Origin of the sequence: Rhodococcus sp. JS3073, assembly GCF_026810085.1 — a bacterium.
Classification (GTDB): domain Bacteria; phylum Actinomycetota; class Actinomycetes; order Mycobacteriales; family Mycobacteriaceae; genus Rhodococcus_F; species Rhodococcus_F wratislaviensis.
This window is the reverse complement of the sequence record NZ_CP113951.1, coordinates 572982-799550: the sequence shown is the minus strand read 5'-3', so window position 1 is coordinate 799550 and position 226569 is coordinate 572982. Positions and strand designations below refer to the sequence as shown.

Genomic DNA, 226569 nt, shown 5'->3' with positions numbered 1-226569 from the left:
CTCAACGCGGCCGACGACCTCACCGTCGGACCGGACGGCATCGTCTACGTCGCCTACAACGGTGGCGGCAAGGTGGTGCGGGTGGATCCCGCGACGGGGGAGAGCTGCGCTCTGGCGTCCGGACTGCCACTCGTGTCCTCGGTGCGGTTCGGCGCCGGACCGGGCTGGGATGCGGACGCGCTCTACGCCACGAGTTTCACCGGGAAGATCTACAAACTCGAACGGTCGTGACGGACATGGAGAGAATGACCGCGTGGGTGCACGGATTCGTGCAGGGAGTGGGATTCCGGTGGTGGACCCGCGCCCGGGCGCTGGAACTCGGTCTCGTCGGCTACGCGGCCAATCAGAAGGACGGCCGCGTGCTCGTCATCGCCGAGGGGCCTCGCGACAAGCTGGAGACCCTGCTGACGCTGCTGCGGTCGGGGGACACGCCGGGCGCGGTGGATCTCGTCGTCGAGCAATGGGATTCCGCCCGCGGCGACCTCACCGGGTTCGTGGAACGGTGAACCGCAGGTAAAGTTCTCCGTCATGCATCTGAAGAGTCTGACGCTGAAGGGATTCAAATCCTTTGCGTCCGCAACGACTCTGCGATTCGAGCCGGGAATCACCTGTGTCGTGGGGCCCAACGGGTCGGGTAAGTCCAACGTCGTCGACGCGCTCACCTGGGTGATGGGGGAGCAGGGAGCGAAGGCTCTGCGCGGCGGCAAGATGGAAGACGTCATCTTCGCGGGCACCGCCGGGCGGGCACCCCTCGGACGCGCCGAGGTCACGCTGACCATCGACAACTCCGACGGCGCCCTGCCGATCGACTACTCCGAGGTGTCGATCACCCGGCGCATGTTCCGCGACGGCGCCGGCGAATACGAGATCAACGGCAGCTCGTGCCGGCTGATGGACGTGCAGGAACTGCTCAGCGACTCCGGCATCGGCCGGGAGATGCACGTGATCGTCGGGCAGGGCCGCCTCGCCGCCATCCTCGAATCCCGTCCGGAGGACCGGCGCGCGTTCATCGAGGAAGCAGCCGGCGTACTCAAACACCGCAAACGCAAGGAAAAGGCGGTCCGCAAACTCGACGCGATGCAGGCCAACCTGGCGCGTCTGAACGACCTCACCGCGGAATTGCGGCGCCAGCTCAAACCACTCGGACGGCAGGCCGAGGTGGCGCGCCGCGCACAGACGGTGCAGGCCGATCTCCGCGACGCGAAGCTGCGGCTCGCCGCGGACGACCTGGTCACGCGACGCGAGGACCTGGCCAACCAGGCTCAGGACGAGAAGGTCGCGCGCGAGCAGCACGACCAGGTCACCGAGGCGCTCGACGAGGCCAATCTCGAGCTGGGACGGCACGAGCAGGAACTGTCGAGGCTCACACCGGGTGCCGAAGCGGCCGCGCAGACCTGGTTTCAGCTGTCGGCACTCGCGGAGCGCGTCAACGCGACCATCCGCATCGCCCGGGAGCGGGCGCGCCACCTCGACTCCGAGCCCTCCGCGAACCGCGGTCAGGATCCGGACGAGATGGAGGCCCGCGCCGATCGGATCGCCGCGGAGGAGATGGAGCTCGTCGAAGCCGTCGAGATGGCGCGTGCGGCGCTGGACGCGGCCAAGGAGCAGCTGGCACTGGGGGAGGAGACCGCCGCCGAGGCGGAACGCGCTCACATGGCGGCGGTCCGGGCGATCGCCGACCGCCGTGAAGGCCTGGCCCGGCTGTCCGGGCAGGTCGACACTCTGCGCACCCGCGCCGACTCCGTCGACGCCGAAGTGTCCCGGCTGACCGTCGCGATCGAAGAGGCCCGCCAGCGCGGCGACGCGGCACAGTCCGAGTTCGAGGTCGTCCAGGACGAGATCGGTGACCTCGACGCCGGTGAGCTCGGGCTGGATTCGCACCACGAGCGTGCCGTCGAGGCGCTGCGCCTGATCACCGAACGCGTCACGGAACTCCAGGCCGAGGAGCGCGCCGCCGGGCAGGAAGTGGCGTCCCTGCGTGCCCGGATCGACGCGCTGTCGATGGGCCTCGAACGCAAGGACGGCGCCGGCTGGCTCGTCGAGAATCGGGGCGAGCACGGTATCCGCGGACCGATCGGTGGCCTCATCACCGTCGAGACAGGGTACGAGGGCGCCGTCGCGGCAGCGATGGGTCCTGCCGCGGACGCCGTTGTCGCCGAATCCCTCGACGCCGCCCGTAGCGCTGTCGGTGCGTTGAAGGAGACGGACAGCGGTCGGGCGTCCCTGTTCATCGGGACCGATCAGGCCGCGCCGAACGGCGGACTCCTGGACTCCGGCGCCCGGTGGGCCGTCGACGTCATCGACTGCCCCGCCGAACTGCGGACCGGGATCGCGGCGCTCCTGGGTGGAGTGGTCGTGGTCGATTCCCTCGACGACGCCGTCGAGACCGTCCGGCGCAGGCCCGACGTGCGCGCCGTCACCCGCGACGGAGATCTCCTCGGAGCGGGCTGGATGAGCGGCGGGTCGGACCGACAGCCGAGCACCCTCGAAGTCCAGGCCGCCATCGACAACTCCGTGCAGGATCTCGCCCGCGCCGAACGGCGCGCCGAGGAACTGTCCGCGGCACTGTCCGGCGCGGTCGCGGAACAGGCCGACCGCCAGGAGAACGCCGAGCAGGCACTGGCCGCGCTGAACGAGTCGGACGCCGCGATGTCCGCCATCTACGAGCGCCTCGGCCGCCTCGGCCAGGCCGCGCGGGCCGCGCACGCCGAATCCGATCGGCTCATGGCCCAGCGGGACAAGGCCGAGAGCGGTCGGGAGGACACGCTGACCGCGCTCGCCGAACTCGAGGAACGGCTGCGCCTGGCGGAACAGGACGGGTCGTCCGCCGGCGCCGACACGGGTGGATCCGACACGACGAGCATCGATCGTGAGATGGCGGCCGCGGCGCTGGCCGAGGTGCGGGCCGTGGAAGTGGAAGCCCGGCTGTCCGTGCGCACGGCCGAGGAGCGGGCCGAGTCGGTACGAGGCAAGGCGGACTCCCTGCGCCGCGCCGCACAGGTGGAACGCGACGCGCGCGCCCGGGCCGAACGTGCGATGAAGGCCCGCCAGAACGCGGCCGCCGTCGCAGCGGCGGTCGCCGAGTCGGGACAACGGGTCGCCGAGCATCTCGGTGACGTCGTCCACGCCGCGATGGCACACCGTGACGAACTCGCCCGGGCCCGCACCGAGCGGACGACTCAACTCGAACAGGTGAAGGAAAGGGTGCGTCAGCTGACCGGACAGCTGGCGTCGCTCACCGACGCCGTGCACCGCGACGAGGTCGCTCGCGCCCAGGCCGCGCTGCGCATCGAACAGCTCGAGGAGGCCATCCTCGAACAGCACGGGATCGGCCTGGACGATCTGATCGCCGAATACGGCCCCGATGTCGCGCTGCCGCCGTCCGCACTGGAGATGGAGGAGTACGAGCAGGCGAAGGAGCGCGGCGAGCAGGTCACGATGCCCGCGCCGATTCCGTACGACCGCGCCACGCAGGAACGCCGCGCGAAACGTGCCGAGAAGGACCTGGCGACGCTCGGCAAGGTCAACCCGCTGGCACTCGAGGAGTTCGCCGCGCTCGAGGAGCGCTACAACTTCCTCTCTACGCAGCTCGAGGACGTGAAGACCGCCCGCAAGGATCTCCTCGGTGTGGTGGCCGACGTGGATGCCCGCATCCTGCAGGTGTTCACCGAGGCCTATTCGGACGTCGAACGCGAATTCGTGCAGGTCTTCGCGAAGCTGTTCCCCGGTGGCGAGGGCAGGCTGGTGCTCACCGACCCGTCGAACATGCTGACCACCGGCATCGAGGTGGAGGCCCGGCCGCCGGGCAAGAAGGTCAAGCGCCTGTCACTACTGTCCGGTGGCGAGAAGTCGCTGACGGCGGTGGCGATGCTCGTGGCGATCTTCCGGGCCAGGCCGTCCCCCTTCTATGTGATGGACGAGGTGGAGGCCGCGCTGGACGACACGAACCTGCGCCGTCTCATCGGGTTGTTCGAGCAGCTGCGGGAGAAGTCGCAGCTGATCGTCATCACCCACCAGAAGCCGACGATGGAGGTGGCCGACGCGCTCTACGGGGTCAGCATGCGCGGCGACGGCATCACCACCGTCATCTCCCAGCGGCTCCGTGGCCAGGACATGGCGGCCGCGGACGCCTGATTGTGGTCCGGTCCGGGACTGTGCGGGCGGGAAGGCAGTGCGCGACGAAATCCGGAGCCTGAAACAATGGGCGGCGTGACTACCGGAGCTTGGATTGCCATCGCGGCCGCACTGGCCGTACTTCTCGTCGTTCTCGTCGTCGGGTCCCTGCTGTATCGGCGTCGCCGAATCTCACTGAAGGCGCCGGACACCCCGCAGGTCACTACGGCGGAGAAGGACCGTTCGGGCAGTTACCGGGCGGACGGCGGGTTCAACTTCAGTCAGGGGTCGACGGCGACGGCGCCGCCACGTCCGCCTGCGCCCGAGCCGGTTCTGCCGAAACCGGTGCCCGAACCCGAGGTGGCGCCCGAACCCGAGGTCGTCGCGCCCCCCGAGCCGGAGAAGGCCCCCGAGAAGGCCCCGGAGAAGCCGTCGGCCCCGCCGGAGCCGGTCACCTACGAACCGGTCGTCGCGCCCGAGGTCGAACCGGAACCCGAGGTCGCGCCCGAACCCGAACCCGAACCGGCTCCCGCCGCGCCGGTGCTCGACGTCATCGCCCCCACGGAAGGACGGCTCGACCGTCTGCGTGGGCGACTGTCGCGTTCACAGTCCGCGGTGGGCAAGAGCCTGCTCGGACTGCTCGGCGGTGGCGATCTCGACGAGGACTCCTGGGAAGAGGTGGAGGACACGCTCCTCATCGCCGACCTCGGCTCGGCGACCACCACGAAGATCGTCACGTCGCTGCGTGAGCAGATGGCGTCGCGCAGCGTCCGCACCGAGGCCGATGCCCGCGCACTGCTCCGTGAAGTCCTGGTCGCCGAACTCCGCCCGGAACTCGATCGCTCGATCCGTGCCCTGCCGCACGACGACCACCCGGCGGTCCTGCTGGTCGTCGGTGTGAACGGCACCGGCAAGACCACCACCACCGGCAAGCTCGCGCGTGTTCTCGTGGCCGACGGCAGGCGCGTCCTGCTCGGTGCCGCCGACACGTTCCGGGCCGCCGCAGCGGACCAGTTGCAGACCTGGGCCGAGCGGGTGGGCGCCGAGGTGGTGCGCGGGAAGGAAGCCGCAGATCCGGCGGCCGTCGCGTTCGATGCCGTGTCCAGGGGAATCGACAACGGCGTCGACGTTGTGCTGATCGATACCGCCGGCCGGCTCCACACGAAGACGGGACTGATGGACGAGCTCGGCAAGGTCAAGCGCGTCATCGAGAAGAAGGCCTCGGTTGACGACGTGCTCCTCGTCCTCGACGCGACCATCGGCCAGAACGGCCTCGCGCAGGCGCGGGTGTTCGCCGAGGTCGTCGACATCACCGGTGTGGTGCTCACCAAGCTCGACGGCACCGCCAAGGGTGGCATCGTGTTCCAGGTTCAGCACGAACTCGGGGTTCCCGTGAAGCTCGTCGGACTCGGTGAGGGCGCCGACGATCTGGCGCCGTTCGAGCCGGGCGCGTTCGTCGACGCATTGCTCGGCTGACGCAGCGAATCGGGGTCGTCTCGGGCTCCCGGACGGCTCAGGGGCGATGAAACCGACCGCAAATCGCCTGGCGAAACCTGCACGCAACAAAATAGGCCGATGCGTTCACGAGCGCGAAACAGTGCAGTGGCATAGCCGAAACACCAACTGAGCACCCTTCTTCTCAGGTCGTCAGCCGCTACCGGCTGGGCAGAGAAGGAGGAGGCTCAAGGTGGATTTCCCCACTATCGGTGCACCGGACACCGGGGACACAGCGTGGATGCTGACCAGCGCCGCGCTCGTGTTGCTCATGACTCCGGGTCTTGCGTTCTTCTACGGCGGCATGGTGCGGGCCAAGAGCGTGCTGAACATGCTCATGATGAGCATCAGCGCGATGGGTGTCGTCGGCATCCTGTGGGTTCTCTACGGCTACTCCATGGCCTTCGGTGAGGACAAGGGGAACCTTGTCGGTGATCCGTTCCAGTACTTCGGGCTCAAAGGACTGATCGGCGGGTCGTACCTCGCCGAGACCGACGATGCCGGTTCGGTCATCGCCGATTCCGCGATCCCGCTCGTCGGCACCATCCCCGCGACGGTCTTCGTCGCGTTCCAGGCCATGTTCGCGATCATCACCGTCGCCCTCATCTCGGGTGCCGTGGCGGACCGCCTGCGCTTCGGGCCCTGGCTGCTGTTCGCCGGCCTCTGGGCGACGGTCGTGTACTTCCCCGTGGCGCACTGGGTCTTCGCCTTCGACGGCGTCACCGCCGAGACCGGTGGCTGGATCGCCAACAAGCTCGCCGCGGTCGACTTCGCGGGTGGAACCGCCGTCCACATCAACGCCGGCGCCGCCGGCCTCGTCCTCGCGATCATCCTCGGCAAGCGCAAGGGATGGCCGGGAACCCCGTTCCGTCCGCACAACCTGCCCTTCGTGATGCTCGGCGCCGGCCTTCTCTGGTTCGGCTGGTTCGGCTTCAACGCCGGTTCGGCCGTCGGCTCCAACGGCATCGCCGGAGCAACCTTCATCACGACCGTCATCGGAACGTGCGCGGCGATGCTCGCCTGGCTCCTGGTCGAGCGGATTCGTGACGGCCACGCCACCACACTCGGCGCGGCGTCCGGAATCGTCGCCGGCCTGGTTGCCATCACGCCTTCCTGCTCCTCGGTGAACGTCCTCGGCGCACTCGCCATCGGCGTCGTGGCAGGCGCACTCTGCGCGCTCGCGGTCGGACTCAAGTTCCGCTTCGGATTCGACGACTCGCTCGACGTCGTCGGTGTCCACCTCGTCGGCGGCATCGTCGGAACGCTGATGGTCGGCCTGGTCGCAACGGCTGAGGCGCCCGCGGGTGTGGTCGGACTGTTCTATGGTGGAGGCCTCGACCAACTCTGGCGTCAGGCAGTGGGCGCCGGAGCAGTACTGCTTTACTCGCTCGTCGGGACGGCCGTCGTCGCATTGATCGTGAAGTTCACGATCGGTCTGCGGCTCAGCGACGAGGGTGAATCACTTGGAGTGGACGAGTCGGAACACGCAGAAACTGGCTACGATTTCGCCGCTCTCGGCGGAAACTCGGCAACTGCTCGTGTATCCGGCAAGGAGGGATGAGGAAATGAAGCTGATCACAGCAATTGTCAAGCCGTTCACTCTGGAGGACGTGAAGACGGGACTCGAGCAGGCGGGCGTCCTCGGGATGACCGTCAGCGAGGTCCAGGGGTACGGCCGGCAGAAGGGCCACACCGAGGTCTACCGAGGTGCCGAGTACTCGGTCGATTTCGTTCCGAAGGTCCGGGTCGAGGTCGTCGTGGACGACGCTGCTGTGGACAAGGTCGTCGAGGTGATCGTCGAGGCGGCACGCACCGGCAAGATCGGTGACGGCAAGGTCTGGGTTTCGCCGGTCGAGTCGGTCATCCGGGTGCGTACCGGGGAACGCGGCGCGGATGCACTCTGACCCCAACGGGTCCGGTAAGACCGGCCCTGGTCCCGTCGCCAAGGCGACGGAACCAGGGCCGGTTGCGTCAGGCGGATCGGACGAAGCAGCGGACCTGGCCCGCGCACGCAGGCAACTGCTCACCGGCGGCTCCGAGACCGGCCCCGGCGCAAGGAATCCCGCAGGTCACGGGCGTCGGCTCGACGCCCCTTCACTACGTCACGCGCTCGTCGACCTGCACGAGTTCTGGTTGACCACAAAGGGTGCCGAGCTGGGCATCAAGCCCGACAGCGGCTTCGCGCTCGTCGCGGTCGGTGGGCTCGGACGACGGGAACTCCTGCCGTACTCGGATCTCGACCTCCTCCTGCTTCACGACGACATGGATCCGGCGGTCGTCGCGCAGGTGGCCGACCAACTCTGGTATCCGTTGTGGGACGCGCACATCAAGCTCGACCACAGCGTCCGCACCATCCCTCAGGCACTGCAGGTGGCGGACACCGACATCACCGCGGCGCTGGGAATGCTCGAGGCGCGTCACATCGTCGGCGACGTCGAGCTGACCAATCTGCTCATCAGCGGGGTGCGCCGGCAGTGGCGCACCGACATCCGCAACCGTTTCGACGGCCTCATCGAGCAGACGCGGTCGCGCTGGGAGCGCAGCGGCGAGATCGCCCACCGCGCAGAGCCCGACCTCAAGAGCGGTCGCGGTGGACTGCGGGACGTACAGTTGCTCAACGCGCTGTCCATCGCGCAGCTCACCGACGGCATGCCCGGGCTCGGTCCCGAGTCGCCCGGCGGGGGACTGGCACTCGCGCATCGCCGGCTCCTCGACGTCCGCACCGAATTGCACCGGGTCGCGGGCCGCTCCCGCGATCAGTTGCGGGCACAGGACGCCGACGAGATCGGCGCCGCACTGCGGATCGGCGATCGATTCGACCTCGCGCGCATGCTCAGCGATGCCGCGCGCACCATCAGCTATTCGGTCGACGTCGGGGTGCGGACGGCGGAACACGCCCTGCCGCGTCGCGGCCTGGCGCGGTTGCGCCGACCACCGGTGCGACGGCCCCTCGACGAGGGAGTCGTCGAGCACGCCGGTGAGGTGGTGCTGGCGCGCGACGCCCGGCCGGCGAAGGACCCCGGCCTCGTGCTGCGGGTCGCGTCGGCGTCGGCGACGACGGGCATGCCGATGTCGGCGTCGACGCTGAATCGCTTGGCCGACAACGCCCCCGAGTTGCGCGAGCCGTGGCCGAAGGAGGCGCTGAACGATCTGCTGGTGATGCTCGGCTCGGGTAGCCGTGCCGTCGCGGCGATCGAGGCTCTCGATCGGACCGGATTGTGGGGCAGGCTTCTTCCCGAGTGGGGTGCCGTCCGGGACCTGCCGCCGCGGGACGCGGTGCACACGTGGACGGTGGATCGTCATCTCGTCGAGACCGCTGCCTACGCCAGTGGGTTCACCACCCGCGTCGCCCGACCGGACCTGCTGATGCTCGGCGCGCTGCTGCACGACATCGGCAAGGGCCGTGGCGGCGACCACAGCGTCGTCGGCGCGGAACTGGCCACCCAGATCGGCAGGCGCCTCGGATTGTGGCCTTCGGACGTCGCGCTGCTGACGGCGATCGTGCGCCATCACCTGCTGTTGCCACACACCGCGACGCGGCGGGACCTCGACGATCCCGAGACCGTCGAGCGGGTCGTGGAGGCGCTCGGCGGCGACGGCGTCCTGCTGGAGTTGCTGCACGCGCTGGCGGAGGCGGATTCACTGGCGACAGGTCCCGGCGTGTGGGGCGACTGGAAGTCGTCGCTGATCGGGGAACTCGTGCGCCGTTGCCGCCTGGTCATGGCGGGAGAGGTGCTTCCCGCACCCGACCCGCTCGATCCGGAACATGTTGCGCTGGCGGCGTCGGGTGGCGTGCACGTCGCGCTGGTCCCCGCCGACAGTCCCCACACCTATGTGGTGACGGTCATCGCCCCCGACCAGCGGGGTCTGCTGTCGAAAGCGGCGGGCGTGCTCGCGCTGCACTCCTTGCGGGTCTACTCCGCGTCCCTGGGCAGCGCCGAGGGGTCGGCGGTCAACTCGTTCGTCGTGTCCCCGAGGTTCGGGGCGCCGCCGCAGGCGGGCCTGCTTCGGCAGGAGCTGATCCGGGCGCTGGCGGGGGAGCTGAACCTGCTGGAGATGCTCACGGCCAAGGAAGAGGAGGCCCGCGAGAGCCAGCGTGTCGCCGCCGTGGAGGAACGGGGCGAAGCCGCGGTTCCGGTGCAGTACGCGCAGGCGCCGCCGCGGGTCATCTGGTTCGACACCGCGTCGCCCGGCGAGATCATCCTGGAACTGAGGGCCGAGGACCGGCTGGGGCTGCTGTCCCGGCTCGCCGACGCGTTCGACACGTGCGGCGCGGATGTCCGCTGGGCACGTGTGACCACCCTGGGTTCGTCGGTGATCGACTCGTTCTGCCTCGATCTGGGCGGCGGGGACACCCGGGCGAGCCGGGAACAGGTCGAGAGCGCGATCCTCGGCGTCGTTCCGCTCACGAAGCCGAAGAAGCAGGAGGGCAGCGGGGGAGAATGAACGACGGGACGTGAGCGGCTAGGCTGGGGCCCGAGAATATCCACCGCACACTCGCATGACTTCAGGAGCGCACTCGGTGTTCGAATCCCTTTCCGACAGGTTGACCGGAGCCCTCAAGGATCTGCGTGGCAAGGGTCGCCTTTCCGGAGCCGACATCGATGCCACCTGCCGTGAGATCCGGTTGGCCCTGCTCGAGGCAGACGTCGCGCTGCCCGTCGTCCGCTCGTTCATCGCCAAGATCAAGGAACGCGCCAAGGGCGTCGAGGTGTCGGCGGCGCTGAACCCGGCCCAGCAGGTCGTCAAGATCGTCAACGAGGAACTCGTCGGGATCCTCGGTGGCGAGACCCGCCGGCTGGCGTTCGCCAAGACGCCGCCGACGGTCATCATGCTCGCCGGTCTCCAGGGTTCCGGTAAGACGACCCTCGCCGGCAAGCTCGCGAAGTGGCTGCGCGACCAGGGGCACACCCCGCTGCTCGTGGCCTGCGACCTGCAGCGTCCCGGCGCCGTCACCCAGCTTCAGATCGTCGGCGAGCGCGCGGGAGCCACGGTGTTCGCGCCGCACCCGGGCACGTCCATCGGCGGCGGCGACAACGAGCTGGGCATCACCGCGGCCGACCCGGTCGAGGTGGCCCGGGCAGGTGTCGAGGAAGCCCGCAACAAGCAGTTCGACGTGGTGATCGTCGACACCGCGGGCCGGCTGGGTATCGACGCCGACCTGATGGCGCAGGCGGCGGGAATCCGCGACGCCGTGAACCCGGACGAGACGATCTTCGTTCTCGACGCGATGATCGGTCAGGACGCGGTCAGCACCGCCGAGGCGTTCCGTGAGGGTGTCGGATTCACCGGCGTCGTGCTCACGAAGCTCGACGGTGATGCCCGCGGTGGTGCGGCGCTCAGCGTCCGCGAGGTCACCGGACAGCCCATCCTGTTCGCGTCCACAGGTGAGAAGCTCGAGGACTTCGACGTCTTCCACCCCGACCGCATGGCCAGCCGCATTCTCGGCATGGGTGACGTCCTCAGTCTGATCGAGGCGGCCGAGCAGCACTTCGACGCCGAGCAGGCCGAGGCCACAGCCCAGAAGATCGGCTCGGGACAGCTCACGCTGGAGGACTTCCTCGAGCAGATGATGGCCGTTCGCAAGATGGGCCCCATCGGCAACCTCCTGGGCATGCTCCCGGGTGCGGGGCAGATGAAGGACGCGCTCGCGAACGTCGACGAGAAGCAGCTCGACCGGGTGCAGGCCATCATCCGCGGCATGACCCCCGCCGAACGCGATGATCCCAAGATCATCAACGCGTCCCGCAGGCTGCGGATCGCCAACGGTTCGGGTGTCAAGGTCTCCGACGTCAACCAGCTCGTCGACCGTTTCTTCGAGGCCCGCAAGATGATGGCCGCGATGGCCGGGCGTATGGGCATGCCCGGTTCGCGGAAGCCGCAGCGCAGCAAGAAGGGCAAGAAGGGCAAGAAGGGTGGCAAGGGGCCGACGCCGCCGAAGGTGCGCGGCGGATTCCCCGGCGGCCTGCCCGGCGGGTTCCCGGGTATGCCGCCCGGAGGTCTCCCCGCGGGGATGCCCGATCTGTCGAAGATGCCGAAGGGCCTCGACGAATTGCCGCCCGGACTCGAGGGCATCGACCTGTCCCAGCTGAAGCTGCCGAAGAAGTAGCCGATGGGCGCGTTGCACTTTCGCGGCACCGGTCTGCCCGACGAACAGCCGGTCGAATTCTGGGTCGACAACGGTGTGATCTCGGCGGAACCGGTCCCCGGCGCCGAGACCGTCTGTGAATCCGGGTGGATCGTTCCCGGTCTCGTCGACGCCCACTGCCACGTCGGCATCAGATTCGGCGGCGGCGGTGGCGAGAGCATCGAGGGGTTGATCGCGCAGGCGGAGACGGAGCGCGACTGCGGGGTCCTGCTGATTCGTGACGCGGGTTCGCCGGTCGACACCCGGTTCGTCGACGACCGCCCCGACCTGCCGAGGATCATCCGCGCCGGGCAGCACATCGCCGCCCCCAAGCGATACATCCGCGGACTGCCGGTCGATCTGGAGGACGAGTCGCAGCTGCCGGACGAGGTGGTGCGCCAGGCCCGGGCCGGTGACGGGTGGGTCAAGCTCGTCGGCGACTGGATCGACCGTTCCGCGGGCGACCTCGCGCCGTTGTGGAGCGACGACATCCTCGTCGAGGCGATCGCGGCCGCCCACCGAGAAGGGGCTCGCGTCACCGCGCACGTCTTCGCCGAGGATGCGCTTCCGGGCCTGATCAACGCCGGAATCGACTGCATCGAGCACGGCACCGGGCTCACCGACGAGACGATCGAGCTGATGGTCGCGCACGGAACCGCGCTCGTCCCGACGCTGATCAACATCGCGACGTTCCCGGACATCGCGGAGTCCGCCTCGCGGTTCCCGATCTATGCCGCACACATGCGTGACCTCCACTCGCGGGTGAAGGACACGATCGGAGCCGCTCACGACGCGGGGATCCCGATCTACGCGGGCACCGACGCGGGCGGATCGATCGTCCACGGACGCATCGCCGACGAGGTCGAGGAACTGAAGGCGGTCGGACTGACCCCGTCCGAGGCGCTCGGCGCCGCGTGCTGGGACGCGCGGACGTGGCTCGGACATCCGGGTGTGGAAGCAGGTGCGTCCGCGGATCTGCTTCTCTTCCGGAACGACCCGCGCGGGAGCAGCGACGCCCTCGCCGCGCCCGATGTCGTGGTGCTGCGGGGCAACGTCGTCAAGACCCGATGACCTGGTTTCCCCCGGACGGTGTTCGTCTGGCAGAATGAACCGCTGTTCGTCGCATCCGGTCACGTACCGCGCGGCGGTCACAGGTTAGAGGCAAAACCGGGCGCGCTATTCCTGCGCGTCGCCGAATTGCACGTGACACGTGGGCACACTCGTGTGCGCACTGAAGGAGAAGTACAGCAGTGGCTGTCAAGATCAAGCTCACCCGGCTCGGCAAGATCCGGAACCCGCAGTACCGCATCGTCGTCGCCGACTCCCGCACCCGCCGCAACGGCCGTGCGATCGAGACCATCGGCAAGTACCACCCCAAGGAAGAGCCCTCGCTGATCGAGGTCGATTCCGAGCGCGCTCAGTACTGGCTCGGCGTCGGCGCCCAGCCCACCGAGCCCGTCGAGGCCATCCTCAAGATCACCGGCGACTGGCAGAAGTTCAAGGGCCTGCCGGGCGCCGAGGGCACCCTCCGTGTCAAGGAAGCCAAGCCCTCCAAGCTGGAGCTGTTCCAGGCTGCGCTCGCGCAGGCCGAGAACGAGCCCGTCGGCGAGGCCATCACGCCCAAGAAGAAGAAGGCGAAGGCCGAGGACGCCGAGGCTGCTGCCGAAGCTCCCGCCGAGGCTGCTGCAGAGTCCGAGGCTGCTGACAAGTGAGTGCCGTCGTCGCCGATGCCGTGGAGCACCTCGTTCGTGGCATCGTCGCCAACCCCGACGACGTTCGTGTCGAGCTGATCACCGGGCGTCGGGGGCGCACTGTCGAGGTGCACGTCAACCCTGACGATCTCGGCAAGGTCATCGGTCGCGGTGGTCGCACCGCGACCGCTCTGCGCACGCTGGTCTCCGGTATCGGTGGCCGCGGGATCCGTGTCGACGTCGTCGACACCGATCAGTAGAGGCCTGACAGCAGTGGAGCTCGTCGTCGGCCGTGTCGCCAAGTCGCACGGCATCAAGGGTGAGATCGTGGTCGAGGTTCGCACCGACGAACCCGAGGATCGATTCGCCGTGGGTGCCGTGCTGCGGGGACACAAGCCGCGCGAGCAGACTGTGAGCACGTACACGGTGGAAGCCGCCCGGGACCATTCCGGGCGGCTTCTGCTGCGCCTCGAGGGTGTGTCGGATCGCACCGCGGCGGATGCCTTGCGGGGCACGCTGTTCGTCATCGACAGCGCCGAACTCGAGCCCTCCGACGACCCCGACGAGTTCTACGATCACGAGCTCGAGGGACTGTCGGTGCGCCTCGCGGACGGCACCGAGGTGGGAACCGTCATCGAGGTATTGCATTCCGCGGCAGGCGAATTGCTCTCGATCCGCCGGGCCGGCGACCAGTCCGGCGAACTTCTCGTCCCGTTCGTGGCGGCGATCGTCACGTCGGTGTCCGTCGCGGACGGTGTCGTCGAGATCGATCCGCCGGAAGGGTTGCTCGATCCCGACTTCGGTGAATCCGCCGACGGGAAGTGAGTCGGTAGCCATGCGTCTCGACGTGGTCACCATCTTCCCCGAGTACCTCGAGCCGCTGCGAGCGGCGTTGCTCGGCAAGGCCATCGACAAGGGCCTCATCTCCGTCGAGGTGCACGATCTGCGGGACTGGACGCACGACGTCCACAAGGCCGTCGACGATTCGCCGTACGGCGGCGGGCCGGGGATGGTCATGAAACCCACCGTGTGGGGGCCTGCCCTCGACGACGTCCTCGCCGCGGGCGACGGCGACTCGGACACTCTGCTGGTAGTCCCCACCCCGGCCGGTGTTCCTTTCACGCAGGCCACCGCCGAGCGCTGGGCGGGGGAGAAGCGCATCGTCTTCGCCTGCGGACGCTACGAAGGCATCGATCAGCGCGTGTTCGACGACGCCGCCCGCCGTGTTCGCGTCGAAGAAGTGAGCATCGGCGACTACGTCCTCATCGGGGGCGAGGCCGCCGTCCTGGTGATGACCGAGGCGTTCGTGCGCCTGATCCCCGGAGTTCTCGGGAATCAGCAGTCGCACCAAGAGGATTCGTTCTCCGATGGCCTCCTCGAAGGTCCCAGCTACACGCGGCCGGCGACGTGGCGCGGACTCGACGTCCCGCCGGTCCTGCTGTCGGGTGATCACGCGAAGGTGGCTGCGTGGCGACACGAGCAGTCGCTGCAACGCACCGCCGAACGCCGTCCGGACCTGTTGCCCTGAAACGACTTCCGGGCCTGCCCGGACGCTAACCCTGAGGCTGCGCCCAGTCGTCGACGACACCGGTGGGGAACAGGGACTTCACGAACCCGGTCATCGTGTCCCGTGCATGCCGGGCGCTGGAATCCTCGGTGACATCCGTGATCGCGGTGTCCGGGTACGACTCCTCGTCGTCCTCGTACCGGATGTCCTCCCGCGACGCGACAGCCACGATATAGCGGTTGTCCGCACCGATCAGCCCCGTCGACACGTGAATCCACCGATCACCGACACAGCACATCCAACCCTGCTTCACCCCGACGACGCTCTCGCCGGGCAACCCGTCGGGGATGCCGAACCGCTGGTCGTAACCGTCGATCCCCTCGGGTGTCGACGAGCGCAGGTACCCGACGAACTCGGCGATGCGACCCGGGCCCAGGCCGTCGCGGTCGTCGAGAAGCCCGGCATAGAATGTCACGAGGTCGGCGGCGGTCGTCTCGGTGTTCCACCACAACCCGTCCCACGGCGGTGTGGTCGCGGCGAGTCCGTACCGCCCGGCGACGTCGACGACGATGTCCGAGCCGCCGAGATCGTCCCAGAGAGTGTTGGCCGCGTCGTCGTCGGACGATTCGAGCATCCGCTGCAGGAGGAGACGGTCGAAGTCGGACAGCGGCCGCTCACCGAGCGCGTCGAGGTGATACATCTGGGCGGCGATGAAGAGCTTGGCCAACGACGCCGTTTCGACCGGTTCGGCGGCGGCGCCCTCCAGATAGCCACCGGTGGCGCGGTCGAGGACGGCGATCGACATGTCGGCGCCGCGCTCGGCGGCTGCCGTCGCGACGGCAGCCGAGATGCGTTCGGTGAGGGGGGCGGACACGGGGACCCGCGCGGAGGGGAACGGCTCGGGGCTCACGGTCGCACCGTCACCCGCCGGAGGGTCGTCGGCCGGGAGGAGGTCGGGGGTTGCGACGGCAGGTGACGTCGCCGGGATGTCGACCACCGAGTTCGTCTCGGTCGGAATGGTGCAGGCCAGCGGCGCGCCGAGCAGGAAGATCATGACCGTCAGGCACCGGATCAGCCTGGACATGAAATTCTCCCGAGATTTCCGTGACGGCCTCACCGCCGACGATATTGTCCCAGAGTAGCGGTAGGGTCCATTTCCGTGACTCTCAAGACCGTGAACCAGCGCATTGCCGAGGAGCTCGACGTCCGGGAGGGACAGGTCGCGGCCGCGGTGGACCTCCTCGACGGCGGAGCCACCGTGCCCTTCATCGCCCGGTACCGCAAGGAAGTCACCGGAACGCTCGACGACGCTCAGCTCCGCCAGCTCGAGGAACGCCTGCGGTACCTGCGGGAACTGGACGAGCGCCGGGTTGCCGTGCTCGAGTCGATCGACTCGCAGGGCAAGCTCGACGACCAGTTGCGTGGGCAGATCATGACCGCCGACACGAAGGCACGCCTCGAGGACATCTACCTGCCGTTCAAGCCGAAGCGTCGCACCAAGGCGCAGATCGCCCGCGAAGCCGGTCACGAACCCGTCGCCGACGCACTGATCACCGATCCGTCCACCGATCCGGCGTCCTACACGGCCGAACAGCTCGAGGGTGCGCGCGCAATCCTCGTCGAGCGTTTCGCCGAGGACGCCGACCTGGTGGGTGAGCTCCGTGAGCTGATGTGGACCCGTGGGCAGCTGGTGTCCGCGGTCCGCAAGGGGAAGGAGACCGAGGGCGCGAAGTTCGCCGACTACTTCGAGTTCTCGGAGCCGTTCGGCAAGCTCCCGTCCCACCGGATCCTCGCGGTCCTGCGCGGCGAGAAGGAAGAGGTGCTCACGCTCACCCTGGCACCCGACACGGAGGAGCCCGTCCCCGGCGAGCCCACCGTCTACGAGGGCCGGATCGCCGGCCGGTTCGGCATCGCCGACCGCGGCAGGCCCGCAGACCGGTGGCTGCTCGACACCGTCCGGTGGGCGTGGCGCACCAAGATGATCGTCACGCTGGGCATCGACACCCGGATGCGGCTGCGACAGTCGGCGGAGAAGGACGCCGTCGACGTGTTCGCCAACAACCTGCGCGACCTGCTCCTGGCAGCACCTGCCGGTACCCGCGCCACGATGGGCCTCGACCCCGGTTTCCGGACCGGCACGAAAGTCGCGGTCGTGGACGCCACCGGCAAGGTGGTGGCCTACGACACGATCTACCCGCATCAGCCGCAGAACAAGTGGGACGCCTCCCTGGCCACCCTCGCCGGTCTCGTCGCCAAGCACGGCGTGGAGCTCATCGCCATCGGAAACGGGACCGCCTCCCGCGAGACGGATGCGCTGGCGACCGAGCTGATCGCCAAGTCGGGCGCCACCAACCTGACGAAGATCGTGGTGTCCGAGGCCGGCGCGTCCGTGTACTCGGCGTCCGCGTACGCCTCGGCGGAGCTACCCGACCTCGATGTGTCGATCCGTGGAGCAGTTTCGATCGCGCGCCGCCTGCAGGATCCGCTCGCCGAACTGGTGAAGATCGACCCGAAGTCGATCGGCGTCGGGCAGTACCAGCACGATGTGTCGGAGACGCTGCTCGCCCGTTCGCTCGGTGCCGTCGTGGAGGACGCGGTGAATGCGGTCGGCGTCGACGTGAACACGGCGTCGGTGCCGCTGCTGTCCCGCGTGTCCGGTATCGCCGGTTCGCTGGCCGAGAGCATCGTCGCGCACCGGGACCAGAATGGCCCGTTCCGCAGCCGCAAGGGACTCAAGGACGTCGCGAGACTCGGTCCGAAGGCGTTCGAGCAGTGCGCCGGCTTCCTGCGCATCCCCAACGGGGACGATCCGCTCGACGCGTCCAGCGTCCACCCCGAGGCCTACCCGGTGGTGCGCAAGATCGTCGGCGCCAGCGGCACCGGCGTGCGCGAGATCATCGGCAACACGTCGGCCCTCCGCAGCCTGAACCCGGCAGACTTCGTCGACGACCGGTTCGGCCTCCCCACGGTCACCGACATCATCGGTGAGCTCGAGAAGCCCGGCCGCGACCCCCGCCCTGAGTTCAAGACGGCCACGTTCGCGGCCGGCATCGAGAAGGTGTCGCACCTGAAGCCGGGGATGACGCTCGAGGGTGTCGTCACCAACGTGGCGGCGTTCGGCGCGTTCGTCGATATCGGCGTCCACCAGGACGGTCTCGTTCACGTGTCCGCGATGTCCCACAATTTCGTCAAGGACCCGCGCGACGTCGTGAAGTCGGGCGACGTCGTGAAGGTGAAGGTCCTCGAGGTCGACGAGGCCCGTCAGCGCATCGGGCTGACGCTGCGACTCGACGACGAGGTCGGGGCCGGCCGCAAGAACGACGGTCCCCGCAGCGGCGGGCAGCGGCAGGATCGGCGGGGCGGCGGGCAGCCGCAGGATCGGCGCGGCGGCGGGCAGCCGCAGGATCGGCGCGGCGGCAAGCCGCAGCAGCAGGGTGGACGCGATCGCGGGCGTGACACCCGCCCGGCGCCCGGCGGTTCGATGGCCGACGCGTTGCGAAAGGCCGGGTTCGGCAAGTAGAGAGGTCACCATCCCGACACGAGCCTCCACTTTTCGATGGAGTGACCAGTTCTTTACTGGGATAGTGGATGCCGATGTACGAATGGCTGGATCGGGAAATCGTCGGGCACGGGCGCCTGCCTCTGCTCTTTTTCCTGCTCGGGTTTCTCGCGGCTTTCCTGTTCATCCGGTTGAGCGTGCGGATGATCCGCGCCGAGGTGTCGTGGTGGCCGGGCAACGTGAAACCCGGCGGGCACCACGTCCACCACGTGGTGTTCGGTGTCGTGACGATGCTCGTGTCGGGAGTCTCCCTCATCGCCGTGTACGAGGACGGCACCCAGACCACCGGCGCCGTCCTCGCCACGTTCTTCGGGATCGGCGCCGCGCTGGTGCTGGACGAGTTCGCGCTGATCTTCTACCTGCAGGACGTGTACTGGGCGGATGAGGGCCGGACGTCGGTCGATGCGGTGTTCGTGGCGATCGCGGTGACGGGTCTGCTGCTGCTCGGACTCCGGCCGCTCGAACTGATCAACGTCACCGACTTCCGGGATTCGCCGGATCCGTGGGTGCGGGTCGCGATCGCGTTGTCGTCCGTGATCAACCTGCTCATCGCGGCGGTGGTGCTGCTGAAGGGGAAGATCTGGACCGGCCTGCTCGGCCTGTTCATCTTCCCGATCCTGCTGATCGGGGCGCTCCGATTGAGCCGGCCGAGCGCACCGTGGGCGCGGTGGCGCTACACCGCCAAGCCGAAGCGGATGCTCCGGGCACTCGAACGGGAGCGGAAGTGGCGTCGGCCCGTCATCCGCGCCAAGATCTTCGTGCAGGACTTCATCGCGGGAACTCCCAGCGCAGTACACGTGAAGGAAGCCGCGGAACACGCGAGGGCGGCGGCGGAGGTCGAACTCGACCACGTGGTGCACGCGGCGCCGCCGCCGATTTCTCTTCACCCGGTGGCGTCTGGCACAATGGACGGGTTGCCTGGACCAGGCAGCAGTACTTGATCTGGGCACGAACCAGACGAGCACCGGTGTTCTCCGAACGTCCGGGTGCCGCTCGGTTCCTCTGCTCCTGCGAAAACGCAAGGATGGAACACCGATGAACACTCTCGATTTCCTGGACAAGAAGTCCCTCCGCGACGACATTCCCGAGTTCCGTCCCGGCGACACCCTCAACGTGCACGTCAAGGTCATCGAAGGCTCGAAGGAGCGCGTGCAGGTCTTCAAGGGCGTCGTGATCCGCCGCCAGGGCGGCGGCGTCCGCGAGACCTTCACCGTCCGCAAGGTCTCCTTCGGTGTCGGCGTCGAGCGCACCTTCCCGGTCCACAGCCCGAACCTGGCGCAGATCGAGGTCGTCACCCGCGGTGACGTCCGTCGCGCCAAGCTGTACTACCTCCGCGATCTGCGTGGCAAGGCCGCCAAGATCAAGGAAAAGCGCTGACCTTTCCGATGAGCCCGGCACTGCGTACTCGCAGTGCCGGGCTAATCTGATTTCGTGACAGATTCTTCGAAGGAGCGGGCATTGTCGTCGGAATCCGAGACCACCGGCGATTCGGCCGCCACCTCCGCCGTGAACGGCGGTACGGCAGAGCCCGAGAAGAAACCCCGCTCCTTCCTCCGCGAGTTGCCGATCCTGATTCTGGTCGCACTCGTCCTGAGTTTTCTGTTGCAGACGTTCGTCGCCCGGGTGTATCTCATTCCGTCGGAATCGATGGAACCGACGCTGCACGGGTGCGCGGGCTGCACCGGCGACCGCATCGTGGTCGAGAAGATCGGTTACCGCTTCGGTGAACCGCAACCGGGTGACGTCATCGTATTCCGCGGCCCCGATTCGTGGTCGCAGGATTTCGTCTCCACCCGGTCCTCCAACGTGGTGATCCGCGGTGCGCAGGAACTCGGTTCCCTCGTCGGACTCGTCCCCCCGGACGAGAACGACCTCGTCAAGCGGGTGATCGCCACCGGTGGTCAGACCGTCGAATGCTGCGACGACCAGGGCCGCATCCTGGTCGACGGCAAACCGCTCGACGAGCCCTACGTCGTCATGGATTTCCCGTTCGTCCCCGGCTCGCAGGCCTGCGACACCGCGTTGAAGTCGGCACGCTGCTTCGGTCCGGTCACCGTCCCCGACGGCCACCTGTGGGTGATGGGCGACAACCGCAGCAACTCCGCGGACTCGCGGTACCACGTGGGCGACGACATGCAAGGCACCATCCCGCTCGACAACGTGATCGGTAAGGCGGTCTTCATCGCGTTGCCGCCGGCGCGGATGGGCACGATCAGCTCACCCGATATCCAGGGCAAGTGACTTCCTGGCCTCCACGCATCGTCATTCGCAGGTCGTCCGGTCTGCGGACGATGGAGTCGGCCCTGGTCCGCAGCGGTCTCGGGCCGGTGGCCGGTGTCGACGAGGCAGGCCGGGGTGCGTGCGCCGGGCCGCTCGTGGTGGCGGCCTGCGTGCTCGCACCGAAGCCGTATCCGGCGCTGGCGCGCCTCGACGATTCGAAGAAGCTCACCGAACGCACACGCGAAGAGCTGTTCCCGGCCATCACCAGGCTCGCGGTGGCGTGGAGCGTCGTATCGTTCCCGGCGGAGGAAGTCGACCGCATGGGTGTCCACGTTGCCAACATCGAGGGCATGCGGCGTGCGGTCGCCGGGCTCTCGACCACCCCGGGTTACGTTCTCACCGACGGCTTCCGCGTCCCGGGGCTGCCGGCACCGTCGCTGCCGGTGATCGGGGGCGACGGCGCGGCGGCCTGCATTGCGGCGGCGAGTGTGCTGGCCAAGGTGTCGCGTGATCGGGTGATGGTCGCGATGGACGAGACACATCCCGGTTACGGATTCGCGATCCACAAGGGGTACAACACGCCCGCGCACCTGGCGGCGCTCGAGGAGCTGGGCCCGTGCCCGGAGCACCGCCGCTCGTGGTCGAACGTCGCGGCGCTGCTACACCGAGTGGATAACAGTTCCGGAAGTGCGAGATGATGACAATTCACACCAGAGCAGGAGGACTCCGAGACCGATGAGTGCCGAGGATCTCGAGAAGTACGAAACCGAGATGGAGCTGTCGCTCTACCGCGAGTATCGGGACATCGTCGGTCAGTTCTCCTATGTCGTGGAGACCGAGCGCCGGTTCTATCTGGCCAACTCGGTGGAGTTGCTGCCGCACAACGCGGACGGAGAGATCTACTTCGAGCTGCGTATGTCCGATGCGTGGGTGTGGGACATGTATCGTCCCGCGCGTTTTGTGAAGTATGTCCGGGTCATCACGTTCAAGGACGTGAACATCGAGGAACTCGACAAGCCGGACCTGCGGCTCCCGGACAACGGTCTGTCCTGACAGTCCGGAGTTCTCGTCCGCGTACGATCATCCGATGACCGGACCGAGGCGCGTTGCGCTGGCTCTGGGGAGCGGCGGTGCGCGGGGGTACGCCCACATCGGAGCGATCCAGGTACTCGAAGAGCGCGGATTCGAGATCGTCGGTGTCGCAGGATCGTCGATGGGTGCCCTCGTCGGTGGACTCCACGCCGCGGGCAAGCTCGACGACTTCACCCGGTGGGCGATCAGCCTCACCCAGCTCGACGTCGTGCGGCTTCTCGACCTGTCGGTGTCCGCACCCGGAGCCATCCACGCCGAGAAGATCCTGCAACGGGTCAGAGAAATGCTCGGTGAGATCCGCATCGAAGACCTTCCGATTCCGTATACGGCCGTGGCCACCGATCTCGCCGCGGGCCGGTCGGTGTGGTTCCAGCGAGGACCCGTCGACGCGGCCATCCGTGCGTCGATCGCCATCCCCGGCGTCATCACGCCGTATGTGCTCAACGGCCGGGTACTCGCCGACGGTGGGGTGCTCGACCCTCTGCCGATGGCGCCGCTCGTCTCCGTGAGCGCCGACCTGACCGTCGGGATCAGCCTGAGCGCCGAGGACAGGGACGGCCGCTCCCTCGCACCGGAGAACGTCAGCGCGGACTCGCGGCCGGTGGACGAGTGGGTGGCACGGTTCCGCCGGAGCGCCGCGCAGCTGCGTGACCTGGACATCGTGCGGTCGGTCGTCGGACGGTTCGGCGCCGCCCACACCGATCCGGATCCGTCGGACGAGCAGGACGGCCAGGTGATCGGCGATCAGACCGTGGTCGAGGGCGACGCCGTGGCCGTCCCGAAGTTCAGCCGGTTCGCGGTGATGAACCGTTCGCTCGACGTGATGCAGGCGACGTTGGCTCGCTATCAGCTCGCTGCGTACCCACCGGACGTGCACGTTCGGGTGCCCCGGAACGCGTGCCGCAGTCTCGACTTCCATCGTGCCGCCGAGATGATCGAACTGGGTCGGGTTCTCACCGGGAGTGCGCTCGACGACGCCGGTCTCGTCTCGCCGGCAGCCGCCGCTGTGTCTCCGGCAGATTCGGACGGCCGCCCCACCTGACAGGGGGAAGGGCCGGTGCTGCGCACGCAGCACCGGCCCTTCCCGTCACGGGGTTGTCAGCTCGAGGCCGGAGCCCGGGCGGCGCCCAGGTCGCCCACCGATTGTTCGGACTCGCCGTCGACGTGATCGACGTGCTGCGGCGCTACGAGCAGGCAGAGAATGCTGACCGCGCACATTCCGATCAGCAGGCCGATCACCGGCCACACGCTGCCGGTGGCCTGGTACATGAGCGTGGACACCAACGGCGACAGTCCACCGAAGATCGCGCCCGCGCCCTGGTAGGCGAGAGAGATGCTGGTGTACCGGGCCTGCGGCCGGAACATCTGCGACAGAACCGCCGCGATCGGACCGTACGTCGCGGCCAGGACGAGCCGCATGACAGCGAACGTCAGGAAGATCAGGACCACCGACCCGGACTTCAAGACCAGGAACTGTGGTGCCGCGAGCACCGCGACGGCCAGCAACCCGTAGATCACCACGCGGATCCGGCCGACCTTGTCGCCGAGCCACGCCACCCCGAGCGTGGCGATCAGCTCCACCACCGCGGCGACGCTGAGCGCGTTGAGGACGAGCGTTTCGGACAGCCCCACGTCCGGGTCGGTGGCGTACGCCGTGATGAATGTCGTCACGAGGTAGTAGCCACCCACCGCGACGGGCAGGATGCCCATGCCGAGCAGGATCGGGCGCCAGTTGGTGACGATGGCGTACTTCAGCGGCAGCGCTTCGGGTTCGGTCCCCGCCTGCACCTCGGACTCGAAGACGGGAGATTCCTCCACCTTCAGTCGCACCAGCAGCCCCACGCCGATCAACAGCGCCGAGCACAGGAACGGCAGCCGCCACGCCCAGTCCCGCAAGGCGTCGTCGCCGAAGGTCGAGAGGACACTGAAGAACCCGGTGGCGAGAAGCGCGCCGGCGGGGTTACCCAGCTGTGCGAATCCGCCGTAGAACGTCTTCTTGTCCTCCGGCGCGTGTTCGACGGCCATCAGCACGGCGCCACCCCATTCGCCGCCCACCGCGAAGCCCTGCACGAAGCGCAGCATCACGAGTAGCAGCGGCGCCCAGAACCCGATCTGCGCGTATGTCGGGAGTGCGCCGATCAGGAACGTGCCCGCGCCCATCAGGGTGAGCGTCACGACGAGCGCCGTCCGTCGGCCGACCCGGTCGCCGACGTGTCCGAAGACGATGCCGCCGAGTGGGCGGGCGAAGAAGCCCACCGCGTAGGTGGCGAACGCGGCGGCGATGCCGGTCAGGCGGTCGGTGTCGGAGGGGAAGAAGATCTCACCGAACACCAGGGCCGCCGCCGTGGCGTACACGTAGAAGTCGTACCACTCGATGGTGGTGCCGACGAAGGCCGCGAAACCCGCCTTGCGGGCCTTCGCGATCTGAATGTCGTGACTCATGACTGATCCTCGGTGGTTGCAGTGGTCGAGAATAGGTCGCTGCGGGTGGAATGCGCCAATTCGCCGTCGATCCAGGTTTCCCGGACCTCGATGTCGGCGATGGCGTGCGGGTCGACGGTGAGAGGGTCGGCGCCGAGAACCACGAAATCGGCGCGCTTGCCGGGGGAGATGCTGCCGAGCTCGGATTCCCGTCCGAGTGCGCGGGCCCCGTTCAGTGTGTGCGCGGTGAGGGCCTGCGCGGCGGTCAGTCGCAACGCGTTCGAGCCGAGTTGATGTCCCTGCCGGGTGATGCGGGTGACGGCGGCCTGGATCGCCTCGAGTGGTTTGGGCTCGGCGACGGGCGCGTCGGAACTGATCGTGACCGGCACGTCGGCCTCGACGAATTCGCCCAGGGGATTGAAACGCTCACCCGGGGTGCCGATGGCCGCGGTCACGCCCTCGCCCCAGTTGTAGTAGTGCTGCGGCTGGTTGACGGGGTACACACCGAGTGTGTGCATCCGCGTGATCTGCTCGGGGGTCGGCAACCCGCAGTGCTCGATGCGGTGGCGGGCATCGGCGTCGGGATGCGCCTTCTGCGCGGCCTCGATCGCGTCGAGGACCATGTCGATCGCGGTCGGCGACTGCGCGTGGGTCGCCGTCTGCAGGCCGACGGCGTGTGCCTTCGCGATCAGCGCCGCGTAGTCGGCGGGCTCGTGATAGAGCTGTCCGGTCCGGCACGGGTCGCCCACGTACCCGTCCGGGAAATACGCGGTCCATCCGCCGAGAGTGCCGTCAGCGTAGAACTTGATCCCCCCGAACGCGAGTCGTGAGTTGCCGAACGCACCGTGCAATCCGGTGTCGAGCGCGTGATCGAGCAGGTGGCTGAGCAGGTACATGCTCACGCGGGTCTCGAGCCGGCCCTGCTCCGCCAGGCGCAGGTACATGTCGAATTCGCGCCGCGTCACCTGGCAGTCGCCGATCGTGGTGACGCCGCCCTCCAGGAACTTCTCCTGCGCCACGGAGAGCTGCCGCAGATGCTCCTCGGGTTCGTCCTCGAGGTGGAAGTTCGGGCCGTGATGACCGACCTTGACGCCGTTGACGCCGGTGAGGATGTTGCAGGCGGCGTCGGACAGTTCTCCGGTCAGTTCGCCGTCCGCGTCGCGGAAGAACTCGCCGCCGGGCGGATTCGGGGTGTCGCGGGTGACGCCGTGGAGTTCGAGGGTGAAGGTGTTGACGACGCCGCCGTGGCCGCTGGCGTTCATCAGGTAGACCTCGCGGTCGGTACCGACCCGGTCGAGCTCCTCCTTCGTGGGGTGACGGCTCTCGACGAGGTTGCGGTGCTCGTAGCCGTACCCGCGGACGGGAATCCCCGCAGGCTGGTTCCGGGCCGCCTCCTGCAGAAGCGCGACGATCTCGGGAATGGTGCGCGCCTTCTCGGGTCCGCAGTCCACCCAGCTGAGCATCTGGCCGTACATCAGGGGGTGGGCGTGCGGATCGACGAACCCGGGCACGACGGTCGCGCCGGCGAGATCGATGACGTCCGTGGTCCGGGTGCCGATCCGCCGCGCCTCCTCACGACATTCCGCGACGGTGCCGACGGCGGCGAACCGATTGCCGTAGACGAGGAAAGCCTCGGCGCCCTCGGTGTCTGCGTCCACGGTGCGGAGCGTGCCACCGGTGAAGACGGTGGCGGTGGCGTCGAGCGGAGACGCCTCGTGGTGAAACAGCTTGCGCATGGGGATCCTTCGAAATGGTGGTGTGGGTCACGTTCCGGTTGGGAGGGAAATTACGCCGTGACCAGGGGCTGCGCAATACATCAAAGTTTCCGATCGAGTGGTGTGCGGCGAATATGTTCAGCTTCTGAAGCAGATCCGCACTGATTCGCAGAATCTGGTGATGTGTGCGATTCTTCTTCTCTGTCGGGAGTGCAGAAAGAAATCGAGAAACTTCGGGGCATCATGAGTGTCGAACTGGATTCCAAGCTCATCGCGGCGTTGCAGTCGAATGGTCGCGCGACCTATCGGGAGCTCGCCGCGACCGTAGGCGCACCCCGCGCCGCGGTGTCCACGCGCGTGCAGACGCTGCTCGACACCGGCACGGTGAGTGTCGTTGCCGTCGCCCACCCCGAGTTGCTGGGCCTCAAGGCGATGGCACACGTGTCCGTCGCCGTGTCGGGGCCGGTGGGTCCGGTGGCCGAGGCGCTCTGCGCGTCGGAGGCGGCCGTCTACATTTCCGCCGTGAGCGGGCACTACAACATCATCGCCGAACTGCGCGTCCCCAGTCAGCGGGACCTCTACGACGCCATCGCCACGATCCGTGCGGAACCCGGTGTCCGCACCGTCAACACGCTGTTCTACGCCGAGGTCATCAAGGGAATCTTCATGCCCAAGAGCGCGTTACGGGCCGACGTTCGACTGGACGCGAAAGACGTCGCGCTCATCGAGTTGCTGGAACGGAACGGGCGGATGCCGTTTCTGGAACTGGCCGAGCGCACCGGGCTCTCGCCCAGTGCGGCGCGGAATCGAGTGAACCATCTGATCGACAGCACCGCGTTGCGCGTCGGAGCGGTCGTGAAGCGCCGCGGCGGCGGCAGAACCCTCGCGATGGGCATCGGGGTCAACCTCGGATCGCGGGACCGGGAGGTGTGCGCGCAGATCGAGGCCCTGCCGGGCATCGAGTTCCTGGCGCGGACACTCGGCAGATTCGACCTGATCGGCACGGTCGCCGCCGATTCGTCGGGTGACCTCTACTCCCTCGCCGAGCACATCCGGACGATCGACGGTGTGATGGCCTTGGAGACCTGGACGCACCTCGAGGTGTTCAAGGAGCACTACGCCCGCAGCCTCGACGTCCGCGGCTAGGAGCGTGCGTCCCGGAAGTCAGCCACTTCGGCCGGGCAACTGTGAGACGATCGGCCGATGCGCCTCGGGTTGCACGCACTCGGGATCGGTACCGGCGCTCGTCGCGCGGTGATCGACTCGGTTGCAGTTGCCGCCGAAACCAGCGGATTCGCCACGCTGTGGGCCGGCGAGCACGTCGTGATGGTGGACCGGTCGGAGTCGCGGTATCCGTACGCGGACGACGGCCGGATCGCGGTCCCCGCCGTCGCGGATTGGCTCGACCCGATGATCGGGCTGAGCTTCGCGGCCGCTGCCACCCACACGATCGGCGTGGCCACCGGTGTGTTGCTGCTGCCCGAACACAATCCCGTCCTCATGGCCAAGCAGGCGGCGACGTTGGATCTGATGAGTGGTGGCCGGCTGACGCTCGGTGTCGGCATCGGCTGGTCCAGGGAAGAATTCGCGGCGCTCGGCATTCCGTTCGAGGGCCGTGGCGAGCGGGCCGCCGAATACGTCGCGGCGATGCGCACGCTGTGGCGTGACGACGTCGCGACGTTCGAGGGTGAGTTCGTCCGCGTCGATTCGGTGCGGGTCAATCCGAAACCCGTGCGCGATCGCCGGATTCCGGTCGTGCTCGGCGGCAACAGCGACGCAGCGCTCCGCCGGGTCGCGGCGTGGGGCGACGGCTGGTACGGGTTCAACCTCGACGGCGTCGCGGCCGTCTCCGAACGGATCCAGAAGATGAAGGCACTGTGCCGGGACGCGGGGCGTGACCCTGAGGAGCTGCGCCTGGCGGTCGCCCTGCGCGAGGTGGACCCCGCCGACGTCGAGGCGCTGGTCGACGCGGGAGTCGACGAACTCGTCCTCGTCGAGTCGCCGCCCGACGATCCCGGTGAGGCCGCCGAGTGGGTAGCGTCTCTCGCGCGCCGCTGGATGCCCGCGGTCGGCTGACCGTTCGATTACCGGCTTGACAGCCCTGGCCTGGTCCTTTGGGGTGAACACTTCCCCCAGAGCGGCGAGTTGTCCACAACGTGCGCTTCATGCACAGCCCAATTCGTTCGCCCAGTTCGAGGGCATCTTCCCGGAATTCGCGTCGGGCACGGTGGTGCGAGAGGCGCGGTTCGCATCGGTGGGCCGCCGGGGGACGGGGTGGAGGCTGCTGTGGCGCACAATCTCGCGCTTGGAGCGCATGGGGAGGATCTGGCCGCCCGGTATCTCACCGAGGCGGGCATGGAGATCGTCGACCGGAACTGGCGATCTCGGTACGGCGAAGTCGATCTCATTGCGGCAGAGGGAGACTGGCTCGTCTTCGTCGAGGTGAAGACCCGCCGCGGCCTGGGGTACGGCAGTCCGGCCGAGGCGGTGACGTTCTCGAAACAGCGCAGGATCCGCCTGCTGGCGGTCGAGTAGTTGCGGGACTCCGGCCGGCACTGGTCGCGGGTGCGGTTCGACGTGGTCGCGATCATGATCGGACACGGTCCGCAGCCCCAGATCGAACACGTCCGGGATGCGTTCTGATGGCACTGGGGCGAGCACACTCGGTGGCGGTGACCGGGGTCGACGGTCAACTGGTCGAGATCGAGGCCGACATCGGCCGCGGACTCCCCGCGGTGCATCTGGTCGGGCTGCCGGACACCGCGCTGCAGGAGGCCCGGGACCGGATCAGGGCCGCGGTGGCGAACTCGGGCGAGGAGTGGCCGGATTCGAAGGTGATCTTTGCGCTATCGCCGGCGACGCTGCCGAAGGTCGGGTCGGTCTACGATCTCGCGCTGGTCGCTGCCGTGCTGGACGCGGCCAAGCAGGTGAAGCGGCAGCGGATGCGCGAGACCGTTCTGCTCGGAGAACTCGCGCTGGACGGGCGGCTCCGGTCGGTGCGCGGGATCCTGCCCGCGGTGCTCGCGGCGAAGAATGCGGGGGTGGGCAACGGTGGTGGTTCCGGTGCAGTCGCTGCCGCAGCGGTGCGCGGAACACGGCGAGTTGGGCGCGCAAACTGGGGCGTCCGGTGATGGCCGTGCCGGGTCCGGTGACGTCGGCGTCGTCGACGGGGTGCAATCGGATGATTCGGGAGGGGGAGGCGCGGTTGGTCGCGAATGCCGGTGACGTGGTGGAGGAGGCCGGACCGATCGGGCTGCGGGAAGGCCTCGACGTGGTCCGCGATCTGGATGCGCTGTCGGGGGATGCCCTGCTGGTGTACGAGGCGTTGCCTGCGGTCGGGCCGCGTGGGGTCCGGGAGTTGTCCGAACTGTCCGGGGTCGCGGTGGAGCAGGTTCGGGCCGTGCTACCGCTCTTGGAGATGGAGGGCTTCGTCGGCTCCGACGACACGGGGTGGTCGCGGCAGAAGTGAGGCGAGGCGAGCCAGTCGAGACCCCGCTCGGCGCGTGCTTCATCGTGCTCGGTTGCCCAAAGTGCGAGTCGAAGCGACTGATCGACGTCACGTTGGGGTAGAAACTTTCGTATCGCACCTCGCAACCGCACTAAGGAGTGAGATATGGGGTCAGCCGAGGACTTGTGGCGGAACTTCGTCGCGCAGGTGTTGAGCCTGTTGATCGCCTCCGGTTCGTAGCGGAGCTAGTTGCCGGTTACCTGAGGGCACGCCCCGGACCGACATCGCGCCCCGGGGCGATCGAGTCTGTGAAGTCCTCGCAGCGCTCCGGTCGACGGTTTCCGCTCCACCCAGCGTGGTGCCGGAGGGGTAGTTGCGCCCGTCGTGGGTACTTGGAGTCCAGTCGGCTCACCCACAGCGCCCGGTCGGTGCACATACGGTGTCCGATTAGGCAACTACCGGCGGTCGGGGAGTGTAGTCCGCTCGCGGGTGCGTCTCGAGGAGGAATCTCACATGACCAGGACCACGGCGGAATTGCTCGCCGATCTCGAGGTTCGGCTCGAGCAGTCGCTGAATCCGGGGAGCCCGAGGGCGATCGCGCGGCGCAAGGAGAAAGGTCTGCCCGGACCCCGCGAACGGATCCGGATGCTGCTCGATTCCGGCAGCTTCATCGAGGTCGGACAGATGGCAAAGAACCCGGGAGCCCCCGACAACCCCTACGGTGACGGCGTCGTCACCGGCGACGGAACCGTCGACGGACGTCCGGTGGCGGTGTTCTCGCACGACCACACCGTGTTCGGTGGCAGCGTGGGGGAGATGTTCGGTCGCAAGGTCGCATCGATCATGGAATTCGCCGGACGGATCGGCTGCCCCTGCGTCGGCATCAACGACTCCGGCGGCGCACGCGTAACAGGACGCCGTCACGTCGCTCGCCTGGTACGCCGAAATGGGCCGCCGCCAGATCCCGCTGTCGGGAGTGCCCGCAGGTCTCCATTCTCCTCGGCAAATGCGCGGGCGGTGCGGCGTACGCGCCGATCAACACAGACCTCGTTGTCGCCGTGGACGAGCAGGCGTACATGTTCGTGACCGGTCCCGGAGTCATCAAATCCGTCACCGGCGAGGACGTCACCCTCGACGAACTCGGCGGCGCCCGCGCCCAGGCCGAGAACGGGAACGTCCCACCACGTCGCGCCGAGCAAGGAAGCAGCGTTCGCCTGGGTGCGTGATTATCTCGGCTTCCTCCCGTCCAGCAGGCACGAAGAGGCGCCCATCGTGAACCCGGGACTCGAACCCGAGATCACCGAGAACGATCAGGCGTTGAACGAGTTCATGCCGGACGCCGACAACGCCGCCTACGACATGCACGACCTGCTGCTGAACATCTTCGACGACGGCGACTTCCACGAACTCGCCGCGCAAACGGCACCGAACGTGATCATCGGATTCTCCCGGGTGGACGGACGATCCGTCGGAGTGGTGGCCAACCAGCCGCAATTCCTCAGTGGAGCACTGGATCAGGTCGGCGCCGACAAGGCAGCCCGCTTCGTGCGGATCTGCGACGCCTACGAGATTCCGCTCGTGTTCGTCGTCGACACGCCGGGCTTCCTACCCGGGCTGGAACAGGAGCGGAACGGCGTGCTCCGCAGCGGCGGCCGCTTCCTGCAGGCGTTCGCGGCGGCCACGGTGGCGAAAGTGACTGTTGTGGTCCGCAAGTCCTACGGCGGCGGATACGCGGTGATGGGGTGCAAGCAACTCGGTGCCGACGTGAACTTCGCCTGGCCGACCGCACGCATCGCGGTCATGGGCGCCGAGGCCGCGATCAGTCTCCTCTATCACCGCGAACTCGAAGCTGCCGGCGACGAACAGGACGCGATGCGGCAGCAACTCGTCGACGCCTACAACGAGAACGCCGCGACACCGTATTCGGCCGCCGAGCCCGGCTACATCGACGCGGTGATCGAACCGTCCGCCACCCGGCTCGAGATCCGGCGGGCGCTGACCTTGCTACGCGACAAGCGCTCCGCCCGCGGCGAGCAGAAGCACCACCTGATTCCGCTCTGACCGCCGCCGCCAGTCACTCCTGTACCGTAGTTAGGTAACGCTAACCAACTTGAGTTCATTGGAGAGATGCCTGTGGCAAAGCCGACTGCGACACTGACCGTGCTCCGGACCGAATGGCTGACCCCGCACATGGTGCGGGTATTCCTCGGCGACCCGGGATTCGACAGCTTCGTTCCCAATGCCTTCACCGATGCCTACGCGAAACTCGAATTCGGAAGCCCCGACGAGCCCGTCCTGCGCACGTACACGATCCGGTCGGTGGATCCGGTGAAGCGAGAGATCGCCATCGACTTCGTGGTGCACGGCGACGCCGGCGTCGCCGGACCGTGGGCGGCGTCCGCGGCGGCCGGAGACGTCCTCCGGCTGCGCGGACCCGGAGGCGCGTTCGCGCCGGACCCGGCCGCCGACTGGTACCTGCTCGCCGGCGACGAGACCGCAATTCCCGCCATCTCGGCGTCCGTCGAGAAGCTGGACGCGTCGGCTGTCGGACGGGTGATCATCGAGGTCGCCGGCCCGGAGGACGAAATCGTCTTCGACTCGCCCGCCGGCGTCGACGTCACCTGGATCCACCGCGGCGACACGTCGGACCGGATCGGCGAAGAGGCGTCCGGGGACAACGCACCCCTCGTCGCGGCAGTGCGCGACACCGCATGGCTGCCCGGGACGGCGCAGGTCTTCATTCACGGTGAGGCGCAGGCCGTCATGCACAACCTGCGCTCCTACGTGCGCAAGGAACGAGGCGTCCCCGCGTCGGCCGCGTCGATCTCCGGCTACTGGCGTCGCGGTCGCACCGAGGAGGGCTTCCGCGTGTGGAAGTCCGAGCTCGCCGCGAGCGAGGGTGCCTCCCGCTGACCCGGTGCGGCGGACGCGCTACGAGATGTGCGTCCGCCGCGTCAGCACCAGCAGCGACAGCATCGCCACGGCGCCCGCGGTCGGGATCGCCACGGCCATCGGCACTGCGGTGTCGGGGCCGGCGATGCCGACGAGCGGCGAGACCAACGCGGCGAGGCCGAATTGGCCGGCGCCGAGAAGCGCGGACCCGGTGCCGGACGCCCTGGTCACCTCGCCCTGAGCCAGCGCCGTCGCATTGCCCATCACGAAACCGATGCTCGACACCGAGACGAACAATGGAATCAGGATCGCCCACCACGGCGGCGAATCGATCAGCACCGCGGCGAGAAGCAGCACGACGCCCGCTGCCAGGAGCAGCGTGACCCCGAACCCGAGCAGTTGCCGGGCATGGAATGTGCCCACGAGCCGCGTGTTCACGATCGCAGCGCTCACCATGCCCGCCGCGTTCACCGCGAACACCATGGAGAACTGCCCCGGGCTGAGCCCGAGGACGTTCTGTACGACGAACGGGGATGCGGAGATGTACGAGAAGAGCGCGACGAACCCGAACATGAACGTGAACGCGTAACCCAGGTAGACACGGTTGCCGACGACGTACCGGAGGTTCCGGATCAGTGCCGTGAGTCCGCCGCCGTGCCGGTTCTCCTCGGGAAGCGTCTCCGGGACGAGGATCAGCACTCCCGCGAACATCACCACACCGGCGGCGGTGAGCACCCAGAAGATACCTCGCCAGCCGACCGGTCCGAGCAGGGCGCCGCCCATCAGCGGTGCGACGACCGGCGCCACCCCGCCGATGATCATCATGATGCTGAAGAGCCGGGCGGCGTTGTCTCCGCGGGCCCGGTCGGCGATGCAGGCGCGTGCGAGCACGATCGCCGCGCCACCACTCAGCCCCTGGAAAAGTCGTGCAGCGATGAGAGTTTCGACGGTCGGCGCGAGAGCGCAGGCCATCGCGGCGAGGGTGGTGACGACGGTGGCGCCGATCAGCAGACGCCGGCGTCCGAGGCCGTCCGACAGCGGTCCGACGACGAGCTGCCCGATTCCGAGCCCGGCCATGAACGTGGTCAAGGTCAGCTGCACGCTCGGTGCCGACGTGTTCAAGCTCTCCGTCATCAGGGGGAGACCGGGGAGATACATGTCGGTGGCCAGCGGGGCGATCGCGGACAGTAACGCCAGGACACACAACATGGGGATGGAGATCGTTCGCTGCACAAAAGAACTTTAGCGGCGCGGCTGCTTGATTTATCTTCCGCCCGAGTCGACTGTTGCCTCTATGAGCAGCGACCTGCCGGCACCGTTGGAGCTGGTACTCGAGGAGTACGCGCGGGATCTCGGGCTCGAACGCGGCCGAGCGCAGCACACCGTGAAGGCATACGTCGGACGCGAAGTCGCTGCTGCAGCACTGGTTGTCGACGTCACCGGAGGCGCACCTCGGCGAGCTCGACATCCAGGTGCTGCGGTCGTGGCTCGCCGGCCGTCCGGGCGGTGCGCAACTTCACAGCGTCTACGTAAATCTCATACTATCTGCCACTGGGGTGGCGGGCGTGGGAGATGTACGTGTGTCACGGCTACCCGCATCACCGTGCGGTGGTGTGAGTTTGACCGTGTCCCACACCGACGCTTGTGGTGCAGGAACATGCTGTTTCGGAGTCACCCCCAACCGCGGTGTCACGGTGGGCCGGCTGCGGCGTACCCGACGGTGCCGTGGCCTGCTCGGGGTGGGAGCGTGTTTGTCGCGTGATGGCCGTACCGGCGCATGCTCGGCCACCCGGATCGCGGGCATCTGCCCACGCCGACGGGTGACCTTGTTCTTGCCGAGCAACGCCCGTTTGGCCAGGTTCACCCCCGCGAGGTGGTCGCGGTTGCCGCCGACCCGGCAACTGGGGCACCACGCGGTGTGGTAGCCGCCGGGTCGGGCAAGTGGTTCGTCGCAGCCCGGGCACAGTGCGGACGATCCCCGGGCGGGCACCGAGACCACCGCGATGCCGACACCCGCGGCGGTATGGGCCAAGGCGGTCACCGCCTTGCGGCGGGCGGACTGCGCGGCCCGGTTGTTGTTGACCCGGCCGTGTCCGCGGGTCTCGAGGGTGGTGAGATCCTCAACTGCGATCACGTGCGCGCCCGCGGCGTCGGCGTAGGCGGTGACCTGGTGGGCGAAGTGGAAGGCGAGTTCCCGGTTGATCTTCCCTCTCTTGATGCCCACCGCGGTGCGGTGTTCGTCGAGGACGGCGATCTTCTCCTCCAGCTGGGCGCGGACCTCGGGTGGGGCGGTGGCGGCCAGTTGGGTCAGCCGGGCGGCCTTGCGGTGCAGCAGCTGCCCTTCGGCCTGCAGGCGGGCCAGTTTGATTCCGAGGCCGCGGTCGTCGTAGGTGAAGCCCCGGTAATCCGACACCAGCCCCTCGGGGTTGTCGGCGGCGATGGCGGCGGCACCGAGCGTGGACGGGGACCAATCGACCCCCACCGCGACCGTGCCGGCCATTTCTGCTGCAGGGGCGAGTTCGGTCGCCGCGCACCGCCACAACAGACCCCGGCGATCGAGGACCAGCGTCGGCAGATGCCAGTCGGTGATCGCGCGGCGGTGCAGGTGCTCGGGGATGGCCGCGGTCAGCCGGATACTGCGCCACTGCGCCCGCCCCGCCGGGGCGGGACAGGTCGGCAGCTTCACCGTCAACATCAGTTCACGCTCTGCGACGGTGACGGCAAGCTGCGCGAGCTGTCGGTCGGCGGCCGACAGCCGGGCCATCGCGCTCGTCTGCGGTGGTCCTTGGACGTCGGTGATCCGCAACCGGCCGGCCGGTGCCCCACCGTCGCGGCGGGCGCGGGCGGCGAGCTGGCGCCGCACGCCCCGAGCGAAACCCGAGGGCACGTGATCGCCCGACCCGATCGGCGGTGCCACAACCCCGGTGTCCGGATCGAATCGGGTCGACAGTGCCGCGATCGCGGTATCCCGGAAGGTCAGGGTCCGCAGGGTCGCCATCACCTGTGCCGTCACCACCCGCGTGACCCGCGACGGCACGTAGACCCCCTCCGGATAGTGCGGATCCCAGCCGAGCCGCGCCGCGGCGACATGACCCTGCGTGGGCAGCCTGCGCTCCTGCCGGTCACGCCCGGCGGCGAGTACGTCGAACGTCGCCGGATGCCACAACCGCGACACCAACTCGGCGCCGGCCGCGGCAATCAGATCGAGGAGCCACCCCACCCGGGTATCGACGTCATCGAGGCCGATCCGCTCACCGGTCGCGTCATCGACCGCCACGTGGGCGCGGGTGGTGAACGCGAACTGCCGCGGCGTCGTGGAGACCCCGTCGTTAATTCCGTGTCGACCACAGCGCCCAGAAACCCGGCCGGACAACGACGCCGGCACCGCCGCGACGTCATCCATCAACCCTCCCACCAGCACATGTGGCACCGCGATGTCGTAAGGTCTCGACTGTAACGCCGACCTCCGACATTTAGCCTCGGAGGGAGCCCGCAGGCGGGCCGAACGTCCGACCGGGACACCTGGTGATCCCTGACTTTTGAGTGGTCGTCCGCGGGCTCGGTGTCTGGTCAAGCGGTGTCCTTGTTCGGGAACTTGGAGCCAGCCGGTAGGCGTGGACTCCTGCTCAGAGAATGTCTGGGCCGTGGCCGCGAGCGACACCGCGGCCGATCAGTGGGGCAGCAATCCTGGCACGGTCCCGCCCTGGAGCCCAAGCGGCATCAGGTGACCAGTCAGGATCTGGTGGCGGATGCTCTCCTCGAACGGGCACGCAAGGCGCCGAGCCGAGGGTGGCGTCGCGGACTGCACGGGCTCACCGGGGGATCGGTGAATCCGGGAGAGTCGGCAGGTGAGACGCGCGAAGCGGCACTGCTCGACCGCATCCGGCAGCCGATCCCGGCGGCCTATCGAATTGCCTTCCTGTCCTTGAAGGACGGCGTCGGCAAGACGACGACCACGATCGGGCTGGGATCGACGTTCGCGTCATTGCGCGGAGACTGCGTGATCGCCGTCGACGCCAACCCCGACTTCGGGACGCTCGCGCAACGTGTGCCCCTGCAGACGCATTCGACCGTCCGTGATCTGATCGCGGCGGAGTCGACCATCCGGCGTTACTCGGATGTGCGGGCCCACACGTCTCAGGCGCCGAGCCGTCTCGAGGTGCTCGCGAGCGAACAGGACCCGGCGATCGCCGAGGCGTTCAGCGAGGACGATTACCGGCGGGTGATCGACATCCTGCAGGTGTACTACAACGTCATCCTCACCGACTGCGGCACCGGCATCATGCATTCGGCGATGAACGGTGTTCTGCAACTCGCCAATTCCCTGGTGCTGGTGAGCTCGCCGGCCATCGACGGAGCCCGCAGTGCCGCCGCCACGCTGGACTGGTTGCAGCACCACGGTTACGGGCACTTGGTCTCGCGGACGGTTGTCGTGATCAGCGCTGCCCGGCCCGGCTCGGGCACGATCGACATGACGGAATTGACCAATCACTTCCTGCTCCGGTGCCGGGCCGTGAAGGTGGTGCCGTTCGACGAGCACCTCGCCGAGGGTTCGGTGGTGGATCTGGACCTGCTGCGTCCGGCGACGCGGAAGGCGTTCGTCGAACTCGCGGCGATGGTCGCGGACGACTTCCCGGAGTCGGCAGGCAGGCACGCCGTCGCGGAGTGGCGCTAGCCGCCGCGGTCACGGGGCCCGACGGGTAGAAGCCGCACCGGCGCCACGCGGACGAGCCCGAGCGGGTCGAGGTACTCACGGTGGCGGCAGACCCCAGTGCAGGCATGCGGCGACCGGGGTGATGCAGCCCGGGTGCCCGGGTTCGAGCGTGCCGAGGACGGTGCCACGGCCCACGCGCTGCCCTGTGGTGACCCGGGCGGTCACCGGCTCGTACGTCGTGCGGAGCCCACCCGGTGGTCGACGGAGACGACGGGTTTGCCCGCCACCGTGCCGGCGAGACCACCACACCCGCACCTGCGACAGGACGGCCTCGTCGGGCACGCCGACCAGATCCACGCCGCGATGGCCGGGAAGCCAGTCGTGCTCGGGGTTGTCGAACGCCCGGATCACCCGCGGTCGTGGGTGCAGCGGCCAGTCGACTTCACCGGTCGGCGCGGCGTCGGCGGGCGGGGCGACGAGCGCCGCGGCGGTCAGCAGCGTGGACGCCGTGGCAGCCGCCGTGAGCGCCCGCACGATTGCCCCGAATGTCGTCATGGATGGACGATCCCGCACGTCCGGGCCGGTGAACGGGCAGCGGACGAGAATGTGGATCGACTACGTTTTGTCCACAGATCCTGCGAAACCCTTGCATGTGCGGCCGCGGTGTGGCAGGGGCGGTTAGGGCGTTCGGCGTGGAGGCCGTACACTGATCGAGCGGTCTGTGCTCCCACAGTCCGACTTCGCGCGCCCGCGCAGGTTATCGGCCCTCGGCTGGTCTCGCATCTCGGTGTGAGTCCGATGGTCTGCGGGTGCCAGGGTGGAGCGTCCCCGAGATGCTCTGCATCAACCGGCAATGAAAGAGAGATACACAGCCATGGCTGTCGTAACAATGAAGCAGCTGCTCGACAGCGGCACGCACTTCGGTCACCAGACCCGTCGTTGGAACCCGAAGATGAAGCGTTTCATCTTCACCGACCGCAACGGCATCTACATCATCGACTTGCAGCAGACGCTGACGTACATCGACAAGGCGTACGAGTTCGTCAAGGAGACCGTTGCCCACGGCGGCACCGTCCTCTTCGTCGGCACGAAGAAGCAGGCCCAGGAATCCATCGCGGCCGAGGCCACTCGCGTCGGGATGCCCTACGTCAACCAGCGTTGGCTCGGCGGCATGCTCACCAACTTCACCACCGTCCACAAGCGTCTTCTCCGCCTCAAGGAGCTCGAGGCCATGGAGCAGACCGGTGGTTTCGAGGGTCGCACCAAGAAGGAAATCCTCATGCTCACGCGTGAGATGACCAAGCTGGACCGCACTCTCGGTGGTATCCGCGACATGGCCAAGGTCCCCTCCGCGGTGTGGGTCGTCGACACCAACAAGGAGCACCTGGCCGTTGCCGAGGCTCGCAAGCTGAACATCCCGGTCATCGCGATCCTGGACACCAACTGCGACCCCGACCTCGTCGACTACCCGATCCCGGGCAACGACGACGCCATCCGCAGCGCCGCCCTGCTCACCAAGGTCGTCGCTTCCGCGGTGGCCGAGGGCGTGCAGGCCCGTGCCGGACTGAGCGCCGACAAGGACGCGAAGCCCGAGGCCGGCGCCGGCGAACCCCTCGCCGAGTGGGAGCAGGAACTGCTCTCGCAGGCAGCGCCCGCCGCTGAGGCAGCGCCCGCCGCAGAGGCCGCTCCCGCAGCTGAGGCACAGGCGGCTCCGGCTGCCGAGGCCCCCGCAGCAGAGGCACCCTCCACCGAGGCCTGATCCGATGCACACGGCCCTGACCAGAGATCTTTTGGTCAGGGCCGTTTCACGGTCTGGTCCGAGTACTACCCTGACTTACGTCCCGACAGACATATGAGGAGGCTCGCTCACCATGGCGAACTACACCGCCGCTGACGTCAAGCGGCTCCGCGAGCTCACCGGCTCCGGAATGATGGCCTGCAAGAACGCTCTCGCTGAGGCCGAGGGTGACTTCGACAAGGCTGTGGAGCAGCTGCGCATCAAGGGCGCCAAGGACGTGGGCAAGCGTGCCGAGCGCACCACGGCCGAGGGGCTGGTCGTTTCCAAGGACGGCGTCCTGCTCGAGCTCGACTGCGAGACGGACTTCGTCGCGAAGAACGAGGACTTCCTGAAGCTCGCCGAGTCGATCGTCACGGTCGCCGCGGCAGCGAAGCCCGCCGACGTCGACGCGCTCAAGGCGCTCGAACTCGACGGCAAGACGGTCGACACCGTCATCCAGGAGCAGTCCGCGAAGATCGGCGAGAAGCTCGTCCTGAGCAAGATCGCCTCGTTCGACGGACCGGTCGCGGTCTACCTGCACAAGCGCAGCGCCGACCTGCCGCCCGCCGTCGGCGTCCTCGTCGAGTACACCGGTGAGGGTGACGCTGCTGCGGAGGCCGCTCGCGGTGCCGCCATGCAGGTCGCGGCGCTCAAGGCCAAGTACGTCACGCGTGACGAGGTCCCCGAGGACATCGTCGCCAACGAGCGTCACATCGCCGAGGAGACCGCTCGCGCCGAGGGCAAGCCGGAGCAGGCTCTGCCGAAGATCATCGAAGGCCGCGTCAACGGCTACTTCAAGGACGTCGTGCTGACCGAGCAGTCCTCGGTGCAGGACTCCAAGAAGTCCGTCAAGGCGATCCTCGACGAGGCCGGCGTCACCATCAAGCGCTTCGTTCGCTTCGAGGTCGGTGCTTCGAGCTAGTCGTGTGAGTCGTATGGCCCCGTCGGACGAGTGCGCTCGCCCGGCGGGGCCTACGTATACCGCCACCGTCCTGATGAGGCAGGATGAAGATGGCCGTCTGAATGGGTCGAGTAGGCGCGTGGGCGCGCTCGGCCGCTGTCGAAATCGACGAGTGCTGTGGAACTGAGGAGAGCAATGTCCGAACCAGCCAACGAACGTACGGGATTCCATCGAGTCCTTCTCAAACTCGGCGGAGAAATGTTCGGTGGTGGCAAGGTCGGCCTCGACCCCGACGTGGTGACCAAGGTCGCGGAACAGATCGCCGAGGTCGTGCGATCCGGGGTGCAGGTGGCGGTGGTCATCGGCGGCGGCAACTTCTTCCGTGGTGCGGAACTGCAGCAGCGAGGTTTGGACCGCGCGCGTTCCGACTACATGGGCATGCTCGGCACCGTCATGAATTGCCTTGCTCTGCAGGACTTCCTGGAGAAAGAGGGTATCGACAGCCGCGTGCAGACGGCGATCACCATGGGGCAGGTGGCGGAGCCTTACATTCCGCTGCGCGCTCAGCGTCACCTCGAGAAGGGTCGCGTCGTGATCTTCGGCGCCGGCATGGGCATGCCCTACTTCTCGACCGACACGACCGCGGCGCAGCGCGCACTCGAGATCGGCGCCGAGGTCGTCTTGATGGCCAAGGCCGTCGACGGCGTGTTCACGGCGGACCCGAACCTCGACCCGACCGCGACGATGTACACGCAGATCACGCACCGTGAGGTCATCGAACAGGGGCTCAAGGTCGCCGACGCGACGGCCTTCAGCCTATGTATGGACAACGAGATGCCGATCATGGTGTTCAATCTGCTGACCGAGGGGAATATCGCTCGGGCAGTGTCCGGTGAGAAGATCGGAACGCTCGTCAAGTCATGACGCGAGTGACACGCTCGACACAGAGTTTTCTCGAAACAGAGGCAGTGACGAATCGATGCAGAACGACATGGAGGAACAGCCGTGATTGATGAAGCTCTCTTCGAAGCCGAGGAGAAGATGGAGAAGGCTGTCACGGTGGCCAAGGACGATCTCGGATCGATCCGCACGGGCCGCGCGAATCCCGGCATGTTCAATCGCATCGGAATCGACTACTACGGCGCGTTCACCCCGATCACGCAGCTCGCCAGCATCAACGTGCCGGAAGCGCGACTGGTCGTCGTCAAGCCGTACGAGGCCTCCCAGCTCGGCGCCATCGAGACGGCGATCCGGAACTCCGACCTGGGCGTGAACCCGTCCAACGACGGAAACCTGATCCGGATCTCCGTACCCCAGCTCACCGAGGAACGCCGCCGCGAACTGGTCAAGCAGGCCAAGTCCAAGGGCGAGGACGCGAAGGTGTCCGTGCGCAATGTGCGCCGCAAGGCGATGGACGAGCTGTCCCGGATCCAGAAGGACGGCGAGGCCGGCGAGGACGAGGTCGGCCGGGCCGAGAAGGAACTCGACAAGACGACCGCCCGGTACGTCGCGCAGGTCGACGAACTGGTGAAGCACAAGGAAGCCGAGTTACTGGAAGTTTAGTCACGAGACGAGGAGTGGATCGGGGACAGTGACCGTGCCAGCAGAACACGGGACCCCAGGGGGACCCATCTCCGAGGGCGACCCCTCGGAACCGGTCTCCGGGGGTGCGCCCGCGCCGGAGGCGGCCCCGGCCGCGAAATCGAAGGCCGGGCGTAACCTTCCCGCCGCGATCGGCGTGGGCGTCGGTCTCGGCGTCGCGCTGATCCTGATCCTCGTCTACGTGCCGCTGGTGTGGATCGGTGTGGTGGCCGTCGCGATGGCCGTGGCCACGTGGGAGGTCACCAAGCGTCTGCGTGAGGCCGGGATCAGCGCACCCCGGATCCCGCTGCTCGCGGGCGGTCAGGCGATCCTGTGGCTCGGCTGGCCGTTCGGCCCGGTGGGGGTGCTCAGTGCATTCGCGGGGACGGTGCTCGTCTGCATGGTCTGGCGCCTGTTCGACCACGGGCTGAAGGCGACACCACAGAATTTCCTCCGGGACACGGCGATCACCGTGTTCGTCGCCTCCTGGATCCCGTTGCTGGCGTCGTTCGCCGTGCTGATGGTGTTGCAGGACGACGGCGCCGGGCGGGTGCTGTGCCTGATGATCGGCGTGGTCTGCTCCGACGTGGGCGGCTACGCGGCGGGTGTGCTGTTCGGCAAGCATCCGATGGTGCCGGCGATCAGCCCCAAGAAGTCGTGGGAAGGGTTCTTCGGTTCGCTGCTGTTCTGCGTCATCGGCAGCCTGCTCACGGTCACCCTGATCCTCGACGAGAACTCGATGATCGGCGTGCTCCTCGGCGTTGTCCTGGTGATCACCGCCACGCTCGGCGATCTCATCGAATCCCAGGTCAAGCGAGAGCTCCGCATCAAGGACATGGGCACGTTGCTCCCCGGGCACGGGGGCATCATGGACCGTCTCGATTCCCTGCTGCCGTCGGCGTTCGTGACGTGGCTGGTGCTCACGGTCCTCGTCTGACCGTCCTGCCGTGACCATCCCCAGCCCGAACATCTGGCACTGGCCCGAGTGGTACGAGGTCGAGAATCGTGCCCAGGACGTGGACGGGGCGATCTTCCGGCACCTGCGCGGGGCAGTGGACCGGACGGGCGGCGCCGTCGCCGATGTGGGCTGCGGTTCCGGCTTCCACCTGCCGGTCTTCGCCGAGTCGGCGGCCACGGTCTACGGAGTCGAGCCGCATCCGCCCCTGCTGGAACGTGCCCGCACCCGCGTGGGGCACCTGCCGAACGTCCGGGTGATCGAGGGCTCGGCCGAGGGCATACCCCTCGGTGACGCGAGCGTGGACGTCGTGCACGCGCGGACTGCTTATTTCTTCGGTCCCGGCTGCGGCCGCGGAATCTGCGAGGCGATGCGTGTGCTGCGCCCGGGCGGCGCGCTGGTGGTGGTCGATCTCGACGCCACAGCCCATCCGTACGGCGAGTGGATGCGGGCCGACCTGCCGCAGTACAACCCGGCGGCCGTCGAGGCCTTCTTCGCGGCGCAGGGGTTCGACCTGGTGCGCGTGGAGACACGATGGCGTTTCCCGGATCGGGAATCGTTGCGCGGTGTGCTCGGTATCGAGTTCACCGGGAAGACGGCATCGAAGGCGTTCGCGCAGACACCCGGCGTGGCTCTCGACGTGCGCTATCGCGTGCACGTCCGGCGAAAGCCCGCCGGGCTGGAGATGCTCTGACCGGGGTCGTTACCGCGGTGCGATGTGGAAGAGCTTCGCGAGCGCGTTGATCTTCTTGGCCTTCGCCAGTTTGGGGAGGTCGCTGCCGTCCCGCACTCGGGAGCCGTCCTCGCCGAGGTCCGCGATCACGTCGCGGGCCCATTCGGCGTCGGCCGGGGAGGGGCTCAGTGCGTCGTTGACCGGGGCCGTCTGCGCAATGGTCATGCACAGTTTCCCGGTCATGCCCATCGACAGGGTCAGCGCCGATGCCCGGACCAGGGCGTCGATGTCGGTGCCGAGGGTGGGGCCGTCGATCGGCGGTGCGATCCGGGCGGCCCGGCTGGCGACCGTCAGCCGGGAGCGGGGATAGGCCATCGCCAGCGGCGAATCGTCCATCCCGGTGTCGCGGCGGAAGTCGCCGCTGCCGAACGCGAGCCGGAACGTGGCCTCCGTCCGGGCGATCTCGGGTGCCGCCTCGAGTCCCATCGCGGATTCGACGAGGGCGAGCACCTTCGTGCCCTCGGGGAGGCGCTCGGCGGTGGCGTCGACCTGCATGCCACTCTCGGTCTTGGCGAGCATGACGCCTTCGAGCCCGGGAACACCGTTCAGGGCTGCCAGGTCGTCCGCCCAGTAGGGGGTGGTGGCGTCGTTGATCCGCACCCACGCGCGCCGGTGCTCGCCGAGCCAGGCGACGACGTCGGCGCGGGCCCGGGGTTTGCGGTCGGGAGTGACGGCGTCCTCGAGGTCGAGGATCACGGCGTCGGCGGCGCTGGCATGGGCCGCCTCGAAACCCTCGGGCTTGCCGGCGGGAACCAGCAGCCAGGATCGTGCTTGTTCAGCCGCGATACGCGGTGCCACAGTCGTCTCCATGTCGGCCTTCACAGTCGTGCCCTTCCGGTGATATCCACGACAGTAATTCTGCTCGCTCAGCGTCTGCGCAATCCACTTGCGTAACTATTGTTCAGTTAGAAATTACTGTTCAGGCGCCGCTGCCGGTTCGCTGCCCGACGGATCTGGATGATGCGGACCCCGCCCGCGAGGGCCATGATCACCGCGCCGGCGATCGCCGCGAACAACAGCGTGACACCCAGCGGGAGGGTGAATTCCCAGGCGAACATTTCGAGAGTCACGCTGTCGAGGTTCTGCAGGATGAACACGAGAAGCAGTACCAGAACGACGATTCCGATCACCAGACCGGTCCACGTGGCGCCCACCCGGGTGTGCGTGATGCCCTTGCGGCGTGCGACGTCGGGATGCTCGGTGCCTGCCGGTGTGGTGTCGGGGTGCGGTGGGTCGGCAGGCACGGGTCCCGTGCCGGGACCGCGACCTGCCGGGACCGCCGGAGGGAAGTTCGAGGGGTCGTCCGGTGTTGTCGACATAAGTTGATCTTCACCCACCTGGACGGGTTCCGCATGCACATCGGGCGGCGAAACGACGTCGATCAGGCATCCGCACGACAACGACCCCCGAATCAATGGGACAATGGAGAAACTATGGCTGTCTCGCTTCCCCTCGTTTTCACCGCGCCCCGGCGTGGGATGCCGCCCAAGCATCTCGCGGACCTCGACTCCGCCGAGCGGCAGGAGGCCGTCAAGGAGCTGGGTCTGCCCGGTTTCCGGGCCGATCAGCTGGCCCGGCAGTACTATGCGCGGCTCGAGGCGGATCCGGAGAAGATGACCGATCTCCCCGCCGCCGTGCGCGAGCAGGTGGGCGCGGCCCTGTTCCCGACGCTGCTGACCCCGGTCAAGCACCTGGCCTGCGACGGCGGCGACACCCGCAAGACGCTCTGGAAGGCCAACGACGGGACGCTGCTCGAAAGCGTTCTCATGCGTTACCCCGACCGCGCGACGCTGTGCATCTCCAGCCAGGCGGGGTGCGGAATGGCATGCCCGTTCTGCGCGACCGGTCAGGGCGGGCTGCAACGCAACCTCTCGACCGCCGAGATCGTCGACCAGGTGCGTGCGGCCGCCGCCGCTCTGCGCGACGGTGACGTCCACGGCGGTCCGGGCCGGTTGTCGAACGTCGTCTTCATGGGGATGGGGGAGCCGCTCGCCAACTACAAGCGAGTGGTCGCCGCCGTCCGTCGTATCACCTCGCCCGCCCCCGACGGCCTCGGTTTGTCGCAGCGCTCCGTGACGGTGTCGACGGTGGGTCTGGCGCCTGCGATCCGCAAGCTCGCCGACGAGGACCTCAGCGTCACGCTGGCCGTGTCTCTGCACACCCCGGACGACGAACTGCGCGACACCCTGGTCCCCGTGAACAACCGCTGGTCGGTGGCGGAGGTCCTCGACGCCGCCCGGTACTACGCGGACAAGTCCGGGCGCCGCGTCTCGATCGAGTACGCGCTGATCCGGGACGTGAACGATCAGCCGTGGCGCGCCGACCTGCTGGGTAAGAAACTGCGCAAGGCGCTCGGGCCGCTGGTGCACGTGAATCTCATTCCGCTGAACCCCACACCGGGCAGTGAGTGGGACGCGAGCCCGAAGCCGGTGGAGAAGGAATTCGTCCGGCGCGTGCTGGCGCAGGGTGTGTCCTGCACCGTGCGGGATACCCGCGGCCAGGAGATCGCAGCCGCCTGCGGGCAGCTCGCGGCCGAGAACTAGGTCCGCCGCACCGACCGAAACGACGAAACCCCTCGTCCCCGAGTGATCGGGGACGAGGGGTTTCGCTTGTGGTTCGGTGTTACCGGGGCTTGCGCCGCAGGACGATGTCGCGAACGAGGATCAGGACCATCAGGGCCGCGCAGCCGATCAGCCACAGGTCCTCGACCAGGCCGGTGTGGTTGCCGATGATCATGAGCAGCAGGAACACGGCGAAGAACCATCCGAAGAACCGGAACGTCTTCGGCGCCTCACCGCTCCAGCCCCACGCTGCCGACGGGACCTCCGCGGTGTCGATGTGTGCGGCCACGATGGGGTCGCTGGACGAGGGCTCCAACTGGGTACCGGCCACGATCGATCCTCCTGCAGATTCGGTTGCGCTACTCGACATATCGTGACATACGACTGCCCGTCGTATGTAGCGGGGCCATCCATGGCGGGCCGTCCGCATTTCATCAGGAACAATGGGTGGGTGGATGAAAACAGGCCCACTCGCGTCCTGCTGCTCGGCAGCACAGGTTCGATCGGTACCCAGGCGTTGGAGGTGGTGGCCGCCAACCCGGACAAGTTCACGGTGGTGGGACTCGCGGCCGGTGGCGGAAACGTCGAACTGCTGGCCCGGCAGATTTCTGAGACGGGTGTGTCCTCCGTCGCAGTCGCGGATCCGCGGGCCGCCGCATCGCTGGATCGGCCCGGCGTGCTGAGCGGACCGGACGCCGTCACCGAACTCGTGCGGACCACGGAAGCGGACGTCGTGCTCAACGCACTGGTCGGTTCGCTGGGGCTGGAGCCGACCCTGGCCGCCCTCGAGTCCGGTGCGCGGCTCGCCCTCGCCAACAAGGAGTCGCTCGTCGCCGGCGGGCCCCTCGTCACTGCCGCGGCGGCTCCGGGACAGATCGTGCCGGTCGACTCGGAACACTCCGCGCTGGCCCAGTGCCTGCGGGGTGGCAGCGCGAACGAGGTGGACCGGCTGGTGCTCACCGCCTCGGGCGGACCGTTCCGCGGCTGGACGGCCGATCGGCTCGAATCGGTCACACCCGAGCAGGCCGGTGCCCACCCGACGTGGTCGATGGGGCCGATGAACACGCTGAACTCCGCGACACTCGTCAACAAGGGGCTCGAACTGATCGAGACCCACCTGCTGTTCGGCGTCGACTACGACCGGATCGACGTCACCGTTCACCCGCAGTCCATCGTGCATTCGATGGTCACGTTCACCGACGGGTCGACGCTGGCGCAGGCCAGCCCGCCCGACATGAAGCTCCCGATCGCCCTGGCGCTCGGTTGGCCGCATCGTGTGGCCGGCGCCGCCGCGGCCTGCGACTTCGGCACCGCATCCACCTGGGAATTCGAGCCACTCGACTCGCAGGTTTTCCCCGCCGTCGACCTCGCCCGCGAGGCAGGCAAGAGTGGGGGATGCCTCACCGCCGTCTACAACGCTGCGAACGAGGTCGCGGCTCAGGCATTCTTGGACGGGATCATCCGGTTCCCGCGCATCGTCCGCACCGTCGCCTCCGTGCTGTCCGAGGCAGACGAGTGGTCGGCGCCACCGGCTACCGTGGAAGATGTACTGGCCGCCGACGGCTGGGCACGTGAGCGAGCACGTCAGCTCGTGAAGCAGGAAGGCTAGAACTGCATGGTGTTCGCAGTGGGCGTTGTTCTCTTCGCCCTCGGGATCGCGCTGTCGATCGCACTTCACGAAGCGGGGCACATGTGGGTGGCGCAGGCCACCGGCATGAAGGTCCGCCGGTACTTCATCGGTTTCGGACCCAAAATTTTCTCCTTCCGCCGCGGTGAGACCGAGTACGGGCTCAAGGCGCTCCCGCTCGGCGGGTTCTGCGACATCGCCGGGATGACGGCGCTGGACGAACTCGAACCGGACGAAGAAGACCGGGCCATGTACAAGAAGCCGACCTGGAAGCGCCTCGCGGTGATGTCCGGCGGCATCGGCATGAACTTCGTCCTCGGGCTCGTGCTGGTCTACGTCCTCGCGGTCGGGTGGGGGCTGCCCGACCTCAACCGGTCCACCGACGCGGTCGTCGGTTCGGTCGGGTGCGCGGCGCCGACCCAGGGGCCCGGCCCCGACTACGCCCTGTCCGAGTGCACCGGCCCGGGCCCCGCCGAGCAGGCGGGCATCAGGACCGGTGACGTCATCACCGCGGTCGACGGCAAGGACACGCCCACGTTCGCCGACGTGGCCGCCGCCACGCGTTCGCTGTCCGGTCCGGTCGACTTCACGATCGAGCGGGACGGCGAAGAGCAGACGATCGTCGTCCCGGTCCAGCAGGTGCAGCGCTGGGTCCAAGAGGAGGGGGAGACCGAACCTCACGAGGCGACCGTCGGCGCGATCGGCATCGGCGCGACACCGAGCGTCGTCGAGCACTCGGCTCTCTCCGCGGTGCCCGCCTCGTTCGAGTTCACCGGCGACATGTTCGTGATGACCGCCGAGCGGCTGGTGCAGATGCCGAGCAAGGCCGTCGACCTGTGGCACGCGGTGACGGGCGGCGAACGCGACCCGGAGACCCCGATCTCCGTGTACGGCGCCAGCGTCATCGGCGGCCAGATCGCCGAACAGGGAATCTGGGAAGCGTTCGTGCTACTGCTCGCGAGCCTGAACTTCTTCCTCGGGATGTTCAACCTCCTGCCGCTGCTGCCGCTCGACGGCGGGCACATGGCGGTCACCCTGTACGAGCGGGTCCGGGACTGGTTCCGCAGCAGGCGCGGACTTCCCAGCGGGGGACCTGTCGACTACATGAAACTTCTGCCCGTCACCTATGTGGTGATCGTCATAGGCGGCGCATACATGCTCCTCACGCTGACCGCCGACATCGTCAACCCGATCAAGCTCTTCCAGTGATCGCTAAACTCGGACTTGAAGCTACGAAAGAAGGCACCCACGTGACCAGCCCTGTCGGATTGGGTATGCCCGAAGGCCCGGCCGCCGTTCTCGCACCCCGCCGCACGACTCGCCAGCTCCAGGTCGGAACTGTCGGTGTCGGCAGCGACTTCCCGGTATCCGTGCAGTCGATGTGCACCACCAAGACCCACGACGTCAACGCCACCCTGCAGCAGATCGCCGAACTCACGGCGTCCGGCTGCGACATCGTCCGCGTCGCCTGCCCGCGGCAGGAGGATGCCGACGCGCTCGCGACCATCGCGAAGAAGAGCCAGATCCCGGTCATCGCCGACATCCACTTCCAGCCCCGGTACATCTTCGCCGCCATCGAGGCGGGCTGCGCGGCCGTCCGTGTGAACCCCGGCAACATCAAGGAGTTCGACGGACGCGTCAAGGAGGTCGCGAAGGCCGCAGGCGACGCCGGCATCCCGATCCGCATCGGCGTCAACGCCGGTTCCCTCGACCCGCGCCTGATGCAGAAGTACGGCAAGGCCACGCCGGAGGCGCTGGTCGAGTCCGCCCTGTGGGAGGCCGGACTGTTCGAGGAACACGGGTTCGGCGACATCAAGATCTCGGTGAAGCACAACGACCCGGTGATCATGGTCGAGGCCTACCGGCAGCTGGCGGCGCAGTGCAACTACCCGCTGCACCTCGGGGTGACCGAGGCCGGTCCGGCGTTCCAGGGCACGATCAAGTCGGCGGTGGCGTTCGGTGCGCTGCTGGCCGACGGCATCGGCGACACCATCCGGGTGTCGCTGTCCGCTCCGCCCGCCGAGGAGATCAAGGTCGGCACGCAGATCCTGCAGTCGCTGAACCTGCGGCCCCGGAAGCTCGAGATCGTGTCCTGCCCGTCGTGCGGGCGGGCCCAGGTCGATGTGTACACGCTGGCCGACGAGGTCACCGCCGGCCTCGAGGGCATGGAGATTCCGCTGCGCGTCGCCGTCATGGGGTGCGTCGTCAACGGTCCCGGTGAGGCCCGCGAGGCCGACCTGGGTGTCGCGTCCGGCAACGGCAAGGGCCAGATCTTCGTCAAGGGCAAGGTCATCAAGACCGTGCCGGAGGCGCAGATCGTCGAAACCCTGATCGAGGAAGCAATGCGGATCGCCGAGGAGATGGAGGGTGATGCGACGTCCGGATCACCCGTCGTGACGGTCAGCTGAGTCGGCGCAGGCAGCGGGCAACGAAACGTCTCCCGTTTCCGGCGAGTTCATGGCAATCTGGTGGGCAGGTCCACTAGCTGACAAGGTTGGGTAGATGCTCAAGCTCCTCGGTGCCAAACAGTTGAGCAGTCGGGACGCAGCACACGTGCTCCGCGTTCTCGACGCCGATCCTGTCGCCGCCTGCATGGTTGCCGCTCGCGTTGAAGAGGGCGGCATCGATCCCCGGATGATTCACGGAGAGTTGTGGAGTCGGGGCGGCCCGCTCGAATCGTTGTGCTTCTCGGGTGCGAATTTCGTGCCGCTGCGCGGCAGCATCGACGACATGCGGGCGTTCGCCGACCGGGCCTGTCGCACGCCGCGGATGTGTTCGTCGCTGGTCGGCCGGGCCGAACTGACGCTGCCGCTGTGGGAGATGCTGGAGATGGATTGGGGGCCTGCCCGCGAGGTCCGGCCCGACCAGCCGCTGCTGGCGTTGGCGAGTACTCCGCAGTGCCGCCCGGACCCCTTGGTCCGGCAGGTGCGGATGCACGAACTCGAGCAGTACCTGCCTGCCGCGGTCGCGATGTTCATCGAGGAGGTCGGCATCGATCCCCGCGCCAACGACGGCGGACGAGGGTACCGCCGCCGCGTCGCGAATCTGATCGCCGCCGGCCGGGCGTGGGCCAGATTCGACGACGGTCAGGTGGTGTTCAAGGCCGAGGTCGGATCGGTGTCCTCGCGGGTCGGGCAGATCCAGGGTGTCTGGGTGCATCCGATGTATCGCGGACACGGGTTCGGGGCCGCGGGCACGGCGACGGTCGCGGAGGCCGTCATCGCGGAGGGCCGCATCGCCAGCCTCTACGTCAACAGCTTCAACACGGTGGCCCGCAGCGCGTACGCGCGGATCGGCTTCAGCCAGGTCGCGACGTTCGCCACAATTCTCCTGGACTGACTCGCTGTCCGCCTACCGTGTCGGCGGTGTCCGCCGACATACCATGGGCGGCGATGAACCTGCGGCCATATTCTCGCTTACGCGTCGTCCAGTCGATCGCCCTCTGCGGCGCTGCTGTGCTGACGGTGGGTCTCACGGCGTGCACGCCGAGACCGGACGGTCCGGAACCGGCCGCGCAGGCGTTTCTGACGGCGTTCGCGGAGCAGGACGCGGAGGAGGCCGCCGATCTGTCGGATCGCCCCGACGTCGCCCGCCAGGCCCTCGAGTCCGCGTGGACGTCGCTGCAGGCCGAGTCCCTCGACGCCCGGACGACGGACGTCCACGTCAGCGGTGACACGGCCACCGTCGGGTACACGTACGAATGGCATCTGCCGAAGAACCGGGTGTGGACGTATTCGGGCGAACTCCAGATGGGGCGGCGCGGCGGCGACTGGGCCGTGCGCTGGAGTTCCACCAACGTCCATCCCCGGTTGGGTGATCGGCAGACGATGTCGCTGCGTTCCACTGCCGCCCCGCGGGCGCGGGTCAACGAGCATTCCGGGTCGGACGTTCTCGTGCCCGGGGTGGTGTACCGCGTGAAGCTCGACGCTTCGCAGTCGGGCAACGTGATCGTCAGCGCCCAGTCCCTCGCGTCGGCCCTCGCCACGTTCGACAACACGCTCACTGCGCAGTCGATCGCCGAATCGGCGACGGCGGTCAAGGGCGACTACCTCGTCACCAGGCTGCGGTCGGACGACTACGAACAGGTCGCCGGCGTACTCGGCGCCATTCCCGGGGTGAGCGTGTCCGACGAGGCCGATCTCGTGGCCACCGACCGGAACTTCGCACCCGATCTGGTCGGTCAGGTGAAGAAGACCGTGATCGACGAGGTCGACGGCAAGGCCGGCTGGAGTGTGGTCACGGTCAACCAGAACGGTGTCGACACGGACGTGCTCACCGAGACCGCTCCGCAGACGTCCCCGTCGTTCTCGATCAGCCTCGACCGTCCCATCCAGATCGCCGCGCAGAACGCCGTCAATGCCCGCACCGACCAGACGATGATGGTCGTCATCCAGCCGTCGACCGGCGACGTGCTGGCCGTCGCGCAGAACAAGGCCGCGGACAAGGACGGACCGGTCGCGCTCACCGGCCTGTATCCGCCCGGTTCGACGTTCAAGATCATCACCGCAGGCGCCGCGATCTCGTCGGGCATCGCGACACCCGACACGATGGTGCCGTGTCCGGGACGCATCGAGATCGGTGAGCGCAGCGTCCCCAACTACAACGAGTTCGCGCTCGGCACCGTGCCGATGGCGACGGCGTTCGCCCGCTCGTGCAACACGTCGTTCGCGAAACTCGCCAGCGAGATGCGGCCCGACGCACTGACGGTCGCGGCGTCGCAGTACGGAATCGGGCCCGACTACGAAGTGGTGGGCCTGCCGACCGACTCCGGTTCGGTGCCGCCTGCCGAGGATCTGGTGCAGCGAACCGAGGACGGGTTCGGGCAGGGCAAGGTGGTGGTCAGCCCGTTCGGGATGGCGTTGGCCGCGGCGACCATCGCACACGGTTCGACGCCTGTGCCGCGGTTGATCGCGGGACGGGAAACCACGATCGACGGTGACCATCCGCAGATCAGCCCGGAGATGGTCGACGGGCTGCGCGGGATGATGCGTCTCGTGGTGACGAGCGGCACCGCCGAGCGGATCGAAGACCAGGGTGAGGTGTACGGCAAGACGGGTGAGGCCGAGGTCGAGGGCGGTTCGCACGCCTGGTTCGTCGGGTACCGCGGCGACCTCGCGTTCGCGACGCTGGTGGTGCGCGGCGGCAGTTCCGACAACGCCGTCGCCGTCACCCGCGACATGTTCGCCGCGCTGCCCGAGGGGTACTGACACCGACGCTGTCCACCGATCGGAGGACGCGGAATTCATCCTGCTCGGGGGCTGATCGGTGGACAGACGCTGCCGCCGGGTCGGTCCATAGTTGGTTGCAGACGGAAGAACCCGCACAGTCGGGATCGAAAAGCCAACGTGGACAGGAAGTCGGACCATGACCATCAGTGCAGAAGTGAATCGCGTGGAGACAGCGAACGGCGCCCGGAGGGTGTTGTTCGTCGGGCGCCCGGGCGCCGGCACCGAGCTCACGCGGTGGGTTGCGTTGCGGCAGTGGGCTTCCGACCGCGGAATCGAATCGATCAGCGAATGTGAGGGCGACGTCGTCTGCGCGATCGCGACCGAGGACGTCCTGGACGGACTCTGTTCGCCATCCGATGCGATGGCGATGCAGCTGGCGCGGGCTCGAGGGGTGCCCTGCGTCGGCGTTCGCGACGCACACGTGCTCGAGGATGCGATCTGACATGGGGTTCGAGATCATCGAGCGCGGCGAGACCCTGGTGGCCGGTCTGCCCGTGCGCAGCCCCCAGCGGGCGTTGGGGAAGCTGAGCGACCCTCGCCTCGACCGCGCATGGACGAGAGTGCTCCACCACGAGGCCGGGGGGCCGCTCGCCTCCACCTACATCGACTTCGCGCCCGACGTCGAGTCGTATTACACCCAGATCGTCGGGTACGAGTGCGCGACGGTGGACGACGCCACACGGGGGCACGTCATTTCGCGTATCCCGCCCGGCACGTACGCCAAGTTCTCCTCGCGGGGAATGTTTCCCGACGTGATGCTGCGGCTGTGGGCGCAGGTCAGCGAGGCGGAGACGAACGGCGACATCGAGCGGACGTACACCGGGGACCTCGAAGCGTATCCCCACGCCTACGCCGTGGACCTGTACATTCCGATCCACGTGGACGAGTCCGGCATGCCGTCGAGTGCGATGGGTGAGAAGCGATGATCGAGATCGTCAAGCGGCAGGCGGAATCGTTTGTGGGCCTGACCATTCCCGAAGGCAAACCCGGACGTCCCGGGCCGGGACGGGAACTCGTCGACTACACGGTGGAGCGGATCAGGGATCGGGGGATCTCGGAGATCTTCGTGGTCTACGCGGCCTCACCGCCGCCGCGCACGTTCACGGTCGTCGTCGGATACCCGTGCGATTCGACCGACAAGATGGAGCCCGGCGACGTCCTGGTCGGCGTACTTTCCGGCTATTTCGCCCGATTCTGTTGCGAGGACGAATCGGAACCGGACGCGCTCGCCGAGACGTGGAGCGTCGCCGACTACGCGGCGGCACGCGGCCGGATCGAACGCGCCTTCACCGAGGACCTCGAGGTACATCATCCGGACGGGTCCGTCGAACTGTTCCTCTCGCTGTACTGAGGGAGAGGGTCACTCGTGCTCGGCGAGTTTCTCGGGGTCGATCTCGGGTCCGCCCTTGCCGAGCCGCTTGTTCACGAGGACGGTGCAGGCCCACAGCACGACACCGATTCCGAGGAGAACGCCCGCGATCTGGTACTGCACCGCGGGGCGGTCGGCGAAAGGAGTGACGAGGAAGCCACACGTGAGGGCGCCGATGATCGGCAGGACGGTCGGCACCCGGAAGTGCTTGTGCTCCACTGGTTGCTTGCGGAGGACGAGCACGGTGATGTTGACGATGGTGAACACGCCCAGCAGCAGCAGCGCGGTGGTGCCGCCGAGTTCGGGGACCTCGCCGACGAACGTGATGAGGCCGAAAGCGAGGATCGTGGTGAAGACGATGGCAACGTACGGTGTGCGCCGTGTGGCGTGAACCTTGCCGAGTGGGGGAGGCAGGACGCCCTCCCGGCTCATGCCGTACAGCAACCGGCTCGCCATCAGCATGTTGATCAGCGCCGTGTTGGCGACGGCGAACATGGTGATGAACGCGAAGATCCCGATCGGGAACGCGGGCGCCCCGGCCTGGACGACCTTCAGCAGCGGAGTGTCACCCTCGCCGAGCTCGCTCACCGGCACGAGGGCGATCGCGGTGATCGACACGAACACGTAGATGCAGCCGGTGATGATCAGGCCGGTCAGCAGGACCTTGGGGAAGATGCGGCTCGGTTCCTTGCACTCCTCGGCCATGTTCACGGAGTCCTCGAATCCGACCATCGCGAAGAAGGCGAGGGCGGTTCCCGCGACGACCGCGCCGAGTGCGGATCGGTCGCCGGTGTCGAATGTCGCCACCCGGGAGAAGTCGCCGTCTCCGACGCCGAGGGCCCACAGCCCGATCATGATGATGATCAGGAGACCGGACAGCTCCACGCAGGTGAGTACGACGTTGGTCTTGACGCTCTCGCTGACCCCGCGGAAGTTGACGAGACCCACCAGCGTCATGAATCCGAGACCGAGCAGGGTGATGCCGATCCCGGTGGAGAAGTCGAGGTGGAACGCCTCGACGAAATTGGCGGCGAACGCCCGCGACGCCGTCGAGGCGGACGTGATTCCCGAGCACATGACCGCGAACGCGACCATGTAGGTGAGGAAGTGCACCCCGAACGCCTTGTGCGTGTACAGCGCGGCGCCTGCGGCCTTCGGGAACTTGGTGACCAGCTCGAGATAACTGAACGCGGTGATGATCGCGACGACGAACGCCACCAGGAACGGCAGCCACACCGCGCCACCGACCTGATTGGCCACCTTTCCGGTCAGCGCGTAGATACCGGTGCCGAGGATGTCTCCGACGATGAACAGCAGGAGCAACCCCGGGCCCATTACCCGCTTGAGGCTCGGCTGTTCGGGCGAATTCGAATCTGGTGCGTTCGAACTCGTGGCGTCCGCTGTCGATCCCATGACCCACCGCCTTTCGCTACCGCCTGCGTCCCTCGTTCGAGAAGACGCGTGTCGCTAGGGGAGCAGCCCGAGCCTGCGCGCGGTGACCACCGCCTCGTGGCGCGACCGCGCGTCGAGCTTGCTCATGGCACTGCGCAGGTAACTCTTCACCGTCTCGGGTCCCACCGAGAGACGCTGTGCTGCTTCGCTGTTGGTGCATCCCAGGGCCACATGGGACAGGACGTCGATCTCACGTGGAGTGAGGTGGACGCCGGGGTCCACCTCGGCGCCGTCGGCGTCCGGCCGCAGAATGCCCGCCAGTCGCTGTGACAGCCCGCGGAGGCGGGCCTGCAACGACGTGTCGGCGACAGTCTGCGCGACACTCCGCAGCTCCGCGTGGATGTCGCGGAGTTCCTCGGTGGTGGCGCCACCGGCACCGCTCACGTCGAGTGTCTTCATCATCTCGAGCCGGCGATCGACCTCGTCGCGGATGGCGATCTCGGTGCCGAGGCGCCGGGACGCCGCGACGACGATGTCGGCGGTGCGGTCGCCGATCGGTGCGCAGTCGCGGATGGCGGCGTAGAGCACGGCACGCGAGCTGCCCCGCACCATGACCGGCACCGCCAGGATGGACCGGAGCCCCTCGCTGAGGACGGGCCGGTCGTAGTGGTGGGTAATGGTCGAGGAGCGGCCGTAGTCGTTGACCGCCGCGGGCGTGCGCTGGGCGACCACTCGGCCGCCGAGACCGGAACGCGAGGGGATGGCGAGGCCCTTGAGGTTGTTGGTGCGGGTACCGACGAACTCGCTGAGGTGCAGTGTGCCGTCCTGGACCTCGCCGCCGAACAGGACCGGCGCGATGCCGTGAGCTGCGATGGAACGTAGTTCACCGCGAAGCGCGTCCCCGTCCCGAGGGCGCAGCAGCGACGGTGCACGAGCAACCAAGTCGGTCACCCCTTTCCGGGGGTAGTCACAGCGGTCTGTGAGCTAGATCATAACCGTAGTGAGTTCGGGCGACGGCCCGACCATCCTTCACGGGCCATGAGAGCACAAGGAGTACCGCATGACCACCGATCCCACCGCACGCGTGCGTGAGCTGCTGGACCAGTACGACGCGCCGACGGCGTCCGCCGCGGAACTGCTGTGCGATCGGCACCCCGCCGACGACGTGGCGTTCACCGTCGTCGAATCGGACCTGTCGTCGACGGACCTCACGTACGGCTACCTGCGCGAGCAGTCGACGCGATTCGCCGCCGCACTCGCGGACCTCGGCGTCGAGCCGGGTGACCACGTCGCGACGCTGATGGGCAAGTCGGCCGAACTGGTCGTCGCGCTGCTCGGCATCTGGCGCCGGGGTGCCGTCCACGTTCCCCTGTTCACCGCGTTCGCGCCGCCTGCGATCGCGTTCCGGCTGGGTGCGAGCGGCGCGAAGGTCGTCGTCTCCGATGCCAACCAACTCGACAAGCTGGCCCCCGGCGAGGACATCCCCGCGGACGCGTCCTGGCAGGTCGTCGTCGTGGGCGGGGCAGGATCCGACGCGCTCGACTTCGCGACGCTCGTGGAGTCGCACGACGCAGCGGATGCGAAGGGTGCGGCCGTCACGGTCGGTGGCGACGGACCCCTCGTCCAGTTGTTCACCAGCGGCACGACCGGAACACCGAAGGGGGTGCCGGTGCGGCTGCGGGCACTCGCGTCGTTCCACGCCTACCAGGAGTTCGGCCTCGACGTCCGCAAGGACGACGTGTTCTGGAACGCTGCCGACCCCGGCTGGGCGTACGGCCTGTACTACGCGCTGCTCGGGCCCCTCGCCGCGGGCACTCGCAGCATCCTGCTCCACGCCGGGTTCTCCGCGCCCCTCACCTGGCAGGTCATGGAGCGCTTCGGCGTCACCAACTTCGCGGCCGCCCCCACGGTCTACCGCAGTCTGCGGGCGGACCCCACGCCGATCCCCGAGACGGTGACGTTGCGTCGCGCGTCGTCGGCGGGTGAACCGCTCACTCCCGACGTGATCTCGTGGGCGGAGGCCAACCTGGACGTGTTCGTCCGCGATCACTACGGCCAGACCGAGCACGGCATGTTCATCGCCAACTCCTGGGCCGACGGGCTGCGGGAAGAGGTGCGCGACGGGTCCATGGGCAAACCGTTGCCGGGGTGGGCGTGCGCCGTCCTCGAGGACGACTCCGACGCGATCGCGCCGCCGCGCACGCCGGGGCGGGTCGCGATCGACACGCACAACAGCCCGCTGATGTGGTTCACCGGCTACGTCGACGCACCGGAGAAGACGGCGCAGCGGTTCACGGCCGACGGTCGCTGGTACCTCACCGGCGACGCCGGGCAGACCGACGAGGACGGCTTCTACTTCTTCTCCGCCCGCGACGACGACGTGATCATCATGGCCGGCTACCGGATCGGGCCCTTCGACGTCGAGAGCGTGCTCGTCATGCACGACGACGTCGTCGAGGCGGCGGTCGTCGGGATGCCCGACCAGTTGCGCGGTGAGGTCCTCGAGGCGTTCGTGGTCCTGCGCGACGGCGTCGACGGGACCGGCGAACTCGAGGTCGAACTGCAGACACTGGTGAAGAAGAAGTTCGCGGCGCACGCCTACCCGCGCACCGTGCACTTCGTCCCCAACCTGCCGAAGACGCCCAGCGGCAAGGTGCAGCGGTACCTGCTGCGCCAGAAGTAGGCGGCTCCGCCGCCCGTGCGTGGTTGAGGAGTGTCAGGACTCGTCAACCACGCACGGGTGCGTCAGCGCCTGCGGAGGCGGCCGACGGCCAGCAGGGCGAGGAGCGTGACCGCCAGCAGCAGGGTGGTGTCGGCCGCGGCGAGGAACACCCGACCGCGGTCGGTGAGCCCGAAGATGCTCACCGGCAGCGTCTTCCACGTTGCGGGGTAGACCATCACGGTGGCGCCCAGTTCGCCCATCGACAGTGCGATCGACAGGCCCGCGGCGGCACCGATGGCCGGCAGCAGGAGCGGCAGCGTGATCCGCAGCAGGACGCGGGTGGGGCCGGCGCCGAGGGACTCGGCGGCCTGCCGGTACGCGGGATCGAGTCGGTCCAGGGCCGCCGAGACGGCGCTGAACGTGAAGGCAAGCACGAGGATCGTGTGTGCCAGGATCACGATCCACTTGGTTCCGCCGAGCAGGAGCGGTCGCGAGTTGAACGCGATCAGCAGACCGAGACCGATCGCCACGGACGGGATCGCGATCGGCAGGTGGAAGACGGCGTCGGTGGTGCGGCGCAACCACGTCGGCGCCTCCCGCGCTGCCAGTGCCGCCCAAGTCCCGACCGCGAGTGCCAGTGCGCCCGCGATGAACGCCGTCTGCAGGCTGACGGTGAGACTGGCGAGATTCTCGTCGGACAGTGCCGCGGCGAAGTTGCGGCCGCCGAGGTCCGAGGGCAGCGGGCCCGTCCAGGATCCGGCCAGCGCGGCAGCGATCACGGTCGCGATCGGCGCCGCGAACACGACGGTCACCACGAGGGCGAACAGGCTCAGGGCCAGTGCCCTAGATCTTCTCGTCCACAGCAGCACGGCTGCCTCCCGTCAGCTTGGCGAACAGAAATCGGTACGTGCAGTACAGGGTCAGCGACAACGCCACCTGGACGGTGGCGATCACGGCTGCGCCCGGCAGGTCGAACGTGACGATGCCGCGTGTGTAGATCAGGACGGGCAGCGTCATCACGTCCTTGGCGCCCGTGAACAGGACGATGCCGAATTCGTTGAGGGTCAGCAGCAGCACCAGTGAGCCGCCCGCCAGCAGTGCGGGCCACGCCTCGGGCATCACCACGGTCCGCAGCACCCGCAGCGGCGACGCCCCGAGACTGGCGGCGACGTCGAGTTGTTCGCGGGGGATCTGGGTGAACGCGGCGAGCAGGGGCCGGACGACGAACGGGGTGAAGAACGTGATCTCCGCGGCGATCACACCGAGTGGTGTGCCGAGAAAGTTCAGTGGTCCGTGGGCGTCGCCGGTGATGCGCGCGATCAGGGCGTTCACCGCCCCGGCCGTGCCGTAGAGGAAAGTGAACGCCAGCGTGATCAGGAACGACGGGAGCGACAGCACCGCGTCGATCAGCCGTCCGACGACCTTCGATCCCGTGAACGGGACGAACGCCAGCACGAGCGCGAGGAGCGTGCCGAGGACCAGGCAGCCCAGGGTGGAGAGGGCGGCGATCTGCATCGTCCGCCACAGGGCCGTGCGGAACAGTTCCGAGCCGAGGACGCCGGACCAGTTGCCCAGACCGGAACCGGTTTCGGTGTCGAGCGATTCGGTGAGCACACGCGCCATCGGGTAGACGGCGAAACCGAGTGCGAGCAGCAGGGGTGGCAGCGTCCACGCGATGCTCTGCCACCGGAACGGCGCGGGCCGGGGCGGCGACGCTTCGGTGGGCGGACGCTCGAGGGTCGCGGTCACCTCGCCGGCACCAGGACGCTGCCGTCGGAGGGGAACTGCACGCCGACGGCGGTGCCCGGTGGGCGCTGGTCGTGACCGGAGACGTCCGCGTCCACCTGCACTCCCTCGAAGTCGTCGACTGCGAGCGTGATCCGCGTGGTCGATCCCCGCCACACCGTCGAGACGATCCGGGCCGAGAACGATCCGCGCGCGCCGGGCGCCGTCAGCGTCACCGCATGCGGGCGGACACACAGAAATGCGGGCAGGTCCGACTCCCACTCCACGTGCCCGATGTCGGGTTGCGGGGCCGTGGCGGTGACCGGGACGCCGCCGATCGACACGAGCGCCGACGTTCCGATCACCCGGGTGACGGTGCACGGCAGTAGGTTGGCGCCGCCGAGGAATTCCGCGGTGAAGCTGCTCGGTGGCCGTTTCCAGAGGTTCTCGGCGGTGTCGATGTCGGCGAGCCGGGAGTTCCGCATGACGGCGATCCGGTCGGCCAGCGCCAGCGCCTCGCTCTGATCGTGCGTGACGTAGAGCATCGCGGTGTCGGGTAGCGCCGCCCGCAGTCGCGAGAGCTCACCGAGCATGCTCTCGCGTAGTTGCGCGTCCAGCGCGGCGAGTGGTTCGTCGAGCAGCAGGACCGCGGGCCGGATCGCCAGGGCCCGTGCGATCGCGATCCGCTGCTGTTGTCCGCCCGACAGCTCACGGGGCAGGCGCTTGCCGTAGGCGGCCATCCCGACCATCTCGAGGGCCTCGGCCACCCGCGCGCCGATCTCCGCGCGTGGCACCCGCTGGGAGCGGAGGCCGAACGCGACGTTGTCGGCGACCCGCATGTGCGGGAACAGGGCGTAGGACTGCACGACGACGCCGATTCCCCGTTTCGCGGGCGGAAGGTCGGTGACGTCTCGGGATCCGAGCCGCACGGAACCCGAAGTGGGACGGACGAATCCCGCGAGGGCTTTGAGCGCGGTCGACTTGCCGGACCCACTCGGGCCGAGCAGCGCCACCGTCTCACCGCGGCCCACGCGCAGAGTGAAGTCGATCAGGGCGTGGGTGACGCTCCTGCCGCGGCCGTAGCCGACGGTGACCCGGTCGAAGGTGATGGCCGGCGCAGAGAAGTCGGTTGCTCCGCGGACCGCGGGGGCGTGCAGCGGGTGTGCCCGCCTGGCTGGAATTCCCGACACGATCAGCTCCCGGTGGCCTTCTGGTACGCGGCGACGTCCGAATCGAGTTCGGTCAGTACGTCGTTCCAGTTCGGCGACCACACCTGGACCCCCTGCAGTGCGCGCGCCGGGGCGCTCTCGCCTGCGGTGGCGCGCACGTCCTCACGGACCGACATGCCGAGTGCCTCGTCGGCGACGGTCTTCTGCGACTCCTCGGAGAGCAGGAACTCCATCAACTGCTTACCCTGCTCGCTGCGGGGCGCGCCCTTCGCCAGACCCATCACGTACGGCAGGGCGACGGTGGTGCGGGTGCCGTCGGCGGCTGCGGGGAAGAAGAGGTCGAACTTCGAGCCGTCGTCGGCGATCGACGTGAGGTTCATCTGGACGTCGCCGTTGGCCACGAGCAGTTCGCCGTTGCTGACCTTCGGCTGGAGCTTGCCCGTCGAGGACGACGGTCCCACGTTGTTGGCCTGCAGGTCGGCGAGGTAGTCGAGTGCGCCGTCCTTGCCTTTCAGGTGCTGCAGGAGCAGCAGGACCGCGGTGCCGTCGCCGGCCTGACCGGGAGTGGAGTACTGGATCTTGCCCTTGAACTGGTCGGACAGTAGGTCGTCCCACGTCCGGGGAGTGGGCGAGGCCGCCGGGTTGGCGATGAACGACAGGTAGTTGTCGACGACGGGAACGTAGTGACCGGCCGCGTCCTTTTCGGCCGCGGGAACCGCGGACGTGTCGACACCGCTCGGCACGAGGAGTCCCTGGGAGTCGGCCTTCTGAATGAACGGCGGCAGCGTGACGACGACGTCGGCCTGGGGGTTCGACTGTTCCTTCTCGAGACGAGAGACGACTTCGCCGGATCCCGCCTCGACGAGGTTCACCGCGATCCCGGTCTCTGCGGTAAAGGCGTCGAAACGCGACTGGTACCACCCGGAGAGCCCGTCGGCGCTGTAGACGGTGACGGTGTCGGTGCCGGAACCGGCGGCGGTGCCGGTTCCGCCGCAGGCGGTTCCGAGGGTGAGGACGGCCGCGGCCAGGGTGGCCGCGGCGATCCGGGGACGAAGACGCATGGCGTGTTCCTAACGATGAGGGGGACTGTGAAAGGGAGCCTGCCGTTTGGTCTAGACCATTGGGCCACTGCTAGGAGAACGGCAGGTGAACAATTGGTATAGACCATTTTTCGGGTACGCTCTGCCGCATGAACGACGACAGTGACGCGTCCGGAGAGTCCGTGCTGATCGAAGTTGCGGCGGCGCTGCGGTCGCTGCGCGGCGTCTACGACGGTGAGCCGATCGACGAACTCGACCACGCCCTCCAGTCCGCGGGGCGGGCGATGGACGACGGCGCCGACGACGAGTTGATTCTCGCCGCCGCACTGCACGACATCGCCCGCAGTCCCGCGCTGGGGTTTCCCGGCGACTGCGCGCACGACCGCGAGGCGCGCGACTGGCTCACGCCGCGATTCGGGGAACGCGTCGGGTGGCTCGCCGGGGCGCACGTCGCCGCCAAGCGCTATCTGGTGGCCACCGAATCCGGTTACGCGGCAACGCTGTCCGGCCAATCGATTGCCACGCTGGACAAGCAGGGCGGCGCCGCCGTCGACGCCGAGTTCACCGGGCATCCCTCTTGGCCCGACGCCGTCCGGCTCCGGCGCTGGGACGACGCCGCGAAAGTCCCCGGGGCGCAGGCGCCGAGCGTCGACGACGTGATCGCCGTCGCGCGCAGGGTGCGGCTTGCGGTGACACCCACGCCATGACGGAAACGCCGAACGTCCCCAAGTACTACCGGGTCCGCACGGAACTCGAGTCGATCCTCGCCGAACTCGAGGTGGGCGACGCGGTGCCGGCGGAGCGGGAGCTGGCCCTGCGGTTCACGGTGTCCCGCGAGACGGTGCGGCAGGCCATCCACGAACTGCTGGTCGAGGGTCGCGTCGAGCGTCGCGGCCGCGGCACCGTCGTCGCCAGCCCCAAGCTCGTGCAACCGCTGTCGTTGCGGTCCTACACCGAGGGTGCGGTCAGCCAGGGCCGGGTGCCCGGGCGCGAACTGGTGACGTTCGAGGAACTCGGCGCCGACGCGGATCTCGCCGAGGCGCTCGGGCTCGCGTTCGGAGCGCCGGTGATCCACCTCGAACGCGTCCTCCTTGCGGACGACGAGAAGATCGGGCTCGAGAGCACCCATCTGCCCGCCGAGCGGTTCGGGGAGATGGCGCGCCGATTCGACCCGGGCACCTCGCTGTACGCGGCGATCCGCGGGACCGGCGTGGTGTTCGCGTCGGCGACCGAGCGGATCGAGACCGTGCTCGCCTCCCCGCGGGAGGCCGCGCTCCTCGACTCGACCACCGCGATGCCGATGCTGCGGCTCCACCGTGTCTCGCTCGACACCGACGGCGTCCCCATCGAACGGGTGCGTTCCCTCTACCGCGGCGACCGGATCGCCTTCCTCACCACACTGCGGGAGTGACATCGACGCGCACGACGGGTCCGGACGCGCCCGGGTCATACACGGGTCTAACCTGGTACCCATGTCTGTCCGCACAGCACTGAGCCCCGGAACCGTGTCTCCCGTCCTCGCCGTACCGGCGGGGATCGAGCGTCCCGAGTACGCGTGGAAGCCCACGGCAAAGGAAGGCAACGAGCCGTGGGTGCAGACCCCGGAGACCATCGAGGCCATGCGGGTGGCGAGCAAGATCGCCGCGCAGGCCCTGCAGGAGGCGGGTAAGGCGGTGGCGCCGGGTGTCACCACCGACGAGCTCGACCGCATCGCGCACGAGTACATGATCGATCACGGCGCCTATCCGTCGACGCTCGGCTACAAGGGTTTCCCCAAGTCGTGCTGCACGTCGCTGAACGAGGTGATCTGCCACGGCATCCCCGACTCGACGGTGATCCAGGACGGCGACATCGTCAACATCGACGTCACCGCCTACATCGGCGGCGTGCACGGAGACACCAACGCCACGTTCCTCGCCGGGGATGTCGCCGAGGAGAACCGGTTGCTGGTCGAGCGGACCCACGAGGCGACGATGCGCGCCATCAAGGCCGTCAAGCCGGGCCGCGCGCTCAACGTCATCGGCCGCGTCATCGAGTCGTACGCGCACCGCTTCGGCTACGGCGTGGTCCGCGACTTCACCGGGCACGGCATCGGCACCACGTTCCACAACGGCCTCGTCATCCTCCACTACGACGAGCCCTCCGTGGACACGGTCATCGAACCCGGCATGGTGTTCACGATCGAGCCGATGATCAACCTCGGCGACATCGGCTGGGAGATCTGGGACGACGACTGGACCGTCGTCACCAAGGATCGCAAGTGGACGGCTCAGTTCGAGCACACCATCGTGGTCACCGAGACCGGCAACGAGATCCTCACCCTGCCTTGAGCGAGAACCGGTGGAAGGGCGCCCTGCTCGTCGCCGGCACCACGTCCGACGCGGGCAAGAGTGTCCTCGTCGCGGGACTGTGCCGGATGCTGGCGCGGCGAGGTGTCCGGGTGGCGCCGTTCAAGGCGCAGAACATGTCGAACAATTCCGTCGTCACGCTGGACGGCGGCGAGATCGGCCGGGCGCAGGCCCTGCAGGCCGCGGCCTGCGGACTCGAGCCGAGTGTCCGCTTCAACCCCGTGCTGCTGAAACCGGGCAGCGACCGCACGTCGCAACTGGTGGTGCGCGGCCGCGCGGTCACGTCCGTCGGAGCCCGCGACTACATCGAGCACCGGCAGCACCTGCGCGCGGTGGTGGCGGAGGAACTGGCGTCGCTGCGCGCCGAGTACGACGTGGTGATCTGTGAGGGAGCGGGCTCACCCGCCGAGATCAACCTGCGGGCCACGGACCTCGCGAACATGGGGCTCGCCCGGGCCGCCGACCTGCCGGTGGTCGTCGTCGGCGACATCGACCGCGGTGGAGTGCTCGCCCACCTGTTCGGCACCGTGGCGGTCCTCGCACCGGAGGACCAGGCGTTGATCGCGGGATTCGTGATCAACAAGTTCCGCGGCGACGTGTCGTTGCTGGCGCCGGGCCTCGAGCAGTTGACGGCCATGACGGGACGCCCCACACTCGGGGTGATTCCCTTCGCCGAGGACCTGTGGCTCGACGCCGAGGATTCGCTCGGTGTGGTGGGGGACGCCCCGGTCGGGCGCCCGGCGCCACCGATCGGCGACGACTGGCTGCGGGTGGCCGCGATCCGCCTGCCCCGCATCTCCAATTCGACGGACGTCGAAGCGCTCGCGTGCGAACCCGGCGTGTCGGTGCGCTGGGTCACCGATCCGTCTCGGCTCGAGGATGCCGACCTGATCGTCCTGCCCGGCAGCAAGTCGACCGTGTCGGATCTGGAATGGTTGCGCCGCAACGGCATCGCGGATGCGGTCGCCGCACACGCGAAACGCGGTGGCCCGGTGCTCGGCGTGTGTGGCGGCTACCAGATGCTCGGGTCCGTGATCGTCGACGACGTCGAATCCGGCCGGGGTGCTGTGTCCGGTCTCGGACTGCTCGACCTCGAGGTGGAGTTCGCCCCGGACAAGGTGCTCGCGCAGGTGCGCGGCGACGCTCACGGAGTTCCGGTGTCCGGATACGAGATCCATCACGGCCGGGTGCGGCGCAACGGCGACCAGCCGCTCCTCCATGCGAGCAGCGGCGCCGCGGAAGGAAGTATCCGCGGCGCCGTCTACGGCACGCACTGGCACGGACTGCTGGAGACCGACCGCTTCCGCCGGCTCCTGCTGGACGACGTGGCCGAACATGCGGGGAGAACCGGTTTCGTCACCGCACCGGACACGGATGTCGCCGCGATCCGGACCGGTCAACTCGATCTGCTGGCGGACCTGGTGGAGCAGAATCTCGATCTCCGTGCCCTCGAGGACCTCCTCGGCGCAGGTGCCCCGCAAGGCCTCCCGGCCATCGCGTCGAACCTGGTGCGCTAGGCCGTCGCGCGGCGGACGAGCGCCCACGCCGCGACGATCCCTGCCGCCGCGGCCAGTGCCGGCAGCCACACCATCGGCACCGACCGGGGCACGTCCGCGAACCAGTGGCCGATGTCCGGCCACCACTTCTGCCACGTGATCACGAATGCGGCGGCGCCTGCGGCGAGGAGTGTGCCGACGCCGAGCGTGAAGAGCCCCACCACCCGCCACCGGTGATGCAGTGCACCCAGGAACATTCCCGCCGCCGCGGTCAGTGACAGGAAGGCGAAGTAGGCGGCCAGCTGGATCGCCGGGTCGGACGTGAAGTAGTTGGGTATCGCGAACATCCGCATCCCGACACCCCAGCCGCCGGTGGCCTCCTCGATCAGCGACAGTCCGTAGAGCATCACCCCGAACACGAAGACCTGGACGGCGGCGACGATCAGGGTGGCCGCGAAATGTCGCGCCGGGTGACGCTCATCCCCAGTGCGAACGGGAACGTCTGTGTCATGGCCTGCAGGTAGAACGCGAGGGCGAACCCGAACAGGGAGAAGACACCGCCGGTGAAGTTGGTGTCGCTGCCGGTGTCACCGACCATCGCGAAGATGGCCGCACCGATCGTGAACGACGCGACCAGCACGCCCAGTGGCCACGCGACGAGCAGCGGCCAGGCGACGGTGTGGATGCGGGAGACGGTCAGGACCCGGTTCGTCATCGCGCGTCCTCCTTGGTGGCCGTGGTACTGCGGACCACGAGTTGTTGAATACTGAGCGGCTCGAAATGCAGACCGTCGTCGACCGCCCGGTCCCGTTCGGAGTCCGACAGGGTGGTCTGCACGGTCGCCCGTTCGTGATTTCCCAGCGATTCACGGTGCAGGACAGTCTTGTTCGAGGTGAAGTCTGCGACGAGCGACGCCAGGCCGGAGACGACGACAGCGCCTTCGCGAAGCGCGTCGGTGTCCTCGTCGAGGACGATCCGTCCCTTGTCGATCAGGATCACGTGTTCGATCAGGTCGCTGACCTCGTCGATGAGGTGTGTGGAGAGCACGACCGTGCGCGGGTGTTCGGCGTAGTCGGCGAGAAGCCGGTCGTAGAAGAGGTGCCGTGCCACCGCGTCGAGGCCGAGATACGGCTCGTCGAACAGGGTGAGTGGTGCGCGGGAGGCCAGACCGACCGTCACACCGAGCGCGGAGGTCATGCCCCGCGACAGCTTCTTGACCTTGCGGCACAACGGAAGATCGAAATCCTCCAGCAGTGTCTGTGCGAGTTCCTCGTTCCAGTGGGGGAGCAGGTGCCGTGCAGTCGCGAGGACGTGCGCGACCCTGAAGTCGTCCGGGTACTTCTGGCTCTCCTTGACGAAGCAGACGTCGGTGAGCACCCGGGAATTCTCGTGCGGAGCCTGACCGAAGATCTCGACCGCACCCGAAGTCTGGAACTCCTGGCCGGTGAGGATCTGCATGAGCGTGGTCTTGCCGGCGCCGTTACGGCCGAGGAGACCGTAGATCTTGTTCTCCTGCAGGGAGAAATCGATTCCGTCGAGGGCGACGAAGTCGCCGAATCGCTTACCGAGGCCCCGCGCCGAGGCGACCTCTTCGTGTCGAACGCTGTGCCGATCATCGTGCTCCCTCCCGTTGGTCGAGCATGGTCTTGAGTTCGGCGATGCTGACGCCGAGTTTGTCCGCCTCGGTGACGAGCGGCTCGATGAACTGGCGCGCGAACCGCTCGCGTCGCCGGAAGCGCAGCGCGTTCCGGGCGCCGGAGGTGACGAACATCCCGATTCCCCTCTTCTTGTAGAGGATCCCGTCGGCGACGAGCTGATTCAGTCCCTTTGCTGCGGTCGCCGGGTTGATCCGGTGAAAGGCGGCGAGCTCGTTGGTCGACGGCACCTGGCCTTCTTCGGGAAGGGTTCCGTCGATGATCGAGTTCTCGATGAGCTCTGCGATCTGCTGGAACAGCGGTCTGCCGTTGTCGATCATCGACGCCCGCCTCGTCGGTTGATCGGTTCATTACTCATGTAATGAACCATAGAACTGGGGAGGTCCGAGCGCAAGACGTCCCCGATCGCGTAGTTTTTAGCCCATGGAACTGACGCACGTGGCGGTGGGAAATGGAAACTGCACGGTCCGCATCGACGGACCGGAGAGCAAACACACCGTTCTCCTGCTACCGGGGGCCGGCGACGGACCGGATGTCTACGACGGCGTCTGCGAGCGCCTGCACAATTCCGATCTGCGCACGATCGTTCCCGAGGACATCACCGGTCTCGACGAATCGACGATCATGGCGCTGCTCGACGAACTGAAGGTCGGGTGGGTCAACCTCGTCGGGAGCCGGGAGGGAGCCGAACTGGCGTGGTCGCTGGCGGCCCGCCAGTTCGGACGCTTCGCCAGCCTCGTGGTGGCCGACCGGGGGCATCCGGCCGCACCCGACGCCGCCGGTGCGGTGCGCGGATCCGACTGCCCGCCCGTCGAACTCCCCACGACCGTGATGGTCGGCAGCCCCGACCGGCGTGCCGAGGCGGACGCGAGCGGACGCTTCGTCTACTCCGACTTCCGCGTCGTACAACTCGACGGTGTCACCAACGTCCCGGCGGCCGCGGCGGCGGAGCTGGCCACCGAGATCGTTCTCCGCACCAGCCCCTGGTAGATCCCGGCCCCACGCCGGGCGCGACCGTGCTCAGCGTGGGGCGTACATGATGACGGCCATGCCCAGCAGGCAGATCAGGGCACCTGAGACGTCCCAGCGGTCCGGGCGGAAGCCGTCCGCCACCATGCCCCAGATCAGCGAGCCCGCGACGAACACCCCGCCGTACGCGGCGAGGATGCGGCCGAAGTTCGCGTCCGGCTGCATCGTCGCGACGAACCCGTACGCCCCGAGCGCCGCCACACCGGCGCCGATCCAGATCCAGCCCCGGTGCTCGCGGACGCCCTGCCACACCAGCCACGCGCCGCCGATCTCGAACAGCGCCGCGACGGCGAACAGCGCGACGGACTTGGCGACCGTCACTCGGGCGGCAGGTCGAGGCCGAGGAGGGCGTTCTCGACGACCTCGGGCAGCGCCGGGTGGATCCAGTACTGCCCCCGCGCCATCTGCTGCGCGGTCAGCCCGAAACTCATCGCCTGGATCAGCGGCTGGATCACCGTGGGCGCCTGGGCGCCGATCACGTGCGCACCGAGCAGACGCCCGGTGCCGCGTTCGGCGACGACCTTGCACAAGCCCTCGTCGTCCTCCATTGCCCACCCGTAGGCGACGTCCCCGTACGCCTGCACCTTCACCGTGATGTCCCAGCCCGCCTCCCGGGCCTCGGCCTCGGTCAGCCCCACATGCGCGATCTGCGGGTCGGTGAACACGGCCGCCGGAACGAACCGGTGGTCCGAGGCACGCAGCCCCGACGTGTCCTTCCACGCGTCCTGCAGGAGATTGTGCTGAACGACTCGCGCCTCGTGGTTGGCGACGTGCTTGAGCTGGTACGGCGACGAGACGTCGCCGAGCGCGAAAACGCCTTCGCCACTGGTTCGTTGGTAGTCGTCGACCACGACACGTCCCTCGTCGTCGAGGTCGATGCCACCGGCGGCGGCCCCGATGGCGTCCCCGTTCGACTGCCGCCCGGTCGCCACCAGGAGAACGTCACCCGAGACGACGGTGCCGTCCTCCAGTTCGACCGCGACACCGGAACCGTCCCGGCGCACGGCGGCGACGGCGCTGCCGCGGTGCACGTCCCATTTCTTCTGGGCGAGATCCGTGAACCTGCGGGAGACGTCCTCGTCGAGGTGCCGCAGCAGGTGGGAGCTGCGCGCGATCACAGACACCCGGGTGCCCAGCGCGGAGAACACGTGCGCAAACTCGGCGGCGATGAATCCCGCGCCGATGATCACCATGCGCTCGGGCAGCTCCGGCAACCGCATGATGTCGTCGTTCGTGTAGTACCGCACGCCGGATTCCCGGACCACGCCGGGAATGATCGGCCGGGACCCGGCAGCGATCACCACCTGGTCGGCGGTGACGACCTCCCCGGTTCCCGTGTCGAGGGTCCGTGGGCCCACGAACGTCGCGTGCCCGCGAAACAGCGTGGTGTTCGGGCTGTCCTCGGCGCGGTAACGCTCACCGCCGGACGAGATCGGGTCGATGCGGCCGAAGACCCGTTTGACGATGTCCGGCCAGCGCACCCCCTCGAGCTGCGCGTCGACGCCGTACTTCGCGGAATTGCCGACCGTGCGGGCCACCTCCGCGGCGTAGACGAACATCTTCGTCGGGATGCAACCCACGTTCAGGCACGTCCCGCCGAACGTGCCCTCCTCCAGGATCGCGACCGTCTTGTCCGCGAACCGATCGTCGGGCAGCGAGTTGCCGGACCCCGAACCGATGATCGCCAGATCGAAATGTGTCATCGGTTGGCCTCCGCGGCGTTGTGGCCGTGCAGCCAGTCGAGCCAGAGGTCCACCTCGGCGAACGCCTCCGCCCGGGGCTGGTCGGCGGACAGGAACACGTCGTGCCGGGCGCCCGCGATCGGGACGATCGTGGTGCGATCGCCGAGGCACCCCGCCCAGCGGGCGATCTGCCGGACGTCGAGGACGGCGTCGGCCGTGTCGACCCGGGGGTCGTACCGCGGCGCGAAGTACGACGCCTTGGACCGGAGGATCAGCGCGGGAACCCCGATGTCGAGACCGCGGTGCAGCTGGGCGTGCCCGCGGCGCACCGCGCGCAGCCACCCGAACGTGACCGGGAAACCGCTCAGTGGCTTCCAGTCGAGGTTGTAGTTCCAGATGCCGTTGCCCTCGACGTGCAGGCTCACACCGTATGTGTCGAGCCCGGTCTTCGGGACGATCGACTTGCGCTTGACGCGCCCGACCGCGTCGACGGCCACCGTCCCCACGTTCCGCAGGTACGACGGACCCTGCAGGTCGAACCACGGGCTGTTGAGGATGACCCCGCTGATGCCGAGTGCGGCGGTGCCGCCCGGCTTGCGCTGCAGGCGGTGCAGCCACAGCGGCAGAACCAGACCGCCCGTCGAATGCGCGACGAGCAGGACCTCCCCGTCACCGGTCTGTTCCCGGACCTGGCGCAACGCCTCGTTCAGTTCGGCGTCGTACAGCGTCAGATCGGAGACGAAGTGCGGCGTCTGGCCGGGTTCGAGCGAGCGCCCGCACTTGCGCAGATCGAGTGCGAAGAACGCGTAACCTTGTTCGGCGAAGTGCTCGGCCAGGTGCTTCTGGAAGAAATAGTCGGTGAATCCGTGGACGTAGAGCACGGCGCGGCCGGTCTTCTTCGTCTCCTGCGCGGGCTGGTAGCGGATCAGCGTGGCTTTCACCTCGCCCTCGCCGTCGGGGTCGGTGCCGAGAGGAATGGTCAGCTGCTGATAACCGTCGCCGAGAACGTCGGGAGCCCATGTAGTCACAGATCACAATCTAATGTGCGATTCGGGGGCGCGGGGAGGCGCACAATTGGGGCAGGTGATTCTCGCTCATACGCGCGGGTAACCTATCCGGCGAACACGGCAGGCGTATGCGCGTACGGCTATGGACAAGGAAGTCGATACTCCAGTGTCAGATCAGAATGCGGTAGAGACGAAAACGGATGTAGTGCTGGTTGGCGCGGGCATCATGAGCGCGACGCTGGGAGCGATCCTGCGTCAGGTGCAGCCCGATTGGTCGATCACCACATTCGAGCGGCTCGACGCAGTAGCCGCCGAGAGCAGCGACCCGTGGAACAACGCGGGCACCGGCCACTCTGCGCTGTGTGAGCTCAATTACACCCCGCAGAACGCCGACGGCACCGTGGACATCACGAAGGCCGTCAACGTGAACGAGCAGTTCCAGGTGTCGCGGCAGTTCTGGGCGCACGGCGTCGAGAGCGGTGTGCTGACGCAGCCCAAGGAGTTCATCAACCCCATCCCGCACGTGAGCTTCGTGCACGGCGAGGCCAACGCGAAGTACCTCCGGGCCCGCTACGACGCCCTCGTCGGTCACCCCCTGTTCGCGGGCATGGAGTACATCGACGCCCCCGACGAGTTCACCCGTCGCCTGCCGTTGATGGCGAAGGGCCGCGACTTCAGCGATCCCGTCGCCCTCAACTGGACCCAGGACGGCACCGACGTCGACTTCGGCGCCCTGACCAAGCAGCTTCTCGGTTATGTCGGCGCGTCCGGCGGCGTCGTCCACTTCGGGCACGAGGTCACCGACCTCACCAAGCAGTCCGACGGCAGCTGGGTGGTCAAGGTCACCAACCGACGCAACGGTGTGAAGAAGGTCGTGCGCGCCAAGTTCGTGTTCGTCGGCGCCGGTGGCGGTGCGCTGCACCTGCTGCAGAAGTCCGGCATCGAGGAGGCCAAGGGCTTCGGCGGGTTCCCCGTCAGCGGCGCGTTCCTGCGCTGCACCAACCCGGAGCTCATCGACCAGCACCGCGCCAAGGTCTACGGCAAGGCCGCCGTCGGCGCGCCGCCCATGTCGGTTCCGCACCTCGATACCCGCGTGATCGGCAACAAGCCCGGACTGCTGTTCGGGCCCTACGCCGGCTGGTCGCCCAAGTTCCTCAAGCAGGGCCGCGTCACCGATCTGCCCAGTTCGGTCAAGCCGAACAACCTGCTCTCGATGCTCGGGGTCGGGGTCAGCGAACTCGGTCTCGTCAAGTATCTGATCAGTGAGCTCGCGATGTCCGAGGCCGGCCGGATCGAGACCCTCCGGGAGTTCGTGCCGAAGGCGCTCGGCAAGGACTGGGAGCTGATCACCGCGGGCCAGCGCGTGCAGGTCATCCGTCGAGCCAAGGGCAAGGGTGGTGTCCTCGAGTTCGGCACCGCCGTCGTCAACGCTGCCGACGGCAGCATCGCGGGCCTGCTCGGCGCGTCGCCGGGTGCATCGACCGCGGTGCCCGCCATGCTCGACGTGCTGCAGCGCTGCTTCCCGACCCAGTACGAGTCGTGGAAGCCGAAGCTCCAGGAAATGGTGCCGTCGCTGGGCGTGAAGCTCTCCGACGACACCGCGCTGTTCTCGCAGGTGTGGGACTGGACGTCGAAGGTGCTCCAGCTCGACACCAGCAAGGTGGAGGACGCGTCGGTCGCGGTCTGACGGACCGCCCGGCCCGGGTCCACGGGCGCGCACACTTGCCGGTGCTGTGCGATAGTTGCCTGTCATGACGGCAACTGCAGCACTCAAGCGTTCGTGGGCACTCGATCTCGACAACAAGACGCTCTACGAGTTGCTCAAGCTTCGCGTAGAGGTCTTCGTCGTCGAGCAGGCGTGCCCGTACCCGGAACTCGACGGCCGTGATCTGCTGGTCGAGACCCGCCACTTCTGGCTGGAGCAGGACGGCCAGGTGGTCTGCACTCTCCGGCTCCTCGAGGAGCACGCCGACGGCAACAAGTCGTTCCGCATCGGTCGGCTGTGCACGTCGCGGCCGGCGCGTGGGCAGGGGCACACCACGCGTCTGCTGCGCGCCGCGCTCGCCGAGGTCGGCGACGCGCCGTGCCGCATCAACGCGCAGACGTACCTGGTGGACATGTATGCCAAGCACGGTTTCAAGCCGGACGGTGAAGAGTTCGTCGAGGACGGCATTCCGCACGTCCCCATGCGGCGCGGCGGCGGTGCCGCTTACGGCGACGCCTACGAGGTCGCCGAGGCGGCCCCGTCGAGCGCCGGGCAGTGAGCGCCGACTAGGGTCGTCAGGTGAATGTCCGCGGGGAAGTCCTGTTCGAATCAGGCGCGGTCCCGCCACTGTGACGGATCTCTGACCGGCTGCCACCACCCTGGTTGCCGATCCGGTCTCCCAGCCAGATTGCCGCGGCGTTCGTACCGGCCAAAGCTCTCGGCGAGGAAACCGGGACGTGAAGGGATGCAGCGTGCGTACGGATCGTGAAGTGGACCAGGTTCGACCCGACTTTTCGTGGGGATTCCCGTTCAGCGCTGTGGTCGGTCAGGACCGGTTGCGGCTGGCTCTCATCCTCTGCGCGGTCCATCCCGGTATCGGCGGCGTCCTCGTCCGCGGTGAGAAGGGGACGGCCAAGTCGACGGTGGTCCGCGCACTCACCGCATTGCTGCCCGCGGTGCACGACGAGAACGGGACGCGCCCGGCGCGGCTGATCGAACTGCCGGTCGGAGCCACCGAAGACCGCGTGGTCGGTTCGCTCGACCTCGAGAAGGTCCTGCGCGACGGTGAGCGGGCGTTCCAACCCGGACTGCTGTCGGCCGCCCATCAGGGTGTTCTCTACGTCGACGAGGTCAACCTTCTGCACGACCATCTGGTCGACGTGCTCCTCGACGCGGCGGCGATGGGTCGCGTCCACATCGAGCGTGACGGCATCTCGCACTCGCACGCCGCCCGGTTCGTGCTGGTCGGCACGATGAACCCGGAGGAGGGCGAGCTCCGGCCGCAGCTCCTGGACCGGTTCGGGCTGGCCGTCGATGTCGCCGCGTCGCGGGAGGTGGACGTGCGCATGGAGGTGGTCCGGCGTCGCCTGGACTTCGAGCGTGACCCCGCACGGTTCGCCGAGCGCTACGCCGAGCAGGACGCCGCCTTGGCCGCCGCCATCCTCGAGGCCCGAGACCGGCTCGGCTCCGTCGAGCTCGACGACGTCGAGTTGCGCCGAATCTCTTCTCTCTGTGCGTCGTTCGACGTGGACGGCATGCGCGCCGATCTCGTCCTCGCCCGGACCGCGACCGCGCACGCCGCATGGCGGGGCGCCGGCGCCGTCACGGCGGAGGACGTGCGGGTCGCCGCAGAGCTGACCCTGCCGCACCGCCGCCGCCGGGATCCGTTCGACGAACCCGGCCTCGATGAACAGCAGCTCGACGACGCTCTCCGTCAGGCCGACGAGGATGCCAGGTCCGGCGCCGAGGAATCGCCGGAGCAGGAGCCGGGATCGCCGCCGGAGACCCCGCCCGGACCGGACGGCTCGGACAACGACCCCGAGGGACCCGACGATCCCGACGGGCCCGGAGGCGGGGCTCCGGCACCCCCGGAACGCCCGGCGGGACCGACCGGCACCCAGTTCACCACCAAGCTCCTCGAGGTACCCGGAGTCGGCGAGGGCGCGCCCGGCCGGCGTTCCCGTTCGCGCTCGTCCCGCGGTCGCGCGGTGCGCTCCACCGCCGAACAGGGGCACGGACTCCACCTGGTGGGCACGCTCTTCGCCGCCGCTGAGCGGCAGGTCGCCCGCGGCAGGAGCACCGGTCGGATGATCCTGGACTCCGCCGATCTACGCGGGGCGATTCGTGAGGGCCGCGAGGGCAACCTCGTGGTGTTCGTCGTGGACGCGTCCGGGTCGATGGCGGCTCGCGACCGATTGTCGGCCGTGACCGGTGCCGTCGTCTCACTGCTGCGCGACGCCTACCAGCGCCGCGACAAGGTGGCCGTGATCACGGTTCGCGGACGAGCCGCGGAACTGGTGCTGCCGCCCACCTCTTCGGTGGACATCGCCGTCCGCCGCCTGCGCGGAATGAAGACGGGCGGCAAATCCCCACTGGCTGAAGGGTTTCTGCGCGCGCGCGAGGTCGTGTTGCGGGAACGTCTCCGCGATCCGCAGCGCCGCGCCCTCGTCGTCGCGCTGACGGACGGGCGTGCGACCGGCGGCAAGGACGCACTGCACCGGGCGAAGGTGGCTGCGGGGCTGCTCGCGGACAGCTCGGTCGCGTCGGTGGTCGTCGACTGCGAGACCGGCATGGTCCGGCTCGGCCTGGCCGCGGAGCTGGCCCGCAGGCTGCGGGGCGGCTACGTCCGCCTCGGTGAATTGTCCGCGCAGCAGGTCGCGGGCGTCGTCCGCGCCGCGGCGTGATCCGGACGCGGATTCGGTAGGGGAGAGAGAAGACATGCCCAAGGGTGTTCCCGAGAACGTTCCCGACGATGGCCTCACCACACGTCAACGACGTAACGCTCCCGTGCTCGCGGTCCACACCGGGCCGGGTAAGGGGAAGTCGACGGCGGCATTCGGCATGGCGCTGCGTGCCTGGAATCAGGGATTCGACGTCGGGGTGTTCCAGTTCGTCAAGAGCGCCAAGTGGAAGGTGGGGGAGGAAGCAGCCTTCCGCGCCCTCGGTCAGCTGCACGAGGACACCGGTGTCGGTGGGGCGGTGCAGTGGCACAAGATGGGCGAGGGTTGGTCGTGGACGCGCAAGCACGGCAGCGAGGAAGACCACGCTGCCGCGGCCGCCGAGGGATGGCGCGAGATCGCCCGCCGGCTCGGGGCCGAGGAACACCGGTTCTACGTGCTGGACGAGTTCACGTATCCCCTGAAGTGGGGATGGGTGGATGTCGACGAGGTGGTCGAGGTCCTGCAGAATCGGCCGGGTAACCAGCACGTGGTGATCACGGGCCGCGACGCCCCGCAGGCGCTGATCGACGCCGCGGATCTGGTGACGGAGATGACCAAGATCAAGCATCCGATGGACGCCGGCCGGAAGGGCCAGCGGGGCATCGAGTGGTGACCACGCTCCCCGCGGCGCCCGCAGTGGTCATCGCCGCCCCCGCATCGGGTAGCGGAAAAACCACCGTCGCAACCGGTTTGGTGGGGGCATTGCGTGAGTCGGGCTGCAGGGTGGCACCGTTCAAGGTCGGCCCCGACTACATCGACCCCGGATACCACGGGCTCGCGGCGGGACGGCCGGGACGCAATCTCGACCCGGTCATGGTGGGCGCGCAGAGGATCGCCCCGCTGTACCGGCACGGCAGTTCGGGGTGCGACCTCGCGGTCGTCGAGGGCGTCATGGGCCTGTTCGACGGCAAGATCGACGCCGCGTCGCAGGAGCCGTCGGCCGAGGGATCGACGGCCCAGGTGGCCGCACTGCTCGGCGCACCGGTCGTGCTCGTGGTCGACGCCCGCGGGCACAGCCAGAGCCTGGCCGCGGTCCTGCACGGCTTCTCGATGTACGACTCCGGGGTCCGCATCGGCGGGGTGATCCTCAACCGGGTGGGAAGCCCGCGGCACGAACAGGTGCTGCGGCAGGCATGCGAGCGCGTCGGGCTCCCCGTGCTCGGCGCCGTGCCGCGGATGGCCGAACTGGAGGTCCCGTCCCGACACCTGGGTCTGATCCCGGCGGCGGAGCACGGATCCGACGCGGTGGACGCCGTCGATGCGATGACCCGATTGGCCGCCCGCCACCTCGACCTGCCCGCCATCCGCGCGCTCGCGGCCTCGGCGGTCGACGGGCCGGTGTGGGACCCCGCCGCCGAGGTCGGGCCGATTCCGCCCGGCCCGCGCCCGACCGTGGCGATCGCCGGGGGCCGGGCGTTCACCTTCGGGTACGCCGAACACCGCGAACTCCTGGGCGCCGCCGGTGCGGACGTCATCACGTTCGACCCCCTGCACGACGCGCTGCCGCCCGGCACGAGCGGCGTGGTGCTGCCCGGTGGTTTCCCCGAGGAGCACGCCGTCGCCCTCGGGGAAAACTCTGCGCTCCTGACACAGATCCGGGAACTCGCCGCGGCGGGTGCACCGATCCATGCGGAGTGCGCCGGTCTGCTCTACCTCGCCCGCAGCCTCGACGGGCACGCGATGGCTTCAGTGGTCGGGGTCGACGCCTCGTTCGGGTCTCGTCTCACGCTCGGGTACCGCGAGGCGGTGGCGGTCACGGACTCCATCCTCTTCGCCACCGGTGAGCGGGTGGTCGGCCACGAGTTCCATCGCACGTCGCTCGCTGCGGCCGAGGCGGACGGCTTCGCACCGGCCTGGGGATGGCGGCCGTGGGACGGCGACCCTGCGCGCGAGGGTTTCGTGCGCGGCGGCGTGCACGCGTCGTACCTGCACACGCACCCCGCGGGTCACCCGGAGGCGATCCCCCGTTTCGTCGGCGCGGCCCGCACCTTCGCCGCGCATGGGTGACGTCTGCGTCGGCGTCGGGTTCCGCGCGGCAGCGGGCAGCGCGGACATCCTCGCCGCTGTCCGGCAGATGCTGACGTCCGCGAATCTGGGTCCGGACGCGACGCTGGACTGCCTGTGCACCCTCGACCGCAAGGCAGCGGACCCGGCTGTCCGGGATGCGGCAGCGGCGTTGGGTGTCCCCGTCCGCGGATTCGCCGCGGGGGCACTCGCCACCGTCGAGGTGGCGAACCCGTCGGACCGGGTGCACGCGGCGACGGGATCGCCGAGCGTCGCGGAAGCGGCGGCGGTGCTCGGCGCGGGCGGCGGGCCCCTGATCGTGACCAAGTGGTCCGCGAATGGCGTCGTCGTCGCAGCAGCCCGTAAAGTTTCGTAGGTTCGAGACGAGACGTGCAGGATTTTCTGGAGAAACGGGGAGAGCGCGTGACTGCTGCCACCGGAGACGAGACCAACTACCTGGTCGGACTCAATTTGGCCGATCGTCGTGTGGTCGTGGTCGGTGGCGGAACAGTGGCACAGCGCAGGCTCGGGCTCCTGATCGCGTCGGGTGCGCGGGTGCACCTGATCAGCCGCGCGGTCACGCCGGCGGTCGAGGGAATGGCCACCGCGGGACAGATCACACTGGAACTTCGCGAATACCGGGACGGCGACCTCGCCGACGCCTGGTACGCCATCGCGTGCACGGACGAACCGGACACCAACGCGGCGATCGTCGCCGAGGCGGAGCGGAATCGTGTCTTCTGCGTCCGCGCCGACAACGCCCGCTACGGCACCGCCGTCACACCGGCGAGCGCGAGCTACGACGGGATGAGCATCGGCGTGCTGGCGGGCGGCGACCACCGCCGGTCCGCCGCAGTGCGCACCGCACTCGTCGAGGGCCTGCAATCCGGTGCGGTCGCCGACACCGCCGACCACCCGGCGGCCGGTGTCGCACTGGTGGGCGGCGGCCCCGGCGACCCCGATCTCATCACCGTGCGCGGCCGTCGACTGCTGGCCCGGGCCGACGTGGTGGTCGCCGACCGGCTCGCCCCGCCGGAACTGCTCGCCGAACTCGGCTCCGACGTCGAGGTCATCGACGCGGCGAAGATTCCCTACGGCCGCGCGATGGCGCAGGAGGCGATCAACGCCGCCCTCATCGACGGCGCGAAGGCAGGCAAGTTCGTGGTGCGGCTCAAGGGCGGCGACCCGTACGTGTTCGGGCGCGGCTACGAGGAACTCGAGGCGTGCGCGGCGGCGGGTGTGCCCGTCACGGTCGTCCCCGGCATCACCAGCGCCATCTCGGTGCCGTCGGCCGCCGGCATCCCCGTCACCCACCGGGGCGTCACCCACGAGTTCGTCGTCGTCAGCGGTCACGTCGCCCCCGACCACCCGGATTCCCTCGTCGACTGGTCGGCCCTGGCCCGGTTGAAGGGCACCATCGTGTTGCTGATGGCCGTCGAGCGCATCGAGGCGTTCGCGACGGTCCTCATGGAGGGTGGGCGTCCGGTGGACACCCCGGTCACGGTCATCCAGGAGGGCACGCTGCGCACGCAGCGCACCGTGCGGGCCGATCTCCAGACCGTCGCCGCCCGGGTGAAGGAAGAGCAGATCCGGCCGCCTGCCATCGTGGTCATCGGGCCGGTGGCCGGGTTTTCTGTGGACGCTGGGTAACGTGAACCCTCGTGTCTGAATCCCGAGTGCCCGAAGGCGCATCAGCGTCGAACAAGTCTGCGGCGAGAGCCACGGCGAATCCGCCCGCCGCCACCCGTGTGATGGGGCTTGCGATCATCGTGCTGAGCGGGCTGCAGATGATGGTGGTCCTCGACGGCACCGTCGCCAACCTGGCGCTCGCGCCGCTGCAGGCCGATCTCGGTCTCAGCGACAGCGGCCGCAACTGGGTACTGACGTCCTACGCGCTGGCATTCGGTGGCCTCATGCTCCTCGGCGGACGGCTCGGCGACGCATTCGGCCGGAAGAAGATGTTCGTCGGCGGTGTCGCCCTGTTCACCGTCGCCTCGCTGCTGTGCGGTCTCGCGGTGGGCGAGTTCATGCTGATCGCCGCCCGGTTCCTGCAGGGTGTCGGCGCCGCGGTGGCGTCCCCGACGGCGCTGGCCCTGGTCGCGACCACGTTCGCGGCCGGACCTGCGCGTAACCAGGCCATCGCGATCTTCGCGGCCATGACGGGCATCGGGTCGATCGCGGGTCTGATCATCGGCGGCGCCCTCACCGAGGTGTCCTGGCGCCTGATCTTCCTCATCAACGTCCCCATCGGTGTCGTCATCGTGGGGTGCGCGTTCGTGGCGTTGAAGGAGACCGCGGGCGAGCGCCTGGCTCTCGACGTTCCCGGTGCGGTTCTCGCCACCGTCGCGGCGACTGGCGTCGTGTTCGCGCTCACCGAGGGTCCGGAACTCGGCTGGGGGAGTCCGTACGTGATCGGCGCGCTCGTCGTCGGTCTGCTGCTGTTCTGCGCATTCCTGTACGTCGAACGGACCGCCGACAACCCGCTGCTGCCGTTCTCCCTGTTCCGCGACAAGAACCGGGTGGCGACGCTCGTCGCGATCTTCTTCGCCGGTGCCGTCATGTTCACGGTCGCCGCCTTCGTCGCGTTGTTCGTCCAGGACATTCTCGGTTACAGCCCCCTCGAGGCGGGCCTTGCGTTCATCCCGTTCGCGTTCGGCCTCGGCGGCGCGGCCGCGGTGGCGTCCAAGCTCGCCGTGCGGATCCAGCCCCGATGGCTCGTGGTCGCCGGCGCCGCGATCATGGTGGTCGGGCTGCTCTACGGCTCGACCCTCGACAGTTCCGCCACCTACCTCGGCAACCTGTTCGTGCCGGTCATCGGGATCGGATTCGGTGTCGGACTCGCCGTCGTCCCGCTCCCGCTGTGCGCCATCGCCGGAGTGTCCGAGACGGAGATCGGTCCGCTCGCCGCCATCGCCCAGGTGGCGCAGACCCTCGGCGGACCCCTCGCCCTGGCCGTCATCGGGGCGATGGCCACCTCGCGGACGTTGTCCCTCGGCGGCGTCTCCGGCAAGGTCGCCGACATGAATCCGACGCAACTCGAGGCGCTCGGCAACGGGTACACCTTCGCCCTCGTCGGCAGCGCCGGCTGCGCCCTCATCGCGGGACTGGCCGCGATGTTCATCCGCTTCACCCCGCAACAGGTCGCGCAGGCGCAGGCCGCCGAGAAGGCCGCGCAACAGGCGTGAACGCGGTCCGGCCCGGTTTCGGCCCGGTTGTCGGACGCCGTCTATAGCATCCGGTCATGGACTACAAAATCGAGCTGATCATTCTGCCGGTGTCCGACGTGGACCGGGCCAAGGCGTTCTACGCCGACCAGGTCGGCTTCGTCGTCGACCACGACCACCGCGTGAACGAGAACGTGCGTTTCGTCCAGCTCACACCGCCCGGTTCGGCATGCTCGATCGCCGTCGGCGAGGGCCTCGTCGACACCCCGCCCGGCTCGGTGCACGGGTTGCAGATCGTCATCGACGACGCCGATGCCGCCCACGCCGAGCTGTCGGCCCGCGGCGTTCCGGTCAGCGAGGTTCAGGACCTCGCGTGGGGGCGCTTCGTGTACTTCGCCGACCCCGACGGCAACGAGTGGGCGCTGCAGCAGCTTCCGCCACGCAGCTGACCCGGCGGCCGGTCGCAGGATTCGGCCTGCCTTCGCGCGACGAGCGGCGCATGATGGTCCTGTGGTCACGCCCTCCCGCACGTCCGTCACGGGGGCAGCCGCGGTGGGCCTGCTCCTCGCTGCCTGCGTAGCCGGGGGATCGGCCGTCGCCGCGCCTGCGCCCGCGGCACCGGATCCTCGCGTCGGTCCGCTGTTCCTGGCCGGCACGCCCATCCACGTCTGCACCGGATCGGTTCTGGACAGCGCGGACGGCGACCTCGTCCTCACCGCCGCCCACTGCATCGCGGGGTCCGGGGGCGCGCTGTCGTTCGCGCCCGGATTCGATCGCGGCGTGGCCCCGTTCGGACTGTGGACGGTGTCCCAGATCTATGTCGACCCCGCCTGGCTGGAGTCGCAGGACCCGCAGCACGACTACGCCGTGCTCCGGGTGGCCCCGAGCGGAACCACCGTGCCGTCGTCCGTCGAATCGGTGGTCGGTGGGGGATTCGAGTTGGCGTCCGCGCCGGAACCCGCGACCACCGTGGCCGTGACCGGCTACCCGACCCTCGCCGACGGTCCGGTGTCGTGCACCGCCGCGACCACGTCGACGGACAGCTATCCCACGGTGATCTGCGACGGTCTCGGCGAGGGAACGAGCGGCGGTCCGTGGGTCACGGGTTCGCGGGTCGTCGCGCTCGTCGGCGGCCTCGACCACGGCGGGTGCACCGATTCGGTGTCCTACTCGCCGACGTTCGGTTCCGGAACGCTCGCGCTGCTGGACCGCGCGGAGCGCCGCGGTGCCGGCGACTCGACACCGTTCGCCCTCGCCGGCGCCTGCACCCGATCCTGACCGACCGTGTCAGCGTGGCGCGGGCCGGTAGCGGCGGACGGGTCTGCCGGCGCCCCCGTACTCGAGCCGGACCTCCAGCAGACCCTCGGACAGGTAGTGCTCGAGGTAACGGCGCACGCTGACCCGGGACAGTCCGGCGAGTTCGGCGCATTCGGTCGACGACAGCTCGCCCTTCGACCGCAGGATGTCGAGCACCAGGCGCCCGGTTTCGGCGCTGAGCCCCTTCGGGAGCCGGCTCGGCTCCGGATTCTTGCCCTTGCCCCCGAACAGGGAGTCGATCAGGGATTGGTCTGCGCCGGACTGTGATTCGAGGGCGCGGGCACGGCGCCGGAAGTTCTCGAGCTTCTCCTGCAGCTGCGTGTAGTCGAACGGTTTGACCAGATAATCGGAGGCGCCGCCGTGCAGTGCGCGGCTGACGGTGTCGATCTCCCGGGCGGCGGTGATCATGATGACGCCGACGGCGTTGCCCTCCGCGCGCAGTCGTTGCAGGACGTCGAGGCCGGACATGTCCGGCAGGTACACGTCGAGGAGCACGAGGTCGGGGTGTGCGGTGCGCACCGATTCGAGGGCCTCGGCGGCGGTCCGCGCCACGCCGACGGTGGTGAACCCCGGTGTCTTGTCGACGAATCGGCGATGGATCTCCGCGACCATGAAGTCGTCGTCGACGACCAGGACCTCATACATCGCCACGCCGTCCCGTCATGATCGGAGAGTCTAGCTACGCGGTACGTGGACGGTGAACAAGGCACCGCCGGTGCCGGGTGCGTCCGAGACGGCCGCGGACCCGCCGTGCTGGGAGCTGACGAGACGGACCAGGGCGAGCCCGATTCCGCGGCCACCGGGCGTGCCCGGCTTCGACGTGACCCCGCGCGAGAAGATCTCCTCCCGCATCGTTTCGGGAACTCCGGGGCCGGAATCGGCGACCTCGATGAGGATGCCGTCGTCGTCGGTGATCCGGATCGAGATCCGCGCGTCCCGGCCACCCTCGGACACGTCGACGGCATTGTCGATGAGGTTGCCGAGGACGGTGATGACGTCGGTGGCGAGTTCGGGGTCGAGGGCGTGCAGGTGCGAGTCGGGTTCCAATGTCAGCGCTACCCCGGTCTCGGCGGCGAGCGACGTCTTCGCGATCAGCAACGCGGCGACGGCCGGGTCGGAGATGCGTTGCGTGACAGCATCACTGATCTCGGCGCGGCGCCGGGTGAGAGTGCCGACGAAGTCGGTGACAGCGTCGTAGTCACCGAGCTGCGTCAGGCCCGAGATCGTGTGCAGCTGGTTGGCGAACTCGTGTGTCTGCGCCCGCAGGGTGTCGGTGACACTCTTGTGCGAGGACAGCTGGCTCTGCATGGATGCCAGTTCGGTGCTGTCGCGCATCGTGGTGACGGTGCCGATCTTGTGCCCCTGGCTGGTGGCCGCGCGCCTGCTCAGCGCGAGCATGCGCGTCGACGTCGACAGCACCACGTCGCGGCCGTCCTCCCCGTTGAGGAGGTATTGCCGGACGGCGGGGTCGAGCGCGACGTCGTCGACGTGCCGGCCGACGGCGTCGTCGGTGAGGTCGAGCAGTTCCTGGGCGCTGTCGTTGAGCACGGTGATCACCCCGTCCGGGTTCACCGCGACCACACCCTCGCGGATGCTGTGCAACAGGGCCTCGCGATGGTCGGCAAGGCTTGCGATCTCGGCGATTTCGAGTCCACGGGTGTGGGTCTTGATCCGGCGCGAGAGCAGCCACGAGCCGAGAAGCCCGAGACCGGCACCGATTCCGAGATACAGGAGCAGGCGCGCCCCCGCGCTGCTGAGCAGATCCCAGACGGACGGGTAGTCGTCGCTGACGGTGACGACCGCGAGGACGTCCCCGGTGGCGGACAGGATCGGGACGTGCCCGACGATGGCGCGGCGTCCGTCGACGTCCACGTCGCCCGACCAGGCCCGCCCCGTCATCACGTCGCTGGCGCCGAGTTCCGCGGCCACCCCGAGCCGTGTCGGATCGGACGACACGGTCACCGCCCCGTTCGGCGCGACGATCTCGGCGAGTGTGGCGCCCGACAGGTTGACGGCGCGATCGACTTCGGGGGCCAGCACGCGCTCGACCGAGCGGTCCGACAGCTGGTCGCGCACCACCGGCGTCGACGCCACGTTCTCGGCCACCGCGATCATGCGCTGCCCCTGGAGGTCGCGGAACTCCACGGTCGACTGGTGGACCGACACGGCGGCCACCGCGAGCAGCACGACGCCGACGACGACGAGCTGGAGGAGCAGGACCTGGCCCGCGAGGCTACGCACGCGGGGATGAAGTGGTGACCACAATGAACTTAAGTTCCGTTTCGTTCGCATAGGTGACGTGCATCACCCCTGAGGTTCAGTATTGCGGAAGATCACATTCATGGCGAAATGAGGAACGATGTCGAGAACAGGTAGCGGGAGCAGGGTACGCGCGCTGCTCCTGCTCGCGCTCGTAGGCCTCCTCGTGGCCGGCTGCGGGGTCACCCGCGGCGAGGACGAGGGCCTGCACAGGGTGCGGATGATGGTTCCGAACAGTCCGGGCGGCGGCTACGACCTCACGGCGCGGACCGCGGTGAAGATCATGGAAGACGAGGGCATCACCGGCCGCGTCGAGGTCTTCAACGTGATCGGCGCAGGTGGAACGGTCGCCATGGCCAGGCTGATGAACGAGGCCGGCAACGACGACCTCATGATGATGATGGGCCTGGGCGTCGTCGGCGCCGGCTACACCAACGGATCCACCGCACGCGTCTCCGAGGCCACCGCGCTGGCGAAGGTGGTCGAGGAGCAGGAGGGCATCCTCGTGCCCGCGGATTCACCGTTGCAGACCATCGACGACTTCGTGGCCGCATGGCGCGCCGACCCGGCGTCGATCACCATCGGCGGCGGTTCCTCGCCCGGCGGTCCCGACCACCTGTTCCCGATGGAGACGGCGCGCGCGGTCGGAGTGGACCCGAACGCGGTGAACTACGTGTCCTACGACGGCGGCGGCGACCTGCTGACGGCCCTTCTCGGCCAGAAGATCACCGCAGGCACGTCGGGACTCGGCGAGTACGTAGACCAGATCGAGGCCGGCCAGGTCCGGGTCCTCGCGGTGTCGGGGAACGAGCGGGTCGAAGGAATCGACGCGCCGACGCTCACGGAGGCCGGCGTGGACCTGACCTTCACCAACTGGCGGGGAATCCTGGCGCCGCCCGGACTGTCCGACGGCGCAAAGGCCGACATGGTCGAGGCGCTCGAAAAGTTGCACGACACACCGGAATGGAAGGAGGCCCTGGTGAAGAACGGTTGGAGTGACGCCTTCACGACGGGACCGGAGTTCGAGCAGTTCCTCCGGGACCAGGACGAGCGGGTCTCGTCCACCCTGGCCGAATTGGGGCTGACATGACCGCGCCCGCAGAACCGTCCGCCGTCTCCGCGGACACGGCCCCGGCACCGAAGCGGCGGGACTACGCACAGTTCGTCGTCTGCGCGGTGATGGCCGTGATCGGGGTGTTCCTCGTCGTCGACGCACTGTCGCTCAGCGACGGTTTCGCGAAGGTCGACCCGGTGGGCCCGCGGCTGTTCCCGCTCGTCATCGGCGGGGGATTGCTGGTCTTCGCCGGGGTGCTCGCCGTCGCGATCCTGCGGGGCTCCACCGGGGAAGCCGACAGCGGCGAGGACGTCGATCCGGAGTCCCCGGGCGACTGGAAGACGGTGGGCCTGCTCGTCGGGTTGTTCGTGGTGACCATCGCGCTCGTCGACTTCCTGGGCTGGGCGATCATCGGCACCGTCCTGTTCGCCGGGGCCGCAACCATTCTGGGCAGCCGCCACTGGGTGCGGAACATCGCCATCGGGGCCGTGCTCGGATTCGGCAGCTTCTACGCGTTCTACGTCGGGCTCGGAATACCGCTGCCCGCAGGCATTCTGGACGGAATTCTCTGACATGGACAATCTGAACTGGCTGCTGCAGGGGTTCGAGCAAGCAGCCACCCCCATGAATCTGCTGTACGCGTGCATCGGCGTCCTCCTCGGCACGGCGGTCGGCGTTCTCCCGGGCATCGGACCGGCCATGACCGTGGCCCTCCTGCTTCCCGTCACCTACAACGTCAGCCCGAGCGCCGCGTTCATCATGTTCGCCGGCATCTACTACGGCGGCATGTACGGCGGGTCGACGACGTCGATCCTGCTGAACACACCGGGGGAGTCGTCGTCGGTGATCACGGCGATCGAGGGCAACAAGATGGCGAAAGCAGGCAGGGCCGCGCAGGCCCTGGCGACCGCCGCGATCGGGTCGTTCGTCGCCGGGTCGATCGGCACGATGCTCCTGGTGCTGTTCGCGCCCATGGTGTCGAGTTTCGCGGTCACCCTCGGAGCCCCGTCCTACCTCGCGATCATGCTGCTCGCGCTCGTGGCCGTCACGGCCGTCCTCGGAACCTCGAAGCTCCGCGGATGCATCTCCCTGCTGCTCGGTCTCGCGATCGGGTTGGTCGGCATCGACTTCCTCACCGGCCAGCCGCGTGCCACGTTCGGCATCCCGCAGCTGTCCGACGGGATCGACATCGTCGTCGTCGCGGTCGCCGTGTTCGCACTCGGTGAGGCGCTCTGGGTGGCCGCTCACCTCCGCCGCAAGCCGGCCGAGGTCATTCCCGTCGGCAGGCCGTGGATGGGAAAGAAAGACTGGAAGCGTTCGTGGAAACCGTGGCTGCGGGGTACCGCGTACGGATTCCCGTTCGGCGCACTACCCGCAGGCGGCGCCGAACTGCCCACCTTCCTCTCCTACATCACCGAGAAGAAACTGTCGAAGCACAAGGACGAATTCGGCAAGGGCGCCATCGAAGGTGTCGCGGGGCCGGAGGCGGCCAACAACGCGTCGGCGGCAGGCACACTGGTGCCGATGCTGTCGCTGGGCCTGCCGACCAACGCCACGGCCGCGGTCATGCTGACGGCGTTCGTGTCGTACGGGATCCAGCCGGGCCCGACACTGTTCGAGAAGGAACCGCTGCTGATCTGGACGCTGATCGCGAGCCTGTTCATCGGCAACTTCCTGCTCCTGGTGCTCAACCTTCCGCTCGCACCGCTGTGGGCGAAACTGCTCCGCACACCGCGCCCCTACCTCTACGCGGGCATCCTGTTCTTCGCCGCGCTGGGCGCGTTCGCCGTCAACCTCCAGTGGCTCGACCTCGCGCTGCTGCTGACATTCGGGCTGATGGGGCTGATGATGCGGAGGTTCGGGCTGCCGGTGCTGCCGCTCATCATCGGCGTCATCCTCGGACCGCGCATCGAACGGCAACTGCGGCAGAGCCTGCAACTCGGCGGCGGTGACTGGGGCAGCCTGTTCACCGAGCCCGTCGCGATCATCGTCTATATCGTGATCGCAGTGCTCCTCATCGCACCCCTCGTCGCCAAGGTCGTCCGCGCGCACTACCCCGTCGCGGCGCCCGACTTCCCCGACGGACCGGCCGGTGGCGACTCCACCGACACCAGAGAGAAGGCACACGCATGATCGTCGTCGGATACACCCCCGACCAGTTCGGAGGCGCGGCCCTCGAACACGGCGTCGCGGAGGCGCAGCTGCGCGGGACGTCGCTGCTCGTGATCAACACGTCGAAGGGTGACTCCCTCGCCGACCAGTCGTTCGCCGACAACGCGCACCTCCAGGAACTCGAAGGCAAGCTGGCCGCGAGCGGGGTCGACCACGAGGTCCGGCAGATCGTGGGAGACGAGACCGTCGACGTGATTCTCGAGGCCATGACGGCGCCCAGCGCGGAACTGCTCGTGATCGGCATCCGCGACCGCACCCCGGTCGGGAAGCTCCTGATGGGCAGCACGGCCCAGCGCCTGCTGCTGTCGTGCCGCAAACCGGTCCTGGCAGTCAAGCCCGAATGAAGCTCCTGTGAGTACTTATTAACCGCCCGCGGTTAATAAGTACTCACAGGTCAGTCGGTGAGGATGATCAGCTCGCGGTCCGACGCCACCTCGACGCGCAGGCCGGCCTTCGACGCCACCCGCGCCACCCCGCGCACGTCCTGGGGTTCGGCGCGGGAGACGGTGAGCGCGCGTGCCAGCAGACCCTTGTGGTGCTTGTTGAAATGACTGACGACGGTGCGGGTGCCGTCCGGTTTCTCGGTGAGCACGGTGGCGATCACGGCCTCGGGGATCGGTCCGAGTTGCTGGTACGTCCCCGACCGCAGGTCGACGACGAGGCCGTCCGCTTCCGCGGCGATCGCCCGGCTCAGTTCCGGCTTCCACAACGCCCGGAGAGTGCCCAGCCCGGGCAGCTTCGATCCGCCCGACAGCCGGTAGGCGGGGATCAGATCACCGGCGCGCACCGCACCGAACAGCGCGGAACCCATCGCCAGACGCGACAACGCCTTGGACTTCTGCGCCTTGGTGAACGACTTCGCGTCGAGCGCATCGAACAGCACACCGGTGTAACGCTCGAGTGCGGGCCGGGTGGGGGAGACCCACAGTTTGGCGTTCCGCTCGATCTCGTCGGCCTGGGTGGGACCGAGGCCGAGCGCGAGCTGCGACGCCTCCCCGTCCGCGGCCAGCGCGACCAGCGCCTGGACCAGCACTTCGCGGGTTTCGGTGAGCTGCGGCATCGACAGCTCGGCCAGGTCGAGGGGCGCGTCGGCACCGCCGTCGGACTTGGTTTCGGAGGGAGGAAGTAACACCAGCACGCACGAAACCCTACCGACGCGCCCGGCCCCGTCCCAGCCGACTATTCTGGTATCCCGTGATTACCCGCCTGTCCCACCTGTTCCTCCGCACTCTGCGCGACGACCCCGCCGACGCCGAGGTCCCCAGCCACAAGCTGCTGGTCCGCGCCGGTTATGTGCGTCGCATCGCGCCCGGCGTCTACTCGTGGTTGCCGCTGGGTCTGCGCGTGTTGCGTGAGGTCGAGCGGGTGGTGCGGGAAGAGATGAACGGCATCGGTGCCCAGGAGATCTCCCTGCCCGCACTGCTGCCGCGCGAACCGTACGAGGCGTCCAACCGCTGGACCGAGTACGGCGACGGACTGTTCCGGCTGAAGGACCGCAAGGGCGGCGACTACCTGCTCGGCCCCACCCACGAAGAACTGTTCGCGCTCACCGTCAAGGGCGAGTACAACTCGTACAAGGATTTCCCGGTCACCCTGTACCAGGTGCAGACCAAGTACCGCGACGAGGAGCGCCCGCGGGCCGGCATTCTCCGCGGCCGCGAGTTCGTCATGAAGGACTCGTACTCCTTCGACCTCACCGACGAAGGACTCACCGAGTCGTACCGGGCGCACCGCGACGCCTACGAGCGCATCTTCAGCCGCCTCGGCGTCAAGTACGTGATCGTGTCGGCGACGTCCGGTGCGATGGGTGGCAGCGCGTCGGAGGAGTTCCTCGCCGAGAGCGAGATCGGTGAGGACACGTACGTCCGCTGCCTCGAGTCGGGCTACGCCGCCAACGTCGAGGCCGTGAAGACGCTGGCTCCCGAGGCCGTCCCGTTCGACGGACTGCCTGCAGCGAAGGTGCACGACACCCCGGACACCCCCACGATCGCGACGCTCGTCGACTGGGCCAACGGCGCCGACCTGGGCCGGACCGTCACCGCCGCGGACACCCTGAAGAACATCCTGGTCAAGACGCGGCAGCCCGGTGGCAAGTGGGAACTGCTCGGCATCGGTGTTCCCGGCGACCGCGAGGTGGACGACAAGCGTCTCGGCGCGTCCCTCGAGCCCGCGGAGTTCGAACTGCTCACGGAGGCCGACTTCGCGGCCAACCCCTTCCTGGTCAAGGGCTACATCGGGCCGAAGGCGCTGCAAGCCAACGGTGTTCGTTATCTCGTCGACCCGCGGATCGTCGACGGCACCAGCTGGATCACCGGAGCCGACGAGAAGGGCAAGCACGTGGTGGGGCTCGTCGCGGGCCGCGACTTCATCCCGGACGGCACCATCGAGGCCGCCGAGGTCCGCGACGGCGACCCGTCACCCGACGGCGCCGGTGCGCTCGTCGCGGCCCGGGGAATCGAGATCGGTCACGTCTTCCAACTCGGCCGCAAGTACACCGACGTGTTCTCCGTGGACGTGCTCGGCGAGAACGGCAAGCCCGTTCGCCCGACCATGGGCTCCTACGGCGTGGGCGTCTCCCGCCTCGTCGCCGTGATCGCGGAACAGCACCACGACGAGAAGGGTCTCCGCTGGCCGGCCGAGGTGTCGCCCGCGGACGTGCACGTGGTGATCGCCAACAAGGACGAGACGGCCCGCGAAGGCGCTGAGGGACTCGCCGCCGAACTCGACAAGGCCGGTCTCGAGGTGATCCTCGACGATCGCAAGGCGTCGCCCGGTGTGAAGTTCAAGGACTCCGAACTGCTCGGTGTCCCGCTGGTCGTGGTCGTCGGCCGCGGCTGGGGCGAGGGCAAGGTGGAGGTCCGCGACCGCTTCACCGGCGAGAGCCGCGAGGTGGCCGCCGAGTCCGCGCTGAGCGAGATCGTCGAGACCGTCAGGGGCTGATCAAACCGCCCCACGCCTTTCGTCCGGACTGTTAGCTTGGCCTGACACGTCCGGACGAAAGGCCTGCTGTGACGAATTCCCTGCTGTTCGATCCGACCTCCTACGATCCCGAGCATTTCGATCCGGAGACACGCAGACTGCTGCGGGCGCTGATCGAGTGGTTCGAGTCGCGGGGCAAGAAGCGGCTGCTCGAGGACGATCTCGAGGCCGTGTGGCCCGACGACTTCCTGGAGTTCGTGAAACGGGAGAAGCTGTTCGCGAAGTTCCTCACGCCTGCCGACCTGGCGGGCGGCGACCCGGACAAGCGCTGGGACGCCGCACGCAACGCCGCCCTCAGTGAAATCTTCGGTTTCTACGGTCTGGCGTACTGGTACGCGTGGCAGGTGACCATCCTGGGTCTCGGCCCCATCTGGATGAGCGGGAACCGCGCTGCGAAGGAACGCGCCGCGACGCTCCTCGACGACGGCGGGGTGCTGGCGTTCGGGCTGTCGGAGAAGGAACACGGCGCGGACGTCTACTCGACGGACATGCTGCTGACCCCTGCGGAGAATGATACGGGCCGCGCGTTCACCGCGAGCGGCGACAAGTACTACATCGGCAACGGCAACGTTGCGGGCATGGTGTCGGTGTTCGGCAGGCGCACCGATGTGGAGGGCAGCGACGGGTACGTCTTCTTCGTCGCGGACAGCCGTCACCCGGCATACCACCTGCAGGGCAATGTGGTGCACGGCCAGATGTACGTCAGCACGTTCCGGCTCGAGGACTACCCGGTGCGGGAAGAGGACATCCTCCACACCGGGGTCGCCGCGTTCGAGGCGGCGCTGAACACGGTCAACGTCGGCAAGTTCAACCTGTGCACGGGATCGATCGGGATCTCCGAGCACGCGTTCTACGAGTCGATCACCCACGCGCACAACAGAATTCTGTACGGCAACCCCGTCACCGACTTCGCGCACGTGCGCGGAAACTTCGTCGACGCCTACAGCCGGCTGATCGCGATGAAGCTGTTCAGTGCACGCTCCGTCGACTATTTCCGCAGCGCGAGTCTCGACGATCGCCGGTACCTGCTGTTCAACCCGATGACGAAGGCGAAGGTCACCTCCGAAGGGGAGAAGGTGATCGCGCTCCTGCACGACGTGATCGCGGCGAAGGGCTACGAGAAGAACACCTACTTCCGCGAGGCCGCCCAGCTGATCGGCACCCTGCCGAAGCTCGAGGGCACGGTCCACGTCAACGTCGGCCTCATCCTCAAGTTCATGCCGAACTACCTGCTCAACCCGGCGGAGTACCCGGAGATCGGCACCCGGCTCGACTCCGCCGACGATGCCTTCTTCTGGGCCCAGGGCCCGACCCGCGGTGCCGGCAAGATTCAGTTCCACGACTGGACGAAGACCTACGAGGCGCACTCGGACATCCCCAATGTGGCCCGGTTCCACGAGCAGGCGACCGCGCTGAGGGAACTGCTCACCACCGCCCCGCCCGACGCGTCGCAGCAGAAGGATCTCGACTTCCTGCTCGACCTCGGGCACCTGTTCTCGCTCGTGGTCTACGGGCACCTGATTCTCGAGCAGGCCGCAATCGCCGGGATCGACCGCGACCTGATCGACCAGATCTTCGACTTCCAGATCCGCGACTTCTCCGGATATGCCGTTGCGCTGCACGGTAAATCGTCTGCCACCGAGGCTCAGCAGAAGTGGGCGCTCGGCGCGATTCGCCGCCCGGTGGTGGACGCGGAACGTTTCTCACGGGTGTGGGCGCAGGTGGAGAACTACGACGGCGCGTACGAAATGCGGCCGTAGACAGCGCTCTAGGGGGGTGGGGTGGCGTCATCCCTCGGGGTGCCGGTTGCGCCCCCTGGGGTACCTGTCCGGGTGGGTGAAATCGGCGCATTCTTATGTGGCAAGCAAAACCCCACCCCCACAGAAAGATCCACACATGGCACACACCCTCAAGCGCACCCTTTCCGCTCTCGCCATCGCGGGCTTCGCCCTCACAGCGGGAGCAGGAATCGCCTCGGCCGACCCCGCTGGTGGAGGCGGCGGTGCCGGGGCTCCGGGTAGTTCGCAGGGCGGCGCAGGCGGCGCCGGCGGGAGCGCCAACGGCGGCTCCGCAAACGGTAACGTCGACAACTCCGGTGGCGTCATCATCGGTGGCGCAGCGGTCGGAGACGGTGCGACCGTCAACACGAACGTCGGGAACGGCGGCAGTGCCAACGGCGGCAACGCCAACGGCGGCAATGGTGGCAGCGGTGGTCCTGCCACCGGTGGTGCGGGTGGCGCCGGCGGCGCAGGCGCCGGGGACAGCACCGAAAACTGCTCGTTCATCTTCTGCTTCTGACCGAGTTGTGATTGCGCGATCTTCCTGAAGTTCGAGGGGCCGCCACCCGCGGGTGCCGGCCCCTCGGCGTCAGTTCTGCCCCCGTCTCCCCGGCACCACCCACTGTGAAAGGTTCTTTCATGTCGATGTCCTTCGACTTCTCCACTGCTCTGACACGCACGGGCGCCACCGTCGCCGCCGCATTCTTCGTCCTCGCCGCAGGCGCCGGCATCGCGTCGGCGGCACCCGATGCCCCCGCCGATGACCCCTCGGTGAGCAACCTCGCGCCCGGACAGAACCCTCAGGGCGGCACCGTGACGATCGGCGGAGCGGCTGTCGGCACCGTGATCGCCATCGACGGCATCAACGCCGGTCCGGACGGCGCGAGCGTCGGAGGCTACGACTTCGGCGGCGGCCAGGGGCAACCCTGGGGGTGACGGAATTCGCACTCCAGGGTGTCTGGTTGCGCCGACGCGGGCGCCGCATCCTGAAGTGGTAGTAGAGAATACCCTCCAGTCGCGAGCGGACCGGACAGGTCGATTCGTCGCGGCGAGGACCCCGGAACCGGAACTCACGAGGCGAAGATTCCGGGGTCCTCTCGAACTGGCACTCTCGGGTGTCGAGTGCTAAATTAGCGATGCACAGTGAATCTGGCTGCCCGTCGGGGTGGCGGGCGCCTCGAGTGATGTGGGAGGTGTTTCCTGTGCTTCGTTTCGATCCTTTCAGTGATCTCGAATCCATGACCAAGAGCCTGCTCGGCACCGAAACCGGAACCGCGCGAGTGCCGCGATTCATGCCGATGGATCTATACAAGGTCGACGACCACTACGTTCTGCACGCCGACCTGCCGGGCGTCGATCCGGGGACCGTCGACGTCAGTGTCGACAACGGCACGCTCACGTTGACGGCGCATCGTAGTGCGCCATCCGAGGAGAACGTGCAGTGGATCGCGTCCGAGCGGTTCAGCGGAACGTTCCGGCGCCAGTTGTCGCTCGGCGACGGCGTCGACCCCGACCGCATTTCGGCGTCCTACGAGAACGGTGTCCTGAGCGTGACCATCCCGCTCGCCGCACGGGCGAAGCCGCGGCGGATCGAGGTCTCCAGCCTCGGAACCGGTGAGCATCGCACGATCGAGGCGGGTCCCGCGAGCGATACGGCCTGACGCTGCAGCCGGTACATCGGTTGTGTGGAAGCCCCCTCGCCGAGGGGGCTTCGGCGTGCCCGCGTCCACCCACCCAGGGGTGGAAAGGGCAACACCTCCGGGTGCACCGGCCACCACTGGGGGTCCTGGTCGGGTCGGACCGTGCGCGGCACAGTAGAGGACAAGCAAGAACGTAACGCTTCACCAGCCGCGAGCGAAGAAACCGAGGAGGCCATCATGACGAACACCCCGGTTGCACACGAGCACGAAGGTCGTCGCCTCACGGTCCGGACCGACGACGGGATCGCACTCGCGGTGCGCGAGTTCGGTTCGCCGGACGCAGCCACCACCGTGGTGTTCGTTCACGGTCACTGCCTGCGCACCGAGTCCTGGTGGGCACTACGCAAGCAGCTGGTCCGCTTCTGGCGCAATGACGTTCGCATGGTCTTCTACGATCACCGCGGACATGGAGAGTCCGGGGAGGCACCGGCCGCCACCTACACGATCGATCAGCTCGGCCGCGACCTCGGCTCCGTGCTCGACGCCGTCGCACCGCACGGTCCGGTCGTCCTCGTCGGGCACTCGATGGGCGGGATGACCGCGCTGTCCTACACCCGGCAGAACCCGCACACGATCGGCTCGCGGATCGTCGGCATGGCCCTGATCTCCACCGCGGCGTGCGATCTCGCCGAGGCCGGTCTCGGACGTCACCTGCGTAGCCCCGCGGTGTCGCTGTTCCGCACCGCGGTGCGCCGGGCGCCCCGGGTCGTGCACGGGTCGAAGCGTGTGGGACGCACCGTCTGCACGGCGATCGCCCGCGCGGCAGGCGCCCGCAACCGAGTCGTCGATCCTCGGCTGGCGGCGCTGGTCTCCGCCATGGCCAACACGACGTCCGTCGTCACCATGTCGAGCTTCCTCGAATCCCTGCTCGGGTTCGACGAGCGGCACTCCCTCGCAGCGCTCGCTCACATTCCGTCGCTGATCCTGTGCGGCTCGGTGGACATGCTCACCCCGCTCCAGCATTCCGTCGCGATGGCCTCGAAGCTCCCCGCCTCGGAGCTCGTGAGCGTCGACGGGGCCGGCCACTCGGTGATCCTCGAGCGCGCCGCCGACGTCGCACTCGCGATCATCGGCCTCGTCGAGCGGATCGCGCACGGTGAGACTGCCGCCTTCGACCGCGAACTGATGGCGGTGGGCTGATCAGAGATCGCGCTCGTTGATGATGCCGCTGCGCATGGCCCGCTCGGCCAGGCTGACCCGCTTCTGATTCTGCGGGAGATCACCGACGCCGAACTTCGCGAACAACGCCCGGAGGTGAGTCTTGATCGCGTCGACACTGAGAAACAGTTCCTGGGCGATCTGCTGATTCGACGCGGGATTCGCGAACGCGGCACCGTGCTTGTACGGGCGGCACAGTGCCGTGAGGACCGCCCGCTGGGTGTCGGTGAGGGACCGGACCTCGGGCATGTCGGTTCCCATCCGGGTGGCCTCGTCGAGTGCGCCGCCGAATTCCAGGTACCGGATCTTCGTCCCCCCGATGCGGATGCTGTCGCCCTGGCGGAGCCGACGACGCCCGGCGAGCCGTTCCCCGTTGACGAAGGTGCCGTTGCGGGAGAGCCCGTCGTCGAGGATGGTCCAGTGCGAGCCGACGCATTCGAGGACGGCATGGAGTCGCGAGACCTCGTCGTCCTCGGTGAGGAGCAGATCGGAACCGGGCGACCGTCCGATCGTGACGCGCGCGGAAGTGGGGGAGAGGTCCACGGTGTGGTGGTGACCCTCCCGGTCGGAATAGCTCAGTCGAGACTCAACGGCTCGGTCCACGGCGACACCCCTTCGGCACGCTTCCATCGTGCCCCGCCGCGTGTCCTCTGAGCAAGATCAAGAGCGGAAATCGCCGATCACGGATGAGTTCTCGGAGCCCGCGGCGTCCAGGGTGCTGCCGAACGCGCACACGGCCAGTTCCTCGAGCGCCGGATCCTGCCCGGCATGCTCGGGGACCTGCATGGCGAGCAGGGTGTTGAGCAGCATTCCGTTGGCGATGAACGTACGGGCCCGTTCCGGGCTGCAGCCGGTGCGCGTTCGGATCTGCGTGTAGAGCCGGGACATCCAGTCGCGGGCCAGCGCGCCGATCTCCGGGTTCGCGCCGGATGTGAAGCCGTGCATCATCACGAGCAGGAGGTCGCGGTCCTCGAGCAGTTCGGTGTACGCGATGCCCATCGGGAGCCACGACTCGTCGTTCTCCGGGTCGGCGGCGACATCGTCGAAGTAGGGCTCGAAGGTGTCCATGATCCGACGCATCGCGCGGTCGAAGACGTCTGCGAACAGCCGCGACTTGGAACCGAACATGCGCACCACGTAGGGCTGGGACACCCCGGCCTCGCGTGCGACGGCGTCGGTGCTGGTGCCGTGATAGCCGTCCCGGGCGAACGCCCGGGAGGCGGCGGCCAGTACGAGTTCGCGACGTTCGGTCGCGCTCATCCGGGTCTGTTTCACGGGCGATGCCATGTTGACATGTTATCAGTCGATTACTAGTCTTCGAAATAAGTAATCATCTGATGCTTACAACCTCTTTCATCCCGCACTCACGACTCGGATACGAGGACCCGTCATGACGACACTCTCCGAACGCCTGGAACACGAATCGGCGGCGCCTCCCTCGGGGCAGGGCCGCAGCCGGATGGTGCCGGTATGGCTGGCGATCGTCGCCGCCTCGATACCGATGTTCATGGCCACACTCGACAATCTCGTGATGACCAGCGCGCTACCGGTCATCCAGCGCGACCTGGGTGCGTCGGTGGGGCAGTTGCAATGGTTCATGAACGCCTACACGCTCGCCTTCGCGACGCTGATGCTGACGCTGTCGACGCTGGGGGACCGACTCGGTCGCCGCCGTGTATTCCTCTGGGGCATAATGCTCTTCGCGCTGGCGTCGATCGCGTCGGCCCTGTCGACCACCTCCGAGATGCTCATCGGCGCACGCGCTGTCCAGGGCATCGGTGCGGCAGCCATCATGCCGCTCTCCCTCACCCTGCTGGCCGGTGCCGTTCCGCTCGCCAAGCGCGCCCTCGCCATCGGGATCTGGGGCGGCGTCTCGGGACTGGGCATCGCCCTCGGCCCGGTGATCGGCGGCGCCGTCGTCGACGGGGTGTCGTGGCAAGCCGTGTTCTGGATCAACGTTCCTGTCGCAGCGGTCGCGATCCCGTTGGCGCTCTACGCGCTCGGTGAGTCGAAGGGAAAGCGGCAGCCACTGGATCCACTCGGTGTCGTCCTGGCCGGAGCAGCCGTGTTCCTCGGAGTCTGGGGCATCGTGCACGGCAACGACGACGGCTGGACCAGCGCCACGGTGCTCGGTGCCCTGTGCGCATCGGCGGTGTTGCTCGCGGCGTTCGTGGTGCGCGAGTTGCGCACACCGTTCCCCGTCATGCCTCTGCGGCTGTTCCGGTCCCGTCAGTTCTCCCTGGCCAACGTCATCGGGCTGACGTTCACGCTGGGAATGATGGGCGCCGTCTTCCTTCTGTCGCAGTACCTCCAGATCGTCATGGGGTACTCCCCGTTCGAGGCCGGCCTGCGGACTCTGCCGTGGACGGCGGCCCCCATGCTGGTGGCCCCGATCGCAGGCCTGCTCGCGCCGCGGCTGGGAGTCCGGACCCTCCTCGTAACCGGCCTGGTCCTGCAGGGATTGTCCCTGCTGTGGATGGCGTCACTCATCGTTCCCGGCGCCACGTACGGCAGCATGATTCCGGCATTCGTGATGGCGGGCGCAGGTATGGGTCTGACGTTCGCTCCCAACGCGACCGCTGTCCTGGCCGACATGCCCGAGGCCGACCACGGCATTGCCAGTTCGACCAATGCGACGCTCCGTGAGATCGGCGTCGCGCTGGGGATCGCGCTCCTGACCGCGGTGTTCCTGGGTGTGGGCGGCAGTCTGACGCCGTCGGGATACATCGACGCCCTCGCGCCGGCCCTGTACGTGGGAGCCGGATTCGTGGCCGTCGCCGTCGTCGCCGCGGCCCTCATGCCGGGACGATCGAAGGCGGTCCTGGCGACGACGTGACCCTGCCGGAGTGCGGGCGGGCCCGGACCGTGAGTTCCGGGCCCGCATCAGTTCCAGGGCAGGGAGGAACGCATCGGAGACTTCGCCGGGAACGGCGTACTGCGCGACCTGGCGGGCGTCACACGCCGGAGATCCGACGTCACCCGCCCCGACGAGCTGGGTCACGCCCATACTCGACCGCGAGTACCAGTGCGGCTTGTCCGCCGATCGGCCGAAGGGCTTCGTCCCCGCTAGACCCGCGGCACGGGTGCATTCGACCGCACCGTCCAGGTCCCCGATCCATGCGGTTGGCGCGATCGGCGGGCTGTCCTCACCGAAACCCGCAGTGACGACAACAGCGCGTGGACGTTGCCGATCGCGTCGCGGCTCGCGAACTTGATCGTGGACAGCTCTTCCTGGGACCTTTCGGGTCTGCTGTCCCACAGCTCGAGCGAGACCGAGGCCTGCACGAGATCAGTTAGAGGCTGTGTGCGAGAACATCGTGCAGTCTGCGGGCGATCGCGAGGCCGCTCCTTGCTGGCGCATCGACACTGCTCGTTCAGGGCGCTGCATTCCGCCGTCTCGGCGCGTTGCCGGCGGGCCTGAACATCCTCGACGGCGGCACGTCGGTGCTTCTCCTGGCCGGGTACGTCGCCGCGTTCGCCCTCGGCACGGTCTGGCTCGTCCGCCGGCGCGACGTGAACTGAGTGGACGGGCGCCCGGTGCTCAGAAGAGGGGGCCGCCGCCGAACGGTTCCCGGTGCGAGGGCGGGGTCCGGCCCTGAGTGTCGGTGATGCCGTATTCGACGGCCAGCTCCGCCGTGACGAAGGTGTGCCCGCTTCGGTCCGGGAGGGTGGGGTCCGCGGCCAGGGCGCAGATCACCTCGCCGATGAACTCGGGGGACTCGGCGTCCGCGACGGGAAAGCCGGCGATGGTCTCGAGGCCGCTGGCGACGATCATCTCCGTCCGCACGATGCCCGGCCACAGCGAGACCGCACGCACGTCGTGCGGAGCCAGCTCCGCCGCCATGTCGCTGGCCATCTTGTCCAGCCCGGCCTTGGACATGCCGTACAGCACCGAGTGCAGATGCCCGCGCGTCCCGAACGACGAGATGTTCGCGATCAACCCGGAGCGGCGGGGCACCATCAACCGCGCAGCCTCCACGGACGCGACGTAATGGGCACGCAGACCGACGCCGATCAGCGAGTCCCAGTCGTCCAGCGGCCGCTCCCAGAACGGCGTGCTGAACCCGCCGAATCCCTTGGGCGCGGCCCACACGTTGTTGACCAGCAGGTCGAGCCGGCCGGCCTGCTCGACCGAGATCCGGGCGAACAGGCTGTGCACGTCGTCGTCGTCGCGGTGATCGCAGGCCACCGCGATGCCGGTCCCGCCGGCATCGGTGACCGTTCGCGCCGACACCGCCAGTGGGCTTTCCTCCGTCAGCGGGCCGCGCCCGGTGACGTACACGGTCCACCCCGCGGCTCCCAGCGCCGTCGCCACACCCTTGCCGACGCCGCGGCTCCCCCCGGTAACCAGAGCTACCCCGGCGCTCACTGGACGACCACCGTGTCCTGGGGGAGCGGGCGGGTGATCGACCATCGAGTGGTGAAGTGGCATCGCGACATTCGCCAGACGCCGTCCTCGAGACGGTAGGCGTCGTCGTACTCGCCGGAGGACACGGTCTCCGTCCGCTTCAGCAGATCCACTTGGCGGAACTTCAGCGTCCACGCGCCCGACGCCTCGGTGTCGCTGTGCAGCACGATGTCCGGATGGAAGCCGTGGTGCATGTCAAGGATCACGTGCTTGCCGTCCACTTCATGGAGCGCGATCCTGCGGAAGATGTCCGTGAGCCGGTCCGCGTCGTCGAACCGGCCGAGCGGCCCGAAGTCGATCGATGCCCCGGACGAGACGAAGCAGGAACGGAACGCGTCCGGATCCTTGCCGTCGCACGCTCGCCAATAGCGGTACTTGAGCGCCTTGATCGCGTCGATCCGCTCCAGGTCCGCCAGACGCTGCTCCACCGAGCGCTCGTCCACGCCGCCGTCCTCCCGTTGCCGTACACCGTGTCGGGACAGACGCTAGGCCGCGAACGCGACAGGCGGGTGCAGAATCCCGCTGGGCGGGAACCTGCGCGTCGTCAGGGCTGGCCGGGGAACGGGTCGGTCACCGGATCGGTCCCGAGAGCCGCCCGCCAGGTGGCCTCCCTGACGGCCGCTTCGGTCAGCGCGGTGACGCCGAGCGTGCGGGTGTCCTCCGTCTCACCGTGTTCGACGACCGCCCGCCACGCGACGGCGGTGTCGGCCTCGACCTGGGCCGCCAACTGTGCGGCCGTGATCGGATCGGTGACGGGGAACGGCAGGGTGTAGCCCGCCTCGGCGGCCGGGGCCGTCAGTCCTGCCGCCGTCAACGTGTCCAGGAGCCCGTCCCGTCGCGCCCGGTGGGCTGCGGCGGCGGTGGCCACCTGGGTGGCCCGGGTGGGATTCGAGAATGCGGCGACCACTCCGTAGGCGAACACCGCGGAATGTTCGGCGGTCAGCGCGTCGGCGAGGCTCTTACCCTCGGCTTCAGTGGGTGTCGTCACGGCAGCACCACCGCCAGATACGTTCCGCATGCCGCGCTGATCGACGCGCAGAGCCCCGCCCGGTAGGCGGTCAGTGCGCGCGCCGAATCGGCTGCGCTGCGCTGCGACTCGGCCAGGAAGGCCCGCAATTGATCGAGGCCGGGCGGCGGTGCCGGTGCGGTCGGTGTCGTCGACGGGGGAGCGGACGTGGTCGGTGCGGTGCCGTCCAGGTAAGTTCCTGCAGCTCTGGCGATTTCGGCATCCAGTGCGTCGGCGTGCGCGGCGCGCTGGGCGCGGACGAGTTCGAGCGCCGCGCCGCGATCGGGGAGCAGCGCGATCGTGGCCGCCGCACCGGCGGCGTCACGACGAGCCAGACGCGACTGCTCGACGAGTGAATCGACCTCGGTGTCGGAGTCCGCGTCGTCGGCGCACCCCGCCAGCAGGGCGACGCTCGCGACGCCGAAGGCCGAGGCGGCTGCGAACCGGAGAGCGGTGCGCCGGGACACGGCCGGACCGGATGTCGGGGGCCGGGAGACGGTGGGCATGAGCACCGGTCCATGGTGCCAGGTCGGGCCGCGATCCCGGGAATCGAGCACCGGGGCTGGTCACGGGCGCGTCGAATCAGCGTTACTCTTAGATGCTCGAACCCGTCCCGGCGGGTTCGTGGTGCTGCGTGCGCGGCACGATGACCTGCCAGACCACGAAGACGACGAGCGACAACTGAAACGAGGAGCTTCCCCGATGCCGGTTCCATCCAAGGAGAGGGTGACGGAGCTCATCTCCGATCTGGTGCAACGCCAGGGCTACGACTTGGAGGGCGTTGCGGTCACCCTCGCGGGTCGGCACAGCGCGGTCCGGATCATGGTGGACAGCGACGCCGGGCTCGAACTCGACGCGGTCGCGAACCTGAGCCACGAGATCTCCGAGGTCTTCGATTCGGTGTCCGATTTCGGGGAGTCGCCATACACGCTCGAGGTCACGTCTCCCGGTATCGACCGGCCGCTCACGCACGAGCGGCACTGGCGCCGGGCCCGCGGCCGCAAGGCGCGCATCGATCTTGCGCACGAGACCGTCGTGGGTCGGATCGGCGTCCTCGACGGCGATTCGGTCGCGGTGGTGATCGGCTCGCGTACGGGCCCGGAGGTTCGGCGCGTCGCGCTCCCGGACATTCAGAAAGCTGTTGTGCAAGTGGAATTCTCGAAACCCGACCCGCGAGAGCTGGAACTCGCGGGCGGGATTCCCGAGGGTCGCGTGGCACCCGCGGACGCAGACGCGTCGGAAGATGAAGAAGTAGTAGAGGGGTTGGACAAGTGAATATCGACATTGCGGCGTTGCGCGCCATCGAGGCCGACAAGGGCATCTCGATCGAGACCGTCATCTCGACCATCCAGACCGCGTTGCTCACCGCCTATCGGCACACCGAGGGGCATCAGCAGCACGCGCGGATCGACGTCGACACCAAGAGCGGCATCGTGCGTGTGATGGCGCACGACGTCGACGCCGACGGCAACATGGTCGGCGAGGAATGGGACGACACCCCGGAAGGTTTCGGCCGGATTGCCGCGACCACCGCCCGCCAGGTCATCCTCCAGCGACTGCGCGACGCCGAGCACGAGCGGAGCTTCGGCGAGTACTCCACCCACGAGGGTGAGATCGTCGGCGGCGTGATCCAGCGCGACACCCGCGCGAACTCGCGCGGGATGGTCGTGGTGCGGATCGGCAGCGAGGCCAGCGGCGCCGAGGGTCTGATCCCGCCCGCCGAGCAGGTGCCCGGCGAGAACTACGAGCACGGCGAGCGACTCAAGTGCTACGTCGTCGGTGTGGCCCGTGGACAGCGGGGACCGCAGATCACGCTGTCGCGCACCCACCCGAACCTCGTCCGCAAGCTGTTCGCGCTCGAGGTTCCGGAGATCGCGGACGGTTCCGTCGAGATCATCGCCGTCGCCCGGGAGGCCGGGCACCGGTCGAAGATCGCCGTCCAGTCGCGGGTGCAGGGACTCAACGCCAAGGGTGCGTGCATCGGGCCGATGGGCCAGCGGGTGCGCAACGTGATGAGCGAACTCGCCGGCGAGAAGATCGACATCATCGACTTCGACGAAGACCCGGCCCGGTTCGTCGGTAACGCGCTGTCGCCGTCGAAAGTGGTCTCCGTCACTGTCGTGGACCCCGAGGCGCGGGCCGCACGTGTCGTCGTCCCCGACTTCCAGCTGTCCCTCGCCATCGGCAAGGAGGGGCAAAATGCCCGCCTTGCTGCACGCTTGACCGGGTGGCGAATCGACATCCGCAGTGACGCCGCACCCGCCCCCGAGTCGGCAGGCGGACCCGCCGCGACCAGTCGTTGAGCCGGGAATGCGGAGATCGGGGCGAGTCGGCGGTAGAGTGGTCAATGGTTCAGCATGAGCACCCCGATTCCGCGCGCGTTCCTACCGGTTCACCGGTCCGAACATGCATAGGATGTAGGGAGCGCGCGCTGGCTGTCGATCTGCTCAGGGTTGTGGTTAGTGAGAGCGGGCCGCAAGGTCACGTTCTCGTCCCGGACCCGAGGCGCAGGCTTCCCGGTCGAGGTGCGTGGCTGCACCCCGCCGAGGCTTGCCTGAGTCTCGCGGAACGACGCCGAGCATTCGGCAGAGCACTGCGAGTGTCCGGAAGTGTCGACAGTTCAGAAGTCGACCACTGGGTACGAGCAGGGCACCCACCCAGAGCAGTACCTCTCGAACAGAACAGGCACAAGCACTCATGAGCACACCGTGAAGCACCAGCGATGATCGTCCATCGGAGATAACCCGAGGTCGTGCGGGCCCCTCTCAGGGGAGCCTCCTGCTCGACCTCATCAGTGAGGAGAGCAGTGGCAGGCAAGGCCCGCGTGCACGAGTTGGCTAAAGAACTCGGTGTCACAAGTAAAGAACTACTCGCAACGCTCAAGGAGCAGGGCGAGTTCGTGAAGTCGGCGTCCTCCACGGTGGAGGCGCCCGTCGCCAGGCGTCTGCGGGAGTCCTTCCCGTCGGCGAAGTCCGCCGATTCCGCAGCCCGTCCGGCTGCCAAGCCCGGTGCACCCGCGCCGAGCGCCCCGGCGACCGCAGCGAAGCCGGGCGGTCCGCGTCCCGGCCCGAAGCCGGCAGCCCCGGCTCCGGCTCCGGCCGCACCCGCGGCGGCAGCCCCCGCAGCCACCCCCGAGGCGCAGGCCCCGGCTCCGGCCGCGCCCGCAGCAAGCGCAGCCACCCCGGCTGCACCGGCGACCAATGCTCCCAAGCCCGGTCGCCCCACCCCGGCTGCCCCGGCTCCGGCCGCACCCGCAGCCCCGGCCGCTCCGGCTGCCAGTGCCCCCGCGGCTCCGTCCACGGGCGCCAAGCCCGGCGGACCCCGTCCCGGCCCGAAGCCCCCGCGTGTCGGTAACAACCCGTACTCCTCGGCTCCCGCCGAGCGTCCGGCGCCCCGTCCCGCTCCCGGCGCACCGCGTCCGGGTGCACCCCGTCCGGCTCCCGGTCAGGGTGGACCTCGTCCGGCACCGGGTCAGGGCGGTCCCCGTCCGGCTCCCGGTCAGGGTGGACCTCGTCCGGCACCGGGTCAGGGCGGTCCCCGTCCGGCTCCCGGTCAGGGCGGTCCCCGTCCCAGCCCGGGCTCGATGCCTCCTCGCCCGAACCCGGGCGCGATGCCTGCTCGTTCGGCACGTCCCGCTCCCGGCGGTCGTCCCGGCCGTCCCGGCGGAGCCCCCGGCGGTCGTCCCGGTGGCGGCGGCGGTGGATACCGCGGTGGCGGAGCTCCCGGTGCCGGTGCAGGTGCGCCCGGTGGCGGAGCACCTGCAGGTGGTTTCCGCGGTCGTCCCGGTGGCGGTGGACGCCCCGGTCAGCGCGGTGCGGCAGCAGGCGCGTTCGGTCGCCCCGGTGGTGCCCCGCGTCGTGGTCGCAAGTCGAAGCGTCAGAAGCGCCAGGAATACGATTCGATGCAGGCGCCCGCCGTCGGCGGCGTGCGGTTGCCCCGTGGCAACGGCGAGACCATTCGCCTCGCCCGCGGTGCATCCCTGTCGGACTTCGCGGAGAAGATCGACGCGAACCCCGCAGCGTTGGTGCAGGCACTGTTCAACCTCGGCGAGATGGTGACGGCGACCCAGTCGGTCAACGACGAGACGCTCGAACTGCTCGGCGGCGAGATGAACTACGTCGTCCAGGTCGTCAGCCCGGAGGACGAGGACCGCGAGCTGCTCGACAGCTTCGACCTCACCTACGGCGAAGACGAAGGTGGCGAAGAGGACCTCGAGTCCCGTCCGCCGGTGGTCACCGTCATGGGCCACGTCGACCACGGTAAGACCCGACTGCTCGACACGATCCGTAAGGCCAACGTCCGTGAGGGCGAGGCCGGCGGCATCACGCAGCACATCGGTGCCTACCAGGTGCTGACCGAGCTCGACGGCAACGAGCGTCTTGTGACGTTCATCGACACCCCCGGTCACGAGGCCTTCACGGCCATGCGTGCCCGTGGCGCCAAGGCCACCGACCTCGCGATCCTGGTCGTCGCCGCCGACGACGGCGTCATGCCGCAGACGGTGGAAGCGATCAACCACGCCCAGGCGGCCGACGTGCCGATCGTGGTCGCGGTGAACAAGATCGACAAGGAAGGCGCGAACCCGGACAAGATCCGGCAGCAGCTCACCGAGTACGGACTGGTCGCCGAGGAATACGGCGGAGACACCATGTTCGTCGACATCTCGGCGAAGCAGGGCACCAACATCGACGCACTGCTCGAAGCCGTGCTGTTGACGGCGGACGCTGCCCTGGACCTGCGGGCCAACCCGGACATGGACGCTCAGGGTGTCGCCATCGAGGCGCACCTCGACCGTGGACGCGGCCCCGTCGCGACCGTGCTCATCCAGCGCGGAACGTTGCGGGTCGGCGACTCGATCGTGGCCGGCGACGCATACGGACGTGTGCGCCGCATGGTCGACGAGCACGGCGACGACGTGCTCGAGGCCCTGCCCTCGCGTCCCGTCCAGGTGGTCGGCTTCACGTCGGTCCCCGGTGCAGGCGACAACCTGCTCGTGGTCGACGAGGACCGCATCGCCCGTCAGATCGCTGACCGGCGCAATGCGCGTAAGCGCAACGCTCTGGCCGCGAAGAGCCGCAAGCGCATCAGCCTCGAGGACCTGGATTCGGCTCTCAAGGAGACGTCGCAGCTCAACCTCATCCTCAAGGGCGACAACTCGGGAACCGTGGAGGCCTTGGAAGAGGCCCTGCACGGCATCGAGATCGACGACGAGGTGCAGTTGCGGGTCATCGACCGTGGTGTCGGTGGCGTCACCGAGACCAACGTCAACCTGGCCGCTGCGTCGAACGCGATCATCATCGGGTTCAACGTCCGCGCCGAGGGCAAGGCGACCGAGTTGGCGAACCGCGAGGGCGTCGACATCCGGTACTACTCGGTGATCTACCAGGCCATCGACGAGGTCGAGAAGGCTCTCAAGGGCATGCTCAAGCCGATCTACGAAGAGGTCGAGCTGGGCAAGGCGGAGATCCGCGCGATGTTCCGTTCGTCCAAGGTCGGCAACATTGCCGGTTGCCTCGTCACCTCGGGTACCATCCGTCGCAATGCGAAGGCCCGGCTGCTGCGTGACAACACGGTTGTCGCCGAGACCGTCACCATCTCCTCGCTCAAGCGGGAGAAGGAGGACGCTGTCGAGGTACGCGAGGGTTACGAGTGCGGTTTGACGCTCACCTACTCCGACATCAAGGTCGGTGACGTCATCGAGGCCTACGAGCTTCGGGAAAAGCCGCGCGACTAGTCGCCATCCGTTTGGGGTGACGTAGCAGCGTCATCCGGCGTGCGCTTCTCCGGCCGAGTCGATCGGCCGGGGGAGCGCACGTCTCCCCGAAGGAGGAAAGTTTGTACGTCGGTGCGCTCGAGCTCGACATCTTGCTCGGTGACGTGCGATCTCTGAAAGAGAAGCGTGCAATGGTCAAACCGGTACTGGCGGAGCTGCGACGCTACGGCGTCTCGGCCGCCGAGACCGGCGAACAGGATCGGTATCGCCGGTCGATGCTCGGCGTCACGATGGCGAGTTCGGCGGTCGATCACGTACACGAGGTACTCGACACGTGCGAACGGCACGTCGCCGAGCTGCCGGAACTGCAACTCCTTGCGGTCCGGCGAAGGATTTTCGGCCCCGAGGACTGACTCGGAGTGCCCTGCCCGCCCCGCCGCGTCGGCGGCCCGGCGTGCAGAATGAAATACAGCTACACACGCAACTTCACAACTTATCCAGCGGCCAGGGAGAGGAGTCTGATTGTCATGGTGGATCCCGCCCGGGCACGCAAACTCGCCAAGCGCATCGGCACGATCGTCGCAACGGCGATCGACCACGAAATCAAAGACCCTCGCCTGGCGTTCGTCACGATCACCGATACCAAGGTGACGGCCGACCTCCACGACGCCACCGTGTACTACACCGTGATGGGCGCCGACCTCGAGTCCGAACCGGACCTCGCCTCCGCAGCCGCAGGGCTGGAGAAGGCGAAGGGCGTTCTGCGCTCGAAGGTGGGCGCAGGCACCGGAGTCCGGTTCACTCCGACGCTGACGTTCGTCGCGGACACGGTCCCCGACACGGCACGGCACATGGAGGAACTCCTCGCCCGTGCTCGCGCCGCCGACGACGAGGTCGCGCGTGTCGCGGCCGGTGCGTCCCCGGCCGGCGATCCCGACCCGTACAAGGAGCCCCGAGCCGAGGACGCGGACGACGCCGAAGTCGACGAGCCCTCCGGTTCCCGCCAGGCGGACTGACACGAACCGACATGACCCACACTCAGGAGACGTCCCTGTCTGATCTCGATCGTCACGAGGTGTTTCTGCCGCAGGCGGTCGCCGTTCTCGAGAACGCGACGTCGGTGACGATTCTGTGTCACGTCCAACCCGATGCCGACACGATCGGCAGTGGACTGGCCCTGGCGTTGGTGCTCGAGCGCAAGGGGATTCCGGTGCAGGTCGCGTTCGGCGCGCCCGACGAACTGCCGGAGTCGATGCGTGAACTGCCGGGCACCCACCTGCTGGTGCCTGCGGATCAGGTGCGCCGCAACGTCGACCTGCTCGTGACCGTCGACTGCGGCAGTGCCGGGCGTCTCGGGAAGCTCGCCGATCGGCTCGCGAACGCGGGGGAGACCCTCGTCATCGATCACCACCGGTCCAACACCCGCTTCGGTCGCATGAACGTGATCGACGAGTCCGCGGAGTCGACGACCGCTGTCGTGGCGCAGATGTTCGACCTGTGGGGTGTGGAGATCGACGCCGATCTGGCGCACTGCCTGTACGCGGGACTCGTGACCGACACCGGTTCGTTCCGCTGGGTGCAGCCCGGCACCCACACTCTCGCCGAGAGGCTGCTCGCCACCGGAATCGACGGAGCCCGCATCGCGCGGCGCCTGCTCGACACACACCCGTTCGGCTGGCTGCCCATGCTGTCCTCGGTGCTCGGATCGGCGACTCTCGTCCCCGACGCAGCGGGAGGGCGTGGACTGGTGTACGCCGTGATCCGGCAGGCCTACATCGGAGACCTCCGCTCGGAGGAGATCGAAAGCGTCATCGACATCGTCCGGACGACGTCCGAGGCCGAGGTCGCCGCGGTCCTCAAGGAGGCCGTGGACGGCACGTGGTCTGTGTCGCTGCGATCGAAGTCCGACGTGGACGTGTCGGTGATCGCCGGGTACCTCGGCGGCGGCGGTCATCGGTTCGCCGCCGGCTACACGGCCGAGGGCTCTGCGGACGAGATCGTGACCTTGCTCGTCGAATCGCTCGGCTGAGGTCCGAAATCATTGGCTGACGTCTCGGAAGTCACGGGCGATGCGACCGCCCGGACGGTGTTCGGGCTGGCGCTGCCCGCGCTGGGCGTGCTCGCTGCCGAACCGATCTATCTGCTCTTCGACATCGCCGTCGTCGGTCGGCTGGGCGCACTGGCGCTCGCGGGCCTTGCGGTCGGCGGTCTCATCCTCGCCCAGGTCAGCACACAGCTGACGTTCCTGTCCTACGGCACGACGGCGCGCGCGTCCCGTATGCACGGGGCCGGCGACGAGCGTGGTGCGGTCCGGGAGGGCGTGCAGGCCACGTGGCTGGCCTTGGGTATCGGCGCGCTCGTGATCGCGCTGGCCCACCTGTTCGCGCGTCCGGTCACGTCGGCGATCGCGGGCGGCTCCGACATCGCGGCGGCCGCCGAGAGCTGGCTGCGGATCGCGGTGTTCGGGGCCCCGCTGATCCTCGTCGCGATGGCGGGCAACGGGTGGATGCGCGGTGTGCAGAACACGGTTCGACCGCTGCGGTTCGTGATCGCCGGTCTCGTCGTGTCGGCCGTGGCCTGCCCAGTTCTGGTGCACGGATTGTGGGGTGCGCCGCGGCTGGAACTCGAGGGTTCGGCGGTCGCGAACGTGATCGGGCAGGCGGTGTCCGCGAGCCTGTTCATCGGAGCGCTGGTGGTGGAGCGGGTGCCGTTGCGTCCGCGGTGGCACGTCATGCGCGCCCAGATGGTGCTCGGCCGGGACCTGATCCTGCGGAGCCTGGCCTTCCAGGCGTGCTTCCTCTCGGCGGCCGCCGTCGCGTCCCGGTTCGGTGCCGCCGCGGTCGCCGCCCACCAGGTGGTGCTGCAGCTGTGGAACCTCGTCGCACTCACCCTCGACTCCCTGGCCATCGCCGCACAGGCGCTGGTCGGTGCCGCGCTGGGCGCCGGACATGCCAAGGGCGCCACGCGACTGTCGTGGCGCATCACCCGGTGGTCCACGATCTTCGCCACAGGGCTCGCCCTGATCTTCGCCCTCGGCCACGGGGTGATCCCCGAACTGTTCACCTCCGATCAGGCCGTGCTCGACGAGATGGCGGTGGCCTGGTGGTTCTTCGTCGCGATCATGCCGGTCGCCGGAGTGGTGTTCGCCCTCGACGGAGTACTGCTCGGGGCCGGCGACGTCGCCTTCCTCCGGAATGCCACGCTGTCCTGCGCGTTGGTCGGATTTCTGCCACTGATCTGGCTGTCGATGCTGCGCGACTGGGGCCTGGCGGGGATCTGGACGGGACTCACGGTGTTCATAATTCTTCGGATGCTCGCGGTCGTGTGGCGCGTGGGCACGGGCCGCTGGGCAGTGGTCGGGGCGGACCTGCAGACACGGCACGGATCGGACAGCGATCCCGCGGCGGAACACGATCGGAAAGGTGGTTGACGTGGCACCCAAACTGATGGCGGTGAGCGACATCCATGTGGGGCACCGGGGAAACCGCCCGATCGCCGAGGACATCTATCCCGACTCGCCCGAAGACTGGCTGATCGTCGCGGGCGACGTCTCGGAGAAGACCGACGACATCCGATGGGCGCTGAAACTCCTGCGCAGTCGTTTCGCCGAGGTCATCTGGGTTCCCGGCAACCACGAACTGTGGACGACGGCGAAGGATCCGGTGCAGATCCACGGCGCCGCCCGCTACGACTACCTGGTCACCATGTGCCGCGAGATCGGCGTCATCACCCCCGAGGACCCGTTCCCGGTGTGGGAGGCGGAGGACGGCCCGATCACGCTGGTCCCGATGTTCCTGCTGTACGACTACACGTTCCTGCCCGACGGCGCCACCACCAAGGAGGAAGGTCTCGCGATCGCGCGCGAGAAGAACGTGGTGGCCACGGACGAGTTCCTGCTGTCGAGTGAACCGTACGGAACCCGGGATGCGTGGTGTCGCAACCGCGTCGAGACGACGAAGGCCCGGTTGGACGCCCTGCCCGCAGGCACCCGCACCGTCCTGATCAACCACTTCCCGTTGGTGCGTCAACCGACGCAGGTGCTGTGGTACCCGGAGTTCTCCCTCTGGTGCGGCACCGAACTGACCGCGGACTGGCACACCCGGTACAACGCCGTCTGCGCCGTGTACGGGCATCTGCACATTCCGCGGACCACCTACTACGACGGGGTGCGGTTCGAAGAGGTGTCGCTGGGCTACCCGCGGGAGTGGCAGCGGCGGGGACTCCCGGACCGGCTCCTGCGGCAGATCCTCCCGGTGCCGGAGTACCCGCCGGGAACACTGAACAAGTGGGGAGGCCACTTCAAGGTCACTCCCGAACAGGAAGCCGAAGTGGAGAAGATGCGGGCGAGGGGGGCCCTGTGATCGAGAGAATTCTGCCTGCCGGGGTGGTGTCCTCGGAACTGTTCGAGGATCCGCCGGGCCTGCGTCCGCACCCGCAGGAGGAGGCGCTGATCGGCAGGGCGGTGGAGAAGCGGCGGCGCGAATTCACCACCGCACGGCACTGCGCCCGTCTGGCGATGACGAAGCTGGGCGTGGACCCGGCCCCTGTTCTGCGGGGCGACAAGGGTTCCCCCGTGTGGCCGCGCGGCGTGGTCGGGAGCCTCACGCACTGCGACGGCTACCGCGGCGCGGTGCTCGGCTACGCCATGCAGGTGCGGTCCGTGGGGATCGACGCGGAACCGCACGAGGCGCTGCCGGACGGTGTGCTGGATGCGGTGAGCCTGCCCGCCGAACGCGACTGGCTGTCGGGCGCGGCGGACTCCGGGCAGTGGCGCTCCGCCAACGGCGGGCCGGTGCACCGGGACAGACTGCTGTTCTGCGCCAAGGAAGCCACGTACAAGGCGTGGTTCCCGCTCACGGCCCGGTGGCTCGGGTTCGAGGACGCGCACATCACGTTCGAGGCGTCCGGGGACGGCACGGGCACGTTCCATTCGGATCTCCTCATCTCCGGAGAGACCGTCGACGGCCCACCACTGGCGTCGTTCGACGGACGGTGGATGGTGTCCGACGGCCTGATCATCACCGCCATTGCGGTGCACTGATTTCGGTGCGGTGACGACGGCTGGCAGAATCGGACCTCGTGTCTGCACGTGAAAAGCCCTCTTCCGGTCTCGTCGGCGCCGGACTGCTCATCGTCGACAAGGACGCGGGCGTCACCAGCCACGACGTGGTGGCCCGGTGCCGCAAGCTGCTCGGCACCCGGAAGGTCGGGCACGCGGGCACTCTCGACCCGATGGCCACCGGGGTGCTGGTGCTCGGTGTGGAGCGGGCGACGAAGCTGCTGGGGCTCCTCGCTCTGACCACCAAGGCGTACACGGCCACGATCCGGCTGGGTCAGGCCACCACCACCGACGACGCCGAGGGCGAGGTCGTCGCGTCCGCCGATGCGTCCGGCGTGACGGACGACGAGATCGCCGCGCAGGTGCACACCCTCACCGGCGACATCCAGCAGATCCCGTCGAGCGTCAGCGCCATCAAGGTGGACGGCCGGCGGGCGCACGCACTGATCCGTGCGGGCGAGGAGTTCGAACTCGCTCCCCGTTCGGTCACGGTGTCTCGGTTCGAGGTGATCGGGAGGCGCACCGAGGGCACGTTCGTCGACCTCGACGTCGAGGTGGAATGTTCCTCCGGCACGTACGTCCGGGCGCTCGCGCGTGATCTGGGGATCGCGCTGATCGGCGTCGGCGGGCACCTCACTTCGCTGCGTCGGACCCGGGTGGGACCGTTCACGCTCGAGCACGCGCGGACGCTGGAGCAGCTGGCCGAGGAACCGGGGGTCAGTCTCGACATCGACGCCGCCGCGCAGACCGCGTTCCCGCACCGGCAGATCGACGCGGACGAGGCCGAATCGATCAGTCAGGGCAGGTGGCTCGAGCCGATCGGAATCAAGGGGGTCTACGCCGCCATCGATCCGAGTGGGCACACGATCGCGCTGCTCCAGGAGCGGGGACGGCGGGCAAGCTCCGTGATGGTGGTCCGCCCCGCGACCCTGAGGTAGCGGTTCACACCAGCCAGATGGCCTGGGCTGCGGGGTTTCCGAGCTCGATGGAGTCCTCGTGCGCGCCGAGCCGGACCGACACGGTTCCGGCGTAGTCGCGTCGCTCCAGCACCGTGACCGTGACGTCCAGTGCCACACCGACCGAGTCGAAGTACCGCAGCATCGCCGGGTCGGAGTCCGAGATCCGGGCGATGCGGCCGCTCTCGCCGTTGACGAAGTCGCTGAGCTGACGTGCCGGGGGAGTGGGCACCGAGCCGTCGACCGCGGGAATCGGATCGCCGTGCGGATCGCGCTCGGGATGGCCGAGCTTCGCGTCCATCCGGGAGATCATCAGATCCGAGACGGCGTGTTCGAGGACCTCCGCCTCGTCGTGCACCTCGTCCCAGCCGTATCCCAGTTCGTGCACCAGATACGTCTCGATGAGGCGGTGCCTGCGGACCATTCCGACGGCGGCGACGCGCCCCGCCTCGGTGAGCGCGATGGACCCGTAGCGGGCGTGATCGACGAGGCCCTGGTCGGACAGTTTCCGAATGGCCTCCGACACGGTCGACGCCGACACCCCGATCTTCTCGGAGAGCAATTTCGTGGACACCCGCTCCTGCGACCACTCCTGAACGGTCCAGATGACCTTGAGGTAGTCCTGCGCCACTGCCGAGAGAGCCCCGGTCTCGGAGGTCGAGTCCTCGGTCACGCTCTGGTCATTCTTGTTCACGGCCACGCCAACGAGCTTAGGCAAGTCTTACCGGCGAGACACATCGACACACCTGATCCGTCGTCGGGAGACTGCCCGGGCGACCGCGAACCGCGAGGTCGTGGCGCTTCCCCGGCGAGCGGGGCGGCCGGACACCCGGTCCGGAGATGAACATCGGCGCGCGGCACCGTAGGCTGCCACTCGTGCTGAGATGGCGTGGTCTCGACGAGGTTCCTGCCGACTGGGGTCGTTGTGTTCTCACGATCGGCGTATTCGATGGCGTGCACCGAGGTCACGCCCAACTGATCAGTCGAGCGGTGGCGGCTGCCCGCACGCGTGGAATACCCAGCGTGCTCATGACTTTCGATCCTCATCCGATGGAAGTGGTTCGTCCGGGCAGTCATCCCGCCCAGCTCACGACGCTCGCCCGCCGGGCGGAGCTCGCGGAGGAGCTGGGCATCGACGTGTTCTGCGTCATGCCGTTCACCGCCGAATTCATGAAGCTGACCCCGGAGCGGTACGCCCACGAGATTCTCGTGGAGCGCCTGCACGTGGCGGAGGTCGTCGTCGGTGAGAACTTCACGTTCGGCAAGAAGGCGGCGGGCAACGTCGACCTGCTGCGTCAGATCGGCGACCGGTTCGGGTTCGCGGTCGACGGTGTGACGTTGCTCGCAGAGCATGCGGTCACGTTCTCGTCCACCTACATCCGTTCGTGCGTGGACGCCGGCGACATGGCCGCCGCGACGGAGGCCCTCGGCCGCCCGCACCGCGTCGAGGGTGTCGTCGTCCACGGCGACGGTCGTGGACGGCAGCTCGGCTATCCGACCGCGAACGTCGCGCCGCCCATGTATGCCGCGATTCCCGCGGACGGCGTGTACGCCGCCTGGTTCACCGTGCTCGGGCACGGAGTCGACCTGGGCACGGTCACCTCCGGCGAGCGGTACATGGCCGCCGTCTCGGTGGGCACCAACCCCACGTTCTCGGGGCGGACGCGCACCGTGGAGGCCTTCGTGCTCGACCGGGAAGCCGACCTGTACGGCCAGCACGTGGCCGTCGATCTGGTGGAGCGCCTCCGCGGGATGGAAAAATTCGATTCGGTCGACGACCTGATCGTCGCGATGGGCAAGGACGCCGAGCGTGCGCGCGCGATCCTGGCGGCGTCGGAGGACGTGCGGTAAAACCGTCCCATTTCAGCTGGTAAAGTAGACCGCTGGCGTGCGCTGCGGTTCGCGGTGGCCGCGCCGAGTTTCGATCCTTGCACGCGAACGTCGTCACCAGGAGTGAACCAGTGGCATTGACCACCGAAGAGAAGAAGCAGGTTCTGAGCGAGTACGGCCTGCACGAGACCGACACCGGTTCGCCGGAGGCGCAGGTGGCCATGCTCACCAAGCGCATCGTCGATCTCACCGAACACCTCAAGATGCACAAGCACGACCACCACTCCCGCCGCGGCCTCCTGCTGCTGGTCGGACGCCGTCGTCGTCTGCTCAAGTACGTCCAGAAGGTCGACATCGAGCGTTACCGCTCGCTGATCGAGCGTCTCGGCCTGCGTCGCTGAGTTTCGTACACAGCGGTCATTTCGATCGCAAATCACTCCGGTAGCCGGCGGGGCCTTGCTTAGACTGGGCCTCGCTGGCTATCGGCGTTAGCTGCCGAGGGCAGCACTACCGTATGCACCCGAGAATGTGGTGTCGGTCTTCGGTAGTGGTCTTCCGGACACGGTCCGGGGGACTTCGATCGACGGCCGCCTCCGCACAGTGACATCCCGAGAACTCGAGAGGGGGATGTTCCTCAGGTGCGCAGTTCTCGCCAGGAGGGTGAGAACGCCCCCGCGGGTACGGCGAAGACGAGAGGGAAGTGAAAAGAAGAGATGACAGAGAATTCCGCAGTAGAGGTCGATGAGGGCGTGTTCGAATCCACCGCCGTGATCGACAACGGGTCCTTCGGAACCCGCACCATTCGTTTCGAGACCGGTCGCCTCGCACAGCAGGCCGCCGGCGCCGTCGTCGCCTACCTGGACGACGAGACGATGCTGCTGTCCGCGACGAGCGCCAGCAAGCACCCCAAGGAGCACTTCGACTTCTTCCCCCTGACGGTGGACGTCGAGGAGCGCATGTACGCAGCGGGCCGTATCCCCGGCTCGTTCTTCCGTCGTGAGGGCCGTCCCTCCACGGACGCGATCCTGACCTGCCGCCTGATCGACCGCCCGCTGCGCCCGTCGTTCGTCGACGGTCTGCGCAACGAGATCCAGGTCGTCGTCACGGTGATGAGCCTGAATCCGCAGGACCTGTACGACGTGGTCGCGATCAACGCCGCGTCCGCCTCCACCCAGATCGCCGGACTGCCGTTCTCCGGACCCGTCGGCGGTGTGCGTGTCGCGCTCATCACCTCGGACGAGAACAAGGCCGGCCAGTGGGTTGCATTCCCCACCGTCGAGCAGCTCGAGAACGCCGTCTTCGACATGGTCGTCGCCGGCCGCATCGTCTCCGGCAGCGGTGACGACGCCGACGTCGCGATCATGATGGTCGAGGCCGAGGCCACCGACAACGTGATCTCCCTGATCGACGGTGGCGCGCAGGCTCCCACCGAGTCGATCGTGGCCGAGGGCCTCGAAGCAGCCAAGCCGTTCATCGCCCGCCTCTGCACCGCGCAGCAGCAGCTCGCGGCCAAGGCCTCCAAGCCCACCGGTGACTTCCCCGTCTTCCCGGCGTACCAGGACGACGTGTTCGCAGCCGTCGAGGCCGCCGCAGCGGAGAAGCTCAGCGCAGCACTGACCATCGCGGGCAAGCAGGAGCGCGACGACAAGACCGACGAGGTCAAGGTCGAGGTCCTCGAGCAGGTCGCCCCGAACTTCGAGGGTCGCGAGAAGGAACTGGGCGCGGCGTTCCGCTCGCTGACGAAGAAGCTGGTCCGTCAGCGCATCCTGCGCGACCAGTTCCGCATCGACGGCCGTGGCATCACGGACATCCGTTCGCTGTCGGCCGAGGTCGCCATCGTTCCGCGTGCACACGGTTCCGCGCTCTTCGAGCGCGGCGAGACCCAGATCCTGGGTGTCACCACCCTCGACATGGTCAAGATGGCGCAGCAGGTCGATTCGCTCGGACCCGAGACGACCAAGCGGTACATGCACCACTACAACTTCCCGCCGTACTCCACCGGTGAGACGGGACGCGTCGGTTCGCCGAAGCGCCGCGAGATCGGTCACGGCGCGCTGGCGGAGCGGGCACTCATGCCCGTGCTGCCGAGTGTCGAGGAGTTCCCGTACGCCATCCGTCAGGTCTCGGAGGCACTCAGCTCCAACGGTTCCACCTCGATGGGCTCCGTGTGCGCGTCGACGCTCGCACTGCTCAACGCCGGTGTGCCGCTGAAGGCTCCGGTCGCCGGTATCGCCATGGGCCTCGTCTCCGACCAGGTCGACGGTGAGACCCGTTACGTCGCGCTCACCGACATCCTCGGTGCCGAGGACGCGTTCGGCGACATGGACTTCAAGGTCGCGGGCACGAAGGACTTCGTCACGGCCCTGCAGCTCGACACGAAGCTCGACGGCATCCCGTCCAAGGTCCTCGCCGGCGCGCTGTCGCAGGCCAAGGATGCGCGTGCGACGATCCTCGAGGTCATGGCCGAGGCCATCGACACCCCCGACGAGATGAGCCCGTTCGCTCCGCGCGTCACGGCCATCAAGGTCCCCGTCGACAAGATCGGTGAGGTCATCGGCCCCAAGGGCAAGATGATCAACTCCATCACCGAGCAGACCGGCGCCAACATCTCCATCGAAGATGACGGCACCGTGTTCGTCGGTGCGACGGACGGCCCGTCCGCGCAGGCCGCGATCGACATGATCAACGCCATCGCCAACCCGCAGCTGCCGAAGGTCGGCGAGCGCTTCCTGGGCACGGTCGTCAAGACCACCGCCTTCGGCGCGTTCGTGTCGCTCCTCCCCGGCCGCGACGGATTGGTGCACATCTCGAAGCTGGGCAGTGGCAAGCGCATTGCGAAGGTCGAGGACGTCGTGAGCGTCGGCTCGAAGTTGCGTGTCGAGATCGCCGACATCGACAACCGCGGCAAGATCTCGCTGATCCCCGTCGAAGAAGACGGCGCTGCGGCTCCGGCCGAGCAGAGCGAAGAGGCGGCTGCCGAGAAGTAGCCTTCTCCCGGTCATCACGCCGGCGGCCCCGCACGAATTCTCGTGCGGGGCCGCCGGTGTCTTCGGGTCCGGTGTCGGTGGAGGGTCAGGAGGTCGGTGCCGCGGTGAACCGCCCGACATACCGCCGCTGCCACGGCGTCTCGACCGCGTGATGGTGGTAGTGCTGCCGGACGTACGCGACGGCGTCCTGCGCCGGGACCCTGTCGAGCACGGCGATGCAGGCGAGGGCTGTGCCCGTCCGGCCGCGACCGCCCCCGCACGCCACCTCCACCCGCTCCGTCGCGGCACGGCGCCACACCTCACCCAGCGCATCGAGTGTGTCGTCACGATCTCGCGGCAACGCGAAATCGGGCCAGCGGACCCATCGTGAATCCCACTGCACCGGCGGCGGCGTTCGCCCCAGCAGGTAGACGGCGAAATCGGGGAGGGGACCGTCGGGAAGTGGTCGTTTCAGCCCGCGGCCGCGGACCAGGCGCCCGGACGGCAGGCGCAGGACTCCAGGAGCGTCGGCGTCCCAGGTATCGAACATGGCGCTCACTCTATTGCGAAGCCGTACGGAAGGCCCGATCTTCGAGGACCGGGACGGCGGTGCTCCGGTCCACCTCCGCGGCGATTGCGACGTCCTCCGGATATCCCGAGGCACGCAACTCCCGTCCCAACGCACACGCCTCCAGGGACTGCGGGAGGGAGTGCGCGACCCCACGCCAGGCGGTCATGGCCGACAGGGCTTCCGGCGAAGCGTCTGCGCCCCAACCGTTCGCCGCCAGAGCGGACAGCACGGCGCCCGCGCCCCACAGATCCTCGACCGCCGGCCGTAGTTCGCCGCCCGGCCACTTTTCCCCGGCGGCGATCACCGACACCACCGACGTCGATGTGCAGTACCGGGCGATCCAGCCGGCGACCGCGGTCGCATTCCGTAAGGACGCTCCGACGCACACGCCGGTTCCTGCGCCGAGTTCGAAGCTGATGGTCGAACCGTTCGGCGAGGGAAGTACCAATCTGCGCGGCGCCGCGGTCTGCCGAATCGTATTCGGCGACAAGCTGATCTGCCCTTTCGCCGACTGGCTGCGGCCGACGGCGAGGACGGCATCCGAATCCCGGGCGTAGCGTTCTGCGGACTCGTCGTTCCACCGGTAGGGCAGGACGTCGATGCCGGCGTCGACCGCAACGGTGAGGGTGGTGGTGAACGACAGGACGTCCACCACGACCGCGACGTCGGCAGCGGCGCCGATGGCTTTCGCTCCCGGCAGACCCCAGTCGAAGCGGAGGCCGTAATCGAGCTGGAGATGTTCGCGATTCACGTCGTCTCCCTGCTTTCCGACGACGTGAGGGTCCTGAGGGCAGCGATAACCGTGGTGACCGCGGCCCCCGGGGGACCGGACAGGCGCGCGGCACCGATGTCGCGGAACGCTCGGGGGTCGTCGAGGCGAATCTGCGCGCACCCGGGCGGGGGAGTGTCGGTGGCCGGCACGATGCCCACGCCCAAGCCCGATGCGACCAGGCCGTGCACGGTGTGCAGGTCCTCTCCTTCGAACGCGATCGTGGGAAGGGCGCCGGCTCGCGCGAACAGGTCGTCGAGGGATCCCCGGAGCCCGTAGCCCGGCTTGAGGGTGACGATCGGCTCGGAGGCAAGGTCACGGATCGTCGTCGAGATCGAGGCGGCTCGCGGGTGCTCGGAGGGCACCAGGACGACGAGCGGCTGTTCGAACAGCGGCGTGACCGTCAGGCCCTCCGGCGGTGGGGTGAGACGAGAGACGAGCGCGATATCGGCCTCACGGTTGAGGAGGGTGTCGAGGCATGTGCGGCGCGCGCCCTGGCTGAGAACGAACCGGATCGTCGGATCCGTCGCGCGGACGGTGCGAATCAACTCGGGCACGAGGTGCTCGCCGAGCGACATCTGAAAGGCGACGCGAACGGTGGCCCGCGCCAGTCGGTCTTCGGACTGCACGGCGTCGAGGCCGTCCACCACGGCCCCGAGTGCGCGTTGCGCGTAGGGCACCAGTGTCCGGCCGGCATCCGTCAGTCGCACGCCGCGGCCGTCGGGTTCCAGGAGCGGGGTGCCGAGTTGCTTCTCGAGTCGGCGGACTATCCGGCTGACCGTGGGTTGGGGCATCCCGAGCATCGCAGCAGCGACAGTCACATGTTCGACTTCGCCGAGGGCGACGAGGACGGGAAGATGCGGCAACAGCGCCTTGATGGACTCGCTATTCATGACTCAACTGTATGAGTCGGTGGACGCTTCTGCATTGGATTCATCAGTTCGCCGGTTCTAACGTCGACGTCATGTCCGCCACACACCTCACGGAGAAGGACGCCCGCGCCGCGGCTGCCCTGCAGAACACGCCGCCGACGGGAAATCCGGACCGCCGACTCTCGGCGGCCCTGTGGTGTGCCGGCGTGGCGACCTTTGCCTTGATGTACGCGCCGCAGGGGCTCCTCACACAGATCGGGAACGACGCGTCCGTGAGCCCGGCGCAGGCGTCTCTCCTGGTCTCGGCGGCCACGCTGGGGCTGGCGTTGTCGGTTCTGCCGTGGGCCCGGTTCTCGGATCGGGTGGGGCGCCCCACCGCGATGCGGTACGCGGCGGCAACCGCGGGACTGCTCGCCGTGGCCGTCCCCTGGCTCCCGACGTTCGACGCCCTGGTGGCGGGACGATTCGTCCAGGGCGTGGCGCTCGGTGGACTACCGGCGCTGGCGATGACCCTGCTCCATGAGGTCGCGGCGCCGGCGCGGACCGCAGCATTGGCCGGTTCCTACGTTGCGGCAACATCTTTGGGTGGTTTGAGCGGTCGCCTTCTGGTCGTCCCGGTCGCCGACCACCTCGGGTGGCGTCCGGCACTGGCGATCCTCGGGGGTGGCCTGGCGATCCTGATGACCATCCTGATCGCGCTGCTACCCGCCGGACGGGCCCGGCGATCGCCCGTCCCGTCCACCGGGATCCTGGCCATCCACCTACGGGATACCCGTCTGCTGGCATTGTTCGGCATCGGTGCGCTTCTCGTCGGTGGCATGGTGGCCGTGTTCAACTACCTCCCCTTCCGCCTCGAGGCCGCTCCCTACCACCTCGCGCCGACGGTGGTGTCGCTCATCTTTCTCGCGTACCTGGCCGGAACCGCGGGCTCTCGCGCCGCCGCCTGGTTGGTCGGCCGGTTCGGTCAGCGAACCGTGCTCGTGCTGGCCTGCACCTGCATGGCCGGCGGGACGATGCTGAGCGTCGCCGGACCGCTGGTCCTGATTCTCCTCGGCGTGGCCGCGATCACCGCCGGACTCTTCGTCGGCCACGCCGTCGCATCCGGTATGGTCGGCGCCCACGCGAAAACCGGTCGCGCACAGGCGACTGCGCTGTACAACGTCTCCTATTACGCTGGATCCAGCCTGTTCGGGTGGGTCGGAGGATTCGCCTGGGCGAGCGGACAATGGCTCTCCGTGGCCGTCCTCGTCCTCGTGCTCACGGCGCTGGCCCTCCTCCTCGCGCTGCTCCCGTCGACCACCGCACGTCGCGTCGTCGCCACCGAATCCTGCTGAAGCGGGAGTGGGAACTCTCCGGCAGGCCGGAGCCCGAGCCGGCATGGGGGCCTGCTGTAATGGGAACAGGACGAAAAAGGGGGACGGTCGGATGGCTGAGGTGTTCACGCTCGGTGCGGTGTTGGCAGGCGGTGTGGGCGTAATGGGGTTGGCGGTCGCACTGTTCGGGGGAGCGGAGCCACATTGCCTGTGCGCGTTCGACGGCGACACCGAAGCGTGCGACACTCCGCAGCTTTGACCGGCGAGTCGGTCGGGTCTCGACCTGCGCTTACGGGATCGAGCCGGAGCGGTGCGGATTCGGAGGAATGGCCCGGTTGCGGCGGCGGGCAACGTGCAGGACCGCACCGAAGTGCCGCCGGATGCGGTGTTCGGGCCGCTCGGCAACTCGACGACGAATCTCGCTGTACAGCCGTTCCCGTTGCCATGTCGCCATGGCGATGTGACCGGAGAAGGTGTCGAGAAGGTCGAGGTAGCCGTCCACGCGAATGAGACTGGCCGCCTTGAAGTATCGCGTTGTGGGGTCGATCCAGTGCCAGGATGTTGCCGCGCACACGAGGTCGTAGGTCACGCCTGGTGCCGGCTCCCAGTGCTCGAAATCGGCGCAGACCACCTCGGCGTTGGGGAACGGCGCCACATTCGCACGCGCGATCGCTGCCAATTCATGCCCGAGTTCGACCGACGTGATGGTGAAGCCCCGCCGCGCAAGTTCGACGGTGGCCTTGCCCGAGCCTCCTCCGATCTCCAGTAGCGAGTCACCTGGGCGCAGTCCGCTCGGGAGGACGAGTTCGTCGTAGCGCGCCGACGGACAGCTGGGCCGAGCGGCGTGGTACTTCTCGGCGGCCAACTCGAAGGTGTTCCGAAGCGTACGGCGATCCGATGTCATGGTTCGGCCATCTCTGCTCCTCGGCCGATCGATCCAGCACCGGTTTCGCCGGCGTTTCGTCGGCTTGTCTACACCGCTACCAGCGCTTTGATGCGCTAACCATCAGTGACAGCGACCCCGCGTAGAGGGGAGAATCAAACAGACCGGTCTCCTGTCTTCTGGCCCTACATCGCCTGAGGAGCGTGACGAGGCAGGTCGACTCCGATCCAGCCATCACCAGAAGGATGATCACCATGCCGGTTGTCGAGCAGTCCGTCGTCATCGCCCGTCCTGCGTCGGAAGTGTGGAGTTTTGTCACCGTCGCGGAGAACTGGCCGTCGTGGGAGGCGTCCACCGTTGAATGCGAGCAGCTCACCGACGGGGAACTCGGGGTGGGCACCCGGTGGCGCGGGGTAACCCGCATTCTGGGTAGGCGCCTCGACTGGGTGACCGAATTCGTCGAGTACGAGCCGTTGAAGGTGGCCACGTCCAAGTCGGTGGAGAGCAAGGTCGGCTTCACTGCGACGACGAGGCTCGAAGAAATCGACGGCGGCACCCTGTTCACCTATCGGGTCGACAGCGAAAGTGGCCTCGGAGGAATCTTCGGCAAGCTGGCTGACCCGATAGTCGCGAAGGCGTACTCACGCACGGTGCAGGCAAGCCTGGACAACCTCGCAGACCTGCTCACCATCGACAGCTGACCATGTGGGTCGGCTCTCATTCGGTCGTTCCCCGAGCAGCGATGAGATTCCGTGTCTCGACGAGTCTTACCGTGCATACGATGTGGCCGACCGAAGGAGCGAGCTGTGGAAGATGTCTGGTCGATGGTGCACGCGGAGCGTGCGGCGCTGATCGACGACCTCGGGAGTCTCGACGCGGCGCGGTGGGACGAGCCGTCGCTCTGCGGCGAGTGGACCGTGCACGACGTGGTCGCCCACCTGGTCGACACGGCTCGGACGACGCGTCTCGGTTTCGTGGTCGCCCTCGCCCGGGCCCGTTTCGACTTCGACCGCCAGAACGCACGCGGTGTGGAGCGCGAGCGCGGCGCCTCACCACAGGAGACGTTGGAGCGGCTTCGTCAGGTGGCGTCGCGCACCTCGACGCCTCCGGCGCCCCTCGACAGCCGGCTCGTCGAAGAGATCGTTCACGGGGAGGACATCCGTCGGCCCGTGGGACTCACCCGCTCCTACCCGGCGGAAGCCGTCGACAGGTCGCTGCGCCTCCAGACACGCACCCCGGCGTCCTTCGGTGGCGCCAAAGAAATCGTGGCCCGTGTCCGGCTGACGGCAGCGGACGCCGACATATCGATCGGCGACGGTCCCGAGGTGAGCGGCACCGCCCTTTCGCTCCTCCTGGCCGTCTCCGGTCGGAGGGTGGCACTGGACGACCTCGACGGACCGGGAGTCGCCGCGCTGGCTGCCACAGTCTGACGATCTTGCCTACGGGGGGCTGGTGGCCCTCTGAACGTATTCAGTTGAAGGTCACCTCGGTTCCCCTCATGGTCGGGGCGCCGACGAGTGTCGTCCAGCTCGGCACGTCCTCCGGTGCCATGCCCCCGGCCTCGCCGTAGACGACGTCCAACGTGTCCTGCTCCATCTTCGAACCCGCGTAACTTGCGGGCGTGACCTCGGCTCCGTACCCCGGGACCTGATCGGGGACCCCGGCGGGCGCCGGGAGGTATTCGATGGTCGAGGGGCCGGGATTTCGTGAGGGCACCTGGTAGGAGCCGTCGTTGAACGATCCGCCCGGGTATTGCGGAAAGTTCCCGCCGGGTGCGGTGACGTCGTCGTAGCAAGCCGGTCCGCGGTTGTCGAGCAGGCGCGGCTCGTCCTGGTTGGGCAGATAGCGACCCTTCGGGTTGACGAACTGAACAGAACCGCGACCGCCTGGATAGGGATCGTCGAGGGCGAGCAGTTCTCGGGCTATCGGTTCGGCCTTCACGAAGTCCGCCAGAGTGCAACCGAAGCTCGGCGAGTAGCGGCCGAGGAGCTGCAGCGCCTCACGCGAATCGGCGGCGATACTGACGATCGATTCGGCGTTGGTCTGCAGGAGGTCCGCGGTGGACGAACTCGTTCCGGTGAGCGTCACGAGCAGTCGCGCGATCTCACCTCGCTTCTCGACGACCGTGTTCCCGGTGGCGCGCAGGTTGTCGAGGGCGTCGACGAGGTCGGGCCCCGCCTCGGAATACGTCTGCGAGAAATCCGCGAGTCCGCGCAGATCCTCCCGGATGGCAGGAAGTTCGGTGTTCAGCCCGCCGAAGATCTCCTCGAGACGGTCGAGTGTCAGGCCGAGTTCGGCGCCGCGGCCGCTCAGTCCCTGGGACAACGCGCCGAGCGTGTTCGCTAGGTCCTGCGGCGGAATCGCCTGCAGCAGCGGCAGCAGACCGTCCAGAACCTCGCCGACCTCGACGGCGTTGCCGCTCTTGTCCTGACGCAGCGTGTCGCCGGCCTGGATCGGCGGAGCGGTGTCGCCCTCCGGAACGATCAGCGACACATAGCGCTCACCGAACAGCGTCTTGGGCAGCAGCCGCGCCGTCGCGTTGGACGGAATCAGCTCCGCCTTGTCCGGCTGGATCGCGAGGGCCAGGGTGACCTCGTCCTCCTCGGAGGACGCGGAGCGCACCTCGCCGACGATGAGGCCCCGGACCTTCACGTCGGCATCGGGCGGCAGGGCATGTCCGGCGGTGTCCGTGACGAGGTCGACCTCGACGACCTTGGTGAAGGTCTTGTCGAACATGCCGACGGAGAGTGCCAAAAACAGCGCGAGGACGAGGAAGAACACCAGCCCCAGCACCCGTCGACCCACGACAGATGTCGTGTTGCTCATCCGACCACCCTCACGATCGCCGTCGGTGGTTGCCGTTGAAATCCGTGTCAGCGGCGCCGACCTCCCGATCTATCGTGCCTCGCGCAGGGTGGGTCTCGTGCTGCATCGGCGCAGGTACCGGCAAATACTCGACGGTAGGCTTCGGCTTTGGCGGTCCCGACCGCCATGGCCGATCCGCGCTTATGCCGCCCCTGCGTTCGTATCCGAGCGTTACCCTTGAGCGGGGAGAGTCGGCGGAAGGACACAATGTGGGTCGACAACGACACAAGGCCGCACCGCGCGTAGTCGGCGTGTGATCGCCCGGGGCTGCACTCCGAGCTACCGATGTACGAGCCGGCCGATCTGGTCGAATCAGCCGAACGAACCCGCACAGCGCTTGCCACCGTCGTGGCACGATTTTCAGAGGCTTGGGGGTCCGGGTCCCCGCCTGACCTGTCCGCGTTCCTACCCCGCGAACCGGCGGAGCGGCGTTCGATTCTGATCGAACTGATCAAGATCGACCTCGAATACCGCTGGGTTCGCCACTGCTTCCCCAAACGACTGACCGAATACCGTGCGGAGTTCGCAGAGTTGCAGGAGGGTCCGCTTCCTGCCGACCTGGTCTACGAGGAATTCCACGCCCTGCGCCGAAGTGCGCACGGAGTCGATACGGCAACCATGGCCGCTGAGGCGGCCACCACTGCGGGTGGCCCCGACCTCGACGATCTGACGAGTGACTACTGCAGCACGATGATTGCCCGTCCATTGGCGCAAGTTGTTCTCGGCAACATCGATGTCGGCGACCGTGTCGACGATTTCGACCTTTTGATGAGGATCGGGTCCGGCGCCTTCGCCCAGGTGTATCTGGCTCGGCAACAATCGATGCAACGACTGGTCGCGGTCAAGATTTCCCACAACCACGGCATCGAGCCGCAGACCCTCGCCCAACTGGACCACGAATACATCGTGCGGATCTTCGACCAGCGACTGATCGCCGACGGCGAGCTGAAGCTGCTCTACATGCAGTATCTACCGGGGGGAACGCTGCTCGACGTGGTGCACTTACTGCGCTCGACGCCGCCGGAACACCGTAGTGGTCAACTACTGCTCGATGCCGTCGACGGCGTCCTTGCCGCCAAGGGTGAGGTTCGGCCCACCGAGTCCGCTGTTCGAACACGTGCCGCCTCACTGACGTGGCCGGAGACTGTCGCCTGGCTGGGCCGCCGACTCGCGGACGCGCTTCAGCACGCATCCGAGCGGGGGGTTCTGCATCGAGACATCAAACCCGCGAACGTGCTGCTGAGCGCCGAGGGAATTCCGAAGTTGGCCGACTTCAACGTCAGCGCCAGCAATCGCATCAAGGGCACGAGCCCGCTGGCGTACTTCGGCGGGTCGCTGGCGTACATGTCGCCCGAACAGCTCGAAGCCTGCCATCCGGGCTCGCCGGCGACCGCCGCCGATCTCGACACGCGGAGCGACATCTTCGCGCTCGCTGTGATGCTGTGGGAGTTGCTCACGGGACGCCGTCCCTTCGCGGACGAAACGTCCGCCGGCGAGTCGGAGACGTCGCTGGCCCGCATGCTCGAACTTCGGCGAAGTCCCGTCGACGCGAAATTCTTGTCGGAGCTTCCGCCGGATTGCCCCATGGCGTTGCGCCGTGTGCTCCTGAAGTGTCTGTCGCCGGACCGCGAAGATCGCTACCCGTCCGGTTCGGAATTGGCTCAGCAGCTCGACCTGTGCCTCGAGGAGAGGTCCCGCGACCTGGTCTATCCACCTCCGAACAGTTGGCGGGCGCGACTGTCACGATCGCCGACCCCCATCCTGTGGTCGTCCTCGCTGGTCGGCATCGGCCTGGCCACCATCTATCTGGCCGTGCACCTCCAGGAACTGCTCAACGAGCGCCTGTCCGATGCCACCTACTCGAAGCTCTACACGAGCACGATCGTTTTCAACCTCTGTGCCTGGCCGCTGGCGGTCCTCATCTACGCCTACATGTCGCGCGATCTGCTCGCGGTTCCCCGCGGCTTACGCAAGGGCAGACGCTACGACGAGGCCGTCCTCGCGCGGGTGCGGTCGCGAACACTGGTCTGGGGCGATATGTGTGCTCTGAACACGTTCGTGTTCGCCGTCTGCGCGTCCGTGGCCGGGGTGATGTTCCTTCGCTGGTTCACCGACCTTCCGGCCCGGCTGATGGTCCATGCGGCGACGACTGTTCTTGTCGCGGGCACCATCTCCGTTGCGTACACATTCTTTCTGTCGACGTTCTACGTCGTTCGCTGTGTCTATCCCATCTATCTGCGTCACAGCGTCACGACTGCGCACGACACCGTCGTACTTCGTGGGCTGCGCCGAAGAACGACGATCTACCTGGCGGTGACGGCATCCGTGCCGCTCGTCGGGGTGCTGGCCGGATTCAGCACCCTCGAGCCTGCGGAGCTTCCCCTCGTGCGCGATTCGGTCCTTGGCTTGTGCGCGGCCTCCGGGCTCGCGTTCGTCGCCGTGTACTGGTTGTACCGGAAGCTCGATGCCGACGTGCGCGCGCTGGAGCGGGTGGTGTAGCGCACGCAAGAAGCCGCCGGCACCTGACGGTGTCAGCGGCTTCGTTTCCTTCGCAGGCACGCTACGCAATGTAGGTCTGACCCGGTCGGGGGTGACGGTGCCCGCCAGTGCGCCTCTCGGCAAGTGGTCGCTCGAAGCGACAATTTTCAATGTGGTACCCGGGGCATTGGGTCGAACACCGTCGAGTGTGTCAACGATGCGCGGTGCAGCCGTATTCCCTCCCTTGACGGGCGGCTTTCAGGGGTGCGCTTCGGCCCGTCGGCGCGCAGACTGGAACCAGGAGGTCAGGAGGTCGTCATGCGATTACTACGGGGCCTGCTCGACGTGGTGCTGGGTATCCTCACGGCCATCCTCGGCACGGTGCTGGGCATTGTCGCGGCGGTGGTATGGCTCGTCGGTGGGGTGCTCTGCGTGACGGTCATCCTGCTTCCTCTGGGCCTGCCCGTGGTGAGACTCGCCCGCCGTCTCTTCACCCTCGCCAGGAAGCTGATGCATCTTCCCTGACGCGCAGGGTGAAGAAGATGAACGGTGCCTCACGGCTGAGCCGCTCGAAATGTTCGGGGGAGCGATCGCGCACCCCCGCACCCGGTCGTGGCTCCGAAATGCGTTCGACGGTGAATCCTGCTGCGGTGAATGCGTCGAACATGGCGTGCAACGGCCTGTGCCAGAACTTCATGGGGAAAGTCTCGCCGGACTTCACCCATTCCTCGGTGAACTCGTACGTTCCGAGATAGTCGCCCTGCCCGGCAAGCCTGAAGTCCACGAACGGGTGGTGGGTCGAGATGACGACGTACCCGCCTGGCACGAGTACCCGGCGAAACTCGGTCAGCGGTCTCGACCAGTCGTGGACGTAGTGCATCACCAACGAGGCGACGACGGCATCGAAGGCCGATGACCGAATGGGCAACTGCTGGTTGAGATCCGCCCGGATCAGCGGCACGTCGGGACCCAGGCGCCTTCGGGCGATCGCGAGCAGACCGGTGCTGAGATCGATGCCGGTGACGGCAGCACCAGCGGCGGCGAGTGCCTGCGACAGCGCACCGCTGCCGCAGCCCGCATCAAGTACTTTCCGGCCTGCGACATCGCCCACCAGCGCCAATGTTGCGGGTCGCTCGTACAACGCGTTGTACACGTTGTCCTCGATGTCGGCGTCGTACGCCGACGCGTATGTGTCGTAGTCGTTGAAGGTTGCCACGACCTGATCATGTCCGATCGGAGCTGCTGTCGGACACCAACCGTCGTGGTATCCCGGTGAGGGCGAGCGGGCCAGGCGTGGCGGTTGTCGCTCGGGCTGCACCCGAATCGAGTCCGGAACGCTCGGCCGAAGTGCGCGGGGTCGGAGAATCCCCAGGAGAAGGCAATCTCGGAATTCGAGTTGTTCGCCGGCGAAGGCCCGGTGGAGACTGCTGGGGGAGAGGTGGAGCGCGGGTACGAGGTGGGAGACGTTGCCCAAGTCGGTGGATCCCTGCCGGGTGGGGGTGGCGTCGTCGATGGTGCGTCCGAGGGCTGTGGCGGCGTCGCGGAAGAGCCCGCACAGCGCGAGATCTTGGCGCAGATCGGCGTAATCGTGTGTCCGGCAGGTGCAGACCGCACTTGTGGTGCGCACCTACAAGTCGGCAGGCGTGCTGATGTGAACACGGGGGTTCTGGCCCGGAACTGTCGCGGACGACCGTCGCCGGTGCGTCCGGTCGGCTTACCGGGACGGCGCCGGACTGTCGTGGACCCCGCGAGGGGACTATGAACTGCGGGGTTCGAGCTGTTCAGGCTTGCGGTGCATGTCGCTGCGCAGGTCGCGTTACTGGCCGCGATCGCGGTCCACGTCGGCTCGTGTTGACCTACACGGTTGTGCGGCGTCATCGACACCTGGCGCGCATGGTGTGAGGGACCCCGAAATCTGCGGTCTGCTGGAAGAGATTCTCTCTCAACGTGTTCGGGTTGGCAGGGGCCTTCCCGTAAATCCCTTGAACAGTGTTGTATTGAAAACTCGTGCGTTCTAGAATGGGGGTATGGCGACGGTCGAGTACGACTCGGCGGAGCCGGGCGGATCTGGGACCCGCCCGTACCGCTCTCCGCTGCGTCGGATGCAGGCAGCTCAGACGCGGGCGGTCGTACTGGAGGCCGCCACCCGGTTGTTCGCCGAGCACGGGTGGGTCGGCACCGGCATGAGGGATGTCGCGCGGGCCTCGGCGGTTTCTGTCGAAACCGTCTACACGACGTTCGGATCCAAGGCCCGCCTGTTGACGGCGGCGCTGGAGGTCGCCATCGTCGGCGATGATGCCCAGGTGCCGTTGGCCGACCGGCCCGTCTACACGGCGATCGGTACGGGGAGCACGACCGGCGACCGCATCGAGATGGGTGCGCGCATGATCGCCAGGATCAACGAGCGCATCTACCGCCTGGCCGTCGCAATCCGCCAGGGTGCGACAGCGGATGCCACGCTCGCAGCGGCGGCCGCCGACCTGGAGGGGCAGCGCAGGCGCTCGGTCGCCGACGTCGCACAGCTGATCACGGGCCATCACGCCGACCCTGGCCAGGTCGACGAACTGTGGGTCCAGACCGGCGACCAGGTCTACGCCCTGCTCGTGGACGAATGCGGTTGGAGTCGCGTCCGCTACGAGTCATGGCTGATCGACCGCATCGAAGAGATCCTCGACCGCCCGGTGTGATATTCGGGCACATTGTCTGGAGTAGGTCATGACAACCGACACTCGGCCGCCCGCCGACACTCGAATCATGCGCATCGTCCACAGCGCGCTGCGCCGCGATATCGCGCGCGCCGCGCAGGTGCTGCGCACGGCGCCGCCGCCCGCGCAGACCCAGCGGGTCACCCTCGCCGACCATCTCGTGTGGATGATGCAATTCCTGCACCTGCACCACAGCGGCGAGGACAGTGGGCTGTGGCCGCTGGTCCGTGAGTTGAACCCGGCCGCCGGAGCACTGCTCGACGCGATGGACGCCGACCATGCGCGAATCGGCCCCGAGATAGAGCGGGTCACCGCCGCGGCAACCGAATACCGTGCCTATCCGGCTTCCCGAGAAGACCTTTCGCATTCCCTCACCGCTCTCGAACAAGTTCTGCTGCCGCATCTGCAGCGCGAAGAGGACGAGATGATGCCGGTGGTCGCCCGCACCCTGACCCGTCGTCAGTGGGACGACGTGGAGCAGCAGGTGTTCATCGCCTCGAAGACCAAGCGGGAGCTGGGGATCGAAGCTCACTGGATTGTCGACGGTGTCGACCGGGAAGACTACGACGTCACCGTTCGCAAAGTCGGTCCCGCCACCCGGTTCATGCTGATCCATACGTTCAAACGACCATACCGGCGGGCGTGCGCCGCCCGGTGGGGCGCAGACCTCGACGTCAGCCCGCGGCTCCACCAGCCACCCCGCACCGAGGGCTCGGCAGAACTGTGGATCGACGTCCCGGCCGGGCAGCTGTACGACGTGGTTGCCGATGTCACCCGCATCAGCGAACGCAGCCCCGAGTGCCGCGGCTGCGCGTGGCTACCGGGACGGTCGCCGGAGACCGTGGGCGCCCGATTCCGGGGGCACAACCGCGCACATCACATGCGCTGGTCGCGGGTGTGCGAGGTGACCGCCGCGGATCCCGGCAGGAAGTTCGAATTCCGGACGGTGTCGGATCGACGCAACCCGCTGTACCACGACTCGACCACCTGGTCGTACATCTTCAGAGCGGACGGCGACGGGACCCGGGTGACGCACTCGTATCGGATCGACGTTCTGCCGTACCGCCCGCTGCTCGCGCTCTACTCGCGCCTGCAGCCGCAGCACCGGGATATGCGGCCGCAGATGCGGCAGAATCTGGAGGCGCTGCGGCGGCAGGCGCACGCCGACACGTCTACAGGGTCGCCCCTGCCCCGAACGGCCTAGTGTTCTGTCACGTACAGGGTCGCGCCTCCGGCCACAGCATCATCGGTCCGGCGGTGGTCGATCGGTCCGCTCGGCATGCCGAGGCATTGTCCGCTGCTGGTCGCGGGGCCGCGTGCCGGCGTGGCCGGCAGACTCGTGACGAAACATTCGGACATCCCGGACTGAATGAAGTTGCCGCTGTGCCGAATATGAAGCTGACCGATTCGAGTTGGCGGAGTCGCCGGTAGCGAAGTCTCCGGAGGCCGGCGAATCTACTCGCTGTGATCTGCAGGTGGGGCGTCAGGGTTGCGGTGAGTCAGGCTGTGGTCGGCCAGTGTCGGGCGTGTGTCGGCAGGTGCGGATTCTTTCGCTTCGCCACAGGCGGAGACGCGCGCTTCGCTGGAGACTTGTTGCTCCCAGTACGCATCCGATCGTGCCCGTGATGCCCACGGAAATCCCATGCGAAGTCCTCTCTGTGCGTGTAGGGGAGGAGATTGCTCTTCCCGTAACGCAGATCGCGCGGGTGGCGGCTTGTCTCGCCACTGCCGAGCCTATGGGCGTCTTTCCTTTGTACGCCTCACCAGTGAGGTCTGTCGTGCCGAGCGGGCCGGGTCGGTGACCTTGCAACTCGGCCACCCGGCGAATCGGAGGCGTTCGCGCTCACGTTCGTTGCCTTATCCGGAAATGCGGGGTAGACCTGAGGTACGGATCCACGGCAGACCAAGGTTGGACCGGAAGAGAAGATTCCACCTCTCGGCCGTGGCGCCCAGCACGAGTTGTAGGCACCCACGCACAAGCACGGCCCACTAACTGGGCTCAGCGCGGTGGGCTTGCGTCAGGCGGGGGGATGTCTGACGCCGAGGCCACATTTCACCCCGCGCAACCATGCAGCTTGGTAACCAGACGTTCGTGCTCGCGGACGGCGCCCCCTGACAAGGGGTGCCGTCCGACGTGTGTCTGTGGGTCGAGGTGATTCGATGGTGGTCATCGATCCCCGGAGAAGGAGAGCACATGCTGGTGGCATTCAGCGTCAGCCCGATGGGCGGGGACTCCGACAGTGTCGGTGCCGCGGTCGCCGCGGCCGTGCGGGTGGTCCGCGAATCCGGGCTGTCCAATGAGACCACGTCGATGTTCACCACCGTCGAGGGTGAGTGGGACGAGGTGATGGCCGTCGTGAAGCGTGCGACGGACGTTCTGCTGGAACAGTTTCCGCGGGTCAGTCTGGTACTCAAAGCGGATATCCGGCCGGGTCGCAGCGACCAGCTGCGAGCGAAGGTCGAGACGGTGGAGCGCTACCTGACCAACTGAGGTTCGGTCATTCCTGTTCGCCGGCGTACTTGTGGGCGAGCTCTGTGCCGATCCGGGCGAGCTCGGCTCGGACCGATCGCGGTTCGAGCACCTCGACCGTCGACCCCCAGCCGGCGAGGTTCCGGGCGATGTCCAACGGGGTCGGTGCGGCGAGTCGCACCCGGGCGCGACCGTCGTCGTCCTCACCGTCCGGGTGGCAGTGACGCCCGAAGTGATCGCGCAGGATCGGCACGAACCTGGCGTCGATGAGTACCGTCGCCCAGGTCGTCGAGCGCCGCTGTTCCACCTCGCCGACCACTTCTTCCCATGCCGCGGCGAGTGTGAAGTCGTCGGGGCGCTCCGCGGTCTGCTCCGTCGATTCGGCGTGGACGATCCGGTCGACTCGGAAGGTCCGCTGCCCCCGTTCGGTCCCGGCCAGGAGATACCAGATGTCGTCCTTGTCGACGAGACCCCACGGGTCGACCAGTCGCTCGGATCGTTGCCGGGAACTGTTCGTGTAGGTCAGGCGAACCTTCCGCCGCCGGATCACGGCGGCCTGCAGCACGTCGACCATCTCGGGCCTGCGGCGGTCGCGCTCGCCCCACCGGGTGGGATCGATCATGGTGGCGCTGGCGGCGGCCTCGGCATCGGCCCGGAAGGTCTGCGGCAGCGCCCGGACGAGTTTCCGCAGCGCCGCCTTCGCCTCGCCCGAGACGGCGGCCGCCGGGCCGACCAGCAGGAACAGGGCGTGCGCCTCGGTCGCGGACAACCCGCTCAGGTCGGTGCGAGCGCCGCCCACGAGCGACCACCCTCCGCCGCGCCCGGACTGCGGGTATACCGGGATCCCCGCAGCGGACAGCGCCTCCAGGTCGCGGCGAGCGGTCGCGACGGATACTTCCAGTTCGTCCGCCACCTCGGCGGCGGTCACCCGACCCCGGGACTGCATCAGCAAGAGGGTGGCGACGAGTCGGTCAGCGCGCATGTTCTCAGTTTCCCCCGGAAAGTGCTCAATTGGTGAGCACTTTGAACCGGAGGATGGGTGATGTAAACGACCGAGGAAGGGAACCACCCATGTTGCGAGGACTCACCACCGTCAACTTCTACGCCGACGACCTCACCGCCGCCCAGGCCTGGTACACCGAACTGCTCGGAGTGGAGCCGTACTTCGTGCGCTCGGTGGAGGGTGCCCCCGCCTACATCGAGTTCCGGATCGGCGACTACCAGCACGAACTCGGCATCATCGACCGCCGATTCGCGACGCCCGACAGGTCACACGGAGCCGAGAACACGATGACCTACTGGCACGTCGACGATCTGGAGGCGAGCGTCGCGCAGTTGCTGGCCCTCGGTGCCACCCTGCACGGGAAGCCGGTCGAACACGGGCCGGGATTCGTCACCGCGTCCGTGACCGACCCGTTCGGAAACATCCTCGGCGTGATGTTCAACCAGCACTACCTGGACACTCTGGCTGCAAAGGCAGGCGCGTGATGGACACCCACGACGTGAACACCGTCATCGCCTGCACGACCGAGCAGTGGCGTGCCTGGCTTTCGGAGAACTGCCGGTCCGAGAAGGAGGTCTGGCTGATCATCCACCACAAGGACAGCGAAACGCCGAGCGTGCGATCCCACGAGGCGATCGAGCAGGCGTTGTGCTTCGGGTGGATCGACGGCCTGCACCGCAGACGAGACGCCGACAGTTCTCAACTGCGTTTCACGCCGCGCACCCCGCGCAGTACCTGGAGCCGGGTGAACCGGCAGCGTGCGGCGGACATGATCGAGCAGGGGCTGATGACCGAGCACGGTTTCGCCGCCATCGAACTGGCCAAGGCCAAAGGGACCTGGGAGAACACGGCGAACGGGGACGGCACGGTCGTCCCCGGCGATCTGCGGGCAGCGTTCGGGCGACACGACGCTGCACGCGCGAACTTCGACAAGTTTCCGCCGTCTTCGACACGGTTGATTCTCGAGTGGATAGCGTCAGCCAGGAAGCCCGACACGAGGCAGCGGCGGATCGAGCGGACGCTGGCGGCAATGAACCTCCGGGCCAATCATCCGGGGGTCCGAGACCCGGACGGTGTGCGGTAGGCGACCCGGGGCCGGTGTCCGATCGGCGACAAGGGAGAGGGGAGTCACGACATGGACTGGCCGCACGAACTTGCCGATCAGCTCGGCTGGCACTGGGAGCATCAGTTGCGTCCCCGGCTGGAGGGGTTGACCGACGAAGAGTATTTCTGGGAACCCGCGCCGGACGGCTGGAGTGTGCGCCCGCGCGGGGAGTCGCAGGCGCCGGTCCAGGCCGGAAGTGGCGCGTTCACCATCGACTTCGCCTTTCCCGCACCGGACCCGCCGCCGGTCACCACCATCGCGTGGAGGCTCGGGCATGTCGTCGTCGGCGTCTTCGGTATGCGGATTGCCAGCCACTTCGGCGGGCCGCCCGTCGACTATCAGACGTTCGAGTACGCCGGCACCGCTGCGGAGGCGCTCGCGCAACTCGACGAGAAGTATGCCGCCTGGTCCGCAGGCGTCCGGAGCCTCGGAGCCGACGGGTTCGCCCGGCCGTGCGGCCCCAGCGAGGGACCGTTCGCGGATTATCCGATGGCGGCACTGGTGTTGCACATCAACCGGGAAGTCATCCATCACGGCGCCGAGGTGGCGCTTCTCCGCGATCTCTACCTGCGCCGGCCGATAATCTGACCGGAATCCTGGCCGGCTCCACGGTTTTCATTCCCCGGGGCCGCCCGCATCTGCCAAGCTCGGGTATGGCACCGACTCGGCGGGTTCTCCTGTTGACGTGCGTCCTCGTTCTCCTGGCCGCATGCACGTCGAACACCTCGTCCTCCGATTTGTCCTCCTCCTCGGACGGGAGCGGCGGATCTGCCCTCGCGTCGGCCGATCCGGCGCAGGCCGACGCGGTGATGACGATCGTGCGCGATGCCATGGCGGAGAGCCACCTGAAGGCGGTGATCGTGCGTGTCACGGTCGACGGCAAGGAAATCGTCACCCAGGCTCTCGGCGAGTCGATGACCGGGGTGCCCGCCACCACCGACATGCACTTCCGCAACGGAGCCGTCGCCATCTCCTACGTCTCCACGCTGCTGCTCCAGCTCGTCGACGAGAAGAAGGTGAGCCTCGACGACACGGTGTCGAAGTGGCTGCCCGACCTTCCGAACGCCGACCGCGTGACCCTCCGTCAGCTCGCGCAGATGACCTCGGGCTACGTCGACTACGTCATCGGCAACACCGAATTCGCCGACGCCCTCTACGCGGCGCCTTTCCGCAACTGGACGCCTGAGGAACTCCTGGCATTCGCCACGTCCAAGCCCCTGCTCTACGAACCCGGGACCAACTGGAACTACGCCCACACCAACTACATCATCCTCGGGTTGGCTCTCGAGAAGATCACCGGTCAGCCGATGACGGACCTCATGCAGGACAAGGTGCTCGGTCCGCTCGGCCTCGACGCCACCACGGATCCGGGGACGGCGGCGATCCCCGAACCTGTCCTGCACGCGTTCTCGTCCGAGCGGCGCGAGGCCCTGCAGATCCCGCCCGGTGCGCCGTTCTACGAGGAATCCACGTACTGGAACCCGTCCTGGACCATCACCCACGGAGCCATCCAGACTACGAACATCTACGACCTCCACGACACGGCCGTCGCCATCGGCACGGGCGAACTGCTCTCGCCCGAGTCCTACGCGGCCATGGTGTCTACGGACCTGCGCGGCAAGACGACCGCGCTGCCCGGCTGCACCACCTGCTTCCCGCAGTCGGAGATCTACACCTACGGGCTCGGACTGCCGATCGTGGGCGACTGGCTGATGCAGAACCCGCTGTTCAGCGGATCCGCCGCGGCCGAGGCCTATCTGCCCTCCCAGAAGATCGCCATCGCCGTCGCCGTCACCTACGAACAGGCCGCCTTCGACGACACGGGGGCCTACAAGAACGAGGCCGACAGGCTGTTCCGGAAGATCGGCGCTCAACTCGCTCCGAACGACGCGCCGCCGGTGGCCGTCGGTTAGCGTTCACCCGCGACACGGGCGAGGCGACGGACGAGGGTCCGCACCACCGGGCCGTAGGCGGCGCCGAGCACCGAGTCGAGGGGGCCGGGAGCGGACATCGTCATCGTGATCCGTGATCCGGCACCGCGGGGCTCGACGGCGTGATCGAGCGTCATCGGTCCCACACGCCAGGTCCAGGAACGGCCCGGCGTCTTGGCCGAGATCGATGCGGGAACAGGCACGATCCAGAGCAGCCGCGCCGCGCCACGCCGGCCGGCCTGAATCTCGGGGGACCCGAGGCCCCACGCGCCGCGCACGTGCGGCGCCCATTCGGGCCAGCGCGAGGGCCGGGCGACGAGCGCCCACGCGACATCCACCGAGGCGTCGGAATCAGCTGAGAAGGAATGCGGCACGGGGGAGGAGTACCCGGTTTCGACCCCGGCAGACACCGCAGATGCGGTTCGGGGAGGGCCGGAGGTGAACACCGGGTGAATTGGCCCGTGTCGAGTTGCGTGTAACTCGGGGTACTGGCCACGCTTGTAGGGAACGGCGAGGGAGGGAGCCGATCATGCTCGTTCGTCTGCCCGGGGTGTATCGCCCCCAGCGTGACACCGGGCTGCTCGCCGAGGTGCTGGCGGCTCGCGATCTCGGACCGGGTACCCGCGTGCTCGATCTCTGCTGTGGCACAGGGGTGTTGAGTGTCGAGGCGTGCGCGGCGGGAGCGGGGTGGGTGACGGCGGTCGACGTGTCGCGCCGGGCCGCGATCAGTACCTGGCTCAACGCCAAACTGAACCGCCGGACGATCCGCGTCGTGCGGGGCGACCTGGTGGACTCGGTCCGGACCCTGCGCTTCGACGTGGTGGTGGCCAACCCGCCCTACGCGCCGGCGACGGACGACGGCAGGCCGGGCCGGGTACTCGCGCGGGCCTGGGATGCCGGCGTCGACGGGCGCGCCGTGCTCGACCGGATCTGCAGCGAGACCCCCGACCTTCTCGCCCCCGGCGGCACCCTGCTCCTCGTCCAGTCGACGCTCAACGGTGTGGACAAGACCCGGGCAATGCTGGAGGAACGGGGACTGCGGGTGGACGTGGTCGCGTCGGAGGACGTGCCGTTCGGTCCCGCGCTCTCGTCCCGCACGAGGATGCTGGAGGCGCGGGAGATGATCCGGCCGGGCCAGCGCACCGAGCGCATCGCGGTGCTCGCCGCGACCGACCTCCGGTACGGCGACGCTCCACGCTGACCCGGCGATGGCGCCGCCAGGTCCCCGGATGTTTGTCCGAATTGCCACGATCTCGCGGCAACTGACGGTTCCATGAATGGGTGCGTTCAGGACATCCTGAGGTAACGAATTCGGCGCGGACTCTGAATCTGGCGTTGGCCACCTGGGTTTCCGCGATCAACTTCTGGGCATGGAACATGATCGGCCCCCTGTCGACCACGTACGCCGAGGCGTCGGATGGTGGGCTGGTTCGGCCTTCTTCCCACGCACGCGATCGTGGCCGAACCGTTGGGCACCGGCTGGTTTCGAGCCCGCACTCGGCGTCACCGCGCTGGTGTGTATCGCCGTGATGCGCGACGCGCCGGCATTCGCACCGCGCACCGAACCGGTGCTGCCGAAGTTGAAAGCCGCTGCCCGCCTGCGGGTCACGTGGGAGATGTCGTTTCTGTATGCGGTGGTGTTCGGTGGTTTCGTGGCATTCAGCAACTAGCTGCCCACCTAAATCAAGACGATCTACGACTTCTCCGCCGTCGACGCGGGCACGCGTACAGCAGGATTCGCACTCGCCGCGGTGATCGCACGACCAATCGGCGGTGCGCTGTCGGACCGCATACCTCCGAAGTTCGTGGTGCTCACGTCCCTTGCGGGCACCGTGGTGATGGCGGTGGTGGCCGCATTCCAACCCCCACCGGACTTCTGGGCGGCCGTCACGTTCATCACGCTGGCCGTGTTCCTCGGCATCGGGACGGGCGGTGTGTTCGCGTGGGTGGCGCGCCGATCCCCGGCCGCGAGCGTCGGCAGCACCTGGAACGACAAGTTGATGTACGCGGTGCTGCTCGCCGCGATCGTCGCGGGGCTGGCGACGACCCTGCTCGGATCCGGCGTCGTCGGGGAGGAGAGCAACTATCGCGAGACGGTGTCGCCGTGGTTCCGGTCGATCTGGATTCTGCAGCCCCGCGGCGACCTCATGGCCCAGGCGTCGCTCGCCTTCCACATCCACGTCGCGATCGCGATGGTGTTGTTCGCGCTCTGGCCGTTCACCCGGCTCGTGCACGCGTTCAGCGCCCCCGTGGCCTATCTGTTCCGCCCCTACATCGTCTACCGCAGTCGCGACGTCGCCCGGAACGGCGAGCTGATCGGCTCGCAACCACATCGCCGAGGCTGGTGACCGACGGCCGGGTGCCGCGTGTAAAGTTTGCCGTTCGACGACGCCCAGCTTTCGAGGACTGCTGAACCACTACATGGCCAAGATCGATCGCAGCCGCACTGCCGCACTGACCCAAGCGCCGACCCTCCACGAGCCGGATGCCGGCGTCCGGCGCACCGTGCTTCCCGGCGGGCTCCGGGTGGTCACCGAATACGTTCCCGGTGTCCGCTCCGCGTCCGTGGGCGTCTGGGTGGGTGTCGGATCACGCGACGAACAGCCCACCGTCGCCGGGGCCGCGCACTTCCTCGAGCATCTCCTGTTCAAGGCCACGCCGTCGCGCAGCGCCCTCGACATCGCGCAGGTGATGGACGGCGTCGGCGGCGAGCTCAACGCGTTCACGTCCAAGGAACACACCTGTTTCTACGCGCACGTGCTCGACGACGACCTGCCCCTCGCCATCGACCTCGTCAGTGACGTCGTGCTGCGGGGCCGCTGCCGGTCCGCCGACGTCGACGTGGAACGCCAGGTGGTCCTCGAAGAGATCTCGATGCGCGACGACGACCCGGAAGACCTCCTCGGCGACGCGTTCCTGACCGCGCTCTACGGCGACCATCCCGTCGGCAGGCCCGTCATCGGCAGCGTCGAATCCATCGAATCGATGACCCGTACCCAACTCCACTCCTTCCACGTGCGGCGCTACACGCCGCCGCGCATGGTGGTGGCCGTCGCCGGCAACGTGGAGCACGAACCGACGGTCGAGCTGGTCCGGCGCGCGTTCGCCGGGCATCTCGAATCGGCGTCCGAGCCCGCCCCCCGACGCGCAGGGACGCTGCGCCTGCGGACGGAGCCGACACTCAGCCTGACCAACAGGGACAGCGAACAGGTGCACCTCTCCCTCGGGGTGCGCGCGTTCGGGCGCCACGAGTCGCACCGCTGGGCGCTGTCGGTGCTCAACGCCGCGGTCGGTGGCGGACTCAGTTCCCGGCTCTTCCAGGAAGTGCGGGAGATCCGGGGCCTCGCGTATTCCGTGTACTCGGGCATCGACACGTTCTCCGACACCGGCGCGTTCTCGATCTACGCCGGATGCCAGCCCGAGAACCTCGGCGAGGTCACCACGGTGATCCGGGAGGTGCTGTCGAACGTCGCCACCGAGGGCATCACCGACGCCGAGTGCGCCCGCGCCAAGGGATCGCTGCGCGGCGGACTGGTTCTGGGACTGGAGGATTCGGGCTCCCGGATGCACCGCATCGGTCGCAGCGAACTCAACTACGGCAATCACCGCAGCATCAGCGAAACCTTGAGCAAGATCGACGCGGTCACCACCGACGAGGTGCGCGACGTCGCGCGAGTCCTGCTGCAGCGCCCGTTCGGAGCCGCCGTCGTCGGACCGTATCGTCGCAAGCGTGACCTGCCGGCCTCGGTGCGCGGCATCGTGCGGTAACGAGGATTCGCCGAAACAAGAGGAGAAGCCCGAGATGAAGATCCGTGGAGCGGTACTCGAGGAGATCGGGAGAACGCGCCCGTTCGCCGAGTCGGCACCGATCTCGATCTCCGAACTCGACCTCGACGAGCCCGGCGAGGGCGAGATCCTCGTCAGGATCGAGGCCGCGGGACTGTGCCACTCCGACCTGTCCGTCGTCGACGGCAACCGGGTGCGCCCGGTCCCGATGTTGCTCGGGCACGAGGCCGCGGGGCTGATCACCCAACTCGGCGCCGGAGTCGACGATGTCGCGGTCGGACAGCGCGTCGTCATGACGTTCCTCCCACGCTGCGGGGAGTGCGAGGGCTGCGCCACCGACGGCCGGATGCCGTGCGTGCCCGGCACCGGTGCCAACAACGACGGAACCCTGCTCGACGGGGGAGCGCGACTGCACCGCGGCGGCGACACCGTCCACCACCACCTCGGGGTGTCCGGATTCGCGACGCACGCAGTCGTCAACCGCCGCTCGGTCGTTCCCGTCGGCGACGACGTCCCCGCCGAGGTAGCGGCCGTACTCGGATGCGCCGTCCTCACCGGCGGCGGCGCCGTCCTCAACGCGGGCGATCCGCAACCCGGCCAGGCTGTGATGGTCGTCGGACTCGGCGGGGTGGGGATGGCCGCGATCCTGACAGCGGTCTCCCTGGGAGTCGGCGAGGTCATCGGCGTCGACGCCGTTCCCGAGAAGCTGCAGACCGCCCGCGAACTCGGCGCGACGGCTGTCTACACCCCTGCGGAGCTCGAGGAGGCCGGTGTCCGGGCGCCCATCGTCATCGAAGCCGCCGGAAACGCGCGCGCGTTCGAATCGGCTGTTCGCGCGACCGCTCCCGGTGGCAGGACGATCACCGTCGGCTTGCCGTCCCCCGACGCGCTGTCGTCGATCTCGCCGCTCACCCTGGTGGCCGAGGCCCGCACCATCATCGGCAGCTACCTCGGGTCGGCGGTGCCGTCCCGGGACATCCCGATCTACGAGGACCTCTGGCGCGCCGGGAAGCTACCCGTGGAGAAACTCATCTCCTCTCGCATCACGCTGAACGACATCAACCGCGGCATGGACGAACTCGCCGACGGCAAGGCGATCCGGCAGATCATCGTGTTCGACTGACCCGGCGGGCCGGTCGCGGGCAGAATTCTGCCCATGAGGTTTCGCACCACCATCGAGTTGGGCGGCAAGACCGCGACCGGTTTCCGGATCCCCGAGGACGTCGTCGCGGAACTGGGGTCGGGTAAGCGCCCCGCGGTCCGGGTCACGATCGGCGGTCACACCTACCGCACCACGGTCGCGCCGATGGGTGGCGTGTTCATGATTCCGCTCAGCGCCGAGAACAGGGCAGGTGCGGGGGTCGCGGCAGGCGACGAGGTGGACGTCGACGTCGAACTCGACACCGAACCCAGGGTCGTCACGGTTCCGCCCGACTTCGCCGCGGCGCTCGAGCGGGAGCCGGACGCGAGGACGGCGTTCGATGCACTGTCGTACAGCAATCAGCGGCGGCACGTGCTCTCGATCGAGGGCGCCAAGACGGACGAGACCCGGCAGCGCCGGATCGTCAAGGCCGTGGACGCGCTCCGGCAGGGCTGAGGCGAACCGGCGCGGATTCCGTCAGGGGGAGTCGCCCGGTCGCCCGGTGACATCCTCGACCGGCAGCGCCGACAGCGCAATCAGACCGGCCAGGAAACTCTCGCGGTCGCGCTCCGGCAACCTGGCCAAGAGCCGCTCCTCGCCCCGCCGGATCGCCGCCTGCGCCGAATCGCGCACGTCGTGCCCGGCAGGAGTCAGCGACAGCAGGCGCGCCCGGCGGTCCGCGGGATCGCGCTGCCGGTCGATCAGGCCACGGTCCTGCAGTTCGTCGAGCACGCCGATGATCCGGGTCTTGTCGGCGCCGATCGCCTCCGCGAGCGCGGCCTGGGTGCGCAGCGGATGCTCGTCGAGTGCCAGGAGCACGACGTATCCCCACATGGTCAGCCCGTGCTCCGCGAGCACGGGGAGTTCAGCCGCCACCAGCGAACGGTTCAGGGCGGTCGTCATCGCCGCGAGGTCGGGGCGGGTGCGTTGGTGCTGTCCGTTCGTCGGGTCGAGGCTGGGCATATCGCAGAAAATACACCTTGACCGATCATCTACATAGGTAGATGATAAGCGAACGCATATCAATTTGAGTCGAGTGACGAGGTGCCGACAATGGATGTGGACGAGGTCCGGCGCTGGGATCGCCGCGCCGTGCAATCGAGTGCGGAGTTCGTGTCGCAGGTGACGCGCGACGATCTGCAGCGCGCGACACCGTGTTCGGAGTGGACTCTCGGGGAACTGCTGGCCCACATGACCGTGCAGCACCGGGGATTCGCCGCGGCGGCCGCGGGCGGCGGTCCCGACCTGTCGAACTGGCGGCCGCACGCGTCGGCGGATCCCGTTGCCGCGTACCGCTCGGCGGCCGGCACCGTCATCGAGGCCTTCGCCAGGGACGGCGTCGGGAAGCGGCAGTTCTGGTTGCCGGAGATCAGCACCGAGTTCCCGTTCCCCGCAGCCACGGCCGTCGGGTTCCACTTCCTCGACTACGTCGTCCATTCGTGGGACGTCGCCCGGTCACTCGGGCTCGACTTCGCACCCGAATCCGGCATGGTGGCCGCGGTTCTCCCCATCGCACGTCTCGTACCGGACGGGGCGGACCGGATGCGCGAGGGGGCCGCGTTCGCGCCCGGCCTGCCGACCGGCCCAGACTCCGCTGATTTCGACGTGGCGCTGTCGCTGCTCGGCCGATCACCGCACTGGCACCCCGAGTACGAGGCCGGCCGCGTCTGACGACGAGACACAGGTCTCCTGCCCCGCCCCTGCGCAACGGTCCGCACCCGGCGATTGCGTAGGCTTTCGGGCGAATCGTTGTGACTGGACGGAGCGTGGAGAAGTGAGCGCAGCAACACCCATCAGGGTCGGGGTTCTCGGGGCCAAGGGCAAGGTCGGCCGAGCGATCTGCGAGGCGGTGGAGCAGGCACCGGACCTCGAACTCGTCGCAGAGGTCGATCACGGCGACAGGCTGGAGACGTTCGTCGAGACCGGCACGCAGGTCGTCGTCGACTTCACCCACCCCGACGTGGTGATGGACAACCTGAAGTTCCTCGTGTCCAACGGTATTCATGCGGTCGTGGGCACCACGGGGTTCGACGACGCCCGGCTCGACACCGTGCGGTCGTGGGTGTCGGAGCGGCCCGAGGTCGGTGTCCTGATCGCCCCGAACTTCGCGATCGGTGCCGTTCTCTCCATGCGCTTCGCCGAGGCGGCGGCACGATTCTTCGATTCCGTCGAGGTCATCGAGTTGCACCACCCCAACAAGGCGGACGCGCCGTCCGGCACCGCCTACCGGACCGCCGCCCTCATCTCGGAGGCGCGCCGCAAGGCAGGCGTGGGACCGAGCCCCGACGCAACGACCACCGAACTGGACGGTGCGCGCGGCGCCGACGTGGACGGCGTGCGGGTTCATTCCGTGCGGCTGGCAGGTCTCGTCGCCCATCAGGAGGTCATCCTCGGCACGCAGGGCGAGACACTGACCATCCGGCACGATTCGATCGATCGCAATTCCTTCGCCCCCGGCGTCCTGCTCGGGGTGCGGGAGATCGGCTCCCGTCCCGGCCTGACCGTCGGTATCGACCCCCTTCTCGACCTGTGAAGGACGGCTCGACCAAGACCGTCGTCACGATCGGACTCCTGGTCGCGGCGCTGGCGTTCTACTTCGTCCTTCTCGGCCGGCGCGGGATCGAGTTGATCCAGGACGGCGGAGCAGCCGCGATCGGCCTGGGTGTCGGCGTCCTGATCCTGCCGTTCCTGGGCGCCTGGATCGTCTACGCCACGCTGCGTGCCGGATTCCAGCATCAGCACCTGTCCCGCCGGATCGCCGACGAGGGACTCGAACTGGACGTCAGCGATCTGCCGAAGCGACCCTCGGGCCGCATCGACCGGGACGCCGCCGACGCACTCTTCCAGCAGATCAAGTCCGAGTGGGAAACAGATCCGGACAACTGGCGGAACTCGTACCGCCTCGCCCGCGCCTACGACTACGCCGGCGACCGCGGCAGGGCCCGGGAGACGATGAAACGGGCCGTGGAACTCGAACGCGTCGAACGGGAAGGCGAGCCCGGCCGGTAGGTGACGGACCCGGTCGTACGCTGACGACTGTGAAGTCACTACTCGTCGTCCACCACACACCGTCACCGGTGACCCGTGAGTGCCTCGAAGCCGTGCTGAAAGGCGCGCGCGATCCCGACATCGACGGCGTCGAGGTGAAGTCGATCCCCGCTCTCGGCGCGACCGTGCCCGACGTCCTGGCAGCCGACGGGTTCCTGTTCGGGACGTCCGCCAACTTCGGCTACATGTCCGGTGCGCTGAAGCATTTCTTCGACACCGTCTACTACCCGTGCCTCGACGCGGTCGCCGGACGTCCCTACGGACTCTGGGTGCACGGCAACAACGACACCGCCGGCGCCGTGAAGTCGGTGCAGAAGATCGTGACCGGGTTGGCACTCACCCAGGTGGCGGAGATCCTGGAACTGACCGGATCGCTCGACGCGAGTGCGCGGGAGCGGTGTTACGAACTCGGTGCGACGGTCGCGGTCACGCTGGCCGAGGATGCGTGACGTCGCGGCCGGGACCGTGTCGGTGGTTGATGGCAGGCTGCGGTCATGCGTGAGATGACCGCTGCCGCGGCCCGGAGATCGGCGCTCTGGGCGCAGGGGTTCGCCGACAGGAAACCGGCCGGGGCGCCGACGCGCAGGCACGTCCGCTCGGTCCTCGACCGGGTGCGGCTGTTCCAGATCGACTCGGTGTCGGTGGCTGTGCGTGCCCACTACGTCCCGCTGTTCAGCCGTCTCGGTGTCTACGACCGGAGGCTGGTCGATTCGGCGGCGTGGTCGCATTCCGCCCGCGCACCCCGGATGCTGGCGGAGTACTGGGCGCACGAGGCCGCGTTCATCCCCGTCGAGGACTGGCCGCTGATGCGCTGGCGGATGCACCGGTACCGGCACGGTCGCTGGTCCGGCGAATCCCGCGTACTCGACCGCAATCCCACGCTCGCCGCCGACGTGCTCGACGTGATCGGCGCCGTCGGTGCGTGCAGCGCGAGCGACGTGGAGAAACACCTCGAGGTCGACCGTCCGGACCGCAAGGGGCCGTGGTGGGATCGCAGCGACACCAAAGTGGTGTGCGAGCAATTATTCGCGTCCGGCGCGTTGGCGGTGGACAAACGGGTCGCCTTCACCCGTCACTACGACATGAGTGAACGTGTGCTGCCGAAAGCGATACTCGCCGAGGAAATCTCGGAGGAGGACGCCGTCCGTGGGCTCGTGCAGCGGTCCGCGCGGGCCCTCGGTGTGGCTACCGAACCCGATCTGCGGGACTACTATCGACTGTCGCCGGGGCAGACCGCCTCGGCCATCGAGGAACTCGTCGAGGACGGGGTGCTCGAACGGGTCGGGGTCCGCGGCTGGGATGCGCCGGCATTCGTGCACCGCGACGTCCGGATTCCCCGAAAGGTGGAGGGGGCGGCGCTGTTGTGCCCGTTCGATCCGCTGGTCTTTTGCCGTCCCCGGACCGAGCGGATATTCGACTTCCGGTACCGACTCGAGATCTATACCCCCGCGCACAAACGTGTCCACGGCTACTACGTCTTTCCGTTCCTGCTGAACGGTGAACTGGTCGCAAGGGTCGATCTCAAGGCCGACCGCGCGTCGGGAACGCTCGAGGTGCGATCCGCGTTCGTGGAACCCGACCGGAATCCGGGGCGCGTGGTGGAGGCGCTGCTCCCGGAACTGCGAAGAATGGCAACGTGGTTGGGTCTGGACGACATCCGGGTGGACGATCGCGGCAACCTCGGTGCCCTCCTCGCGGCCGCGGCGGCGCGGCCGCGAGGAGAGTGAGGAATTACAGGCTCTCGACGAACTTCGTCAGGCCCTTGCTCGCGGTCTCGAGTGCCGTCTTCTGTGCCTTCTTCACGAGGAACCCGGGCAGCGGGATCTTCGGATCGACCGTCAACTCGAAGGTGACCTTGGTGCCTGCGCCGGACTCGGTGAGGACGTACGAGCCGTCCTGGGCGTTCTGCTGGCCGCTCTCGACGAGGTGCCACGACACGGTGTCGTCGCCCTCGAAGGTGTAGTCGACGACCTGCTCGTCGCTGATCCCGAGGATGGAGACGCTCATCCGGACTCGATGAGGGCGGCCGTCGTCGTGTGTGCTCTCGATGGTGACCGACTTGTGGGCCGAGGACCACTCGGGCAGGCGATCCACCGCAGCGATCGCGGCCATCACCGTGGCCGGATCGGCCTTGATCTCGAATTCCTTGACGCCGGAAACGGCCATGTTCTTCGCTCCTTCGAGCCCGTGGCGACTCTCACCGTGTGGCTGATGCGACGTAATTACATCACCGCCGCCGACGGGCGCGTGGAGTGAGTGCGCCGGTGCTCAGAAATTGTCTCTCCCGCTGCGGCGCATCTGGTCCTTGAGCGCGCCCTGGACCGCCTGCGACACCCAGGAATTGAGCGACACCCCGTTCTGGGAGGCGGCCTCCTCGGCCTTCGACTTGATCTGATCCATCAGACGCAGAGTGACGCGGCTGATGTCACCGGTGACGTCATCGAAGGCGGCACCGATGTCCTCGGCCGCCGTCGTCCCTTCCCCCTCCGGCCCCGGCGCAGTGGGTGTGCGATGCACGTCGACCGCCACCTCGCTGCCGTCCAGTCGCACACCGACAGTGCGATTGCCCAGTTCGGACGACACTTCACCCGCGAAATCAGTGAGCGCCGAGAGGAGGAGCAGCCGGGCTGCGGGTTCGACCGCGGCAGCGAGCGCCGCCGCGGTCGCACGCGTCTGCTCGTCGCCGAGTGCTGCTGCTGCGTTCAGGTCGTCTCGCAGCCGGGAGACGTAGATGCCGAGGTCCATGACGCCAGCATGGCGTCATAAGTGACGTCAGTCAAGCAGTCGTGACTTCAGCTCGGTGATGTCGCCCTCGGACAACTTCAGCCCCTCCGACACGTAGGCGTCGAAGCTGCCGTACGTGGCGACGGCCGTGTCGAACGCGATGTCGAGCCACGCCTGGTCGACGCCGTCCAGTCCGGGATGTTCCGGGTCGGCCCCGCGGTAGGTGTTGCTGAGCAGGTAGTCCGCGGTGACCGTGTCCCGCGGGACCCCCAGGATGGTGAGCAGCACGGCCGTCGCCCATCCGGTGCGGTCCTTGCCTGCGCTGCAGTGGTAGATCACGGCGCCGTCGGACGCCGCGATGTCGTGGAGAACCGCAGAGAACGCCTCGTTCGCCCCCGGACCCGTCACGAAGGCGCGGTAGGCGGCGGGCATGTCGACCAGAGCGGCGATCGGCGACTGCCCGAGCACGTCGTACCAGTTCCCGGCTGCGCCGGCCGGAAGCCGGTCCGGCGCGAGCGCCCGCTCGTACGTCGTGCGGAGGTCGTCGACGACCGTCACGTTCGAGGATTCGAGCCGCGCGAGGTCACTTGGGGTGAGCCTGTCCAGCGCGTCCGTGCGGAACACCAGACCGGAACGGACGACGGCGCCGTCGGCCGTCGGGTATCCACCGATGTCACGAGCATTTCGGGCACCCTCGAGCCCGAGCGAGCGCTGCACGGCCCCGGACTGCGCCGGACTCTCGGCAACCGACGGTCCCGTCGCGGGCGGCCCGGCGAACGCCGGGGGAGCGGCCCCGAGAACGGCGGTCCCGAGAACTGCGATCACGACGGCGCGGCGTGCGCGGCCGGTCCGGTACTGCACAGGAAGTCTCCCTCGCGAATCTGCGGCACCACGGAAAGTGGGCGAGACGAAGAGTGACACGCGCGGGTGACCACACGGGAACCGGGCCGTTGCCGGGGCGGGGCACACCGAGACCCCGATCAACGCTGCGACTAGGGTCGATGCATTCAGGAGGACTTCCGACCAGGGAGTTCGGTAGGAGGAACAGCGCAGTGCCGCAGACCGTGCCGCTCAGGGTGCAACTCGTCGCGAAGACGGAGTTCTTTCCGCCGGCTGACATTCCGTGGGAGACCGACGCCGACGGCGGCGAAGCGCTGGCGGAGTTCGCGGGCCGGGCGTGCTACCAGAGCTGGTCCAAACCCAACCCCCGCACCGCAACCAACGCCGGATATCTGCGCCATCTGCTCGAGGTCGGGCACGAGTCGGTCCTCGAACACGGCACCGTCAGCTTCTACATCACCGGCATCTCCCGGTCCTGCACCCACGAGTTGATCCGGCACCGCCACTTCTCCTACTCGCAGCTGTCGCAGCGCTTCGTGCGCGAGAACGACGGCAATGTCGTCGTCCCGCCCGCGATCGCCGGCGACCCGGAACTCGAGGAGTTGTTCGCGAAGGCCACCGACGCGAGCCGGGCGGCATACGGCGAACTCCTCGAGGCCCTCGAAACGAAACTGGCGGACACCTCCAGCGTGCCGCTGCGCAACAAGCAGGCGAGGCAGGCGGCGAGGGCAGTCCTGCCCAACGCCACGGAGACCCGCGTCGTGGTCACCGGCAATTACCGGGCGTGGCGGCACTTCGTCTCGATGCGGGCCACCGAGCACGCCGACGTGGAGATTCGCCGTGTGGCGGTCGAGTGCCTGAGGCAGCTGCAGGCGGCCGCGCCGAATGTCTTCGGCGACTTCGAGGTACTGGACTGGGGCGACGGCACGGAGGTGGCGCGGAGCACGTTTTCCGCCGACGCGTGACGGGTGTGCAAAAGTACCTGGGTCACCGGGTAGCCTTCTGACCATGACCTACGGTGATTCCGCTTCTCCCGTCGAGCGTCCGTTCGGCACCGTGTCCACAGCGATGGTGACGCCGTTCACCTCGGACGGAAAGCTGGACGTCGACGCCGGTGTCCGCCTCGCGGCGTACCTCGTCGACAACGGGTGCGACTCCCTTGTCCTCGCCGGTACGACCGGTGAGTCGCCGACGACCACCGAGAACGAGAAGCTCGAGCTTCTCCGGGCAGTCATCGACGCGGTGGGCAACCGCGCGAAGATCATCGCCGGCGCGGGCAGCAATGACACCGCGCACAGTGTCGAACTCGCCCGTGACGCCGCCCGCGCGGGCGCGCAGGGCCTCCTCGTCGTCACCCCCTACTACTCGCGTCCGCCGCAGGCCGGACTGTTCGCGCATTTCACCGCCGTCGCCAACGCCACCGACCTTCCGGTCATGCTCTACGACATTCCACCCCGCTCCGTGGTCCCCATCGAGACGGAGACCATCCGGCGCCTCGCCGACAACCCGCGGATCGTCGCGGTCAAGGACGCCAAGGGTGACCTCAACGCGGGCGCCGAGCTGATCGGTACCACGGACCTCCAGTTCTACTCGGGTGACGATCCGCTCAACCTGCCGTGGCTGTCGGTGGGCGCGACGGGATTCGTCAGCGTCATCGGGCACCTCGTGCCCGGCCGGTTGCGCGAACTGCACACGGCATTCGCGGCCGGTGACATCGCCCGCGCCCGCGCGATCAATCTCAGCCTGATCCCGGTCATCCGCTCGGTGGCGCGTCTCGGCGGCGTCAGCGCGTCGAAGGCGGGTCTGCGCCTGATCGGCCTGGACGTCGGCGAACCCCGGTTGCCGCAGGTGGCACCGACTCACGATCAGCTCGACCTCCTGGCCGCCGATCTGCACGCTGCGGGGGTGCTCGCGTGACCCGACCGCCTCGTCGTCGCAGCGCCAGCCGTCAGGCCGGTCCCCCTTCCCCCACCGCGAGCGAGCCGACGAAGTCGGCGCCCCCGGTCGCCGAGCCGTCGAAGTCGGCGCCCCCGGTCGCCGAGCCGTCGAAGTCGGCGCCCGTAGTCGCAGACCAGCCGTCGGCTCCGAAGTCGGAGCAGGCCAAGTCCGCGCCCGTGAAGACCTCCTCCACGAAGGGCGGCGCCGCCAACAAGTCGTCGTCACGCTCCGGCAGGCGCGGCGGCGGCAACAAGCGTCAGGACACGCGGCCGGCGTCGGTCGATCCGACGGCCCGGCTCGGCGCCCCGCCGAAGGCTCCGTTCAAGGGTCTGCGGGTGGTGGCACTCGGCGGTATCGGCGAGATCGGTCGCAACATGACCGTTTTCGAGCACCAGGGGAAGCTGCTCATCGTCGACTGCGGTGTGCTGTTCCCGGAAGACCAGCAGCCGGGTGTCGACCTGATCCTCCCGGACTTCCGGCACATCGAGGACCGGATGGACGACGTCGAGGCCGTGGTCCTCACGCACGGTCACGAGGACCACATCGGCGCCATCCCGTTCCTGCTGCGCCTGCGGCCGGATCTGCCCGTGGTCGGTTCGCGGTTCACGCTCGCGCTCGTCGCGGCCAAGTGCCGTGAGCACCGCCAGCGCCCCAACCTCGTCGAGGTCGTCGAGGGGCAGCGCACCGATCACGGTCCGTTCGAGTGCGAGTACTTCGCCGTCAACCACTCGATCCCCGACGCCATCGCCGTCGCGATCCGGACCGACGCCGGCGTCGTGCTGCACACGGGCGACATCAAGCTCGACCAGCTCCCGCTCGACGGCAGGCTCACCGACCTCGCCGGCTTCTCGCGGCTCGGCGACGAGGGCGTCGACCTGTTCCTCGTCGACTCCACCAACGCCGAGGTGCCAGGCTTCGTCACCCCCGAACGTGAGATCGGGGGAGTGCTCGACAACGTCATCGGCAAGGCGAAGCAGCGTGTGATCGTGGCCTCCTTCGCCAGCCACGTGCACCGCATCCAGCAGGTCGTCGACGTCGCCCACCGGTACAACCGGCGGGTCGCGTTCGTGGGCCGGTCGATGGTCCGCAACATGCAGATCGCGCAGGATCTCGGATACCTGACCGTGCCGGACGGCCTGGTGGTCGACATCGACACCGCGGCCAACCTGCCCGACGACCGGCTCGTCCTCATCTCCACCGGTTCGCAGGGTGAACCGCTGTCGGCGTTGTCGCGGATGGCCCGCGGTGAGCACCGGCAGATCAACATCCGGGCCAACGACCTCGTCGTGCTGGCGTCCTCGCTGATCCCGGGCAACGAGAACTCCGTGTTCGCCGTCGTCAACGGACTCGCCAAGCGCGGCGCCACCGTCGTCACCCAGCAGAGCGCGAAGGTGCACGTCTCCGGTCACGCATCGGCGGGCGAGCTCCTGTACCTGTACAACGCGGTCCGGCCCACCAATGCCATGCCGGTCCACGGCGAATGGCGTCACCTGCGCGCCAACGCCGCCCTCGCGAAGGCGACCGGCGTGCCGGAGGAGCGGATCGTGCTCGCCGAGGACGGGGTGGTGGTCGACATGGTCGACGGTCTCGCCGAGATCGTCGGGCAGGTTCCCGTCGGGCACGTCTACGTCGACGGACTGTCCGTCGGTGACGTCGGCGACTCCACGCTGTCGGACCGGCTGGTCCTCGGTGAGGGCGGGTTCATCGCCATCAACGTCGTCATCGACGACCACACGGGTCGTGCGGTCAGCACCCCCGAGGTGTCCGGACGCGGATTCTCCGACGACCCCACGGCCCTCAAGGATGCGGCTCAGCTGGTCGAGGCGGAACTCCTCCGACTGGCCACCGAGGGCATCAACGACGCTCACCGCATCGCCCAGGCGATCCGGCGCGTCGTCGGCAAATGGGTGGCGGACAAGTACCGTCGCCGGCCGATGATCGTCCCGACCGTCATCGCGGTGCCGTCGGCGGAGGGCAAGTAGTTCTCCGGCAGGTAGATTCGGTCGGGTGACCTTCGCCCGAGAAGAACGCCTCGCCCTCGTCGACTCGATGGCCGAATTCGGTCCCGACGCCCCGACCCTCTGCGGGACGTGGACCAACCGGGACCTGGCCGCCCACCTGATCGTGCGCGAACGACGCCTCGACGCTGCCCCCGGCATCGTCGTGGGTCGGCTCGCCGGCTACACGGAGCACGTCCAGAACGAGACGGCGAAACGTCCGTGGAGCCGCCTGCTGGACGAGGTCCGGTCGGGCCCGCCGATGTGGTCCCCGATGTACTGGGTGGACGCGCAGGTGAACCTGGGGGAGATGTTCGTCCACCACGAGGACGTGCGCCGCGCCCACGAGGGATGGGAGCCGCGGGTCCTGCCCGGCGAGCGCCAGGACGCGTTGTGGGGTCTCGCACGGAAGGTCGGGAAGCTCGGCTACCGGCACTCCCCGGTGACGGTGGTGCTCGAGCGGCCGTCCGGAGAGCAGGCCACCGTCCGTAAGGCCGGAGCCGGCCGGGTGATTCTGCGCGGTGAACCGTCGGAACTCGCCCTGCACGCGTTCGGCAGGGACCAGGTACGGATCGAGACCGACGGTGAGGCCGCCGACATCGAGGCCGTGACCTCCCTCGACCGAGGGTTCTGAGGGCATTTCGCCGCAGGTCTCACCGTGTTACGGGTGTTGCGGATGGTCCGGAAGGTGCCGTAGCGACTAATCTGAGAGCCATGGCAGGTAAGGCGAGCGCCCGCGGTTCGAGCACGACGACGTCCACGGCGAGGACGGGCGTGCGAGGCGGCTCGACCCCGTCCAAGCCCAAGTCCCGCACGACCCGGACAGTCAGCACTCCGCGTAAGTCCACCTCGAAGAAATCGTCTACATCCGGCCCCCTCAAGTCGGTGGGCCGGGGAATCGGTGCAGGCTGGTCACTCATGGCCAAGGGCGTCGGGGCCACCACCCGCACCGTCGGCAAGGCAGCCGAGATCGAACAGGGTCACCGGCGCGACGGCATCGCGCTCGGGCTGATCGCGATCAGCGTCGTCGTCGCCGGCGGAATCTGGTTCTCCGCAGGCGGTCCTGTAGGCGAGTGGATCGAGACCGGAGTCCGCGCCGTGTTCGGTGGCGCATCCGGCGTCCTGCCCCTGATCGGCGTTGCCGTCGCGGTGATCCTGATCAGGACCGAACCGAAACCCGAGATCCAGCCGCGGCTGGTCCTGGGATCGCTGCTGGTCGGTCTGCCTGCCCTCGGTCTCTGGCACATCGCGACCGGGTCGCCCACCGACGCCGAGGGCAGGACCCGCGGCGCCGGATTCGTCGGGTACGCGGCGGGAGGACCACTGACGGACGGCCTGACCGTGTGGCTCGCCGCGCCGCTGCTGCTGATGGCGACACTGTTCGGTGTCCTGCTGCTGACCGGAACCACGGTCCGCGAGGTGCCCGGCAAGCTGCAGTCGTACTTCGGGACGTCCTTCGGCCGCGACCACTACGCCGACTACGACAGCGAGTACTACGAGGACGGCGAATACGACCCCACGCTGTTCGATGCCGACGGCTACCCGGTCGACGACTTCAAGACCGGGGCCCGGCGTGTTCCGGCCGACAACTATCCCACCGACGAGTACGACGTCAGCGACACCGCGAAGACGGAGGTGCTCGGGCTCTGGGAGACCGAGCCCGCCACGGAACCGGTGCCGTCGCCGGCCCCGGCGCCGAAACCGGCGCGCGCCAAGGCCAAGCCGGTCGCTGCCCCGAAGCCGGAACCCGAACCGGAACCGCTGCCCGACGTCGACAAGTTCGTGACCGACCGGGTGATCGAGGGCGACTACACGCTGCCGCCGACGTCGCTGCTCATCGAGGGCGATCCGCCGAAGAAGCGCAGTTCCGCCAACGACGCGATGATCGAGGCCATCACCGAGGTCCTCGAGCAGTTCAAGATCGACGCGGCCGTCACCGGATTCACCCGCGGCCCGACCGTCACCCGCTACGAGGTGGAACTCGGACCGGGCGTGAAGGTCGAGAAGATCACCGCACTCGCCCGCAACATCGCGTACGCCGTCGCCACCGACAACGTGCGCCTGCTCGCGCCGATCCCCGGTAAGTCCGCGGTCGGCATCGAGGTCCCCAACTCGGACCGCGAGATGGTGCGCCTCGCCGACGTCCTCACCGCCCCGAGCACCCGCAAGGACCACCACCCGCTGGTGATCGGTCTCGGCAAGGATATCGAGGGCGACTTCGTCAGCGCCAACCTCGCGAAGATGCCGCACCTGCTCGTCGCCGGTTCCACCGGTTCCGGTAAGTCGAGCTTCGTGAACTCGATGCTGGTGTCGCTGCTGTCCCGTGCGACACCCGACGAAGTGCGAATGATCCTCATCGACCCCAAGATGGTGGAGTTGACGCCCTACGAGGGCATTCCGCACCTCATCACACCCATCATCACCCAGCCGAAGAAGGCCGCAGCCGCGCTGGCCTGGCTCGTGGAGGAGATGGAACAGCGCTACCAGGACATGCAGGCCAACCGGGTGCGCCACATCGACGACTTCAACGCCAAGGTGAAGTCGGGTGAGATCACCGCGCCACTCGGCAGTGAACGGGTCTACCGGCCGTATCCGTACATCCTCGCCATCGTCGACGAACTCGCGGACCTCATGATGACCGCGCCGCGTGACGTCGAGGACGCGATCGTGCGCATCACCCAGAAGGCGCGCGCCGCCGGTATCCACCTCGTGCTGGCTACACAGAGGCCGTCGGTGGACGTCGTGACGGGTCTGATCAAGACCAACGTGCCGTCACGGCTCGCCTTCGCGACGTCGTCCCTGACGGACTCGCGGGTCATCCTGGACCAGCCAGGCGCCGAGAAGTTGATCGGCATGGGTGACGGGCTGTTCCTGCCGATGGGCGCAGGCAAGCCGACACGCCTGCAAGGCGCGTTCATCACCGATGAAGAGATCTCCGCGGTCGTCGATTTCAGCAAGAACCAGGCGGAGCCGGAGTACACCGAGGGCGTCACCGCCGCCAAGGTCGGGGAGAAGAAGGACGTCGATCCCGACATCGGCGACGACATGGACGTGCTGCTGCAGGCGGTGGAACTCGTCGTCTCCAGTCAGTTCGGGTCCACGTCGATGCTGCAGCGGAAGCTGCGTGTCGGTTTCGCGAAGGCAGGCCGGCTGATGGACCTGATGGAGACCAGGGGAGTGGTGGGCCCCAGCGAGGGCTCGAAAGCCCGTGAGGTGCTCATCAAGCCCGAGGAACTGGACGGTCTGCTGTGGTCGATCCGCGGCGGCGACCCGAACGAGGCGCCGTCCGAACAGGAGTAGGGCCCGGCGCGCGTGTCCGAAATGGGCGATTCTCGCGCAGTGTGGTTGAATGGTCACCGAATTGGAGGGGAGTATCCCCACCTCTGTGACAGCATCGTCAACACGATCGGCACCATTGCCGATCCGGGGCTGTCAGTCGCTCGGACACGAGGTTCCGGCGGCGGGAGAGACCTCCGGTACCCGCTAGGTCTACCGGAGGTCTGTGTTCATGCATGTGTCACCGCTGGTCTGGGTCATCACCTGTGTGGTGATTCTCGGACTGTTCGTCTTCGACTTCTTCGCGCACGTGCGCACACCGCACGCCCCCACATTCCGTGAGTCGGCGTTCTGGTCGTCGGTCTACATCTGTATCGCCATCCTGTTCGGCCTGGTCGTGATGTGGTTGTGGGGAAGTCAGTACGGCGGCGAGTATTTCGCCGGTTACGTCACCGAGAAGGCGTTGTCGGTCGACAACCTCTTCGTATTCGTCATCATCATGGGAACATTCGCGGTGCCGCGGGAATACCAGCAGAAGGTACTGCTGATCGGCATCGTGATGGCACTGGTGATGCGCGGAATCTTCATCGGGGTCGGTGCCGCGGCGATCAACGCCTACAGCTGGGTGTTCTACCTGTTCGGTGCGTTCCTCATCTACACCGCGTACACGCTCGTACGTGATCACGGGCACGAGAAAGAGGTGGAGGAGGAACGCGACAGCAAGATCGTCGCCGTCGCGAAGAAGATCCTCCCCACCACGGACACCTACGACGGCGACAAGCTCGTCACGCGAATCAACGGCAAGCGTGTCGTGACGCCGCTGCTGCTCGCGCTGGTCGCCATCGGATTCACCGACGTGCTGTTCGCGCTCGACTCGATTCCCGCGATCTACGGGCTCACCCAGGAGCCGTACCTGGTCTTCACGGCCAACGCGTTCGCGCTGATGGGTCTGCGTCAGCTGTACTTCCTCATCGGCGGCCTGCTGGACCGTCTGGTGTACCTGTCGTACGGCCTGTCGATCATCCTGGCGTTCATCGGCGTCAAGCTCGTGCTGCACGCCCTACACGAGAACACGCTGGGCTTCGTCAACGGCGGCGAGCACGTGGCCGTGCCGGAGGTGTCGACGGTATTCTCGCTCGCCGTCATCCTCGGTGTGCTGGCAGTGACCACCGTCGCCAGCCTTCTCAAGACGCGGAACACGACGCCGGCGCAGTAGTTCCGCCGGGCGTCGTGCTCGAGGGTGTCCGGTGCTCGGTGAGTCAGGAACTGAATTCGCCGAGCACCGGAACCCATTCGACGATCCGCGAGGCCGCCACGAGTCCGTTGCGGGCGAACGGGTCGTGGGTGAAGAGCAGTTCCACGGTCTCCGCATCGGCGGCGTCGACGATGATGAATGCGCCGCTGCCATCGGCGAAGGGGCCGGACGAGACGACGGTCTTGCGCTCGGCGAGCTCACCGAGCCACTCGCGGTGGGCGGGGCGATGCTCGTCGCGTCCGGCGACGGTATCGGCCGAATACGTGTACTCCACTACGAACAGGGACATGTTCTCGCTCTCTCCGGGACGGGTTCGTCGAACAAAAAATGGGATCAGGGCACTTCCGTCTCACGCACTGGGATTTCAGAGGGTGAGAAGCATTCGGGTATTGCCGAGGGTGTTCGGCTTGACGTAGCTCAGATCGAGGAATTCGGCGACACCGGTGTCGTACGAGCGGCACATCTCGGCGTAGACCTCGGCGGTCACGGGTGTGCCGTCGATCTCGACGAATCCGTGCTTGCCGAAGAAGTCCACCTCGAACGTGAGAACGAAGAGACGCTCGAGTTCGAGTTCCCGCGCGACCTCGATCAACTTGGCCACCACGTGGTGTCCCGCGCCCTGGCCCTTGGCCGACGGATCGACCGCGATCGTGCGTACCTCGCCGAGGTCGGCCCACAGCACGTGCATTGCGCCACAACCGATCACGTTGCCGTCGCGTTCGGCCACCCAGAACTCCTGGACGGATTCGTACAGGGTCACGAGGTTCTTCTCGAGCAGGATCTTGCCGGCGTAGATGTCGATCAGGCGCTTGATCTCGGGGATGTCGGAGGTTCGTGCTCGCCGCACGATCAGCTGATTGTCGGCGGTGTCCGGCGTCCGAGAAGTCATGTCGTGAACATTAGCCAACGGCCGTACCGATATTCTTAGGCACGTGCCGGTACGACCTACGAATCCTCCCCACTCCCCGCTGCGTCCCGGGGTGCAGTTCGACGCTGCGGTGCTGCGATGAGCGCGCAGCGCGAGGATTGGACGGCCGCCGACCAACCGGCGGCCCCGGACCCCTCGGTGGAGCCCGCGAGTGAGACTGCCGTACCACTTCTGAACATCGCGAACATCCTGACGATTCTCCGGATCCTGCTGGTCCCGGTCTTCCTGGTCGTGCTGTTCGTCGGCGACGGGCACTCGACGACGTGGCGCCTGATCGCCACCGGTGTGTTCGCGGTCGCGGCCATCACCGACCGGATCGACGGGCAACTCGCCCGCAAGTACGGCCTCGTCACCGACTTCGGCAAGCTCGCCGATCCGATCGCGGACAAGGCGCTGATCGGAGCGGCCCTCGTGGGGCTGTCGATTCTCGGAGACCTGCCCTGGTGGGTGACGGCGGTGATCGCGGTCCGGGAACTGGGCATCACCCTGCTGCGGTTCGCGGTCCTGCGACATGCCGTCATCCCGGCAGGCCGGGGAGGCAAGCTCAAAACTCTCGTGCAGACGATCGCGATCGGCTACTACCTGCTGCCGCTGCCCGACGGATTCGAGGTCGCCGGCTGGATTCTCATGGGTGCCGCCGTGCTGCTGACGGTGGTGACCGGGCTGGACTACGTCGTGCAGGCCGTCCGCCTGCGAGCCGGCGTGCACAAGGTCGAGGCGAACGCGAGCACCGGGGCGTGACCGACCCGCTGGTGGACGGCACGCGGGCCGGTGACCTCGTCGCCGTCCTCACCGCCCGCGGCGAGACGGTGGCCACCGCGGAATCGCTCACCGCGGGACTGCTCACCGCGACCATCGCCGGAGTGCCCGGCGCCAGCAACGTGCTCCGCGGCGGGCTCGTCGTCTACGCCACCGACCTGAAAGCCACCCTCGCCGGGGTCGATCCCACCCGGCTGGCGGCGGACGGGCCCGTGGCCGCGTCCACGGCACGGGCACTGGCGGATGGTGCCCGCGCCCGCTGCGGCGCCGACTGGGGTGTCGGACTGACCGGTGTCGCGGGCCCGGACATGCAGGACGGACACCCGGTCGGCACCGTGTTCCTGAGCATTTCCGGGGCGTCCGGCACGGTCGTCCGCGAGCTCGGATTGACCGGTGACCGGTGGCAGATCCGGAAATCTGCGGTTTCCGCCGCCGTGTCGGGACTCCTCGATCGTGTGCAGGAAACATCCGCAGGCTAAGGTCGGGAACCAATCGGTCCTGTTCGCGCGTTGAGATAGGCGAGACAGGTGACGGATGAAGGAGGAGCGAGATGGCGCTGCTATTGCGTGAGGCAATCGGTGACAGTCTTCGGCGTACGCGCGTTTCGCAGAGCCGGACCCTGCGTGAGGTCTCCAACAGTGCTCGTGTGAGCCTCGGGTACTTGTCCGAGGTCGAACGCGGGCGTAAGGAAGCTTCGAGTGAGCTCCTGGCGGCGATCTGCGACGCACTGGAGGTCCCACTCTCCGATGTGCTCGTCGACGTCAGCGAATCGCTGTCCGACGGTTCTTCGGCCAAGCGTGCGGACACCGAGCGGCACGCGGTCGAATCCGCGCCCGCCGAGGCTCCTGCCGCGAGCGCACGACCGGGTTCGACGACCATCGCCCGCGACACCCGGGTGGTCATCCCTGCACCCGCGCAGGCGCTGGCTGCCGCGTAGCAACACCCGTGCCGAACCGATAGATTTCAGTTAACCGCCGATCTCGTTGTCGGCGGGTCAGACAGGCAGTCGGGGCGCAGCCCTTGTTCCGGTGCGTGACGGTCGCGTATCGGGTCGCGCATCGCGCGGCGCAACAGATGGAGGCAGGATCAAACCCATGGCTAATCCTTTCGTCAAGGGATGGAAGTACCTGATGGCGCTCTTCAATTCCAAGATCGATGAGAAGGCTGACCCCAAGGTTCAGATTCAGCAGGCGATCGAGGATGCGCAGCGCCAGCACCAGGCCCTGTCGCAGCAGGCCGCGTCTGTCATCGGCAACCAGCGCCAGCTCGAGATGAAGCTCAGCCGCCAGCTCGACGAGGTGGAGAAGCTCAACGCCAACGCCCGTCAGGCCGTCAACCTGGCCGACCAGGCCCAGGCCGCGGGCGACACCGAGAAGGCCATCCAGTACACCAACGCCGCCGAGGCGTTCGCCGCCCAGCTCGTCACCGCCGAGCAGGGGGTCGAGGACCTCAAGGCACTGCACGACCAGTCGCTGCAGGCGGCCGCACAGGCGAAGAAGGCCGTGGAGCAGAACGCGATGGCTCTGCAGGCCAAGGTCGCGGAGCGCACCAAGCTGCTCAGCCAGCTCGAGCAGGCCAAGATGCAGGAACGGGTCAGCGAGTCGCTGCGCTCGATGGACAGCACCCTGTCCGCTCCCGGCAACACGCCCAGTCTCGACGCCGTGCGCGACAAGATCGAGCGCCGCTACGCCGACGCTCTCGGTTCCGCGGAGCTGGCGCAGAACTCGGTGTCGGGCCGCATGATGGAGGTGCAGCAGGCGAGCATCCAGATGGCCGGACACAGCAGGCTCGAGCAGATCCGGGCCTCGATGAAGGGCGACGCCCTGCCGTCCGGCGGCGCCGCCAACGCGCCGGCGACTCCTGCCAGCCCGAACCTCGACAAGCAGCCGCCGGCAGCGGGCCAGACCGGCGCGGCGCAGTAGCCGAACAGTATTCGCATGAGTTCCACCCGAGGTGGCCGACCTGGACGCGCAGTCCGGTCGGCCACTGTCGTGTCCGGGCTCGCCGGGATCCAGGGCGCTTTGCGCGACGCCGGTGAGTCCGTCGCGGACGCGGCGCAGAGGTGGCGTGACCCCCGGGAACGGCTGCTGCGGAAGAAGCGGCGGGCCCGGCGCCGCGCGAAGCGCTACGGCATCGTGTCCGGATCCTCGGCCACCGGTGCCGCGGGTCTCGCCCTGATGGCCGCACCGGAGTGGTCGATGCTGATCGCCGGTGGTGGCGCCGTCGTGTTCGCGGTCCCTGCGGTGCTGGCCGCCAGCCGCTACCGCAAGCTCGCCGCCGTGACGTTGCCACCGGGCCTGCCTGCCCGTCGGGTGCTTCCTCCGCCGTCCTCGGCCGCCCGGGAGCCGATGGAGCGACTCGTGCACAGCGAACGGGCACTGCACGGCATTCTCGGCGTGCTGTCCCGGTCCGGGACCATCAGCGGCGAGGACGTCGAGGACACCCATTCCACGGCCCGTTCCGCGGCCGCCGCCCTGCAGGCGGTCGCACTCGACATCACGTCCATGGAGGACGCCGCCCAGGGGAGCCGGGCCGCGGCAGCGCCGCTCCACCGTGCGATCGCCTCCGCTGCCGCGCAACTCGACGACGGCGTCGACCAGTTCGAAGAACTGGTGGCCGCTGCCGCCGAGGTCGCCGTTCCCGGAACGACGAGTGCCGTTGGCGAACTGGCCTGCGAACGTGCAGAGCTGGTGTCGGCGACGGAAAAGCTCGCCGGCCTCGCGGCGGCTCTCGGCGAGATCGACGAGATCGTTCGCCGCTATCGCTGAGTCGTCGATCGACCGGTCCGGCGACTTCCGGGAAGTCTGTGGGGGAGAACCCTGATCTTTCCCTGATCTTTACGCTGACCTGGTGATTTACCCGCTCCGCCGTGCCACGCTGGTGTGCGTACCCGATAAGTGGGGTCGACCAGATGTCGGGCGCAGAAATCGATCGGGGAGACGTGAGTGGAGGAAATCATGTTCTGGAAGATTGTTCTTGCGGTCGCGGCGATCTGGATCGCGTTGGCGGTCGTCGGTGCCCTCGTCAAGGGTCTGTTCTGGATTCTCGTGGTCAGCGCCGTGGTGTTCGGCGTGTACCTGTTGATCAAGGCGATGTCCGGATCCGGCGAGAAATCGGACATCACGCGGAGCTGACAGGCATGCTCTACCCATGGAACCGGTACCCGAGGACTGGCATCGTGGGCTCGTCGTCGTCGCGCACCCCGACGACATCGAATACGGCGCAGCGGCGGCCGTAGCGCGCTGGACCGAGCAGGGCAAGGACATCCGCTACGTGCTCGCCACCAGCGGGGAGGCGGGGATCGCGGGCCTGCATCCCACGGAGTCGGGCCCGCTGCGGGAGGTGGAGGAGCGGCGTTCCGCAGCCGTGGTCGGAGTGACCGACGTGGAGTTCCTCGGGTACCCCGACGGCACTCTCGTGGAGAGTCTCGCTCTCCGCCGCGATCTCGCGACGGCGATCCGTCGTCATCGCCCGGATCTCGTGGTGACGGCGAACTTCGCGGACACCTGGGGGCCGGGCCAGCTGAACAGTGCCGACCACCGCGCGCTCGGCCGTTCCGTTCTCGACGCCACCGCGGATGCCGCGAACGAATGGATCTTTCCCGAGCTGGGGGAGTCGGGGCTGCCGCCGTGGCGCGGTGTCCGCTGGGTCGCCGTCAACACGATGACCCCTACCCACGCGGTGGATGTCACTCACACGGTGGATCGGGCGGTGCTCTCGCTGGCCGAGCACGTCCGCTACCTCGAAGCGCTCAGCGACGTCCCGGTGGGGCAGCAGGCGAGGGCACAGGTCGAGATGGTGACCGGGCCGCAACCGGGATTCGACGCCGAACGCGCGGTGGGATTCGAGCTCTACTACTTCGCCTGAGGCCCGAACCGTCGGGATCGTGCCGGCGTACCGATCTGGCCGGGGTATGACTCCGGCGCGGACGGAATGCCATAATTATCCGAAATTGGGTCGTCGTGGCCGGCCCTCACCCGACGTACACGCCTGTCCTGCCCTCTCACCCTCCGGCCATGCATACGCCACTCGAATCCCCGGCGTCAGGGGCGGTCGGGCGGACGTGAACGGCCTGGGCGAAGGTGATTCGGGTGCCGGTCCGGTGCCGGCAGGGGATTCGTGCGTTACGATGTTACACACAATGTCTATTCGTAATTCTCCGTCGCGAGACGACGCCTCAGCGAGCGTCGAGGACTCCATTCTCGACGCCGCACGCTCGTGCATCCTCGATTTCGGACTGCGTCGCACCACGCTGGCGGAGGTCGCCCGGCGCGCCGGCGTCAGCAGGCCGACCGTCTACCGGCGCTGGTCGGACACCAGGGCCGTGGTCGCCGATCTGATGACCCGCGAGATCGCTGCCGTGATGCCCCAATTCTCGGCGGAGGAATCGGTCCACCGTCAGCTGGTCGACGCCGTGGTCCACGTGTCCACCGAGGTGCGCGACCATCCGCTGTTCGTGAAGATCCTGCGTTCGGATCAGGAACTGTTCACCACCTACATCCTCGAGCGGCTGGGTACGAGCCAGCGGGCGATCATCGACCAGGTCGCGTTCGCGGTGTCGACGGGACAGGACCAGGGCTCGATCCGCGCGGGGGACAGCCGTCAGATCGCCACGATGGTGCTGCTCATCGCGCAGTCCGCGGTTCAGTCGGCCGCGATGGTGGCCGAGGAACTTCCCGGCGACGCCCTCACGGAGCAACTCCGGCACGCCGTCGGCGCCTATCTGGCCCCGGACGCCGCCGACAACCACCCGACAGATCGAGGAGACCGGTGAACCATCTGAACACGCCGCCCGTGAGCCGTTCGTCGGCTCTGAATGCCGCGCGAAGGGCGCGCGAACTCGACCAGCTGTCGGACGGTGCACTCGTCGACGTCCTGGTGATCGGCGGCGGGGTGACCGGCGTCGGTGTCGCGCTCGACGCGGCGTCACGCGGCCTCGACGTCGTGCTCGTGGAGAAGCGGGATCTCGCGTTCGGGACCAGCCGGTGGAGTTCGAAACTCGCCCACGGCGGGCTGCGGTACCTGGCATCGGGCAACGTCGGCATCGCCCGCGAGAGCGCGGTCGAACGCGGAATCCTCATGACCCGTACCGCTCCCCATCTCGTCCGGGCGCTCCCACAGCTCGTGCCCGTCCTCGATTCGACGACCCTGTTCGGCAAGTCCCTTGTCCGTACGGGATTCCTGGCCGGCGACCTGCTGCGTGCCAGTGCTCGCACACCGTCGTCGGTCCTCCCGCGGTCACGGACGGTCCGGGCCGACCGGGTGGTCGAACTCGCCCCCGCGGTGCGGCGGGAAGGCCTGCGCGGAGGCCTGATGGCGTTCGACGGCCAGCTCGTCGACGACGCCAGACTCGTGGTGTCCCTCGCACGCACTGCCGCGCTCCACGGTGCGAAGGTGCTCACGCGGACAGGCGCGTACGACGTGACCGGGACGTCCGCGACCCTGCGCGACGAGCTGACCGGCTCGGAACTGCGGATCAGGGCGCGCGCCGTGGTCAACGCGGCGGGAGTGTGGTCGGGGGAGATCGATCCCGGAATCACGTTGCGGCCCAGTCGCGGCACGCATCTGGTGCTCCCGGCCGAGCGGCTCGGCAACCCGGCCGCGGCGCTCACGGTGCCGATCCTCGGTGAGACCAATCGCTTCGTCTTCGCGCTGCCCGCACAGCTCGGCCGCGTGTACCTCGGCTTGACCGACGAGGCGGCGCCGGGACCCGTTCCGGATGTTCCGGTGGCATCGGAGCAGGAGATCGACTTCCTTCTCGACACGGTCAACACCGCGCTCGAGGTTCCGCTGCAGCGCTCGGACGTCCTCGGTACCTTCGCGGGCCTGCGCCCTCTGCTCGACACCGGGGACGGATCCACCGCGGACCTCTCCCGCAACCACGCCATCCTGCGCTCGGACACGGGTCTCGTCAGTGTGGTCGGCGGCAAACTGACCACCTACCGAAAGATGGCGGAGGACGCCGTCGACGCCGCGGTCGACGTGGCAGGACTGGACGCCGGCCGGTGCCGGACTCGGGCCCTGCCGCTCGTCGGCGCCGCGACACCCGAAGCGCTGCAGAAGGTCTCGGCCCCGCCCGCGCTGCTCGCCCGCTACGGAACGGAGGCGGCGCTGATCGCCGCCGCAGACGCCGAACTGCTCGCGCCGATCGCCGAGGGTGTGGACGTGAGCCGCGCCGAGCTCCAGTTCGCGGTGACCCACGAGGGGGCACTCGACGTCGACGACCTGCTCGACCGGCGCACCCGGATCGGGCTCGTCCCCGCCGACCGTGCCCGGTCTCTCGGTGCCGCCGAAGCAGTGTTCGAGAAACGGTGACGCCGACCGTGTGACACTCTGTGGTTCGTGCGAGTCGCCGTGGTCGCCGGGCCTGATCCCGGACATGCCTTTCCCGCCCTTGCGTTGTGCCTCGCCTTCATCGAGGCCGGAGACGATCCCGTCCTGTTCACAGGCACAAGGTGGGTCGAGCCCGCACGGTCGGCCGGCGTGCCTGCCGAGCTGCTGAAAGGTCTCGCGCCCCGCCCGACGGACGACGACCTCGATGCGGGCGCGCGCATTCACGCCCGCGCCGCGCACATCTCCACCGAGTTGCTCCCCGACCTGCGCGCGATGGGACCCGACCTCGTGGTCTCGGACATCCTCACCGCAGGCGGGGGGATGGCCGCGGAGCGGCTGGGGATTCCATGGGTCGAGCTGTCCCCGCACCCGCTGTACGCCGCGTCCACGGGGTTGCCGCCCATTGGGAGCGGATTGGCTCCGGGCGTGGGAATCAGGGGCACGCTCCGCGACACGCTCATGCGCGCCGCGACGGCGCGGTCGATCCGGCAGGGTGAGCGGCAGCGCTCCGCGGCCCGGGTCGGCGTCGGACTGCCTGCGAAGGACCCGGGACCGGTGCGCCGGCTGATCGCGACGCTCCCCGCGCTCGAGGTGCCAAGGCCGGACTGGCCTGCCGAGGCGCACGTCGTCGGTCCGTTGCTGTGGGAACCGACGAACGAGGTGCTCGAGGCGCCGGACGGCGCCGATCCTCTGGTCATGGTGGCTCCGTCGACCGCATTCACCGGCGCCGAGGGCATGCTCGAGACGACGCTCGCGGGTCTCGATGGGGCTGGCGTCCGGGTGATCGCGTCGATACTGGACGGATCGCCGGCGACGGTTCCGCCGTGGGCGCGAGCCGGTCTGGGCCGGCAGGACGCGATGCTGCGCGAGGCGTCGGCGGTAGTCTGCGGCGGCGGACACGGAATGCTGGCCAAGGCCCTGCTCGCAGGGGTTCCGGCGGTGGTGGTTCCCGGCGGCGGCGATCAGTGGGAGCTCGCGAACCGGGCCGCGCGGCAGGGGAGCGCCGTCGTGGTTCGTCCCCCGAGTGCGGAGGCGCTCCGCGCGGCGGTCGAACAGGTGCTCTCGAACGGTGCCCACGCGGACGCCGCGCGGCGGGCCGCGCGGAGCAACGCGGACGTCGCCGATCCGGTGGAGGTGTGCCGCGACGCGCTGCGGTGAGAGCCCGGCTCGAGGTTCGGCTAGCGTGGATGCGTGCGACTGACCGAATTTCACCAACTCGTCCGCGAAGAGTTCGGACAGATGCGCGGCGACGCACTACTCGTCGACCACGTGCTGCTCAGTCTCGGGGGCAAGACCGCCGCCGAAGCCATCGAGGACGGAAGGGAACCCCGCGAGGTGTGGCGTGAACTCTGCGTGGAGTTCGACGTCCCGCCGCAGCGCCGGTAGAAATCCGGCGTGTCGAACGGACCGACCGCACATATCGAACACACGTTCCCCTATGCTGGAGATGTTCGGTGGTCACGGTTCTTGTCGGTACCTGGATCTAACCTGACCGCAGATCACTGATGAGACTCGAGGAATGGGGACGACGATGGCACCACAGGCACACGATCGAGACAAGGCGCTCGACCTCGCGCTGGCGCAGATCGACAAGAACTTCGGCAAGGGCTCGGTGATGCGCCTGGGCGAAGGTGTCCGTCAGCCCATCGCCGTCATCCCTACCGGCTCCATCGCGCTGGACGTCGCCCTCGGCATCGGCGGGCTGCCCCGCGGCCGTGTCGTCGAGATCTACGGCCCGGAGTCCTCGGGTAAGACCACCGTGGCTCTGCACGCGGTCGCCAACGCCCAGGCGGCAGGCGGCATCGCCGCGTTCATCGACGCCGAGCACGCGCTCGACCCCGACTACGCCCAGAAGCTCGGCGTCGACACCGACGCGCTGCTGGTGTCGCAGCCCGACACCGGTGAGCAGGCGCTGGAGATCGCAGACATGCTGATCCGCTCCGGTGCCCTCGACATCCTCGTGGTCGACTCCGTGGCCGCGCTGGTCCCGCGCGCCGAGATCGAGGGCGAGATGGGCGACAGCCACGTGGGTCTGCAGGCCCGTCTGATGAGCCAGGCGCTCCGTAAGATGACCGGTGCGCTCAGCAATTCCGGCACCACCGCGATCTTCATCAACCAGCTGCGCGAGAAGATCGGCGTCATGTTCGGTTCCCCCGAAACCACCACCGGTGGTAAGGCATTGAAGTTCTACTCGTCGGTGCGCCTCGACGTGCGGCGGATCGAGACCCTGAAGGACGGCACCGACGCGGTGGGTAACCGTACCCGTGTCAAGGTGGTCAAGAACAAGGTCGCGCCGCCGTTCAAGCAGGCCGAGTTCGACATTCTCTACGGCCTGGGAATCAGCAAGGAAGGCTCGCTGATCGATATGGGTGTCGAACACGGGTTCATCCGCAAGTCGGGCTCCTGGTACACCTACGAAGGCGACCAGTTGGGGCAGGGCAAGGAGAACGCCCGCAAGTTCCTGCTGGAGAACACCGACATCCGGGACGAGATCGAGAAGAAGATCAAGGAAAAGCTCGGAATCGGCGCCGACGTCACTGCTGCTACGGATGACGCCGCCCCGGTCGAATTCTAAGGCGCCGCCGTGCGTCCGACGGGCGAAGGTGGAACGGAGACGCAGGCCAAGGATTTGTGCCTGCGTCTTCTGACTGACCGTGCCCGGAGTCGAGCGGAGTTGGCCGAGCGTCTGGCGAAGAAGGGCTACTCGGCCGAGGTCGCTGAGCGTGTGCTGGATCGTCTCGCCGAGGTCGGACTCGTCAACGACGCCGACTTCGCCCAGCAGTGGGTGCATTCGCGGCACACGTACTCCGGTAAGGGGAAACGTGCGCTCGCACTGGAACTGCGCCGCAAGGGGATCGGTCAGGACGACGCTGCCGAGGCGCTCGCTCAGATCGACAGCGAAGACGAACGAGCGCGAGCGACGGAACTGGTCGCGAAGAAACTGCGGACGGTGTCCGCGGACGATCGGGACCGTGCGGTCCGCCGTCTGGTGTCGATGCTCGCGCGCCGTGGATTCCCCCAGGGCATGGCGTTCGAGGTGGTCAAGGAACAACTCGATCGAGCCGGTGCGGAAACCGACGGCCTGTTCGACGAGACCTGACCACGTCGTCACGACAACAACACTGACGAGACAACAACACTGGCCAGACGACCACACTGCGGTCGGGCGGAACAGAGTTCCCATCCGACCGCAGTGTCATGTCACACCCGCGTCATGTCACAACCGCTTGTCGGTGATGTCCATACCCGGAACCGAAACCGCCGGAAGCTCGGGAACGGCCCCTCCGGGGCCTCCGCCCTTCCGGCTGGCCCGTAGTCGCTTCTCCACCTTGGTCGCCACCACGGTGAGCGTGTAGTTGAGGATGATCATGATGATCGCCACCACGATCAGGGCGGGCAGGTAGTTGCCGTAGAACGCACCGAGCTGCTGGCCGGACCGCACCACTTCGACGTAGCCGATGAGGTAACCGAGCGCGGAGTCCTTCAGGGCCACCACCATCTGCGAGATGATCGCGGGCAGCATCGCCGTGACGGCCTGCGGAAGCAGGATGCTCCGCATGACCTGACCCTTGCGCATACCCAGTGCCATGGCGGCCTCGCTCTGTCCCTTGGGGAGCGAGTTGATGCCTGCCCTGACGATTTCGGCGATCACCGAGCCGTTGTACAGCGTGAGGCCGACGATGACCGCGGCGAGCGCAAGGTATTTCGACTTGAAGACCTCGTACTCGGCGAACAGCTGGTACGAGAAGATCATCAGGATCAGCACCGGGATGGCGCGGAACAGTTCGACGATCCCGCCGGCCACCCATCGCACCGGCCGGTGGTTCGACAGGCGTCCGATGCCGAGGATCGCGCCGAGGATCAGCGCGAACAGGATCGATACGGCGGCCGCCACGAGGGTGCCGCGGATGCCGGGGATCAGATACGTCGTCCACGACGTCGATTCGAGGAACGGATCCCACTTCGCGGCCGTCAGCTGACCCTTGTCGTCGAGCGCGGCGTAGACGAGGTAGCCGATTCCCAGTAGGACGACTGCGACCACGACCGAGATCAGGCGGTAGATGTTCTTCGCCTTAGGGCCCGGTGCGTCGTAGAGGACGGTGGCGGAATTGCTCATCGTGCAACCTCGAATCGCTTGCTCAGGTATCCGAAGAGAAGCCCCATCGGCAGGGTCAGGATCACGAAGCCGAGCGCGAAGATGCCACCGACGACGAAGATGGCGGCCTCGTTCTCGATCATTTCCTTCATCAGCAGCGACGCCTCCGCCACACCGATCACCGAGGCGATCGTCGTGTTCTTGGTCAGGGCGATCAACACACTGCCGAGTGGGGCGGTGACCGCGCGGAATGCCTGCGGCAGCACGATCAACCGCAGATTCTGGGAGAACGTGAGGCCGAGTGACCGGCCCGCCTCCGCCTGTCCGACGTGCACGGTGTTGATGCCGGACCGCAGCGACTCGCAGACGAACGCCGCGGTGTAGACGCTGAGGCCGAGCACGGCGAGCCGGAAGTTGTTCTCCTCGAAGAACGTCGGCGACTGCTCGGGGGCAAGCTTGACGCCCATCGTCTGGAAGAGCCCGAAGGAGCAGAAGATGATGATGAGCGTCAGGGGAGTGTTGCGGAAGATCGTCACGTACGCCGTGCCGACGCCACGCGCGACCGGGATAGGTGACACCCGCATCGCCGCGAGGATGGTGCCGAGTATCAGAGCACCGACAGCCGAGAACGCGGTGAGTTGCACCGTCGTCCAGAATGCGTCGATCAGCTGATCGCTGTATTTGCTCAGTAGGTCCACTTACCGTCTCCCCAGGTCACCGGTGGTTGGTGTCGAACCGGGCCGGACGACTCCACGAATGGAAGTCGTCCGACCCGGATGAGTGAGTTGCTCAGTACCGATCGACGGTCGGCGGGGCGGGGATCGGGTAGCCCGACGCACCGACGGTCTCGTTGAACGCGCGCTCCCACGAGCCGTCCGCGATCATGGCGTCGATGGCGTCGTTGATCTTGGCGCGGGTCTCGTCGTCGCCCTTGGCCAGGCCGATGCCGTAGCGCTCTTCGGTGAACGGCTCGCCGACCACCTTCAGCTCGCCGGGGTACTGCGCCGCGTAACCGGCGAGGATGATGTCGTCGGTGGTGACGGCGTCCACCGCACCGTTGCGCAGCGCCTCGACGCAGGCCGAGTACGTGTCGAACTCCTGCAGCTGCACGTCCTGCGCGTACGTGTCCTTGACCTTCTGCGCCGGAGTGGACCCGGTGACGGAGCACAGCTTCTTGCCGCCGTTGAGCGAATCGGGGCCGGTGATGTCGGTGTTGTCGGACTTCACCAGGAGCGACTGTCCGGCGATGAAGTACGGCCCGGCGAAGTCGACCTTCTCCTTGCGGGCGTCGGTGATCGAGTAGGTCGCGACGATGTAGTCGACCTCACCGTTCTGGATCAACGTCTCGCGCTGAGCCGACGGGGACTCCTTGAACTCGATGTTCTCGGGCGCGACACCCAGCTTGCCGGCCACGTACTCGGCCACCTCGACGTCGAAGCCGCTGAAGGAACCGTCCGGGTTGCGCAATCCGAGGCCGGGCTGGTCGTACTTGATTCCGACGGTGAGCTTGCCCTCCGACGCGCTCTGGGAGGCGCTCTTCTCTTCACCTCCGCCACAAGCAGATGCGACGACGGCGAGCGCCATGACGCCGATTCCCACGCGAATCGAGCGATTGATTCTCATCGAGTTCCTCCAATTGAAAATGACGGGTGTTGCGTGTGGAGCACGGTCGACCGAAGGAGCACCGGCTCCTTCGGGTCAGTGGCTGAGAATCTTGCCGAGAAAGTCCTTCGCGCGCTCGGATTTGGGAGCGGTGAAGAACGTGGTGGGCTCGGCGTCCTCGACGATCTGGCCGTCGGCCATGAATAGGACACGGTGGCCGACCTTGCGGGCGAAGCCCATCTCGTGTGTCACCACGAGCATGGTCATGCCTTCCTTGGCGAGCGAGGTCATGACGTCCAGGACCTCGTTGACCATTTCCGGGTCGAGTGCGGACGTCGGCTCGTCGAACAGCATGACCTTGGGGTTCATGGCGAGTGCGCGTGCGATTGCGACTCGCTGCTGCTGACCGCCCGACAACTGCGCCGGGTACTTGTCCGCCTGATTGGCGATGCCGACCCGCTCGAGAAGCTCATAGGCCTTCGCCTTCGCGTCGGCGCTGCTCTTCTTCCGCACCTTGACCGGTGCGAGCATCACGTTCTCGAGGATCGTCTTGTGGGCGAACAGGTTGAACGACTGGAACACCATGCCCACGTCGGCGCGCAGCGCCGCGAGGGCCTTGCCCTCGGCTGGGAGAACCTTGCCGTCCACCGCGATCTCACCGGAGTCGATGGGCTCGAGGCGGTTGATGGTGCGGCACAGCGTCGACTTACCCGAGCCGGACGGTCCGAGGACGATCACGACCTGTCCGCGGGGGACTTCGAGGTCGATCTCCTGGAGGACGTGGAGGGCGCCGAAGTGTTTGTTCACCGATTTCATCGAGATCATGGACGGGGCCGCGCCCGTGGAGGGTGTCGGCGTCGCGTCGTCGGCTTGCGTCATAGTCGATGACCCTATGTGTTCGGAGCGGGAGCACCTGCCATTTGCTCCGAGAATCCTCGGGATGTCACGGAAACTTTACTGTCCGGCTTCGGGCGTGTGTCCGGGCGCACACCGGCCGCGACGAGGCGATTTGGCGCGGGCCGTACCCTGGCATACGTGGACACGATCGACCAGACCCCTCACCGCAGCTACGAGGTGCGCACGTACGGCTGCCAGATGAACGTGCACGACTCCGAGCGGCTGTCGGGGCTCCTCGAGGACGCCGGCTACACGAAGGCGGCCGCGGGGCAGGCACCCGACCTCGTCGTCTTCAACACCTGCGCGGTGCGGGAGAACGCCGACAACAAGTTGTACGGCAACCTGAGCCACCTCGCGCCTGCGAAGGAACAGAACCCCGACATGCAGATCGCGGTCGGCGGGTGCCTGGCGCAGAAGGACCGCGACGTCGTCGTGAAGAAGGCGCCGTGGGTGGACGTCGTGTTCGGCACCCACAACATCGGTTCACTCCCCGCGTTGCTGGACCGGGCCCGCCACAACCAGCGGGCCGAGGTCGAGATCCTCGACGCACTGGAGGCGTTCCCGTCGACGCTGCCCGCCAAGCGGGAGTCGGCGTACGCGGGCTGGGTGTCCATCTCGGTGGGATGCAACAACACCTGCACGTTCTGCATCGTGCCCGCGCTGCGCGGCAAGGAGGTCGACCGGCGCCCCGGCGACATCCTGGCCGAGGTGCAGGCCCTGGTGAACGAGGGCGTCGTCGAGGTCACCCTGCTCGGGCAGAACGTCAACGCGTACGGCGTGTCCTTCGCGGATCCGGACCAGCCCCGCGACCGCGGCGCGTTCGCCGCGCTGCTGCGCGCGTGCGGAGAGATCGACGGGCTCGAGCGGGTGCGCTTCACGTCTCCGCACCCGGCCGAATTCACCGACGATGTCATCGAGGCGATGGCCGAGACCCCCAACGTGTGTCCCCAGCTGCACATGCCGCTGCAGTCCGGCTCGGACCGGGTGCTGAAGGCGATGCGCCGCTCCTACCGGAAGTCGCGATTCCTGGGGATCATCGACAAGGTCCGCACCGCGATGCCGCACGCGGCGATCACCACCGACATCATCGTGGGCTTCCCGGGTGAGACCGAGGAAGATTTCCAGGACACGCTCGATGTCGTCCGGCAGGCGCGCTTCACCAGCGCCTACACCTTCCAGTACTCCAAGCGGCCCGGCACCCCGGCAGCGGAGATGGACGAGCAGCTGCCCAAGGCGGTCGTCCAGGAACGGTACGAACGTCTCATCGCGTTGCAGGAACAGATCACCCTCGAGGAGAACCAGAAGCTCGTCGGCGCCGAGGTGGAACTGCTCGTCGCCGCCGGGGAGGGTCGCAAGAACGCGGAGACCGCCCGGATGAGCGGGCGCGCCCGCGACGGCCGGCTCGTCCACTTCCGGCCCGAGGGCAACCTCGACGGGAACGTCCGGCCCGGCGACGTCGTCACCGTCGTCGTCAGTGCCGCCGCCCCCCACCATCTCGTTGCCGACACCCCGGTCCTGACCCACCGCCGCACCCGTGCGGGCGACTCCTTCGAGAAGGGCGTGACCCCGAAGACCCCGCCGATCGGTGTGGGACTCGGACTTCCGCAGATCGGTGCGCCCGCACCACTACCCGCCCAGATGGGATGCAACGCATGACCTCCCCGTTCGACGACAAGCGGCACGACGGAAACCACACTGGCGACAGCGGTTCGAGTGCCGGGAACGAGCCGATCGAGAGTTACCTGAAGGACTTCGACGCCGCCGAGAAGAAGGTGGCCGGCGAGATCGATCCCGGCGCGCGTGCGCTCGTCGTCGCGGTTGCGGTGGTCGTGCTCCTCGGCTCACTGACGTTGCCGCACTCCGGCATCGCCAACGGCTGGGAGGTGCTGGTGTACGGGGACGACGCCCGCGCGGAGACGATCGCGCTGCCGTCGCGGCTGTTCGTGTGGTTCGAGGTGGTGTTCGGGGTCGTCGTGTCGATGCTGGCGCTCGTCACCCGCCGCTGGGCGCTCGCCTGGGTGGCCCTCGCCGGAACCGCCGTGTCCATCGTGTTCGGCATGCTCGCCATCTGGTCGCGGCAGACACCGGCGCCCGGGGTCGAGGCGGCCGGACCGGGGATCGGTCTGATCATCGGCTGGCTCACCGTCATCGTGCTCACGTTCCACTGGTTGAAGGTGGTCTGGAGCCGGACCGCCCTACAGTTGGCCGCAGAAGAAGAACGCCGCGCCGCTGCCGCCGAAGCGGAGCGACGCGGCGACTGGAACGTCGGCTGATCGTGCCTACGGGCCGCTGACGGCGCCCTCGGCCGCCTCGGCCCATTCGCGCCACTGCTGGGCCTGCGCGAGGGCGCTCTCGGCGTCCTTCGTCTTGCCCGCGGCGGTCGCCTTGGCGGCCTGCTCCTCGAACTGAGTGACCCGTTCTCGGAACTGCGCGGCCCGGGCGAGGGCCTCCGGGTCGGTGCGGCGCCATTCCTCGTCGGCGGCATCGCGGACACGCTTCTCGATTGCCCGCAGCTTGCCCTCGAGGTCGTGCATCCGCTCGCGGGGCACCTTGCCGATGGCGTCCCACTTCTCCTGCAGGTCGCGCAGCGCGGCCCTCGCCGCGTCGATGTCCTTGGCCGGATCGATGTGGCCGGCGTTCTTCAGCAGCTCTTCCTTGGCGACCGCGTTCTCCTCGAACTCGGCGTCGCGTTCGGAGGACGCGGCGTTGCGGGCGGCGAAGAACACGTCCTGAGCGCCCTTGAACCGCTTCCACAGGTTGTCGTCCGCTTCTCGGGGTGCGCGGCCCGCGGCCTTCCACTCGGCGAGCAGATCGCGGAAAGCCCCGGCCGTGGGACCCCAGTCGGTGGAGTCGGACAGAGCCTCGGCCCGTTCGACGAGCTCTTCCTTCTTGGTCTTCGCGGCGGCGCGCTCGCGGTCGAGTTCGGCGAAATGGGCGCCGCGACGCCGGTTGAACGCCTCCCGCGCCTTCGAGTAGCGCTTCCACAGGGCGTCGTCGACCTTCCGGTCGATACCGCGGATCGTCTTCCACTCGTCCAGAATCTCGCGCAACCGGTCGCCGGCGGCCTTCCACTGCGTGGATTCGGCACCGATCTGTTCCGCCTCCGCGGCCAGCGCTTCCTTGCGTTCGGTGTGAGCCTGCCGCGACAGTTCCTTCTCGTGCTTGGCGTGGGCCGCTGCCTCGTCGGATCCGGCGATGATGACGTCGAGCCGCGCCGCGAGTGAATCGATGTCACCGATCACCGCGGCGGTCGGGAGGGATTCGGCGAGCGCGAGCGCAGCCGCCTTGGTCTTCTTCGCGTCGCCCGCACCGGAACTGAGCCGGGCCTCGAGGAGTGCCACTTCCGTTGCCAGATCGTCGAAGCGCCGACCGAAGTGCGCCAGACCTTCCGCCGCGTCTCCGGCCTGCCACGACCCGATCTGCCGTTCGCCGTCCGCGGTCTTCACCCAGGCGGTGCCGTCGTCGTCCACGCGGCCGAACTTGCTCGGGTCACTGTGGGCGGGGGCGGCGACGGCGGGGGCGGAGAGGGCGTGTGTCGGGGTGGGGTGGGGCTTGGGTGCACCCGGTTTCGCGGCGGCACCGGGCTTCGGGACGCTGGACGTCGGTGTGTCGTGCTGCTGAGCGGCAGGCTCCACGGCGGGCTTCGCGTCGCTGCTGTCGGTCATCGGTTCCTCATCTCTGCCGCGCGTCACGGCTGCCTGAACGCAATACTGGCTCCATACGACCCGGGACGGGTGCTGGCTCCATTCAACCCGGTACGGGCCCTGTGGACTATTGAATCAGGTCGGACGGTCCGCGTTGGTACCGATTGACGGCAGCGTCCGAATCGGATGCCGGGTCCGCGCGGACGGTCGACTAGCGTGACTGTGTGTTCACCGCCGCAATCCTCGTGCCGTCCCCACCGCTACTGGTACCCGAACTGACCGGGGCGGCCGCTACGGAGACGGCGCCGTTGCGGGACGCGGTGCAGACGGCGGCGAAGGCGTTGTCCGCGCTCGCCACCGAGTGGGTCGCGGTCGGAGCGGCACCCGCCGCGGTGGACGTACGACCCGACGCCCAGGGCACCTATCGCGGCTACGGCGTCGACGTGCGGGTCACTCTGCGGCCCGGTCCGGCAGCCGATCCCGACCCGGACCTGCCGCTCGCGGCGCTGACGGCCGGGTGGATCCGTGGGACGTGCGCGCCGGATGCCGTCGTCGACGCGCGGATCCTCCCCGCCGACCTGTCTCCGGAACAGTGCGCCGAGTACGGCGCGGAACTGCGTAGGCTTCTCGACCGGGACCCCGAGCCGCGCGGGCTGGTGATCGTCGCGGACGGCGCGAACACGCTCACGGCGAAGGCGCCGGGCGCGTTCGACCCGCGTGCGGAAGGCGTGCAGGCCGGGATCGACGCGGCGCTCGACACCGGCGACCGCGACGCGCTGCTGGCCCTCGAACCCACGGTGTGCGATTCCCTCGGCATCGGCGGGCGCGTCCCGTGGCAGGTGCTCGCAGGCGTGTTCGACGCGCCGCCCGCTTCCTGCCGGACGCTGTACAGCGCGGCACCGTACGGAGTCGGCTACCACGTGGGGGAGTGGCGACCGTGACGTCACCCGTGCCGATCGCCGTTGTCGGACCGACCGCGACCGGAAAGTCGGATCTCGCACTGGACCTGGCCGAGCGTCTCGGCGGCGAGATCGTCAACATCGACGCGATGCAGCTGTACCGGGGTATGGACATCGGCACCGCCAAACTCGCCCCGGCGGACCGCCGTGGAATACCGCACCACCAGCTCGACGTGCTCGACGTGACGGAGACGGCGACCGTCGCGAACTATCAGCAGGCGGCGGTCCGCGATGTGGAGGCGATCACCGCACGCGGCGCCGTGCCGGTCATCGTCGGCGGATCGATGATGTACGTGCAGTCGCTGCTCGACGAGTGGAGCTTCCCCGCCACCGATGCGTCGGTGCGGGCGCGCTGGGAAGCGGTCCTCGCCGAGAAGGGCGTCGCCGCCGTCCACGCCGAACTGTGCCGGGTGGACCCCGACGCCGCGGCGTCGATCCTCCCCACCGACGGCAGGCGCCTGGTCCGTGCCCTCGAAGTCGTGGAGATCACCGGAAAGCCGTTCGCGGCGTCGGCCCCTCGCATCGGCGAACCGCGCTGGGGCACACACATCGTCGGCGTCGACCGCGATACCGCCGAACTCGACGACCGGATCCGGCTCCGCACCCGGCTGATGTTCGAACGGGGACTCGTCGACGAGGTGCGCGGACTGATCGACGTGGGACTGCGCGAAGGCGTCACCGCTCCCCGGGCCATCGGCTACGCACAGGTCCTCGCCTGGCTCGACGGCGAATACGACCTCGACGAGGCGCAGGAACGGACATTCATCGGCACCCGGCGCTACGTGCGCAGGCAACGGTCGTGGTTCCGCCGCGACACCCGCATCCACTGGGTCGACGGAAGCGACCCCGACCTCGCGGACACCACGATCCGCACCCTCGGCGAGACCCGAACACTGGGAGAACGATGAGCCGCGCACCATCCGGACGCAACCGTCCGGCCCCGTCCCTGCTGGTGACCGCCCGCAACGCCCGCTTCCAGCAGTGGCAGTCGTACCTCACCAACCGCGCCAAACGAACGAAAGCGGGACGCTTTCTGATTCAGGGTGTCCGTCCCCTCAACCTGGCGCTGGAACACGACTGGCCGATCGAATCGCTGCTGCACCGCATCGACGGCCCGCCGCTGTCCGACTGGGCGCGGGAACTGCTCGAGACCCGGTCCGTCGAACAGATCGGGGTCAGTGCCGAACTGATGGCCGAACTGGGTGAGAAGGCCACCACCGCGCCGGAACTGATCGCCGTCGCGAAGACACGCGCCCCGCGACTGAAGGACCTGCGACTGCAGTCCGTTCCCCTGATCGTCGTGTTCGATCGGCCCGCCTCACCCGGAAACCTGGGCACCCTCGTGCGTTCCGCCAACGCGTTCGGCGCCGACGCGGTCGTCGTGGTCGGCCACGGCGCCGACCCGTTCGACCCCCGGAGCGTCCGCGCCTCCACCGGATCCCTCTTCGCGATGCCCGTCGTCACGGTCTCGTCCGTCGACGAGATCCTCGCCTTCCGCGACGCCCGGCGTGCGTCCGGAACCGACCTGCACATCGTCGGCACCGACGAGACCGGCTCCGTGACCATCGACGCCCACGACTTCGGCGGCGGCACGGTGCTCGTGATCGGCAACGAGACCCGCGGGATGAGCGCTGCGTGGCGCGACGCCTGCGACACGGTGGTCAACATTCCGATCGGAGGCGCCGCGAGTTCCCTCGGCGCCCCCTCCGCCGGCGCCGTCGCCCTGTACGAAATCGCCCGGCAGCGTCGACGAACCCGCACCCGCTCGACCGTTGGTTAGAGTGGTGCGCATGGATTTCAGCAAGGGACACGGCACCGAGAACGACTTCGTGGTCCTCCCGGATCCCGACGTCCGCATCGACCTGTCGGCCCCGCGGGTGGCGGCGCTGTGCGATCGCAGGCGCGGGCTCGGCGCCGACGGAATCCTGCGCGTCGCGAAGGCCGGTGCGCTGGCCGGCGCCGGTGTGCTCGCCGAACTCCCCGACGGCACGTCCGAGGACGACTGGTTCATGGATTACCGCAACGCCGACGGCTCGATCGCGGAGATGTGCGGCAACGGCGTCCGCGTCTTCGCCCACTACCTCCGGGCGGCGGGGCTCGAGACGCGCGACGAGTTCGTCGTCGGCAGCCGGGCCGGCGGCAAACCGGTGATCGTGCACTCGGCGGACGGCGCCTTCGGCGAGGTCACCGTCGACATGGGGGTGGTGCGGGATCTGGGAACCAGCGCCGCGACCATCGACGGCAAGGTGTTCAACGGGATCGGCATCGACGTCGGCAACCCGCACCTGGCATGTGTCGATGCGCACCTCACGGCGGCGTCCCTGTCGGCCCTCGACCTGACGGCCGCACCCGGGTTCGATCCCGGCTTCTTCCCGCACGGTGTCAACGTGGAGATCCTCACCCGCATCGAATCCGGCGCCGTGGACATGCGGGTGCACGAGCGCGGGGTGGGCGAAACCCGGTCGTGCGGCACCGGCACGGTGGCCGCGGCCACCGCCGCGCTGCGCTTCGACGGGGCCGACTCCGGTGAGGTGAATGTCCGTATTCCCGGTGGTCAGGTCACTGTTGCGGTGTCCGACGGCCGCGCGACGTTGCGCGGACCGTCCGTCCTGGTGGCGTCCGGGAACCTCGACGACGGCTGGTGGAACGGCCTCGGCTGATCGCCCTGCGCGAAATGCACGTGCACGCCCGCGACATTCCGTGGGATCATGAGGGTGTATGACGAAAACACATCGCACAGAAGAATCGCCGATCTCCGACTCCACTGAGTTCGCCTACGACGACGGGCGCCCTTCGGTCGGCGAGATGCAACTCGAGGACCGCAGCGCGCTGCGCCGAGTTGCCGGGCTCTCCACCGAGCTCACAGACGTCACCGAGGTCGAATACCGGCAGCTGCGCCTCGAACGCGTGGTGCTCGTCGGTGTCTGGACGCAGGGAACCGCGGCGCAGGCCGAATCCAGCATGGCCGAGCTCGCGGCTCTGGCCGAGACCGCCGGGTCCGAGGTCCTCGAGGGCCTCGTCCAGCGGCGGGACAAACCCGACGCGGCCACCTACATCGGTTCCGGTAAAGCCGAGGAACTCCGTGAGGTCGTCCTCTCGACCGGCGCCGACACCGTCATCTGCGACGGTGAGCTCACTCCCGCGCAGCTGACTGCGCTGGAGAAGGTCGTCAAGGTCAAGGTCATCGACCGGACGGCCCTCATCCTCGACATCTTCGCTCAGCATGCGACGTCCAGGGAGGGTAAGGCGCAGGTGGCGCTGGCCCAGATGGAATACATGCTGCCGCGACTGCGTGGCTGGGGTGAATCGATGTCCCGGCAGGCGGGTGGTCGCGCCGGCAGCAACGGCGGTGTGGGTCTGCGTGGTCCCGGTGAGACCAAGATCGAGACGGACCGCCGGCGAATCCGTGAGCGGATGGCGAAGCTGCGGCGTGAGATCAAGGGCATGAAGGCCGCCCGCGACACCAAACGCACCAGGCGTCTGCGCAGCGAGACGCCGTCCATCGCGATCGTCGGCTACACCAACGCCGGCAAGTCGAGCCTGCTCAACGCGCTGACCGGGTCCGGGGTGCTGGTGCAGAACGCCCTGTTCGCCACCCTCGATCCCACCACTCGGCGGGCGGCGCTGGATGACGGACGCGAGTACGTCCTCACCGACACCGTCGGGTTCGTGCGTCACCTGCCGACCCAGCTGATCGAGGCGTTCCGCTCGACGCTCGAGGAAGTCACGGACGCGGATCTGCTGCTCCACGTCGTCGACGGCTCCGACCCGCTGCCCACGGATCAGATCAGGGCAGTCCACGAGGTGATCACCGAGGTGATCCGCGAGAACGACGCCGCGGCGCCGCCGGAGCTCATCGTGGTGAACAAGATCGACGCGGCCGACCCGGTCACGCTGACCCAGTTGCGCGGCCTGCTGCCCGGTGCGGCGTTCGTCTCCGCCCGGACCGGGGAAGGCATCGCCGAGTTGCGAGCGCATCTCAGCGACGTACTGATCCGCCCGGAGATCGAGGTCAGCGTGCTCCTCCCGTACAACAGGGGAGATCTGATGGCCCGGATCCACTCGGACGGTCAGATCCTCGATTCCTCCCACGAGGAGGACGGCACGCGTGTTCATGCGCGGGTGCCCGAAGCGCTGGCGTCGGCACTGGTTCAGTACAGCGGCAGTGCCTGACCGCTCACGGTGGTCGGCCCGTGTCGCGGTCGGAGTCTTCGCTGCGTGCACACCGCTCGCCGTGGCGGGGGTCGGATCTGCCGAGCCGTTCTTCCGCGATCAGACCGCCGTCGACGCGTCGGAGTTCGGTCCGCTCTGCACTCCCGACGATTCGGCGGTCGGCACCCCGGACGAGGCCTCCCTCGAAGAGCTGTCGGGGCTCGCATCGGCGGGGGGACTGCTCTACGCGGTCGGTGACAGCGGGTCCGATCGTGCGGTCGCGGTGATGGACGGGAACTGCGCCGTGCAGCGGTGGCTTCCGCTGCCGGTCGATCCGTACGACGTCGAGGACTTGGCGTCCGGTCCCGACGGCCGGCTGTGGCTCGCCGACACCGGGGACAACGGACGCCGACGCGATACGGTGGCGCTGATCGCGATGGACCGCGACACGGGCGCGGGAGAACTGCATCGGCTGACGTATCCGGACGGCCCGCACGACGCCGAGACCGTTCTCGTCCAGCGCGACGGCACCCCGCTGATCGTCACGAAGGAAGTGTTCGGGGCAGGCAACGTGTACCGGCCTGCGGGGGGTGCCGCTGTGGGTGACCTCGCGAGCCCCGGGCCGACCCCGCTCGAGAAGGTGGGCACGCTGGACGTCGCGGAGACGAACGGCGCCGACGACGCCACCACCGGGAGCGGCACCACGGCCCCGGCACTGCATTCGACGATGTTCACGGGCGGCGCCGTCTCCGGCGACGGAACCGTGGCCGCCGTCCGCAGCTACTCCGACGTGTTCCTGTTCTCGGCACCGGACGGCGACCTGGCCGCGGCGTTCGCCGCGGGGCCTGTGGTGCGCGCGCACGTGCCGCAGCAGCCGCAGGGGGAGTCGATCGCGTTCACCGAGAACGGCGACCTGTTGATCGCCTCCGAGGCGCGGGAGGGGCCCGTTCCGCCGATTCAGATGCTGCCCGGGGCGGTGTCGAGGGTGCAGGAGCAGGCCCGCGCGCAGACCGTCGGGGACGAGGCGTCGGCGCAGTCGCCGGGAACGCTGTGGGGAATCGGCATCGCCGGCGGCGCGGTCGTGCTCGTGGTCGGCGCGGGCTTCCTGGTCCGCCGCCGTGCCCGATAGGTCTGTTTTGCGAGAAATGTTGTGAGCCTGATTCTTTCGGTGCGCGACATCGTGTGAATACTGGGCGGTGTGCAGGCCCACGAGTTGTTGTCGCATATTGCCCATCTATCGCTGGGGCACCGTCGCGCCCGGGCGACATCGACCGTCGCCGTGGTGGCGGGCATCGTCGTGATCCTCGCGCTGTCGCGTGCCGCCCGGCCGCTCATCCTCCGCGCCGCCGCCGTCGCGGTGCCCGTGACCGCAGCGGTCGGGGGTGCCGTGTGGGCGGCGTACCGGCCGCTTCCCAATCAGTTACCGCCGACGGGATACGCGTGGATCTGGCTCGCGGTCGGCACCCTCGTACTCGTCGCGTCGCTCCTGTTCCGGAGGCCCGGAGCCCGGCGCGCCGGGGTGATCGGTGTGGCGGGCGTAGTCGTGGCGGCCGCGGCGGCGGGGCAGGTCAATGCAGAGGTCGGCGTGTATCCGACCGTCGGGTCGCTGGTGGGACACCGCCCGCCGACGGTCGTCGAGCCGGTGTCGTTCGGTGACGTCCCCGGGTTCGAAAGCGCCGTGCAATCCGGGACCCCGATGGACTCGGTGTGGACCCGCCCGGTGCGCACACCCGGCTCCGGTGTGGTGACGGAGGTGCAGATCCCGGGCACCGAATCCGGATTCCCGGCCCGCCCGGCCGTGCTGTATCTGCCGCCGGCGTACCTGACGTCACCCCGGGCGGTGCTCCCCGTCATGGTGATGATCGCGGGACAGCCGGGGCGCCCCCAGGACTGGTTCAGCAGCGGACGACTGGGGTCCACGGTGGATGCGTATGCGGCGCGGCACGACGGCCTCGCGCCGGTCGTCGTGGTGGTCGACGCACTGGGGTCGCAGGACGCGAATCCGCTGTGCCTCGATTCGGCGCTGGGCAACGCCGCCACCTACGTGGCCCACGACGTCCCCGCGTGGATCGAGAAGTCACTGCAGGTGTCGCACGATCCGGCGCAGTGGGCGATCGGCGGATTCTCCTACGGGGGAACCTGTTCGATCCAGCTGGCCGTGAACTATCCGCGGATCTACCCGACGTTTCTCGACTTCCTCGGTCAGGACGAGCCCTCGCTGGGCGATCACGCGGGGACGGTCGCGGCGACGTTCGCAGGCGACGAGCATGCGTTCGCGGCGGTCAACCCGGTCGATGTGATGAGGACACGGCAGTTCCCGGAATTGACCGGGGTGTTCGTCGCCGGGGCCGCGGACGACGAATACCGCCCGCAGCAGCAGCGGATGTTCGCTGCCGCGCGGGCGGCCGGTCTGAACGTGCGGTACTACGAGCTCCCCGGTGGCCACGAGGGCGCCACCTGGGGTGCGGCGCTCGAACGGGAGATGGACTGGACCGGCCGCCGGCTGGGTCTCACCAGCTGACGACCGGATAGCGGTCAGGCGTCGAGGTCGGCCGCCACCAGCTGAGCCACCTTCTCGACGGCGTCGGCGTCGTCGCTGGTGACCGTGACGTCGGTGCCCTTGGTGGCGCCGAGCGTCATGATGAGCAGTGCGGAACCGGCGTCCACGGGTTCGCCGTCCGCCACGGCGAGGGTGACGGGCACACCCGCGGCGGCAACCGCTTCGGCGATGACGGCGGCGGGACGGGCGTGCAGGCCGATGGACGAACCGACGGCGACTGTGGTGCTGGGCATGGACTCTCTCCTCTGTCGGTGGGGTTGATGCGGGACGAGCGGGTCGATCTGTTTCTCTTACGCTGCGACTGTCGCAACGTCGGGGTCGAGTTCGGCGTCGGACGCGCCGGGCTTGATGAATTCTTTGGCGCCGACGACGCAGAGTGCAGCGACGACGACACCGGCGGCCAGCGCCACCAGGAACCACAGCAGGTTGCCGATGGCGAAGAAGACGAAGATTCCGCCGTGCGGTGCGCTGAGGGTGACGTCGAACGCCATGATCAGGGCACCGGTGACGGCGCCGCCGGCCATCATCGAGGGAATGACGCGCAGCGGGTCGGCGGCGGCGAACGGTATGGCACCTTCGGAGATGAATGCCGAGCCGAGGAGCCAGGCCGCCTTGCCGTTCTCGCGTTCCGCCTCGCTGAACAGGCTGGGACGCAGGACGGTCGACGCGAGAGCCATCGCCAGCGGCGGAACCATGCCCGCGGCCATCACGGCCGCCATGATGCGCAGCGAGGCGGGATCGTTGACGTTGAGGCCGGCCACCGCGAACGCGTACGCTGCCTTGTTCACCGGGCCACCGAGGTCGAAGCACATCATCAGACCGAGGATGATGCCGAGGAAGATGACGGAGCTGCCGGACAGACCGTTGAGCCAGTTCGTCAGGCCCGACGTGATCGAGGCGAGCGGACGGCCCAGGACCAGGAACATGAGTGCGCCGACGATCAGAGTCGCGAACAGCGGGATGATCACCACCGGCATCAGGCCGCGCAACCACTGGGGAACCGGGATCCGGCTGATCCACAGCGCGACCACGCCGGCGATCAGACCGCCGACGAGGCCTCCGATGAATCCGGCGCCGACGAAGACAGCAACGGCGCCCGCGGTGAAGCCCGGCGCCAGACCGGGCCGGTCGGCGATGGCGAAGGCGATGTAACCGGCCAGAGCGGGTACGAGGAAGCTGAACGCCAGCGAACCCAGTTGGAACAGCACCGCGCCCAGGTACGTCGCCAGGCCACCCTCGGGGAGTTGGCCGAGGGAGTTGCTGAGGACGATGTCCTCCGCGGGACCGGAGATCTCGTACCCGCCGAGCAGGAAGCCGAGGGCGATCAGCAGACCGCCGGCGGCGACGAACGGGATCATGTAACTGACACCGGTGAGCAGCACCTGGCGCAGGTGGGTGCCCCAGCCGACCGATCCTGCCGGCTCGTCGGGGGCGCCGGCCGCGCTGGTGCCGTCCACGGTCGCCGCGGACGGGTTCATGCCCGCGCGCAGTGCCTCGGTGATCATGGTGTCGGGCTCGTTGATGGCGCGTTTGACGCCGGACGCCACCACCGGCTTGCCTGCGAAGCGTTCCTTGCCCTTCACCCCGACATCGGTGGCGAAGATGACGGCGGACGCGCCCGCGATCACTCCCGGTGCCAGCGGTGTGCTTCCGCTCGAACCCTGCGTCTCCACGTGGACGACGACGCCTGCGCGTTCGCCTGCGGCGACGAGGGAGTCGGCGGCCATGTACGTGTGGGCGATGCCGGTCGGGCAGGCGGTGACCGCGACGATGTGCTTCGGTCCCTCTTCGGGCTCGGGTTCCTTTTCCGGGGCGACCGGTTCGGGAGCCTCAGCCGGAGCCGGGGCCGCGGCCGCCGCCGGGGGTGCTGCAGCGGCCGCCGCGGCGGCGGGTGCCGGTGCGGGTGCCAGGACGTCGTTCACCAGGGTGACGATCTCGGCGGGGGTCTTCGCGTCACGCAGGGCCCCGACGAAGGCGGGGCGCACCAGGGCCCGCGCGAGCGAGGACAGCAGCTTCATGTGTTCCGCGCCGGCACCTTCGGGTGCGGCGATGAGGAACACCAGATCTGCGGGTCCGTCGGGGGCGCCGAAATCGACCTTCGGGTCGAGCCGCGCGAATCCGAGGGACGCCGCCACAACGGCTTCGGAACGGCAGTGAGGGATCGCGATCCCACCGGGAAGTCCTGTCGCCGATTGTGATTCACGCGCCAGTGCGGCGTCACGGAGGCCGTCCGCCTCGGTGGCGCGACCGGCGTCGGCCAGACGCCGGGAGAGCGCGGAGATCACGTCCTCCTTGGAGGCTCCGAGGTCGGTGTCCAGGGAGATCAGATCTTCGCTGATGATCTGCGGCCCCGAATCGCGGTCGGGTGTCGAGTGAGACATGGTGTTTCCTTCTGGTTCAGGCCGGATCGGGGGCGGGGGAGCTGAGGGCGGTGACAGTGACGGCGTCGATGTCGACGTGGTCGGGGGTCGGCAGGGTAGTGCCGGGAAGGGCTGCCGCCGCGCTGCCGTACGCGACGGCGGATCGGAGGCAGTCCGCGGGCGTGGCACCGGACATGTGCGCTGCCAGGTAGCCCGCCAGCGACGAGTCGCCGGCGCCGACGGTGCTGCGGGCGACGATCGGTGGTGGCGTGGCCCACCAGGCGCCGGCCTCCGTCACGAGAACCGCACCCGCGGCGCCGAGCGTGGCGAGGACGGCTTCGACACCGCGGTCCACGAGTTGCCTGCCGGCATGGGCGGTGGCCGTCGGGTCCCCGCGCAGCGCGGACTCCTCGAGCAACTGCCCGTCGGCGCCGGTGAGCTGCGCGAGTTCCTCGCTGTTCGGTTTCACGAGGTCGGGGGCGGCCGCGGGGAACCGTTCCGCGAGCGCGAGCAGCGGGGCGTCCGAGGTGTCGACGGCGACCCTGCACGACGCGGAGCGGAGTGCCTCGACGAGCGTGGCGTACCAGTCGGTGGGAATGCCCGGGGGAAGGGAACCGGACAGCACCACCCACTCGGCCCGGGACCCGCGTTCGATGATCTCCGATTGCAGATCGGCGAGGGACTCGGCCGACATGACGACACCGGGTTCGTTGACCTTGGTGGTGGTGCCGTCGGGTTCGGTGATGGTGATGTTGGTGCGCGCCGGACCGGACGTCGCCACGGTCACGTGCTCGATCCCGTGCTCGGAGAGTGCGGTGAGCAGGGGGTCGCCCTCGTTGCCCGGGAGCACCGCGACAGCGGCGACACCGGCCGAGGTGAGCGCGCGGGCGACGTTGACGCCCTTGCCTCCGGGGTCGCTGTGGGTGGCGGCCGCGCGAAGGACGGCTCCGCGTTCGAGGCGCCCCACCAGGTTGACGGTGCGGTCGATGCTCGGATTGGCGGTCAGCGTGACGATCATGCGATCACCACCTCGATTCCCTGGTCGTGGAAGTGGGCTCGGTCTGCGGAACTGATGTCGGCGTCGGTGACGAGGATGTCGACGCTGTGGATGGGGGCGAAGCTCACGAGGTGCTCCCGGCCGACCTTCGACGAGTCGGCGACCACGACGACGTGGTTGGCGCACCGGACCATCGCGCGCTTGACGGCGGCCTCCTCGGTGTCCGGTGTGGACAGGCCGTGGCCGACGCTGAGCGCGTTGGTGCCGATGAACGCGACGTCGACGCGGAGGACGTCGAGGATGCGCAGCGCCTCCTCGCCGACGGCGGCCTGCGTGATGCCGCGCACCCGGCCGCCCAGCATGTGGAGCGTCACCGAATTGAGTCCCGCGAGACGGGCTGCGATCGGGACGGAGTTGGTGATCACGGTGAGGTCCAGATCGGACGGGAGTTCCGGGATGATGCGCCCCGTCGTGGTTCCCGCGTCGAACAGCACGCTGCCTCCGGACGGCGGCAGGTAGACGGCGGCGCGCTTGGCGATCCGGTCCTTCTGCTCGGCGCGGGTGTGATCGCGTTCCGTCATGCCGGGCTCGGTGACGGTGAGGGAACCCGCAGGGACCGCGCCGCCGTGCACGCGGCGGACGTGGCCGAGACGCTCGAGCAGCGCCAGGTCACGCCGCACGGTTTCGGTGGTGACGCCGAACGTGTCGGAGAGGTCCGCCACCGACATACGACCCCGCTGCGAGATCAGCGTGGTGACCGCTTGCTGGCGTTCTTCCGGATACACCGTGACCCCGTTCCTGTTCTCGTCGATGAAGTGTTCGGTGACGTGATCCGTTATGGTCTGCATCACACGAAATGTTGTGTCATGTTGTTTTACGCCCGAGTGTGTTGACATGTCAAGAGTTGAGAGTAATCTCCGTCACATAGTCGATTCGCATTTCCGACTGTGCGAAGACAGAACGAGCCGGCCAGGAGGACCCGATGACCGAAGACCGTGAAATCGTGCGAGGTACGCCGGTGGTACCGGGCATTGCCTACGCGCCGGTGATCTGGCCGGCTCCGCGGCCGGAGGTCGCACCCGGATCGGCCCGCATCGACGAGGCGTCGCGCGACGCGGAGAAGGTCCGCTTCGAGGAAGCGGCCGCCGTGGTGTCGCAGCGACTCCGCGACCGAGCGGCGAGCGTCTCCGGCGCCGCGGCAGAGGTGCTGCAGGCGAACGCGGCGATGGCGGCCGACCGCGGCTGGCTCGGTGCCGCGCAGAAGCTGATCGCCGGTGGAACCCCGGCCGAGGAATCGGCGGCGGAGGCCACCGAGCAGTTCGCGACCCTGTTCACCAAGATGGGCGGGTTGATGGCCGAACGCGTGACCGACCTGCGCGACATCCGGGACCGTGTCGTGTCCGAACTCCTCGGCCTGCCCGAACCCGGCATCCCCGTGCCCGCGACACCGTCGATCCTGTGCGCCCAGGACCTCGCACCCGCGGACACCGCCGGTCTCGATCCCGAGCTGATCGTCGGACTCGTGACCGTCCTCGGCGGCCCGACGAGCCACACCGCGATCATCTCGCGCCAGCTGGGAATCCCGTGCGTCGTCGCGGTGCGCGACCTCGAATCCGTCGTCTCGGGCACCCCCGTCCTCCTCGACGGCTCGGCGGGCGAACTCGTGGTGGAACCGGATCCCGTCGAGGCCCGCGCCGCCGTGGAACACGGCCGCGCCGAACGGATCCGCATCCAGTCGTGGGAAGGTCCCGGTCGCACGAGCGACGGACACGCCGTCTCGATTCTGGCGAACGTCCAGGACGGGGCCGGTGCGCGGTCGGCCGCCACGACCGCCGCCGAGGGCGTAGGACTGTTCCGCACCGAGTTGTGCTTCCTGGACCGCGATTCCGAGCCCGGCGTCGACGAGCAGGCCGAGATCTACGGCGAGGTGCTCGACGCGTTCGCCGGCCGGAAAGTGGTGATCCGGACGCTCGACGCGGGATCGGACAAGCCGCTGCGCTTCGCCAACCATGCCGAAGAGGCGAACCCGGCGCTCGGCGTCCGCGGAATCCGGATCGCGGAACAGAACCCGGGCATCCTCAGCAGGCAACTCGACGCGGTCGCCGCCGCGGCGAAGCAGACGCAGTCGCAGCCGTGGGTGATGGCACCGATGATCTCGACTCCCGCCGAGGCAGAATCCTTCGCTGCGGAGGTCCGCGCCCGCGGGCTCGTGCCCGGTGTGATGGTCGAGGTACCGGCCGCCGCGCTTCTGGCCGACCGTCTTCTGCGGCTCGTCGACTTCCTGTCCATCGGCACGAACGACCTCGCGCAGTACACGATGGCCGCCGACCGGATGTCCTCCGATCTGGCGTCGCTCACCGACCCCTGGCAACCTGCGGTCCTCGCGCTCGTCGCCCGCACGGCCGAGGCGGGAATCGCAGCAGGGAAGCCCGTCGGCGTCTGCGGCGAGGCGGCCGCCGACCCGCTACTCGCCTGCGTGCTGATCGGACTCGGGGTCACGTCGCTGTCCTGCGCGGGTGCCGCCGTGTCCGGTGTGGGGGCGAAGGTGGGGTCGGTCTCGCTGGACGACTGCCGTCGTGCCGCCGAGGACGTGCTCGCCACGAGCGATCCCGCGGAGGCGCGGGCCGCGGCGGTCCGGGTGCTGGGGGCGTAGTCCCGGGTTTCGCGGGGGATCCGGTCCCGACGGCGCGAAACTCCCAGATCGTGCCTACTATTGGCGAACTGTGACGAAAAGAGAAACCGACGCCCCCGACGGTCCCGCCGGCGGCTCTGCCGGTCAGTCCGCCCCCACGAGGGCGTTCGGGTGGACGCTGCACGGTGACGGCAGGCGGATCAGTGAGGGTGAGGTGGTCGCTCCCGGCGAGCGCCTCACGTGGCCGCGCACGGTCGGAATCGGGATGCAGCACGTCATTGCGATGTTCGGCGCCACCCTCCTGGTGCCGACCATCACCGGGTTCCCGGTCACGACGACACTGCTGTTCTCTGGTATCGGGACGGCCCTGTTCCTGCTCATCACCCGCGGCCGTATTCCCAGCTATCTCGGGTCGTCGTTCGCGTTCATCGCGCCGCTGACGGCGTCGCAGAGTTCGGGACCCGCCGCGCAACTCGGCGGTGTCGCCGCGGCGGGTCTGTTGCTGCTCGTGGTGGGTATCGCCGTGAAGCTGGCTGGATCGCGGGTCATCGACGCCGTCATGCCGCCCGTCGTCACCGGCGCCGTGGTCGCGCTGATCGGACTCAATCTCGCACCCACCGCGGTGGATTCGTTCGAATCGCAGCCGCTGATCGCCGGGGTGACGCTGCTGGCGATCCTGCTCGTGACAGTGCTCGGTCCGGGATTGCTGGGCCGCCTCGGCATTCTGGTCGGGGTCGCCGTCGGCTGGGTGTTCGCCGCCGTGATCGGTGGGCTCGCCGAGGAGCGGGTGACGGCGCTGCGGGAAGCGGCCTGGTTCGGCGTGCCCGAACTGCGGGGACCGACGTTCGAATGGTCCGTGATCGCACTGACCCTGCCGGTGGTCATCGTCCTGATCGCCGAGAACGTCGGCCACGTCAAGGCGGTGTCGGCCATGACGGGTCGGTCGCTCGACGACGTCGCCGGCGATGCGCTCGTCGCGGACGGACTGGCCACGACCCTCGCGGGATTCGGTGGTGGGTCCGGAACCACCACGTACGCCGAGAACATCGGAGTCATGGCCGCGACGCGGGTCTACTCCACCGCCGCCTACTGGGTCGCGGCGGCCACCGCCGTGGTCCTCGCGTTCTCACCGAAGTTCGGAGCCCTCGTGTTCACCGTGCCGAACGGTGTCATCGGCGGCGCCACCCTCGTGCTGTACGGGCTGATCGGCGTCCTCGGTGTGCGCATCTGGATGGATGCCGAGGTGGATTTCACCGACCCCGTGAACCTCACCGTGGTCGCCGCAGCGCTCGTCGCCGGCATCGGCGACCTGACGCTGACGATCGGATCGGTGGAACTCGGTGGCATCGCGTGGGGTTCGGTCGGCATCCTCGTCGCCTACCCGGTGATGCGCTCGCTCGCGCGGTTCCGCAAGTCCTGACACGGTGACCGGATGGGTCACGAATCCCGATCACCTGGGTCATTCACCACGTAGTTCCTCGCCTCTACCGTCGAACGAGACGTACCCAGATAGTTGATACGAGGAGTCGGCGTGGAGCGCACCCTGTTCGAACCGGAGCACCAACTGTTCCGGGAGTCGTACCGCAAGTTTCTCGCACAGCACGCCGAGCCGAACCACGCCAAGTGGGAAGAGCAGAACATCGTCGACCGCAGCCTGTGGGTCGAGGCCGGCAAGCAGGGATTCCTCGGCATGGCCGTGCCGGAGGAATTCGGCGGCGGCGGCGTGCGCGACTTCCGGTACAACGCAATCGTCACCGAGGAGACCACCCGCGGGGGATACAGCGGCATCGGCTTCACTCTGCACAACGACGTCGTCGCGCCGTATCTGCTCGAACTGAGCAACGAGGAGCAGAAACAGCGCTGGCTGCCCGGCTTCGCGTCGGGTGAGCTGATCACGGCCATCGCGATGACCGAACCGGGGACCGGCAGCGACTTGCAGGGCATCAAGACGCGCGCCGTGCGCGACGGCGACGACTGGGTCCTCAACGGTTCCAAGACCTTCATCACCAACGGCATCAACGCCGATCTCGTGATCGTCGTCGCGTGTACCGACCCCGACAAGGGAGCGCAGGGATTCAGCCTCCTGGTCGTCGAACGGGACATGCCGGGCTTCGAGCGCGGCCGCAACCTCGACAAGATCGGGATGAAGGCGCAGGACACGGCGGAACTCAGCTTCACCGACGTACGCGTTCCCGCCGCCAACCTTCTCGGCGAGGAGGGGATGGGCTTCCTCTACCTGATGAAGAACCTTCCCCAGGAGCGGCTGTCGATCGCCGTGGTGGCCGCCGCCGCAATGGAATCGGCGCTGGACATGACGATCCAGTACTGCCGCGACCGGAAGGCCTTCGGCAAGTCGATCGGCAGCTTCCAGAACACACGCTTCGTGCTTGCCGAACTCGCCACCGAGGCAACGGCGGTCCGAGTCCTCGTCGACAAGTTCATCGAACTGCTCAACGACGAGAAGCTGTCGGTGCAGGAAGCGGCGATGGCCAAGTGGTGGACCACCGAGGCGCAGGTGCGGCTCATCGACCGGTGCCTGCAGCTGCACGGCGGCTACGGATACATGAAGGAGTACCCGATCGCCAAGGCGTACATGGATTCTCGTGTCCAGACCATCTACGGCGGTACGACCGAGATCATGAAGGAAATCATCGGTCGCGGCCTCAATCTCTGACGAGGCACGACCTGCGTATCCGGGGTGGATGCGAGGAGGCCCCACGGCAATCGCCGTGGGGCCTCCTCGTGTCTACCAGCGGCAGTGACTAGATCTTGCGCATGACCGTGACGACCTTGCCCAGAATGACTGCGTCGTTGCCGGGGATCGGATCGAACAGGGGATTGTGCGGCATCAGCCACACCTCGCTGTCGGTGCGCTTGAACGTCTTGACGGTGGCTTCGCCGTCGATCATCGCTGCCACGATGTCTCCGTTCTCCGCCACGTTCTGCTGGCGGACCACCACCCAGTCGCCATCACAGATCGCGGCATCGATCATCGATTCGCCGACGACCTTCAGCAGGAACAGCGAGCCCTGGCCCACCAGTTCACGGGGGAGCGGGAAGATGTCCTCGACGGCTTCCTCGGCGAGGATCGGGCCACCGGCGGCGATCCGGCCGAGTACCGGGACGAACGTGGGTTCCGGCAGGGGTGCGCCGTCGGCACCGGACTTGACCGCAGCCAATCCGACGGCGGCGCTCGCGTTCGCCGCCGCTCCCGCCGCCACCTCGTCGAGACCGCGCACGTCCACGGCGCGCGGACGATTGGGATCCCGGCGGAGGAAGCCCTTCCGCTCCAGCGTGCGCAGCTGATGAGCGACCGAGGACGTCGAGGTGAGCCCCACGGCGTCGCCGATCTCGCGGATGCTCGGCGGATAACCGCGCTCGTTCACGGACGTGCGAATCACCTCGAGGACACGGCGCTGCCGGTCGGTCAACCCGGCGGCGGAGCCACCGCTCACACGTGGAGTCGAACCGTCGGTCGAGCTGTCGTCCTTCATGGCGAGGTGCCTCCGTCTGTATGTGGATCTTCTCGGTATGGGTCGCATGTGACTGCTGTGCCGCGTGACACGAATCTATCCCGCTTTCCTCGGAGTTTCAAACATCTGTTCGACACGTGTCGCGAGAAGTAGAGACTTTGTCGGAGTGCCGTGGTAGAAATCGAACATGTGTTCTTTCGAACGCGTGATCGAACGCCCGGCGGGATCGGACACCGACCGGGTCGGTAGCGGATACGACAACGGATCTGACAACGGACACGAGCAGCGGAGGTACCGATGAGCAACGCAGTTCTCCATCGGCAGGCAGTGCTGAACCAACAGGCAGTGCTGAACCGGCAGGCACTCGAACGGGGTGCCGTCCGTTCCGGGGCCGCGCGGTCGTACCGGACCGAGCCTCGCCGCAGGCGCACCGACGGCGAGCTGCGGCGCCCGTCGTCCGGTGCCGTCGCGTACCGGCCCACCCACACCGGTGTCTCCCGCGCCGATCACGTGCGCGGGGCGAACGAGGTCGGCTGGCGGATGGTGCTCGCGAGTGTCGTGATCACCGCGGGTGTGTTGTGCGGGCTCGTCGGGGTGGCTCAGCTGGCCACGACTGACGGTGTGAGCAACTCGGCGGCCACGGAGGTCGTGCAGGTGCAGCAGGGTGAGAGCCTGGCCGCGCTCGCGGCGCGGATCTCCCCGGATTTGCCGGTGGCACAGGTGGTCGAGCGGATCATGGAGCTGAACGCCATGTCCAATTCGGCGCTCCACCCGGGCCAGAGTCTGATCGTCCCGTCGTCCACTACCCGGTGACGGGGGTGGCTCTGCATGACCGTCCCATCACGCGGCCGAGTAGTCTCGGATGCTGTCAGTCCCACCACTTCGTGTGGTCGCGTCGAGATCGTGCATCCGCTGCGTGAATCCGTTTTCGTCGGTTCGCCATCGGGGGAGGCGAACAGTTGCGGCCACGACGGCTACGACGAAGGAATCGCCATGCACTGCCCGTTCTGCCGGCACCCCGATTCACGTGTGGTCGATTCGCGAGAAGCCGACGAAGGACAGGCCATCCGCCGCCGCCGTTCGTGCCCTGAGTGTGGTCGCCGATTCACCACCGTCGAGACCGCCGTAATGTCGGTGGTCAAGCGCAGTGGTGTCACCGAACCGTTCAGCCGGGAGAAGGTGGTGCGGGGTGTTCGCCGCGCCTGCCAGGGCCGGCAGGTAGACAACGACGCATTGAATCTTCTTGCCCAGCAGGTCGAGGACGCGGTCCGGGCGTCGGGCTCCGCGGAGATCCCGAGCAACGAGGTGGGCCTCGCGATTCTCGGTCCGCTCCGTGATCTCGACGAGGTGGCGTACCTGCGCTTCGCGTCCGTGTACCGGTCGTTCAGCTCTGCCGAGGACTTCGCCCGCGAGATCAAAGAGCTACGCGAACACCGCGAATCCCGCGACGACGCCTGAGCCGACGCCTCAGCGCACCTTCTCCATAGCGCTGAGCACGCGCTTCTCCGAGACCGGGATCGGTGTCCCGAGTGTTTGAGCGAACAGGCTGACGCGCAGTTCCTCGATCATCCAGTGGATGGCGTCGACCTCGGGTGAGTGCTGTCGTTCTTCCGGCAGGCCCGCGAGCATGCGTTCGTATCCGGCGTACACCCGGTCGAGGACGTCCATCCCCTTCTGATCGCGCGGTGCGCTCCCCGGAAGGGCTTCGAGACGTGCGGTCGCGGCGGCTATGTAGCGGGGCAGTTCGCGGAGGCGCGTGGCACCGATGTCGGCGACGAAACCGGGGAACAGCAGCGACTGCCGCTGTTCCCGCACGTCGTCGGCGGCCTCACCGGTGGCGCGTTCCAGCACGACGGCCAGCCGATGGTCCGCTTCGAGCACCGGCGACACCAGCCGCAGGAGAACCGCCACGTTCCGGGCCATCTCCGCGCGCGCCGTCGCCACGAGGGTGTCGAAGTCCTGCGGTGTGCGTACCGGCGTGCCGTGTGCGGCGATCAACTGGTTCGCGGCGGCGTTGCGGCAGTCGTCGATGAGGGCGTCGAGGCTGCCGTCGGGGTTCTGCCCCAGTGCCAGTCGCTGTGCGTTGCTCAGACCGGACGTGACCGTCTTCGCCTGGGTGGGAACGGCGGCGAGGAGCAGCCGGCGCGTTCCGGCGCGCATCGCGGATCGTTGCGCCGCCGCGGTGCTGAGCACGCGGACGGCGACACCGTCACCCTCCGGGACCAGGGCGGGGTACCCGGTGACCTTCTGGCCGCCGAGTTCGCGTGTGACGGTGGCTTCGAGCGAACCGAGGGTGGCGGGGGTCCATGTGAGTGCGGGCGGTCGCTCCGAATTCGAGGCCGCCTTCGCCACTTCCACCTGGACGCGGGGAGCGAGCGACTTGCGCAGCGACACGAGGTCCTTGTCCCGGCCGAGGACGGCACCCTTCTCGTCCACGGCAACGAACGTCATGCGCAGATGGTCGGGGAGCGCGGTGACGTCGAAGTCCTTGGGATCGATGCGGCAGGCACCGAGCCGTGACAATTCGCGTGCCATCGCCGTGGTGAGTGGTTCGGAGCGGGGTTTCACGGCTGCCAGCGCGGCGGCCGCGTAGTCCGGTGCCGGAACCACCTGTCGGCGAAGGGTCTTCGGGAGCGTCTTGATCAGGGCGGTGACCAGTTCGACGCGCATGCCGGGGACCAGCCAGTCGAAGCCGACCGGGCGCAGACCTGCCAGCAGCGCGATCGGGATGCGGGCCGTGACGCCGTCGTCCTCGGTGCCGGGCTCGAACTGGTAGGTGAGCGGGAACTGCATGTCGCCCTGACGCCAGGCGTCGGGGTATTCGCCGCCGAGCACTGCGGCCGACTCGGCGTTGACGACGGTCGCCTGGGTGAATGTGAGCAGGTCGGGATTCTTCCGGCGGGCAACCTTCCACCAGGAGTCGAAATGCCGGGCGGAGACAGCCTCTGGGCCGACGCGCTGGTCGTAGAAGTCGTAGAGGGTGTCGTCGTCCACGAGGATGTCGCGCCTGCGGGCGCGATGCTCGAGTTCCTCGACATCTTCCAGGAGTGCGCGGTTGGCATGGAAGAACTTGTGCTGCGTCTGCCATTCGCCCTGCACCAGAGCGTGGCGCAGGAACAGGTCCCGGGACGTCTCGGGGTCGATGGTGCTGTAGGTGACCGCACGCCGGGCGACGAGCGGGATGCCGTACAGCGTCACGCGTTCGTACGCCATGGCGGCGCCGCGTTTCGACGACCAGTGCGGCTCGGAGTAGGTGCGTTTCACGAGGTGCGGCGCCAGTTTCTCCGCCCACTCGGGTTCGATTCTGGCCGACATCCGCGCCCACAGCCGGGACGTCTCGACCAGCTCGGCGGCCATGACCCATCGCGGGGGCTTCTTGAACAGGCTCGAGCCGGGGAAGATCGCGAATCGGCTTCCGCGGGCCCCGAGGAAGTCTCGTTTGTCACCCTCGCGCAGTCCGATGTGCGACAGCAGTCCCGCGAGGAGGGACTGGTGGATCGCCGCCTCGCCGGCCGGGGTGCCGGTGGTGTCCCAGCCGAGCCCGCGGGTGATCTGCCGGAGCTGACCGTGCAGGTCCTGCCATTCGCGGATACGCAGCCAGTGCAGGAACTCGTTTCGGCACATCTTCCGGAACTGGTTGGACGACAACTCGTTCCGCTGCTCGCGCAGGTACTTCCACAGTTCGAGGAAGGCGAGGAAGTCGGAGTTCTCCACGGTGAACCGGGCGTGCTTCTCGTCTGCAGCCTGCTGGAATTCGGCGGGACGTTCCCGCACGTCCTGGATCGAGAGGGCGGAGACGATGACCAGCACCTCGGACAGGCAGCCGTTCCGGTGCGCCTCGACGAGCATCCGGGCCATGCGCGGATCGACGGGGATCTGCGCGAGTTCGCGTCCGACCGCGGTGAGGACGGGCTGCTCGTCCTGGGCTTTCCGTTCGATCGCTCCGAGTTCCTCGAGCAGGCCGATGCCGTCGCGGACGGCCCGCGGGTCGGGCGGCTGGACGAACGGGAACGCGGCGATGTCGCCGAGACCGAGCGCCGTCATCTGCAGGATGACGGACGCGAGGTTGGTGCGCAGGATCTCCGGTTCGGTGAACGCGGGCCTGGCCTCGAAGTCCTCTTCCGAGTAGAGCCGGATGCAGATGCCTTCGGCCACACGGCCGCAACGCCCGGAACGCTGGCGGGCGGACGCCTGTGAGATCGGTTCGATCGGCAGGCGCTGCACCTTGGTGCGCACCGAGTAGCGGGAGATGCGGGCGGTTCCCGGGTCCACGACGTACCGGATGCCGGGCACGGTGAGCGACGTTTCCGCGACGTTCGTCGACAGCACGACCCTCCGCCCGCTGTGGGGCGTGAACACCTTGTGCTGTTCCGCCGCCGACAGCCGGGCGTACAGGGGCACGATCTCGGTGCCGCGCAGTCTGCGGTCGCGGAGCGCGTCGGCGGTGTCGCGGATCTCCCGTTCGCCGGAGAGGAAGACCAGGATGTCGCCGTCGCCCTCGCCGGACAGTTCCTCGACCGCCTCGCACACCGCGTCGACGGGGTCGCGGTCGAAGGTCTGGTCGCCCACTTCCACCGTGAGTGGGCGGTAACGCATCTCGACGGGGAATGTGCGCCCGGACACCTCGACGATCGGCGCGGGCACCCCGTCGGTGGCGAAGTGCTGCGCGAAGCGTTCCGGATCGATCGTGGCCGAGGTGATGATCACTTTCAGATCGGGCCGGCGGGGGAGGAGCTGCCGCAGGTATCCGAGGATGAAGTCGATGTTGAGGCTGCGTTCGTGGGCCTCGTCGATGATCAGCGTGTCGTACCGGCGCAGCATCCGGTCGCGCTGGATCTCGGCGAGCAGGATTCCGTCGGTCATCAGTTTCACCAGCGTGCCGTCCGACACCTGGTCGGTGAATCGCACGGTGTAGCCGACGGTCTCACCGAGTTCGCTGCGGAGTTCCTCGGCGATCCGTTCGGCGACGGTCCGCGCCGCGAGACGGCGGGGCTGGGTGTGTCCGATGAGTCCGCGGACGCCGCGGCCGAGTTCGAGGCAGATCTTCGGGATCTGCGTCGTCTTGCCGGATCCCGTCTCGCCGGCGACGATGACGACCTGGTTCTCGGCGATCGCCTTCGCGATGTCGTCGCGGCGCTGGCTGACCGGCAGCGAGTCGGGGTAGTCGATGACGGGGACGCTGTCGAGTCTCCGTGCGATGCGTCCGCGTGCGGATGCGATCTCGTCGGACAGGGACGCGAGCGCTTCGGGTGTGCGCGCACGGTCGAGTCGCCGGCGGAGCCGGTGTTCGTCGCGCAGAGTGAGTTCGCCGAGGCTGTTCTTCAGTTCCCGCCGGCTGGGTGCTGTGGTGGACATGCTGGACCCCAGCCTAGCCAACCCGGCGGAACACCTGTGCCGCGCCCGCCCGTGTGCGAATATCGGCGGATGGACGCTGCCGTCGTCACGGACCTGCGAGGTCAGAGGATCGTTCGGGTTCTGCGGGCGGTCTTCGCCGTCTACGGCCTGATCGCGTTGCTGTGGATTCCCCTCCGCAACCTCGGTAGCGACGACTTCTCATCGGCCAACTACCTCAGCTATTTCACCATCGAAAGCAACATCCTCGCCGTCGTCGTCCTGCTCGTCGGCGCGCTCCGGGATCCGCAGTCGCGGGGCTGGCAGCTGTTCCGGGGCGCAACGACGCTGTACATGGTGATCACCGGAATCGTGTACGCGGTGCTGCTGGCGAACATCGACGTCATGCTGCAGGACGGCTGGATCAACACGGCTCTGCACCGCCTGCTGCCGCTCGTGCTGCTGCTCGACTGGGTGCTCGCCCCGTCCCGGATACGGATCTCCGAGGTGCAGAGCCTCAGCTGGCTGGTGTTCCCGGCCGTCTACGGCGCCTATTCCCTGATACGAGGTCCGATCGTCGACTGGTACCCGTATCCGTTCCTGGACCCCCGGCAACAGGGGTACCTTCAGCTCGCCGTCACAGCGGTCGTGTTGTTGCTGGCGATGGCGTTGATGGCCCTCGCCGTGAACGCGGTGGGACGTCTCGGTGCGCGCCGGCGGTTCGGCCAGGACCGGTAGCGGCGAAGCTGCGCGCAGACGATTCGCGCGCCGCGCTATCCTCCACACGACAGGCGTCCGCGCGATCATCCGTGACTTCGGCAACGGCTGGGAGACTATGTTCGACGAGTTCGCAGGCGAGACCTTCGACCTGCTCGGCCGCGACCGCGGCAGTGTCGTGGCCGCCGACGACGGTGTGCCGCTCGCGGTGCGCGAGGTGGGTCCGGCGTTCGCCCCCTTGACGGTGGTGTTCGTCCACGGCTTCTGCAACCGGATGACCGGCTGGCACTTCCAGCGGGTTCAGCTCGAGGAGGCGTGGGGCTCGACGATCCGCATGGTGTTCTTCGACCTGCGGGGGCACGGCGACTCCGGGGTGCCGCGGCGCGCCACCTGCACCATTCCGCATCTCGCGCAGGACGTCGACGCCGTGATCCGTGCGCTCGTGCCGGAGGGGCCGATCGTGCTGGTCGGCCATTCGATGGGCGGTATGGCGGTCCTGTCGTACGTCGGACAGCATCCCGATCTGATCGGTTCCCGCGTCGTCGGGGTGGGTCTGATCGCCACCGCTGCGGAGAAGCTGGGTGACGTGGGACTCGCGCGGACCCTCAACACGCCGGTCGTCGCCGGATTCAGCACCGCGGCCCGGCACCTGCCCCGGGTCGTCCAGAGCGGTCGCGGCGCGAGCAAGAGGGTGCTGGCCCCGATCCTGAGGTCTGCGTCGTTCGGTGACCGCAGCATCAGCCCGGCGATCATGTGGCACTCCGAGCAGATGATCAACGACACGTCCCTCAAGACGCTCGTCGACTTCCTGCCGTCGTTCAAGAATCACGACGAGACGGCGGCGGTGCCGTTGCTCGCCCCCATCGAGACGCTGGTGGTGTGCGGCGACCGCGATCTCCTGACCCCGTTCCGGTATTCGAAGTCGATCGCCGGGCATCTGCCGGACGCGGAACTGGTGAAGGTTCCCGGTGCGGGGCACATGGTGCAGTTGGAGCGCGCAGAGCTCGTCTCGGACGCGATCGATCGTCTCCTGACCCGTTCGGTCGAGACTCTTCCCACGCCGAGTGCCTGGAGCGAGTGGGTCCGGGTGGCGACGGATTACGCAGACCACGCACGGCACTGGGTCGCGCACGGCGGGCCCGCCGCCTGGTGGCGAGGGCTACGTGGCCGTCCCGTCGTCGGCCCCACGTTCCGGTAGCACGCAGAATTCGTTGCCCTCGGGGTCTGCGAGGACCACCCAGGGAACGTTCGGGTCGTCGCTCAGCAGGCGTGCGCCGAGCGACAGGAGTCGCCGGACCTCCTCGTCGCGGGATCCGGACGACGGCGCGATGTCGAGGTGCAGGCGGTTCTTCCCGGGCTTCGGGTCGTCGACGGGCTGGAACACCAGTGACGGGGACCCCGGTGCCTTCGATTCGACGTACTCGAGCCCGTACGAGTCCTTCCATCGGCGGGTCGACGGGTAGCCCAGGGCGTCGCACCAGAATCGTGCCAGTGATTCCGCGTCACGGCAGTCGACGGCGATGGCGATGATTCGGCTGGTCATGGGTTGCGGATACCCGCGCGACGGTGGTCGCACACTGTCCCTGGGACGGCTCGGGCGCGCCTCCGTGACGTCCCTGTAAACGGCAAACGCGCGACAACACGTGCCACTCGGGCCACAATGAGTGAACGCGAAACCGGCCCGAGGAGACGGGATCACATGGCATCTGCGAATTCGTCAGCCGAGCAGGAAACCCTCCCACCAGGTGTTCTCCGCCGCGCGATCGCGGCGTCAGCGATGGGTAACGCCACCGAATGGTTCGACTACGGTGTCTACGCGTTCACCGTGTCGTACATCTCGGCCGCGTTCTTCCCCGGCGACACCGGTTCGGCCACCCTGTACGCCCTGCTCGTGTTCGCGGTGTCGTTCGTCGTGCGCCCGCTCGGCGGCCTCGTGTGGGGTCCGCTGGGTGACCGGCTCGGACGCCGCCAGGTTCTGGCCTTGACGATCATCCTGATGGCGGGTGCGACGTTCTGCGTGGGCCTCGTGCCGGGATACGACGTCATCGGTTTCTGGGCGCCCCTGCTGCTGGTGCTGCTGCGCATGATCCAGGGCTTCTCGACCGGCGGCGAATACGGCGGCGCGGCAACGTTCATGGCCGAGTACTCGCCGGACCGCAAGCGCGGGTTCTGCGGAAGTTTCCTCGAGTTCGGCACCCTCGGCGGGTACGCGCTGGGTGCGATCGTGGTCCTGGCGGTGGAGTTGTTCTCCAGCGATCCGTTCATGTCGACCTGGGGCTGGCGTATCCCGTTCCTGATCGCCGGACCGATGGGTCTGATCGGCCTCTACCTGCGGACCAAGCTCGAGGAGACACCCGTGTTCCGGGAACTGGACGCGGAGGGCGAGGTGGAGTCGACACCGACCCACGAGTTCAAGGATCTGGTGACCGAGTACTGGAAGCCGTTGCTGCTGCTCGGTGGCCTCGTCATCGCGTTGAACGTCACCAATTACACCCTGCTCAGTTACATGCCGACCTATCTGGAGACGCAGATCGGCCTGACGTCCACCGCGTCGCTGTCCCTGTTCATCGTCGGGCAGCTCGTGATGATGGCGGTCATTCCGTTCGCCGGCGGGTTGTCGGACCGGGTGGGCCGAAAACCGTTGTGGTACGGCTCGCTCGTGGGATTGATCGTGCTCGCCGTCCCGATGTATCTGCTGATGCGTCAGGGGTTCGGATGGGCGATCCTCGCGTTCGCGGTGCTCGGGTTGCTGTACGTCCTGCAGCTGTCCACGATTTCGGCGACGTTCCCGGCGATGTTCCCGACACACGTGCGGTTCGCGGGTTTCGCCATCGCCTACAACGTGTCGACGTCGCTGTTCGGTGGTACGGCCCCCGCGGTCAACGAACTGCTCATCGAATGGACCGGCAACACACTGATGCCGGCGTTCTACATGATGGCCGCGTGCGGGATCGGCCTCGTCGCGCTGTACTTCGTGGCCGAGACGGCGGGCGCGTCCATCCGCGGTCGCGGGATTCCGGGAATCGACACGGAGCCGCACCCCACCGCCCTGGCGGAGAAGTGACGCGTGTGGGTGGGACCCCGCCGCCTACCGGGGCGTGCCGAAGCCCCGACGTGCCGCCGTCGCGCCGGCGACTGTGGTGGTAGCGATGGTGACCAGCGCGCCGAGGATCAGAGCCGACGGTTCGCCGGGGCCCAGGAGATGCGATTGCGCACCGATCGCTGCCGCGGCCACGGGCACGCCGAGTTGAGCGGCGGCCAACGCGCCGAGGGGCAGCGGCACACCGACCAGCCGTGTCAGGCAGTGGACGAGAACGGCAGCGAAGCCGAGTGCAACGCCGAGCAGTATCAGGGAGGGATCCGCCCCGAGGTCCCGGACATTCAACGATGCGCCGAGCCAGACGAAGAACAACGGCCCGAAGAATCCCTCGGTGATCGAGAACAGCTGCTTGGCCAGGCGTCGCGGCTCACCCACCGCCGCGATCACCAGTCCGAGTGCGAAACCGGCGAGCATGATCGACACGTGGGAGTGGACGGCCAACGCCGCCAGGAGGAACAGGACCCCGAGATTGATCCGCAGTTCCAGTGCGAAGCCGCGTTCCTTGGACTCCTGGTGCAGACTGTGAAGCCAGCCGCGGCTGTCACTCGCACGGAGGACCGCGTAGAAGACGGCGGTCGCTACCGCCACGGCCACCGCGCCTGCTGCGGCGCGTGGGGCCTGCGCCGGATCGATCACGAGCGGCAGGGCGACGATGCACGCGATGTCGGCCACCGCGACCTGGGCTATCGTCTGCACGATCGGTGTGCCCTCGAGCCCGAGCGAGTCGATCAGGGGTAGGACGAGCGCTGCGGACGACGACGCGATGAGGACCGCGTACAGAGCGGCGTGGCCGGTACCGAACGCCTGAGCGATCCCGAACCCTGCCGGAGTGGCACCGACACCGACGAGAACGGCCCGAACCATGCCTTTCGCCAGCGCAGGCCGGATGCGTACGTCCCGGATCGGCACATGTGTGCCGGCCACGAACATGACCAGCGCGAAGCCGATGTCCGCGAGGAACGTGAAGGTGGGATCGCCGGGATCGAGCGCGCGCACACCCGTGGAGCCGAGAAGGATTCCGGCCAGCAACTCGCCGAGCACGACCGGCAGATGCCAGGTCCGGCGACTCGCAAGCAAGGGTCCGGCCAGGGCTGCGGCCGAGATCAGCGCGAGTACCTCGAAGGACATGCGTATGTCAGTTCGGTGCAGTCGAGCTCGATGACCGGCACGGGGTCTTCCTGTTCTCGCGACATCGCACTCCGGGCATGCAGAGATTGTGCCTGCCGAAGCCCTCGGACCGACTCCGATCGAGGCAACGAGGTCGGGCCGACGCAGACGCGGGGGACTGTGGAGTCGGGCGCCGGGATCCGCAGGCCACATGGCATAGTCGGCTCGGGGTGGATTTCACGAAGGGATGAGCATGGCGTCGGCACTGTGGCACGGATTCGCGGACATGGGCGCGGTGGAACAGAAGGGCGCCTTCGTGGTGTCCCGCGGCGAGGGCGCCTACATCTGGGACGATCGCGGCAACCGGTACCTCGATGCGACGGCCGGTCTGTGGTTCACCAACGTGGGGCACGGCCGTGCGGAGATCGCGGACGCCGTCGCGCAGCAGTTGCGCACCGTGGCCCATTTCTCGAACTTCGGTGACTTCGTTCCCGAGACCACCGCGGCCCTGGCCGATCGTCTCGCGACCATCGCGCCGGTGCCCGGCAGCAAGATCTTCTTCACGTCCGGTGGCTCGGATTCCGTGGACACGGCGGCCAAGCTCGCCCGCCGCTACTGGCACGAGATGGGCAAGCCGTCCAAGACGATCGTCGTCGGCCGCCAGAAGGCCTATCACGGGATGCACGTTGCGGGCACCGCGCTGGCGGGAATTCCCGCCAACCGCGAGGGATACGGCGAGTTGATGGCCGACGCCGCCACGGTCGCCTGGAACGACGCCAAGAGCCTGCTCGAACTGATCGAGAAGATCGGCGCCGACACGATCGCCGCGTTCTTCTGCGAACCCGTCATCGGTGCGGGCGGCGTCTACCTGCCGCCGGAGGGCTATCTCGCGGAGGTCCGCGACATCTGCCGCGAGCACGACATCCTGTTCGTCGTCGACGAAGTCGTCACGGGATTCGGCCGCATCGGCGGCGACTGGTTCGCGTCGACGCGATTCGACCTCCAGCCCGACATGATGACGACGGCGAAGGGCCTCACCTCCGGGTACGTCCCGATGGGTGCGGTGTTCATCGCCCCGCGCGTGGCCGAGCCGTTCTTCGCCGGCGGGGTCTGGTGGCGGCACGGGTACACCTACGGTGGGCACGCGGGTGCCGCCGCGGCGGCTCTCGCCAACCTCGACATCATCGAGCGCGAGAACCTGCTGGCGGAGTCCAAGCGACTGGAGTCGTCATTGCACGAGTACCTCGCGCCCCTCGCCGACCATCCGCGAGTCGAGGAAGTGCGCAGCGGTCTCGGTGCGGTTGCGGCCGTGCAACTGGCCGATCCGGCGGAAGCGCTCCCGTTCGTGAACACGCTGCGTGAACACGGGATCTCGGGGCGCGCCGCCGGTCAGGGCGCCATGCAGATCTCGCCGGCGTTCGTGATGACGGACGAGCAGGTCGCTCAGCTCGCGGACGGGATCCGCCGGGCCCTGGGCTGATCGGTTCCGGTGCCCCGCCTGCGAAAGCGGCGCAGGGCACCGGTGACCCGGTCCCGCCACGTGGGCGGGGTCAGGTCGATCTCCTTCTGCCCGTCGTGCGCCGCGTACGCACGGGTGTAGCGCTCGTGGAGGCGCGCCCGAACCTCGTCGGGCGTGTACGCCTTGCGTTGTCGATCCGCTCGCACCGCGACGACCCCGGTCGCGGCGACACCCACCACACCGGCGAGTCCGAGAAGTTTCCACCATTGCCTGCCACGCGGTCGCATCCTTCTAGGCTAGGGCCCATGGACGCGCCACGGCACACGGACGCACGACGACACGGCTCCACCATCGACCTCGACACCGCGGTCGAGGTCACCCGTACCGGCGACATCTGGATCTTCCGCGGAGAGTCCCCGGCAGACAGGGCCATTCAGACGCTGACGAACAGTCCGGTCAACCACGTCGGCATGTCGGTGGTCCTCGAGGACCTACCGCCGCTGATGTGGCACGCCGAGCTCGGACATTCGCTGCAGGACATGTGGACGGGGCGCTTCCAGCGCGGTGTGCAACTCCACGACCTGCGCGCCGCGGTCCAGGTGTGGGGTGCGCGGTACGGGCAGCGGGGATGGCTGCGCCAACTCGCCGACCCCGCGACGTCGCAGCAGGAGGACGCGTTGCTGCGGACGATCGCACGGCTGGACGGAACCCCGTTCCCGTCCACCGCGAAACTCGCGTCACGATGGTTCGGTGGGCGCCTGCCCGGGACGGGGCGCAGGCAGGAGAAGTCGGGCGGCAGCCTCGAAAGTGCCTATTGCGCCGAGGTGGTCGCGCAGACGTACGAGGAGATGGGGCTGATCAGCGGGCGCAGGCGCACCAACTGGTACGACCCCGGCAAGTTCTGGAGCGGCGACAGGCTCCCCCTCGCTCCCGGGGTGACGCTGGGCCGGGAGATCCAGGTGACTCTGGGCGAAGCCGACCTCACCGCGGGGCGAGGCCGGCGGCCGCCGTCAGAGGGTGCGTGACTTCTCGGGGTGGACTCGTCCGCCGACCTCGATCCACCCGGCCGGATCGTAGGTGGTGCGCAGCACGGATCCCTTGCCCTGCGTGATCAGGAGGGCGTGCCGGAGGTGCGCCGTGATCCGGACGGCCGCCGCTCCGGTGGCCTCGTCCTCGGTGATGCCCATGTCCGGGGCGAACATTCGCGACCGGATCGAGTGCTCGACCTTGTCTGTCCAGGCCCACAGATAATGGTGTCCGGCACCGAACTTCTTCGGGTCCGCCGACTGAACCTCGCGCACGCTGTTCATGGGGTACAGCGAGAACTCGGGTGCCCATTCCGGCCGGGCCCGCACCCAGGTGATGGCGCCGGAACGGCGGGTGGCGACGGGGCCCGCGGGCACGTCGAGTGTGGTGACCGCGGCGCCGCGCTCGTGCAGCCACCAGGACAGCCCGACCGTGGGATGTCCGGCGAAGGGCAGTTCGGTGGTGGGGGTGAAGATCTGGGCGCGCGCGTGCTCGTCACCGGGTCCGGGGATGTCGACGAAGATCGTCTCGCTGTATCCGAGTGCGGCGGCGACGGACTGCCGGTCCTCGGGCGCGACGGCCGAGGAGTCGACGATGCCGAGCGGATTGCCGTGGCGTCCTTTGTCGTCGGTGAACACCCGGACGACGTCTACGTGGATGGGCATTGACGCACCCTATCGCTCGTCGACCTCGAGGCAGTGCCTCGACCGTGGGAGACGTCGCGACCGGCGCCTCGACTGGTGTGATTCCCCGTGCACGAACCCCGGGGTAAAAGGTGGAGGCGATGGATGGCGTTAGACTGATAGGCATGGCCGATCAGAGCTATCAACCCACACTGTCGCAGCTGCGCGCGTTCGTCGCGGTCGCGGAGTACCGCCATTTCGGCACGGCGGCAGCACGATTGAGTGTGAGTCAACCCACACTGTCGCAGTCGCTCGCCGCCCTGGAGAACGGGCTCGGCGTGCAGCTCATCGAGCGCAGCACCCGACGCGTGCTCGTCACCCCGGCGGGGGAGCGGCTCCTCGGTCAGGCCAAGGTCATCCTCGAGGCGGCGGACGGTTTCGTCGCGACGGCCGCGGGTGTCGGCGACCGGCTGGCCGGACCGCTGCGTATCGGGCTGATCCCCACCGTGGCCCCCTACGTGCTGCCTGCCCTGCTGCCGGCGCTGCGCGAGGAGATGCCCGCCCTCGAGCCGCAGGTCATCGAGGATCAGACGGCGCGGCTCCTGGAGGCGCTGCGAGTGGGTGCGCTCGACGTCGCGGTGCTGGCGTTGCCGAGCGGTGTCAGCGGTCTCGTCGACATTCCTTTGTACACAGAAGATTTCGTGATGGTCGTCCCCGAGGGGCATGCACTGGCGGGTCGCACCGACGTCTCACCGCAGATGCTGGACGCGCTTCCACTCCTGCTGCTCGACGAGGGGCACTGCCTGCGCGACCAGACCCTCGATCTGTGCCGCTCGGTCGATGCGCACCCGGTGGCGGGCGATACCCGCGCCACGTCGCTGTCCACGGTGGTGCAGTGCGTTGCCGGCGGACTCGGGGTGACCCTGGTGCCGGAGTCCGCAGTCCAGGTCGAGACGGGACGGGGACCGCTCGCGACCGCCCGCTTCGCGGCTCCGGCGCCGGGCCGCACGATCGGACTCGTGTTCCGCTCGTCCAGTGCCCGTGCGGACGGCTACGCGCAGCTCGCCGGCCTGCTCACGAAGACGGCGTCGGTCGGCGCACCCGCCTGACGGTCGGGGCTACGACCGCCGGCGCGGTTTGCCCTTCTTGCCGCCCTTCGTTCCGGAGCCGGACCGTGACGTCCTGGCCCCCGCGGCCGGTTTCTGGCGTGCCGCCGCCGCGGCGGGACGCTTCTTCTTCGGCTGAGCCGGCGTCGGGGTGCGGCCCCGGGAACTGTTGACGGTTCGGCCTCGGACGATGCCGATGAACTCTTCCACCAGTTCGGTGGTCTCGTCTTCGGGCCACGACAGCGCGATCCGCGACTCCGGGCCGTCCGACACCGTCCGGTAGACGAGGTCCTTGCGGTGGTGGAGCCGGGCGAGCGACTGCGGGACGATGAGCAGCCCGATCCCCGCGGCAACCAGTTCGATCGCGTCGGCCGTCGTGGCCGGGCGGTCCTGGGCGGGCAATCCCGGCACGCTGTCCCACACGAGGATGTCGTCGTGTGGGTGCAGCACGATCTCGTCGGCCAGATCCGCGATCGACACCTCGTCCACCGCGGCGACGACGTGGTCCTTCGGCGCCACCACCACGGGGATCTCGGTGTACAGGGGGATGGCGCTGAGACCGGTCCGGTCGATCGGCAGCCGCACCAGGCCCGCGTCCGCGCCGCCGCCGCGCAACTGGTCGGGCGCGTCCGCGGCCGTCACCGGGACGAGGGTGAGCGGGACGTCGGGCAGCCGTTCGTTCCAGATGCGCACCCACTTGGTGGGGGTCACGCCCGGGACATACGCGAGCCGGAACGATGGGGATGCATCCGCGTCTGTCACTCCGTCAGGCTACCGGCCTTGGTCAACGGCACCGCACACGCTCGTTACTCTTGACACCATGACGTCGCACAAGAGCCCTCAGACTATGAAGCCCGCCACCGCGGCGAAGAAGCTGGGTGTGTACCTCGAGGCCACCCCCGCGGAGTTCCAGGAGGGTCTCGTCTCCCGCGACGAGCTGAGTGCACTGCAGAGCGATCCTCCGGAGTGGCTGCTCGAGCTGCGCCGCAACGGCCCGCATCCGCGGCCGGTGGTCGCGGCGAAGCTGGGGGTGTCCATTGCGGGCCTCGCCCGAGGCGGCGTCACCGAGGCGCTCACCACCGAGCAGATCGACGCGCTCATGGCGGATCGTCCCGAGTGGCTGCAGCAGGAACGCGCCACCCAGGCCGAGGTCCGCAAGGAGACCGTCCGCATCAAGGAGAAGAACGCGGCGCGGCGTGATCAGCCTCGCCGGCCGCGTTCCTGACCGCTAACCCTCGACGATGCTGAGCTCGTCGAAGATCACTTCGCCGGCCGCGTCGGACTCGGGGAGGTCGACGACCGCCGTCAACGCCCACCCGTGATCGCCCTGCGGGTCCTCGAGGACCTGCCGGACCCGCCACAGCTCGGGCGCGGTCTCCACCTGGAACAGCTGGGGGCCGCGCGCCGAGGGGCCGGTGCCCAGGGAGTCGTATTCGTCGAAGTACGGCTGGAGCTGGTCCTCCCACTCGTCGGCGTCGATGCCGTCGTCGAGTCCCTCCAGTTCGGCCCACCGCCGCCGCGACGCGAGTTCGATACGCCGGAACATGGCGTTGCGCACCATGACCCGGAATGCCCGCGTGTTCGCCGAGATGGGACGCGGCACGTCGGCGCCGAACGCGACCTGCTGGTCGTCTCCCTCGGCGCCGGGGTCGGTGAGTGATTCCCATTCGTCGAGCAGGCTCGAATCCACCTGGCGGATCAGCTCGCCCAGCCACTCGATGAGGTCGTCCAGCTCCTCCGTCCGGGCCTCGGTCGGAACGGTTTGGCGCAGAGCGCGATACGCGTCCGCGAGATACCGCAGCACGAGCCCTTCCGAACGGGCCAGGCCGTAGTGGCTGACCATTTCGGCGAACGTCATGGCCCGCTCGACCATGTCGCGCACGACCGACTTGGGCGACAGCGCGAACTCCGTGATCCACGGATGCCCACCGCGGTACATCTCGAACGCCGGGAACAACAGGTCTGCGAGAGGCTTGGGCCAGGTGACCTCCTCGAGCAGTTCCATGCGTTCCTCGTACTCGATCCCGTCGGCCTTCATCTGCGCGACCGCCTCACCGCGGGCGAAGTGCTGCTGCGCCATGAGGACCTGCCGCGGGTCGTCGAGGGTCGACTCGATCACCGACACCACATCCAGTGCATAGGAATCGGATTCGACGTCGAGGAGTTCGAGGGCGGCCAGGGCGAACGGGGACAGCGGCTGGTTGAGCGCGAAGTCCCGCTGGAGTTCCATCGTGAGCCGGGCCATGCGGCCGTCGGCGTCGGGTTCGTCGAGTCTCTGCACGACGCCGGCGTCGATCAGCCCGCGGTACAACGACAGCGCCTTGAGGATGTGCTTGCGCTGCGCGGGCCGCGACTCGTGGTTGTCCTCGAGGAGGTGCCGCATGGACTCGAAGCAGTTGCCCGGTCGTGCGATCACGTTGAGCAGCATGGAGTTCGATACGGAGAACCGTGAGATGAGCGGTTCGGGAGACGCGGCGACGAGGCGATCGAACGTGGCCTCGCTCCACGACACGAAGCCGTCGGGCGCCTTCTTGCGCTGCACCTTCCGGCGCTTCTTCGGGTCGTCGCCTGCCTTGGCCAGCGCACGCAGATTCTCGACCTCGTGTTCGGGCGCCTGCACCACCACGGTGCCCAGGGTGTCGTAGCCGGCGCGTCCCGCGCGTCCCGCGATCTGGTGGAACTCGCGGGCGCGGAGGTGCCGCGTGCGGGTGCCGTCGAACTTGGTCAGCCCGGTGAGGAGCACGGTGCGGATGGGGACGTTGATCCCCACGCCGAGGGTGTCGGTGCCGCAGATGACCTTCAGCAGACCGTCCTGCGCCAGCTTCTCGATGAGGCGGCGGTACTTCGGCAGCATGCCGGCGTGGTGGACGCCGATACCGTGCCGGACGAGGCGCGAGAGCGTCTTGCCGAATCCGGTGGTGAACCGGAAGCCGCCGAGCGCTTCCGCGATGGCGTCCTTCTCCTCGCGCGAACAGAAGTTGACGCTGGTCAGGGCCTGCGCCCGTTCCAGGGCTGCGGCCTGGGTGAAGTGGACCACGTAGACCGGGGCCTGATTGGTGGTCACCAGTTCCTCGATCGTCTCGCTCACGGGAGTCGTGGCGTACGAGAACAGGAGGGGAACGGGACGCTCGGTGCCCGCCACGACGGTGGTGGGCCTGCCGGTCCGGCGGGTGAGATCGGACGAGAAGAAGTCGACCTCCCCGAGGGTGGCCGACATGAGGAGAAACTGGGCGTGGGGGAGTTCGACGAGGGGGACCTGCCACGCCCAGCCCCGGTCGGGTTCGGAGTAGAAGTGGAACTCGTCCATCACGACCTGACCGATGTCGGAATCGGGGCCCTCGCGCAGTGCGAGGTTCGCGACGATCTCGGCGGTCGCGCAGATGATCGGCGCCCGCGAGTTGACGGCGGCGTCGCCGGTCATCATGCCGACGTTTTCCGCGCCGAACACCTCGCACAGCGCGAAGAACTTCTCGCTGACAAGGGCTTTGATCGGGGCCGTGTAGAAGGTGCGCTTGCCGGTGGCCATCGCGTAGAAGTGGGCGCCGACCGCCACCATCGACTTGCCCGATCCAGTGGGCGTCGCCAGGATCACATTGGCCCCGGACACCAGCTCCATGACGGATTCTTCCTGGGCGGGGTAGAGCGTCAGACCTCGGTCCTCGGTCCAGGAGGTGAAGGCGTCGAAAACGGAATCGGAATCCGCGTTGTCGGGGAGCAGGTCGGAGAGAAGCACTGCTACAGGCTAGCCGGACCGCGGTGCGCCGCGGCCGGGCCTATGTGGCGCTGCGTTCGTCCGATCCCATTGCGTCGAGGACCGCCATGCGGGTGGACGCGCTGCCCGTGATGGTGCTCTCACCGACGCCGGTGACGAGCATCTGCCGCCACTTCGCCTCGTCGAACTGCAGGGGATGAGTCACGGACAGGAACTTCTCGATGGTGCGCAAGAATCGCATCGGGTCGTCGCGGAACGGGAAATGGCCTGCGCCGCGGAAGATCTCGAGGTGTGAGCCGGGCATCGCCGCGTGCGCGAGGTGGGCGTGACTCACCGGAATGACGGCGTCTTGATCGCCCCAGATGAGCTGCACCGGGAGATTCTCGGTCAGATAACATCGGTCGAGCATGGTGACGACCTGGCCGCGCCAGTCGACGACCGCGCGCAGGGTGCGCAGGTACGCCTCGTAGGCCGTGGGGTCGTACAGTTCCGCGAGTACGCGTACCAGGTCGGGTGTGTCGTGCAGCATCGCACCGGGACGCAGTCGCGTTCCGTTCAGTTGGCTCAACACGTTGCCCACCAGACGCACAGTGGGCATCGCGCCGGGAATGCGCAGCAGTTTCAGGGCCTCGTTGACCACCGGAACCGACGCGAGACGGAGGAGCGGGTGAACGTCCTTGGTGACGCCGCCGGCCGAGACCAGGACGAGCCGGTCGACCATCTGCGGGAACTGGTAGGAGAACTGCATGGCGACACCGCCACCGAGGGAGTGACCGACGACGGTGACCTTGTCGATACCCAGGGTGGACAGCAGATCGCGCATGCCGTTGGCGTACGCCGCGACGGAGTAGTCGGCCCGCGGCTTGTCGGAGCGGCCGTGGCCCAGCAGATCGGGGGCGATGACGGTGTAGTTCTTGGCGAGGTGCGGGATGATCTCGGTCCAGGTGGACGAGTTGTCGCCGATGCCGTGGATCAGCAGAAGCGCGGGACCCTCGCCTGCCAAGCGGAACGCGCGGCGGTAGCCGTGGATCGTGCGGAACATCATGCGGGTTTCGGCGTTCGGAACGGGCCTGAGCTTACGAATGCGAGTGTCGCTCATGTCGCCTCCTGAACTAGGTGCACTCCCGAATGTTGACAGCTCAATCATCCGCTTCATCTCGACGCTATTGCACCGCTGTCGGCCGAACAACTGGACCGTGCGGTCGCACAGTGTCCGAGTGGCGACCGCACAACCGCTCCTCGGTCACGCCCCGCCCTGCGATCCCCCCTCCTCCCCGGAGTCGCCGCCCTCGCCGTCCTGCAGGGCCTGTTCCGCGAGGAAACGCTCGAATTCTGCACCGAGTTCGTCGCCGCTCGGCAGGTCTTCCTCGCTGGCCAGGAGCGTGGACTGCTGTTCTTGAGCCGTTACGTACGCATCGTACTGACGTTCCAGGGCGTGGACGACGGTTTGTACCTCCTCGTTACCCGCGATGTGCTCATCGACCTGTTCGCGGACGCGTGCGGCGGCCTCGCCGAGCGCAGCCAGAGGCAGATCCAGGTCGGTGACGTCACTCACATTCTCGAGGAGGGTCTCGGCGGCCCCCGGGTAGTCCGTCTGAGCGAGGTAATGGGGAACGTGAACAGAGAACCCGACGGACTCGTGCCCGTGCTGCGCCATCCGCAACTCGATCAGCGAGGACGCGCTGCTGGGTACCTGCAGTTCACCGGACCAGCGCTGGTGGTCCTTGATCAGGTCCTTGTTGGTGGAATGCGCGGTCACCCCGAGCGGGCGGGTGTGCGGGATGGCCATCGGAATGGCGTTGATGCCCACGGTCCGGCGCACACCGAGCTGCTCGGCCAGCAGGCGCACCGCCGTGGTGAACCGCTCCCAGCGGAGATCGGGCTCCATGCCGGCCAGCAGCAGGAACGGGGTGCCCGCCGTGTCCTTCAGCGCATACAGGTTCAGCTCGGGCTGATCGTAGTCCGAGAAGTGATCGGCCTTGAACGTCATGGTGGGCCGACGCGAGCGGTAATCGACGAGTTCGTCGACCGCGAAGGAGGCGACCAGCTCACTCTCCAGGCTCTCGCGCAGATGCGTCGTGGCGAGTTTGACGGCGTGGCCCGCGTCGGAGAAGCCCTCGAGTCCGTGGATCAGCACAGGTCCCTGGCCGTCCGCGGAGGACAGCTGCGGTGCCGGGAACTCCAGCTCGTACATCTTCGACTGTTCGTCCATCACAGACCTCTTCTCCTTCGTGCCTGGCCTCCAGTGTCCCCTATCGTCTCCGGCATCGATACGTCGGACTTTGCTCTCGGAGGTCCTGCTCTGGGGGAACACGGCGCGGACGACCGATAATTCCCGTCAGGAGCCTTCCGGTGTTCGCCCACAGCGAGATCCCGCGCACGGTCTGTGGCAATGTGAGGAACGGCACGGTCTGAGACGACGATCCTGGAGGTGCACGATGTCGGCACGGGTAGGAAGAAGTGTGGACCGGGTTCGACGATCGGCGGTCGCGTTGTGAGCGTGCGCATCGACCGGGTGGTCACCTCCGGCACCTTCAGTCTCGACGGGGGCACCTGGGACGTCGACAACAATGTGTGGATCGTCGGCGACGACTCGGAGGTGGTGGTGATCGATGCCGCCCACACCGCCGCCCCGATCGTCGAGGCTGTCGGCGGCAGGCACGTGAGGGCCATCGTCTGCACCCATGGCCACAACGACCACGTCACCGTGGCGCCCGAACTGTCCACGGCACTGGACGCCCCCCTTTACCTCCACGCGGCCGACGACGTGTTGTGGCGGCAGACTCACCCCGCCGTCACCTACACGCCGATCGAGGACGGGCAGGAGATCGAGGTGGCCGGGACCGGTCTCCGCGTGCTCCACACGCCCGGTCACTCTCCCGGTTCCTGCTGCCTGTATCTGCCGGAGGCGGGGGAACTGTTCAGTGGTGACACCCTGTTCTCGGGCGGACCGGGAGCCACCGGGCGTTCCTACTCGGACTTCCCGACCATCATCGGGTCCATTCGCGACCGTCTGTTCGCGCTGCCGCCGTCGACGACGGTCCGCACCGGGCACGGCGACGGAACCACCATCGGGACCGAATCCCCGCATCTGGAGGAGTGGATCGCCCGCGGCAGTTGAGCCGCAGCCTCCCCGCTGTCGGCGCGCCGGCGTGGCAGAGTGGCGGAAAAGGCTCCCCGCGTGGGAGCACCACACATCCGACACGGGAGGTCGACGGTGAGGTCTCGGCGCACAGCGGTACGGACGGCCATCGTTGTCCCGGTGGTCTCGCTGGCCGCGGTGACGTTACTTTCCGGGTGTTCCTCGACGGTCTCCGGCGTCCCGCAGCCGAGCACCACGATCGCGGCGGGTTCGCCGTCCGGAAAGGGACTGTCGAAGCTTCTGGTCGATCCGGCCGACTTCCCGGCCCGGTACGAGGCGATCGTGCTGCCCGCCCAGGCCGTGTCGATGGCGGCACCCGACCTGACGGGCGTACCACAGGGCGCGGAGGTGGATCCCGCGGACTGTGCGCCGCCTGCGCAGGACTACGGTCCGACCGGCACCGTCATGGTGGTGGGCACGGACAATGCGAGCCGTTCGACGATCTCGGTCGAGCTCACCAGAACCGATACACCCCTCGACGAACTGGCGGCACAGACGAAGAAGTGCGGCGAGGTCACCGTGACGGACAGTGGGGCCGAGTCCACCGTCACCACCGAGGTCATGCCTGCCCCTCCGGTCCGGGCCGACGACACCCTCGCGCTGCGGCGGACCGTCAAGTCCGGCAACGAGAGCGACAAGGTCACCCAGTCGATGGTCACGTTGATCGCGCAGGTGGGCGACGTGCGGGTGTCCGCGACCTTCATGTCGTTCGGCGACGCGAAGGCCGACACCGTCGCTCTCGACGAGGTGTTCACCGCCGCGGTGCAGAAGGTGCAGAACAGCTGAGCGGGCCCTAGCACAGGGCTCCGACGACTTCTCGGCCGATCGGCGCGCCCGCGCGGCGCGGCGACCCGATTGTCCACAAGAGATTGCCCATCCACAACCCTTTGTGTTTCGCCAGACCGCCCGCGGCGGCGCCACGCGTCGGCCCGTCAGAGTCTGATGCATGACGACACCCGCATTCCCGCACGGTTCCGGTTTCTCCGACGATCCCGGCGGGGGACCGCCCCCGCATCAGCACACCGTCACGTTGTCCGCCCCGGGCGACCTTCTCGCCTCGGTTCCCGCACTGCTCGAATTCCGGCCTGCCCGGTCGATCGTGGCGGTGTGCCTGACCGGGGAGCGCAAACCGTCGGTCGGAGCCGTCATGAGACACGACCTGGTCCTCAGCGGTGGCGACCTGCCGACCCCGCCGATGTACGCGGCGTTGGGTCAGTTCGCCACCGTCTGAGAGTGGGAGCGGGCCACCGGGGTGCTCCTGGTACTCGTCGACGACCGCTTCACCGACCCGGACGCGATCTCCCTGGACAAATTGTCCGCGATCGTCGAAGAACTCGAAGACCTCCTCGACTTCACTCCGACCGATCTTCTCGACGTGTTCATCACGGCGGAGAACGGCGCCGGCCGCGAATGGTTCAGCGTCTACGTCTATCTCATACTATCTGCCACACCAGTGGCAGATAGTATGAGATAGACGTGTGTCACGGCTACCCGGATCACCGTGCGGTGGTGTGGGTTTGACCGTGTCCCACACCGACGCTTGTGGTGCAGGAACATGCTTGTTCGGAGTCACCCCCAACCGCCGTGTCACGGTGGGCAGGCTGCGGCGGACCCGGCGGTGCCGTGGCCTGCTGGGGGTGGGACCGTGTTTGTCGGGCGACGGCCGTACCGGCGCGTGCTCGGCGACCCGGACCGCGGGCATCTGCCCACGCCGACGGGTGGCTTTGTTTCTGCCGAGCAGCGCGCGTTTGGCCAGGTTCACACCGGCGAGGTGGTCGCGGTTGCCGCCGACCTGGCAGCGGGGACACCACGCGTCGTGGTAGCCGCCGGGGCGTACGAGTGGTTCGTCGCAGCCCGGACACCATGCGGACGATCCACGGGCCGGTACCGAGATCACCGTGATACCGACACCCGCGGCAGTGTGCGCGAGCGCGGCGACGGCTTGGCGGCGGGCGGACTGCGCGGCCCGATTATTGTTGACCCGTCCGCGTCCGCGGGCCTCGAGAGTTGACAGATCCTCCACCGCGATCACCTGCGCGCCCGCGGCGGCGGCGTAGGCGGTGGCCTGGCGGGCGAAGTGGAAAGCCAGCTCTCGGTTGATCTTCCCTCGCTTGACACCCACCGCGGTGCGATGCTCATCGAGGATTGCGATCTTCTCCTTCAGCTGAGAGCGGACCGCGGGCGGGGCGGTGGCGGCCAGTCGCGTCAACCGGGCAGCCTTGGTGTGCAGCATCTGGCCTTCGGCCTGCAGGCGGGCCAGTTTGACCCCGAGGCCGCGGTCGTCGTAGGTCCAGCCCCGGTAATCCGAGGACAACCCGCCTGGGCCCTCGGCTGCGATAGCGGCCGCGCCCAGAGTGGATGGGGACCAATCCACTCCCACCGCGACGATGGCCGATTCCGGTTCGCCTGCCGGGACGAGTTCTGTCGCGGCGCACCGCCACAACAGACCTCGGCGGTCGAGGACCAGCGTCGGCAGATGCCAGTCGGTGATCGCCCGGCCGTGCAGGTGCTCGGGGATGGCGGCGGTCAGCCGCACCCGCCGCCACTGCACCCGCCCCACCGGGGCGGGACATGTCGGCAACTTCACCGTCAACACCAGTTCACGTTCTGCCGCGGTGATCTGTGCAAGTTGTCGATCGGCGGCGGAGAGTCGGGCCATCGCGCTGGTTTTCGGCGGCCCCTGCACGTCGGTGATCCGCAACCGGCCGGCCGGTGCCCCGCCGCCGCGGCGGGAGCATGCGATGAGCTGGCGTCGTACTCCTCGAGCAAAACCCGCCGACACGTAGTCCGCCGACCCGATCGGCGGCGCCACAGCCCCGCTGGCCGCGTCAAATCGCGCCGACAGTGCCGCGATCGCGGTATCGCGGTAAGCGAGGGTCCGCAGGGTGGTCATCACCTGTGCGGTCACCACCCGGGTGACCCGCGACGGCACGTAGACCCCATCCGGATAGCTCGGGGTCCAGCCCAGGCGGGCCGCGGCGACATGCCCCTGTGCGGGCAGCCTGCGGTCCTGCCGGTCCAGGCCGGCGGCGAGCGCATCGAACGTCGCCGAATGCCACAGCCGCGACACCAACTCGGCGCCTGCCGCGGTGACCAGGTCGAGGAGCCACCCTACCCGGGTGTCGACGTCGTCGAGCCCGATCGGCTCACCGGTAGCGTCGTCGACCGCCATGTGTGCGCGGGTGGTGAACGCGAACTGCCGCAGCGCGGTCGATCCCGGCCCGGTCATGCTGGTCGACCAGGAACGAAGGGCAGTCGAACGAACCGGGTCTCGCCCAGCTGACGGCAGTAGTCGCGGTCGCAGCAACCAATTCCGAAGGCTTTGCGGGTGCCGTCGCATCCGGAGGTGTGTAGCGGCCAGGTGCTGTGATCGCCGGGATCAACTCCCGCACCCCGCAAGGTCGACAGCTCTCCACCGGAGAGATCGTCCGCCGATGCCCCCCCGGGAAAGGTTTTTCACCGCACGGAAAGCGACGTAGCGGACCGTGCGCATCTCGATTTCAGTACAGTGGCGTTGCTGGCCGGATTCGAGGGGCCTGAAGACCGGCTCGCTTCGGATCAGGTTCGGATGTTCCTCGTCCACCCGCCTGGCTTTGTGGGCGCGTATCGCGGCACCCACGATACGTACCTCAACGCCGAGTTTCGTTGCCCCCGTGACCGGGCACAAGTCACGATCGACGAGCGCCTCCACTATCCGAGATGACCCGCAATCCGAGATGCTCACCGGTGACCCCATTCCCAACCGTACGGCGAAGTCGCCCGAAGCCAGTGGTGATGCTGTGTCGACCGCAGCTGAGGGATCCGGCACGACAACGATGCAAGCACCGCCATGACGTCATTCATCAACCCCTCCACCAGCGATGTCTCGCCCTTGTCCCGCAGGACCTCGACTGTAACGCCGACCTCCGACATTTAGCCTCGGAGGGAGTCCGCAGGCGGGCCAATCGATCCCGCCACACCACCCGCACCACCGCGAACCGCCCTCGGCCGCGTCGTCGAGCATCCGGCCCAGCACCGCCCGCCGCTCCTGCAATTCCGAACCGCGATCCTCGTGGACCCGATACACCGCACCAGCAGGCGCTCTCCCGCACCATCTTGCTTGTCCTGATTCTAGCGATGGCCATGCGCTGTCGAGCCCGACACCCGGCGATGCACTGCCTCCACAGTCTCCGGCGTTCGCTCCCGCACACTCCGATGCGGGCCTGCCCAGATAGGCGTCGATTCGTCTGACTGCAAGGAGTTCGCGGTCAATTGAGGATTTTCGTCGCCCGTAACCGCCCGGACCCGTAACGCGCGAACCCGGCGGCGCTGCTCGGATACTGCGCCTACCTTCGTGGAGCGGGCCGTTCGTCGTCATCGCGTTGGACTCGGAGCCGGACCAGATGCTGGCCACCCTGCTCGACGGTGCACGGCACTCCGGACTCCGGCCGGTGGAGGTGCGGGGCCTGGCCGACGTCGGTTACGAGCGAGCTGAGGCGATAGGCGTCGTGCTGCCCCGGCAGATCGCGGACTGAGCCGGCGTCATCGGCGTGCGGCGTGCGACCGGTCGCCCAGCTCCTGCAGGTAGGCCCAGGCGTCGGCGACGATCTCGTCGAGGTCGGTGTGCTCCGGCCGCCACCCGAGATCCGCGATCGCCCGATCACTCGATGCCACGAGGACGGCGGGATCGCCCGCCCGGCGCGGTGCGTCCTCGACCGCGATGGGCAGCCCGGTGACCCGCGCACACGCGGAGATGACTTCGCGCACACTGAAACCCGCACCGCTGCCGAGATTGTAGATGCGGTGCCTGCCCTCGATCGACGACTCCAGTGCCAGCACGTGCGCCTCGGCGAGGTCGAGCACATGGATGTAGTCGCGGATCGCCGTTCCGTCAGGAGTCGGCCAGTCGGTTCCGAAGATCGAGATCTTCTCCCGCTGACCGAGCGCCACTTGGAGCACGAGAGGAATCAAATGCGTTTCGACGACCCGGTTCTCGCCCGCCGATTTGTACGCTCCCGCGACGTTGAAGTACCGCAGGCTGGTCGCCGCGAGTGAATGAGCCACCGAGTACGACGTGATGGCATGGTCGATCGCGAGTTTCGTCGCCCCGTACGGATTGGTGGGACGGGTCGGATCGGCCTCCGTGATCGGCGAGTGCTCGGGCTCGCCGTACGTCGCGGCGGTCGAGGAGAACACGAGTTTCCGCGTCCCCGAATGGCGCATGGCCTCCAGAAGTTCGAGCGTGGTGACGACGTTGCCGCGCCAGTACTTCTCCGGGAACTGGACGGACTCGCCAACGAGCGACTGCGCCGCGAAGTGCAGGACGCCGTCGAAGCGGGGTGTGCCGCTCGTGCCGAGCACGTCCGACACCACCTCCGCGACGTCGCCCTCGACGAACTCGGCACCGAGCGGCACCGCGTCGGCGTTACCCGTGGACAGGTCGTCGATGATGACGACCTCGTGTCCGCGTTCGAGCAGGACCGTGCTGCAGACGCTGCCGACATAGCCGGCGCCGCCGGTGACCAGAAGTTTCATCGACTATCCCTGAACCTGCTTCACCTGGACGGCGTGCGCCATCTCCTCGGACAGATCGAACCCGCTGTGGCCGGGCACCGTGATCGTGACCGAACCGGGCTTGGTCTCGACAGTGACGCGCGCGTCCGGAACGACGCCCGCCTCACGCAGCTGCCCGATGACGTCCGGATCCGACTGCACGTGCTCGGCAAGACGTCGGACGACGACAGCGGTCGGCTTGCCGGGCGGCACGTCCGTGAGCCGGATGAGCGTCTCGGGGGCGTCGACTGGGCGGTCCAGCCCGAGCAGCGCGAGCCCCGGAATCGGGTTGCCGTACGGCGAAGTAGTGGGGTTGTTGAGCACCTCCACGAGGCGCCGCTCGACTTCCTCGCTCATGACGTGCTCCCATCGGCACGCCTCCGCATGAACCTCTTCCCACTTGAGGCCGATGACGTCGACCAGCAGTCGCTCGGCAAGGCGGTGCTTCCGCATCACCGACACCGCGAGTTCGCGGCCCTTCTCCGTCAGTTCCAGGTGGCGGTCACCGGCGACCAGGAGGAGACCGTCGCGCTCCATCCGGGCAACGGTCTGGCTGACCGTCGGACCGCTCTGCTCGAGTCGTTCGGCAATACGTGCTCGAAGTGGGACGACGCCCTCTTCTTCCAAGTCATAGATCGTCCGGAGGTACATCTCCGTGGTGTCGACCAGATCCTTCACACTCACACCCCTTCGTCTCGGTTGATTCTACCGGTGATTGCCCGCCACCGGCGCCGTCCGTCCCCGCAGCGCGTCGGTGCCGGTCGTGCCGGGGTCTGCTCGCACCCTCCGCGGGGGACCAGTAGCGTGAGTTCATGACCGCGTCGTTCAGTTCCGGGGAGGATTCGGCTGCACTGGTATCGCACCGTGCAGTCGTGTGGAGTCCGGACTATCTCAGTTATCGGTGGAGTGCGGACCACCCGATGAACCCCACCCGGCTCGACCTGACCATGTCGCTTGCCCGCAGCCTCGGGATTCTGGAGGGGGTCGAACTGTTGCGGCCCGACGCCGCCTCGGACGCAGACCTGTTGCGGATCCACACTCCCGCGTATGTCGAAGCAGTCAAACAGGCCGGGCACTCGGCGACGTCGGGTGTGCTCGGGGCGGACGCCCCGCACGGGCTCGGCACCGAGGACAATCCCGTCTTCCCCCAGATGCACGAGGCGAGCGCCATCCTGGCGGGCGGTTCCCTCGCCGCGGCGCAGGAGATCGCGGCAGGACGCACCCGCCGCGCCGTGAGCATCGGCGGCGGCATGCATCACGCGATGCCCGACTGGGCCTCCGGCTTCTGTGTGTACAACGATGTCGCCATTGCGATCTCCTGGCTGCTGGACCATGGTTTCGACCGGATCGCCTACATCGACGTCGACGCGCACCACGGTGACGGGGTCCAGCACGCGTTCGCGCACGACCCCCGGGTCCTGACGATCTCGCTCCACCAGCATCCGGCGACGCTCTGGCCCAACACGGGGTGGTCGAGCGAGGTCGGTGAGGGTTCGGGGGAGGGCACCGCCGTCAACCTCCCCGTGCTGCCTGGCACCGTCGATGCGTTGTGGCTGCGTGGTTTCCACGCCGTCGTTCCGGGCGCCCTCGCGGCGTTCCGGCCCCAGATCGTGATCAGCCAGTGCGGTGTCGACAGCCACCGCGAGGACCCGCTGGCCGACCTCGCGCTCACGGTTGACGGCCAGCGGGCCGCGTTCCTCGCGATGCGCGACCTCGCCGACCGCTACTCCGAAGGACGTTGGCTCGCCGTCGGCGGCGGCGGCTACGGCCTCGTCCGTGTGGTCCCCCGCGCGTGGACCCACCTCATCGCCGCAGCGCTCGACCGCGAGATCGACACGGGCCGTGCCGTACCCGAGGGCTGGCGGGAGCGGGCACACGCGCTTGCGCCCAGCGTCGACCTGCCGGACACGATGGGCGACGGCGGCGAGGTCGACTACCGGCCCTGGGACGGTCCCGGTGGCACACCGGAAACCGGGATCCCGTCGGTCGACCGCGCCCTGACGCGGATCGACTCGGCCGTCATCGCTACTCGCCGCGCGTGCTTCCCACTACTCGGACTCGACCCGGAGGATCCCCGTGACTGAGCCGACGGACGGCAGTGAGACCACCGACGGCATCGGCTCGTCGGGCGGCGCCGAATCGTCGAGCGGCACCGAGGCGTCGGTCACGACCGAGGCGAAAGCGAAACCCGACACCGCGCACGACTACCCGCGGCACTGGGTCGCCGATGTGCTGGCGGCGGACGGCGGGGCGGTGGCGTTGCGACCGATCGTGCCCGAGGACGCGGACAAACTCGTCGCGTTCCACTCGAAGCTCTCCGAGCGCACCCGTTATCTGCGGTATTTCGGCCCCTACCCGACCATGTCGCAACGAGACATCGTTCATTTCACCACCGTCGATCACCATGACCGGGTGGCGTTCGTGGTGCTGCTCGGGGACGAGATCATCGCCGTCGGCCGGTACGAGCGGCTCATCGGCGAGGGGGATGGCAAGTCCGCGGAGGTGGCGTTCGTCGTCGCCGACGCGCATCAGGGCCGCGGACTCGGGCCGATTCTCCTCGAACACCTGGCCGCGGCGGCCGCGGAGAACGGCCTGACGATGTTCGTCGCCGAGGTCCTCGCGGAGAACCGGAACATGGTGACGGTGTTCCGTGAAGCGGGATATCAGGTGAGCCGCAGCTTCGAGGGTGGAGTGCTCAAGCTCGAGTTCGCGATCGACCCCACCGAAGCGATGGTGTCCGTGCGCAATTCCCGCGAGCGGGCCGCCGAGGCGCGCAGCATGCGCAACGTCCTCAGTCCGCGGTCGGTCGCGGTGATCGGTGCGTCCACCGATCGGGCCAAGGTCGGCAACGCCGTGCTGACCAACCTGCTGCGGGCGGGATTCACGGGCCCGGTGTATCCGGTCAACGCCGAGCACCGTTCGGTTCACGGTGTTCGGGCGTACCCGACCGTCCGCGACATCCCCGACGAGGTGGATCTCGCCGTCGTCGCGGTACCCGCCGAATCGATCAACGCCGTCCTCGACGACTGCCTGGACAAGGGGGTCAAGGCCCTCGTCGTCGTGTCATCGGGATTCAGTGAAACCGGGATGGACGGACGGCAGTCCGAACGTCGCCTCGTCCACGCCGCCCGCGCGCACGGGATGCGGCTGATCGGTCCGAACGCGCTCGGCGTGGCCAACAACGACAGCGAGGTCTCGTTGAACGCCACCCTCGCGCCGGTGCTGCCGAGCCCCGGCAACGTCGGATTCTTCTGCCAGTCCGGCGCACTCGGCATCGCCATCCTCGACGAGGCCGCGCGGAGCCGAATCGGATTGTCCGCCTTCGTCTCCGCGGGAAACCGCGCCGACGTCTCCGGCAACGACCTCCTGCAGTACTGGGATTCCGATCCGGCCACCGAGGTGGTGCTGCTGTACCTGGAGAGTTTCGGTAATCCCCGCAAGTTTTCGCGAATCGCACGCCGGGTGGCGCGGAACAAGCCGATCGTCGCGGTCAAGAGCGGCCGGCATGCCGTCCCGCCCGCGTTGGCGGCCAGCGGCGGCGAGATGGACGATTCGATCGTCCGCGCCCTCTTCGAGCAGGCCGGTGTGGTGCAGGTCGGGTCGATCTCTCAGTTGTTCGACTGTGCGCTGCTGTTCGGGTATCAGCCGCTGCCCGCGGGCCCCCGGCTCGCCGTGGTCGGAAACTCCACCGCGCTCGGTGTGCTCGCCGCGGACGCGGCCCGCAGTGAGGGTCTGCAGGTCGGCGACCCCGTGGACCTCGGTCCGCAGGCCGGTCCCGAGGAGTTCGCGGCGGCCGTGCGGACGGCGCTCACGTCCTTCGACGTCGATTCGGTGATCGCCGTGTTCGTTCCACCGGTCGCCGTTCCCGTGGAACCCTATGCCCAGGCGCTGCGGGAGGCGGTGCGTGAAGCCGACAAACCCGTCCTCACGACGTTCCTCGCGGCGGAGGGTGTGCCCGACGTCCTGGCGGTCCGAGGTGAGGACGGGCACCCGACGCGCGGTTCGGTTCCCTCCTATCCCGGTCCGGAACGCGCGGCGCTGGCACTGGCCCGTGCCTGGCGGTACTCGGCGTGGAAGAGTAAACCGTCCTCGAAAGTTGTGCGCCCCAACGGGATCGATCCGGAGCGGGCGAAGACGATGGTCGACGGCTGGCTCTCGACGTCGGCGGGACGGTGGCTGTCGGACTTCGAGGCATCGCAGCTCCTCGCATGCTACGGCGTGAACGTCGTGGAATTCCGTTCCGCCACCACCGAAGACGAGGCCGTGCAGGCCGCCGAGGAATTGGGATACCCGGTCGCGGTGAAGGCGACGGGGGAGCAGTGGCGGCACCGCCCGGACCTCGGTGGTGTCCGCCTCGATCTGGTCGGGCCCGATTCGGTCCGCTGGGCCTACCGCGACCTCGCCGCCGCGTCCGGTGAACCGCTACTCCACGTGCAGCGAATGGCCACCAAGGGAATCGGTTGTGTGGTGGGTGTGCAGGACGACCCGTCGTTCGGTTCGCTCATCTCGTTCGGACTCGCCGGCGTGATCTCCGACCTCCTCGGCGACCGCGCCTACCGGGTGCTTCCCCTCACCGAGGACGCCGCCGCGGAACTGATCGACGCACCGAAGGCCGCGCCGCTGCTGTCCGGCTACCGCAGCGCCGTACCGGTGAACAAATCGGCTCTCGTCGACCTCGTGCAGCGGATCTCCGCGCTCGCCGACGACCTCCCGGAGGTACGGGAACTGGCCTGCGAACCCGTGCTCGCCTCCGCCGAAGGCGCCCAGATCACCGATTCGCGCGTGCGGATCGGCCCCGAGCCCAGCGTCGCCGACCTCGGCCCCCGCCGCCTGCGCTGATCGACCAGAGGCCCGCAGACAGCACAACGCCGGTGCCGGTCGCGTACGACCCGGCACCGGCGCTGATTCCGGTGGGAGACTCTCGTCAGCTGGCGTAGGAGCGCAGCCGCTCGGCGCGGTCGCCCTGACGCAGCTTGCCCATCACTTCGCGCTCGATCTGACGGACACGCTCGCGGGAGAGCCCGAAAAGCTTGCCGATCTGGTCGAGGGTGCGCGGCTGACCGTCGTCGAGACCGTAACGCAGGCGGATGACCTGCTGCTCACGCTCGTCGAGGGTGGCCAGCACGCTGCGCACATCGCTGTGCAGGAGACCGGCGATCACGGCGTTCTCCGCCGACGTGGCCTCGGAGTCCTCGATGAAGTCGCCCAGGGGTGCTTCCTCGTCGTTGCCGACCGGCATGTCGAGGCTCACCGGGTCGCGGCTGTGATCGAGGAGATCCGCGATCTTGTGCGCCGGGATTCCGGACTCTTCGGCCAGTTCGTCGTCCGTCGCCTCACGCCCGAGCTGCTGATGCAGCTCACGCTTGATGCGGGCCAGCTTGTTGACCTGCTCCACGAGGTGCACTGGGAGCCGGATTGTCCGGCTCTGGTCGGCCATGCCGCGGGTGATCGCCTGACGAATCCACCACGTGGCATACGTCGAGAACTTGAACCCCTTCGCATAGTCGAACTTCTCCATCGCGCGGATCAGACCCAGGTTGCCCTCCTGGATGAGGTCCAGCAGGGGCATGCCGCGTCCGGTGTACCGCTTCGCGAGCGAGACGACTAGCCGCAGATTGGCCTCGAGGAGGTGTGCGCGGGCGGACTGTCCTTCACGGACGATCGTCGCGAGGTCGCGCTTCTTGGCGGGGGAAAGTCGCTTCCCGGTCTCCAGGATGTGCGCGGCGTACAGCCCAGCCTCGATTCGCTTGGACAGTTCTACCTCGTCTGCGGCCGTCAGCAGAGCTGTACGGCCGATTCCGTTCAGGTAGACCCGGACCAGGTCGGCAGCGGGGCTCTGGGCGTCCAGATCGGCAGCGCTGGGGCGAATGCGAGTAGTGGTGCTGGGGCTTGTCATGACTTGCCTCCTCATCGGTGGTGTCTCATATGGATCAACGCGCCGAAGGCCTGGGAAAGTTCCCGGCCGGTAATTTGCGAGGAGGCTGTGACCTGCGGGTTCCTCGATTCGGTCCTGAGAAGTTGCTGAGAACACGTATAAGGGGGACGGATCGGGAACCCGGCGGCTACGCGGGAAGCACGAGGCCGTGCCGGACGAGGGCGTGCACGAGCGGCACCGCCGACTGCGCGAGTTCCTCGGCGTCGACGCCGTGGGCGGCGGCGAGGAGCTCGATCAATTCGCCCAGCACGAGGCCGTCGCCGCGCATGCCCGCGACGAGCGAGGCGACGAGATCGTCGACCTCGTGCTGCCACGCCGGGCCGTTCCCCCGGTGCAACCGGGCGACCACCTGGGTCCACCCCTCCTCGCCGGGCAGGAACACCCGCTCCAGGGCGGTGCTCTCCTCGACGCGGAAACGCGCGGTGAGCACGTCGTGCTCGCGCAGCCACGCCACCCGCTCGAAGTACGCGAGCGCCTCCGCGCCCAAGGGGTCGGTGAAGCCGTGGGTGAGATCCTCCGCCATCAGATCGGTGGGTGCGTCGGTCCGGCGCAGGTAGACGAACCCGAAGCCGACCCCCTCGACGTTCGCGCTCGCGAGGTGATCCAGCCAGTCCCCGGCGATCGTCGCGGTGGACGGGTCCCGGGTGTCGAGGCCGCCGTCCCGCATCCAGGTGCCGACGTACAGGGCCGGGTCCGCGACGTCCCGCTGCACCACCCACGCGTCGATCCCGTGGGCGGGAAGCCAGGACGCCACCCGGGCGCGCCAGTCCTCGCCCTCGACGTGGATCCAGGACGCCAGCAGCGCCGCCGTCCCGCCGGGCGCGAGGTAGTCGGCCACCTGGGAGATCATCAGCTCACTCGCGCCGTCGAGGTCGAGTCCGGAGTCGCGGTAGGTGTGACCCACCCGGGCGCGGCTGACGACGAACGGCGGATTGGCCACGACCTGATCGAACGTGCGGCCCTCGACCGGCTCGAACCACGACCCGGCGAGCAGTTCCACCTCTTCCTCGTTGAGCGCCGTCGTGACGGCCGCCAGATCGACGGCACGGACGTTCAGGTCCGTGGCCGTGACCGAGCCGGCGTAGGACGCGCCGTGCAGGGCCTGGATTCCGCACCCGGTCCCGACGTCGAGCAGTGTCCCGACCGGCGCGGTCGGGGTGGCCTGCAACAGCGACAGCGACGCGTGCCCGACGCCGATGACGTGGTCGACGGGGGTCTCGCGGGGGCGGAGTGCGCCGTCGAGGTCGGAGAGCACCCAGCGGTTGCCACCGCCGATGTCCATCGGACGGAGGTCGAGGGCTGCCCGGACCGCGTCGCCGTCGGATTCGAGTAGGCCGGCCGCGACGGCGTCCTCGACCGGAAGCGGGGACAGCGCCGCGGCCACCTCGCCGACGGGACAGTCGTCGGTGAGAAGGAACAGGCGGATCAGGGTGCCGAGTTCGCCGCAGCCGGCGCTGGCCCGGCGCACCGGGACCGGCTCGTTGCGGCTCAACGCCGCATGGACCTCGGGGCCCAGCGCATCGAGCAGAGTGTCCGTGTCGTACCGGTTGCGGCGGAGGGCCTCACGCAGAGAGGGGCAGATCGACAGCAGCTCGTCACGGTTCACTCGTGCATTGTTGCAGCACGCCCGACTGCGTCAGCCCTCGATCGTGTGGTGCGGCGGCGCGGGCAGGGCCGTGGACGGCGACTCGCGGTGGTCGTACCGGCTGGGCTCGTCCTTGGTGCGCGGCGGGCGGTCGTTGGCGATGAGGACCGCGATCCACGGCAGCGGGATCGACACACCGATGATCGCCATCGAGATCCACGGGTTCTCCCAGATGCCGTACGCCACCGCCGCGAAGATCAGCGCGGGGAACCGGAAGGACATGATGAGCAGGTACTTGCGGACCCGGGCGCGGTGTTGATCCTCGATGGATTGCGCTGCCTCGGTGATGAGAACCGGATTGCTCGGTGAGCCGGCGTCGTGAGACCCACCGAACCCTGCACTTCGTGCCATGTCTCCACTGTTCCACTGTCAGGCGGGAAATGCACACAGGGGGTGGGATCGTCGGCCGGTTGCGGCATTATTGAGGGGTGAGCACTCAAACCAAGGAACGGCCCGACGTCACCACCGACGAGTCGACCGATGACGACACTCCCAAGTTCTTCCACTACGTCAAGAAGAACAAGATCGCGGAGAGCGCCGTCATGGGCACTCACGTCGTCGCGTTGTGCGGCGAGGTGTTTCCGGTGACGAAGTCCGCGAAGCCGGGATCGCCGGTCTGCCCCGACTGCAAGAAGATCTACGAAGGATTGCGCAAGGGCGACTGAGGCTTCACCGGCGCTCGTCGCACACCCGGTGGCTCGGGGGATTCTCGTACCGGGCCGTCGGGCTCGTCGTCGTTCCCGGACACCGGTTCGGCCGCATCCGGGCGGGCTCGGTCGCCGACGACCTTGATCGGACCGGTGGCGATACGACGAGTGAGGCTGGTCACCGGACCCGTCGACGGCGAACTCTCGGCCTGCGCGGCGATCCAATCCCGCATCTGGTCGATGCGGGTCGCACGGGCGGGCCAGAACTCCTGGACGGTGGCGTTGAACTCGGCGCCGAGCACCACCG

The 226569-nt window shown here is 68.1% G+C and carries 218 protein-coding genes and 10 pseudogenes (2 of these 228 running past the window's edge); 155 read left to right on the top strand and 73 right to left on the bottom strand.

Annotation, left to right across the window (positions count from 1 at the left end; genetic code table 11):
* The 13 genes from OYT95_RS03855 to trmD all read left to right on the top strand — a co-directional run.
* Window positions 1-231, top strand: the end of a protein-coding gene (locus tag OYT95_RS03855) for a hypothetical protein (protein WP_081792793.1). It extends 699 nt beyond the left edge of the window; only the last 231 of its 930 coding nucleotides appear in the window; its start codon lies beyond the left edge, outside the window; the stop codon is at window positions 229-231.
* Window positions 232-245: 14 nt separating this feature from the next.
* On the top strand, window positions 246-506 hold the full coding sequence (locus tag OYT95_RS03850; RefSeq protein ID WP_005259398.1) for an acylphosphatase: 261 nt from the start codon (window positions 246-248) through the stop codon (window positions 504-506).
* A gap of 22 nt (window positions 507-528) precedes the next feature.
* On the top strand, window positions 529-4134 hold the full coding sequence (gene smc, locus OYT95_RS03845; RefSeq protein ID WP_037245526.1) for a chromosome segregation protein SMC: 3606 nt from the start codon (window positions 529-531) through the stop codon (window positions 4132-4134).
* A 66-nt stretch (window positions 4135-4200) separates the two neighbouring features.
* Window positions 4201-5589: a signal recognition particle-docking protein FtsY gene (gene ftsY / locus OYT95_RS03840; RefSeq protein ID WP_081792790.1), complete on the top strand. Its 1389-nt coding sequence runs from the start codon at window positions 4201-4203 to the stop codon at window positions 5587-5589.
* Window positions 5590-5848: 259 nt separating this feature from the next.
* On the top strand, window positions 5849-7168 hold the full coding sequence (locus OYT95_RS03835; RefSeq protein ID WP_370184553.1) for an ammonium transporter: 1320 nt from the start codon (window positions 5849-5851) through the stop codon (window positions 7166-7168).
* A 4-nt stretch (window positions 7169-7172) separates the two neighbouring features.
* Window positions 7173-7511: a P-II family nitrogen regulator gene (locus OYT95_RS03830; protein ID WP_005240467.1), complete on the top strand. Its 339-nt coding sequence runs from the start codon at window positions 7173-7175 to the stop codon at window positions 7509-7511.
* Complete coding sequence (locus OYT95_RS03825) at window positions 7501-10053, top strand: [protein-PII] uridylyltransferase (RefSeq protein ID WP_037245532.1); 2553 nt, start codon at window positions 7501-7503, stop codon at window positions 10051-10053. Before OYT95_RS03830 ends, OYT95_RS03825 begins: the two co-directional genes overlap by 11 nt.
* A gap of 76 nt (window positions 10054-10129) precedes the next feature.
* Window positions 10130-11716 (top strand): signal recognition particle protein, encoded by a 1587-nt coding sequence (ffh, locus tag OYT95_RS03820; protein WP_037245535.1) that lies wholly within the window; start codon window positions 10130-10132, stop codon window positions 11714-11716.
* A 3-nt stretch (window positions 11717-11719) separates the two neighbouring features.
* The gene (locus tag OYT95_RS03815; protein WP_128638952.1) at window positions 11720-12805 is read left to right on the top strand and encodes an amidohydrolase family protein; all 1086 of its coding nucleotides are present in this window, start codon (window positions 11720-11722) and stop codon (window positions 12803-12805) included.
* A gap of 179 nt (window positions 12806-12984) precedes the next feature.
* The gene (gene rpsP / locus OYT95_RS03810; protein ID WP_037245541.1) at window positions 12985-13446 is read left to right on the top strand and encodes a 30S ribosomal protein S16; all 462 of its coding nucleotides are present in this window, start codon (window positions 12985-12987) and stop codon (window positions 13444-13446) included.
* Window positions 13443-13685, top strand: a complete 243-nt coding sequence (locus tag OYT95_RS03805) for an RNA-binding protein (RefSeq protein WP_005240479.1) — start codon at window positions 13443-13445, stop codon at window positions 13683-13685. The genes rpsP and OYT95_RS03805 overlap by 4 nt, the downstream gene beginning before the upstream one ends.
* 13 nt (window positions 13686-13698) lie before the next feature.
* The gene (gene rimM / locus OYT95_RS03800) at window positions 13699-14250 is read left to right on the top strand and encodes a ribosome maturation factor RimM (protein ID WP_037245543.1); all 552 of its coding nucleotides are present in this window, start codon (window positions 13699-13701) and stop codon (window positions 14248-14250) included.
* Window positions 14251-14260: 10 nt separating this feature from the next.
* Window positions 14261-14953 (top strand): tRNA (guanosine(37)-N1)-methyltransferase TrmD, encoded by a 693-nt coding sequence (gene trmD / locus OYT95_RS03795; RefSeq protein WP_037245546.1) that lies wholly within the window; start codon window positions 14261-14263, stop codon window positions 14951-14953.
* A gap of 25 nt (window positions 14954-14978) precedes the next feature.
* On the opposite strand, the gene OYT95_RS03790 is transcribed toward trmD, so the two are convergent.
* Window positions 14979-16016, bottom strand: coding sequence for a class A beta-lactamase-related serine hydrolase (locus OYT95_RS03790; RefSeq protein WP_235214464.1), 1038 nt, complete (start codon window positions 16014-16016; stop codon window positions 14979-14981).
* 75 nt (window positions 16017-16091) lie between these two features.
* Here OYT95_RS03790 and OYT95_RS03785 point away from each other — a divergent pair, with 75 nt between their 5' ends.
* From OYT95_RS03785 to OYT95_RS03755, 7 genes are all read left to right on the top strand, one after another.
* Window positions 16092-18452, top strand: coding sequence for a Tex family protein (locus OYT95_RS03785; protein ID WP_174484751.1), 2361 nt, complete (start codon window positions 16092-16094; stop codon window positions 18450-18452).
* Window positions 18453-18526: 74 nt separating this feature from the next.
* A complete protein-coding gene (locus OYT95_RS03780) occupies window positions 18527-19432 on the top strand; it encodes a hypothetical protein (RefSeq protein ID WP_037245745.1) in 906 nt (301 codons plus the stop codon).
* A gap of 94 nt (window positions 19433-19526) precedes the next feature.
* A complete protein-coding gene (rplS, locus tag OYT95_RS03775) occupies window positions 19527-19868 on the top strand; it encodes a 50S ribosomal protein L19 (protein WP_005240490.1) in 342 nt (113 codons plus the stop codon).
* 81 nt (window positions 19869-19949) lie between these two features.
* The gene (gene lepB / locus OYT95_RS03770; RefSeq protein WP_037245555.1) at window positions 19950-20732 is read left to right on the top strand and encodes a signal peptidase I; all 783 of its coding nucleotides are present in this window, start codon (window positions 19950-19952) and stop codon (window positions 20730-20732) included.
* Window positions 20729-21409 carry a ribonuclease HII gene (locus OYT95_RS03765; protein ID WP_037245558.1) on the top strand — a complete coding sequence of 227 codons (681 nt, stop codon included), beginning with the start codon at window positions 20729-20731 and terminating at the stop codon, window positions 21407-21409. The genes lepB and OYT95_RS03765 overlap by 4 nt, the downstream gene beginning before the upstream one ends.
* A 37-nt stretch (window positions 21410-21446) precedes the next feature.
* The gene (locus tag OYT95_RS03760; RefSeq protein WP_005240496.1) at window positions 21447-21764 is read left to right on the top strand and encodes a DUF2469 domain-containing protein; all 318 of its coding nucleotides are present in this window, start codon (window positions 21447-21449) and stop codon (window positions 21762-21764) included.
* 34 nt (window positions 21765-21798) lie between these two features.
* Entirely contained in the window at window positions 21799-22845 is a 1047-nt protein-coding gene (locus tag OYT95_RS03755) for a patatin-like phospholipase family protein (RefSeq protein WP_037245561.1), read from the top strand.
* A gap of 56 nt (window positions 22846-22901) precedes the next feature.
* Here OYT95_RS03755 and OYT95_RS03750 read toward each other — a convergent pair whose 3' ends face one another.
* Entirely contained in the window at window positions 22902-24245 is a 1344-nt protein-coding gene (locus tag OYT95_RS03750) for an MFS transporter (RefSeq protein WP_037245564.1), read from the bottom strand.
* Window positions 24242-25960 carry an amidohydrolase gene (locus tag OYT95_RS03745; protein WP_037245568.1) on the bottom strand — a complete coding sequence of 573 codons (1719 nt, stop codon included), beginning with the start codon at window positions 25958-25960 and terminating at the stop codon, window positions 24242-24244. The genes OYT95_RS03750 and OYT95_RS03745 overlap by 4 nt, the downstream gene beginning before the upstream one ends.
* 222 nt (window positions 25961-26182) lie before the next feature.
* Between OYT95_RS03745 and OYT95_RS03740 the strand changes: the two genes are divergently transcribed.
* From OYT95_RS03740 to OYT95_RS03710, 7 genes and pseudogenes are all read left to right on the top strand, one after another.
* Window positions 26183-27085 carry an Lrp/AsnC family transcriptional regulator gene (locus OYT95_RS03740; protein ID WP_037245748.1) on the top strand — a complete coding sequence of 301 codons (903 nt, stop codon included), beginning with the start codon at window positions 26183-26185 and terminating at the stop codon, window positions 27083-27085.
* 57 nt (window positions 27086-27142) lie between these two features.
* Window positions 27143-28015, top strand: a complete 873-nt coding sequence (locus OYT95_RS03735; RefSeq protein WP_037245572.1) for an LLM class F420-dependent oxidoreductase — start codon at window positions 27143-27145, stop codon at window positions 28013-28015.
* A 210-nt stretch (window positions 28016-28225) separates the two neighbouring features.
* Window positions 28226-28582, top strand: a pseudogene (locus OYT95_RS03730) (YraN family protein).
* Window positions 28582-29020: pseudogene (locus tag OYT95_RS03725) on the top strand (magnesium chelatase domain-containing protein); the annotation flags it as partial. The pseudogenes OYT95_RS03730 and OYT95_RS03725, both read left to right, overlap by 1 nt.
* Window positions 29016-29408, top strand: a pseudogene (locus OYT95_RS03720) (DNA-processing protein DprA); the annotation flags it as partial. The pseudogenes OYT95_RS03725 and OYT95_RS03720, both read left to right, overlap by 5 nt.
* 492 nt (window positions 29409-29900) lie before the next feature.
* Window positions 29901-31448: pseudogene (locus tag OYT95_RS03715) on the top strand (acyl-CoA carboxylase subunit beta).
* A gap of 72 nt (window positions 31449-31520) precedes the next feature.
* A complete protein-coding gene (locus OYT95_RS03710) occupies window positions 31521-32300 on the top strand; it encodes a siderophore-interacting protein (protein WP_037245574.1) in 780 nt (259 codons plus the stop codon).
* Window positions 32301-32318: 18 nt separating this feature from the next.
* Here OYT95_RS03710 and OYT95_RS03705 read toward each other — a convergent pair whose 3' ends face one another.
* Together OYT95_RS03705 and OYT95_RS03700 are read right to left on the bottom strand one after the other, a co-directional pair.
* Window positions 32319-33488 (bottom strand): multidrug effflux MFS transporter, encoded by a 1170-nt coding sequence (locus OYT95_RS03705; RefSeq protein WP_037245578.1) that lies wholly within the window; start codon window positions 33486-33488, stop codon window positions 32319-32321.
* A gap of 316 nt (window positions 33489-33804) precedes the next feature.
* Window positions 33805-35682 (bottom strand): zinc ribbon domain-containing protein, encoded by a 1878-nt coding sequence (locus tag OYT95_RS03700; protein ID WP_268790846.1) that lies wholly within the window; start codon window positions 35680-35682, stop codon window positions 33805-33807.
* Window positions 35683-36003: 321 nt separating this feature from the next.
* Between OYT95_RS03700 and OYT95_RS03695 the strand changes: the two genes are divergently transcribed.
* Window positions 36004-36954 carry a MinD/ParA family ATP-binding protein gene (locus OYT95_RS03695; protein WP_409372258.1) on the top strand — a complete coding sequence of 317 codons (951 nt, stop codon included), beginning with the start codon at window positions 36004-36006 and terminating at the stop codon, window positions 36952-36954.
* Here the strand turns inward: OYT95_RS03695 and OYT95_RS03690 are convergent.
* A pseudogene (locus OYT95_RS03690) lies at window positions 36951-37488 on the bottom strand (peptidoglycan DD-metalloendopeptidase family protein). The gene OYT95_RS03695 and the pseudogene OYT95_RS03690 overlap by 4 nt on opposite strands.
* Window positions 37489-37807: 319 nt before the next feature.
* On the opposite strand from OYT95_RS03690, the gene rpsB reads away from it, so the two are divergent.
* The 6 genes from rpsB to OYT95_RS03660 all read left to right on the top strand — a co-directional run bounded on the left by rpsB (window position 37808) and on the right by OYT95_RS03660 (window position 42841).
* Window positions 37808-38692, top strand: a complete 885-nt coding sequence (gene rpsB, locus OYT95_RS03685; protein ID WP_005259344.1) for a 30S ribosomal protein S2 — start codon at window positions 37808-37810, stop codon at window positions 38690-38692.
* 112 nt (window positions 38693-38804) lie between these two features.
* The gene (gene tsf, locus OYT95_RS03680; RefSeq protein ID WP_005259342.1) at window positions 38805-39632 is read left to right on the top strand and encodes a translation elongation factor Ts; all 828 of its coding nucleotides are present in this window, start codon (window positions 38805-38807) and stop codon (window positions 39630-39632) included.
* A gap of 174 nt (window positions 39633-39806) precedes the next feature.
* Window positions 39807-40535 carry a UMP kinase gene (gene pyrH / locus OYT95_RS03675; protein ID WP_005240535.1) on the top strand — a complete coding sequence of 243 codons (729 nt, stop codon included), beginning with the start codon at window positions 39807-39809 and terminating at the stop codon, window positions 40533-40535.
* A gap of 81 nt (window positions 40536-40616) precedes the next feature.
* Window positions 40617-41174 (top strand): ribosome recycling factor, encoded by a 558-nt coding sequence (gene frr, locus OYT95_RS03670; RefSeq protein ID WP_005240537.1) that lies wholly within the window; start codon window positions 40617-40619, stop codon window positions 41172-41174.
* Window positions 41175-41202: 28 nt separating this feature from the next.
* Window positions 41203-42129 carry a phosphatidate cytidylyltransferase gene (locus tag OYT95_RS03665; RefSeq protein ID WP_081792791.1) on the top strand — a complete coding sequence of 309 codons (927 nt, stop codon included), beginning with the start codon at window positions 41203-41205 and terminating at the stop codon, window positions 42127-42129.
* Between the two features lie 10 nt (window positions 42130-42139).
* Entirely contained in the window at window positions 42140-42841 is a 702-nt protein-coding gene (locus OYT95_RS03660) for a class I SAM-dependent methyltransferase (protein WP_268790845.1), read from the top strand.
* Between the two features lie 9 nt (window positions 42842-42850).
* Here OYT95_RS03660 and OYT95_RS03655 read toward each other — a convergent pair whose 3' ends face one another.
* On the bottom strand, window positions 42851-43702 hold the full coding sequence (locus tag OYT95_RS03655) for an HpcH/HpaI aldolase/citrate lyase family protein (RefSeq protein WP_174484752.1): 852 nt from the start codon (window positions 43700-43702) through the stop codon (window positions 42851-42853).
* Between the two features lie 83 nt (window positions 43703-43785).
* A complete protein-coding gene (locus OYT95_RS03650; RefSeq protein ID WP_037245582.1) occupies window positions 43786-44199 on the bottom strand; it encodes a LapA family protein in 414 nt (137 codons plus the stop codon).
* Between the two features lie 114 nt (window positions 44200-44313).
* Between OYT95_RS03650 and rlmN the strand changes: the two genes are divergently transcribed.
* Complete coding sequence (gene rlmN / locus OYT95_RS03645) at window positions 44314-45423, top strand: 23S rRNA (adenine(2503)-C(2))-methyltransferase RlmN (protein ID WP_037245583.1); 1110 nt, start codon at window positions 44314-44316, stop codon at window positions 45421-45423.
* A 79-nt stretch (window positions 45424-45502) separates the two neighbouring features.
* On the opposite strand, the gene OYT95_RS03640 is transcribed toward rlmN, so the two are convergent.
* Window positions 45503-45772, bottom strand: a complete 270-nt coding sequence (locus OYT95_RS03640) for a DUF2631 domain-containing protein (protein ID WP_005259333.1) — start codon at window positions 45770-45772, stop codon at window positions 45503-45505.
* 81 nt (window positions 45773-45853) lie between these two features.
* Between OYT95_RS03640 and dxr the strand changes: the two genes are divergently transcribed.
* The 8 genes from dxr to OYT95_RS03600 all read left to right on the top strand — a co-directional run bounded on the left by dxr (window position 45854) and on the right by OYT95_RS03600 (window position 53647).
* On the top strand, window positions 45854-47050 hold the full coding sequence (gene dxr / locus OYT95_RS03635) for a 1-deoxy-D-xylulose-5-phosphate reductoisomerase (RefSeq protein WP_378493994.1): 1197 nt from the start codon (window positions 45854-45856) through the stop codon (window positions 47048-47050).
* Between the two features lie 6 nt (window positions 47051-47056).
* Complete coding sequence (locus OYT95_RS03630; protein ID WP_037245587.1) at window positions 47057-48277, top strand: M50 family metallopeptidase; 1221 nt, start codon at window positions 47057-47059, stop codon at window positions 48275-48277.
* A gap of 41 nt (window positions 48278-48318) precedes the next feature.
* Window positions 48319-49476, top strand: a complete 1158-nt coding sequence (gene ispG / locus OYT95_RS03625) for a flavodoxin-dependent (E)-4-hydroxy-3-methylbut-2-enyl-diphosphate synthase (protein WP_037245590.1) — start codon at window positions 48319-48321, stop codon at window positions 49474-49476.
* 94 nt (window positions 49477-49570) lie between these two features.
* Window positions 49571-50407, top strand: coding sequence for a GNAT family N-acetyltransferase (locus OYT95_RS03620; RefSeq protein ID WP_005240559.1), 837 nt, complete (start codon window positions 49571-49573; stop codon window positions 50405-50407).
* 53 nt (window positions 50408-50460) lie between these two features.
* On the top strand, window positions 50461-52275 hold the full coding sequence (locus OYT95_RS03615) for a penicillin-binding transpeptidase domain-containing protein (protein WP_174484754.1): 1815 nt from the start codon (window positions 50461-50463) through the stop codon (window positions 52273-52275).
* A gap of 157 nt (window positions 52276-52432) precedes the next feature.
* Window positions 52433-52738, top strand: coding sequence for a hypothetical protein (locus tag OYT95_RS03610; protein ID WP_037245592.1), 306 nt, complete (start codon window positions 52433-52435; stop codon window positions 52736-52738).
* A gap of 1 nt (window position 52739) precedes the next feature.
* The gene (locus OYT95_RS03605) at window positions 52740-53222 is read left to right on the top strand and encodes a GyrI-like domain-containing protein (RefSeq protein ID WP_268790844.1); all 483 of its coding nucleotides are present in this window, start codon (window positions 52740-52742) and stop codon (window positions 53220-53222) included.
* Entirely contained in the window at window positions 53219-53647 is a 429-nt protein-coding gene (locus OYT95_RS03600; RefSeq protein WP_037245597.1) for a hypothetical protein, read from the top strand. The genes OYT95_RS03605 and OYT95_RS03600 overlap by 4 nt, the downstream gene beginning before the upstream one ends.
* A gap of 9 nt (window positions 53648-53656) precedes the next feature.
* Here OYT95_RS03600 and OYT95_RS03595 read toward each other — a convergent pair whose 3' ends face one another.
* The gene (locus OYT95_RS03595; protein ID WP_128638936.1) at window positions 53657-55078 is read right to left on the bottom strand and encodes an APC family permease; all 1422 of its coding nucleotides are present in this window, start codon (window positions 55076-55078) and stop codon (window positions 53657-53659) included.
* A 54-nt stretch (window positions 55079-55132) separates the two neighbouring features.
* On the bottom strand, window positions 55133-56008 hold the full coding sequence (locus OYT95_RS03590) for a helix-turn-helix transcriptional regulator (RefSeq protein WP_037245601.1): 876 nt from the start codon (window positions 56006-56008) through the stop codon (window positions 55133-55135).
* A gap of 109 nt (window positions 56009-56117) precedes the next feature.
* Between OYT95_RS03590 and OYT95_RS03585 the strand changes: the two genes are divergently transcribed.
* Entirely contained in the window at window positions 56118-57740 is a 1623-nt protein-coding gene (locus OYT95_RS03585; RefSeq protein ID WP_037245602.1) for an AMP-binding protein, read from the top strand.
* A gap of 62 nt (window positions 57741-57802) precedes the next feature.
* On the opposite strand, the gene OYT95_RS03580 is transcribed toward OYT95_RS03585, so the two are convergent.
* From OYT95_RS03580 to OYT95_RS03565, 4 genes are read right to left on the bottom strand one after another with little or no spacing between them, the layout of a single operon-like run.
* A complete protein-coding gene (locus tag OYT95_RS03580; RefSeq protein WP_037245605.1) occupies window positions 57803-58588 on the bottom strand; it encodes an ABC transporter permease in 786 nt (261 codons plus the stop codon).
* Window positions 58563-59468, bottom strand: a complete 906-nt coding sequence (locus OYT95_RS03575) for a 2-aminoethylphosphonate ABC transporter permease subunit (protein ID WP_037245609.1) — start codon at window positions 59466-59468, stop codon at window positions 58563-58565. Before OYT95_RS03575 ends, OYT95_RS03580 begins: the two co-directional genes overlap by 26 nt.
* Window positions 59465-60634 (bottom strand): ABC transporter ATP-binding protein, encoded by a 1170-nt coding sequence (locus OYT95_RS03570; RefSeq protein ID WP_037245611.1) that lies wholly within the window; start codon window positions 60632-60634, stop codon window positions 59465-59467. Before OYT95_RS03570 ends, OYT95_RS03575 begins: the two co-directional genes overlap by 4 nt.
* A gap of 2 nt (window positions 60635-60636) precedes the next feature.
* Window positions 60637-61674: a 2-aminoethylphosphonate ABC transporter substrate-binding protein gene (locus OYT95_RS03565; RefSeq protein WP_037245613.1), complete on the bottom strand. Its 1038-nt coding sequence runs from the start codon at window positions 61672-61674 to the stop codon at window positions 60637-60639.
* A 128-nt stretch (window positions 61675-61802) separates the two neighbouring features.
* Between OYT95_RS03565 and OYT95_RS03560 the strand changes: the two genes are divergently transcribed.
* The 4 genes from OYT95_RS03560 (at window position 61803) to OYT95_RS03545 (ending at window position 65518) form a co-directional block, all read left to right on the top strand.
* Window positions 61803-62360, top strand: coding sequence for an HD domain-containing protein (locus OYT95_RS03560; protein WP_037245616.1), 558 nt, complete (start codon window positions 61803-61805; stop codon window positions 62358-62360).
* Complete coding sequence (locus OYT95_RS03555) at window positions 62357-63064, top strand: GntR family transcriptional regulator (protein WP_037245618.1); 708 nt, start codon at window positions 62357-62359, stop codon at window positions 63062-63064. Before OYT95_RS03560 ends, OYT95_RS03555 begins: the two co-directional genes overlap by 4 nt.
* Window positions 63065-63125: 61 nt before the next feature.
* A complete protein-coding gene (gene map / locus OYT95_RS03550) occupies window positions 63126-63983 on the top strand; it encodes a type I methionyl aminopeptidase (protein WP_016880170.1) in 858 nt (285 codons plus the stop codon).
* On the top strand, window positions 63980-65518 hold the full coding sequence (locus OYT95_RS03545) for a cobyric acid synthase (RefSeq protein ID WP_037245620.1): 1539 nt from the start codon (window positions 63980-63982) through the stop codon (window positions 65516-65518). Before map ends, OYT95_RS03545 begins: the two co-directional genes overlap by 4 nt.
* Here the strand turns inward: OYT95_RS03545 and OYT95_RS44425 are convergent.
* From OYT95_RS44425 to OYT95_RS03525, 3 genes and pseudogenes are all read right to left on the bottom strand, one after another.
* Window positions 65515-66212: pseudogene (locus tag OYT95_RS44425) on the bottom strand (ABC transporter permease). The gene OYT95_RS03545 and the pseudogene OYT95_RS44425 sit on opposite strands and share 4 nt — an antisense overlap.
* A pseudogene (locus OYT95_RS03530) lies at window positions 66209-67113 on the bottom strand (ABC transporter ATP-binding protein). Before OYT95_RS03530 ends, OYT95_RS44425 begins: the two co-directional pseudogenes overlap by 4 nt.
* Window positions 67110-67472, bottom strand: coding sequence for a GntR family transcriptional regulator (locus OYT95_RS03525; protein WP_037245628.1), 363 nt, complete (start codon window positions 67470-67472; stop codon window positions 67110-67112). Before OYT95_RS03525 ends, OYT95_RS03530 begins: the two are co-directional and overlap by 4 nt.
* A gap of 103 nt (window positions 67473-67575) precedes the next feature.
* On the opposite strand from OYT95_RS03525, the gene OYT95_RS03520 reads away from it, so the two are divergent.
* Window positions 67576-68142, top strand: coding sequence for an alpha/beta fold hydrolase (locus OYT95_RS03520; RefSeq protein WP_037245631.1), 567 nt, complete (start codon window positions 67576-67578; stop codon window positions 68140-68142).
* Between the two features lie 30 nt (window positions 68143-68172).
* Here the strand turns inward: OYT95_RS03520 and OYT95_RS03515 are convergent, their stop codons facing one another.
* The 3 genes from OYT95_RS03515 to OYT95_RS03505 are packed head-to-tail and all read right to left on the bottom strand — an operon-like array spanning window position 68173 to window position 70891.
* Window positions 68173-68502: a YnfA family protein gene (locus OYT95_RS03515; RefSeq protein WP_015890329.1), complete on the bottom strand. Its 330-nt coding sequence runs from the start codon at window positions 68500-68502 to the stop codon at window positions 68173-68175.
* The gene (gene mtr, locus OYT95_RS03510; RefSeq protein WP_037245634.1) at window positions 68499-69884 is read right to left on the bottom strand and encodes a mycothione reductase; all 1386 of its coding nucleotides are present in this window, start codon (window positions 69882-69884) and stop codon (window positions 68499-68501) included. Before mtr ends, OYT95_RS03515 begins: the two co-directional genes overlap by 4 nt.
* Entirely contained in the window at window positions 69881-70891 is a 1011-nt protein-coding gene (locus tag OYT95_RS03505; protein ID WP_037245639.1) for an alpha/beta hydrolase, read from the bottom strand. The genes mtr and OYT95_RS03505 overlap by 4 nt, the downstream gene beginning before the upstream one ends.
* A 121-nt stretch (window positions 70892-71012) precedes the next feature.
* On the opposite strand from OYT95_RS03505, the gene mqo reads away from it, so the two are divergent.
* From mqo to OYT95_RS03455, 10 genes are all read left to right on the top strand, one after another.
* On the top strand, window positions 71013-72557 hold the full coding sequence (gene mqo, locus OYT95_RS03500) for a malate dehydrogenase (quinone) (RefSeq protein ID WP_037245641.1): 1545 nt from the start codon (window positions 71013-71015) through the stop codon (window positions 72555-72557).
* A 64-nt stretch (window positions 72558-72621) separates the two neighbouring features.
* The gene (locus tag OYT95_RS03495; protein ID WP_037245643.1) at window positions 72622-73134 is read left to right on the top strand and encodes a GNAT family N-acetyltransferase; all 513 of its coding nucleotides are present in this window, start codon (window positions 72622-72624) and stop codon (window positions 73132-73134) included.
* A 211-nt stretch (window positions 73135-73345) separates the two neighbouring features.
* Complete coding sequence (locus tag OYT95_RS03490) at window positions 73346-75259, top strand: magnesium chelatase subunit D family protein (protein ID WP_037245646.1); 1914 nt, start codon at window positions 73346-73348, stop codon at window positions 75257-75259.
* Between the two features lie 34 nt (window positions 75260-75293).
* Complete coding sequence (gene cobO / locus OYT95_RS03485) at window positions 75294-75908, top strand: cob(I)yrinic acid a,c-diamide adenosyltransferase (RefSeq protein ID WP_037245649.1); 615 nt, start codon at window positions 75294-75296, stop codon at window positions 75906-75908.
* Window positions 75902-77302, top strand: a complete 1401-nt coding sequence (locus OYT95_RS03480; protein WP_037245651.1) for a cobyrinate a,c-diamide synthase — start codon at window positions 75902-75904, stop codon at window positions 77300-77302. The genes cobO and OYT95_RS03480 overlap by 7 nt, the downstream gene beginning before the upstream one ends.
* Complete coding sequence (locus OYT95_RS03475; protein ID WP_037245654.1) at window positions 77295-77675, top strand: cobalamin biosynthesis protein; 381 nt, start codon at window positions 77295-77297, stop codon at window positions 77673-77675. Before OYT95_RS03480 ends, OYT95_RS03475 begins: the two co-directional genes overlap by 8 nt.
* A gap of 47 nt (window positions 77676-77722) precedes the next feature.
* Window positions 77723-78949, top strand: coding sequence for a uroporphyrinogen-III C-methyltransferase (gene cobA / locus OYT95_RS03470; RefSeq protein ID WP_011598457.1), 1227 nt, complete (start codon window positions 77723-77725; stop codon window positions 78947-78949).
* Between the two features lie 101 nt (window positions 78950-79050).
* Window positions 79051-80484: an MFS transporter gene (locus tag OYT95_RS03465; protein WP_052033819.1), complete on the top strand. Its 1434-nt coding sequence runs from the start codon at window positions 79051-79053 to the stop codon at window positions 80482-80484.
* Window positions 80485-80540: 56 nt separating this feature from the next.
* A complete protein-coding gene (locus tag OYT95_RS03460; protein WP_005240620.1) occupies window positions 80541-80912 on the top strand; it encodes a glyoxalase superfamily protein in 372 nt (123 codons plus the stop codon).
* A 61-nt stretch (window positions 80913-80973) separates the two neighbouring features.
* Window positions 80974-81741 (top strand): trypsin-like serine peptidase, encoded by a 768-nt coding sequence (locus OYT95_RS03455; RefSeq protein WP_037245659.1) that lies wholly within the window; start codon window positions 80974-80976, stop codon window positions 81739-81741.
* Window positions 81742-81750: 9 nt separating this feature from the next.
* Here the strand turns inward: OYT95_RS03455 and OYT95_RS03450 are convergent, their stop codons facing one another.
* Window positions 81751-82425 carry a response regulator gene (locus tag OYT95_RS03450; RefSeq protein ID WP_025432363.1) on the bottom strand — a complete coding sequence of 225 codons (675 nt, stop codon included), beginning with the start codon at window positions 82423-82425 and terminating at the stop codon, window positions 81751-81753.
* 30 nt (window positions 82426-82455) lie between these two features.
* A complete protein-coding gene (locus tag OYT95_RS03445) occupies window positions 82456-84072 on the bottom strand; it encodes a sensor histidine kinase (protein WP_052033820.1) in 1617 nt (538 codons plus the stop codon).
* Window positions 84073-84139: 67 nt separating this feature from the next.
* Here OYT95_RS03445 and OYT95_RS03440 point away from each other — a divergent pair, with 67 nt between their 5' ends.
* The 4 genes from OYT95_RS03440 to OYT95_RS03425 are packed head-to-tail and all read left to right on the top strand — an operon-like array spanning window position 84140 to window position 87609.
* Entirely contained in the window at window positions 84140-85129 is a 990-nt protein-coding gene (locus OYT95_RS03440) for a Bug family tripartite tricarboxylate transporter substrate binding protein (protein ID WP_005259246.1), read from the top strand.
* Window positions 85126-85665, top strand: a complete 540-nt coding sequence (locus tag OYT95_RS03435; protein ID WP_037245665.1) for a tripartite tricarboxylate transporter TctB family protein — start codon at window positions 85126-85128, stop codon at window positions 85663-85665. The genes OYT95_RS03440 and OYT95_RS03435 overlap by 4 nt, the downstream gene beginning before the upstream one ends.
* A gap of 1 nt (window position 85666) precedes the next feature.
* A complete protein-coding gene (locus OYT95_RS03430; protein WP_009479789.1) occupies window positions 85667-87226 on the top strand; it encodes a tripartite tricarboxylate transporter permease in 1560 nt (519 codons plus the stop codon).
* The gene (locus OYT95_RS03425; protein WP_037245669.1) at window positions 87223-87609 is read left to right on the top strand and encodes a universal stress protein; all 387 of its coding nucleotides are present in this window, start codon (window positions 87223-87225) and stop codon (window positions 87607-87609) included. The genes OYT95_RS03430 and OYT95_RS03425 overlap by 4 nt, the downstream gene beginning before the upstream one ends.
* A 50-nt stretch (window positions 87610-87659) precedes the next feature.
* Here the strand turns inward: OYT95_RS03425 and yaaA are convergent, their stop codons facing one another.
* Window positions 87660-88403: a peroxide stress protein YaaA gene (gene yaaA, locus OYT95_RS03420; protein ID WP_005565339.1), complete on the bottom strand. Its 744-nt coding sequence runs from the start codon at window positions 88401-88403 to the stop codon at window positions 87660-87662.
* A gap of 56 nt (window positions 88404-88459) precedes the next feature.
* On the opposite strand from yaaA, the gene OYT95_RS03415 reads away from it, so the two are divergent.
* The 6 genes from OYT95_RS03415 (at window position 88460) to OYT95_RS03390 (ending at window position 94862) form a co-directional block, all read left to right on the top strand.
* Window positions 88460-90205 carry a proline--tRNA ligase gene (locus OYT95_RS03415; RefSeq protein ID WP_037245673.1) on the top strand — a complete coding sequence of 582 codons (1746 nt, stop codon included), beginning with the start codon at window positions 88460-88462 and terminating at the stop codon, window positions 90203-90205.
* A 68-nt stretch (window positions 90206-90273) separates the two neighbouring features.
* The gene (locus OYT95_RS03410; RefSeq protein WP_037245676.1) at window positions 90274-92004 is read left to right on the top strand and encodes an acyl-CoA dehydrogenase family protein; all 1731 of its coding nucleotides are present in this window, start codon (window positions 90274-90276) and stop codon (window positions 92002-92004) included.
* Window positions 92005-92140: 136 nt separating this feature from the next.
* On the top strand, window positions 92141-92542 hold the full coding sequence (locus OYT95_RS03405) for a hypothetical protein (RefSeq protein ID WP_037245679.1): 402 nt from the start codon (window positions 92141-92143) through the stop codon (window positions 92540-92542).
* A gap of 119 nt (window positions 92543-92661) precedes the next feature.
* Window positions 92662-92958 carry a hypothetical protein gene (locus tag OYT95_RS03400; protein ID WP_037245682.1) on the top strand — a complete coding sequence of 99 codons (297 nt, stop codon included), beginning with the start codon at window positions 92662-92664 and terminating at the stop codon, window positions 92956-92958.
* 266 nt (window positions 92959-93224) lie between these two features.
* Entirely contained in the window at window positions 93225-93683 is a 459-nt protein-coding gene (locus OYT95_RS03395; protein WP_037245764.1) for an Hsp20/alpha crystallin family protein, read from the top strand.
* A 216-nt stretch (window positions 93684-93899) separates the two neighbouring features.
* Window positions 93900-94862, top strand: a complete 963-nt coding sequence (locus OYT95_RS03390; protein ID WP_009479797.1) for an alpha/beta fold hydrolase — start codon at window positions 93900-93902, stop codon at window positions 94860-94862.
* Here OYT95_RS03390 and OYT95_RS03385 read toward each other — a convergent pair whose 3' ends face one another.
* Complete coding sequence (locus OYT95_RS03385; RefSeq protein ID WP_052033821.1) at window positions 94863-95510, bottom strand: FHA domain-containing protein; 648 nt, start codon at window positions 95508-95510, stop codon at window positions 94863-94865.
* 30 nt (window positions 95511-95540) lie between these two features.
* Window positions 95541-96167, bottom strand: a complete 627-nt coding sequence (locus tag OYT95_RS03380; RefSeq protein ID WP_037245687.1) for a TetR/AcrR family transcriptional regulator — start codon at window positions 96165-96167, stop codon at window positions 95541-95543.
* A gap of 103 nt (window positions 96168-96270) precedes the next feature.
* Here OYT95_RS03380 and OYT95_RS03375 point away from each other — a divergent pair, with 103 nt between their 5' ends.
* Complete coding sequence (locus OYT95_RS03375) at window positions 96271-97716, top strand: DHA2 family efflux MFS transporter permease subunit (RefSeq protein WP_037245689.1); 1446 nt, start codon at window positions 96271-96273, stop codon at window positions 97714-97716.
* 705 nt (window positions 97717-98421) lie between these two features.
* Here the strand turns inward: OYT95_RS03375 and OYT95_RS03370 are convergent.
* From OYT95_RS03370 to OYT95_RS03355, 4 genes are all read right to left on the bottom strand, one after another.
* Window positions 98422-99249, bottom strand: coding sequence for an SDR family NAD(P)-dependent oxidoreductase (locus OYT95_RS03370; RefSeq protein ID WP_037245693.1), 828 nt, complete (start codon window positions 99247-99249; stop codon window positions 98422-98424).
* Entirely contained in the window at window positions 99246-99731 is a 486-nt protein-coding gene (locus OYT95_RS03365; protein ID WP_037245696.1) for a nuclear transport factor 2 family protein, read from the bottom strand. Before OYT95_RS03365 ends, OYT95_RS03370 begins: the two co-directional genes overlap by 4 nt.
* Before the next feature lie 101 nt (window positions 99732-99832).
* Window positions 99833-100276: a ferritin-like domain-containing protein gene (locus OYT95_RS03360; RefSeq protein WP_037245699.1), complete on the bottom strand. Its 444-nt coding sequence runs from the start codon at window positions 100274-100276 to the stop codon at window positions 99833-99835.
* On the bottom strand, window positions 100273-100800 hold the full coding sequence (locus OYT95_RS03355) for a hypothetical protein (RefSeq protein ID WP_037245701.1): 528 nt from the start codon (window positions 100798-100800) through the stop codon (window positions 100273-100275). The genes OYT95_RS03360 and OYT95_RS03355 overlap by 4 nt, the downstream gene beginning before the upstream one ends.
* A gap of 196 nt (window positions 100801-100996) precedes the next feature.
* Here OYT95_RS03355 and rimP point away from each other — a divergent pair, with 196 nt between their 5' ends.
* The 11 genes from rimP to truB all read left to right on the top strand — a co-directional run bounded on the left by rimP (window position 100997) and on the right by truB (window position 112004).
* Entirely contained in the window at window positions 100997-101569 is a 573-nt protein-coding gene (gene rimP / locus OYT95_RS03350) for a ribosome maturation factor RimP (protein WP_037245703.1), read from the top strand.
* Entirely contained in the window at window positions 101566-102597 is a 1032-nt protein-coding gene (nusA, locus tag OYT95_RS03345) for a transcription termination factor NusA (protein WP_105419289.1), read from the top strand. The genes rimP and nusA overlap by 4 nt, the downstream gene beginning before the upstream one ends.
* 44 nt (window positions 102598-102641) lie before the next feature.
* Window positions 102642-102995 (top strand): YlxR family protein, encoded by a 354-nt coding sequence (locus OYT95_RS03340; RefSeq protein ID WP_268790841.1) that lies wholly within the window; start codon window positions 102642-102644, stop codon window positions 102993-102995.
* A 105-nt stretch (window positions 102996-103100) separates the two neighbouring features.
* Complete coding sequence (gene infB / locus OYT95_RS03335; protein ID WP_112299237.1) at window positions 103101-106028, top strand: translation initiation factor IF-2; 2928 nt, start codon at window positions 103101-103103, stop codon at window positions 106026-106028.
* A 101-nt stretch (window positions 106029-106129) separates the two neighbouring features.
* The gene (locus tag OYT95_RS03330; RefSeq protein ID WP_005240674.1) at window positions 106130-106420 is read left to right on the top strand and encodes a DUF503 domain-containing protein; all 291 of its coding nucleotides are present in this window, start codon (window positions 106130-106132) and stop codon (window positions 106418-106420) included.
* Window positions 106421-106534: 114 nt separating this feature from the next.
* Complete coding sequence (gene rbfA / locus OYT95_RS03325) at window positions 106535-107023, top strand: 30S ribosome-binding factor RbfA (RefSeq protein ID WP_005240675.1); 489 nt, start codon at window positions 106535-106537, stop codon at window positions 107021-107023.
* An 11-nt stretch (window positions 107024-107034) separates the two neighbouring features.
* Entirely contained in the window at window positions 107035-108036 is a 1002-nt protein-coding gene (locus tag OYT95_RS03320) for a DHH family phosphoesterase (RefSeq protein WP_037232640.1), read from the top strand.
* Window positions 108037-108048: 12 nt separating this feature from the next.
* A complete protein-coding gene (locus OYT95_RS03315) occupies window positions 108049-109437 on the top strand; it encodes an MATE family efflux transporter (protein ID WP_037232637.1) in 1389 nt (462 codons plus the stop codon).
* A 1-nt stretch (window position 109438) separates the two neighbouring features.
* Window positions 109439-110368, top strand: a complete 930-nt coding sequence (locus tag OYT95_RS03310; protein WP_037232634.1) for a metallophosphoesterase family protein — start codon at window positions 109439-109441, stop codon at window positions 110366-110368.
* Window positions 110365-111048 carry a 4'-phosphopantetheinyl transferase Npt gene (gene npt / locus OYT95_RS03305; protein WP_037232631.1) on the top strand — a complete coding sequence of 228 codons (684 nt, stop codon included), beginning with the start codon at window positions 110365-110367 and terminating at the stop codon, window positions 111046-111048. The genes OYT95_RS03310 and npt overlap by 4 nt, the downstream gene beginning before the upstream one ends.
* 38 nt (window positions 111049-111086) lie before the next feature.
* Window positions 111087-112004, top strand: coding sequence for a tRNA pseudouridine(55) synthase TruB (gene truB, locus OYT95_RS03300; RefSeq protein WP_037232628.1), 918 nt, complete (start codon window positions 111087-111089; stop codon window positions 112002-112004).
* A 4-nt stretch (window positions 112005-112008) separates the two neighbouring features.
* Here the strand turns inward: truB and OYT95_RS03295 are convergent, their stop codons facing one another.
* Entirely contained in the window at window positions 112009-112722 is a 714-nt protein-coding gene (locus OYT95_RS03295) for a metal-dependent transcriptional regulator (RefSeq protein WP_037232625.1), read from the bottom strand.
* Between the two features lie 176 nt (window positions 112723-112898).
* Between OYT95_RS03295 and OYT95_RS03290 the strand changes: the two genes are divergently transcribed.
* The 3 genes from OYT95_RS03290 (at window position 112899) to OYT95_RS03280 (ending at window position 116839) form a co-directional block, all read left to right on the top strand.
* The gene (locus OYT95_RS03290) at window positions 112899-113873 is read left to right on the top strand and encodes a bifunctional riboflavin kinase/FAD synthetase (RefSeq protein WP_037232696.1); all 975 of its coding nucleotides are present in this window, start codon (window positions 112899-112901) and stop codon (window positions 113871-113873) included.
* A gap of 110 nt (window positions 113874-113983) precedes the next feature.
* Window positions 113984-114253, top strand: coding sequence for a 30S ribosomal protein S15 (gene rpsO / locus OYT95_RS03285; RefSeq protein WP_005240682.1), 270 nt, complete (start codon window positions 113984-113986; stop codon window positions 114251-114253).
* A gap of 312 nt (window positions 114254-114565) precedes the next feature.
* On the top strand, window positions 114566-116839 hold the full coding sequence (locus tag OYT95_RS03280; protein WP_037232621.1) for a polyribonucleotide nucleotidyltransferase: 2274 nt from the start codon (window positions 114566-114568) through the stop codon (window positions 116837-116839).
* An 85-nt stretch (window positions 116840-116924) separates the two neighbouring features.
* Here OYT95_RS03280 and OYT95_RS03275 read toward each other — a convergent pair whose 3' ends face one another.
* The 3 genes from OYT95_RS03275 to OYT95_RS03265 are packed head-to-tail and all read right to left on the bottom strand — an operon-like array spanning window position 116925 to window position 119051.
* The gene (locus tag OYT95_RS03275) at window positions 116925-117368 is read right to left on the bottom strand and encodes a protein-tyrosine phosphatase family protein (protein WP_268790840.1); all 444 of its coding nucleotides are present in this window, start codon (window positions 117366-117368) and stop codon (window positions 116925-116927) included.
* Window positions 117369-117378: 10 nt separating this feature from the next.
* Entirely contained in the window at window positions 117379-118140 is a 762-nt protein-coding gene (locus tag OYT95_RS03270) for a 2-phosphosulfolactate phosphatase (protein ID WP_037232619.1), read from the bottom strand.
* On the bottom strand, window positions 118137-119051 hold the full coding sequence (locus tag OYT95_RS03265; RefSeq protein WP_037232615.1) for a LysR family transcriptional regulator: 915 nt from the start codon (window positions 119049-119051) through the stop codon (window positions 118137-118139). The genes OYT95_RS03270 and OYT95_RS03265 overlap by 4 nt, the downstream gene beginning before the upstream one ends.
* 11 nt (window positions 119052-119062) lie before the next feature.
* Between OYT95_RS03265 and OYT95_RS03260 the strand changes: the two genes are divergently transcribed.
* Both OYT95_RS03260 and OYT95_RS03255 read left to right on the top strand, forming a co-directional pair.
* Entirely contained in the window at window positions 119063-120364 is a 1302-nt protein-coding gene (locus OYT95_RS03260; RefSeq protein ID WP_328286533.1) for an MFS transporter, read from the top strand.
* Between the two features lie 91 nt (window positions 120365-120455).
* Window positions 120456-120602, top strand: coding sequence for a hypothetical protein (locus OYT95_RS03255; protein WP_167344035.1), 147 nt, complete (start codon window positions 120456-120458; stop codon window positions 120600-120602).
* Between the two features lie 30 nt (window positions 120603-120632).
* Here OYT95_RS03255 and OYT95_RS03250 read toward each other — a convergent pair whose 3' ends face one another.
* Window positions 120633-121247, bottom strand: coding sequence for a class I SAM-dependent methyltransferase (locus OYT95_RS03250; protein WP_037232609.1), 615 nt, complete (start codon window positions 121245-121247; stop codon window positions 120633-120635).
* Between the two features lie 224 nt (window positions 121248-121471).
* Between OYT95_RS03250 and OYT95_RS03245 the strand changes: the two genes are divergently transcribed.
* Window positions 121472-121927: an SRPBCC family protein gene (locus tag OYT95_RS03245; RefSeq protein WP_081792388.1), complete on the top strand. Its 456-nt coding sequence runs from the start codon at window positions 121472-121474 to the stop codon at window positions 121925-121927.
* A 105-nt stretch (window positions 121928-122032) separates the two neighbouring features.
* Window positions 122033-122656 (top strand): maleylpyruvate isomerase family mycothiol-dependent enzyme, encoded by a 624-nt coding sequence (locus OYT95_RS03240; RefSeq protein WP_037232606.1) that lies wholly within the window; start codon window positions 122033-122035, stop codon window positions 122654-122656.
* A gap of 40 nt (window positions 122657-122696) precedes the next feature.
* Here the strand turns inward: OYT95_RS03240 and OYT95_RS03235 are convergent, their stop codons facing one another.
* Window positions 122697-124052, bottom strand: coding sequence for an MCE family protein (locus OYT95_RS03235; protein WP_037232603.1), 1356 nt, complete (start codon window positions 124050-124052; stop codon window positions 122697-122699).
* Between the two features lie 324 nt (window positions 124053-124376).
* On the opposite strand from OYT95_RS03235, the gene OYT95_RS03230 reads away from it, so the two are divergent.
* Together OYT95_RS03230 and OYT95_RS03225 are read left to right on the top strand one after the other, a co-directional pair.
* On the top strand, window positions 124377-126590 hold the full coding sequence (locus OYT95_RS03230) for a serine/threonine-protein kinase (protein ID WP_037232600.1): 2214 nt from the start codon (window positions 124377-124379) through the stop codon (window positions 126588-126590).
* Between the two features lie 297 nt (window positions 126591-126887).
* Window positions 126888-127094 carry a hypothetical protein gene (locus tag OYT95_RS03225; RefSeq protein ID WP_025432377.1) on the top strand — a complete coding sequence of 69 codons (207 nt, stop codon included), beginning with the start codon at window positions 126888-126890 and terminating at the stop codon, window positions 127092-127094.
* On the opposite strand, the gene OYT95_RS44625 is transcribed toward OYT95_RS03225, so the two are convergent.
* Together OYT95_RS44625 and OYT95_RS44620 are read right to left on the bottom strand one after the other, a co-directional pair.
* Window positions 127060-127680 carry a class I SAM-dependent methyltransferase gene (locus tag OYT95_RS44625; protein WP_442972580.1) on the bottom strand — a complete coding sequence of 207 codons (621 nt, stop codon included), beginning with the start codon at window positions 127678-127680 and terminating at the stop codon, window positions 127060-127062. The two genes, OYT95_RS03225 and OYT95_RS44625, sit on opposite strands and share 35 nt — an antisense overlap.
* A 230-nt stretch (window positions 127681-127910) precedes the next feature.
* Window positions 127911-128447: pseudogene (locus OYT95_RS44620) on the bottom strand (hypothetical protein); the annotation flags it as partial.
* A gap of 149 nt (window positions 128448-128596) precedes the next feature.
* Between OYT95_RS44620 and OYT95_RS03215 the strand changes: the two are divergent.
* The 3 genes from OYT95_RS03215 (at window position 128597) to OYT95_RS03205 (ending at window position 131765) form a co-directional block, all read left to right on the top strand.
* Window positions 128597-129256 carry a TetR/AcrR family transcriptional regulator gene (locus OYT95_RS03215; RefSeq protein ID WP_037232597.1) on the top strand — a complete coding sequence of 220 codons (660 nt, stop codon included), beginning with the start codon at window positions 128597-128599 and terminating at the stop codon, window positions 129254-129256.
* Between the two features lie 28 nt (window positions 129257-129284).
* On the top strand, window positions 129285-130478 hold the full coding sequence (locus tag OYT95_RS03210; protein WP_037232594.1) for a hemerythrin domain-containing protein: 1194 nt from the start codon (window positions 129285-129287) through the stop codon (window positions 130476-130478).
* A 990-nt stretch (window positions 130479-131468) separates the two neighbouring features.
* Window positions 131469-131765, top strand: coding sequence for an MTH1187 family thiamine-binding protein (locus OYT95_RS03205; RefSeq protein ID WP_037232591.1), 297 nt, complete (start codon window positions 131469-131471; stop codon window positions 131763-131765).
* A 7-nt stretch (window positions 131766-131772) separates the two neighbouring features.
* Here the strand turns inward: OYT95_RS03205 and OYT95_RS03200 are convergent, their stop codons facing one another.
* The gene (locus OYT95_RS03200; protein WP_037232584.1) at window positions 131773-132726 is read right to left on the bottom strand and encodes a helix-turn-helix transcriptional regulator; all 954 of its coding nucleotides are present in this window, start codon (window positions 132724-132726) and stop codon (window positions 131773-131775) included.
* 89 nt (window positions 132727-132815) lie between these two features.
* Between OYT95_RS03200 and OYT95_RS03195 the strand changes: the two genes are divergently transcribed.
* The 4 genes from OYT95_RS03195 (at window position 132816) to OYT95_RS03180 (ending at window position 135765) form a co-directional block, all read left to right on the top strand.
* Entirely contained in the window at window positions 132816-133232 is a 417-nt protein-coding gene (locus tag OYT95_RS03195; RefSeq protein WP_037232583.1) for a VOC family protein, read from the top strand.
* Window positions 133232-133831, top strand: coding sequence for a YdeI/OmpD-associated family protein (locus OYT95_RS03190; RefSeq protein WP_037232582.1), 600 nt, complete (start codon window positions 133232-133234; stop codon window positions 133829-133831). The genes OYT95_RS03195 and OYT95_RS03190 overlap by 1 nt, the downstream gene beginning before the upstream one ends.
* A gap of 51 nt (window positions 133832-133882) precedes the next feature.
* A complete protein-coding gene (locus OYT95_RS03185; RefSeq protein WP_268790838.1) occupies window positions 133883-134440 on the top strand; it encodes a DinB family protein in 558 nt (185 codons plus the stop codon).
* A 65-nt stretch (window positions 134441-134505) separates the two neighbouring features.
* The gene (locus OYT95_RS03180; RefSeq protein WP_037232578.1) at window positions 134506-135765 is read left to right on the top strand and encodes a serine hydrolase domain-containing protein; all 1260 of its coding nucleotides are present in this window, start codon (window positions 134506-134508) and stop codon (window positions 135763-135765) included.
* On the opposite strand, the gene OYT95_RS03175 is transcribed toward OYT95_RS03180, so the two are convergent.
* Entirely contained in the window at window positions 135762-136157 is a 396-nt protein-coding gene (locus OYT95_RS03175) for an SRPBCC family protein (RefSeq protein WP_037232575.1), read from the bottom strand. The genes OYT95_RS03180 and OYT95_RS03175 overlap by 4 nt on opposite strands.
* Window positions 136158-136312: 155 nt before the next feature.
* Between OYT95_RS03175 and OYT95_RS03170 the strand changes: the two genes are divergently transcribed.
* The 6 genes and pseudogenes from OYT95_RS03170 to OYT95_RS03150 all read left to right on the top strand — a co-directional run bounded on the left by OYT95_RS03170 (window position 136313) and on the right by OYT95_RS03150 (window position 141166).
* Window positions 136313-136984, top strand: coding sequence for a HemK2/MTQ2 family protein methyltransferase (locus OYT95_RS03170; protein ID WP_037232571.1), 672 nt, complete (start codon window positions 136313-136315; stop codon window positions 136982-136984).
* A 169-nt stretch (window positions 136985-137153) separates the two neighbouring features.
* Window positions 137154-137453: a hypothetical protein gene (locus OYT95_RS44420; RefSeq protein WP_081792387.1), complete on the top strand. Its 300-nt coding sequence runs from the start codon at window positions 137154-137156 to the stop codon at window positions 137451-137453.
* A 225-nt stretch (window positions 137454-137678) separates the two neighbouring features.
* Window positions 137679-138131: pseudogene (locus OYT95_RS44415) on the top strand (respiratory nitrate reductase subunit gamma); the annotation flags it as partial.
* 73 nt (window positions 138132-138204) lie between these two features.
* A complete protein-coding gene (locus OYT95_RS03160; RefSeq protein WP_037232568.1) occupies window positions 138205-139551 on the top strand; it encodes a M16 family metallopeptidase in 1347 nt (448 codons plus the stop codon).
* Between the two features lie 34 nt (window positions 139552-139585).
* Window positions 139586-140692, top strand: coding sequence for a zinc-binding dehydrogenase (locus OYT95_RS03155; RefSeq protein WP_268790837.1), 1107 nt, complete (start codon window positions 139586-139588; stop codon window positions 140690-140692).
* A gap of 33 nt (window positions 140693-140725) precedes the next feature.
* Window positions 140726-141166 (top strand): YdeI/OmpD-associated family protein, encoded by a 441-nt coding sequence (locus OYT95_RS03150; RefSeq protein ID WP_268790836.1) that lies wholly within the window; start codon window positions 140726-140728, stop codon window positions 141164-141166.
* Window positions 141167-141187: 21 nt separating this feature from the next.
* Here OYT95_RS03150 and OYT95_RS03145 read toward each other — a convergent pair whose 3' ends face one another.
* Entirely contained in the window at window positions 141188-141673 is a 486-nt protein-coding gene (locus OYT95_RS03145; RefSeq protein WP_037232560.1) for a MarR family winged helix-turn-helix transcriptional regulator, read from the bottom strand.
* A gap of 90 nt (window positions 141674-141763) precedes the next feature.
* On the opposite strand from OYT95_RS03145, the gene OYT95_RS03140 reads away from it, so the two are divergent.
* The 5 genes from OYT95_RS03140 (at window position 141764) to OYT95_RS03120 (ending at window position 145485) form a co-directional block, all read left to right on the top strand.
* A complete protein-coding gene (locus tag OYT95_RS03140; protein ID WP_037232559.1) occupies window positions 141764-142381 on the top strand; it encodes a TIGR03086 family metal-binding protein in 618 nt (205 codons plus the stop codon).
* A 103-nt stretch (window positions 142382-142484) separates the two neighbouring features.
* Window positions 142485-143243 (top strand): 4-hydroxy-tetrahydrodipicolinate reductase, encoded by a 759-nt coding sequence (gene dapB, locus OYT95_RS03135; protein WP_037232558.1) that lies wholly within the window; start codon window positions 142485-142487, stop codon window positions 143241-143243.
* The gene (locus OYT95_RS03130) at window positions 143240-143719 is read left to right on the top strand and encodes a hypothetical protein (protein WP_037232557.1); all 480 of its coding nucleotides are present in this window, start codon (window positions 143240-143242) and stop codon (window positions 143717-143719) included. The genes dapB and OYT95_RS03130 overlap by 4 nt, the downstream gene beginning before the upstream one ends.
* Window positions 143720-143748: 29 nt before the next feature.
* On the top strand, window positions 143749-144207 hold the full coding sequence (locus OYT95_RS03125) for a flavodoxin family protein (RefSeq protein WP_037232556.1): 459 nt from the start codon (window positions 143749-143751) through the stop codon (window positions 144205-144207).
* 45 nt (window positions 144208-144252) lie between these two features.
* The gene (locus OYT95_RS03120) at window positions 144253-145485 is read left to right on the top strand and encodes a winged helix-turn-helix domain-containing protein (protein ID WP_268790835.1); all 1233 of its coding nucleotides are present in this window, start codon (window positions 144253-144255) and stop codon (window positions 145483-145485) included.
* 4 nt (window positions 145486-145489) lie between these two features.
* Here OYT95_RS03120 and OYT95_RS03115 read toward each other — a convergent pair whose 3' ends face one another.
* From OYT95_RS03115 to OYT95_RS03105, 3 genes are all read right to left on the bottom strand, one after another.
* On the bottom strand, window positions 145490-145924 hold the full coding sequence (locus OYT95_RS03115) for an SRPBCC family protein (RefSeq protein ID WP_005240727.1): 435 nt from the start codon (window positions 145922-145924) through the stop codon (window positions 145490-145492).
* 102 nt (window positions 145925-146026) lie between these two features.
* The gene (locus tag OYT95_RS03110) at window positions 146027-146503 is read right to left on the bottom strand and encodes a toxin-antitoxin system HicB family antitoxin (protein WP_037232552.1); all 477 of its coding nucleotides are present in this window, start codon (window positions 146501-146503) and stop codon (window positions 146027-146029) included.
* Window positions 146504-146530: 27 nt separating this feature from the next.
* Window positions 146531-147343: a tyrosine-protein phosphatase gene (locus OYT95_RS03105; RefSeq protein WP_063748225.1), complete on the bottom strand. Its 813-nt coding sequence runs from the start codon at window positions 147341-147343 to the stop codon at window positions 146531-146533.
* Between the two features lie 191 nt (window positions 147344-147534).
* On the opposite strand from OYT95_RS03105, the gene thyX reads away from it, so the two are divergent.
* The 6 genes from thyX to OYT95_RS03075 all read left to right on the top strand — a co-directional run bounded on the left by thyX (window position 147535) and on the right by OYT95_RS03075 (window position 155749).
* Window positions 147535-148287, top strand: a complete 753-nt coding sequence (gene thyX / locus OYT95_RS03100) for an FAD-dependent thymidylate synthase (protein WP_037232548.1) — start codon at window positions 147535-147537, stop codon at window positions 148285-148287.
* A gap of 43 nt (window positions 148288-148330) precedes the next feature.
* Window positions 148331-149239, top strand: coding sequence for a 4-hydroxy-tetrahydrodipicolinate synthase (gene dapA / locus OYT95_RS03095; RefSeq protein WP_037232546.1), 909 nt, complete (start codon window positions 148331-148333; stop codon window positions 149237-149239).
* Window positions 149236-151242, top strand: coding sequence for a ribonuclease J (locus OYT95_RS03090; RefSeq protein ID WP_037232543.1), 2007 nt, complete (start codon window positions 149236-149238; stop codon window positions 151240-151242). The genes dapA and OYT95_RS03090 overlap by 4 nt, the downstream gene beginning before the upstream one ends.
* A 25-nt stretch (window positions 151243-151267) precedes the next feature.
* Entirely contained in the window at window positions 151268-151891 is a 624-nt protein-coding gene (locus OYT95_RS03085; protein ID WP_037232540.1) for a TIGR03085 family metal-binding protein, read from the top strand.
* A gap of 80 nt (window positions 151892-151971) precedes the next feature.
* Window positions 151972-154557: a DNA translocase FtsK gene (locus OYT95_RS03080; protein ID WP_268790834.1), complete on the top strand. Its 2586-nt coding sequence runs from the start codon at window positions 151972-151974 to the stop codon at window positions 154555-154557.
* Window positions 154558-154765: 208 nt separating this feature from the next.
* Window positions 154766-155749 (top strand): TerC family protein, encoded by a 984-nt coding sequence (locus OYT95_RS03075; RefSeq protein WP_037232680.1) that lies wholly within the window; start codon window positions 154766-154768, stop codon window positions 155747-155749.
* A 43-nt stretch (window positions 155750-155792) separates the two neighbouring features.
* Here OYT95_RS03075 and OYT95_RS03070 read toward each other — a convergent pair whose 3' ends face one another.
* On the bottom strand, window positions 155793-156077 hold the full coding sequence (locus OYT95_RS03070; RefSeq protein ID WP_005240736.1) for a YciI family protein: 285 nt from the start codon (window positions 156075-156077) through the stop codon (window positions 155793-155795).
* Window positions 156078-156152: 75 nt separating this feature from the next.
* Window positions 156153-156677, bottom strand: a complete 525-nt coding sequence (locus tag OYT95_RS03065) for an amino-acid N-acetyltransferase (protein WP_037232537.1) — start codon at window positions 156675-156677, stop codon at window positions 156153-156155.
* 117 nt (window positions 156678-156794) lie between these two features.
* On the opposite strand from OYT95_RS03065, the gene pgsA reads away from it, so the two are divergent.
* The 13 genes from pgsA (at window position 156795) to recX (ending at window position 166908) form a co-directional block, all read left to right on the top strand.
* Window positions 156795-157457: a CDP-diacylglycerol--glycerol-3-phosphate 3-phosphatidyltransferase gene (pgsA, locus tag OYT95_RS03060; RefSeq protein WP_037232534.1), complete on the top strand. Its 663-nt coding sequence runs from the start codon at window positions 156795-156797 to the stop codon at window positions 157455-157457.
* Window positions 157454-157954, top strand: coding sequence for a CinA family protein (locus tag OYT95_RS03055; protein ID WP_037232527.1), 501 nt, complete (start codon window positions 157454-157456; stop codon window positions 157952-157954). Before pgsA ends, OYT95_RS03055 begins: the two co-directional genes overlap by 4 nt.
* Window positions 157955-158025: 71 nt before the next feature.
* Window positions 158026-158412 (top strand): helix-turn-helix domain-containing protein, encoded by a 387-nt coding sequence (locus OYT95_RS03050; RefSeq protein WP_005240740.1) that lies wholly within the window; start codon window positions 158026-158028, stop codon window positions 158410-158412.
* A 157-nt stretch (window positions 158413-158569) separates the two neighbouring features.
* The gene (locus OYT95_RS03045) at window positions 158570-159397 is read left to right on the top strand and encodes a PspA/IM30 family protein (RefSeq protein WP_009480014.1); all 828 of its coding nucleotides are present in this window, start codon (window positions 158570-158572) and stop codon (window positions 159395-159397) included.
* Between the two features lie 15 nt (window positions 159398-159412).
* On the top strand, window positions 159413-160243 hold the full coding sequence (pspM, locus tag OYT95_RS03040; protein WP_268790833.1) for a phage shock envelope stress response protein PspM: 831 nt from the start codon (window positions 159413-159415) through the stop codon (window positions 160241-160243).
* 189 nt (window positions 160244-160432) lie between these two features.
* Window positions 160433-160609 (top strand): hypothetical protein, encoded by a 177-nt coding sequence (locus tag OYT95_RS03035; RefSeq protein WP_007296377.1) that lies wholly within the window; start codon window positions 160433-160435, stop codon window positions 160607-160609.
* Between the two features lie 16 nt (window positions 160610-160625).
* Window positions 160626-161342: a PIG-L deacetylase family protein gene (locus OYT95_RS03030; protein ID WP_268790832.1), complete on the top strand. Its 717-nt coding sequence runs from the start codon at window positions 160626-160628 to the stop codon at window positions 161340-161342.
* 274 nt (window positions 161343-161616) lie between these two features.
* Window positions 161617-162249, top strand: a complete 633-nt coding sequence (locus tag OYT95_RS03025; RefSeq protein WP_037232522.1) for a TetR/AcrR family transcriptional regulator — start codon at window positions 161617-161619, stop codon at window positions 162247-162249.
* The gene (locus tag OYT95_RS03020) at window positions 162246-163790 is read left to right on the top strand and encodes a glycerol-3-phosphate dehydrogenase/oxidase (protein WP_268790831.1); all 1545 of its coding nucleotides are present in this window, start codon (window positions 162246-162248) and stop codon (window positions 163788-163790) included. The genes OYT95_RS03025 and OYT95_RS03020 overlap by 4 nt, the downstream gene beginning before the upstream one ends.
* Before the next feature lie 27 nt (window positions 163791-163817).
* Window positions 163818-164966, top strand: a complete 1149-nt coding sequence (locus OYT95_RS03015) for a glycosyltransferase (RefSeq protein ID WP_268790830.1) — start codon at window positions 163818-163820, stop codon at window positions 164964-164966.
* Between the two features lie 33 nt (window positions 164967-164999).
* Window positions 165000-165194, top strand: coding sequence for a DUF3046 domain-containing protein (locus OYT95_RS03010; protein ID WP_005240748.1), 195 nt, complete (start codon window positions 165000-165002; stop codon window positions 165192-165194).
* A gap of 145 nt (window positions 165195-165339) precedes the next feature.
* Window positions 165340-166383 (top strand): recombinase RecA, encoded by a 1044-nt coding sequence (recA, locus tag OYT95_RS03005; RefSeq protein ID WP_005240749.1) that lies wholly within the window; start codon window positions 165340-165342, stop codon window positions 166381-166383.
* A gap of 9 nt (window positions 166384-166392) precedes the next feature.
* Entirely contained in the window at window positions 166393-166908 is a 516-nt protein-coding gene (gene recX / locus OYT95_RS03000) for a recombination regulator RecX (protein WP_328286532.1), read from the top strand.
* A gap of 117 nt (window positions 166909-167025) precedes the next feature.
* On the opposite strand, the gene OYT95_RS02995 is transcribed toward recX, so the two are convergent.
* The 4 genes from OYT95_RS02995 to OYT95_RS02980 form a co-directional block, all read right to left on the bottom strand.
* A complete protein-coding gene (locus OYT95_RS02995; protein WP_128638888.1) occupies window positions 167026-167925 on the bottom strand; it encodes an amino acid ABC transporter permease in 900 nt (299 codons plus the stop codon).
* Complete coding sequence (locus OYT95_RS02990; protein ID WP_005261143.1) at window positions 167922-168602, bottom strand: amino acid ABC transporter permease; 681 nt, start codon at window positions 168600-168602, stop codon at window positions 167922-167924. Before OYT95_RS02990 ends, OYT95_RS02995 begins: the two co-directional genes overlap by 4 nt.
* 91 nt (window positions 168603-168693) lie before the next feature.
* Complete coding sequence (locus OYT95_RS02985) at window positions 168694-169527, bottom strand: glutamate ABC transporter substrate-binding protein (protein WP_037232512.1); 834 nt, start codon at window positions 169525-169527, stop codon at window positions 168694-168696.
* Window positions 169528-169602: 75 nt separating this feature from the next.
* The gene (locus OYT95_RS02980) at window positions 169603-170331 is read right to left on the bottom strand and encodes an amino acid ABC transporter ATP-binding protein (RefSeq protein WP_025432387.1); all 729 of its coding nucleotides are present in this window, start codon (window positions 170329-170331) and stop codon (window positions 169603-169605) included.
* Window positions 170332-170541: 210 nt separating this feature from the next.
* Between OYT95_RS02980 and miaB the strand changes: the two genes are divergently transcribed.
* Together miaB and OYT95_RS02970 are read left to right on the top strand one after the other, a co-directional pair.
* Window positions 170542-172059, top strand: a complete 1518-nt coding sequence (gene miaB / locus OYT95_RS02975; RefSeq protein ID WP_037232509.1) for a tRNA (N6-isopentenyl adenosine(37)-C2)-methylthiotransferase MiaB — start codon at window positions 170542-170544, stop codon at window positions 172057-172059.
* Window positions 172056-172676, top strand: a complete 621-nt coding sequence (locus OYT95_RS02970) for an Rv2732c family membrane protein (RefSeq protein ID WP_037232506.1) — start codon at window positions 172056-172058, stop codon at window positions 172674-172676. Before miaB ends, OYT95_RS02970 begins: the two co-directional genes overlap by 4 nt.
* Window positions 172677-172682: 6 nt before the next feature.
* Here the strand turns inward: OYT95_RS02970 and OYT95_RS02965 are convergent, their stop codons facing one another.
* The gene (locus tag OYT95_RS02965; RefSeq protein ID WP_037232503.1) at window positions 172683-174068 is read right to left on the bottom strand and encodes a DUF349 domain-containing protein; all 1386 of its coding nucleotides are present in this window, start codon (window positions 174066-174068) and stop codon (window positions 172683-172685) included.
* A gap of 203 nt (window positions 174069-174271) precedes the next feature.
* Between OYT95_RS02965 and OYT95_RS02960 the strand changes: the two genes are divergently transcribed.
* The 7 genes from OYT95_RS02960 (at window position 174272) to OYT95_RS02930 (ending at window position 181679) form a co-directional block, all read left to right on the top strand.
* Window positions 174272-174988 (top strand): class III extradiol dioxygenase subunit B-like domain-containing protein, encoded by a 717-nt coding sequence (locus OYT95_RS02960; RefSeq protein WP_037232501.1) that lies wholly within the window; start codon window positions 174272-174274, stop codon window positions 174986-174988.
* Window positions 174985-175914 carry a tRNA (adenosine(37)-N6)-dimethylallyltransferase MiaA gene (miaA, locus tag OYT95_RS02955; protein ID WP_268790829.1) on the top strand — a complete coding sequence of 310 codons (930 nt, stop codon included), beginning with the start codon at window positions 174985-174987 and terminating at the stop codon, window positions 175912-175914. Before OYT95_RS02960 ends, miaA begins: the two co-directional genes overlap by 4 nt.
* Window positions 175911-176786, top strand: coding sequence for a TrmH family RNA methyltransferase (locus tag OYT95_RS02950; RefSeq protein ID WP_268790828.1), 876 nt, complete (start codon window positions 175911-175913; stop codon window positions 176784-176786). Before miaA ends, OYT95_RS02950 begins: the two co-directional genes overlap by 4 nt.
* A 10-nt stretch (window positions 176787-176796) precedes the next feature.
* Complete coding sequence (gene dapF, locus OYT95_RS02945) at window positions 176797-177666, top strand: diaminopimelate epimerase (protein ID WP_037232677.1); 870 nt, start codon at window positions 176797-176799, stop codon at window positions 177664-177666.
* 58 nt (window positions 177667-177724) lie between these two features.
* Window positions 177725-179179: a GTPase HflX gene (gene hflX / locus OYT95_RS02940; RefSeq protein WP_037232486.1), complete on the top strand. Its 1455-nt coding sequence runs from the start codon at window positions 177725-177727 to the stop codon at window positions 179177-179179.
* Window positions 179172-180287 (top strand): hypothetical protein, encoded by a 1116-nt coding sequence (locus OYT95_RS02935; RefSeq protein ID WP_268790827.1) that lies wholly within the window; start codon window positions 179172-179174, stop codon window positions 180285-180287. Before hflX ends, OYT95_RS02935 begins: the two co-directional genes overlap by 8 nt.
* Before the next feature lie 69 nt (window positions 180288-180356).
* Entirely contained in the window at window positions 180357-181679 is a 1323-nt protein-coding gene (locus OYT95_RS02930) for an alpha/beta hydrolase (protein ID WP_268790826.1), read from the top strand.
* Between the two features lie 14 nt (window positions 181680-181693).
* On the opposite strand, the gene OYT95_RS02925 is transcribed toward OYT95_RS02930, so the two are convergent.
* Genes OYT95_RS02925 through OYT95_RS02910 form a run of 4 tightly spaced genes read right to left on the bottom strand, consistent with a single transcriptional unit; the run spans window position 181694 to window position 185860 of the window.
* Window positions 181694-181951: an HPr family phosphocarrier protein gene (locus tag OYT95_RS02925; protein WP_005261132.1), complete on the bottom strand. Its 258-nt coding sequence runs from the start codon at window positions 181949-181951 to the stop codon at window positions 181694-181696.
* Between the two features lie 57 nt (window positions 181952-182008).
* A complete protein-coding gene (locus OYT95_RS02920) occupies window positions 182009-184099 on the bottom strand; it encodes a PTS fructose transporter subunit IIABC (protein WP_268790825.1) in 2091 nt (696 codons plus the stop codon).
* 16 nt (window positions 184100-184115) lie between these two features.
* Window positions 184116-185096, bottom strand: coding sequence for a 1-phosphofructokinase (pfkB, locus tag OYT95_RS02915; protein WP_268790824.1), 981 nt, complete (start codon window positions 185094-185096; stop codon window positions 184116-184118).
* Window positions 185093-185860 carry a DeoR/GlpR family DNA-binding transcription regulator gene (locus tag OYT95_RS02910; protein ID WP_268792338.1) on the bottom strand — a complete coding sequence of 256 codons (768 nt, stop codon included), beginning with the start codon at window positions 185858-185860 and terminating at the stop codon, window positions 185093-185095. Before OYT95_RS02910 ends, pfkB begins: the two co-directional genes overlap by 4 nt.
* 197 nt (window positions 185861-186057) lie before the next feature.
* Here OYT95_RS02910 and ptsP point away from each other — a divergent pair, with 197 nt between their 5' ends.
* From ptsP to OYT95_RS02895, 3 genes are all read left to right on the top strand, one after another.
* A complete protein-coding gene (gene ptsP / locus OYT95_RS02905; RefSeq protein WP_268790822.1) occupies window positions 186058-187728 on the top strand; it encodes a phosphoenolpyruvate--protein phosphotransferase in 1671 nt (556 codons plus the stop codon).
* A gap of 70 nt (window positions 187729-187798) precedes the next feature.
* Entirely contained in the window at window positions 187799-189127 is a 1329-nt protein-coding gene (locus tag OYT95_RS02900) for a uracil-xanthine permease family protein (RefSeq protein ID WP_052033204.1), read from the top strand.
* Window positions 189128-189238: 111 nt separating this feature from the next.
* Window positions 189239-190381: an acyl-CoA dehydrogenase family protein gene (locus OYT95_RS02895; RefSeq protein ID WP_112299188.1), complete on the top strand. Its 1143-nt coding sequence runs from the start codon at window positions 189239-189241 to the stop codon at window positions 190379-190381.
* Window positions 190382-190469: 88 nt separating this feature from the next.
* Here OYT95_RS02895 and lexA read toward each other — a convergent pair whose 3' ends face one another.
* Window positions 190470-191201: a transcriptional repressor LexA gene (gene lexA, locus OYT95_RS02890; protein WP_037232466.1), complete on the bottom strand. Its 732-nt coding sequence runs from the start codon at window positions 191199-191201 to the stop codon at window positions 190470-190472.
* Between the two features lie 276 nt (window positions 191202-191477).
* Here lexA and OYT95_RS02885 point away from each other — a divergent pair, with 276 nt between their 5' ends.
* Both OYT95_RS02885 and nrdR read left to right on the top strand, forming a co-directional pair.
* Entirely contained in the window at window positions 191478-191993 is a 516-nt protein-coding gene (locus OYT95_RS02885; RefSeq protein ID WP_268790821.1) for a LysM peptidoglycan-binding domain-containing protein, read from the top strand.
* A 180-nt stretch (window positions 191994-192173) separates the two neighbouring features.
* Complete coding sequence (gene nrdR, locus OYT95_RS02880; protein ID WP_268792337.1) at window positions 192174-192638, top strand: transcriptional regulator NrdR; 465 nt, start codon at window positions 192174-192176, stop codon at window positions 192636-192638.
* Between the two features lie 9 nt (window positions 192639-192647).
* Here the strand turns inward: nrdR and hrpA are convergent, their stop codons facing one another.
* Complete coding sequence (hrpA, locus tag OYT95_RS02875) at window positions 192648-196535, bottom strand: ATP-dependent RNA helicase HrpA (RefSeq protein ID WP_268790820.1); 3888 nt, start codon at window positions 196533-196535, stop codon at window positions 192648-192650.
* Between the two features lie 69 nt (window positions 196536-196604).
* Between hrpA and OYT95_RS02870 the strand changes: the two genes are divergently transcribed.
* Window positions 196605-197249: a Pr6Pr family membrane protein gene (locus tag OYT95_RS02870; RefSeq protein ID WP_268790819.1), complete on the top strand. Its 645-nt coding sequence runs from the start codon at window positions 196605-196607 to the stop codon at window positions 197247-197249.
* Window positions 197250-197346: 97 nt separating this feature from the next.
* Window positions 197347-198426 carry an alpha/beta fold hydrolase gene (locus tag OYT95_RS02865; protein ID WP_112299265.1) on the top strand — a complete coding sequence of 360 codons (1080 nt, stop codon included), beginning with the start codon at window positions 197347-197349 and terminating at the stop codon, window positions 198424-198426.
* Here OYT95_RS02865 and OYT95_RS02860 read toward each other — a convergent pair.
* Window positions 198388-198771, bottom strand: a complete 384-nt coding sequence (locus OYT95_RS02860; RefSeq protein ID WP_037232458.1) for a VOC family protein — start codon at window positions 198769-198771, stop codon at window positions 198388-198390. The two genes, OYT95_RS02865 and OYT95_RS02860, sit on opposite strands and share 39 nt — an antisense overlap.
* Window positions 198772-198927: 156 nt before the next feature.
* Between OYT95_RS02860 and OYT95_RS02855 the strand changes: the two genes are divergently transcribed.
* Window positions 198928-200292 (top strand): MFS transporter, encoded by a 1365-nt coding sequence (locus OYT95_RS02855; RefSeq protein WP_037232455.1) that lies wholly within the window; start codon window positions 198928-198930, stop codon window positions 200290-200292.
* Window positions 200293-200316: 24 nt separating this feature from the next.
* Here OYT95_RS02855 and OYT95_RS02850 read toward each other — a convergent pair whose 3' ends face one another.
* On the bottom strand, window positions 200317-201456 hold the full coding sequence (locus tag OYT95_RS02850) for a cation:proton antiporter (protein ID WP_037232452.1): 1140 nt from the start codon (window positions 201454-201456) through the stop codon (window positions 200317-200319).
* Window positions 201457-201682: 226 nt separating this feature from the next.
* On the opposite strand from OYT95_RS02850, the gene OYT95_RS02845 reads away from it, so the two are divergent.
* Window positions 201683-202915: an aminotransferase family protein gene (locus OYT95_RS02845; RefSeq protein ID WP_128638879.1), complete on the top strand. Its 1233-nt coding sequence runs from the start codon at window positions 201683-201685 to the stop codon at window positions 202913-202915.
* Here the strand turns inward: OYT95_RS02845 and OYT95_RS02840 are convergent.
* Window positions 202879-203133 carry a hypothetical protein gene (locus tag OYT95_RS02840; RefSeq protein WP_081792385.1) on the bottom strand — a complete coding sequence of 85 codons (255 nt, stop codon included), beginning with the start codon at window positions 203131-203133 and terminating at the stop codon, window positions 202879-202881. The genes OYT95_RS02845 and OYT95_RS02840 overlap by 37 nt on opposite strands.
* A 66-nt stretch (window positions 203134-203199) precedes the next feature.
* Between OYT95_RS02840 and OYT95_RS02835 the strand changes: the two genes are divergently transcribed.
* Entirely contained in the window at window positions 203200-203919 is a 720-nt protein-coding gene (locus OYT95_RS02835) for a hypothetical protein (RefSeq protein ID WP_037232444.1), read from the top strand.
* On the opposite strand, the gene OYT95_RS02830 is transcribed toward OYT95_RS02835, so the two are convergent.
* Window positions 203905-204585 (bottom strand): PhzF family phenazine biosynthesis protein, encoded by a 681-nt coding sequence (locus OYT95_RS02830; RefSeq protein ID WP_037232441.1) that lies wholly within the window; start codon window positions 204583-204585, stop codon window positions 203905-203907. The genes OYT95_RS02835 and OYT95_RS02830 overlap by 15 nt on opposite strands.
* A gap of 143 nt (window positions 204586-204728) precedes the next feature.
* On the opposite strand from OYT95_RS02830, the gene OYT95_RS02825 reads away from it, so the two are divergent.
* Window positions 204729-205652 carry a hydrogen peroxide-inducible genes activator gene (locus OYT95_RS02825; RefSeq protein ID WP_037232439.1) on the top strand — a complete coding sequence of 308 codons (924 nt, stop codon included), beginning with the start codon at window positions 204729-204731 and terminating at the stop codon, window positions 205650-205652.
* Between the two features lie 9 nt (window positions 205653-205661).
* On the opposite strand, the gene OYT95_RS02820 is transcribed toward OYT95_RS02825, so the two are convergent.
* Window positions 205662-206411, bottom strand: a complete 750-nt coding sequence (locus tag OYT95_RS02820) for a LysR family substrate-binding domain-containing protein (RefSeq protein WP_268790818.1) — start codon at window positions 206409-206411, stop codon at window positions 205662-205664.
* Window positions 206412-206469: 58 nt separating this feature from the next.
* Between OYT95_RS02820 and OYT95_RS02815 the strand changes: the two genes are divergently transcribed.
* Window positions 206470-206874 (top strand): DUF5997 family protein, encoded by a 405-nt coding sequence (locus OYT95_RS02815; RefSeq protein WP_005240786.1) that lies wholly within the window; start codon window positions 206470-206472, stop codon window positions 206872-206874.
* 3 nt (window positions 206875-206877) lie between these two features.
* Here OYT95_RS02815 and OYT95_RS02810 read toward each other — a convergent pair whose 3' ends face one another.
* From OYT95_RS02810 to OYT95_RS02800, 3 genes are all read right to left on the bottom strand, one after another.
* Window positions 206878-209382, bottom strand: a complete 2505-nt coding sequence (locus OYT95_RS02810; protein WP_268790817.1) for a DEAD/DEAH box helicase — start codon at window positions 209380-209382, stop codon at window positions 206878-206880.
* Between the two features lie 40 nt (window positions 209383-209422).
* Entirely contained in the window at window positions 209423-210460 is a 1038-nt protein-coding gene (locus OYT95_RS02805) for an alpha/beta fold hydrolase (protein WP_268790816.1), read from the bottom strand.
* 144 nt (window positions 210461-210604) lie between these two features.
* Window positions 210605-211573 carry a proteasome assembly chaperone family protein gene (locus tag OYT95_RS02800; RefSeq protein WP_268790815.1) on the bottom strand — a complete coding sequence of 323 codons (969 nt, stop codon included), beginning with the start codon at window positions 211571-211573 and terminating at the stop codon, window positions 210605-210607.
* A 282-nt stretch (window positions 211574-211855) separates the two neighbouring features.
* Between OYT95_RS02800 and OYT95_RS02795 the strand changes: the two genes are divergently transcribed.
* From OYT95_RS02795 to OYT95_RS02785, 3 genes are all read left to right on the top strand, one after another.
* A complete protein-coding gene (locus OYT95_RS02795; RefSeq protein ID WP_268790814.1) occupies window positions 211856-212482 on the top strand; it encodes an MBL fold metallo-hydrolase in 627 nt (208 codons plus the stop codon).
* A gap of 141 nt (window positions 212483-212623) precedes the next feature.
* Window positions 212624-213289 carry a DUF5642 family protein gene (locus OYT95_RS02790; protein ID WP_268792336.1) on the top strand — a complete coding sequence of 222 codons (666 nt, stop codon included), beginning with the start codon at window positions 212624-212626 and terminating at the stop codon, window positions 213287-213289.
* Window positions 213290-213449: 160 nt separating this feature from the next.
* Complete coding sequence (locus OYT95_RS02785; protein WP_268790813.1) at window positions 213450-213734, top strand: DUF4192 family protein; 285 nt, start codon at window positions 213450-213452, stop codon at window positions 213732-213734.
* Between the two features lie 197 nt (window positions 213735-213931).
* Here the strand turns inward: OYT95_RS02785 and OYT95_RS02780 are convergent.
* Window positions 213932-215732 (bottom strand): annotated as a pseudogene (locus tag OYT95_RS02780) (zinc ribbon domain-containing protein).
* Window positions 215733-215882: 150 nt separating this feature from the next.
* Complete coding sequence (locus OYT95_RS02775; protein ID WP_268790812.1) at window positions 215883-216227, bottom strand: hypothetical protein; 345 nt, start codon at window positions 216225-216227, stop codon at window positions 215883-215885.
* A gap of 658 nt (window positions 216228-216885) precedes the next feature.
* Here OYT95_RS02775 and OYT95_RS02770 point away from each other — a divergent pair.
* On the top strand, window positions 216886-217017 hold the full coding sequence (locus OYT95_RS02770) for a hypothetical protein (protein ID WP_268790811.1): 132 nt from the start codon (window positions 216886-216888) through the stop codon (window positions 217015-217017).
* Between the two features lie 7 nt (window positions 217018-217024).
* Here OYT95_RS02770 and galE read toward each other — a convergent pair whose 3' ends face one another.
* On the bottom strand, window positions 217025-218017 hold the full coding sequence (galE, locus tag OYT95_RS02765; protein WP_037232427.1) for a UDP-glucose 4-epimerase GalE: 993 nt from the start codon (window positions 218015-218017) through the stop codon (window positions 217025-217027).
* Between the two features lie 3 nt (window positions 218018-218020).
* Window positions 218021-218713, bottom strand: a complete 693-nt coding sequence (locus tag OYT95_RS02760) for a metal-dependent transcriptional regulator (protein ID WP_005240804.1) — start codon at window positions 218711-218713, stop codon at window positions 218021-218023.
* 134 nt (window positions 218714-218847) lie between these two features.
* Between OYT95_RS02760 and OYT95_RS02755 the strand changes: the two genes are divergently transcribed.
* Together OYT95_RS02755 and OYT95_RS02750 are read left to right on the top strand one after the other, a co-directional pair.
* Entirely contained in the window at window positions 218848-220119 is a 1272-nt protein-coding gene (locus OYT95_RS02755) for an acetoin utilization protein AcuC (protein ID WP_268790810.1), read from the top strand.
* The gene (locus tag OYT95_RS02750; protein WP_268790809.1) at window positions 220112-222874 is read left to right on the top strand and encodes a bifunctional acetate--CoA ligase family protein/GNAT family N-acetyltransferase; all 2763 of its coding nucleotides are present in this window, start codon (window positions 220112-220114) and stop codon (window positions 222872-222874) included. Before OYT95_RS02755 ends, OYT95_RS02750 begins: the two co-directional genes overlap by 8 nt.
* Before the next feature lie 85 nt (window positions 222875-222959).
* Here the strand turns inward: OYT95_RS02750 and OYT95_RS02745 are convergent, their stop codons facing one another.
* The 3 genes from OYT95_RS02745 to OYT95_RS02735 all read right to left on the bottom strand — a co-directional run bounded on the left by OYT95_RS02745 (window position 222960) and on the right by OYT95_RS02735 (window position 225966).
* Complete coding sequence (locus tag OYT95_RS02745) at window positions 222960-223931, bottom strand: sigma-70 family RNA polymerase sigma factor (protein ID WP_037232419.1); 972 nt, start codon at window positions 223929-223931, stop codon at window positions 222960-222962.
* A 166-nt stretch (window positions 223932-224097) separates the two neighbouring features.
* Window positions 224098-225576: a DUF7782 domain-containing protein gene (locus tag OYT95_RS02740; RefSeq protein ID WP_268790808.1), complete on the bottom strand. Its 1479-nt coding sequence runs from the start codon at window positions 225574-225576 to the stop codon at window positions 224098-224100.
* Window positions 225577-225606: 30 nt separating this feature from the next.
* Window positions 225607-225966, bottom strand: coding sequence for a DUF3099 domain-containing protein (locus OYT95_RS02735; RefSeq protein WP_037232413.1), 360 nt, complete (start codon window positions 225964-225966; stop codon window positions 225607-225609).
* A 77-nt stretch (window positions 225967-226043) separates the two neighbouring features.
* Here OYT95_RS02735 and OYT95_RS02730 point away from each other — a divergent pair, with 77 nt between their 5' ends.
* Complete coding sequence (locus OYT95_RS02730) at window positions 226044-226280, top strand: DUF3039 domain-containing protein (protein WP_005240826.1); 237 nt, start codon at window positions 226044-226046, stop codon at window positions 226278-226280.
* On the opposite strand, the gene OYT95_RS02725 is transcribed toward OYT95_RS02730, so the two are convergent.
* Window positions 226253-226569: the final stretch of a YihY/virulence factor BrkB family protein gene (locus OYT95_RS02725; RefSeq protein ID WP_268790807.1), read on the bottom strand. It continues 856 nt past the right edge of the window; the window shows 317 of its 1173 coding nt (coding positions 857-1173); the start codon falls outside the window, past its right edge; its stop codon occupies window positions 226253-226255. The genes OYT95_RS02730 and OYT95_RS02725 overlap by 28 nt on opposite strands.

Excerpts from the sequence above, each read along its gene's own strand:
- OYT95_RS02885 (WP_268790821.1), top strand. The coding sequence starts at position 191,478 with ATGAGCAACGCAGTTCTCCATCGGCAGGCAGTGCTGAACCAACAGGCA.
- OYT95_RS02770 (WP_268790811.1), top strand. The coding sequence starts at position 216,886 with ATGCTGGCCACCCTGCTCGACGGTGCACGGCACTCCGGACTCCGGCCG.
- OYT95_RS03320 (WP_037232640.1), top strand. The coding sequence starts at position 107,035 with ATGACCCACACTCAGGAGACGTCCCTGTCTGATCTCGATCGTCACGAG.
- OYT95_RS03735 (WP_037245572.1), top strand. The coding sequence starts at position 27,143 with ATGCGCCTCGGGTTGCACGCACTCGGGATCGGTACCGGCGCTCGTCGC.
- OYT95_RS03615 (WP_174484754.1), top strand. The coding sequence starts at position 50,461 with ATGAACCTGCGGCCATATTCTCGCTTACGCGTCGTCCAGTCGATCGCC.
- OYT95_RS03260 (WP_328286533.1), top strand. The coding sequence starts at position 119,063 with ATGAGTCGGTGGACGCTTCTGCATTGGATTCATCAGTTCGCCGGTTCT.
- OYT95_RS03835 (WP_370184553.1), top strand. The coding sequence starts at position 5,849 with ATGCTGACCAGCGCCGCGCTCGTGTTGCTCATGACTCCGGGTCTTGCG.
- OYT95_RS03115 (WP_005240727.1), bottom strand. The coding sequence starts at position 145,924 with ATGGCCGTTTCCGGCGTCAAGGAATTCGAGATCAAGGCCGATCCGGCC.
- OYT95_RS03030 (WP_268790832.1), top strand. The coding sequence starts at position 160,626 with ATGGAACCGGTACCCGAGGACTGGCATCGTGGGCTCGTCGTCGTCGCG.
- OYT95_RS03110 (WP_037232552.1), bottom strand. The coding sequence starts at position 146,503 with ATGGACCTCGGCATCTACGTCTCCCGGCTGCGAGACGACCTGAACGCA.
- OYT95_RS02800 (WP_268790815.1), bottom strand. The coding sequence starts at position 211,573 with ATGGACGAACAGTCGAAGATGTACGAGCTGGAGTTCCCGGCACCGCAG.
- OYT95_RS03230 (WP_037232600.1), top strand. The coding sequence starts at position 124,377 with ATGTACGAGCCGGCCGATCTGGTCGAATCAGCCGAACGAACCCGCACA.
- OYT95_RS03155 (WP_268790837.1), top strand. The coding sequence starts at position 139,586 with ATGAAGATCCGTGGAGCGGTACTCGAGGAGATCGGGAGAACGCGCCCG.
- trmD (WP_037245546.1), top strand. The coding sequence starts at position 14,261 with ATGCGTCTCGACGTGGTCACCATCTTCCCCGAGTACCTCGAGCCGCTG.
- OYT95_RS03460 (WP_005240620.1), top strand. The coding sequence starts at position 80,541 with ATGGACTACAAAATCGAGCTGATCATTCTGCCGGTGTCCGACGTGGAC.
- OYT95_RS03830 (WP_005240467.1), top strand. The coding sequence starts at position 7,173 with ATGAAGCTGATCACAGCAATTGTCAAGCCGTTCACTCTGGAGGACGTG.
- OYT95_RS03250 (WP_037232609.1), bottom strand. The coding sequence starts at position 121,247 with ATGACATCGGATCGCCGTACGCTTCGGAACACCTTCGAGTTGGCCGCC.
- OYT95_RS02925 (WP_005261132.1), bottom strand. The coding sequence starts at position 181,951 with ATGCCCAGCACCACAGTCGCCGTCGGTTCGTCCATCGGCCTGCACGCC.
- OYT95_RS02835 (WP_037232444.1), top strand. The coding sequence starts at position 203,200 with ATGGACGCGCCACGGCACACGGACGCACGACGACACGGCTCCACCATC.
- hrpA (WP_268790820.1), bottom strand. The coding sequence starts at position 196,535 with ATGTCCACCACAGCACCCAGCCGGCGGGAACTGAAGAACAGCCTCGGC.
- OYT95_RS03080 (WP_268790834.1), top strand. The coding sequence starts at position 151,972 with ATGGCAGGTAAGGCGAGCGCCCGCGGTTCGAGCACGACGACGTCCACG.
- OYT95_RS03630 (WP_037245587.1), top strand. The coding sequence starts at position 47,057 with ATGGTGTTCGCAGTGGGCGTTGTTCTCTTCGCCCTCGGGATCGCGCTG.
- OYT95_RS02745 (WP_037232419.1), bottom strand. The coding sequence starts at position 223,931 with ATGACAAGCCCCAGCACCACTACTCGCATTCGCCCCAGCGCTGCCGAT.
- pgsA (WP_037232534.1), top strand. The coding sequence starts at position 156,795 with ATGAGCGCGCAGCGCGAGGATTGGACGGCCGCCGACCAACCGGCGGCC.
- OYT95_RS02980 (WP_025432387.1), bottom strand. The coding sequence starts at position 170,331 with ATGATCTCGATGAAATCGGTGAACAAACACTTCGGCGCCCTCCACGTC.
- OYT95_RS02815 (WP_005240786.1), top strand. The coding sequence starts at position 206,470 with ATGACGTCGCACAAGAGCCCTCAGACTATGAAGCCCGCCACCGCGGCG.
- dapF (WP_037232677.1), top strand. The coding sequence starts at position 176,797 with ATGGATTTCAGCAAGGGACACGGCACCGAGAACGACTTCGTGGTCCTC.
- rpsB (WP_005259344.1), top strand. The coding sequence starts at position 37,808 with ATGGCTGTCGTAACAATGAAGCAGCTGCTCGACAGCGGCACGCACTTC.
- OYT95_RS03780 (WP_037245745.1), top strand. The coding sequence starts at position 18,527 with ATGTACGAATGGCTGGATCGGGAAATCGTCGGGCACGGGCGCCTGCCT.
- OYT95_RS03065 (WP_037232537.1), bottom strand. The coding sequence starts at position 156,677 with ATGACTTCTCGGACGCCGGACACCGCCGACAATCAGCTGATCGTGCGG.
- OYT95_RS03035 (WP_007296377.1), top strand. The coding sequence starts at position 160,433 with ATGTTCTGGAAGATTGTTCTTGCGGTCGCGGCGATCTGGATCGCGTTG.
- OYT95_RS02970 (WP_037232506.1), top strand. The coding sequence starts at position 172,056 with ATGACCTCCCCGTTCGACGACAAGCGGCACGACGGAAACCACACTGGC.
- OYT95_RS03390 (WP_009479797.1), top strand. The coding sequence starts at position 93,900 with ATGACGAACACCCCGGTTGCACACGAGCACGAAGGTCGTCGCCTCACG.
- OYT95_RS03475 (WP_037245654.1), top strand. The coding sequence starts at position 77,295 with ATGGGTGACGTCTGCGTCGGCGTCGGGTTCCGCGCGGCAGCGGGCAGC.
- OYT95_RS03495 (WP_037245643.1), top strand. The coding sequence starts at position 72,622 with ATGACGGCAACTGCAGCACTCAAGCGTTCGTGGGCACTCGATCTCGAC.
- OYT95_RS02985 (WP_037232512.1), bottom strand. The coding sequence starts at position 169,527 with ATGAGAATCAATCGCTCGATTCGCGTGGGAATCGGCGTCATGGCGCTC.
- pspM (WP_268790833.1), top strand. The coding sequence starts at position 159,413 with ATGAGTTCCACCCGAGGTGGCCGACCTGGACGCGCAGTCCGGTCGGCC.
- OYT95_RS02865 (WP_112299265.1), top strand. The coding sequence starts at position 197,347 with ATGTTCGACGAGTTCGCAGGCGAGACCTTCGACCTGCTCGGCCGCGAC.
- hflX (WP_037232486.1), top strand. The coding sequence starts at position 177,725 with ATGACGAAAACACATCGCACAGAAGAATCGCCGATCTCCGACTCCACT.
- pfkB (WP_268790824.1), bottom strand. The coding sequence starts at position 185,096 with ATGATCGTCACGCTGACCGCCAATCCGAGCATCGACCGCACCGTCAAC.
- OYT95_RS03650 (WP_037245582.1), bottom strand. The coding sequence starts at position 44,199 with ATGTCGACAACACCGGACGACCCCTCGAACTTCCCTCCGGCGGTCCCG.
- OYT95_RS02860 (WP_037232458.1), bottom strand. The coding sequence starts at position 198,771 with ATGACCAGCCGAATCATCGCCATCGCCGTCGACTGCCGTGACGCGGAA.
- cobO (WP_037245649.1), top strand. The coding sequence starts at position 75,294 with ATGCCCAAGGGTGTTCCCGAGAACGTTCCCGACGATGGCCTCACCACA.
- OYT95_RS02855 (WP_037232455.1), top strand. The coding sequence starts at position 198,928 with ATGGCATCTGCGAATTCGTCAGCCGAGCAGGAAACCCTCCCACCAGGT.
- OYT95_RS02830 (WP_037232441.1), bottom strand. The coding sequence starts at position 204,585 with ATGCCCATCCACGTAGACGTCGTCCGGGTGTTCACCGACGACAAAGGA.
- OYT95_RS03750 (WP_037245564.1), bottom strand. The coding sequence starts at position 24,245 with ATGAGTCACGACATTCAGATCGCGAAGGCCCGCAAGGCGGGTTTCGCG.
- OYT95_RS03215 (WP_037232597.1), top strand. The coding sequence starts at position 128,597 with ATGGCGACGGTCGAGTACGACTCGGCGGAGCCGGGCGGATCTGGGACC.
- OYT95_RS02870 (WP_268790819.1), top strand. The coding sequence starts at position 196,605 with ATGGACGCTGCCGTCGTCACGGACCTGCGAGGTCAGAGGATCGTTCGG.
- nrdR (WP_268792337.1), top strand. The coding sequence starts at position 192,174 with ATGCACTGCCCGTTCTGCCGGCACCCCGATTCACGTGTGGTCGATTCG.
- OYT95_RS03700 (WP_268790846.1), bottom strand. The coding sequence starts at position 35,682 with ATGGATGACGTCGCGGCGGTGCCGGCGTCGTTGTCCGGCCGGGTTTCT.
- OYT95_RS03265 (WP_037232615.1), bottom strand. The coding sequence starts at position 119,051 with ATGAATAGCGAGTCCATCAAGGCGCTGTTGCCGCATCTTCCCGTCCTC.
- OYT95_RS03050 (WP_005240740.1), top strand. The coding sequence starts at position 158,026 with ATGGCGCTGCTATTGCGTGAGGCAATCGGTGACAGTCTTCGGCGTACG.
- OYT95_RS02785 (WP_268790813.1), top strand. The coding sequence starts at position 213,450 with ATGACGACACCCGCATTCCCGCACGGTTCCGGTTTCTCCGACGATCCC.
- OYT95_RS03525 (WP_037245628.1), bottom strand. The coding sequence starts at position 67,472 with ATGATCGACAACGGCAGACCGCTGTTCCAGCAGATCGCAGAGCTCATC.
- OYT95_RS03745 (WP_037245568.1), bottom strand. The coding sequence starts at position 25,960 with ATGCGCAAGCTGTTTCACCACGAGGCGTCTCCGCTCGACGCCACCGCC.
- OYT95_RS03275 (WP_268790840.1), bottom strand. The coding sequence starts at position 117,368 with ATGTTCGATACCTGGGACGCCGACGCTCCTGGAGTCCTGCGCCTGCCG.
- OYT95_RS03225 (WP_025432377.1), top strand. The coding sequence starts at position 126,888 with ATGCGATTACTACGGGGCCTGCTCGACGTGGTGCTGGGTATCCTCACG.
- OYT95_RS03190 (WP_037232582.1), top strand. The coding sequence starts at position 133,232 with ATGGACACCCACGACGTGAACACCGTCATCGCCTGCACGACCGAGCAG.
- OYT95_RS03180 (WP_037232578.1), top strand. The coding sequence starts at position 134,506 with ATGGCACCGACTCGGCGGGTTCTCCTGTTGACGTGCGTCCTCGTTCTC.
- OYT95_RS03405 (WP_037245679.1), top strand. The coding sequence starts at position 92,141 with ATGGCACACACCCTCAAGCGCACCCTTTCCGCTCTCGCCATCGCGGGC.
- OYT95_RS02965 (WP_037232503.1), bottom strand. The coding sequence starts at position 174,068 with ATGACCGACAGCAGCGACGCGAAGCCCGCCGTGGAGCCTGCCGCTCAG.
- OYT95_RS02950 (WP_268790828.1), top strand. The coding sequence starts at position 175,911 with ATGAGCCGCGCACCATCCGGACGCAACCGTCCGGCCCCGTCCCTGCTG.
- OYT95_RS03565 (WP_037245613.1), bottom strand. The coding sequence starts at position 61,674 with ATGCGTCTTCGTCCCCGGATCGCCGCGGCCACCCTGGCCGCGGCCGTC.
- OYT95_RS03600 (WP_037245597.1), top strand. The coding sequence starts at position 53,219 with ATGATCGAGATCGTCAAGCGGCAGGCGGAATCGTTTGTGGGCCTGACC.
- OYT95_RS03170 (WP_037232571.1), top strand. The coding sequence starts at position 136,313 with ATGCTCGTTCGTCTGCCCGGGGTGTATCGCCCCCAGCGTGACACCGGG.
- OYT95_RS03425 (WP_037245669.1), top strand. The coding sequence starts at position 87,223 with ATGATCGTCGTCGGATACACCCCCGACCAGTTCGGAGGCGCGGCCCTC.
- OYT95_RS03445 (WP_052033820.1), bottom strand. The coding sequence starts at position 84,072 with ATGCGAACGAAACGGAACTTAAGTTCATTGTGGTCACCACTTCATCCC.
- OYT95_RS02825 (WP_037232439.1), top strand. The coding sequence starts at position 204,729 with ATGGCCGATCAGAGCTATCAACCCACACTGTCGCAGCTGCGCGCGTTC.
- OYT95_RS03560 (WP_037245616.1), top strand. The coding sequence starts at position 61,803 with ATGAACGACGACAGTGACGCGTCCGGAGAGTCCGTGCTGATCGAAGTT.
- OYT95_RS03070 (WP_005240736.1), bottom strand. The coding sequence starts at position 156,077 with ATGTCCCTGTTCGTAGTGGAGTACACGTATTCGGCCGATACCGTCGCC.
- mqo (WP_037245641.1), top strand. The coding sequence starts at position 71,013 with ATGGACAAGGAAGTCGATACTCCAGTGTCAGATCAGAATGCGGTAGAG.
- OYT95_RS03025 (WP_037232522.1), top strand. The coding sequence starts at position 161,617 with ATGTCTATTCGTAATTCTCCGTCGCGAGACGACGCCTCAGCGAGCGTC.
- OYT95_RS03235 (WP_037232603.1), bottom strand. The coding sequence starts at position 124,052 with ATGAGCAACACGACATCTGTCGTGGGTCGACGGGTGCTGGGGCTGGTG.
- OYT95_RS03815 (WP_128638952.1), top strand. The coding sequence starts at position 11,720 with ATGGGCGCGTTGCACTTTCGCGGCACCGGTCTGCCCGACGAACAGCCG.
- OYT95_RS03255 (WP_167344035.1), top strand. The coding sequence starts at position 120,456 with ATGGCTGAGGTGTTCACGCTCGGTGCGGTGTTGGCAGGCGGTGTGGGC.
- OYT95_RS03760 (WP_005240496.1), top strand. The coding sequence starts at position 21,447 with ATGAGTGCCGAGGATCTCGAGAAGTACGAAACCGAGATGGAGCTGTCG.
- OYT95_RS03160 (WP_037232568.1), top strand. The coding sequence starts at position 138,205 with ATGGCCAAGATCGATCGCAGCCGCACTGCCGCACTGACCCAAGCGCCG.
- smc (WP_037245526.1), top strand. The coding sequence starts at position 529 with ATGCATCTGAAGAGTCTGACGCTGAAGGGATTCAAATCCTTTGCGTCC.
- OYT95_RS03145 (WP_037232560.1), bottom strand. The coding sequence starts at position 141,673 with ATGCCCAGCCTCGACCCGACGAACGGACAGCACCAACGCACCCGCCCC.
- OYT95_RS03620 (WP_005240559.1), top strand. The coding sequence starts at position 49,571 with ATGCTCAAGCTCCTCGGTGCCAAACAGTTGAGCAGTCGGGACGCAGCA.
- OYT95_RS02850 (WP_037232452.1), bottom strand. The coding sequence starts at position 201,456 with ATGTCCTTCGAGGTACTCGCGCTGATCTCGGCCGCAGCCCTGGCCGGA.
- OYT95_RS03140 (WP_037232559.1), top strand. The coding sequence starts at position 141,764 with ATGGATGTGGACGAGGTCCGGCGCTGGGATCGCCGCGCCGTGCAATCG.
- OYT95_RS03380 (WP_037245687.1), bottom strand. The coding sequence starts at position 96,167 with ATGGCATCGCCCGTGAAACAGACCCGGATGAGCGCGACCGAACGTCGC.
- OYT95_RS02805 (WP_268790816.1), bottom strand. The coding sequence starts at position 210,460 with ATGAGCGACACTCGCATTCGTAAGCTCAGGCCCGTTCCGAACGCCGAA.
- OYT95_RS02995 (WP_128638888.1), bottom strand. The coding sequence starts at position 167,925 with ATGAGCAATTCCGCCACCGTCCTCTACGACGCACCGGGCCCTAAGGCG.
- OYT95_RS03595 (WP_128638936.1), bottom strand. The coding sequence starts at position 55,078 with ATGGGATCGACAGCGGACGCCACGAGTTCGAACGCACCAGATTCGAAT.
- rlmN (WP_037245583.1), top strand. The coding sequence starts at position 44,314 with ATGGCTGTCTCGCTTCCCCTCGTTTTCACCGCGCCCCGGCGTGGGATG.
- OYT95_RS44420 (WP_081792387.1), top strand. The coding sequence starts at position 137,154 with ATGGAACATGATCGGCCCCCTGTCGACCACGTACGCCGAGGCGTCGGA.
- OYT95_RS03585 (WP_037245602.1), top strand. The coding sequence starts at position 56,118 with ATGACCACCGATCCCACCGCACGCGTGCGTGAGCTGCTGGACCAGTAC.
- OYT95_RS03790 (WP_235214464.1), bottom strand. The coding sequence starts at position 16,016 with ATGTCCAGGCTGATCCGGTGCCTGACGGTCATGATCTTCCTGCTCGGC.
- OYT95_RS03825 (WP_037245532.1), top strand. The coding sequence starts at position 7,501 with ATGCACTCTGACCCCAACGGGTCCGGTAAGACCGGCCCTGGTCCCGTC.
- recA (WP_005240749.1), top strand. The coding sequence starts at position 165,340 with ATGGCACCACAGGCACACGATCGAGACAAGGCGCTCGACCTCGCGCTG.
- OYT95_RS03740 (WP_037245748.1), top strand. The coding sequence starts at position 26,183 with ATGAGTGTCGAACTGGATTCCAAGCTCATCGCGGCGTTGCAGTCGAAT.
- ftsY (WP_081792790.1), top strand. The coding sequence starts at position 4,201 with ATGGGCGGCGTGACTACCGGAGCTTGGATTGCCATCGCGGCCGCACTG.
- galE (WP_037232427.1), bottom strand. The coding sequence starts at position 218,017 with ATGAAACTTCTGGTCACCGGCGGCGCCGGCTATGTCGGCAGCGTCTGC.
- OYT95_RS03340 (WP_268790841.1), top strand. The coding sequence starts at position 102,642 with ATGGTTCAGCATGAGCACCCCGATTCCGCGCGCGTTCCTACCGGTTCA.
- ptsP (WP_268790822.1), top strand. The coding sequence starts at position 186,058 with ATGACCGAAGACCGTGAAATCGTGCGAGGTACGCCGGTGGTACCGGGC.
- OYT95_RS03210 (WP_037232594.1), top strand. The coding sequence starts at position 129,285 with ATGACAACCGACACTCGGCCGCCCGCCGACACTCGAATCATGCGCATC.
- OYT95_RS03450 (WP_025432363.1), bottom strand. The coding sequence starts at position 82,425 with ATGTATGAGGTCCTGGTCGTCGACGACGACTTCATGGTCGCGGAGATC.
- map (WP_016880170.1), top strand. The coding sequence starts at position 63,126 with ATGTCTGTCCGCACAGCACTGAGCCCCGGAACCGTGTCTCCCGTCCTC.
- tsf (WP_005259342.1), top strand. The coding sequence starts at position 38,805 with ATGGCGAACTACACCGCCGCTGACGTCAAGCGGCTCCGCGAGCTCACC.
- OYT95_RS03465 (WP_052033819.1), top strand. The coding sequence starts at position 79,051 with ATGGGGCTTGCGATCATCGTGCTGAGCGGGCTGCAGATGATGGTGGTC.
- dapA (WP_037232546.1), top strand. The coding sequence starts at position 148,331 with ATGACCTACGGTGATTCCGCTTCTCCCGTCGAGCGTCCGTTCGGCACC.
- OYT95_RS02845 (WP_128638879.1), top strand. The coding sequence starts at position 201,683 with ATGAGCATGGCGTCGGCACTGTGGCACGGATTCGCGGACATGGGCGCG.
- OYT95_RS03440 (WP_005259246.1), top strand. The coding sequence starts at position 84,140 with ATGTCGAGAACAGGTAGCGGGAGCAGGGTACGCGCGCTGCTCCTGCTC.
- OYT95_RS03205 (WP_037232591.1), top strand. The coding sequence starts at position 131,469 with ATGCTGGTGGCATTCAGCGTCAGCCCGATGGGCGGGGACTCCGACAGT.
- OYT95_RS03195 (WP_037232583.1), top strand. The coding sequence starts at position 132,816 with ATGTTGCGAGGACTCACCACCGTCAACTTCTACGCCGACGACCTCACC.
- OYT95_RS03280 (WP_037232621.1), top strand. The coding sequence starts at position 114,566 with ATGACAGAGAATTCCGCAGTAGAGGTCGATGAGGGCGTGTTCGAATCC.
- OYT95_RS03075 (WP_037232680.1), top strand. The coding sequence starts at position 154,766 with ATGCATGTGTCACCGCTGGTCTGGGTCATCACCTGTGTGGTGATTCTC.
- OYT95_RS03755 (WP_037245561.1), top strand. The coding sequence starts at position 21,799 with ATGACCGGACCGAGGCGCGTTGCGCTGGCTCTGGGGAGCGGCGGTGCG.
- dxr (WP_378493994.1), top strand. The coding sequence starts at position 45,854 with ATGGCGGGCCGTCCGCATTTCATCAGGAACAATGGGTGGGTGGATGAA.
- OYT95_RS03375 (WP_037245689.1), top strand. The coding sequence starts at position 96,271 with ATGACGACACTCTCCGAACGCCTGGAACACGAATCGGCGGCGCCTCCC.
- OYT95_RS03200 (WP_037232584.1), bottom strand. The coding sequence starts at position 132,726 with ATGCGCGCTGACCGACTCGTCGCCACCCTCTTGCTGATGCAGTCCCGG.
- rbfA (WP_005240675.1), top strand. The coding sequence starts at position 106,535 with ATGGTGGATCCCGCCCGGGCACGCAAACTCGCCAAGCGCATCGGCACG.
- OYT95_RS03430 (WP_009479789.1), top strand. The coding sequence starts at position 85,667 with ATGGACAATCTGAACTGGCTGCTGCAGGGGTTCGAGCAAGCAGCCACC.
- OYT95_RS03555 (WP_037245618.1), top strand. The coding sequence starts at position 62,357 with ATGACGGAAACGCCGAACGTCCCCAAGTACTACCGGGTCCGCACGGAA.
- rplS (WP_005240490.1), top strand. The coding sequence starts at position 19,527 with ATGAACACTCTCGATTTCCTGGACAAGAAGTCCCTCCGCGACGACATT.
- pyrH (WP_005240535.1), top strand. The coding sequence starts at position 39,807 with ATGTCCGAACCAGCCAACGAACGTACGGGATTCCATCGAGTCCTTCTC.
- OYT95_RS03400 (WP_037245682.1), top strand. The coding sequence starts at position 92,662 with ATGTCGATGTCCTTCGACTTCTCCACTGCTCTGACACGCACGGGCGCC.
- rimP (WP_037245703.1), top strand. The coding sequence starts at position 100,997 with ATGCCGGTTCCATCCAAGGAGAGGGTGACGGAGCTCATCTCCGATCTG.
- OYT95_RS02735 (WP_037232413.1), bottom strand. The coding sequence starts at position 225,966 with ATGGCACGAAGTGCAGGGTTCGGTGGGTCTCACGACGCCGGCTCACCG.
- OYT95_RS03850 (WP_005259398.1), top strand. The coding sequence starts at position 246 with ATGACCGCGTGGGTGCACGGATTCGTGCAGGGAGTGGGATTCCGGTGG.
- OYT95_RS03385 (WP_052033821.1), bottom strand. The coding sequence starts at position 95,510 with ATGGAAGCGTGCCGAAGGGGTGTCGCCGTGGACCGAGCCGTTGAGTCT.
- OYT95_RS03610 (WP_037245592.1), top strand. The coding sequence starts at position 52,433 with ATGACCATCAGTGCAGAAGTGAATCGCGTGGAGACAGCGAACGGCGCC.
- OYT95_RS03245 (WP_081792388.1), top strand. The coding sequence starts at position 121,472 with ATGATCACCATGCCGGTTGTCGAGCAGTCCGTCGTCATCGCCCGTCCT.
- lexA (WP_037232466.1), bottom strand. The coding sequence starts at position 191,201 with ATGAAGGACGACAGCTCGACCGACGGTTCGACTCCACGTGTGAGCGGT.
- OYT95_RS03120 (WP_268790835.1), top strand. The coding sequence starts at position 144,253 with ATGCGTGAGATGACCGCTGCCGCGGCCCGGAGATCGGCGCTCTGGGCG.
- OYT95_RS03045 (WP_009480014.1), top strand. The coding sequence starts at position 158,570 with ATGGCTAATCCTTTCGTCAAGGGATGGAAGTACCTGATGGCGCTCTTC.
- OYT95_RS03520 (WP_037245631.1), top strand. The coding sequence starts at position 67,576 with ATGGAACTGACGCACGTGGCGGTGGGAAATGGAAACTGCACGGTCCGC.
- mtr (WP_037245634.1), bottom strand. The coding sequence starts at position 69,884 with ATGACACATTTCGATCTGGCGATCATCGGTTCGGGGTCCGGCAACTCG.
- OYT95_RS03355 (WP_037245701.1), bottom strand. The coding sequence starts at position 100,800 with ATGCCCACCGTCTCCCGGCCCCCGACATCCGGTCCGGCCGTGTCCCGG.
- OYT95_RS02920 (WP_268790825.1), bottom strand. The coding sequence starts at position 184,099 with ATGTCTCACTCGACACCCGACCGCGATTCGGGGCCGCAGATCATCAGC.
- OYT95_RS02755 (WP_268790810.1), top strand. The coding sequence starts at position 218,848 with ATGACCGCGTCGTTCAGTTCCGGGGAGGATTCGGCTGCACTGGTATCG.
- OYT95_RS03150 (WP_268790836.1), top strand. The coding sequence starts at position 140,726 with ATGAGGTTTCGCACCACCATCGAGTTGGGCGGCAAGACCGCGACCGGT.
- OYT95_RS03605 (WP_268790844.1), top strand. The coding sequence starts at position 52,740 with ATGGGGTTCGAGATCATCGAGCGCGGCGAGACCCTGGTGGCCGGTCTG.
- OYT95_RS03705 (WP_037245578.1), bottom strand. The coding sequence starts at position 33,488 with ATGTTGTGTGTCCTGGCGTTACTGTCCGCGATCGCCCCGCTGGCCACC.
- OYT95_RS03185 (WP_268790838.1), top strand. The coding sequence starts at position 133,883 with ATGGACTGGCCGCACGAACTTGCCGATCAGCTCGGCTGGCACTGGGAG.
- OYT95_RS03435 (WP_037245665.1), top strand. The coding sequence starts at position 85,126 with ATGACCGCGCCCGCAGAACCGTCCGCCGTCTCCGCGGACACGGCCCCG.